This is a genomic window from Bacillus sp. jun7, from assembly GCF_051034795.1.
Classification (GTDB): Bacteria; Bacillota; Bacilli; order Bacillales; family Bacillaceae; genus Bacillus; species Bacillus velezensis.
The window spans coordinates 3,234,965-3,465,650 of record NZ_CP093219.1 but is presented as its reverse complement, the minus strand read 5'-3'; the positions used below and the strand labels follow the sequence as shown (position 1 = coordinate 3,465,650).

Annotated in this window: 223 protein-coding genes, 22 tRNA genes, 3 rRNA genes, 6 pseudogenes, 2 riboswitches and 1 other annotated feature (2 of these 257 cut by a window edge); of the genes and pseudogenes, 76 read left to right on the top strand and 178 right to left on the bottom strand. The window is 47.1% G+C overall.

Annotated features, from left to right (window positions below):
* The 4 genes from MJQ52_RS17200 to MJQ52_RS17185 all read right to left on the bottom strand — a co-directional run.
* A protein-coding gene (locus MJQ52_RS17200; RefSeq protein ID WP_094247646.1) for a DNA translocase FtsK crosses the window boundary here: on the bottom strand, positions 1–1,011 show its start. The gene continues 1,593 nt to the left of window position 1, outside the view; only the first 1,011 of its 2,604 coding nucleotides appear in the window; the start codon lies at positions 1,009–1,011; the stop codon falls past the left edge of the window.
* Between the two features lie 167 nt (positions 1,012–1,178).
* On the bottom strand, positions 1,179–1,784 hold the full coding sequence (gene ytpR, locus MJQ52_RS17195; RefSeq protein WP_003152375.1) for a YtpR family tRNA-binding protein: 606 nt from the start codon (positions 1,782–1,784) through the stop codon (positions 1,179–1,181).
* A gap of 14 nt (positions 1,785–1,798) precedes the next feature.
* Positions 1,799–2,608, bottom strand: coding sequence for a DUF1444 domain-containing protein (locus tag MJQ52_RS17190; RefSeq protein ID WP_012118213.1), 810 nt, complete (start codon positions 2,606–2,608; stop codon positions 1,799–1,801).
* A 15-nt stretch (positions 2,609–2,623) separates the two neighbouring features.
* A complete protein-coding gene (locus MJQ52_RS17185; protein WP_003152373.1) occupies positions 2,624–2,947 on the bottom strand; it encodes a thioredoxin family protein in 324 nt (107 codons plus the stop codon).
* Positions 2,948–3,144: 197 nt separating this feature from the next.
* Here MJQ52_RS17185 and MJQ52_RS17180 point away from each other — a divergent pair, with 197 nt between their 5' ends.
* Complete coding sequence (locus MJQ52_RS17180; protein ID WP_071391484.1) at positions 3,145–3,591, top strand: YtoQ family protein; 447 nt, start codon at positions 3,145–3,147, stop codon at positions 3,589–3,591.
* Positions 3,592–3,982: 391 nt separating this feature from the next.
* Here the strand turns inward: MJQ52_RS17180 and MJQ52_RS17175 are convergent, their stop codons facing one another.
* Positions 3,983–5,056, bottom strand: coding sequence for a M42 family metallopeptidase (locus MJQ52_RS17175; RefSeq protein ID WP_003152370.1), 1,074 nt, complete (start codon positions 5,054–5,056; stop codon positions 3,983–3,985).
* Positions 5,057–5,214: 158 nt separating this feature from the next.
* On the opposite strand from MJQ52_RS17175, the gene MJQ52_RS17170 reads away from it, so the two are divergent.
* On the top strand, positions 5,215–5,532 hold the full coding sequence (locus MJQ52_RS17170) for a PepSY domain-containing protein (protein ID WP_003152366.1): 318 nt from the start codon (positions 5,215–5,217) through the stop codon (positions 5,530–5,532).
* A 55-nt stretch (positions 5,533–5,587) separates the two neighbouring features.
* Here the strand turns inward: MJQ52_RS17170 and MJQ52_RS17165 are convergent, their stop codons facing one another.
* From MJQ52_RS17165 to trmB, 3 genes are all read right to left on the bottom strand, one after another.
* Entirely contained in the window at positions 5,588–7,285 is a 1,698-nt protein-coding gene (locus MJQ52_RS17165; RefSeq protein WP_024085698.1) for an NAD-dependent malic enzyme, read from the bottom strand.
* Positions 7,286–7,363: 78 nt separating this feature from the next.
* A complete protein-coding gene (locus MJQ52_RS17160) occupies positions 7,364–8,209 on the bottom strand; it encodes a YtnP family quorum-quenching lactonase (protein ID WP_094247645.1) in 846 nt (281 codons plus the stop codon).
* Positions 8,210–8,265: 56 nt separating this feature from the next.
* Complete coding sequence (gene trmB, locus MJQ52_RS17155) at positions 8,266–8,919, bottom strand: tRNA (guanosine(46)-N7)-methyltransferase TrmB (RefSeq protein WP_003152359.1); 654 nt, start codon at positions 8,917–8,919, stop codon at positions 8,266–8,268.
* 186 nt (positions 8,920–9,105) lie between these two features.
* Between trmB and MJQ52_RS17150 the strand changes: the two genes are divergently transcribed.
* Positions 9,106–9,384 carry a YtzH-like family protein gene (locus MJQ52_RS17150; RefSeq protein ID WP_003152357.1) on the top strand — a complete coding sequence of 93 codons (279 nt, stop codon included), beginning with the start codon at positions 9,106–9,108 and terminating at the stop codon, positions 9,382–9,384.
* Here MJQ52_RS17150 and MJQ52_RS17145 read toward each other — a convergent pair whose 3' ends face one another.
* From MJQ52_RS17145 to thpR, 4 genes are all read right to left on the bottom strand, one after another.
* Positions 9,385–10,182 (bottom strand): phosphotransferase family protein, encoded by a 798-nt coding sequence (locus MJQ52_RS17145; RefSeq protein WP_003152355.1) that lies wholly within the window; start codon positions 10,180–10,182, stop codon positions 9,385–9,387. It abuts the gene before it with no gap.
* 270 nt (positions 10,183–10,452) lie between these two features.
* Positions 10,453–11,382 (bottom strand): YegS/Rv2252/BmrU family lipid kinase, encoded by a 930-nt coding sequence (locus MJQ52_RS17140; RefSeq protein WP_015387838.1) that lies wholly within the window; start codon positions 11,380–11,382, stop codon positions 10,453–10,455.
* 52 nt (positions 11,383–11,434) lie between these two features.
* The gene (locus MJQ52_RS17135; protein ID WP_061046947.1) at positions 11,435–12,367 is read right to left on the bottom strand and encodes a hypothetical protein; all 933 of its coding nucleotides are present in this window, start codon (positions 12,365–12,367) and stop codon (positions 11,435–11,437) included.
* A 26-nt stretch (positions 12,368–12,393) separates the two neighbouring features.
* Complete coding sequence (thpR, locus tag MJQ52_RS17130; RefSeq protein WP_071391478.1) at positions 12,394–12,945, bottom strand: RNA 2',3'-cyclic phosphodiesterase; 552 nt, start codon at positions 12,943–12,945, stop codon at positions 12,394–12,396.
* An 89-nt stretch (positions 12,946–13,034) separates the two neighbouring features.
* Here thpR and cysK point away from each other — a divergent pair, with 89 nt between their 5' ends.
* Complete coding sequence (gene cysK, locus MJQ52_RS17125; RefSeq protein WP_094247644.1) at positions 13,035–14,006, top strand: cysteine synthase A; 972 nt, start codon at positions 13,035–13,037, stop codon at positions 14,004–14,006.
* A gap of 36 nt (positions 14,007–14,042) precedes the next feature.
* Here the strand turns inward: cysK and pepV are convergent, their stop codons facing one another.
* Positions 14,043–15,434: a dipeptidase PepV gene (gene pepV / locus MJQ52_RS17120; protein WP_094247643.1), complete on the bottom strand. Its 1,392-nt coding sequence runs from the start codon at positions 15,432–15,434 to the stop codon at positions 14,043–14,045.
* Between the two features lie 95 nt (positions 15,435–15,529).
* On the opposite strand from pepV, the gene MJQ52_RS17115 reads away from it, so the two are divergent.
* Positions 15,530–16,834, top strand: a complete 1,305-nt coding sequence (locus MJQ52_RS17115; RefSeq protein WP_070082232.1) for an NCS2 family permease — start codon at positions 15,530–15,532, stop codon at positions 16,832–16,834.
* A 32-nt stretch (positions 16,835–16,866) separates the two neighbouring features.
* Here MJQ52_RS17115 and MJQ52_RS17110 read toward each other — a convergent pair whose 3' ends face one another.
* Positions 16,867–18,027: an ABC transporter permease gene (locus tag MJQ52_RS17110; RefSeq protein ID WP_094247642.1), complete on the bottom strand. Its 1,161-nt coding sequence runs from the start codon at positions 18,025–18,027 to the stop codon at positions 16,867–16,869.
* Complete coding sequence (locus MJQ52_RS17105) at positions 18,024–18,728, bottom strand: ABC transporter ATP-binding protein (protein WP_014418670.1); 705 nt, start codon at positions 18,726–18,728, stop codon at positions 18,024–18,026. Before MJQ52_RS17105 ends, MJQ52_RS17110 begins: the two co-directional genes overlap by 4 nt.
* Positions 18,729–19,007: 279 nt before the next feature.
* Between MJQ52_RS17105 and MJQ52_RS17100 the strand changes: the two genes are divergently transcribed.
* On the top strand, positions 19,008–19,229 hold the full coding sequence (locus MJQ52_RS17100) for a DeoR family transcriptional regulator (protein WP_003152337.1): 222 nt from the start codon (positions 19,008–19,010) through the stop codon (positions 19,227–19,229).
* A 127-nt stretch (positions 19,230–19,356) separates the two neighbouring features.
* Here the strand turns inward: MJQ52_RS17100 and MJQ52_RS17095 are convergent, their stop codons facing one another.
* Together MJQ52_RS17095 and MJQ52_RS17090 are read right to left on the bottom strand one after the other, a co-directional pair.
* On the bottom strand, positions 19,357–20,076 hold the full coding sequence (locus tag MJQ52_RS17095) for a pseudouridine synthase (RefSeq protein WP_007408795.1): 720 nt from the start codon (positions 20,074–20,076) through the stop codon (positions 19,357–19,359).
* A 56-nt stretch (positions 20,077–20,132) separates the two neighbouring features.
* Positions 20,133–21,770, bottom strand: coding sequence for a putative polysaccharide biosynthesis protein (locus MJQ52_RS17090; protein WP_071391475.1), 1,638 nt, complete (start codon positions 21,768–21,770; stop codon positions 20,133–20,135).
* Between the two features lie 206 nt (positions 21,771–21,976).
* On the opposite strand from MJQ52_RS17090, the gene MJQ52_RS17085 reads away from it, so the two are divergent.
* Positions 21,977–23,242, top strand: coding sequence for an NAD(P)/FAD-dependent oxidoreductase (locus tag MJQ52_RS17085; protein ID WP_003152311.1), 1,266 nt, complete (start codon positions 21,977–21,979; stop codon positions 23,240–23,242).
* Positions 23,243–23,417: 175 nt separating this feature from the next.
* On the top strand, positions 23,418–24,953 hold the full coding sequence (gene opuD / locus MJQ52_RS17080; RefSeq protein WP_094247641.1) for a glycine betaine transporter OpuD: 1,536 nt from the start codon (positions 23,418–23,420) through the stop codon (positions 24,951–24,953).
* A gap of 35 nt (positions 24,954–24,988) precedes the next feature.
* Here opuD and MJQ52_RS17075 read toward each other — a convergent pair whose 3' ends face one another.
* A complete protein-coding gene (locus tag MJQ52_RS17075) occupies positions 24,989–25,171 on the bottom strand; it encodes a sporulation protein Cse60 (RefSeq protein ID WP_003152309.1) in 183 nt (60 codons plus the stop codon).
* A gap of 200 nt (positions 25,172–25,371) precedes the next feature.
* Here MJQ52_RS17075 and MJQ52_RS17070 point away from each other — a divergent pair, with 200 nt between their 5' ends.
* Genes MJQ52_RS17070 through melA form a run of 5 tightly spaced genes read left to right on the top strand, consistent with a single transcriptional unit; the run spans position 25,372 to position 30,766 of the window.
* Positions 25,372–26,397, top strand: a complete 1,026-nt coding sequence (locus tag MJQ52_RS17070) for a LacI family DNA-binding transcriptional regulator (RefSeq protein ID WP_094247640.1) — start codon at positions 25,372–25,374, stop codon at positions 26,395–26,397.
* 41 nt (positions 26,398–26,438) lie between these two features.
* On the top strand, positions 26,439–27,716 hold the full coding sequence (locus tag MJQ52_RS17065; protein ID WP_094247639.1) for an ABC transporter substrate-binding protein: 1,278 nt from the start codon (positions 26,439–26,441) through the stop codon (positions 27,714–27,716).
* Positions 27,713–28,627, top strand: coding sequence for a carbohydrate ABC transporter permease (locus MJQ52_RS17060; protein ID WP_094247638.1), 915 nt, complete (start codon positions 27,713–27,715; stop codon positions 28,625–28,627). The genes MJQ52_RS17065 and MJQ52_RS17060 overlap by 4 nt, the downstream gene beginning before the upstream one ends.
* Positions 28,624–29,445 carry a carbohydrate ABC transporter permease gene (locus MJQ52_RS17055; RefSeq protein WP_003152305.1) on the top strand — a complete coding sequence of 274 codons (822 nt, stop codon included), beginning with the start codon at positions 28,624–28,626 and terminating at the stop codon, positions 29,443–29,445. Before MJQ52_RS17060 ends, MJQ52_RS17055 begins: the two co-directional genes overlap by 4 nt.
* A gap of 22 nt (positions 29,446–29,467) precedes the next feature.
* Positions 29,468–30,766: an alpha-galactosidase MelA gene (gene melA / locus MJQ52_RS17050; RefSeq protein ID WP_070082238.1), complete on the top strand. Its 1,299-nt coding sequence runs from the start codon at positions 29,468–29,470 to the stop codon at positions 30,764–30,766.
* A 36-nt stretch (positions 30,767–30,802) separates the two neighbouring features.
* On the opposite strand, the gene MJQ52_RS17045 is transcribed toward melA, so the two are convergent.
* The 4 genes from MJQ52_RS17045 to MJQ52_RS17030 all read right to left on the bottom strand — a co-directional run bounded on the left by MJQ52_RS17045 (position 30,803) and on the right by MJQ52_RS17030 (position 34,968).
* Positions 30,803–31,279 carry a GNAT family N-acetyltransferase gene (locus MJQ52_RS17045; protein WP_094247927.1) on the bottom strand — a complete coding sequence of 159 codons (477 nt, stop codon included), beginning with the start codon at positions 31,277–31,279 and terminating at the stop codon, positions 30,803–30,805.
* Between the two features lie 85 nt (positions 31,280–31,364).
* On the bottom strand, positions 31,365–31,676 hold the full coding sequence (locus tag MJQ52_RS17040) for a rhodanese-like domain-containing protein (RefSeq protein WP_003152299.1): 312 nt from the start codon (positions 31,674–31,676) through the stop codon (positions 31,365–31,367).
* 116 nt (positions 31,677–31,792) lie between these two features.
* Entirely contained in the window at positions 31,793–34,207 is a 2,415-nt protein-coding gene (gene leuS, locus MJQ52_RS17035) for a leucine--tRNA ligase (protein ID WP_015418037.1), read from the bottom strand.
* 109 nt (positions 34,208–34,316) lie between these two features.
* Positions 34,317–34,530 (bottom strand) — a binding site (T-box leader).
* A 102-nt stretch (positions 34,531–34,632) separates the two neighbouring features.
* Entirely contained in the window at positions 34,633–34,968 is a 336-nt protein-coding gene (locus MJQ52_RS17030) for a DUF4257 domain-containing protein (protein WP_015418038.1), read from the bottom strand.
* 389 nt (positions 34,969–35,357) lie between these two features.
* Here MJQ52_RS17030 and MJQ52_RS17025 point away from each other — a divergent pair, with 389 nt between their 5' ends.
* Complete coding sequence (locus MJQ52_RS17025; RefSeq protein WP_070082239.1) at positions 35,358–36,143, top strand: STAS domain-containing protein; 786 nt, start codon at positions 35,358–35,360, stop codon at positions 36,141–36,143.
* 40 nt (positions 36,144–36,183) lie between these two features.
* Here the strand turns inward: MJQ52_RS17025 and MJQ52_RS17020 are convergent, their stop codons facing one another.
* From MJQ52_RS17020 to MJQ52_RS16955, 14 genes and pseudogenes are all read right to left on the bottom strand, one after another.
* Positions 36,184–37,368, bottom strand: coding sequence for an MDR family MFS transporter (locus MJQ52_RS17020; RefSeq protein ID WP_094247637.1), 1,185 nt, complete (start codon positions 37,366–37,368; stop codon positions 36,184–36,186).
* 195 nt (positions 37,369–37,563) lie between these two features.
* The gene (locus MJQ52_RS17015) at positions 37,564–38,274 is read right to left on the bottom strand and encodes a YwaF family protein (RefSeq protein WP_015387829.1); all 711 of its coding nucleotides are present in this window, start codon (positions 38,272–38,274) and stop codon (positions 37,564–37,566) included.
* Between the two features lie 106 nt (positions 38,275–38,380).
* Positions 38,381–40,321 (bottom strand): FtsX-like permease family protein, encoded by a 1,941-nt coding sequence (locus MJQ52_RS17010; protein WP_003152291.1) that lies wholly within the window; start codon positions 40,319–40,321, stop codon positions 38,381–38,383.
* The gene (locus MJQ52_RS17005; RefSeq protein ID WP_003152289.1) at positions 40,318–41,073 is read right to left on the bottom strand and encodes an ABC transporter ATP-binding protein; all 756 of its coding nucleotides are present in this window, start codon (positions 41,071–41,073) and stop codon (positions 40,318–40,320) included. The genes MJQ52_RS17010 and MJQ52_RS17005 overlap by 4 nt, the downstream gene beginning before the upstream one ends.
* Positions 41,074–41,175: 102 nt before the next feature.
* Positions 41,176–42,180 carry a sensor histidine kinase gene (locus tag MJQ52_RS17000; RefSeq protein WP_094247636.1) on the bottom strand — a complete coding sequence of 335 codons (1,005 nt, stop codon included), beginning with the start codon at positions 42,178–42,180 and terminating at the stop codon, positions 41,176–41,178.
* A complete protein-coding gene (locus MJQ52_RS16995; protein ID WP_014305616.1) occupies positions 42,173–42,868 on the bottom strand; it encodes a response regulator transcription factor in 696 nt (231 codons plus the stop codon). Before MJQ52_RS16995 ends, MJQ52_RS17000 begins: the two co-directional genes overlap by 8 nt.
* 63 nt (positions 42,869–42,931) lie before the next feature.
* Complete coding sequence (locus MJQ52_RS16990) at positions 42,932–44,242, bottom strand: ABC transporter permease (protein ID WP_021494489.1); 1,311 nt, start codon at positions 44,240–44,242, stop codon at positions 42,932–42,934.
* Positions 44,232–44,927, bottom strand: a complete 696-nt coding sequence (locus tag MJQ52_RS16985; protein ID WP_003152281.1) for an ABC transporter ATP-binding protein — start codon at positions 44,925–44,927, stop codon at positions 44,232–44,234. The genes MJQ52_RS16990 and MJQ52_RS16985 overlap by 11 nt, the downstream gene beginning before the upstream one ends.
* Before the next feature lie 15 nt (positions 44,928–44,942).
* Positions 44,943–45,926, bottom strand: a complete 984-nt coding sequence (locus tag MJQ52_RS16980; protein WP_110085466.1) for an ABC transporter permease — start codon at positions 45,924–45,926, stop codon at positions 44,943–44,945.
* A gap of 36 nt (positions 45,927–45,962) precedes the next feature.
* Positions 45,963–46,949 (bottom strand): ABC transporter permease, encoded by a 987-nt coding sequence (locus tag MJQ52_RS16975; protein ID WP_434181840.1) that lies wholly within the window; start codon positions 46,947–46,949, stop codon positions 45,963–45,965.
* A gap of 15 nt (positions 46,950–46,964) precedes the next feature.
* Positions 46,965–47,945 carry an ABC transporter permease gene (locus tag MJQ52_RS16970; RefSeq protein WP_434181839.1) on the bottom strand — a complete coding sequence of 327 codons (981 nt, stop codon included), beginning with the start codon at positions 47,943–47,945 and terminating at the stop codon, positions 46,965–46,967.
* Positions 47,939–48,818 (bottom strand): annotated as a pseudogene (locus MJQ52_RS16965) (ABC transporter ATP-binding protein). The gene MJQ52_RS16970 and the pseudogene MJQ52_RS16965 overlap by 7 nt, the downstream one beginning before the upstream one ends.
* Positions 48,811–49,203, bottom strand: coding sequence for a GntR family transcriptional regulator YtrA (gene ytrA, locus MJQ52_RS16960; RefSeq protein ID WP_003152275.1), 393 nt, complete (start codon positions 49,201–49,203; stop codon positions 48,811–48,813). The pseudogene MJQ52_RS16965 and the gene ytrA overlap by 8 nt, the downstream one beginning before the upstream one ends.
* A gap of 347 nt (positions 49,204–49,550) precedes the next feature.
* Positions 49,551–49,823, bottom strand: a complete 273-nt coding sequence (locus MJQ52_RS16955) for a YtzC family protein (protein ID WP_003152272.1) — start codon at positions 49,821–49,823, stop codon at positions 49,551–49,553.
* Between the two features lie 237 nt (positions 49,824–50,060).
* Here MJQ52_RS16955 and MJQ52_RS16950 point away from each other — a divergent pair, with 237 nt between their 5' ends.
* From MJQ52_RS16950 to MJQ52_RS16940, 3 genes are all read left to right on the top strand, one after another.
* Positions 50,061–51,029 (top strand): TIGR01212 family radical SAM protein, encoded by a 969-nt coding sequence (locus MJQ52_RS16950; protein ID WP_003152268.1) that lies wholly within the window; start codon positions 50,061–50,063, stop codon positions 51,027–51,029.
* On the top strand, positions 51,026–51,607 hold the full coding sequence (locus tag MJQ52_RS16945; RefSeq protein WP_014305624.1) for a tRNA (mnm(5)s(2)U34)-methyltransferase: 582 nt from the start codon (positions 51,026–51,028) through the stop codon (positions 51,605–51,607). Before MJQ52_RS16950 ends, MJQ52_RS16945 begins: the two co-directional genes overlap by 4 nt.
* A gap of 122 nt (positions 51,608–51,729) precedes the next feature.
* On the top strand, positions 51,730–51,924 hold the full coding sequence (locus MJQ52_RS16940) for a hypothetical protein (RefSeq protein ID WP_003152265.1): 195 nt from the start codon (positions 51,730–51,732) through the stop codon (positions 51,922–51,924).
* A 17-nt stretch (positions 51,925–51,941) separates the two neighbouring features.
* Here the strand turns inward: MJQ52_RS16940 and MJQ52_RS16935 are convergent, their stop codons facing one another.
* The 3 genes from MJQ52_RS16935 to MJQ52_RS16925 form a co-directional block, all read right to left on the bottom strand.
* Entirely contained in the window at positions 51,942–52,751 is an 810-nt protein-coding gene (locus MJQ52_RS16935; RefSeq protein WP_094247633.1) for a glycerophosphodiester phosphodiesterase family protein, read from the bottom strand.
* A gap of 103 nt (positions 52,752–52,854) precedes the next feature.
* Positions 52,855–53,934 (bottom strand): tetraprenyl-beta-curcumene synthase family protein, encoded by a 1,080-nt coding sequence (locus MJQ52_RS16930; RefSeq protein ID WP_003152263.1) that lies wholly within the window; start codon positions 53,932–53,934, stop codon positions 52,855–52,857.
* 20 nt (positions 53,935–53,954) lie between these two features.
* A complete protein-coding gene (locus tag MJQ52_RS16925; protein ID WP_003152261.1) occupies positions 53,955–54,734 on the bottom strand; it encodes an alpha/beta hydrolase in 780 nt (259 codons plus the stop codon).
* 46 nt (positions 54,735–54,780) lie between these two features.
* Between MJQ52_RS16925 and MJQ52_RS16920 the strand changes: the two genes are divergently transcribed.
* The gene (locus tag MJQ52_RS16920) at positions 54,781–55,296 is read left to right on the top strand and encodes a gamma carbonic anhydrase (protein WP_025853382.1); all 516 of its coding nucleotides are present in this window, start codon (positions 54,781–54,783) and stop codon (positions 55,294–55,296) included.
* A 174-nt stretch (positions 55,297–55,470) separates the two neighbouring features.
* Here MJQ52_RS16920 and alaP read toward each other — a convergent pair whose 3' ends face one another.
* The 3 genes from alaP to metK all read right to left on the bottom strand — a co-directional run bounded on the left by alaP (position 55,471) and on the right by metK (position 60,321).
* Positions 55,471–56,874 carry an alanine permease AlaP gene (alaP, locus tag MJQ52_RS16915; protein ID WP_003152257.1) on the bottom strand — a complete coding sequence of 468 codons (1,404 nt, stop codon included), beginning with the start codon at positions 56,872–56,874 and terminating at the stop codon, positions 55,471–55,473.
* A 202-nt stretch (positions 56,875–57,076) separates the two neighbouring features.
* Positions 57,077–58,975 carry an asparagine synthase (glutamine-hydrolyzing) gene (asnB, locus tag MJQ52_RS16910; protein WP_003152255.1) on the bottom strand — a complete coding sequence of 633 codons (1,899 nt, stop codon included), beginning with the start codon at positions 58,973–58,975 and terminating at the stop codon, positions 57,077–57,079.
* Between the two features lie 143 nt (positions 58,976–59,118).
* Complete coding sequence (gene metK, locus MJQ52_RS16905; RefSeq protein WP_003152253.1) at positions 59,119–60,321, bottom strand: methionine adenosyltransferase; 1,203 nt, start codon at positions 60,319–60,321, stop codon at positions 59,119–59,121.
* A gap of 169 nt (positions 60,322–60,490) precedes the next feature.
* Positions 60,491–60,630: riboswitch (SAM riboswitch) on the bottom strand.
* A 197-nt stretch (positions 60,631–60,827) separates the two neighbouring features.
* On the opposite strand from metK, the gene pckA reads away from it, so the two are divergent.
* Positions 60,828–62,411 carry a phosphoenolpyruvate carboxykinase (ATP) gene (pckA, locus tag MJQ52_RS16900; protein ID WP_094247632.1) on the top strand — a complete coding sequence of 528 codons (1,584 nt, stop codon included), beginning with the start codon at positions 60,828–60,830 and terminating at the stop codon, positions 62,409–62,411.
* 42 nt (positions 62,412–62,453) lie between these two features.
* Here pckA and MJQ52_RS16895 read toward each other — a convergent pair whose 3' ends face one another.
* Positions 62,454–62,696, bottom strand: a complete 243-nt coding sequence (locus MJQ52_RS16895) for a DUF2584 domain-containing protein (protein WP_003152249.1) — start codon at positions 62,694–62,696, stop codon at positions 62,454–62,456.
* 57 nt (positions 62,697–62,753) lie between these two features.
* Positions 62,754–63,527 (bottom strand): alpha/beta hydrolase family protein, encoded by a 774-nt coding sequence (locus MJQ52_RS16890; protein ID WP_015418056.1) that lies wholly within the window; start codon positions 63,525–63,527, stop codon positions 62,754–62,756.
* A gap of 139 nt (positions 63,528–63,666) precedes the next feature.
* Here MJQ52_RS16890 and MJQ52_RS16885 point away from each other — a divergent pair, with 139 nt between their 5' ends.
* From MJQ52_RS16885 to MJQ52_RS16875, 3 genes are read left to right on the top strand one after another with little or no spacing between them, the layout of a single operon-like run.
* Complete coding sequence (locus MJQ52_RS16885) at positions 63,667–64,671, top strand: ABC transporter substrate-binding protein (protein ID WP_094247631.1); 1,005 nt, start codon at positions 63,667–63,669, stop codon at positions 64,669–64,671.
* Positions 64,672–64,682: 11 nt separating this feature from the next.
* Positions 64,683–65,465, top strand: a complete 783-nt coding sequence (locus tag MJQ52_RS16880; RefSeq protein ID WP_003152246.1) for an ABC transporter ATP-binding protein — start codon at positions 64,683–64,685, stop codon at positions 65,463–65,465.
* A complete protein-coding gene (locus MJQ52_RS16875; protein WP_014418698.1) occupies positions 65,440–66,252 on the top strand; it encodes an ABC transporter permease in 813 nt (270 codons plus the stop codon). Before MJQ52_RS16880 ends, MJQ52_RS16875 begins: the two co-directional genes overlap by 26 nt.
* 35 nt (positions 66,253–66,287) lie before the next feature.
* Here MJQ52_RS16875 and ytkD read toward each other — a convergent pair whose 3' ends face one another.
* From ytkD to MJQ52_RS16860, 3 genes are all read right to left on the bottom strand, one after another.
* Positions 66,288–66,767, bottom strand: coding sequence for an RNA deprotection pyrophosphohydrolase (gene ytkD / locus MJQ52_RS16870; RefSeq protein ID WP_003152244.1), 480 nt, complete (start codon positions 66,765–66,767; stop codon positions 66,288–66,290).
* 132 nt (positions 66,768–66,899) lie between these two features.
* The gene (locus MJQ52_RS16865; protein WP_003152243.1) at positions 66,900–67,304 is read right to left on the bottom strand and encodes a phage holin family protein; all 405 of its coding nucleotides are present in this window, start codon (positions 67,302–67,304) and stop codon (positions 66,900–66,902) included.
* 151 nt (positions 67,305–67,455) lie between these two features.
* Positions 67,456–67,893 carry a Dps family protein gene (locus MJQ52_RS16860; protein ID WP_003152242.1) on the bottom strand — a complete coding sequence of 146 codons (438 nt, stop codon included), beginning with the start codon at positions 67,891–67,893 and terminating at the stop codon, positions 67,456–67,458.
* A 124-nt stretch (positions 67,894–68,017) separates the two neighbouring features.
* On the opposite strand from MJQ52_RS16860, the gene ytzI reads away from it, so the two are divergent.
* On the top strand, positions 68,018–68,167 hold the full coding sequence (gene ytzI / locus MJQ52_RS16855; RefSeq protein WP_003152241.1) for a YtzI protein: 150 nt from the start codon (positions 68,018–68,020) through the stop codon (positions 68,165–68,167).
* Here ytzI and MJQ52_RS16850 read toward each other — a convergent pair.
* Both MJQ52_RS16850 and MJQ52_RS16845 read right to left on the bottom strand, forming a co-directional pair.
* Positions 68,164–68,607, bottom strand: coding sequence for a FixH family protein (locus MJQ52_RS16850; RefSeq protein ID WP_094247630.1), 444 nt, complete (start codon positions 68,605–68,607; stop codon positions 68,164–68,166). The genes ytzI and MJQ52_RS16850 overlap by 4 nt on opposite strands.
* Before the next feature lie 114 nt (positions 68,608–68,721).
* Entirely contained in the window at positions 68,722–69,195 is a 474-nt protein-coding gene (locus MJQ52_RS16845) for an S-ribosylhomocysteine lyase (protein ID WP_003152237.1), read from the bottom strand.
* A gap of 123 nt (positions 69,196–69,318) precedes the next feature.
* Here MJQ52_RS16845 and yidD point away from each other — a divergent pair, with 123 nt between their 5' ends.
* A complete protein-coding gene (yidD, locus tag MJQ52_RS16840; RefSeq protein ID WP_003152235.1) occupies positions 69,319–69,546 on the top strand; it encodes a membrane protein insertion efficiency factor YidD in 228 nt (75 codons plus the stop codon).
* On the opposite strand, the gene MJQ52_RS16835 is transcribed toward yidD, so the two are convergent.
* Together MJQ52_RS16835 and MJQ52_RS16830 are read right to left on the bottom strand one after the other, a co-directional pair.
* Entirely contained in the window at positions 69,543–70,112 is a 570-nt protein-coding gene (locus MJQ52_RS16835) for a beta-class carbonic anhydrase (RefSeq protein ID WP_003152233.1), read from the bottom strand. The two genes, yidD and MJQ52_RS16835, sit on opposite strands and share 4 nt — an antisense overlap.
* A gap of 118 nt (positions 70,113–70,230) precedes the next feature.
* Positions 70,231–70,479 (bottom strand): type B 50S ribosomal protein L31, encoded by a 249-nt coding sequence (locus MJQ52_RS16830; RefSeq protein ID WP_003152229.1) that lies wholly within the window; start codon positions 70,477–70,479, stop codon positions 70,231–70,233.
* Positions 70,480–70,676: 197 nt separating this feature from the next.
* Between MJQ52_RS16830 and MJQ52_RS16825 the strand changes: the two genes are divergently transcribed.
* The 3 genes from MJQ52_RS16825 to MJQ52_RS16815 are packed head-to-tail and all read left to right on the top strand — an operon-like array spanning position 70,677 to position 73,287.
* The gene (locus MJQ52_RS16825) at positions 70,677–72,008 is read left to right on the top strand and encodes a cytochrome ubiquinol oxidase subunit I (protein ID WP_071392556.1); all 1,332 of its coding nucleotides are present in this window, start codon (positions 70,677–70,679) and stop codon (positions 72,006–72,008) included.
* Positions 72,009–72,030: 22 nt separating this feature from the next.
* Positions 72,031–73,071, top strand: coding sequence for a cytochrome d ubiquinol oxidase subunit II (locus MJQ52_RS16820; RefSeq protein ID WP_094247629.1), 1,041 nt, complete (start codon positions 72,031–72,033; stop codon positions 73,069–73,071).
* A 57-nt stretch (positions 73,072–73,128) separates the two neighbouring features.
* On the top strand, positions 73,129–73,287 hold the full coding sequence (locus tag MJQ52_RS16815; RefSeq protein WP_007408842.1) for a DUF1540 domain-containing protein: 159 nt from the start codon (positions 73,129–73,131) through the stop codon (positions 73,285–73,287).
* A gap of 373 nt (positions 73,288–73,660) precedes the next feature.
* Here the strand turns inward: MJQ52_RS16815 and menC are convergent, their stop codons facing one another.
* From menC to MJQ52_RS16785, 6 genes are all read right to left on the bottom strand, one after another.
* A complete protein-coding gene (gene menC, locus MJQ52_RS16810; protein WP_014418709.1) occupies positions 73,661–74,776 on the bottom strand; it encodes an o-succinylbenzoate synthase in 1,116 nt (371 codons plus the stop codon).
* Positions 74,773–76,236 carry an o-succinylbenzoate--CoA ligase gene (locus MJQ52_RS16805; RefSeq protein ID WP_017418427.1) on the bottom strand — a complete coding sequence of 488 codons (1,464 nt, stop codon included), beginning with the start codon at positions 76,234–76,236 and terminating at the stop codon, positions 74,773–74,775. Before MJQ52_RS16805 ends, menC begins: the two co-directional genes overlap by 4 nt.
* An 87-nt stretch (positions 76,237–76,323) precedes the next feature.
* A complete protein-coding gene (menB, locus tag MJQ52_RS16800) occupies positions 76,324–77,142 on the bottom strand; it encodes a 1,4-dihydroxy-2-naphthoyl-CoA synthase (RefSeq protein ID WP_003152221.1) in 819 nt (272 codons plus the stop codon).
* Between the two features lie 58 nt (positions 77,143–77,200).
* Entirely contained in the window at positions 77,201–78,025 is an 825-nt protein-coding gene (menH, locus tag MJQ52_RS16795) for a 2-succinyl-6-hydroxy-2,4-cyclohexadiene-1-carboxylate synthase (RefSeq protein WP_096034902.1), read from the bottom strand.
* Positions 78,013–79,749 carry a 2-succinyl-5-enolpyruvyl-6-hydroxy-3-cyclohexene-1-carboxylic-acid synthase gene (menD, locus tag MJQ52_RS16790; protein ID WP_094247627.1) on the bottom strand — a complete coding sequence of 579 codons (1,737 nt, stop codon included), beginning with the start codon at positions 79,747–79,749 and terminating at the stop codon, positions 78,013–78,015. Before menD ends, menH begins: the two co-directional genes overlap by 13 nt.
* Positions 79,746–81,161, bottom strand: coding sequence for an isochorismate synthase (locus MJQ52_RS16785; protein WP_094247626.1), 1,416 nt, complete (start codon positions 81,159–81,161; stop codon positions 79,746–79,748). The genes menD and MJQ52_RS16785 overlap by 4 nt, the downstream gene beginning before the upstream one ends.
* 282 nt (positions 81,162–81,443) lie before the next feature.
* On the opposite strand from MJQ52_RS16785, the gene MJQ52_RS16780 reads away from it, so the two are divergent.
* Both MJQ52_RS16780 and MJQ52_RS16775 read left to right on the top strand, forming a co-directional pair.
* Positions 81,444–82,163 carry a TraR/DksA C4-type zinc finger protein gene (locus tag MJQ52_RS16780; protein ID WP_094247625.1) on the top strand — a complete coding sequence of 240 codons (720 nt, stop codon included), beginning with the start codon at positions 81,444–81,446 and terminating at the stop codon, positions 82,161–82,163.
* A gap of 155 nt (positions 82,164–82,318) precedes the next feature.
* Positions 82,319–82,789, top strand: a complete 471-nt coding sequence (locus MJQ52_RS16775; protein WP_029974104.1) for a TspO/MBR family protein — start codon at positions 82,319–82,321, stop codon at positions 82,787–82,789.
* 36 nt (positions 82,790–82,825) lie between these two features.
* Here the strand turns inward: MJQ52_RS16775 and MJQ52_RS16770 are convergent.
* From MJQ52_RS16770 to MJQ52_RS16655, 24 genes are all read right to left on the bottom strand, one after another.
* Positions 82,826–82,897, bottom strand: a tRNA-Glu gene (locus MJQ52_RS16770).
* Positions 82,898–82,900: 3 nt separating this feature from the next.
* Positions 82,901–82,991 (bottom strand) — tRNA-Ser (locus MJQ52_RS16765).
* A 3-nt stretch (positions 82,992–82,994) separates the two neighbouring features.
* Positions 82,995–83,069: transfer RNA gene (locus MJQ52_RS16760), tRNA-Asn, on the bottom strand.
* 10 nt (positions 83,070–83,079) lie between these two features.
* A tRNA-Ile gene (locus MJQ52_RS16755) sits at positions 83,080–83,156 on the bottom strand.
* Positions 83,157–83,171: 15 nt separating this feature from the next.
* A tRNA-Gly gene (locus MJQ52_RS16750) sits at positions 83,172–83,245 on the bottom strand.
* Between the two features lie 8 nt (positions 83,246–83,253).
* Positions 83,254–83,329 (bottom strand) — tRNA-His (locus MJQ52_RS16745).
* Positions 83,330–83,349: 20 nt separating this feature from the next.
* Positions 83,350–83,425 (bottom strand) — tRNA-Phe (locus MJQ52_RS16740).
* Positions 83,426–83,435: 10 nt separating this feature from the next.
* Positions 83,436–83,512 (bottom strand) — tRNA-Asp (locus tag MJQ52_RS16735).
* Between the two features lie 6 nt (positions 83,513–83,518).
* Positions 83,519–83,595, bottom strand: a tRNA-Met gene (locus MJQ52_RS16730).
* A gap of 19 nt (positions 83,596–83,614) precedes the next feature.
* A tRNA-Ser gene (locus MJQ52_RS16725) sits at positions 83,615–83,707 on the bottom strand.
* A gap of 7 nt (positions 83,708–83,714) precedes the next feature.
* Positions 83,715–83,791 (bottom strand) — tRNA-Ile (locus MJQ52_RS16720).
* Between the two features lie 2 nt (positions 83,792–83,793).
* Positions 83,794–83,870, bottom strand: a tRNA-Met gene (locus MJQ52_RS16715).
* A 19-nt stretch (positions 83,871–83,889) separates the two neighbouring features.
* Positions 83,890–83,962: transfer RNA gene (locus MJQ52_RS16710), tRNA-Ala, on the bottom strand.
* Between the two features lie 4 nt (positions 83,963–83,966).
* A tRNA-Pro gene (locus tag MJQ52_RS16705) sits at positions 83,967–84,043 on the bottom strand.
* A 17-nt stretch (positions 84,044–84,060) separates the two neighbouring features.
* Positions 84,061–84,137 (bottom strand) — tRNA-Arg (locus MJQ52_RS16700).
* Positions 84,138–84,146: 9 nt separating this feature from the next.
* Positions 84,147–84,232 (bottom strand) — tRNA-Leu (locus MJQ52_RS16695).
* A gap of 19 nt (positions 84,233–84,251) precedes the next feature.
* Positions 84,252–84,326, bottom strand: a tRNA-Gly gene (locus MJQ52_RS16690).
* A 9-nt stretch (positions 84,327–84,335) separates the two neighbouring features.
* Positions 84,336–84,419 (bottom strand) — tRNA-Leu (locus MJQ52_RS16685).
* Positions 84,420–84,429: 10 nt separating this feature from the next.
* A tRNA-Lys gene (locus MJQ52_RS16680) sits at positions 84,430–84,505 on the bottom strand.
* Between the two features lie 37 nt (positions 84,506–84,542).
* A tRNA-Thr gene (locus tag MJQ52_RS16675) sits at positions 84,543–84,618 on the bottom strand.
* 29 nt (positions 84,619–84,647) lie between these two features.
* Positions 84,648–84,723, bottom strand: a tRNA-Val gene (locus MJQ52_RS16670).
* A 23-nt stretch (positions 84,724–84,746) separates the two neighbouring features.
* A 5S ribosomal RNA gene (rrf, locus tag MJQ52_RS16665) occupies positions 84,747–84,862 on the bottom strand.
* 50 nt (positions 84,863–84,912) lie between these two features.
* A 23S ribosomal RNA gene (locus MJQ52_RS16660) occupies positions 84,913–87,841 on the bottom strand.
* 175 nt (positions 87,842–88,016) lie between these two features.
* Positions 88,017–89,568, bottom strand: a 16S ribosomal RNA gene (locus MJQ52_RS16655).
* Together the 16S, 23S and 5S rRNA genes with 21 tRNA genes alongside form the textbook arrangement of a ribosomal RNA operon.
* A 427-nt stretch (positions 89,569–89,995) precedes the next feature.
* Positions 89,996–90,096, top strand: a riboswitch (TPP riboswitch).
* Between the two features lie 100 nt (positions 90,097–90,196).
* Between MJQ52_RS16655 and thiT the strand changes: the two genes are divergently transcribed.
* Positions 90,197–90,778 carry an energy-coupled thiamine transporter ThiT gene (gene thiT / locus MJQ52_RS16650; RefSeq protein ID WP_044052963.1) on the top strand — a complete coding sequence of 194 codons (582 nt, stop codon included), beginning with the start codon at positions 90,197–90,199 and terminating at the stop codon, positions 90,776–90,778.
* Between the two features lie 29 nt (positions 90,779–90,807).
* Here thiT and MJQ52_RS16645 read toward each other — a convergent pair whose 3' ends face one another.
* On the bottom strand, positions 90,808–92,337 hold the full coding sequence (locus tag MJQ52_RS16645; protein ID WP_094247624.1) for a flotillin family protein: 1,530 nt from the start codon (positions 92,335–92,337) through the stop codon (positions 90,808–90,810).
* Between the two features lie 19 nt (positions 92,338–92,356).
* Positions 92,357–92,887, bottom strand: coding sequence for an NfeD family protein (locus tag MJQ52_RS16640; RefSeq protein ID WP_032876878.1), 531 nt, complete (start codon positions 92,885–92,887; stop codon positions 92,357–92,359).
* 145 nt (positions 92,888–93,032) lie between these two features.
* Between MJQ52_RS16640 and MJQ52_RS16635 the strand changes: the two genes are divergently transcribed.
* Positions 93,033–93,521 (top strand): DinB family protein, encoded by a 489-nt coding sequence (locus MJQ52_RS16635; RefSeq protein WP_070082256.1) that lies wholly within the window; start codon positions 93,033–93,035, stop codon positions 93,519–93,521.
* A 1-nt stretch (position 93,522) separates the two neighbouring features.
* Here MJQ52_RS16635 and MJQ52_RS16630 read toward each other — a convergent pair whose 3' ends face one another.
* The 3 genes from MJQ52_RS16630 to betB all read right to left on the bottom strand — a co-directional run bounded on the left by MJQ52_RS16630 (position 93,523) and on the right by betB (position 96,874).
* Complete coding sequence (locus MJQ52_RS16630) at positions 93,523–94,104, bottom strand: MOSC domain-containing protein (protein WP_003152182.1); 582 nt, start codon at positions 94,102–94,104, stop codon at positions 93,523–93,525.
* Between the two features lie 71 nt (positions 94,105–94,175).
* A complete protein-coding gene (gene gbsB, locus MJQ52_RS16625) occupies positions 94,176–95,384 on the bottom strand; it encodes a choline dehydrogenase (protein WP_094247623.1) in 1,209 nt (402 codons plus the stop codon).
* Positions 95,385–95,401: 17 nt separating this feature from the next.
* Positions 95,402–96,874 (bottom strand): betaine-aldehyde dehydrogenase, encoded by a 1,473-nt coding sequence (gene betB / locus MJQ52_RS16620; RefSeq protein ID WP_003152180.1) that lies wholly within the window; start codon positions 96,872–96,874, stop codon positions 95,402–95,404.
* A 200-nt stretch (positions 96,875–97,074) separates the two neighbouring features.
* Between betB and cudC the strand changes: the two genes are divergently transcribed.
* The 3 genes from cudC to MJQ52_RS16605 all read left to right on the top strand — a co-directional run bounded on the left by cudC (position 97,075) and on the right by MJQ52_RS16605 (position 99,160).
* Positions 97,075–97,629, top strand: coding sequence for a choline uptake/conversion transcriptional regulator CudC (cudC, locus tag MJQ52_RS16615; RefSeq protein WP_071392220.1), 555 nt, complete (start codon positions 97,075–97,077; stop codon positions 97,627–97,629).
* Positions 97,630–97,788: 159 nt separating this feature from the next.
* Positions 97,789–98,328 carry a biofilm surface layer hydrophobin BslA gene (gene bslA, locus MJQ52_RS16610; protein WP_070082729.1) on the top strand — a complete coding sequence of 180 codons (540 nt, stop codon included), beginning with the start codon at positions 97,789–97,791 and terminating at the stop codon, positions 98,326–98,328.
* Positions 98,329–98,491: 163 nt separating this feature from the next.
* Positions 98,492–99,160, top strand: coding sequence for a potassium channel family protein (locus tag MJQ52_RS16605; protein WP_058906302.1), 669 nt, complete (start codon positions 98,492–98,494; stop codon positions 99,158–99,160).
* A gap of 33 nt (positions 99,161–99,193) precedes the next feature.
* Here the strand turns inward: MJQ52_RS16605 and MJQ52_RS16600 are convergent, their stop codons facing one another.
* Together MJQ52_RS16600 and hmpA are read right to left on the bottom strand one after the other, a co-directional pair.
* Entirely contained in the window at positions 99,194–100,039 is an 846-nt protein-coding gene (locus MJQ52_RS16600; RefSeq protein ID WP_070082259.1) for a glucosaminidase domain-containing protein, read from the bottom strand.
* A gap of 142 nt (positions 100,040–100,181) precedes the next feature.
* Entirely contained in the window at positions 100,182–101,357 is a 1,176-nt protein-coding gene (gene hmpA, locus MJQ52_RS16595; RefSeq protein WP_094247926.1) for an NO-inducible flavohemoprotein, read from the bottom strand.
* A 216-nt stretch (positions 101,358–101,573) separates the two neighbouring features.
* Here hmpA and MJQ52_RS16590 point away from each other — a divergent pair, with 216 nt between their 5' ends.
* Complete coding sequence (locus tag MJQ52_RS16590) at positions 101,574–102,215, top strand: cupin domain-containing protein (RefSeq protein WP_094247622.1); 642 nt, start codon at positions 101,574–101,576, stop codon at positions 102,213–102,215.
* Positions 102,216–102,282: 67 nt separating this feature from the next.
* Here the strand turns inward: MJQ52_RS16590 and MJQ52_RS16585 are convergent, their stop codons facing one another.
* The 3 genes from MJQ52_RS16585 to MJQ52_RS16575 all read right to left on the bottom strand — a co-directional run bounded on the left by MJQ52_RS16585 (position 102,283) and on the right by MJQ52_RS16575 (position 104,877).
* Complete coding sequence (locus tag MJQ52_RS16585; protein WP_094247621.1) at positions 102,283–102,603, bottom strand: hypothetical protein; 321 nt, start codon at positions 102,601–102,603, stop codon at positions 102,283–102,285.
* A gap of 886 nt (positions 102,604–103,489) precedes the next feature.
* Entirely contained in the window at positions 103,490–103,612 is a 123-nt protein-coding gene (locus MJQ52_RS16580; RefSeq protein WP_255219923.1) for a hypothetical protein, read from the bottom strand.
* 134 nt (positions 103,613–103,746) lie between these two features.
* Positions 103,747–104,877, bottom strand: a complete 1,131-nt coding sequence (locus MJQ52_RS16575) for a Rap family tetratricopeptide repeat protein (RefSeq protein ID WP_070082263.1) — start codon at positions 104,875–104,877, stop codon at positions 103,747–103,749.
* A 319-nt stretch (positions 104,878–105,196) separates the two neighbouring features.
* Here MJQ52_RS16575 and MJQ52_RS16570 point away from each other — a divergent pair, with 319 nt between their 5' ends.
* Complete coding sequence (locus MJQ52_RS16570) at positions 105,197–105,400, top strand: hypothetical protein (protein ID WP_070082264.1); 204 nt, start codon at positions 105,197–105,199, stop codon at positions 105,398–105,400.
* A gap of 462 nt (positions 105,401–105,862) precedes the next feature.
* Here MJQ52_RS16570 and MJQ52_RS16565 read toward each other — a convergent pair.
* The 3 genes from MJQ52_RS16565 to MJQ52_RS16555 form a co-directional block, all read right to left on the bottom strand.
* Positions 105,863–105,935: transfer RNA gene (locus tag MJQ52_RS16565), tRNA-Ala, on the bottom strand.
* A gap of 125 nt (positions 105,936–106,060) precedes the next feature.
* Complete coding sequence (locus tag MJQ52_RS16560; protein WP_007613337.1) at positions 106,061–106,891, bottom strand: undecaprenyl-diphosphate phosphatase; 831 nt, start codon at positions 106,889–106,891, stop codon at positions 106,061–106,063.
* 91 nt (positions 106,892–106,982) lie between these two features.
* Positions 106,983–108,143: an AI-2E family transporter gene (locus tag MJQ52_RS16555; RefSeq protein WP_014305691.1), complete on the bottom strand. Its 1,161-nt coding sequence runs from the start codon at positions 108,141–108,143 to the stop codon at positions 106,983–106,985.
* Positions 108,144–108,322: 179 nt separating this feature from the next.
* Between MJQ52_RS16555 and MJQ52_RS16550 the strand changes: the two genes are divergently transcribed.
* Entirely contained in the window at positions 108,323–109,309 is a 987-nt protein-coding gene (locus MJQ52_RS16550) for a Gfo/Idh/MocA family protein (protein WP_094247552.1), read from the top strand.
* A gap of 31 nt (positions 109,310–109,340) precedes the next feature.
* Here the strand turns inward: MJQ52_RS16550 and MJQ52_RS16545 are convergent, their stop codons facing one another.
* The 8 genes and pseudogenes from MJQ52_RS16545 to MJQ52_RS16510 form a co-directional block, all read right to left on the bottom strand.
* Positions 109,341–109,865, bottom strand: a complete 525-nt coding sequence (locus MJQ52_RS16545; protein ID WP_003152143.1) for a type 1 glutamine amidotransferase domain-containing protein — start codon at positions 109,863–109,865, stop codon at positions 109,341–109,343.
* A 65-nt stretch (positions 109,866–109,930) separates the two neighbouring features.
* Positions 109,931–110,902, bottom strand: a complete 972-nt coding sequence (locus MJQ52_RS16540) for a methyl-accepting chemotaxis protein (protein ID WP_369719118.1) — start codon at positions 110,900–110,902, stop codon at positions 109,931–109,933.
* Between the two features lie 42 nt (positions 110,903–110,944).
* Positions 110,945–111,937, bottom strand: a pseudogene (locus MJQ52_RS16535) (HAMP domain-containing protein); the annotation flags it as partial.
* A 115-nt stretch (positions 111,938–112,052) separates the two neighbouring features.
* On the bottom strand, positions 112,053–114,038 hold the full coding sequence (locus tag MJQ52_RS16530; RefSeq protein ID WP_094247551.1) for a methyl-accepting chemotaxis protein: 1,986 nt from the start codon (positions 114,036–114,038) through the stop codon (positions 112,053–112,055).
* Between the two features lie 127 nt (positions 114,039–114,165).
* Complete coding sequence (locus MJQ52_RS16525) at positions 114,166–115,119, bottom strand: methyl-accepting chemotaxis protein (RefSeq protein ID WP_373364967.1); 954 nt, start codon at positions 115,117–115,119, stop codon at positions 114,166–114,168.
* A gap of 42 nt (positions 115,120–115,161) precedes the next feature.
* A pseudogene (locus MJQ52_RS16520) lies at positions 115,162–115,971 on the bottom strand (cache domain-containing protein); the annotation flags it as partial.
* 367 nt (positions 115,972–116,338) lie between these two features.
* Positions 116,339–117,166 (bottom strand): methyl-accepting chemotaxis protein, encoded by an 828-nt coding sequence (locus MJQ52_RS16515; RefSeq protein ID WP_370530897.1) that lies wholly within the window; start codon positions 117,164–117,166, stop codon positions 116,339–116,341.
* Between the two features lie 165 nt (positions 117,167–117,331).
* Positions 117,332–118,324 (bottom strand): annotated as a pseudogene (locus tag MJQ52_RS16510) (cache domain-containing protein); the annotation flags it as partial.
* A 141-nt stretch (positions 118,325–118,465) separates the two neighbouring features.
* On the opposite strand from MJQ52_RS16510, the gene MJQ52_RS16505 reads away from it, so the two are divergent.
* The gene (locus MJQ52_RS16505; protein WP_043867366.1) at positions 118,466–119,203 is read left to right on the top strand and encodes a protein-glutamine gamma-glutamyltransferase; all 738 of its coding nucleotides are present in this window, start codon (positions 118,466–118,468) and stop codon (positions 119,201–119,203) included.
* 17 nt (positions 119,204–119,220) lie between these two features.
* On the opposite strand, the gene MJQ52_RS16500 is transcribed toward MJQ52_RS16505, so the two are convergent.
* From MJQ52_RS16500 to MJQ52_RS16470, 7 genes are all read right to left on the bottom strand, one after another.
* Positions 119,221–119,472, bottom strand: a complete 252-nt coding sequence (locus MJQ52_RS16500; RefSeq protein WP_070082269.1) for a hypothetical protein — start codon at positions 119,470–119,472, stop codon at positions 119,221–119,223.
* 25 nt (positions 119,473–119,497) lie between these two features.
* Complete coding sequence (locus MJQ52_RS16495) at positions 119,498–120,529, bottom strand: NAD(P)H-dependent flavin oxidoreductase (protein WP_265210261.1); 1,032 nt, start codon at positions 120,527–120,529, stop codon at positions 119,498–119,500.
* Positions 120,526–120,942 carry a secondary thiamine-phosphate synthase enzyme YjbQ gene (locus MJQ52_RS16490; protein ID WP_094247924.1) on the bottom strand — a complete coding sequence of 139 codons (417 nt, stop codon included), beginning with the start codon at positions 120,940–120,942 and terminating at the stop codon, positions 120,526–120,528. The genes MJQ52_RS16495 and MJQ52_RS16490 overlap by 4 nt, the downstream gene beginning before the upstream one ends.
* Positions 120,943–121,063: 121 nt before the next feature.
* A complete protein-coding gene (locus tag MJQ52_RS16485; RefSeq protein WP_094247549.1) occupies positions 121,064–122,722 on the bottom strand; it encodes a glycoside hydrolase family 13 protein in 1,659 nt (552 codons plus the stop codon).
* Between the two features lie 89 nt (positions 122,723–122,811).
* Entirely contained in the window at positions 122,812–124,101 is a 1,290-nt protein-coding gene (locus tag MJQ52_RS16480) for a hemolysin family protein (RefSeq protein WP_094247548.1), read from the bottom strand.
* A 42-nt stretch (positions 124,102–124,143) separates the two neighbouring features.
* A complete protein-coding gene (locus MJQ52_RS16475; RefSeq protein ID WP_003152125.1) occupies positions 124,144–124,821 on the bottom strand; it encodes a zinc metallopeptidase in 678 nt (225 codons plus the stop codon).
* A 46-nt stretch (positions 124,822–124,867) separates the two neighbouring features.
* Positions 124,868–125,131, bottom strand: coding sequence for a hypothetical protein (locus MJQ52_RS16470; RefSeq protein ID WP_014305698.1), 264 nt, complete (start codon positions 125,129–125,131; stop codon positions 124,868–124,870).
* 132 nt (positions 125,132–125,263) lie between these two features.
* Here MJQ52_RS16470 and MJQ52_RS16465 point away from each other — a divergent pair, with 132 nt between their 5' ends.
* Positions 125,264–125,518 (top strand): protein mistic, encoded by a 255-nt coding sequence (locus MJQ52_RS16465; protein WP_003152123.1) that lies wholly within the window; start codon positions 125,264–125,266, stop codon positions 125,516–125,518.
* Complete coding sequence (locus MJQ52_RS16460; RefSeq protein ID WP_094247547.1) at positions 125,515–126,501, top strand: potassium channel family protein; 987 nt, start codon at positions 125,515–125,517, stop codon at positions 126,499–126,501. The genes MJQ52_RS16465 and MJQ52_RS16460 overlap by 4 nt, the downstream gene beginning before the upstream one ends.
* Here MJQ52_RS16460 and MJQ52_RS16455 read toward each other — a convergent pair.
* From MJQ52_RS16455 to MJQ52_RS16445, 3 genes are read right to left on the bottom strand one after another with little or no spacing between them, the layout of a single operon-like run.
* Entirely contained in the window at positions 126,498–126,902 is a 405-nt protein-coding gene (locus MJQ52_RS16455; RefSeq protein WP_003152121.1) for a YugN-like family protein, read from the bottom strand. The two genes, MJQ52_RS16460 and MJQ52_RS16455, sit on opposite strands and share 4 nt — an antisense overlap.
* Before the next feature lie 22 nt (positions 126,903–126,924).
* Complete coding sequence (locus MJQ52_RS16450; RefSeq protein ID WP_070082274.1) at positions 126,925–127,323, bottom strand: transporter; 399 nt, start codon at positions 127,321–127,323, stop codon at positions 126,925–126,927.
* Between the two features lie 21 nt (positions 127,324–127,344).
* Complete coding sequence (locus MJQ52_RS16445; protein ID WP_007408647.1) at positions 127,345–128,697, bottom strand: glucose-6-phosphate isomerase; 1,353 nt, start codon at positions 128,695–128,697, stop codon at positions 127,345–127,347.
* Between the two features lie 209 nt (positions 128,698–128,906).
* On the opposite strand from MJQ52_RS16445, the pseudogene MJQ52_RS16440 reads away from it, so the two are divergent.
* From MJQ52_RS16440 to ycaC, 3 genes and pseudogenes are all read left to right on the top strand, one after another.
* A pseudogene (locus MJQ52_RS16440) lies at positions 128,907–128,999 on the top strand (VOC family protein); the annotation flags it as partial.
* Between the two features lie 172 nt (positions 129,000–129,171).
* A complete protein-coding gene (locus MJQ52_RS16435) occupies positions 129,172–129,738 on the top strand; it encodes an NADPH-dependent FMN reductase (RefSeq protein ID WP_094247546.1) in 567 nt (188 codons plus the stop codon).
* Between the two features lie 124 nt (positions 129,739–129,862).
* A complete protein-coding gene (gene ycaC / locus MJQ52_RS16430) occupies positions 129,863–130,507 on the top strand; it encodes an isochorismate family cysteine hydrolase YcaC (protein ID WP_060387123.1) in 645 nt (214 codons plus the stop codon).
* A 253-nt stretch (positions 130,508–130,760) separates the two neighbouring features.
* Here ycaC and MJQ52_RS16425 read toward each other — a convergent pair whose 3' ends face one another.
* The gene (locus MJQ52_RS16425; RefSeq protein ID WP_071392232.1) at positions 130,761–131,933 is read right to left on the bottom strand and encodes an iron-containing alcohol dehydrogenase; all 1,173 of its coding nucleotides are present in this window, start codon (positions 131,931–131,933) and stop codon (positions 130,761–130,763) included.
* 86 nt (positions 131,934–132,019) lie between these two features.
* Entirely contained in the window at positions 132,020–133,183 is a 1,164-nt protein-coding gene (locus MJQ52_RS16420) for an iron-containing alcohol dehydrogenase (RefSeq protein ID WP_007408652.1), read from the bottom strand.
* A gap of 230 nt (positions 133,184–133,413) precedes the next feature.
* On the opposite strand from MJQ52_RS16420, the gene MJQ52_RS16415 reads away from it, so the two are divergent.
* Positions 133,414–133,650: a DUF378 domain-containing protein gene (locus MJQ52_RS16415; RefSeq protein WP_003152104.1), complete on the top strand. Its 237-nt coding sequence runs from the start codon at positions 133,414–133,416 to the stop codon at positions 133,648–133,650.
* A 47-nt stretch (positions 133,651–133,697) separates the two neighbouring features.
* Here MJQ52_RS16415 and yugI read toward each other — a convergent pair whose 3' ends face one another.
* From yugI to MJQ52_RS16400, 3 genes are all read right to left on the bottom strand, one after another.
* Entirely contained in the window at positions 133,698–134,090 is a 393-nt protein-coding gene (gene yugI, locus MJQ52_RS16410; protein WP_003152102.1) for a S1 domain-containing post-transcriptional regulator GSP13, read from the bottom strand.
* Between the two features lie 196 nt (positions 134,091–134,286).
* Complete coding sequence (locus MJQ52_RS16405) at positions 134,287–135,456, bottom strand: aminotransferase (protein WP_014305705.1); 1,170 nt, start codon at positions 135,454–135,456, stop codon at positions 134,287–134,289.
* Positions 135,457–135,957, bottom strand: coding sequence for an Lrp/AsnC family transcriptional regulator (locus tag MJQ52_RS16400; RefSeq protein WP_003152098.1), 501 nt, complete (start codon positions 135,955–135,957; stop codon positions 135,457–135,459).
* A 152-nt stretch (positions 135,958–136,109) separates the two neighbouring features.
* Between MJQ52_RS16400 and MJQ52_RS16395 the strand changes: the two genes are divergently transcribed.
* Entirely contained in the window at positions 136,110–136,931 is an 822-nt protein-coding gene (locus MJQ52_RS16395) for an alpha/beta fold hydrolase (protein ID WP_003152096.1), read from the top strand.
* Between the two features lie 25 nt (positions 136,932–136,956).
* Here MJQ52_RS16395 and MJQ52_RS16390 read toward each other — a convergent pair whose 3' ends face one another.
* Positions 136,957–137,217: a DUF1871 family protein gene (locus MJQ52_RS16390; RefSeq protein ID WP_039254081.1), complete on the bottom strand. Its 261-nt coding sequence runs from the start codon at positions 137,215–137,217 to the stop codon at positions 136,957–136,959.
* An 86-nt stretch (positions 137,218–137,303) separates the two neighbouring features.
* Between MJQ52_RS16390 and MJQ52_RS16385 the strand changes: the two genes are divergently transcribed.
* From MJQ52_RS16385 to MJQ52_RS16375, 3 genes are all read left to right on the top strand, one after another.
* Positions 137,304–138,467, top strand: a complete 1,164-nt coding sequence (locus tag MJQ52_RS16385; protein ID WP_063637043.1) for a MalY/PatB family protein — start codon at positions 137,304–137,306, stop codon at positions 138,465–138,467.
* Positions 138,468–138,589: 122 nt separating this feature from the next.
* On the top strand, positions 138,590–139,873 hold the full coding sequence (locus MJQ52_RS16380; protein ID WP_077722759.1) for a sensor histidine kinase: 1,284 nt from the start codon (positions 138,590–138,592) through the stop codon (positions 139,871–139,873).
* A 47-nt stretch (positions 139,874–139,920) separates the two neighbouring features.
* Positions 139,921–140,307, top strand: coding sequence for a kinase-associated lipoprotein B (locus MJQ52_RS16375; RefSeq protein WP_003152087.1), 387 nt, complete (start codon positions 139,921–139,923; stop codon positions 140,305–140,307).
* Positions 140,308–140,331: 24 nt separating this feature from the next.
* On the opposite strand, the gene kapD is transcribed toward MJQ52_RS16375, so the two are convergent.
* Positions 140,332–140,949, bottom strand: a complete 618-nt coding sequence (gene kapD / locus MJQ52_RS16370) for a 3'-5' exonuclease KapD (protein ID WP_003152084.1) — start codon at positions 140,947–140,949, stop codon at positions 140,332–140,334.
* A 150-nt stretch (positions 140,950–141,099) separates the two neighbouring features.
* Between kapD and MJQ52_RS16365 the strand changes: the two genes are divergently transcribed.
* The 3 genes from MJQ52_RS16365 (at position 141,100) to MJQ52_RS16355 (ending at position 144,743) form a co-directional block, all read left to right on the top strand.
* Positions 141,100–142,344, top strand: coding sequence for a multidrug efflux MFS transporter (locus MJQ52_RS16365; protein ID WP_032862488.1), 1,245 nt, complete (start codon positions 141,100–141,102; stop codon positions 142,342–142,344).
* An 89-nt stretch (positions 142,345–142,433) separates the two neighbouring features.
* Positions 142,434–144,308 carry a transglycosylase domain-containing protein gene (locus MJQ52_RS16360; RefSeq protein WP_094247544.1) on the top strand — a complete coding sequence of 625 codons (1,875 nt, stop codon included), beginning with the start codon at positions 142,434–142,436 and terminating at the stop codon, positions 144,306–144,308.
* A 21-nt stretch (positions 144,309–144,329) separates the two neighbouring features.
* The gene (locus tag MJQ52_RS16355) at positions 144,330–144,743 is read left to right on the top strand and encodes a thiol-disulfide oxidoreductase DCC family protein (protein ID WP_014305710.1); all 414 of its coding nucleotides are present in this window, start codon (positions 144,330–144,332) and stop codon (positions 144,741–144,743) included.
* Between the two features lie 14 nt (positions 144,744–144,757).
* On the opposite strand, the gene MJQ52_RS16350 is transcribed toward MJQ52_RS16355, so the two are convergent.
* The gene (locus tag MJQ52_RS16350) at positions 144,758–145,315 is read right to left on the bottom strand and encodes a YufK family protein (protein WP_014305711.1); all 558 of its coding nucleotides are present in this window, start codon (positions 145,313–145,315) and stop codon (positions 144,758–144,760) included.
* A gap of 174 nt (positions 145,316–145,489) precedes the next feature.
* Here MJQ52_RS16350 and malK point away from each other — a divergent pair, with 174 nt between their 5' ends.
* From malK to nupQ, 6 genes are all read left to right on the top strand, one after another.
* Complete coding sequence (gene malK / locus MJQ52_RS16345; protein ID WP_015387789.1) at positions 145,490–147,091, top strand: malate sensor histidine kinase MalK; 1,602 nt, start codon at positions 145,490–145,492, stop codon at positions 147,089–147,091.
* A complete protein-coding gene (locus tag MJQ52_RS16340; protein WP_003152077.1) occupies positions 147,084–147,791 on the top strand; it encodes a response regulator in 708 nt (235 codons plus the stop codon). Before malK ends, MJQ52_RS16340 begins: the two co-directional genes overlap by 8 nt.
* 401 nt (positions 147,792–148,192) lie before the next feature.
* Positions 148,193–149,266 (top strand): BMP family lipoprotein, encoded by a 1,074-nt coding sequence (locus MJQ52_RS16335; protein ID WP_069448949.1) that lies wholly within the window; start codon positions 148,193–148,195, stop codon positions 149,264–149,266.
* Between the two features lie 141 nt (positions 149,267–149,407).
* On the top strand, positions 149,408–150,940 hold the full coding sequence (locus MJQ52_RS16330; protein WP_024085738.1) for an ABC transporter ATP-binding protein: 1,533 nt from the start codon (positions 149,408–149,410) through the stop codon (positions 150,938–150,940).
* Positions 150,933–151,979, top strand: a complete 1,047-nt coding sequence (locus MJQ52_RS16325) for an ABC transporter permease (protein ID WP_003152073.1) — start codon at positions 150,933–150,935, stop codon at positions 151,977–151,979. The genes MJQ52_RS16330 and MJQ52_RS16325 overlap by 8 nt, the downstream gene beginning before the upstream one ends.
* The gene (gene nupQ, locus MJQ52_RS16320) at positions 151,980–152,939 is read left to right on the top strand and encodes a guanosine ABC transporter permease NupQ (RefSeq protein WP_094247543.1); all 960 of its coding nucleotides are present in this window, start codon (positions 151,980–151,982) and stop codon (positions 152,937–152,939) included.
* A gap of 44 nt (positions 152,940–152,983) precedes the next feature.
* On the opposite strand, the gene MJQ52_RS16315 is transcribed toward nupQ, so the two are convergent.
* Entirely contained in the window at positions 152,984–153,202 is a 219-nt protein-coding gene (locus MJQ52_RS16315) for a hypothetical protein (protein ID WP_070082282.1), read from the bottom strand.
* Between the two features lie 242 nt (positions 153,203–153,444).
* Between MJQ52_RS16315 and MJQ52_RS16310 the strand changes: the two genes are divergently transcribed.
* The 7 genes from MJQ52_RS16310 to mnhG are packed head-to-tail and all read left to right on the top strand — an operon-like array spanning position 153,445 to position 159,214.
* Positions 153,445–155,847, top strand: a complete 2,403-nt coding sequence (locus tag MJQ52_RS16310) for a Na+/H+ antiporter subunit A (protein ID WP_094247542.1) — start codon at positions 153,445–153,447, stop codon at positions 155,845–155,847.
* Positions 155,844–156,275, top strand: a complete 432-nt coding sequence (locus tag MJQ52_RS16305) for a Na(+)/H(+) antiporter subunit B (RefSeq protein WP_077722765.1) — start codon at positions 155,844–155,846, stop codon at positions 156,273–156,275. Before MJQ52_RS16310 ends, MJQ52_RS16305 begins: the two co-directional genes overlap by 4 nt.
* Positions 156,275–156,616 (top strand): Na(+)/H(+) antiporter subunit C, encoded by a 342-nt coding sequence (locus MJQ52_RS16300; RefSeq protein ID WP_003152063.1) that lies wholly within the window; start codon positions 156,275–156,277, stop codon positions 156,614–156,616. Before MJQ52_RS16305 ends, MJQ52_RS16300 begins: the two co-directional genes overlap by 1 nt.
* Positions 156,609–158,090 carry a Na+/H+ antiporter subunit D gene (locus MJQ52_RS16295; RefSeq protein WP_094247541.1) on the top strand — a complete coding sequence of 494 codons (1,482 nt, stop codon included), beginning with the start codon at positions 156,609–156,611 and terminating at the stop codon, positions 158,088–158,090. Before MJQ52_RS16300 ends, MJQ52_RS16295 begins: the two co-directional genes overlap by 8 nt.
* Before the next feature lie 5 nt (positions 158,091–158,095).
* Positions 158,096–158,572, top strand: a complete 477-nt coding sequence (locus tag MJQ52_RS16290) for a Na+/H+ antiporter subunit E (protein ID WP_071392239.1) — start codon at positions 158,096–158,098, stop codon at positions 158,570–158,572.
* Positions 158,572–158,856 carry a Na(+)/H(+) antiporter subunit F1 gene (locus tag MJQ52_RS16285; RefSeq protein ID WP_003152057.1) on the top strand — a complete coding sequence of 95 codons (285 nt, stop codon included), beginning with the start codon at positions 158,572–158,574 and terminating at the stop codon, positions 158,854–158,856. Before MJQ52_RS16290 ends, MJQ52_RS16285 begins: the two co-directional genes overlap by 1 nt.
* The gene (gene mnhG, locus MJQ52_RS16280; protein WP_003152056.1) at positions 158,840–159,214 is read left to right on the top strand and encodes a monovalent cation/H(+) antiporter subunit G; all 375 of its coding nucleotides are present in this window, start codon (positions 158,840–158,842) and stop codon (positions 159,212–159,214) included. The genes MJQ52_RS16285 and mnhG overlap by 17 nt, the downstream gene beginning before the upstream one ends.
* Positions 159,215–159,253: 39 nt before the next feature.
* On the opposite strand, the gene MJQ52_RS16275 is transcribed toward mnhG, so the two are convergent.
* From MJQ52_RS16275 to degQ, 6 genes are all read right to left on the bottom strand, one after another.
* Positions 159,254–159,637, bottom strand: coding sequence for a hotdog fold thioesterase (locus MJQ52_RS16275; protein ID WP_003152054.1), 384 nt, complete (start codon positions 159,635–159,637; stop codon positions 159,254–159,256).
* 21 nt (positions 159,638–159,658) lie between these two features.
* Positions 159,659–160,303, bottom strand: a complete 645-nt coding sequence (locus tag MJQ52_RS16270; RefSeq protein WP_003152052.1) for a response regulator transcription factor — start codon at positions 160,301–160,303, stop codon at positions 159,659–159,661.
* A gap of 80 nt (positions 160,304–160,383) precedes the next feature.
* A complete protein-coding gene (locus MJQ52_RS16265; protein ID WP_094247540.1) occupies positions 160,384–162,675 on the bottom strand; it encodes a sensor histidine kinase in 2,292 nt (763 codons plus the stop codon).
* Between the two features lie 11 nt (positions 162,676–162,686).
* Positions 162,687–162,851, bottom strand: a complete 165-nt coding sequence (comX, locus tag MJQ52_RS16260; protein WP_007613432.1) for a competence pheromone ComX — start codon at positions 162,849–162,851, stop codon at positions 162,687–162,689.
* Positions 162,851–163,762, bottom strand: coding sequence for a polyprenyl synthetase family protein (locus MJQ52_RS16255; RefSeq protein WP_031378407.1), 912 nt, complete (start codon positions 163,760–163,762; stop codon positions 162,851–162,853). Before MJQ52_RS16255 ends, comX begins: the two co-directional genes overlap by 1 nt.
* Before the next feature lie 151 nt (positions 163,763–163,913).
* On the bottom strand, positions 163,914–164,054 hold the full coding sequence (gene degQ / locus MJQ52_RS16250; protein WP_003152043.1) for a degradation enzyme regulation protein DegQ: 141 nt from the start codon (positions 164,052–164,054) through the stop codon (positions 163,914–163,916).
* A gap of 464 nt (positions 164,055–164,518) precedes the next feature.
* On the opposite strand from degQ, the gene MJQ52_RS16245 reads away from it, so the two are divergent.
* Complete coding sequence (locus tag MJQ52_RS16245; RefSeq protein ID WP_014305721.1) at positions 164,519–164,860, top strand: hypothetical protein; 342 nt, start codon at positions 164,519–164,521, stop codon at positions 164,858–164,860.
* 6 nt (positions 164,861–164,866) lie between these two features.
* On the opposite strand, the gene MJQ52_RS16240 is transcribed toward MJQ52_RS16245, so the two are convergent.
* The 16 genes from MJQ52_RS16240 to MJQ52_RS16165 all read right to left on the bottom strand — a co-directional run bounded on the left by MJQ52_RS16240 (position 164,867) and on the right by MJQ52_RS16165 (position 182,562).
* Positions 164,867–166,087 carry an EAL and HDOD domain-containing protein gene (locus MJQ52_RS16240; protein WP_003152038.1) on the bottom strand — a complete coding sequence of 407 codons (1,221 nt, stop codon included), beginning with the start codon at positions 166,085–166,087 and terminating at the stop codon, positions 164,867–164,869.
* A 129-nt stretch (positions 166,088–166,216) separates the two neighbouring features.
* Positions 166,217–167,683, bottom strand: coding sequence for a nicotinate phosphoribosyltransferase (locus tag MJQ52_RS16235; protein WP_014305722.1), 1,467 nt, complete (start codon positions 167,681–167,683; stop codon positions 166,217–166,219).
* 17 nt (positions 167,684–167,700) lie between these two features.
* Complete coding sequence (locus MJQ52_RS16230) at positions 167,701–168,252, bottom strand: cysteine hydrolase family protein (RefSeq protein ID WP_146275407.1); 552 nt, start codon at positions 168,250–168,252, stop codon at positions 167,701–167,703.
* Positions 168,253–168,348: 96 nt separating this feature from the next.
* On the bottom strand, positions 168,349–168,747 hold the full coding sequence (locus tag MJQ52_RS16225; protein WP_003152031.1) for a YueI family protein: 399 nt from the start codon (positions 168,745–168,747) through the stop codon (positions 168,349–168,351).
* Positions 168,748–168,812: 65 nt separating this feature from the next.
* Positions 168,813–169,061 (bottom strand): YueH family protein, encoded by a 249-nt coding sequence (locus MJQ52_RS16220; RefSeq protein ID WP_003152028.1) that lies wholly within the window; start codon positions 169,059–169,061, stop codon positions 168,813–168,815.
* Between the two features lie 72 nt (positions 169,062–169,133).
* Positions 169,134–169,355: a spore germination protein gene (locus MJQ52_RS16215; RefSeq protein WP_003152026.1), complete on the bottom strand. Its 222-nt coding sequence runs from the start codon at positions 169,353–169,355 to the stop codon at positions 169,134–169,136.
* 61 nt (positions 169,356–169,416) lie between these two features.
* Positions 169,417–170,523, bottom strand: coding sequence for an AI-2E family transporter (locus MJQ52_RS16210; protein WP_191073204.1), 1,107 nt, complete (start codon positions 170,521–170,523; stop codon positions 169,417–169,419).
* Between the two features lie 135 nt (positions 170,524–170,658).
* Positions 170,659–170,895, bottom strand: a complete 237-nt coding sequence (locus MJQ52_RS16205; RefSeq protein ID WP_003152023.1) for a DUF2642 domain-containing protein — start codon at positions 170,893–170,895, stop codon at positions 170,659–170,661.
* Positions 170,896–171,032: 137 nt separating this feature from the next.
* Positions 171,033–171,563: an HD domain-containing protein gene (locus MJQ52_RS16200; RefSeq protein WP_003152022.1), complete on the bottom strand. Its 531-nt coding sequence runs from the start codon at positions 171,561–171,563 to the stop codon at positions 171,033–171,035.
* 164 nt (positions 171,564–171,727) lie between these two features.
* Positions 171,728–172,459: a (S)-benzoin forming benzil reductase gene (locus MJQ52_RS16195; protein ID WP_182069452.1), complete on the bottom strand. Its 732-nt coding sequence runs from the start codon at positions 172,457–172,459 to the stop codon at positions 171,728–171,730.
* 60 nt (positions 172,460–172,519) lie between these two features.
* On the bottom strand, positions 172,520–172,993 hold the full coding sequence (essA, locus tag MJQ52_RS16190) for a type VII secretion protein EssA (protein ID WP_079898251.1): 474 nt from the start codon (positions 172,991–172,993) through the stop codon (positions 172,520–172,522).
* A 7-nt stretch (positions 172,994–173,000) separates the two neighbouring features.
* Complete coding sequence (gene esaA / locus MJQ52_RS16185; protein WP_146284144.1) at positions 173,001–176,126, bottom strand: type VII secretion protein EsaA; 3,126 nt, start codon at positions 176,124–176,126, stop codon at positions 173,001–173,003.
* Positions 176,123–180,598 carry a type VII secretion protein EssC gene (essC, locus tag MJQ52_RS16180; protein ID WP_191073205.1) on the bottom strand — a complete coding sequence of 1,492 codons (4,476 nt, stop codon included), beginning with the start codon at positions 180,596–180,598 and terminating at the stop codon, positions 176,123–176,125. The genes esaA and essC overlap by 4 nt, the downstream gene beginning before the upstream one ends.
* A 54-nt stretch (positions 180,599–180,652) precedes the next feature.
* Positions 180,653–181,939, bottom strand: coding sequence for a type VII secretion protein EssB (essB, locus tag MJQ52_RS16175; protein WP_146284142.1), 1,287 nt, complete (start codon positions 181,937–181,939; stop codon positions 180,653–180,655).
* Positions 181,940–181,953: 14 nt separating this feature from the next.
* Positions 181,954–182,193: an EsaB/YukD family protein gene (locus tag MJQ52_RS16170; RefSeq protein ID WP_003152015.1), complete on the bottom strand. Its 240-nt coding sequence runs from the start codon at positions 182,191–182,193 to the stop codon at positions 181,954–181,956.
* Positions 182,194–182,268: 75 nt separating this feature from the next.
* Positions 182,269–182,562, bottom strand: a complete 294-nt coding sequence (locus MJQ52_RS16165) for a WXG100 family type VII secretion target (RefSeq protein WP_003152013.1) — start codon at positions 182,560–182,562, stop codon at positions 182,269–182,271.
* A 315-nt stretch (positions 182,563–182,877) separates the two neighbouring features.
* Between MJQ52_RS16165 and MJQ52_RS16160 the strand changes: the two genes are divergently transcribed.
* From MJQ52_RS16160 to MJQ52_RS16150, 3 genes are all read left to right on the top strand, one after another.
* Positions 182,878–184,107 carry a PucR family transcriptional regulator gene (locus tag MJQ52_RS16160; protein ID WP_070082292.1) on the top strand — a complete coding sequence of 410 codons (1,230 nt, stop codon included), beginning with the start codon at positions 182,878–182,880 and terminating at the stop codon, positions 184,105–184,107.
* Between the two features lie 103 nt (positions 184,108–184,210).
* On the top strand, positions 184,211–185,341 hold the full coding sequence (gene ald / locus MJQ52_RS16155; protein ID WP_070082293.1) for an alanine dehydrogenase: 1,131 nt from the start codon (positions 184,211–184,213) through the stop codon (positions 185,339–185,341).
* A 117-nt stretch (positions 185,342–185,458) separates the two neighbouring features.
* On the top strand, positions 185,459–186,136 hold the full coding sequence (locus MJQ52_RS16150) for a YukJ family protein (RefSeq protein ID WP_039254039.1): 678 nt from the start codon (positions 185,459–185,461) through the stop codon (positions 186,134–186,136).
* Positions 186,137–186,204: 68 nt separating this feature from the next.
* Here MJQ52_RS16150 and MJQ52_RS16145 read toward each other — a convergent pair.
* From MJQ52_RS16145 to MJQ52_RS16105, 9 genes are all read right to left on the bottom strand, one after another.
* A protein-coding gene (locus MJQ52_RS16145) for an IS3 family transposase (protein ID WP_099721935.1) occupies positions 186,205–187,355 on the bottom strand; the annotation gives its coding sequence in 2 pieces (ribosomal slippage) (positions 186,205–187,082 and positions 187,082–187,355; 1,152 coding nt in all).
* A gap of 115 nt (positions 187,356–187,470) precedes the next feature.
* A complete protein-coding gene (locus MJQ52_RS16140; RefSeq protein WP_109567161.1) occupies positions 187,471–187,686 on the bottom strand; it encodes an MbtH family protein in 216 nt (71 codons plus the stop codon).
* 18 nt (positions 187,687–187,704) lie between these two features.
* Positions 187,705–194,832: an amino acid adenylation domain-containing protein gene (locus tag MJQ52_RS16135; protein ID WP_434181838.1), complete on the bottom strand. Its 7,128-nt coding sequence runs from the start codon at positions 194,830–194,832 to the stop codon at positions 187,705–187,707.
* 14 nt (positions 194,833–194,846) lie between these two features.
* Complete coding sequence (locus MJQ52_RS16130; RefSeq protein WP_031378405.1) at positions 194,847–195,773, bottom strand: isochorismatase; 927 nt, start codon at positions 195,771–195,773, stop codon at positions 194,847–194,849.
* Positions 195,774–195,791: 18 nt separating this feature from the next.
* Positions 195,792–197,417 carry a (2,3-dihydroxybenzoyl)adenylate synthase gene (locus tag MJQ52_RS16125; RefSeq protein WP_094247536.1) on the bottom strand — a complete coding sequence of 542 codons (1,626 nt, stop codon included), beginning with the start codon at positions 197,415–197,417 and terminating at the stop codon, positions 195,792–195,794.
* An 18-nt stretch (positions 197,418–197,435) separates the two neighbouring features.
* A complete protein-coding gene (dhbC, locus tag MJQ52_RS16120) occupies positions 197,436–198,632 on the bottom strand; it encodes an isochorismate synthase DhbC (RefSeq protein ID WP_094247535.1) in 1,197 nt (398 codons plus the stop codon).
* Between the two features lie 23 nt (positions 198,633–198,655).
* On the bottom strand, positions 198,656–199,441 hold the full coding sequence (locus MJQ52_RS16115; RefSeq protein WP_191073207.1) for a 2,3-dihydro-2,3-dihydroxybenzoate dehydrogenase: 786 nt from the start codon (positions 199,439–199,441) through the stop codon (positions 198,656–198,658).
* A gap of 135 nt (positions 199,442–199,576) precedes the next feature.
* The gene (locus MJQ52_RS16110) at positions 199,577–200,446 is read right to left on the bottom strand and encodes an alpha/beta hydrolase (RefSeq protein WP_094247534.1); all 870 of its coding nucleotides are present in this window, start codon (positions 200,444–200,446) and stop codon (positions 199,577–199,579) included.
* Between the two features lie 175 nt (positions 200,447–200,621).
* Positions 200,622–201,218 carry a sulfite oxidase-like oxidoreductase gene (locus MJQ52_RS16105; RefSeq protein ID WP_003151997.1) on the bottom strand — a complete coding sequence of 199 codons (597 nt, stop codon included), beginning with the start codon at positions 201,216–201,218 and terminating at the stop codon, positions 200,622–200,624.
* Between the two features lie 99 nt (positions 201,219–201,317).
* On the opposite strand from MJQ52_RS16105, the gene MJQ52_RS16100 reads away from it, so the two are divergent.
* Positions 201,318–201,911 (top strand): biotin transporter BioY, encoded by a 594-nt coding sequence (locus MJQ52_RS16100; RefSeq protein WP_434181837.1) that lies wholly within the window; start codon positions 201,318–201,320, stop codon positions 201,909–201,911.
* 46 nt (positions 201,912–201,957) lie between these two features.
* Here the strand turns inward: MJQ52_RS16100 and MJQ52_RS16095 are convergent, their stop codons facing one another.
* On the bottom strand, positions 201,958–203,286 hold the full coding sequence (locus tag MJQ52_RS16095; protein WP_003151993.1) for a Na+/H+ antiporter NhaC family protein: 1,329 nt from the start codon (positions 203,284–203,286) through the stop codon (positions 201,958–201,960).
* Between the two features lie 132 nt (positions 203,287–203,418).
* Positions 203,419–204,909: a leucyl aminopeptidase gene (locus tag MJQ52_RS16090; RefSeq protein ID WP_094247533.1), complete on the bottom strand. Its 1,491-nt coding sequence runs from the start codon at positions 204,907–204,909 to the stop codon at positions 203,419–203,421.
* A gap of 147 nt (positions 204,910–205,056) precedes the next feature.
* On the opposite strand from MJQ52_RS16090, the gene MJQ52_RS16085 reads away from it, so the two are divergent.
* Positions 205,057–205,533 carry a divergent PAP2 family protein gene (locus MJQ52_RS16085; protein WP_003151991.1) on the top strand — a complete coding sequence of 159 codons (477 nt, stop codon included), beginning with the start codon at positions 205,057–205,059 and terminating at the stop codon, positions 205,531–205,533.
* A gap of 28 nt (positions 205,534–205,561) precedes the next feature.
* On the opposite strand, the gene MJQ52_RS16080 is transcribed toward MJQ52_RS16085, so the two are convergent.
* The 4 genes from MJQ52_RS16080 to MJQ52_RS16065 all read right to left on the bottom strand — a co-directional run bounded on the left by MJQ52_RS16080 (position 205,562) and on the right by MJQ52_RS16065 (position 208,212).
* The gene (locus tag MJQ52_RS16080) at positions 205,562–206,203 is read right to left on the bottom strand and encodes a 3D domain-containing protein (RefSeq protein WP_003151990.1); all 642 of its coding nucleotides are present in this window, start codon (positions 206,201–206,203) and stop codon (positions 205,562–205,564) included.
* A 100-nt stretch (positions 206,204–206,303) separates the two neighbouring features.
* Positions 206,304–206,624 (bottom strand): YuiB family protein, encoded by a 321-nt coding sequence (locus MJQ52_RS16075; RefSeq protein WP_003151989.1) that lies wholly within the window; start codon positions 206,622–206,624, stop codon positions 206,304–206,306.
* Between the two features lie 68 nt (positions 206,625–206,692).
* Positions 206,693–206,818: a YuiA family protein gene (locus tag MJQ52_RS16070; protein WP_007408708.1), complete on the bottom strand. Its 126-nt coding sequence runs from the start codon at positions 206,816–206,818 to the stop codon at positions 206,693–206,695.
* A 173-nt stretch (positions 206,819–206,991) separates the two neighbouring features.
* Positions 206,992–208,212 (bottom strand): NAD(P)/FAD-dependent oxidoreductase, encoded by a 1,221-nt coding sequence (locus MJQ52_RS16065; RefSeq protein WP_007408709.1) that lies wholly within the window; start codon positions 208,210–208,212, stop codon positions 206,992–206,994.
* Between the two features lie 311 nt (positions 208,213–208,523).
* Between MJQ52_RS16065 and yumC the strand changes: the two genes are divergently transcribed.
* A complete protein-coding gene (gene yumC, locus MJQ52_RS16060; RefSeq protein WP_031378399.1) occupies positions 208,524–209,519 on the top strand; it encodes a ferredoxin--NADP reductase 2 in 996 nt (331 codons plus the stop codon).
* A 40-nt stretch (positions 209,520–209,559) separates the two neighbouring features.
* Here yumC and MJQ52_RS16055 read toward each other — a convergent pair whose 3' ends face one another.
* Positions 209,560–209,703, bottom strand: coding sequence for a hypothetical protein (locus tag MJQ52_RS16055; protein ID WP_003151982.1), 144 nt, complete (start codon positions 209,701–209,703; stop codon positions 209,560–209,562).
* A 217-nt stretch (positions 209,704–209,920) separates the two neighbouring features.
* Between MJQ52_RS16055 and guaC the strand changes: the two genes are divergently transcribed.
* Entirely contained in the window at positions 209,921–210,901 is a 981-nt protein-coding gene (gene guaC, locus MJQ52_RS16050) for a GMP reductase (protein ID WP_094247532.1), read from the top strand.
* A gap of 62 nt (positions 210,902–210,963) precedes the next feature.
* Here guaC and MJQ52_RS16045 read toward each other — a convergent pair whose 3' ends face one another.
* The 7 genes and pseudogenes from MJQ52_RS16045 to MJQ52_RS16015 all read right to left on the bottom strand — a co-directional run bounded on the left by MJQ52_RS16045 (position 210,964) and on the right by MJQ52_RS16015 (position 215,831).
* Positions 210,964–211,185 carry a DUF5970 family protein gene (locus tag MJQ52_RS16045; RefSeq protein WP_003151978.1) on the bottom strand — a complete coding sequence of 74 codons (222 nt, stop codon included), beginning with the start codon at positions 211,183–211,185 and terminating at the stop codon, positions 210,964–210,966.
* 16 nt (positions 211,186–211,201) lie between these two features.
* Positions 211,202–211,729: a stage II sporulation protein M gene (locus MJQ52_RS16040; protein ID WP_094247531.1), complete on the bottom strand. Its 528-nt coding sequence runs from the start codon at positions 211,727–211,729 to the stop codon at positions 211,202–211,204.
* A complete protein-coding gene (locus MJQ52_RS16035) occupies positions 211,726–212,430 on the bottom strand; it encodes an ABC transporter ATP-binding protein (RefSeq protein WP_003151975.1) in 705 nt (234 codons plus the stop codon). Before MJQ52_RS16035 ends, MJQ52_RS16040 begins: the two co-directional genes overlap by 4 nt.
* Entirely contained in the window at positions 212,423–214,078 is a 1,656-nt protein-coding gene (locus tag MJQ52_RS16030) for a hypothetical protein (RefSeq protein ID WP_146284137.1), read from the bottom strand. Before MJQ52_RS16030 ends, MJQ52_RS16035 begins: the two co-directional genes overlap by 8 nt.
* An 82-nt stretch (positions 214,079–214,160) precedes the next feature.
* Entirely contained in the window at positions 214,161–214,496 is a 336-nt protein-coding gene (locus tag MJQ52_RS16025) for an uberolysin/carnocyclin family circular bacteriocin (RefSeq protein WP_003151973.1), read from the bottom strand.
* Between the two features lie 67 nt (positions 214,497–214,563).
* On the bottom strand, positions 214,564–215,136 hold the full coding sequence (locus tag MJQ52_RS16020) for a hypothetical protein (protein ID WP_146275425.1): 573 nt from the start codon (positions 215,134–215,136) through the stop codon (positions 214,564–214,566).
* Positions 215,137–215,397: 261 nt separating this feature from the next.
* Positions 215,398–215,831: pseudogene (locus MJQ52_RS16015) on the bottom strand (GNAT family N-acetyltransferase).
* Between the two features lie 451 nt (positions 215,832–216,282).
* Here MJQ52_RS16015 and MJQ52_RS16010 point away from each other — a divergent pair.
* Positions 216,283–217,044 (top strand): SDR family oxidoreductase, encoded by a 762-nt coding sequence (locus MJQ52_RS16010; RefSeq protein ID WP_265210253.1) that lies wholly within the window; start codon positions 216,283–216,285, stop codon positions 217,042–217,044.
* Between the two features lie 143 nt (positions 217,045–217,187).
* On the opposite strand, the gene MJQ52_RS16005 is transcribed toward MJQ52_RS16010, so the two are convergent.
* The 4 genes from MJQ52_RS16005 to MJQ52_RS15990 form a co-directional block, all read right to left on the bottom strand.
* Entirely contained in the window at positions 217,188–217,550 is a 363-nt protein-coding gene (locus MJQ52_RS16005; protein ID WP_003151967.1) for a HesB/IscA family protein, read from the bottom strand.
* A gap of 77 nt (positions 217,551–217,627) precedes the next feature.
* Complete coding sequence (dapF, locus tag MJQ52_RS16000; RefSeq protein WP_012118345.1) at positions 217,628–218,482, bottom strand: diaminopimelate epimerase; 855 nt, start codon at positions 218,480–218,482, stop codon at positions 217,628–217,630.
* Positions 218,483–218,605: 123 nt separating this feature from the next.
* Complete coding sequence (locus MJQ52_RS15995; RefSeq protein ID WP_024085753.1) at positions 218,606–219,823, bottom strand: NupC/NupG family nucleoside CNT transporter; 1,218 nt, start codon at positions 219,821–219,823, stop codon at positions 218,606–218,608.
* A 134-nt stretch (positions 219,824–219,957) separates the two neighbouring features.
* Entirely contained in the window at positions 219,958–220,194 is a 237-nt protein-coding gene (locus MJQ52_RS15990) for a YuzB family protein (RefSeq protein ID WP_007408721.1), read from the bottom strand.
* Positions 220,195–220,460: 266 nt separating this feature from the next.
* On the opposite strand from MJQ52_RS15990, the gene MJQ52_RS15985 reads away from it, so the two are divergent.
* Positions 220,461–221,528: an NAD(P)/FAD-dependent oxidoreductase gene (locus tag MJQ52_RS15985; RefSeq protein WP_060657594.1), complete on the top strand. Its 1,068-nt coding sequence runs from the start codon at positions 220,461–220,463 to the stop codon at positions 221,526–221,528.
* Between the two features lie 36 nt (positions 221,529–221,564).
* Here the strand turns inward: MJQ52_RS15985 and MJQ52_RS15980 are convergent, their stop codons facing one another.
* Positions 221,565–221,891: a YuzD family protein gene (locus tag MJQ52_RS15980; RefSeq protein ID WP_044052935.1), complete on the bottom strand. Its 327-nt coding sequence runs from the start codon at positions 221,889–221,891 to the stop codon at positions 221,565–221,567.
* 79 nt (positions 221,892–221,970) lie between these two features.
* Here MJQ52_RS15980 and MJQ52_RS15975 point away from each other — a divergent pair, with 79 nt between their 5' ends.
* The gene (locus MJQ52_RS15975; protein WP_169510385.1) at positions 221,971–222,306 is read left to right on the top strand and encodes a NifU family protein; all 336 of its coding nucleotides are present in this window, start codon (positions 221,971–221,973) and stop codon (positions 222,304–222,306) included.
* Positions 222,307–222,346: 40 nt separating this feature from the next.
* Here the strand turns inward: MJQ52_RS15975 and MJQ52_RS15970 are convergent, their stop codons facing one another.
* The 5 genes from MJQ52_RS15970 to yutH all read right to left on the bottom strand — a co-directional run bounded on the left by MJQ52_RS15970 (position 222,347) and on the right by yutH (position 228,930).
* The gene (locus tag MJQ52_RS15970; RefSeq protein ID WP_094247529.1) at positions 222,347–224,323 is read right to left on the bottom strand and encodes a S9 family peptidase; all 1,977 of its coding nucleotides are present in this window, start codon (positions 224,321–224,323) and stop codon (positions 222,347–222,349) included.
* 103 nt (positions 224,324–224,426) lie between these two features.
* Positions 224,427–225,356, bottom strand: coding sequence for a homoserine kinase (gene thrB / locus MJQ52_RS15965; protein ID WP_003151940.1), 930 nt, complete (start codon positions 225,354–225,356; stop codon positions 224,427–224,429).
* Positions 225,353–226,411, bottom strand: coding sequence for a threonine synthase (gene thrC / locus MJQ52_RS15960; protein WP_015387765.1), 1,059 nt, complete (start codon positions 226,409–226,411; stop codon positions 225,353–225,355). The genes thrB and thrC overlap by 4 nt, the downstream gene beginning before the upstream one ends.
* Entirely contained in the window at positions 226,411–227,712 is a 1,302-nt protein-coding gene (locus MJQ52_RS15955; protein WP_003151938.1) for a homoserine dehydrogenase, read from the bottom strand. The genes thrC and MJQ52_RS15955 overlap by 1 nt, the downstream gene beginning before the upstream one ends.
* Before the next feature lie 201 nt (positions 227,713–227,913).
* On the bottom strand, positions 227,914–228,930 hold the full coding sequence (gene yutH, locus MJQ52_RS15950; protein WP_031306537.1) for a spore coat putative kinase YutH: 1,017 nt from the start codon (positions 228,928–228,930) through the stop codon (positions 227,914–227,916).
* A 154-nt stretch (positions 228,931–229,084) separates the two neighbouring features.
* Here yutH and MJQ52_RS15945 point away from each other — a divergent pair, with 154 nt between their 5' ends.
* Positions 229,085–229,585 carry a phosphatidylglycerophosphatase A family protein gene (locus tag MJQ52_RS15945; protein ID WP_003151934.1) on the top strand — a complete coding sequence of 167 codons (501 nt, stop codon included), beginning with the start codon at positions 229,085–229,087 and terminating at the stop codon, positions 229,583–229,585.
* 26 nt (positions 229,586–229,611) lie between these two features.
* On the opposite strand, the gene MJQ52_RS15940 is transcribed toward MJQ52_RS15945, so the two are convergent.
* Together MJQ52_RS15940 and MJQ52_RS15935 are read right to left on the bottom strand one after the other, a co-directional pair.
* The gene (locus MJQ52_RS15940) at positions 229,612–230,382 is read right to left on the bottom strand and encodes a TIGR01457 family HAD-type hydrolase (protein ID WP_003151932.1); all 771 of its coding nucleotides are present in this window, start codon (positions 230,380–230,382) and stop codon (positions 229,612–229,614) included.
* A 33-nt stretch (positions 230,383–230,415) separates the two neighbouring features.
* Positions 230,416–230,686: the 3' portion of a DUF86 domain-containing protein gene (locus MJQ52_RS15935; RefSeq protein WP_003151930.1), read on the bottom strand. Its footprint extends 164 nt past the window's final position; only the last 271 of its 435 coding nucleotides appear in the window; its start codon lies beyond the right edge, outside the window — the gene reads right to left on this strand; the stop codon is at positions 230,416–230,418.

The window sequence follows — 230,686 nt, the reverse complement described above, 5'->3', positions numbered from 1 at the left end:
GAGGTCTGAATGCCGGTCTGCTTCATTGTACTCAGGCTGACAGTCTGCTTCCTGTTTCGCGTCGGGTTCAGCTGATTCGGGCTTGTCTTCAGACTGCGGCTGAACTTCCTCATCGTATCCGGGTTCTGTGTATGTATACACCGGTTCTTCTGCGGTTTCAAAAGGCGGTGCTTTTTCCGGCTCAGGCTCCTGATGTTCCCCCTGCAGCGCCGCTTGTTCCTCTGTGTTTTCAGCCGTTCGGGATGCTTCATACTCAGGCTCTATTATAGGCTGCGGGCGGGTTTGTTCATGCTCTTGTTCTTCTGTAAAGCCGGCAGACTCCGCGCTTTCGGTGTGCTCCCGCTCTTCAGCCTGCTGCGGTTCTGGTGCTGCAAACACTTGCTCTTTTGCATTCTCAGCCTCGGTGTGAAGCTCCTCTTTTTTAACGGCCTGGATTTCTTCCGTTTCTTGTTTCGCAAACGGTTCTGGCCGGTCATTCGTCTGTTTTGTTATGCCGGATGTTGTGAAGACGGGCTCTTTTTCCGTTTCCTGACCGGATTTTGGCGGAACAAATTGCTCCTCTGACAGCAATGTTACGTTCTCTTCACGCCGCTTTTCGGAAATAGGCGCTTTTTTTATGCTGTGCTGAGATTGAAAGCCGTAAACCGGTGAAGGAATGGATGACGGTTTAAAGGGCTTTTTCACGGCATCAGGCTCTTTATGTGTATGCTGTTTCCGCTCGGTTTGCTCCTTCCCGGCGGCATAACCCCGGGACGGCTGGCGGCGTTCGTGCCTTTCCCGCTGTCTTTGGTTTTGCTCCGTTCGCTTATAGCCGTCCGGAACGACAGGGAAGCGGAAATTCCCTTTCGGATATTCGTAATATATTTTAGGATCTTCCATGCGCGTTAATTTGCCTTCTGGCTGATCCGGTATGTGCTGTTTCGGGATTTGGGCATGCGTGTTCGGTTCACGTTCATGCTCTTCTTCTTTTTCACCTAAAAATAAGTCAAAAAATTTATTCAGCCAACTCATGTTTAATCACTCTCTAACTCCCTTTTTAGTAGTCTGGGACGATATTTAGTATACCATTGCCGGGCGGTTCAGAAAAGATTAAGCTCCCAACTGAAGAAAGCCGTTAAGCAGGCCTGCTTAACGGCTTTCTCTCACATCATTCGATTCTGTGCGCTTATTTATGGGAGTTAGAATTGAAATGCTTCGCCGGCCTCGCGGCTGTCTTCAAGAACAAGAATCCCTTTTTCCGCCGGCGCATCCGGCAAAGCGAGTTCTTTCGCGGAGCAGATCATGCCGCTTGACGGAACGCCTCTTAATTCAGCGTCTTTAATCACAAGTCCGCTCGGCATTACCGCACCGACTTTAGCGACGACGACTTTTTGCCCTTTGTCCACGTTCGGCGCGCCGCAAACGATTTGAAGGGTTTCCTCTCCGACATTCACTTGGCAGATATTCAGTTTATCCGCATTCGGATGTTTTTCTTTCGATTCAACGTGACCGACAACAAATTTCGGAGAAAGGTCAACCGTCAGCGTTTCTGAAACGCCGTTTCTGTTCAGTATTTCATTCACATCCTGTACGAAAGTCTCAGACAAAGCGACGGGGCCGTTGTCTTCAATCTGTAAGTAAGAAGACACGTTAAAAATGTTAAAGCCCGTCGTTTCTTTTGTTTCTTTGTTAAAGATTCTGACGACATCGCCTTCTCTTTCATAGCCGATTTCTTCGCGTGCTGCATCTTTAAGAGAGATCAGAAGCGTATCTCCCACACCTTCTTTATTGTAAAAAGCGTTCATAAGAAAAATCCTTTCTAATCCTTTTTCGGCCGGCTTTTCGCCATGATAAACACAGGTTCCAGTCTGCCTTCATTATACAGAAATGAAAGGGCCGTAATCGGCACCGTGCCGCTTGCAAAGAAGCTCATGGACATTTGCCCTAAAATATCATAACCCGATTCATTTCGAATGTCAGCAAGTATTAATACATCCTGATGCGGGACGGAAATCGCCAATTCGCCTTCGGCGGCCTGCTTGTATTCATGAAGAATTGAATCATTGAGAATCCGGCTGGCGTCATAGCCGTCATTCGCCCTGAAAAAATAAAAATAATTGTCCGCAACCGTATCCTGTTTCACGACCGAAGGAAGAGAGCGGAGATTGAATGACGCCGTCTCCCTGATGCGTTCTTTTGTCCAGTTTTCTTTCTCGAGCATACGGCTGTCAATTAAGCGGTACGTCTTACCGAGATCAAGCGCGTAGTAGATTCTCGTTTCGGCCGTATGGTCATCATACACGAGCGGAATGCCGTCGCTCGTTTGATCGGGAAATGACGTGGAGCGGATGACCGGATAGATTCCGGCTTCCTTTCCGGACATCTCCTGGCCGCTGCCTTCCATCGCCTCCATCGCTTCTGACACATAGTAGACGATTTCGTCGATCGCTTCTTCTTTTTTCGTCTCCCATTTCGCAATGATCGGCGGGAGCTCCAATGTGATGCCTTTTTTGGTCGTTTGATCCTCAACACGGAGGGTGTCTTTTTCTCTGTCAAAAAAGAAGGATCGGTTCTCGTGCTGCAGGCGCTGTTTTAATAAATCCGCCAGCTTCCTTGACGTCATTTTCAAAGCCCGTGGCCTCCTTTATGCTTTAGCAAGGGAATCGGTTAAAAATTGCTCAATTTCTTCTTTCGTTTTACGGTCTTTGCTGACGAAGCGGTTCACTTCTTTTCCTCCGTTAAACACAACAAAGCTCGGAATGCCGTAAATTTCCCATTCCGCGCATGTATCAATAAATTGATCGCGGTCTACGTAGTAATAAGTGAATTCAGGAAAGTCCGCTTCCAGCTCAGGGAGAAACGGCTCCACAAAGCGGCAGTCCGGGCACCAATCCGCTGAAAACATAAATACCGCCCAATCGTCTTGTACCGCTTTTTGCAATTCTTCCGTGCTTTCAATCTTTTTCATTGTCATTCCTCCATCTGGATTATGAGTTTTTTATATGCTGATGTTTGTCCAATTGGATCATACCAGACTGTTTACGGCAAGACCAACTATATGCAATATCATTATCATATTTCATTTGCATTATCAAGCAAGTTTCGTTTACCATTTTGCTTGTAGCCGTACGAAAATCTGAATATGTACATAAGGAGGGGCAAAAGATGCAGTTTGTCGTGTATTTAGCCGGTGAAATCCACAGTGATTGGCGGGATGAAATCAAACAAAAAGCAAAAGCGCTGAACCTGCCGATTACGTTTGTCGGCCCGATGGAAAACCATGAACGCTCAGACAATATCGGAGAAGAGATTATGGGCGTGCAGCCCGATTCTGTTTTAAAAGACGCCAGAGCTTCTGATATCAACAATTTCCGTACAGAGGTGCTGATGGAAAAAGCCGATTTTGTGATCGCCCTGTTTGGCGAGAAATATAAACAGTGGAATACCGCGATGGATGCTTCTTATGCCGTCGCAAAAGGAAAGCCGCTCATTCTCATCCGTCCGAAAGAACTTCATCATCCGCTGAAAGAGCTTTCCGGAAAAGCGAATATCACGGTCGAAACCGTAAATCAAGCGATGAAAGCACTTTCTTATTTATTTGAAACAGAATAAGCAGGCCGCCTTTATGCGGTCCTGCTTACCTAAACTCACCACTTCAGTATGAATCAGTTCAAGAGGAAATTTTATGTTTGTCTTTTTTGTCATAATCATACCTCCTTGCAGAACAAATAAAAAATGCAAATGACTCGACTTTTGTGAAATCGCTGCTCATCTCAATGCTTGCAGCATGTTTTTGATTTAAAAACGTTTATCATTGCAATAAAGATTCGTGGTTGTTTATTTGGATTGGAACCATTTTGATAATAATATTGAAAAATAATATGTGTTACCTAATTCTATTTTCAATACGCTTTAATGAACTGTCTCGATCACGCGGCTTAAAACAGAATGTAAAAACAGCAGTCAATAAGTATTCAAAGGGACTTATTGACTGCTTATTTTTTTACACATTTTCTCTGATCGTTTCGACCGTCTGTTTGTCACTCGCCATGACCAGCTTAATGAGCATTTCTTTCGCCGCGGCATAATCATCGACATGGATGATAGCGGCATTTGTATGAATGTATCTTGAACAAATGCCGATGACGGCAGACGGAACCCCGCTGTTTGATATGTGGACGCGTCCGGCATCCGTTCCTCCGCCTGAAGCGAAATATTGATAAGGGATATTGTGCGTTTCCGCCATATCAAGGACGAACTCTCTCATCCCGCGGTGCATGACCGTCGTTCTATCGAGAATGCGGAGCAGCACCCCCTCGCCGAGACGGCCGAACAGCTCCTTATCCCCGCTCATATCATTTGCCGGGCTGGCATCAAGCGCGAAGAAGAGATCAGGCTGAATCATGTTGGCCGCTGTCTGCGCCCCTCTCAAGCCGACTTCCTCCTGAACGGTGGCCCCGGCGTAAAGATTGTTCGGCAGGTCTTTTCCGTGCAGCTCTTTTAATAGTTCAATGCTTAACCCGCAGCCGTAGCGGTTATCCCACGCTTTGGACAATATTTTCTTCTCGTTGGCCATCGGGGTGAACGGGCAGACCGGCACGACCTGCTGTCCCGGTCTGATCCCCATTTTGACCGCGTCCTCTCTGTCATCGGCACCGATATCAATCATCATATTTTTGATCTCCATCGGCTTTGCGCGCTGGGCATCCGTTAAAATGTGGGGCGGGATGCTTGAGATGACGCCGATAATCGGTCCGTTATCCGTCTGCACCTCGACGCGCTGGGCAAGCAGCACCTGGCTCCACCAGCCGCCGAGCGTCTGAAATCTCAGCATGCCGTTATCCGTAATCTGTGTCACCATAAACCCGACTTCGTCCATATGCCCGGCTACCATAACGGTCGGCGCATCTTCAGCGCCGCGCCTTACTCCGAAAACACTTCCGAGTCTGTCCTGCACGATGTCATCCGCATATTTCGCAAGCTCCCGTTTCATAAAGGAGCGGACCTGATGTTCATTTCCCGGTGCACCGGGAAGCTGCGTCAGCGTCCGGAAAAGCGTTTTCGTTTCCTCATTCATATTTTCCCCTCATTTCTATGTAATGCTTTTATTTTATTAGAAAAACAACTGTTTTCCAAGCGCTCAGATTGAATGGGCTGTAAAACCGCCGCTTTACTTAACACCGTCTGGCATCTTCTGTATAATAAAAACTACGACATAATTGGAGGTGCTTCATATTGAAATTACGTCATTTTCTCTTAGGTGCAGGAGTCGGATTATGCGCTGCCATCGCAGTGAAAAAGTATGCGATGAAACCTTATATCTCTTCAGAAAAAGCGCTCCGTATCGTGAAAGCGGCTTTTAAACAGCGCGGGCCGATAGACGGATCATGGATTTACACAGAGCCCGAGCCCTACCAGGTAAACGGAGAAACCATCCAGGTATACAAAACCGGCGTGACACGTTCGGCATTCGGCGAACTGGAGCAATATGAAGTTATGGTTAATGCAAAAACAGGCCAGATTGTCGATGTCATTGATTCTGTCGCCTCATAATTCGGACAAGCAAAAAATAAAGCCCAAAACCATCAGCGTTTTGGGCTTTATTCGGTTACATCGGCCGAATTCGTTTATATACGGGGTTCCACATCGCGTCCTGCACCGCTTGGATCAGATCCTCGGGTTCCGTTTCCGCTACACCGTCCTGAATCGCAGCTTTAGCTACGGCTACCGCCACTGTTGCCGATACCGTCCTGAGATCCTCCACTTTCGGAAGCATCGGCGCTCCCGGCTTGCCGACGTCCACCATACCGGCGATGGCATTCGCGCAGGCAACGAACATATTGTCCGTAATGAGCCTTGCTTTTGTCACAATCGTGCCGAGTCCGAGTCCCGGGAATACGAGCGCGTTGTTCGCCTGTCCGATATGGTAGGTAACGCCGTTATACGCAACAGGCGGGAACGGACTTCCCGTTGTGACAAGCGCGCGGCCTTCCGTCCATTTAATTAAATCTTCAGGTTTTGCTTCTGATAATGTCGTCGGATTTGACATCGGCAAAATAGCCGGCCGTTTGACATGTGAGGCCATTTCTTTGACGATTTCTTCCGTAAATGCGCCTGAGACGGTGGATGTGCCGATCAGGATCGTCGGCTTGGCCTGACGCACCGTCTCCGCCAGATCAATTGATCCGCCTTCACCGCTGCGGCCGTACTCTTTCACTTCATCAGCAGGGCGGGCGTACGGAACCTGAAAATCACGCAAATCCTTCATATCATCCGTTAACAATCCGTTTCTGTCGATACACCAAAAGCGGCTGTATGATTCTTCTTCGCTTAATCCGTCATGCACCATAGCTTCGCGCAGCTGCTCAGCAATTCCGATACCGGCCGTTCCCGCGCCGAAGACGACGACTTTATGCTCTTTTAAAGGCACTTTTGACGCTTTCGCACACGCTAAAACAGCTGCAAGCGACACCGCGCCCGTTCCTTGAATGTCATCGTTAAACGTACAGACTTTATCTTTATACCGTTTTAATATGCCGCGGGCGTTAGCCGTACCGAAATCCTCCCAATGAAGCAGCGCATTCGGGAATGTTTCCCGGGCAAGCGAGACATACTCATCAATAAAGCGGTCATATTTCTCGCCGCGCACTCTTGAATGCTGGTTTCCGACGTACAGCGGGTCATTTAAGAGGCTTTCTTGATTTGTCCCGGCATCTAATACGACCGCAAGCACTCGTGACGGATCAATTCCGGCCGCCGCCGTATACACCGCGAGTTTTCCGACAGAAATGGCGATGCCGCCGACGCCCCAGTCACCGATTCCCAGAATACCCTCCGCATCTGTGGCAACGATTAAGTCAATGTTTTCATTTTTTCCGAACTGCTGAAATGCGGCGCGCATTCCTTCAGGGTCATCTATTGACAAATACAGACCGCGGGGTTTTCTGTACTCGTGGCTGTAACGCTGGATCGCGGTGCCGACGGTCGGCGTATATACGATCGGCAGCATTTCGCCTAAATGATCATTTAACAGCCTGTAAAATAATGTTTCATTCCGATCATGGAGAGCGGTCAAGTAGACATTTTTGCTCAGCTCATCAGGCTGCGAACTGAATTGTTCGTAGGCCCGCCTCGCCTGCTCTTCGATTGTCAATACTTTCGGCGGCAGAAATCCTTCGAGCCCGAGTTCCTTTCTTTCCTCCTGTGTAAAGGCCACCCCTTTATTTAAAAACGGCGTAGAAAGCACTTCTAATCCGCGCAGAGTTGTTTTGATTTCTCCATCTTTCGTCACTTGAAATTGATTCACCTGTCTCTTCCTTTCAAAGCAATTTGTCTTAGGTTTGCTTTTATTCCCGAAATTCATACAGGTAAATCATTGATCCGCCTATTTTTTCTCCCGTCTGACAGATGCAGCCACTTCGCCGTCTTCTCCCCATTTTACCGCTCTGTAAATCGCGTCGTGATAGAAAATCAGCCAGGCGTCTTTTTCTGCCGCGAACGTCTGCCATTTCTGCTTTTGCGGAATAGAGGTCATCGGATAATCATCATATGCCAGCACCCATAGCGGATTTTTATGCGCATTCGTCGGCATCAGGTCGGCAAAATGCACAGCCGTCTCCCCGCCGTCTTGTAAGACGATGACGCTGTGGCCGTCGCTGTGGCCGCCGGTGTGGTGCATCGTAATGCCTTCTGTCAGCTGATACTCGTTCTCAAAGGTTTCGACCTGATCTTGTACCGCCTCCCAATTTTCTCTCCAATATGTATTTTTCGATCTGATATTAGGGTTTCTCATTTCGCGCCACTCTGTTGCAGAAGTGATAATGCGGGCATTCGGGAAAACAGAGACAAGCTCCTCTCCGCTGTATTCCGTCAAGCCGCATGCATGGTCAAAATGAAGATGGGTCATCGCCGCAATATGAATGTCCTCACAGGAAAGCCCGAGTTCACGAAGAGAGTGTTTTAAATTTGATTCCTGTGTTACACCGTAATTCCTTTTTTGTTTATCAGAAAATTTCCCTCTGCCGATACCCGCGTCAACCAATAGATTCAGGCCGTTTTTTCTGATCAGAATCGGGTCTGTTCTTAATTCAATCTGGTTTTTGTCATTTACGGGGTATTTTCTCGACCATAAAGGCTTCGGGACAACGCCGAACATCGCTCCGCCGTCCATATGCGTTACACCGCCGTCCAGCCATGTTAATGAAATATTCCCAATATTCAATGTCTCCATCTTGATCCCTCCTGATGTAATGGTAGCAAATGGCGGCATAAAAAAACAGACTCGCATCAGAGTCTGTCTTTTGTTCTCCATTCAACTTCGGCCCGGTAAATCGGCTGGCCGAGCGCGGAGAATTTTTCTTCGTATTCTGTCATAATATTGCCCTTCGGATCGCTGTTGTGCAGATCAAGACTGACTTCCGTCAGAAGCAGGCCGTATTCGGAAAAGCTTTTCAGAGAGTATTCGAATAAACCGCGGTTATCGGTTTTGAAATGAATCTCACCTGTTTCGCCCATCACTTCTTCGTATTTTTTCAAGAACGTTTTAAATGTTAAACGGCGCTTTTCGTGACGGTTTTTCGGCCACGGGTCAGAAAAGTTTAAATATACGCGCTTGATTTCTCCCCGTTCAAATACGTCATTCAGTGTTTCCGCGTCTATATTTAACAAACGGACATTGTGAGCCCCGCTGTCCTTAACTTTTTGGACGGCAGTGACGATGACGCTTTTAAACAGTTCGATCCCGATATAGTTGATATCCGGATTCTGCTTGGCCATTCCAGAAATGAACTGCCCTTTTCCCGTACCGACTTCAATATGGATCGGGTTGTCATTGCCAAAGACCGTGTTCCACCGCCCTTTATACTGGGCCGGATCACTGATGGCGATGTCAGCGTTTTCTGCCAGAAAATCATTCGCCCAAGGTTTATGGCGCATTCTCATATGATTGACACCTCTATCTATAATTTCGAGTAACAACATACCATGAAACATAAAGAGCCGCAAGCGCCTTTTAAAGGCGCCGGCTGCATAAAAAAAGAGGCTCCCCCGGTCCGGAACACTCATGTGATGCATAAAACCGCACCGCTTTGCACAATGTATGACACAGAAAGGATGTGTATATGAATCATGGGCTTAACAAGCGAACATCAGGTCCGGTTATTAAAGGACATATTGGCCGACCATCAATTGGATTGCTGCGGCACGGTTGCCGAGTATGAACAGCTGGAGCGCGTCATCAAATCACTGATGGCCAACACCGGGCTTGATTCAAATATAAAAAACGTGCTCGAGGATGTCTACCGCTACAGCCAGTCCGGCATCACGGCCGATTCCATCGACACGCATATTCAGGAGCACCAAAACCATTTGTCCCAATGGGTGGAGCAGATGGATTCGTACTCCTGACTACTTGACAATCCGCTTCATCAGGGCATGAAGCTCTTCCATGGCATCATGATACGCTTTGTCGTTTCCTTTTGATTTGTGCCAGGCGATGAAGGTGATGGTCTCCGATAACATGTACCACGCCATCCGCAGCCGAAGCCCTTCCGTGAGCTTCATGCCGTACATCCCAAGCCAGCTGTCCCACGCTGGCTCTTCGACGTAATGATACAATAAAGGGCCGAGATCCATGGCCGGATCGGCTATCATGGCGCCGTCCCAATCTATTAAATACAGCTGGTTGTCTTCTGACAGAAGCCAGTTATTATGATTCACATCACAATGGCAAACGACTTTTTCACCGAATTGCACCTGATCCACATGAGCTTCCAAATAAGCAAGGCCTTCCTGAATAAGCGGCGAAAATTGCCGCACGGCAAAGACGGCCTGCTTCAGCTGCGACAAAAGGGCGCCCGGATCAAGCGGTTCTTTTCCCAATCTTTTCAGCATGTCGAGCAAAGCTTTTGATGTGTGGATTTTGCGGAGCAGCTCAGCCACCGGGCGTCCGCTCATATCCTTTGCCTTCAGCTCCCTGCCCGCCATCCAATGCTGAGCCGTAATGACGTCTCCGTTTTCCATCCGTTTTGTCCAAACCAGCTTCGGAACAATGCCTTCGGCGGATAACACGGCTAAAAAGGGCGAGCTATTACGTTTTAAAAAAAGCTGTTGGCCGTTATGTTTCGCATAATATGCATCTCCTGTAGCTCCTCCGGCGGGGAAGATCTCCCAATCGCTACCTAGTAATTGTCCCAACCAGTTCATATCAATGTTCAACCCATCATTTCTTAAAATATTTTAGAATAGGCCTCCAGCCTTTCTCTATTGGCGGAGCGGCCTGTCATAAACAATTTCATGAGAATAAAAAAGACAGCTATTGAGAGTCTCATATGCTAATCAATAGCCGTCCTATAAATTTTAGCGCTACAGCACAAACTTCGTCAAGCAAAACTAGCAAGAACACCTGTGAATTCTGAAGATTTATGCCGCGAACCGCTCTTTTCCGTGAAACATTTGACGGGTTTCATTTGTTTATTATGTTTTTATTTTCAACGGCGCGCCGCCCGGCATAAGCCGAAACGGTGTCGTTCCGATCAGCTCGCCGTCAGCGTGAAACGGAATTTTCCCATCTGTTTCAAAAACGAATTCCTTCCCCTTTATCATCGTCACTCCGTCCATTTTGATATGCCGGCCGAAGCTCATCGCCCATAAAAAACGATACAGCGAAAAAAAGGACAGGTTTTCTGCAATGACAATATCAAAATGGTTTTGACGGGGATTTGCTGAAGGCGCCGCTTTCATGCCGCCTCCGTAATAAGGGTGATTAGCCGCAATGACAAACCAGACATTGCGGAATTCACGCTTCTGGCCGTCTGCCGTGCAAACAAATCTGAACGGCTGAAACCCCGAGGCCGTATGTAAATGCGCGAGCGGGTAAATCACAAAGCCGAGACGCAAAAACCGAAGAACGCGCGAAAACGGAAAATTCGCGGCTGCCTTCAAAACTGAGGCATCGAAGCCGACAGACAGGTGGTTAATAAAATAAAGTGATTGCGCTTTGTCATGAAAAAAGTTGATGTTTCCCGCAAAAAATTTCCGTGTGAGCGGGCGGTGCAGACTTTTGATTTCTTGGAGGAGCGCCGACTTCTTAATACCGAGCCCTTTGGAAAAGTCATTGTACGAACCGGCGGGCACAAAGGTCAGCTCAATCTGATCCGTTCCTTTCAGTCCGTTAATGACTTCATGCATCGTCCCGTCACCGCCGATGACGAACAGCCGCTTAAGCTTATGATCCTGCATCATTGAAATCTGCCTCGCCAGCACCTCCGCATGTCCGGGATGCCCGGTCAAAAAAGAGCGGTGGCTGACCCCGCGCCTGGTCAGCTCTTTTTGAACTGATTTCCAGACACGCCGGCCCCGCCCGCCTCCTGAGACCGGATTAATAATAAAAAACCATTGACTCATCGTTTGTTTTCACCTGCTTCATAGATGAAGAGACAGCCGGCAAACGTCCGCTTTAATCAAGCCATTCCTGTCTCCGGCTTGAATCGCTCAAGCCGTAAGACAAAAGGGCCTTCGCAGCCTTCAGCTGGTGGTGCTTGATCGGCGCCGTATTTTTCTGCTGCTTTTCCAGCCACCCTGCGGCAGTCCGTTTATCAGCTATTTCCAGCCCATACGGCGGCTCCGGGTAATCAATATAAGACGTTCTGCTGAGCAAAAGCTTCCGCACGGGAATGTCGGCCTGCTTTTCTTTTATGATTTGCGAAACGACCGAGCCCGTCCGTTGCAGGCTGAGAGACGGATTCAATACTTGGCGCGTGCTGCCGGAGCCTCTTTCTTCCCAAAAACGATGTTTTGATCCGATATATACACTGTCCTCTTCCGCTTCCATAAAAGCGGCGCAGAAAATCTCCAGCGGCGAGATAATGATGATGCTCAGTTCGACGGACGCCTGCTGAATTTGCAGAACCGGATGATACATCACAAAATAGGAATCGGGCAGCTTTTGAGCCAGCATTTTTAACATCCTGTCCCTTTTGACCGCCTGCGAAAGCTCAGACTTTTGAGAAAGCGTGGAGCTCGCCCATTTTAATTGAAAGTCATACAGCTGATCTTTGAAAAAAGGCGCGAGCTCAGACTTTTGAGACGGAAGATTCCCGAACAGCGCCTCTTCTCCCTCCGGTTCATCAAACCATTGGTGCCTCTTTTCATTTATATCGGCCGTATTTTCTTCTTTTCTCTTTTTTAAGGAAAATTTTTTCCTGGCCGGCGCTTGACCGGTTTCCCCGCCGGCAGCCGTTTCCGTTTCCGTTTCTTCCGTTATCCGGTCAAACGCTTCAAGAAGCGCCTCCCAGCGTTCTTTCTTCAGCCGGATAAACTGGTTCATATAATGGTATGGATCAAGTTCATATCTGGATATGCAGTCGTGAATTTTGATGATCTGTGCCATGTGATTTCTCCACTCCGAATATTTGTTTATGTCAATTGAAACTGTGCGATTTCTTCGTATTTAGGCGACCGGTCAAGATGGGTCTGAAACAGGGAAAACCGGCTGACGGCACTTTGCACCCTGCCGCTTTCAAACGGCATATCGTCAGGAAACGGCCGGTCTCCCGCCCACTTCCGCGCCATCGTCATATGAGGGTGATACGGCCGTTTTTCCACTTGAAAACCGGCTTTCAAAACAGCCTGTTTTGTTTTTTCCCGCAAATCAAAGAGCAGTTCATTCCGTTCGGGCTCAAGGTGAAGCACTCTCGGCTGTCTGCGGTCGCCGAAAATATCCAGATGCTGAAACTGTACGGTAAACGGCTGCGCTGCCGACGCAGCATCTGCGAGCAGAGACGATAATTTCGCAAGCCGTTCTTCATCCGCGGCTCCGAGAAAAATGAGTGTAATATGATAGTCATGCGGGTGCACCCATTTTTTGAATGATAACGCCGGCTCCTTTTTGGCTGCTTCCCAAATCGGTTCAGCAATATCAGCCGGAATCGGAATGCCGATAAAATAATGCGGCAATGAAGCTTTCATACGAGGATCTCCCCCTCTTTGGTTATGGTGTTATTATAAAACGGATAAGCGGAGAGGAGAACCCTGTCCGCTCATTATGATAGGATATTATGTACCGAACGTTTTATACAGAAAGGAATGAGCCGGCCTTGAAAATCGTAAACAGCACGGCGGAGCTGATCGGCGGCACACCGATCGTAAAGCTCAATCGCCTTCAGCCAGAACATGCAGCACAGGTCTATTTAAAATTAGAATCGTTTAACCCGAGCGGCAGTGTCAAAGACAGAGCGGCTTTCAATATGATCATTGAAGCGGAAAACAGCGGGCATTTAAAACCCGGCTCTGTCATCATCGAACCGACAAGCGGCAACACAGGCATCGGCCTGGCGATGAACGCGGCGGCGCGCGGCTACAAGGCAATCCTCGTCATGCCTGACACGATGACGAAAGAACGCATCAACCTCCTGAAAGCGTACGGCGCGGAGGTTGTGTTAACACCGGGGGCGGAAAGAATGCCCGGCAGCATCAAAAAAGCGAAAGAACTCGCCGAACAGATTCCGGGAAGTTTTATCCCGATGCAATTCGATAACGGCGCAAATCCAGATGCCCACCGAAAAACGACAGCCATTGAAATCTATCAGGCCGTTCAGCAGCTCAACAGACCGCTCGGTGCTTTTGTGGCAACGGCGGGAACGGGCGGAACCATTACCGGAACCGGAGAAACGCTGAAAGAGCTTTTTCCGGATATGCTTGTTCATGTCGCCGAGCCTGCGGGATCCCCCGTCCTGTCTGGCGGAAAACCCGGCGCTCATAAGCTTGTCGGGACAAGCCCCGGATTTATTCCCGGCATACTGAATCAGGACGTTTACGATGAAATCATGAAAATATCTGATGAAGATGCGTATACGACAACACGGCGTCTGGCCCGGGAAGAAGGCATACTCGTCGGCCCGTCTTCAGGCGCCGCCTGCTTCGCCGCCATTGAAACCGCCAAACGCCTCCCTTCCGAACAGATCGTCATCTGTATGACGGCCGATACGGGAGAACGTTATTTATCAACGGATTTATGGTCATTTGAATGAAAAAAGGGATGCCGCTTTCGGCGTCCCTTTTTATTATCACTTGGCAAGCTCATAAATGGCTTCGGCATATAAAGCCGTTGACCTGAGAAGGTCATCGATTTCAATGTACTCATCCTTTTGATGCGCGCTGTCAGGCCGGCCGGGGAACAGCGGCCCGAACGCGACGCCCGCCGAAAGGGATCTCGCATACGTTCCTCCGCCGATTGAAATCAGATCCGCTTTCTTTCCCGTTTGTCCTTCGTAAACCTTTTGAAGCGTCTTTACGAGCGGATGATCGGCAGAAACGTGGTGCGGTTTGCTGTCTTTAAATTCTTCAAGCCGGAATTCTTCAGCAGACGTAAAAGCATCACGGATGACTTTGCTGTCTGAAGTGACGGGATAACGGATGTTGATGCCGAGTTCTCCTTCCTCACACTTTCTGTATGTAAAGGTGCCGACATTCAATGTAAGCTCTCCGCTGATGTCATCCCTGCAATCAATTTTCAGCTTTTTGCCTCGTGTATCATTTGAAAAATAGTCACTGACGGTTTTGACAAAGCGCTTTCCGGCTCCATCCAGCTCTGTTCCGTTAAGGCATTCAGCAAGCTTTAAGCCGGCATTGACACCATTATCCGGTTCCATCGCGTGGCATGATTTTCCGTACACCCGAAGCGTCAGTTTTCCATTTTCCGAAACTGCTTCACCTTGTGTTTTTGACTGCTCAAGCCATTTGCTGAAATATGCGTGCACGGCATCAAGACCGTTCCCTTCAATAACCGCTTCAGCCGCATCCGGCACCATGTTCAAGCGCAGTCCTGAACGGAATGACAGAAGCACGTTTTTTGCGTCTTTGTCAGAAGCGCTTTTTACAATGCGCAGTGACGCATCTATAATTCCTTTTTCCGCGTTAATGATCGGAAAATCTGCGTCAGGAGCAAAGCCGATGTCAGGCATTTTTTCGTGTTTGAAGTAGTGATCCACGCATCTCCAATCACTTTCTTCATCCGTTCCGATGATGATTCTCACGCGTTTGGATAAAGGGAGCTGCATGTCTTTGACGATTTTCAGCGCATAAAACGCCGCCATTGTCGGCCCTTTATCATCAATGGCGCCTCTGGCATATATCCGGCCATCCCTGATATCGGCTGAAAACGGATCGCTCGTCCAGCCGTCTCCGGGCGGAACGACATCGACGTGGCACAAAACGCCGACGATTTCGTCACCCGTTCCCCATTCAATATGGCCCGCATAGCCGTCAAGATTCTTTACGGTGAAGCCTTCTTTTTTACCGAATTCCAGCAGTGACGTCAGGCTGGCATTGACGCCTTCTCCAAACGGCCGGCCGGGACCGGCTGTTGATTCGTCCATTACGCTGTTGATCTGCAAAAACTTCTGCGTGTCACGGATCAGATCTTCTTTGTTTCTGATGACTTCAACTTCCCAGTTCATCACAAATCCCCTTTCTTGATAAAGACTTGCAAAATGTCGATAAAACGAATAATATAGATGATGTTTTGAAAAAATGTTCGTCATTGGAGGTACTTATGTTTCATCTCGACAAGCATCAAACGACAATAAAAAGAGAAATTACCGCGGGATTGACCACCTTTTTCACAATGGTGTATATCATTGTCGTCAATCCGGTGATCCTTTCCAATGCGGGAATTCCGTTTGACCAGGTGTTCACCGCGACGATTATCGCTTCCATTGTCGGAACTTTATGGATGGCTCTCGCTGCGAATTTTCCGATCGCCATTGCCCCCGGCATGGGCTTAAACGCGTATCTCGCCTTTCACGTTGTCGGCACAGGCAGCGGCATTACGTATCAGACGGCTTTCAGCGCCGTTTTTATCGCGGGAGTCATCTTTATTATTTTATCGTTAACGCCTTTAAGAAAACAACTTATAGAAGCGATTCCGGACAATTTAAAATACGGAATTACGACCGGCATCGGCTTATTTATCGCTTTTATCGGCTTACGCCAATCCGGAATCATCACGGCTGATAAATCCAATCTGGTCGCACTCGGCGATCTTCATTCGCCCGCCGTCATTTTAACGCTTATCGGACTTATCATCAGTATCGTGCTGATGGTGCTGAATGTAAACGGGGCTCTGTTCATCGGAATGGCGCTGACCGCCGTCATTGCCTTTTTGACCGGACAGATCCATTTTGCGAAAGGGTTCGTTTCATTCCCGCGCCTGCCGGAGGGGCTTTTGATCACAAATCCGTTCGGTGCCCTCGGGGATGTCGTGCATCACGGTCTGTACGCCGTTGTGTTTTCTTTTCTTCTCGTTACGATTTTTGACACGACCGGCACCATGATCGGTGTCGCCGAACAGGCGGGATTGATCAAAAACAATCAGCTGCCGAATGCCAGAAGAGCGCTGTTGGCTGATTCGACAGCTACGACGGTCGGAAGCATCTTCGGCACCAGCCCGACGACCGCGTTCGTTGAATCTTCAGCAGGTGTGGCCGCCGGCGGAAGAACGGGTCTGACGGCGCTGACGATTGCCGTTATGTTTGCCGTTTCCATGTTTTTCAGCCCGCTTGTCAGCGTCTTATCGGAAGTGTCCGCGATTACGTCACCGGCTCTGATTATTGTCGGCAGCCTGATGATGGGTGCTGTGTCGAATATCCGCTGGAATGAGCTTGACGAAGCGTTCCCGGCCTTTCTCGTCATTTTGGCAATGCCTTTAACGTCCAGTATTTCAACCGGAATCGCTCTCGGCTTCATTTCATATCCGCTTGTTAAAGCAGCTAAGAAAAAATGGCGCGAAATCCATCCTCTAGTCCTCATCTTCGCCGTGCTGTTTTTTATTCAGCTTTTTATTTTGAACGGACATTAAGAAAAATCCCTTTCCTTTTCGGAAAGGGATTTTTACATATAAAGAACGGAAAGAATCGCGGCAATGAGACACCAGGCGGAACAGATAATTTGAATGACGGTTAATGCGCTGTTTCGCGCCCGGAAATAGTCATCGCTGTCTCTCTTGATACCGCTTAAAACCGGTTTATCCGTGATCCGGTCAAATAAAAGTGACGCGGCATAGCGGCTGACGATCGCAAATAAAATAAGGACTGCCGGCTTCACTAAGAGCGGAAGAACGAGAATAAGAGCCGTAAAAGCCGCGGTTAAAAGGTAAAGCTGCCGGAGATACCCGCCGTTTCGGATCAGCACTTTAAAGAACAATTCTTTCCACGCCGTATACGCCGACCGTTTTGTAAAGATGTGCTTTGAGCCGGGATATAAAAACGGCTTGTTCCGCCCTTTATTTTTACCATTCGGGAGCTGCACATCATGGCTGAGCATCAAAACAGAGGCCGCGAATGAAAGCTTCCGCCTGTTCTCCTCAAGCACTTCTTCCTCAAAGGCTGATAATGTCTCCGTCCCTTTCCAAGTCAAAAAAGCGGAGCAGATGAACAATATACATCCCGCCGGCCAAAGCCAATACCATTCGGCGGCAAAGGCGATCATAAAAAACGCACCCGCCATCAGAACCATCACTTTCAGCCAGCCCGCCGCCTGATTCCCGAATGTCCGCCTGCTGTTTTTTCTGTGCCGGTGCACCGCTAATATCGCGGTATGGAAGCCGAACAGACAGCAAAACATACCTGAATATGCCGGTAAGGTACAGTCACCGTACTGGCGCCATAAGGGAAATAACAATACGGCAAGCGCACCCCATTTGATAAGGGAAAGGAACATCGAATACAAAAGCGCGTACCGTTTCAGCTTTTGCATCAGATGTTTTGCATGCACCAAAAACACGTGATCCGCTTCCAGCAAAAAGGTATGAATAAAACCCGTGCACAACAGCAGGGCACTGAATACATACAGCCAGCCCCATCCTAATACTCCTGCCGCTCCACTAAGAAGCCCCCTGCCGTTCAGCCATTCAGCATATTGATAAACGGCAAATGCGGCAGCGGGAAGAACGATATACAGCGCGACCGTCCAATCAATGACCGTCTGAAACACCTTCCATTGATACCGCCAATAATGAAACAGCCTTTGAAAAAACAAAGCCCGCCCGGTCATCGCTGACTGCTCCGAACCGCTGAATAAAAGCAATCCAGCAGTGAACGGCTCCCCGTTTTTTCCTGAAGCTCCTCTAATGTGCCTTGAAGAAGCAGAGCGCCCTGATCCAGCAAATAAAATCGGTCGCAGATTTTTTCCGCCGTATCCAGAACATGCGTGCACATCAAAATCCCCGCGCCCCTTTCTTTCTCAGCAATCAGCATGTCGGTAAACAGCTTTGTTGAGATCGGATCAAGTCCGATAAAAGGCTCATCAATGATGTAAATATCCGGCTTCGCCAAAAATGCCTGTATAAGCATCAGCTTTTGCTGCATCCCTTTTGAAAAACCGGAAGGCAAATCATGTTTTACAGACGTCAGCGAAAACTCTTCAAGCAGCCGCCCTGCCCGCTCACGGCACTCTTCCCCTTCTATACCCCGCAATGACCCGGTCAGCTCGAGGTGCTCCCAAAGTGTCAGTTCATCGTAAAAACTCGGACGCTCCGGTATGTAAGCATAAGACGAATCATTCCACTCAATACCGCCTTCAATATCCCGGGACAGCCCGAGAACCGCCTTTATCACTGTACTTTTCCCCGCGCCGTTCGCTCCGATTAAACCGGCAATTTCACCAGCGTTGACTGACAGAGATACATCAGAAATCACCTTCGGCCTGTCAGCATAACCGGCGCAGACAATGTTTGCATTCAATAATTCTCCCAAACTTCTCACTCCCCCGTTTTCATACGGACATGTATAAAAAAAGTTTCAGTTTCCATAATAATAAAAGCGGGCCGGACATAGTAATGCACCAAGGCTGTACCCATTTGAAAAAATTACCTGCGCTTATTCCTAGATTCATGTCGTCCATATCGTGTATAATGGAGGCAGTTAAAAGAGAAAAAACAGAATGTCATCCTTTGTTGCTTATTCGTACGAAGTTTTAGAGTCGAAAGTTGTGGTATATCAAGTCCATCCGATCTTATGATAGGGAGTGGTTTTTTGAAACCTTCAACAAATCGTATGCTGACTCGGATTAAATCAGTTTACATGTTCATCCAGGAAAAAGGCCTTGTGACAACACAGGAACTGGTTGATGAATTCGGCATTACACCTAGAACCATTCAGCGAGACTTAAATGTGTTAGCATACAATGATCTTGTTCATAGTCCTAGCCGAGGCAAGTGGGAGACAACACGAAAAAAAGTGAAAATTACATCTTAAGCGAACAATTACATAAGGCCCTTTTCGGCCTGACATGCTGCAAGGCAAAGCAGCGTCTTTGCCTTGTTTTTTGTTCCTCTATATAAAAAGCCCAAAACAAATCTGTTTTGGGCTTTTCTGATATCGATTACACTTCAGCGCCTCTCAGCGTTTCGAGCTCCTCTTCAGTCAGCTCGCGGAATTCTCCCGGTTTAAGATCCGGGTCAAGAGAAACAGCCCCCATCGAAAGCCGCTTCAAATAAGCCACTTCATTTCCGACAGCCTTTGCCATCAGCTTCACCTGATGATATTTGCCTTCTGTAATGGTCAAGTGTATCACCGTTTCATCCGGGCTTTCTGTAATAATTTCAACGGCTGCCGGCTTCGTCTTATAGCCTCCTTCAATGACGACGCCTCTTTCCAGATGAACGATGTCTTCCGGTGACAGAGGTGAAGTTAACCGGACCTCATATGTTTTAGGCACATGCTTTTTCGGAGAAAGGAGGCGATGAGCGAGCTGCCCGTCATTGGTGAGAAGCAAAAAGCCTTCCGTATCCTTATCAAGACGTCCCGCCGGAAACGGTTCAAATCGCTGTTCTTCAGGCGTCAGCAGATCAACCACCGTTTGCTGGCGGCTGTCTTCTGTAGCGGACAGCACTCCTTGCGGCTTATTCATCATGACATAAATAAATTCACGATAGTCTGCCGGCTCTCCGTATACCGTGATGTCCTGTTTTTCCGGGTCGACATGGGTTTTCACATCTTTCGCCGGCTCTCCGTCAATCATGACAGCCCCGGCCTTGACGATTTTTTTCACATCTTTTCTTGAGCCGAATCCGCTGTTGGCAAGCAGCTTATCAAGTCTCATCCTGATCCTCTCCTTTAAAAAGAAAAGCCCGCGATAAGCGGACTATTCATTATTTCTCAATGGGCGGAATGCCTGCCTCTTCTCAAAACGCGGGGCAGACGGTTTCCAAACATTTTCTGTAAAAATCCGATTCGGTATGCGGCAAACATGTACACCGCACCGCCGACAGCGGCGCAGACAAAGACGACAATCGCCGCATGCATCTGGCCGCTTTGGTATGTTACAAAGAAGCTGAGCAGCCATTGAGTCAGCTTGACCGCGACTCCCATCACGACGGACAGGACTGCGATTAAAATGACCCGTTTTATAAGTACCGTATACGAATAGCCCGCATGGCGCTTAATCATGATAAAACCGTACAGAAGAGAAGCGATATAACCGAGCGCCGTTGCCAAGATGGCCCCGTCTCCCTGAAACAGCTTGATCAGCGGCACGTTCAGCACCACTTTGATAATGACGCCGATGAAAAGGCTCACGACAGCAAATTTCTGCTTATTAATCCCTTGCAGGATCGCGGCGTTTACGGTAAACAGAGAAAACAGAATCGCGACAGGCGCGTACCAGAACAATATATCCTGTCCGATATCCGGGCGAAGACTTTCAGAGCCGTAGAAGAATGTATAGGCCGGACCCGATAACACGGACATCCCGACAACAGCGGGAATAACCAAAAACAGAATGATTTGCATCGTCTGGTTAATCTGCTGGTTCAAAAGCTTATAATTCCTGCTCGTAAACGATTCAGTAATCGTCGGAATCAGCGTCAGACCGAAAGCGGTCGCCAGAGAAACCGGGATCATCACAAGCTTCGGCACATAAAGGGTGACAATCGCAAGCATGTCCTGGCTGATATCCTTATGGCCCGCCGCAATCATCGCTTTATTAAACGTATTCGTATCGATATATGAATACAAAGGAATCGCCAGTCCGACAAATACGTAAGGAGCGGCATAACTGAAAAGCTCAATGAACATTTTTTTATAACTTAAGTTCGCAGACGGGACGAGATTCGGCTTCATCGCCAGAAGATCGCCCTTCCGCTTATTCCAGTAAATATAAAGGACGACAAGCCCTCCGAATGATCCGATCAGCGCCGCGAAAGTCGCGTATCCGACTGCGATGACAAGGCCGCCGTTGATCACTCTTAAAATCAAATACGTTGCGCCCAATAAAAAGATGATCCGGGCAAGCTGCTCCACAACCTGTGAAACGGCTGTCGGCCCCATCATCTGATGACCTTGGAAAAAACCGCGCACAAGACTCATAATCGGCACGACCAAAAGTGCCAGACTGACCATCCGGATGACATAAACGACGTGGTCAATCGTAAGTCCGTTGTTACTCGTGCCGCCGAGAGATGTTTCCGCAAAAAACGGCGCCGAAATATAAAGAATTGAAAAAGCGATCATCCCGGTTACGAGCATAACCGACATTCCCGCTCTCAGCATCCGCCTGCTCGTCTCATAGTCTCCTTTGGAGTTATATTTCGAGACAAATTTTGAAACCGCGGCGGGAAATCCCATCGTGGCAATGTTTAAAAACAGTGTATATTGATTATATCCGTATTGAAACAAAGCTCCGCCCGTCGCTCCGACCATCGCTCCGAACGGGATCAGATAAATCATCCCTAAAATCCGCGATATATAGGTGCCGAGCGTCAGCACGAACGTGCCCCTTAACAATTTGCTTGACATGTTTCCTCATCACCATTTTCTACGAAGATTCAACTTTTCTATTTTAACACAACTGGGCAATTAGACGGTAATAATTACAGCGGGAAACTTTTTGGGAAAGCTCTTAAAAAAACAAAATACGTTTAAGGAATCCCCTTCTTTCGCTATAATAGCAGGAAGCGGACATTTCCGCCTATTATACGTGAAAAAGAAAGTTGTTGATGAATATGAAACATTATGACGTGATTGTAATCGGCGGCGGCCCGTCCGGTTTAATGGCTGCGATTGCGGCAGGCGAAGAAGGGGCGGACGTATTATTAATCGATAAAGGAAACAAGCTGGGACGGAAGCTGGCGATTTCCGGCGGCGGGCGCTGCAACGTGACCAACCGCCTACCTGTTGAAGAAATCATCAAACACATCCCCGGCAACGGCCGCTTTTTATACAGCGCGTTTTCCGAATTTAATAATGAAGATATCATCGCCTTTTTTGAAAAACTCGGCATTCAGCTGAAAGAAGAAGACCACGGGCGCATGTTCCCGGTGACGGACAAAGCGCAAAGCGTTGTCGATGCGCTTTTGAACCGATTAAAACAACTGAATGTCACCATCCGCACAAATGAAAAAATCAAAGAGGTGCGGTACGAGAACGGCAGGACAGCGGGCATTACGACAAACAATGACGAACACATTAACGCAGACGCCGTCATTATCGCGGTCGGCGGAAAATCAGTCCCGCATACCGGCAGCACCGGAGACGGCTATGCATGGGCGGAAGCGGCCGGTCATACCGTGACCGAACTCTTTCCGACGGAAGTGCCGGTTACGTCGTCAGAACCGTTTATTAAACAAAAAACACTTCAGGGGCTGTCCCTTAGAAACGCGGCCGTCAGCGTCCTGAATAAAAAAGGCAAACCTATTGTCACACACGTGATGGACATGCTGTTTACCCATTTCGGCTTGTCAGGCCCCGCCATTCTCCGCTGCAGCCAGTTTGTCGTCAAAGAACTGAAAAAGCAGCCCGATGTCAAATTACGCATCGATCTGTTTCCCGGCATCAACGAGGAAGAGTTATTTCAAAAGATGCACAAGGAACTGAAAGACGCACCGAAAAAAGCGCTCAAAAACGCGCTGAAGCCGTGGATGCAGGAACGGTATCTGCTTTTTCTTCTGGAACGGAACGGTCTTGATCCGCAGACAAGCTTTACGGAACTGCCGAAGGATCAATTCAGGGCTTTTGTCAAAGATTGCAAACAATTTACGGTTGCCGCTGACGGAACGCTTTCTTTGGACAAAGCGTTTGTCACAGGCGGAGGTGTTTCCGTAAAAGAGATTGAGCCGAAACAAATGGCGTCTAAAAAAATGGAAGGCTTATATTTTTGCGGAGAAATACTCGACATTCACGGTTATACCGGGGGCTACAATATCACTTCAGCCTTTGTCACGGGGCGTCTCGCCGGTTTGAATGCAGGACGTTTCTCACGCTCGCTGTAAATGGTTTAAAGCGCATTTACCTGAACGTCCGTTGATAATTGACCAAAAACATGATACAGTTTTCTGCGTTTTGTTTCACCTGATTGAGGGAACAGGAAGAAAGGAATGATCTGCAATCGTGCGACCATACTAAAAAAATGGCGTATTGAAAAAAATAGTCAGAGGGTGAGAACGTTTGAAGAAGAACATCTCCAGTGTTTTTTGGATTGTGATTGTCATCACAGCCGCTGCGGTTTTATGGGGGGCCATTTCTCCTGACAGCCTGCAGCAAGTCACTGATACGGCACAAAAATTTATTACGGATTCTTTCGGCTGGTATTATTTGCTGGTCGTTTCTATATTTGTCGGTTTCTGTCTCTTTCTCATTGTGAGTCCGATCGGCACAATAAAACTCGGAAAACCCGGGAAAAAACCGGAATTCGGCTTATTATCATGGTTTGCCATGCTTTTCAGCGCGGGCATGGGAATCGGTTTGGTATTTTACGGGGCTGCGGAACCGATCAGCCATTACGCCATCAGCTCTCCCTCAGGTGAAACAGAAACACCCCAAGCATTTCGTGATGCGCTCCGGTACACGTTTTTCCACTGGGGGCTGCACGCTTGGGCCATCTATGCGGTCGTCGCTTTATGTATCGCTTATTTTCAATTCAGAAAAGACGCGCCCGGTTTGATCAGCAGCACACTGACACCGCTTTTGGGCGATAAAGTAAACGGGCCGATCGGCAAAGCAATTGACTGTATCGCGGTGTTTGCGACCGTTGTCGGTGTGGCGACAAGCTTAGGGCTCGGAGCGACTCAGATCAACGGCGGTCTGCATTATTTATTCGGCATTCCGAAAACATTTTCCATTCAGCTGATCCTGATCGCTGTCGTGACCGTGTTATTTTTGATTTCTGCGTGGAGCGGAATCGGCAAAGGGATTAAATACTTAAGCAATACCAACATGGCGCTCGCGGCTATTTTAATGATCTTTATGCTCATTGCAGGCCCGACGGTGCTGATTATGAACTCATTTACCGATTCTATCGGCCAATACATCCAAAATATCGTGCAGATGAGCTTTCGCTTGTCTCCGAATGATCCCCAAAAACGCGAATGGATTAACAGCTGGACCATTTTCTATTGGGCCTGGTGGATATCCTGGTCGCCGTTTGTCGGCATTTTTATCGCCCGTGTATCAAGGGGCCGGACGATCCGGGAATTTTTAATCGGGGTGTTGGTGACACCTTGTATATTGGCTTTCTTATGGTTTGCGATTTTCGGTGTATCCGCGATGGATCTTCAGCAGAAAGGCGTATTCAATGTCGCGGGAATGTCAACGGATACGATGCTGTTCGGCGCACTCAGCCACTATCCGCTGACAATGGTGACATCCGTATTAACGCTTGTTCTGATCGCTGTATTCTTTATTACATCAGCGGATTCAGCGACATTTGTGCTTGGAATGCAAACGTCTTACGGCTCTTTGGACCCGTCAAACCGGGTGAAAATCATCTGGGGCGTCATCCAGTCCGCCGTGGCAGCTGTATTATTATATTCCGGCGGTCTGGCCGCACTGCAAAACACGGCCATTCTCGCCGCGGTTCCGTTTTCAGTCGTGATCCTTCTGATGATCGTGTCTCTGTACAAGTCATTAGCGGGCGAAAGAAAAGGAATCAAACAAGCGGAGAAATACCAAAAACCGAGAAGTCCCCGCGTCAAAAAAGCATAATGCATAAAAAAGCCCGGTATTTCATCCGGGCTTTTTTATTTTCGGTATAAAATGAGAGCGGAAAAACAATAAAGCTGCTCACCTTCAGGATCACAGGCCGCCGCTACCGTATATTTAATATCAACGAGCTGTTCATCAGAAATCCCCTTTAAAAATGTATTGACTTCAGTCTGCAGATCCTTTTCATGCTCCTCATCAAAAACAGCTATCTTCAGCACATCACCCTCTCCTTTCTCTATCAATTTATTCCGGTTCAATTGAAATATGATAGAGAAAAACAGATTTTCTTTTTTACTGATTTTTACTAAAAGTAACCAAAAATAGTTATTGAAAACGCTTACTAACATATGATAATATCATTTTAACAATAACCAGGTCATTTCTGTTTAGTAAATATTTAGTAAAAAGGAGATGCGAAATGGTCCGTCTCAAAGATATTGCCTTACAGGCATCTGTATCCAGCGCGACAGTATCGAGAATTTTGAATAAGGATGACTCTTTGGCCGTGACTGATGAAACAAGAGAAAAAGTTCTGAGGATCGCCGATGAGCTGGGCTATCAGCCGTCGGCAAAAAAACGGAAGAACCGCAGCCGCAGCGATTCAGCGCCCCTGATCGGCGTTGTCAGCTGCCTGTCACCGGAAGAAGAACGGCAGGATCCTTATTTTTCAGCGATTCGAAAAGGTATTGAGGAAGAATGCTTTCGGCAAAAAGTTTTTATCACATCTTCTATCCATCTCGGTTCTTTTCAAGAGCATATGTTTCACGAACTGGACGGCGTGATCGTAATCGGCAGCCTGCAAGAAGAGGCGCTTACGAATATCAGCGCCGCTTTCAGGCACGCGGTATTTGTTAACGGCACCCCCGATCCCGCCCGCTACGATTCCGTGAGCGTGGATTTTTATGCCGCAGCGCAAAAGGCGATAGAACATCTTCTGTCGCTCGGTTATCAGCGGCTCGGTTATATCGGCGGCCGGGAGCGGGAGCATACCGTCATAGACGGTGTAAACAGCAATAAAACGATTGAGGATAAGCGTCTGACCGCCTTCTTACAAATGGCCGGCGCCGGGCCGGAGCATGTACTGATCGGCGAATACAGCATGCACGAAGGGTTCCGGCTGATGAATGAAGCCATCAAAGCCGGAAGTCTCCCCGATGCCTTTTTTATCGCAAGTGATTCGATGGCTGTCGGCGCTTTAAAAGCCTTGCAGGAAGCCGGCCTTCAAGTCCCGCGCGATACGGCAATTGTCAGCTTCAACGGAATTGATGAGGCAGAATACGCCAGCACGCCGTTATCAACGGTAAAAGTATACACGGAAGAGATGGGCCGGACGGGTGTCAAATTGCTTCTCGACCGTTTAAACGGCAGAACCGTCCCGCTGGCCGTGACGCTCCCCACTTCATTGATTGTCAGACAAAGCTGCGGCTCACAAGAAAGGAGGTGACATGTCCCGCAGCGTTTATATCATATTTAAAGGAGGAAAAGATGAAACGCTTACTGGCTTTGTTTCTTTCTTTTACTTGCATGATACTTCCCGGCTGCTCGGCAGAACGGAGCGGCGCCGGAGAAAAGCAGAAAACATTGACAGTCTATTCCACAATATCCTCAGACAGCGAACGCGCCGTATTCAGAAAGTTGGCTGATTCATTCCAAAAAGAACATCCGGACATTCAAGTAAACGTTCATTTCCCAGGCAATGGCTACGAAAATATGATGAGGGTCAGAATGGCGGCCGGTGACATGCCCGATCTTTTCGACACACACGGCTGGGCCAAAATCCGCTACGGAGAATATACCGCCGACCTCAGCGGCATGTCTTGGACGAAGCGGCTCGATCCGAATTTAAACAGCATGCTCAAAGACGCCAAAGGCAGAATATACGCTTTCCCTCTGAATCAGGCAAAGGACGGACTGGCCTACAACCGCACGCTGTTGGAAAAATACGGAATCAAGCCGCCGGAAACAATGGATAATTTTATGAAAGCACTGAGACAGATTAAAGAAAAAAGCGGCGGAACAGTCACCCCCTTTTGGTTTGCCGGCTATGAGAAAAGCTCATTTGCCCAATATTACGATCAATTCGCCGCACCGCTTCTCATCACAGATCCCGCACACCGTTTTAAAAAACAGCTGTTAAACGGAACCTTCCGCTGGACACACTTCACCTATTTATCTGACAAACTGAAAGAGATGCAAAAGGAAAACCTGCTCAATATAGATGCCGTGACGGCAAAACGGTCCCAGCTCATTGAACTGATGGCGCAAAACAAAATCGCCTTTACGCTGCAGGGCGGCACCCTCGGCCAAGACGTCGCTCAAATCAATCCGAAGGTAAAAGTCGGCATCATACCGACCCCGGCCGTCCACAAGGGAGACGCGCCGGTTTGGATCGGAGGCGAACGTTACACGCTGGCGGCATTCAAGGATTCCCCGCGGCTTGAAGAAGCGAAACAGTTCATCGCATTTATGGCCCGTCCCGAGCATGCGAAATCAATTGCCGAAGCGACCTCGCTTCCGGCCGGATTAGTGAATGTGCAAACGGACATTTTCTACGCAAATGACTATAAGCGCTATCAGCATATTAAGGTGCAGCCTTATTTTGACCGCCTTTATTTGCCGAACGGAATGTGGGATGTGATGGGGACAGCCGGGCAGGAGCTGATGGCCGATATCTTAACCCCCGCGGAAATTTCGGCGAAACTCGGCAGGGAATATAAGCGGCTCCGTCTTCAATCTGATTCACAAGGAGCTGAAAAAGAATGAGTGATCTTGCAAGAGAACCCCAAGGATTTCAACATCAAAAGCCGGTAAAACCCGCGTCACTGTGGTGGATGTACGTTCCCGCTCTTGCCACGGTTTTTATTTTCATGATTTTTCCGTTTGTCAAAGGCGCTTTTATCACATTTACAAACTGGAACGGCTTCTCACAGACGTATCAATGGGTGGGGGTCACTCAATATAAAAGGCTTTTTACAGATCCGGACACGTGGCTTATTGTGAAAAACACTTTGCTTTACGGCATCGGAAGCACTTTTTTTCAGAATATGCTCGGACTTTTATATGCGCTGCTTTTGAATCAGAGCTTAAAAATGAAGGCGCTCACAAGAACGATCGTCTACCTGCCCGTCATTATCAGTCCCCTGATTATGGGATACATTTGGTATTTTATTTTCTCATATGACGGGGGTGCGCTGAATGATGTACTTGGCGCACTGGGACTCGGTCCTGTCAACGCCTTGGCAAGCCCTGCGGCAAACCCTTGGATTATCGTCATGATTAACACGTATCAATACGCAGGCATTGCGATGATTGTATATTTGGCGGGGCTGCAAAGCATTCCGAAAGATTATTACGAAGCCGCAAAAATGGATGGCGCGGGAGGTCTTCAGCCGTTTTTCACCATCACCCTGCCATTATTGATGCCGGCTGTCACCATCAACATGGTCATCAATATCATCGGAGGGCTGAAGCTGTTTGATGTCATTTTCGCGCTGACCGCAGGCGGGCCGGGCAATTCCTCTCAATCGATGTCGACGTTTATGTATGATTTATATTTTAAACGGCAGGATGCGGGATATGCCGCCGCCCAAGGCGTGTTTATGTCCGTTATTATTCTTGTCATCAGCTTTTCGGCTCTCGTGTATTTCAAGCGAAAGGAGACGGAAATGTCATGAAAACAGCCCGAATGCGGATTTTTACGCTGTTGGCTGCCGTTATCTCGTGCGTTCATATTGTCCCCTTTTATATTTTGCTGACCACGTCATTAAAAGCAAAAGGAGACTACAGTTCAAAATGGTCGCTGCCATCCGCCTTTTCATTTCAGAATTTTCGTGAAGCATGGGAGCGCGCCTCTCTCGGGCAATCCTTTCTGAACACGATCATCATTACAGCCGTTTCCGCCGCTTTGTTAATTTTCATGGGTTCGCTTGCCGCATACCCGCTCGCAAGAAGAAATACAAAGCTGAACAAAATCGTCTTCGGCCTTTTGATTTCCATCATGATTATCCCGCCTTTGACTTCCATGGTTCCTTTATACAAAATGGTCGCTGATGCGGGGCTGGTCAATACGCATGCCGCAGCCATTCTCATTAATACGGCTGCATATATGCCGCTGACCGTTTTCTTATATTCAGGGTTTATCCGCTCTTCCATTCCGAAAGAACTTGAGGAAGCCGCCAGGATGGACGGCGCGGGATTGATCAGGACTTTTTATACGATCGTGTTTCCTTTGTTGAAACCGATTACCGCAACGGTCTGCATTATTTCCTGCGTGTTTATCTGGAACGATTACCAATTTGCGATTTTCTTTTTACAAGATCAAAAGGTGCAGACATTGACCGTGGCCATGGCGGGATTCTTCGGCGAAAACGCGAACAATCTTCACTTAGTCGCCGCAGCCGCAATTATGGCGATGCTGCCGATGGTCGTATTGTTTTTGGCGCTTCAAAAATATTTTATCTCAGGGCTGTCCTCCGGGGCGGTCAAAGGCTGAGAAGAAAAGGGAGGAATTTCTGTTGAAGAAAATTACGTTTATCGGAGCGGGGAGCACGATTTTCGCAAAAAATGTATTGGGGGACTGTTTACTGACTGAAGCATTAAACGGATTTGAATTCGCGCTTTATGATATTGACGCTGTACGGCTGAAAGAATCTCAGCTCATGCTGGAAAACATGAGAGACCGCTACAATCCGAGTATATCCATCATCTCCTACGATGACCGAAAACAGGCGCTTACACACGCCGGCTATGTGATAAACGCCATTCAGGTCGGAGGCTATAAACCCGCGACGGTCATTGACTTTGACATCCCGAAACGGTACGGTCTCCGCCAGACGATTGCCGATACCGTCGGAATAGGCGGCATTTTCCGTTCCCTCCGCACCATCCCCGTTTTATTTGACATCGCAAAAGACATGGAAGAGGTCTGCCCGGATGCATGGCTGTTAAACTATACAAATCCGATGGCCTCTCTGACCGGAGCGATGCTCAGACATACAAATGTCAAAACGGTCGGCCTGTGCCACAGCGTCCAGGTCTGTACCAAAGATCTGTTTGACTCACTCGGCATGGATCACGAAGGTACGGAAGAACGCATTGCCGGCATCAACCATATGGCTTGGCTTTTGGAGATTAAAAAAGACGGAATTGATTTATATCCGGAAATTAAAAGACGGGCACGGGAAAAACAAAAGACGAAACATAAGGACATGGTGCGGTTTGAGCTGATGGATAAATTCGGCTGCTACGTAACGGAATCATCTGAGCATAATGCCGAATATCATCCGTATTTTATAAAAAGCCGGTATCCGAAGCTGATAGATGAACTCCAAATTCCGCTTGATGAATATCCGAGGAGATGCGCGGAACAAATCAAAAACTGGGAAACGATGAGAGACGGGATCATCAACAACCAAAACCTGACGCATGAACGCTCGAAAGAATACGGTTCGAGAATTATAGAAGCGATGGAGACGGGCCGTCCGTTCACATTCGGCGGCAATGTGCTGAATACAGGGCTGATACCGAATCTGCCGGCGAAAGCGGTCGTTGAAGTGCCGTGCGCCGCCGTCAAAAACCAAATTATGCCGTGCTATTCCGGCGAACTTCCGGAGCAGCTCGCGGCGCTCAACAGAACAAACATTAACACACAGCTTTTAACCATCGAAGCAGCCGTTACATTAAAAAAGGAAGCCGTATATCAAGCGGCCATGCTTGATCCGCATACGAGCGCCGAGCTTTCCATGAATGACATCATCTCTTTGTGCGATGACTTATTTGAAGCGCACAAAGACCGGCTTCCGGCTTATCATTGATCATTCGCGATCCGGTCCTGGGCGGGCCGGACGCTTTTATATGTTCAGCACCAGTTTGACCGTCTGTAAGGTGTGTCCTTTAAAATCTTCTTCAAATCCACATACCCTTTGAAACCCTTTCGCTTGATAAAAGGACAAGGCGATGCGGTTCTCTTTTTCTGCATGGACATAAAGCTTTTTTACCCCGCCGGACTGCCTGATGCATTCTTTAAGAAGTGCCGTGCCTATCCCGCTTCCCTGGCAATCCGGGTCAATATAGATGGCGGTCAGCTCCGCATTTCCGTCTTTTTGAACCGGGGTGACATTTGCAAAACCGAGCACTCGCCCCTCTTCTTCTGCCACAAAGAACAAAGAATGCAAGAGCCGGCGTTCCATCATCTCATCCTGATAGGCGGATTCGAGAAACAGATCCTGAATGTGTCTGGGAATAATCCCATCATACGTATGATGCCAGCTGCGTTCTGCGACTTGCCGGACCTGTTTGATATCGTTTGTTTTCATCGCGCGGATCATCGGTTTCACCTGATTCGCCTCCCGTTTTTTTTATAAAAAAAGAAGAAAAAGACGCACGTCCCTTTTCTTCTTTCACTTCAAAACGTTATTTCTTCGGCTTTGTTTCGCCTTCCCACTCCAGCATGCCGCCTTCTACATTAACTGTACGGAAGCCCTGCTCATGTAAATACATACAAACGTTCATGCTTCTTTTTCCGGAACGGCAGATAAATACATATTCCTTGTCCTTGTCTAACGCATCCATCTTCTCAGGGATGTCCCCCATGCGGATATGAACGGCCTCCGGAATCATTCCTTCGGCAACTTCTTCGTCTTCTCTGACATCAATCAGATACAGCTCTTCTCCCGCTTTTAATTTTTCTTCCAGTGCGGCTGTGCTGATTTCATTTATTTTCAATGTGTGACACTCCCATTCATCTTTATGGTGTTAAGTATACCAAAGCCCGCGGTGCAATTTCTATGATAGAGGCCTGATAAAAAAGCCCCTCTCTGTAGGAGAGGGGCTTCGTCCGGTCAGTTTGCCACGATATTGACAAGCTTGCCCGGTACGGCAATAATTTTTCGGATCGTTTTTCCTTCAAGCTGCTCTTTTACTTTTTCGTCAGCTTGTGCGAGCTGTTCTAACGCTGCTTTATCAGCATCAGCCGGAACCATTAATTTCGCTTTTACTTTTCCGTTCAGCTGGACGACGATTTCCACTTCATCGTCCACCAGTTTTGATTCGTCATAAGCAGGCCAAGCCTCGTATGCAATCGAACCTTCGTGGCCGAGTTTTTCCCACAGTTCTTCCGCCAAATGCGGCGCAACAGGAGAAAGCAGCTTCACAAAACCTTCGATATATTCTCTCGGCAGTTCATTCGCTTTGTAAGCTTCATTAATGAACACCATCAGCTGAGAAATGCCCGTGTTAAAACGAAGGGCTTCGAAGTTTTCTGTCACTTTCATGACCGTTTCATGATAGACGCGCTCAAGAGTTTCGCCCGCGCCTTCTGTCACTTTGCCCGTCAGCTCGCCGTTTTCCTCGATAAACAAACGCCATACGCGGTCAAGGAAGCGGCGCGCTCCGTCAAGGCCTGATTCAGACCAGGCGATAGATGCGTCAAGCGGCCCCATAAACATTTCGTACAGGCGAAGCGTATCTGCTCCGTGAGACGCTACAATTTCATCCGGATTGACGACGTTTCCGCGGGATTTACTCATTTTTTCATTGTTTTCCCCGAGAATCATCCCTTGGTTATACAGCTTTTGGAACGGTTCTTTCGTCGGCACGACACCGATATCATAGAGGAATTTATGCCAGAAACGAGCGTACAGAAGGTGAAGCACGGCATGCTCCGCTCCTCCGATGTAAATATCGACGGGCAGCCATTTATCCAGTTTCTCAGGTGAAGCGAGCTGATCCGGATTTTTCGGGTCGATAAAGCGGAGGAAATACCAGCAGCTTCCCGCCCATTGCGGCATCGTGTTCGTTTCTCTTCTGCCTTTTCTGCCCGTTTCAGGATCAGTGACTTCCACCCACTCTTTAATGTTGGCAAGCGGTGATTCACCTGTTCCGCTCGGTTTGATCTCATCGGTTTTCGGCAGAATCAGCGGCAGCTCTTCCGCCGGAACGGCTGTTGACGTGCCGTCTTCCCAATGAATGACCGGAATCGGCTCGCCCCAATAGCGCTGGCGGCTGAACAGCCAATCACGCAGACGGTATGTCACTTTTTTCTCACCGTTTTTCGTTTCTTCAAGCCAGGCGATCATTTTTTCAATCGCTTCCGCTTTATTCAGTCCGTTCAGAAAGCCGGAATTGACATGTTCTCCGTCTCCCGTGTACGCTTCTTCTTCCGTGTTTCCGCCTTTTACGACTTCTTTGACAGGCAGGCTGAACACTTTGGCGAATTCAAAATCACGTTCGTCATGCGCCGGCACGGCCATTACAGCGCCCGTTCCGTAAGAGGCGAGGACATAATCCGCTATCCAGATCGGCAGCTTTTCCCCATTTGCAGGGTTTACGGCATATGCGCCTGTGAAGACGCCCGTTTTTGTTTTCGCAAGATCCGTCCGTTCCAGGTCACTTTTCGCCTGAACTTCTTTAACATAAGCGTCTACCGCTTCTTTTTGTTCAGGTGTCGTGATGACCTCCACAAGCTCATGCTCAGGAGCCAGTACGGCATAAGCCGCGCCGAACAGCGTGTCCGGTCTTGTCGTAAACACCGTAAACGTGTCATCAGTGCCGTCGATCGCGAAATGCACGTTTGCGCCTTCTGAGCGTCCGATCCAGTTGCGCTGCATGTCTTTAATGCTTTCCGGCCAGTCAAGTTCTTCTAAATCTTCAAGAAGCCTGTCCGCATAAGCGGTGATTTTCAGCATCCATTGTCTCATCGGGCGGCGTTCAACCGGATGGCCGCCCCGCTCGCTTTTGCCGTCAATGACTTCTTCGTTCGCAAGCACCGTTCCGAGCGCCGGGCACCAGTTGACCGGCACTTCGTCTACGTAAGCGAGCCCTTTTTCGTACAGCTTGGTGAAGATCCACTGCGTCCACTTGTAATAGTCCGGATCAGTCGTATTGATTTCACGATCCCAATCATAAGAAAATCCGAGTGATTGGATCTGGCGGCGGAAATTATCTATATTTTGTTTTGTGAACTCAGCCGGATCATTCCCCGTGTCAAGCGCGTATTGCTCGGCAGGAAGCCCGAACGCGTCCCATCCCATCGGATGAAGCACATTGTACCCTTGCATGCGTCTCATGCGAGAAAGGATATCGGTTGCCGTATAGCCTTCCGGATGTCCGACATGAAGGCCGGCTCCTGAAGGATACGGAAACATGTCAAGCGCGTAAAACTTCGGCTTGTCATTCTCTTCACTGACGGCGAACGTTTTATGATCCAACCAGTAATTCTGCCATTTCTTTTCTATTTTTTCGTGCTGAAAACTCAACGTAAAAACCTCCTTCTGATTGAATACGGCGTATGTAGTCCAAGTATTGACGGGATGAGGAAGATTATATTCAGATTATTCTAAAACTAAAAAAAACTCCCTCATCCCTAAAAGGGACGAGAGATTTTTGTTTCCCGCGGTACCACCCTCGTTAGCGCGGTTTTAAGCCGCACTCACTTGATACTTTTAACGCAGTTATGCGTCAGCGGTTTTGCCGCTGCAACTCTGAGGCGAGTTCGGAAACAGACTTGATTGACTTGCACCGGCCGTCAACTCTCTGAGTGCGAAATCTGCTTCTTACTGCTCCTCTTCACTGTTCTTATCGCTACCGTAATCTTACCTGTATTTTATAGAATTCTGTTCATAAGTGCAAGCAGGTTTGTATACAATGGGAATGTACCCGGAACGGGTCGTGAGCGGGGATATTATTTTGATGGAGGATTTTTTTGCTGGTGTGGTTTTGCTTCGGCCGAATCACTGTTTTGTTCTCTGACAAAATCAAAGCTCCTGAGAACAGCTTCTCCGCCGTAGCCTGCGATTATGGATAAGATGACGAGTTGAATTCCTGAATCGGGGTCAGCGGATAAGACAAGTAAGATGGAAGCAGCCATTCCGATAAAACCATCTTCCAAAAAACCGAGATAGATAAACCGCTTTGTCATTCTGGGTTTCTCCAGCCTGCCTCTCTTTTTCACATGACCGAGAACCCCCATGATGCCTCCAATTACACAAGCAATTATTACCTGATGCAGCATCTTCATCACCTTCCTAAAGCCCTTATTTAGTAAAGCGACTTCAGGCCATCCAGCCCCCTTACGAATACGATGATTTTCGATATCTACATACCGGCGATTGAACAGGAATGTAAAAAGCTTGTTTCTTCCATTATATGTGAACACATGATCGGTAAGCTTGATGCATTAGATTCATTTTTCACCCAGTGACAATGACCTAGTCACTTACTTAGCGATGATGTGCCTTCCCCTTATATATTCAGTGTATATGAGGACAAGCCCGAATGACAAATTGCAAACTTCGGCTGCTTGAATCAGAACATATGTTATGCTACGGTTACTGTAGATTCATTTAAAAAGGGGAGAAACAACGGCTGAAAAAAGCGCGCAGCTTTACGGCCAAAAGGGGGTTTTACATGGCTGACTCAAATGTATTCGGAAAACTGGAGCAGCTGGAGCTTATCAAAAAGGCGCTTGATCACGCACGCATCGGCGTGGTGATTACAGACCCCTCTCTTGAGGACAATCCCATCATATATACAAATCAGGGATTTATGGATATGACAGGCTACGCTTCCGAAGAGATATTAGGTAAGAACTGCAGATTTCTGCAAAGCAAAGAAACCGACCGTCAACAAGTCGCGAAAATAAGAAAGAGCTTAAACCAGAAAGAAAAGATCACGGTGCGGCTGAAAAATGTCAAAAAAGACGGCACCCCGTTTTGGAATGAACTCAACATTGATCCTCTGTATGTTGAAGACAAGCTCTATTTTGTCGGTTTTCAAAAAGACATTACAGAGCAGAAAGAATACGAAAAGCTCCTGGAGGATTCCCTCACAGAAATCACGACGCTGTCAACACCGATTGTTCCGATCCGAAACGGCATCTCCGCCTTGCCGTTAGTGGGAAACTTAACGGAAGAACGATTTGATTCAATTGTGACAACTTTGACGGACATATTAACCGCATCTAAAGATGATTACTTAATTATAGACTTATCAGGTTTGGCCGAGGTAAACGAACAGACGGCAGACCAGATTTTCAAATTGCATCACCTGCTTAAATTAATCGGCACAGAACTGATTATCACCGGGATCAAGCCTTCCCTCGCCATGAGAATGAATCAGCTTGATGCCAGCTTTTCTTCATTAAAGACGTATTTAAACGTTAAGGACGCCGTCAACGTGCTTCCGGTCGTATAAACAAAAAAATCCCGCCGAAACAGCGGGATTTTTTATGTCGTCATCGCACTTGGACGTTTTGTTTATTAACGGTTTTCAGGCGTTTGTCGTACAGCACCGTCGCTGCGATGCTGACAACAAGAAGCACCATCAGGATCAACAGCAGCACGCTCATGCCGTACTGATCAACCAGCACGCCGCCAAGGAGCGGCCCGATCATTCTGCCGCCCGTCGCCGCACTGTTGACAAATCCTTGGTAAAACCCTTCTTTCCCCTTAGGCGCAAGCTGATTGGCAATGGTAGGCACGGCAGGCCAGACAAGCATTTCTCCGACGGTTAAAATCACCATTGCGGTGAGGTACATCGGAAATTGCTTGGCGCTAAGAAGCACGCCGAACGAAACGATAAAAATACAAAAGCCGATGACCATCTGCGTTTTTAACGCGCCTGACCATTTTTTCAGAACAGCTCCTATGAGAGGCTGTCCGGCGACAATTAATATTCCGTTTACGGTCCAGAGCACACTGTATAATGAAAGCGGCATACCGATGCTTTGAGTATGTGACGCAACGGTTGTGGACCACTGCGAATAGGCAATCCACCCGAGAACATACCCGCCGCTCAATATGAGAAGCGCCGTAAATTTCGTTCTGCTGCTGACAGGCTCGTAGTCCAGAACAGAAACCTGGCTCGCATTTCTGGTTTTGATATTTCGAAACCCGAAAAATACGATAAGGAAAAACAGCACATACAGCAAAGCATTGGCTAAAAACACGTACGTAAACGAGTACGCCGCAACCATCCCGCCGAGTGCCGAGCCCACGGCGACACCTGCGTTCTGAGCTACATAAATCGCATTAAAAGCTCTCCGCCCGCCTTCTTTCCATACCGCTCCCGCCATGGCGTAACTGGCCGGAAACACGATACCGGAACCGAAGCCGACAATGATGAGCAGCCAAATATAAACGGGCCATTGGTGAAACAGAACGAGTCCGAGAAGACTTGCCAATGTGATCATAATGCCCAGCATAATGGATTTGAATCCGCCGATTTTATCAAACAAAAATCCGCCGCATAAATTCCCCGCCACACTGGCCCCGGAATTCAGCATCAGAACAATCCCCGCAACAGTCAGCGATTTCCCTAAATGATTATGAATATAGATCGTATTCAGCGGCCACAAAAAAGATGCGCCCGTCACATTGATAAACATTCCGATGATTAATATCTTCAAAGCGCGCGGCATACCGATCCCCCTCTCTCTATAAAAAACCCCATGAAAAAACGGAAACCGCAAGCCGCGGCTCCGTATCGATCACGTTATCATAGCACATTCATTCTATCGCCGCGGACGTCTTTTTTCAACATCAGAATCTGAAAAAAATAATGCCGGAATGTTGAAAAAATTACAAATGATTGGATTCGCAAAAACAGGCCGGCTTCATGCTCTTTTCCTCAGCAGCCAAAACGGAATATACAGAATGAAGAAGCTCAATATCACCGCCGCTTCCATTGATAGAAGATACCACGGCCAAGGTCCGAAAACATTCAGAAGCGAAGCGGTCTTCGGTTTTTTCATTAAATATAGATAATTTGCATTCAGCACACGATCAATAAAAAAGACACACGCCCCGTACAGATTTACGATCAGCACCGACACCCACAGCCCGCGCGCCGACGGCCTGTACCTTTCTGAAGCGGCCATGAATAGACAGGTAAGAAAAACACAGCCGTGGGAGACGAAAAACACGATGTATCGAAAATGCGGGAAAGAATACGCCCCTAAATCAGGTGTTGCCATCGCCTGTACGGCGCTGCCCAAACCGGCAAAATAGAGGAAGGCGAATAGCTTTTTGCTTTTTGTCATGACCATCAGCATCGCCAAATAGACGGAAAGGTCGCTCAGCTGCAGCGGCAGAGCTGTTTTCAGCGACCAGGCATGATGACAAAGCAGCCATATATGATAGCTGATCTGCGACACGGCAAGGAGAATGAATAGTACATAGCGGATCATACGGCTCTGGTTGAGCTTTTTCCGGAATACGATCACGCCCGCCCCCAGCAATCCGATGATCAACAATGTGAAAATGTGTTCCTTGGAAAAAAGATGAAAGGCCCCTGTTTCAGATTTCAATTGAAAATACTTCTGCATAAGGCTCCCCCGCGCGAAAAAATGACGTATGTCTATTCTTTTAAAAATCGCTTTCTTCTATTCATACAAAAAAAGCCTCCGCTTATGCGGAGGCTCCTCAATTGTTTTACAAGGCGGATTGAATGACCTTTTTATAATACAGCACCGACAGCATGCCGAAGATGGAGTACAGCAGCGTATACAGCGCCATGACGATGATCATCGGCGTCCACACTTCCGTTCCGAATAAAAACCATCCTGACTGAACGGCAAAATAGCTGTGGAACAGCCCGAGAACGAGCGGAATCCCGAAATGATACGCCTGCTTCCGGCGGATGCCTTTCAGCAGATCTCCCGTTGTGAAGCCGAGCTTCCGCAATATCGTATAATCAGCCTTCTCATCCTCACACTCGCCCATTTGTTTAAAATAAAGGATACAGCCTGAGGTGATCAAAAAGGTTAATCCCAAAAAGCCGACAATAAACATGATCAGCCCCATGTTTTTCTTTTGCGTGTCAGCCGTTTCAAATTGTGAAAGCGCACCGTCTGAATAGTGCTGCGCCTGAAACAGACCATCAGCTTTTTGGATGTCCTCTTCTCGTTTGAGTGTAATGCCGAAAAACCGATTTGATTTTCCCTGGATGGACGGGTCGATATCTTTCTCGATCCGGTCGAATACCTGCTGCGTGACGATAACGGTCGGCAACCCTCCGCTTGTAAATGTATATGACAGGAGGAAGTCGTTCTTCAAGCCCTTATACGCCAGCGGTATTTTATCCGTTTTGCCGTTTATATCAATGGAACCCGACGTTTTCAGGTCGAGGAATCTTTTCATCATATCATTATATCCGGTAAACACGGCTTCTCCGTCAGAAAGCTCCGTCCCTTCTGCATCTTTCTCGCTTATAATCGGCAGCGCCAGGCTGGACGGGTCTTGTTGAAAGCTTTTCATGTCGCCGTTTATAATGTTCTTCATATTGACACCGGCTTGAATGGTCTTGATTGTTTTTACTTTGTGTTCAATTCCGTTTTTCTTCAATAAGGCGGTAAAAGAGTCAGTCTCCTTTTGGTTATCAAACGCAAAGTCCGCGGCTGTATTTTGCTCAGCCGATTTTTCCGCGGAGTAGTACGAGATATAGCTTAAAGACAGCAAACCGATTGCCAGCGCCGAAAGAGTCGTAATAATCGTCAGCAATACGGCGTTTGACTTCATCCGGAACATGATGGATGACAAAGACAGCACTTCACTGACATTCAGATACCCGCCTTTTGATTTCCGGATGAGATTTGCCAGAAAGCTGACCGAACCTTTATAAAACAGATAGGTTCCGATAATGACCGAGCCGAGAATAAACACCATGGCCGAAAACAGTTCATTCATGCTCGTAAAACTGCCTCCGAATAAATCCGCGGACACGGCATAGCCGGCGATAATGGCCGCAATACCGACAACGCCGATCAACATCTGCACCCAAGAAAGCCGTCTTATGCCGCTTTCTGACGATGACGCGGTTTTAAATAAAGACAAAATGCTTTGCCGTTTAATAAATAAGTAATTCATCATCATAATCAGCACGTAAATTGCCCCGAACACAATTAACGTCTGAACGAGCGCCTTGCTTGAAAAAAACAGTGAGACAGAGGCTTTCACACCGACTGTATGAAACAGCATCATCATACATAATTTCGAGAGGGAAAAGCCGGCGAAAATACCGATCCAAATCGATCCGAAATACAAAATGAAATTTTCTGCGCTGAGTATGCGGAAAATGTGCATTTTCGTCATCCCGATTAATCGGAATAAGCCGATTTCCCGGCCGCGCCGTTTAATAAAAATGGTGTTGGCATATAAAAGAAATACCGACACGATCGCCACAAGCAGTACAGAGGCGGCCCGGATTGCCGCCGCTCCTTTTATGGAGCTTTTCATTTCATCAAGCGCCGGATCGTATTGCATTGTGACAAACGCGAAATAAAGGGCGGCGCTGAACACCAGCGCAAAAACGTAAAGATAATAGTTTTTCATATTCTTTTTCAGGTTCTGGAAGATCAAATGATGAATACTCATGCCTGAACCCCGCCCAATACACTTTGCGTTTTCATAATATCCTGAAAAAAGTCCGGTCTGTCCTGACCGCCTTTATTCAGCTGCGTATACACACGGCCGTCTTTAATGAAAACCACACGTCCGGAATAGCTGGCGGCAACCGGATCATGCGTCACCATCACAATGGTGGCGCGGCGTTTTTGATTCAGGCGGCTGAGTTTATTCAATAAATCCGTGGCAGCCTTTGAATCGAGCGCTCCGGTCGGCTCATCAGCAAAAATAATGCCCGGCTCGTGAATAACAGCTCTTGCGGCAGACGTCCGCTGTTTTTGTCCGCCGGAAATTTCACTCGGATACTTATGTCTCAAATCATAGATCCCAAGCTCCTCTGCCGTCTCGGCAAATCGCAGGTCCGCCTCTTTCTTAGACATTTTCGTAATGGATAACGGCAGGAGTATGTTTTCCTTCACGGTCAGCGTGTCCAATAAATTATAATCCTGAAAAATAAAGCCGAGATGCCGTTTTCTGAATTCGGCAAGCTGTTTTTCTTTCATGGATGTAATCTCCGTCTCATTCAGTTTTATGGTGCCCGAGCTCACTTTATCAATGGAGGAAAGCACATTCAAAAGGGTCGTTTTCCCTGATCCTGACGGGCCCATAATGCTGACGAATTCCCCTTTGTGAATCTGAAGATCAATTCCTTTCAGCACCTCTTGTTTATTCAGCTTGTTTCCGTAGCTTTTTTGGATATTGCCTGCTTCTAAAATCATCACGTTATGATTCTCCTTTTACATTGGTTATCTTTATTTTAAAAACAGAAGCCGTTTTTTTCGTTTGATTAAGCGAACAAAAGAGAAAAGCATGTGACACTTTTGTCACACGCTGAACATGCTGACGGCATCGTTCTGTTTTGGAAACACCAAGGTAAAAACCGTGCCGCTTTCCGGCTCAGAGCGCACGCTGATCTGGATGAGAAGCGGAGCCGCGGCTTTTTGAGCCAAATACAGGCCCATCCCCGTTGACGCGTGATCTCGCCTCATTCGCGTCGAGGTAAATCCTTTTTCAAAAATGCGCGGAAGATCTTTGGGCTCGATGCCGATGCCGCGGTCTTCGATATCGACATGCACCCGGCTGTTTTGTTCATAGCTTTTTACGGTAATGTCATCCGCTTCACTGTATTTGACGGCATTGCTTAACAGCTGCCTGATGATGAAGGAAAGCCATTTTCCGTCACTGTGAACGTCCGGCGAATCAAGCTGAATGTCAAACCCGATCCCTTTTTGTATGCACCATGATTGCAGGTTTTTAATTTCTTTGAAAACGAGCGGTCTGAGCTGAATGCGCTGGAATGATAAATCATTTTCAATAAAGGACAATCGTTTCTGATGAAGCTGCTGGTCCAGAAGATGGTGAATCCGCAGCCATTCATACAGCAAAGGGGGTTTCAGCGGCTGTTCATCAAGGCGCTCGATCATGAGATGCATCGCTGTCAGCGGTGTTTTGACCTCGTGAATCCATGACATCAGATCATCCTTTTCATGCTCTGACGCCGCCTGAAGATCAAGTGAGCTTTTTCGTAATTGCTCTGTCTGCCCTTCAATGCTTTCTTCAACGATAGACTCAAACGGACTGTCAGGCGCTTTAAGATAAGACATGTCTAAATTGGCGTCCCACTCTCTTAAGCTTTTATAATAGGCGGTCTCTTTACGATAGCGGAACAAGAGAAATACAAGAAACACAAGAAGCGACAGGTAAACAAAATACAGCACCGAAAAAAACGGAATAGACGGATCAATATATGCCGCAAAAAGGAGCACAGCCTGCTGCAAAAGAAACATCGCGATCCAGCTTTTTCTTTCAAGCAGAAATGATTTAATCATAAAGACCGTCTTCTTCCTTTGCGATGTATCCCTGTCCCACCTTGGTTTCAATCATTTTCCCGATGCCTAATTGATCGAGTTTTTTCCGCAGCCGGTTGACATTCACCGTCAGCGTATTATCACTGACGAAACGCTCATCATTCCATAGGCTTCTGATGAGTTCTTCCCGGCTGACGATTTTATTTTTCTGCTCAGCCAGCAGTTTTAAGATCAGCATTTCGTTTTTGGTCAGTTCGACCGAACCGTTTTTACGGCTGACCGTGTTGGTTTCTGTGTCAATGACCGCCCCGCACCATCTTTTCATCAGCGCCGGTTCTGTGCCGTATTGGTGCACACGGCGGAACACCGCCTGTATTTTCGCGATTAACACATCAAAGTGAAAAGGCTTCTGAATAAAATCATCTGCTCCGAGCTGCATCGACATGACCATATCCGCGGGATGATCGCGCGAGGACAAAAAGAGAATCGGCACGTTTGATTGGGAGCGTATCATTCTGCACCAATGAAAGCCGTCAAATTTCGGCAGCTGTACATCAATGATCACCAAATCAGGCTTAATTTCAGTAAACTCCCGGATGACCCGGCTGAAATCTTTTATTCCGTGCACCGCAAATGACCAGCCCGTTAATCTCTCTTTCATCTCGTGAAACAAAGTGTTATCATCTTCTATTAACAAAATGTGAAACATGGTATCCGCCCTTTTCTGATAGATAGAGGAAAAACCGGCTGATGTACAGCCGGCTTTTTTCCTTTACAGTTCTCTTCTTAATGCAGTCAGAACGTTGGTTTTTGTCGCTTTGCGGGCCGGATTCATACCGGAAATCACCGCGACCCCCGCACAAATGACAACTGCGATCACAACGAGGCTGAGCGGGATATAGGAGAAGGTATAATGAAGATCTTCAGCTCCGGTGTTTCCCCCTACCGCTTTCAAGATAACCGGCACAGCCAGATTGACGGCAAAACTCACTCCGTAAGAAATGATAATCCCGATGACAGAACCTAATATCCCGATATAGGCGCTTTCCATCAGGAACATTCTGCGGATGATGGACGGGCTTGCGCCGATCGCTTTCATAATCCCGATTTCCTGCGTTCGTTCCGTCACCGCCATCGTCATCGTATTGAAAATACCGATGGCAGAAATCACGACGGCGATAAAGCCGACAAAGATCAGGCCGATTTTAAAGACGAGGAAGAAGGTATTGACGCCCTTCAGCTCGGTTGTGACAGATCTGACATAAAAGCCGTCATCCGTGAGGTCATGGGTAAGCTGATCGACATGTTCGAATTTGTCCGCATACACATTGATGTTTTTTTCCACATTTCCATTCTTCAGATCCAAGAATGTTGAGAAGTCCTTCTTGAATTGATCACTCACAAAAATATTTGTATCCTCTATCCAATCTTGGGACGGTTTTTTTGTAATTCCGACTACTTTGAAGTCGTACGTTTTCGTTTTCTCAACGTCTCCGTCTTTGTTTGTTTTGGAGATGCTCAGCTGTATCGTTTTATTAAGCAGGTCTTTCGTATAGCCTTTTGGTTTTTTCACCTCCGACATGTCGCCTTGGTGATCCTTTAACTCTTTGTCGTAAGCGTCAGCCTCTTTTTTCGTCAATAAGTTCTTCGCAAAATCATAGCCGACCACGATTTCATTCTCTGTACGGGCGACCCTTCCCTGATCAAGCTCCATATTGGCTTTGACTTCATCGTTCATGTTTGTCAGCACAATGGCAGAATCTTCATTTGTTCGGTTTCCTAACGACGCTTTATTCGGTTCATACACTTGTGTTCTTTCAACGACAGACTTGACATTTTTATACTTTTCCAAGTCTGATTTCTTCACGGCTTTTCCGTTCTCTTGGCCGAGCACATTGATTTCCGTAACAATCTGCTGGCTCATGGTAATGTCTGTAATCGTTTTTTGGATGCCGAATCCGACGGAAGCCAGCACCACTAAAAACGCGCACGCCATTGTCGTCGCCAGCACCGTCATGAAAACACGCAGCCGGTTTTTCTTCATATTTCTTCTGATAAAGTGAATCTGATCCTTAAATCTCAACAGTAACGCCCCCTTTTAATACACCGTCATGCAGCTGGAATTTTGAATGCGCGATCGAAGCGACTTCATCGTCATGCGTAATGATGACAAATGTAATCCCGCGCTCCCGGTTCAGCTGCTGAATTAAAGCAAGCACCTCAAGTTCCGTTTCTGAATCGAGGCTTCCCGTCGGCTCATCGGCTAAAATAATTGACGGATTTAAAATGAGGGCTCTTGCGATACTGACACGCTGCTGCTGGCCGCCTGACAGCTCATTCGGATAATGATTCGCATGATTCTCAAGTCCGACCCGTTTCAGCATATCCGCGACTTTCTGCTTGCGTTCAGACGGTTTGACGCCTTTTAAGGCAAGCGGCATTTCAACATTTTCATAGGTTGTCAGACTCGGAATGAGCTGAAAGCTTTGAAAAATAAAGCCGAAATGCCCGAGGCGGAACTGCGCCCACTCTTTTTCATTGAAACCCGTCACATCAGTGCCGTTAATGACGATACGGCCCTTTGTCGGCGCTATGTATCCCGAAATTAAATTCAGAAGCGTTGATTTTCCGGAACCGCTCCGCCCGACGATACAGGCAATTTCCCCTTTTTCAACGGTCAAAGAGACATCCTTCAGTACCGGAACCTCACTCTCTCTGCCTTTCCTGCCGATTTTAAATGAATGATCGATATGCTGTACCTCTATCACGTACACCACTCCCCCTTATATCTGTTTCGTTTTTTTATAGATGAAGTAATAACTGATGAAAAACCCGATAACCGCACCGATGAGCATGCCGAATATGTAACCGGTATACGAACCGTTATAAGCATATCCGCATACCCCCGCACTTCCCATCATACTGAGCGACATGACGAGCACTTGAATGATGCGTTCAATGTGTTTGCTCAGGATAAAATGTCCGCTTCGTTCATTCGGCATTTTCAGGAAATTCACATAGCCGAATAGATAGAAACAAAATCCCATTAATGCGGAGATGAACAATGCGTTTTTCATGTAATACATCCATGATGTATGGATGTAAGCCGCAGGCATGAAATAGATCAGAAATCCGCTCCAAGGGAAATCAATATCCGGCACAGCCTGCCTGCCAAAAAGGAACTCGGCGTTTAACAGGTAAATCGTCATAACCACGATCGGAAAGACGGAAACCGTGAACGCTGTGATCAGCTGCGCCGCTAAATTGCCCGTTATCGTGCCGGCAGCTGTCACTAATGCATAAATCATCAAGCTGATGACCAGCATCCCTGCGCTGAATGATTGAAAATGATGGACAGCGTCAGGTTTAAGCGCTAGAAACAATATGTCTGATACTCCGTAAGAAACAAACTGCGAGCCGGCTAACACGGCTGCTCCCAAGAAAAACTTCGTATGAAATATCCGGCTTCTCGAATACGGAAGACTCAGTGTAAACATCCTTTCAGCCCGGCCTGCTCTTATCAGAAAAAGCCCCATAACAACCGGCGGAATGAAATGAAGCCCAATCAAATTCCGATAATTGCTGTAATCGATGCTGAATGTACAAACTGACCCCGGGTACAGCTGAAGTGCACGTAAACAATCCTTATAGTGAAAATACTCATTTATAATTGCCAAAGGGCCTAAGATAGATAAGAACCCCGCTGTAAGCAGCAGCAGCGTCTGCCGCTGCTTACATTCTTTATAAAGCAAACCGCTAATCGGCACCTTGCCTTCCTCCAAACTGCTCATTTTCAAACGGATCTACATATGCTTTGACTTCCTGTAAACCGTAAAATAACTGATGAAAAACCCGATAACCGCGCCGAAGATAATGCCGGCTAAATAGCCGAACATCGTGTCTGTGACCCCATATCCGAAAACACCGAAACCCATAACGGCAAACGCAATCACCAAAATCTGCACCGGACGGTCCAATTTTCTCCATAGAAAGAATCTGCCGTTCCGTTCATTCGGATGTTTCAGAAAGCTGACGTAACCGATCAGATAAAAGACAAGGCTCATCACCATCGGAATGATTAAAACCAAATCCCTTTCTCTGATCCACTCGTTAAACACATATCCAATAGGGGTTACAAATATAAAAAGACGGGATTCGATATAACTGCTGATAAAAGAAAATTGATCTCCCACACTAACACCGAAAACGACCTCCAAATTCGCGGCCGGCAGACCGATGAGTAAAAAAGGCAGAATCGTTACGGTAAACGCCGTTAACAGCTGGGCGAATATATGTCCCGTTATTGCTCCGGATGCCATTAACAAGGCGTAAGCCATAAAACTGATGACAATCATTCCGATTGAAAAATGATCAAAATCGTACGTATGGCTCGGTTTCAGCAAAGATATCAGCAATGACGCCGCTCCATAGCCTATCGCCTGAGGAACAACAATGACTGCCCCGCCGAGCCAGAATTTAGTCTGAAAGATTTGGCCTCTGCTGTAAGGCATGCTTAACAAAGCATCCATCGTTCCCTTTGTCCGTTCCAAGCCTAATAAGCAGACAGCAATGACGACACTCACAACCCAGCTGAAAGAAAGAAGCGATCCATTCGTATAACTCACGGTAAATTCACAATATTGCGGATCCAGATAATTCAAACGCCCTTGGTATGATAAATAGTAGTAATAAATCATAAAAGGGTTTGCCGCTATTAAGAAAATACCGCTCAACAAAAACAGCCACTGATTTTTCTTCCATTCTGTGTACAATAATCCCCGCGGTATCATTCCGGTTCTCCTCTCTTACACATGCTTTGCTTTTTTATAAATTACAAAATAACTGACCAAAAATCCGACCGCTCCTCCGACCAGCATCCCGGCCACATACCCTGTCATCGTCTGTCCCGTCGAGTACCCCGCCAGGCCAAAACCGAGAACGGCGATGATGATCACCACAATCTGAATGGGCCGGTCAAGCTGTCTCCAGAGAAAAAAATGGCCGTTCCGTTCCACCGGCTGCCTGACATAGCAAAAGTACCCGATGGCATAAAATACAATGCTCATCACTGCCGGAATGATTAATATATACTTGCTGGCAGATACCCAGTCCGTATTAACATACATGATCGGAATCAGATATTGAAACGAATCGTTTAGGTAAGCATTGACTGATGGCATCAGCTCATGCATGCCGACCCTGAAGATAACTTCCGCATTTGTCAGCGGCAACGTAATAATCAGGTATGGTGATATCGACACAGCAAACGCCGTTAACAGCTGGGCGAACGTATTCCCCGTTAAGCAGCCTGCGCTCGCGACCAATGTAAAAGCCAAAACACTCACAATAATCTCTCCGACGCTGTAATGGTGGAAGAAATATACGCGCTCAGGCTTTAACAGAAGAATGAGCAGCTCAGCCAGCCCGTAGCCGATCACCTGAGCGCCGGTAATGACCGCCGCCCCGAGCCAAAATTTAGTGTGAAACACCTGAGCGCGGGAATAAGGCAGACTGAAAAGCGCATCAATCGTACCTTTCGTACGTTCCAGTCCGAATAAGCAAACCGCCAAAATCACAGCGGGCGCCCAGTTTAAGTTCAGCATTCCGCTATCCAAAGAATTCACATAAAACTTACAATATGCTCCGTGGGTGTCCAGACAGCCTTGATAAACCAGATAGGTATTTAACACTTCAAATGGATTGACCGCCGCTAAAAAAATGCCGACCATCACAAGAACAGTTCGATTCTGCACCCATTCCCTGTACAGCAATCCCCTGTCTACCATCTCCGGTTCCCTCCAAACTTCGCGATGAAAACTTCTTCTAAGTTCACAGGAAGCTCGTTCCATACTTTAGGCTGCAGCTCTTGCAGAAAGTTCTTTTTCTTCTCATCGTTCTTTTGAATCAGCACCGTATAAAACACACCGGCATGGTCGAGAATCGGTATATTTTGTTCCCTGATCTTCAAGGCGACGTCCTCTTCAAATGCCATTTGGATTTTCATGTACTCTTCCTTCATATCATCCAAGTCCATCACATTCGTCAGCTGATTTCCTTCCAAAAACCCGATCCGGTTGCACATTCGCTCAATATCTTCTAAACGGTGTGAGGTAATCAGAATGCTCGTTTCCCGTTCAGCTACTTCATCCACCATAAGCTGAAGCACGTCATGACGCGTTACGGCGTCAATTCCGTCCGTCGGTTCATCCAAAAGGATAAGAGCCGGGCGTGAAGCAAAGGCAAGGACGAGCGCAAGCTGTTTTTTCAGGCCTGTGGATAATTCACGGTATTTCTTCGTTTCCGGAATGCCGTACCTGTTCATCAGCTCATTGGCGTAAGTCACATCAAAATTCGGATAGATTCTGCTTACAATCGCAACAAGCTGTTTATATGTATACTTATCATAAAAAGGATTTTCAACAGGCATATAAATGATATTCTGTTTGACTTTCGGATGACGCTTTATTTCCACCTGATTAAATAAAACCGTCCCTTGATCCGGCAGCAGAATCTGCTGAATGAGCCGGAGCAGTGTTGTTTTCCCTGATCCGTTTCGCCCGAGCAGCCCGAAAATTTCACCTTTTCCGATGGTGAGCGAAATATCTTTGAGCACTTCTTTACCGTCTATCATTTTTTGAGAGATTCCGCAATTCAATCATGATCCTTTCCTCCTTTCACATCAGCGCTGATTTCCTTTATCCATTCCTGCAGCTTCTCCAGCTCAACTCCCGCGTAATGGGCATCGATGATGAGCTGTTTCAATTGCTCTTTTATCATCGTCATCTTCCCTTCAACCAATGTCGTTTTTGCATTCTCCGATATATACGTTCCTCTTCCCCTCAGCGTTTCAATGACACCATCGCGTTCGAGCTCCTTGTACGCTTTGCTGACTGTGTTCGGATTGGCGATAATGATCGTTGCCAATTCCCTGACAGAAGGAAGTTTATCCCCCGGCTTCATGATCCCTTTTAAACAAAGCTCTTTCAATTGCTGTATGATCTGCTCATAAATCGGAGTTGAGCTTCTCGGATCGATTTGAATCATTTACTTCCCTTCTTTCTTTTACGAGCTGCTCTCTTTCTTTAAATGTTCTGCCATTGAAAACCGATGACGACAAGAACGACAAACAGACTGCTGGCCAAAACCGAGGCGGCGATAATAAGAGGCACATCTTGTTTTACGGATCTTTTGTTTTTCATGAAAGTTCCCCTTCCCTATGCTTAACATTTATATGTCGATTTCATTTTTTGAGTGTTTTATGTGTATTACATCAAGTAGTACACGTAATACAATAAACACACTCAGGCCTATTGTCAATTCTTTTTTAAAAGAAATACAAAAAAACCCGCCGGGATTCCGGCAGGTTCGCTGAACCATTTGAAACGGCGCGGTCAGTAATCAAAATTACGCTGCAAAATCATATTGTTTTGCAAGGTCTGCAGCTGCAATCTCATTCTGTAAAGCTGCTCTCTTTGCTGATCATTCGCAGATAATGACAGCTTGTTTAATTCATTCACCGCGTTTTCAAGCATCATTTGCGCTTCACTGTATTCATTATCATTATAATGCTCTTGTTTTGAAGCGGTCATAAATTGCTCATTCGCAAATTCATACGCCTGTTCGCTTCTTTGGAGATGTTCATCTACTGATTGTCTTGTTGCCAACGAAACCCCTCCTCAGTGAATGGGAAATCAAACTTAGTTTGAGCGGACCAAAAATAATAACACCCGAAGGTTGCAGGAAAGAGAACCAAATTTTCCGCGTTTTAGCTAAAAGAATGAGAATCCTGCCTGGAGTCATAATAAACAAAAGAAAGCCCCATCCTGTTTTCAGATTGTGAACCCCCATCATTCATGCTACAATTTTAGGATGCATCTGATGTGAGGGAGGCTTTTTGAACATTGAACGAGAATAACCCTTTTCCTTATTCAAATACGGAAAAACGGTACCATACATTAAATTATCATCTGCGGGAGCATTTCGGGCATAAAGTGTTTAAAGTCGCGCTTGACGGCGGTTTTGACTGCCCGAATCGGGACGGCACGGTTGCACACGGCGGCTGCACATTCTGCAGCGCGGCGGGCTCCGGCGATTTTGCCGGCAACCGGGCCGATGACTTACTCACGCAATTTCACGATATCAAAAACCGTATGCACGAAAAGTGGAAAGACGGCAAATATATCGCATATTTCCAGGCGTTCACGAATACGCATGCCCCGGTAGAGGAGCTGCGTGAAAAATTTGAATCCGTCCTCAAGCTTGACGGCGTTGTCGGCATGTCTATCGCCACCCGTCCGGACTGCCTGCCGGACGATGTCGTGGAATATTTGGCAGAACTGAATGAGCGGACCTATTTGTGGGTTGAACTCGGGCTGCAGACCGTGCATGAACGGACCGCACTCCTGATCAACCGCGCCCATGATTTTGACTGCTATGTTGAGGGTGTCAATAAACTGAGAAAACACGGCATCCGCGTTTGTTCCCATATCATTAACGGGCTTCCGCTTGAAAACAGGGACATGATGATGGAGACGGCCAAAGCCGTCGCTGATTTGGATGTGCAAGGCATTAAAATTCACCTGCTTCACTTATTAAAAGGCACACCGATGGTGAAGCAATATGAAAAAGGAAAGCTGGAGTTCCTTTCTCAAGAAGAATATGTAAGTCTTGTATGTGATCAGCTCGAAATCATTCCCCCGGAAATGATCGTTCACCGCATTACGGGAGACGGGCCAATCGAATTAATGGTCGGGCCGATGTGGAGCGTCAATAAGTGGGAAGTACTGGGCGCCATTCAAAAAGAGCTGGAAACACGGGGAAGCTATCAAGGAAAGCTCTTCAGAAAGACCGGGGAGGAGACCGCCCTATGACCTTGATGCACATCCTCCCTTTCAGTAAAGAATTGCTGAAGTCCGCCGCACAGGAAGGTGATATCACGGTTGACGCGACGATGGGCAACGGACATGATACATATTTTCTGGCCGGCCTTGTCGGTGAGACAGGACATGTCCATGCCTTTGATATTCAAGCGGACGCACTCGCTAAAACGAAGGAGCGGCTCGGTGCCGACTTCGGCCCGCGCGTCACGCTTCACCATAAAAGCCATGATCAAATAAAGGCATCACTGCCTGAAGATGCGCACGGTCGTGTGGCTTGCGCCGTCTTTAATCTCGGCTATCTGCCAGGCGGCGATAAAAGCATTACGACAAACGGCCGCTCAACCATTTCCGCGATCGAACAGCTCCTTGAACTGCTGAAGGAGAACGGGCTGATCGTTCTCGTTGTGTACCACGGGCATCCTGAAGGCAAGACGGAAAAAAGTGCATTACTGGAATACTGCAGCAATCTTGATCAGGAAAAAGCCCGCGTGCTGAGCTACGGCTTTCTCAACCAGCAAAACGACCCGCCGTTTATTATAGCGATTGAAAAGAAATCTGCCGGCAAATAAAGAATGGGCCCGTCATAAGCGGGCCCATTCTTTTTGTGTTTACTTTTCAAGAAAAATCAATTACTATGAAATAATGGAAAAAAGTTCATCTTTTAAGTGTAACATCTGGGAGGAGCGGCAATTTGAATATTCTTCGCATCATATTTTCAAGTGTTCCCTATGTAATGTTTGTCATCATTTTATCAAGACATTTAGGATTTGAGTTCGCGAAAACCTATTACTGGTGGTTTGCTGCATTTTTTGTCATCGGGCTGATCGGCAAATTCGCAATGCACCTTGCGGCAAAAAAGAAACCGTTAAAAAAAGAGACAGCGTAAAATGCGCATGTCTCTTTTTATTTACTGTTTTGCAGCACGCTGCGTGTATAAGCGGGATTGTTCGTAAAGACACCATCTGCTTTTTGTTTCAGCATAATAGGCGTCAGCGTATGCTCGTCTTCCTTATCAAAAAACACGTGCACTTTCATCTTATTGTGATGAATGCGCTTCACGACTGCTTCATTTGCCAATTTGGCGTTGATCCCGACTGTATCAGCATACGTTCTGATGGTTTGCAGCTGCTTATCATTTATCTCCTCAGCCTCGTTATCTTTTAATAATCGAACAAGAGGAACTTTTTTATTCATAGAATGAACTTTCTTTAAGCTCTTCCCGCTAAAAGACTCAATGACTGCTTTATGGCTGGAAATCAGCTTATGTTTTTGTAATATGTCAATCAGTTTCTTTTCCATCACCAGGCTGCCGTTGCTTTCTCTTGTCTCAATATAGTAATTGGCAGTTTGTCCGAATTTCTGGATGATTTCTTCTAATGTTAAAATCTTTTCTCCTTTTCCCGCATTCAGTTTCTTAATCTGAGCCAAAGACAGATCATCTGTCATCCCTTTACCATCTGTTGTCCGATCTACCGTTTTATCGTGAATCGCAATCAGACGGCCGTCCTTTGTCTCCCGTAAATCTATCTCAATATAATCTGCTTTGTCTTTAATCGCACGTGCATAAGACAAAGCGGTATGTTCCGGCTCAATCGCAGAAGAGCCCCTGTGCGCTATCAAGACAGGATGATAGCCGGCGGAAGCATGGATGACGGAGCAGCCTCCGGAAATGGAAAGTAATGCTATGACCGCTAAATACTTTAATTTTTTCATAAAATTAAAGTATCATATTCTGCAGGCGCACACAATGTTTCATTCTTCACGTCATAAATAAAAAAACTGCGCCGTCAATGTACACGAGAGGCGCAGTTCCCCATTACGAACTTTTCGTCCAAGCCATCTTCTGAAATTTGCGGTAGGCTCTTCCGTTGATATAAAAGAAAAATGACGTTTTTCCGCTTGCCCTGATCAGCTTTCGCGCGAGGCGGCCCATTTCTTTTTGGCCGGCGACTTTGTCATCGGATAAATAGACGCCGAGCAGCCCCCTGTTGATCAGCCGGTGAAAATTTTCATGCGGAATGCCTTGCAAATGTTCATCCGCTTTTTCAATAAAATGCTGCAGTCTCTGCATCATTTCTTCATGAGACTGATAATACGTACAGAAATTCAGATCGCCTTCAAGCAGATCTTCTTCCTGGTCAATTAAATAATCGAGCAGTATGTGCAGCCCTTGTATGTACGGAAAATAACTGCTGCGGATTTTCTCAGCGGTATGTTCGTTAAAATCAGGCTGGAATGAGTAAGCAACGAGACAGAAAATGCCTAACGTCGATCCGGCGCAGGCCGAGAACTCAAACCACTCCATTTCCGGAAGCTGTGACCGGTACTGCTCAAACCAGGCTTTAAGCCTCGGAACGCGTTCATGCTCAACGACATGCTTATGAACCTGAAGATCGCAATAATAATCACACAGCTCAAGCAAATAAGGTTTAATGATACCGTAATGTTCTATTGACCCGAGCACCCGCTGGCATGTTCTGACCAGCTCATGAAGATAACCGCCGTCATCCCGCTCCTCTCTGTACTGATAGTACGGCCGCACCTCGGCACCGACCGTCAGCGCGTCACGCATGGAAAGATGAAGCATGCGGAAGTCCTCCGGATCAAGCGAGGTGCTGCGGTCGCACAGATTGTCCAGATAATCACTGATTGTCTGATACGCGATGATAAATTGCACGCATTTCTGTTTTTGTTCTCCCGAAAGCAAGGCTAAAATGCCGCCGCCTTCACAATGAAACGATTTATCGCGGATACTTGCGGCCGCCTGCTGCCGCAGTTCGGTATTTTTAATGGAATCTGATTTTTCCCGCCACATGTTCAATTCCTGATGAACGAGCGGAAAAATTTCCCGATACACTTTTGCCATAAGGTTAAAAGGATGTTCCGGTACTGTCAACATATGCACCCCCAGCGAATTCAAATATACTGATCTGTAAAGGCTTTTGCCGCCTTAAACACAGTTTCTCTTTCCGGTTCATTAAAAATTTCATGATAAAGCCCTTCCCATTCCCGATACGATTTATTATGGGAAGCCACACCGGAAAACCATTTGCGGACCTTCATTTTATCGACGATTTTGTCATCACCGCCCTGCATAAGCAAAAGCGGCACCTTTAAAAACGCATCAGTCGGCACCATAGCGGCATCAATGGTTTTTAAAAGCTCTCTGTACCATCTTACGGATACCTTCGTGACATATAAAGAATCGTTTTGATCCGCTTCAATCATATCCGCATTCCTCGTTGCCATATCAGGTGATAAGCCGGAATCCACTCTGAGGGACGGAGCGAGGACGTTCAGTCCTTTAGACGCAAAATCAAGGACTTTATTGACTTTTATTTGCAGACCCAGACAAGGTGATGATAAAATGAGTGCCGTAATGCGGGGATTTCTCTGCTGCTTAAACCATTCTATCGCAATCAGTCCGCCCATGCTGTGGCCCAAAAGGAAAACGGGCGCTTCAAGCGTTCTCGCTTTATCAATCCATATATCTACTTCATCAATGTATTCTTGGAAAGAGCGAATATGCCCTCTGGCGCGGGTCGACGTTCCCTGACCGGGCAAATCGCCCATCACCACGTTATATCCGGAAGATCTCCACATTTCAACGAGCCATTTATAACGCCCGTGGTATTCGCTCGCCCCGTGGATAATGACAATGGTACCGACGGGCCTGTCTGCTTTCCAAGTCCACATGCAGTTCACCTCTTACATAAATTTAGAGAAAGAAGGATGAGACATGATAATCTACCCTTATAAACAATTTACGCCTGACATACATCCTGAAGCGTTCATTGCGGATAACGCCGTCATAACGGGCGACGTCGTGATCGGAGAACAATCGAGCATCTGGTTCTCGGCAGTCATCCGGGGAGATGTTGCGCCGACAAGGATCGGAAAAAGAGTCAGCATACAAGACTTGAGCTGTCTGCATCAAAGCCCGAACCGCCCGCTTCTTATTGAAGATGACGTCACGATCGGCCATCAGGTTACACTGCACAGCGCAATCATCAGAAAGAATGCTTTAATCGGTATGGGCTCCGTCATTCTTGACGGGGCGGAAATCGGAGAAGGCGCGTTTATCGGCGCCGGAAGTCTCGTTCCTCCGGGCAAAACCATTCCTCCCGGCTGTCTTGCGTTCGGCCGGCCCGCAAAGGTTATCCGCCGGCTGACAGAAGAAGACATACGGGACATGGAAAGAATCAGAACGGAATATGTTGAAAAAGGCCGATACTATAAAACAATGCAAGAGAAATAAAAAAGATCAGCTTTGTTTTACTACTGTACCATTTTTCAAAATATTATTTAAGTAAAAACCATTTGCATTCTCCCGATTGTCAGGAAACAGAAGCAAAATGTTCAGGAATTTGTTTTATTCTTCCCCCTTTTACCCGATCCTATGAAAAAAGAGCCCATTTCAGCGGGCTCTTTTTTACGCTTTTTCGGCGAATGTCTGTCCGTTTTCCAGATCTATGTCTTTTCTTTTATGGAAACCTTTGCCGTAATAGGCGGCTAATAATATGCCGAACCAGACAGGACCGATGATGACGGCCACCCTGGTCTCTGCATCAAAAGCCATCAGCACAACGACAAAAGCCAGAAATGCCAGCGAGATATATGAGGAAAAGGGGTATAAAGGCATTTTATATTTGAGTTTTTTCCGTTCTTCCGGCTGTAAGCTTTTACGGTATTTCATTTGGGAAAGCAAAATAATCGACCATGTCCAAATTGCTCCGAACGTCGCAATGCTCGTCACCCACGTAAACACTTTCGCCGGCACCACGTAGTTCAGCAAAACGCCGATGCATAACGCACCCGCTGAAACCAATACCGCTTTTCCCGGCACACCGCCTTTTGTGACCGTACCGTATGCTTTAGGTGCTTCATTTTGCTCCGCCAGATTGAACAGCATACGCCCCGTGCTGAAGATCCCGCTGTTGCAGGAAGAAAGAGCCGCCGTCAATACGACAAAATTAATGATTCCGGCTGCAGCGGGTATTCCGATTTTTTCAAATGTCAAAACAAACGGGCTTCCGCCTGAACCGATTTCCTGCCACGGATAAATTGACATAATGACAAACAAAGCTCCGACGTAAAAAATGAGAATGCGCCAAAAAACAGTATCTATGGCCCGCGCCAGTGATTTTTCCGGATTTTTGACCTCACCGGCTGTGACACCGATCAGCTCAATCCCGAGATAAGCAAACATGACCATCTGAAGCGACAGCAGCACCCCTTTAATCCCATTCGGGAAAAAGCCGCCGTGGCTCCATAAATTGCTGATTCCGAGCGCAACGCCTCCGTTTCCGAGACCGAATACGATCATCACCAGACCGATCGCGATCATTGACAGAATCGCCAAGACTTTAATGAGCGCAAACCAGAATTCAAGCTCACCGTACGCTTTGACCGCCAGAAAGTTGACAGCCGTCATAATGACGAGTGCACAAAGCGCCCAGATCCATGACGGCACGTCAGGGAACCAGTAGCCCATATAAATGCCGACCGCGGTGATTTCCGCCATGCAGGTAACGACCCATAAAAACCAATAATTCCAGCCTGTTAAAAACCCGGCAAGCGGGCCGATATAATCTCTGGCATACCGGCTGAATGAACCGGCTACAGGCTTTTGAATCGCCATTTCCCCCAATGCCCGCATAATAAAAAACATAATCAGTCCGCTGCAGGCGTAAGCGGCTAAAATCCCCGGACCGGCAAGCTTTATGGCAGAAGCAGACCCGAGAAACAGCCCGACTCCAATCGCGGCGCCCAACGACATAAGCGAGATATGCCGCTCTTCCAAGCCGCGGTGAAGCGTTTTTTCTTTGTTTTGCATAACTCTCCCTCCCCCTGATTTTGACAAAGAAACAACAAACCGAGACGAAATAGCCAGAAAACTCTTTCCGGAATCTACCCGATTAGTCCTATTATAACCTTTTTCTGAATATTGCGTAATACTTTGTCGAAAACAGAGCGGAATAGACGGTTTACAAAAAACAATAGAAAAAAGGCTTTCGATAACTCGAAAGCCTTTTGGATTAAACGAAAATGACTTCTTTCGGCTGATGATTCAGCTCTTCCGGCACCAGTCTTTTTTCGACATTGATGCTGTGCCAGATCATGAAGATCAGCACGGTCCAGATTTTGCGGCTGTTGTCCGCTCTGTCGGCACAATGATCTTCCAGAAGCTGAAGGACATAATCCTTTTCAATATAAGCATCTGTTTCACTTTCGCGAATGATGTTGCGAACCCATTCGTTCATTTCATTTTTCAGCCAGTGGCGGATCGGCACAGGGAAGCCGAGTTTTTTGCGGTTAAGCACATGATCAGGCACTACCCCTTCAGCAGCTTTGCGCAGAAGGTATTTCGTCGTGCCGTTTTTCGTTTTCAGTTCATCCGGAATTTTAGAGGCCACGTCAAACACGACTTTATCAAGGAACGGCACGCGCAGTTCCAATGAGTTGGCCATCGTCATTTTGTCAGCCTTTAACAGGATGTCGCCGCGCATCCACGTATGGATATCAACATACTGCATTTTATTAATGTCGCTGTATGAACGGCTTTCCGTAAAGTACGGCTTCGTGACATCACGGTATGAAAGCTCTGGATTGTAATGTTTGAGCAGCTGTTTTTTCACGGGCTCTTCAAAAATCTTCGCATTACCGATATAGCGCTCCTCAAGCGGTGTGCAGCCGCGGACTAAGAGGCTTTTCCCTCTCATTCCTTCAGGCATGACGGACGCCACATGAAGAAGCATTTTTTTCAGACCGGACGGAATGCGTTCAAACGGTTTAAGCGAAAGCGGTTCGCGGTAAATATTGTACCCGCCGAACAGCTCGTCCGCGCCTTCCCCGGATAATGCAACCGTTACATGCTTTTTCGCTTCTTTCGCGACAAAGTACAAAGGAATCGCCGCCGGATCTGCAAGCGGGTCATCAAAGTGCCAGACGATTTTCGGAAGCTCATTCATATACTCCTCAGGAGAAATGACTTTGCTTATATTTTCAATCCCGAGCGCGGCAGCCGTTTCCTTCGCTACGTCAACTTCACTGAAGCCCTGCTGCTCAAAACCGACGGAAAATGTTTTAAGGCTCGGGTGAAATTCTTTCGCAACTGAGACGATAAAAGAAGAGTCAATACCGCCGGATAGAAACGAACCGACAGGAACGTCACTTCTCATGTGAACTTTGACAGAGTCAAAGATTGCGTCTCTGACTTCTTTCACCAATTTATCTTCATCAGACTGAACAGGCTTAAAGTTCGCTTTGAAATATGTTTTAAACGCGATGTCGCCTTCCGGGCGGATCGTAAACTGGCTGCCCGGCTCGACTTTTTTCACTTCAGCGTCAAGCGTGCTCGGTTCAGGAACGAATTGGAAAGACATATATTGCTGTAAAGAAGCTGTATCAAGATCAATACCGTTTTGAGCGGCCATTAAACTCTTTCTTTCAGATGCAAAATATACTTTGTCCCCGATGGTTGTGTAATACAGCGGTTTAATTCCGAACGGGTCTCTCGCGCCGTACATGACGCGGTCAGCCTTGTTCCAGATTAAAAACGCAAACATTCCGCGAAGCTTTGAAGCGGCTTCTTCTTTATAATGACGGTATGTCGCAAGGAGCACTTCGGTATCGGAATCTGTATTGAAAGTGTAGCCTTTCGCTTCAAGCTCTTCTCTCAATTCAATGTAGTTATAGATTTCGCCGTTAAAAATGATCCAATATTTTTCGTCTTCATATGATAAAGGCTGTCCGCCGTTTTCTACGTCAATAATACTGAGCCGTCTGAAGCCGAATCCGACGTGCTCATCATGATAATACCCATCGCTGTCAGGACCGCGGTGAACGATCATTTGGTTCATTTGTTTGATTAGCTCTTCTTGATCTGCGGTTTGAGTTAATGGATGCTTATTAAAAACACCGACAAATCCACACATAGTATAGCCTCCATAAGTGTAATTTTCTAATTGGACCCCCTTTTTATAGACGCTTTGTTACGCCATTGGTTTCACGCTATGTAAAAAATAAGCATGGCAGCATCTACAAAAAGGGAAAGCCGCTTAAGTAAGCGGCTATAAAATTATTCTCCTAGTGCTTCTTTGCGAAGCGCATCCGCCTTGTCAGTACGCTCCCAAGGAAGATCCACATCATGACGTCCGAAGTGGCCGTAAGCAGCTGTCTGCTTATAGATCGGGCGGCGCAGATCAAGCATTTTAATAATGCCGGCAGGTCTCAGGTCGAAGTTATTCCGTACGACTTCGATCAGTTTTTCTTCAGAAGCTTTTCCTGTATCAAATGTATTGATGGAAATAGAAACAGGCTGTGCCACGCCGATCGCGTATGCAAGCTGCACTTCACAAGAATCAGCAAGACCTGCTGCCACGATGTTTTTCGCTACGTATCTCGCAGCGTATGCCGCAGAACGGTCTACCTTCGTCGCATCCTTACCGGAGAATGCGCCGCCGCCGTGACGTGCATATCCGCCGTATGTGTCAACGATGATTTTACGGCCGGTAAGACCCGCATCACCTTGAGGTCCGCCGATTACGAAACGTCCCGTAGGGTTGATGAAGTATTTTGTTTCTTCATCGATCAGTTCCTCAGGCACGACAGGGTTAATGACATGCTCTTTCAGATTGCGCTGAATCTGCTCAAGCGTAATTTCCGGGTGGTGCTGAGTTGAAATGACGATCGCATCGATGCGGACCGGCTTGTTGTTTTCATCATATTCAACGGTAACTTGCGTTTTGCCGTCAGGGCGAAGGTACGGAAGAATGTCTTCTTTGCGGACTTCGCTCAAACGGCGGGCTAATTTATGCGCCAAAGAGATCGGAAGCGGCATAAGCTCTTTCGTTTCGTTACACGCATAACCGAACATCAGGCCTTGGTCTCCCGCTCCGATTGCTTCGATTTCAGCATCGCTCATTGTGCCTTCACGCGCTTCAAGAGCCTGATCGACACCCATTGCGATATCCGCAGACTGTTCATCAATTGATGTTAAAACAGCGCAAGTCTCCGCATCAAATCCGTATTTAGCGCGTGTGTAGCCGATTTCTTTAATCGTTTCACGGACTGTTTTCGGAATGTCAACGTATGTTGATGTAGTAATCTCTCCGCTTACCAGCACAAGTCCTGTCGTTACAGATGTTTCGCAGGCCACGCGCGCGTTCGGGTCATTTTTTAAAATCTCATCTAAGATACTGTCAGAAATTTGGTCACAGATTTTGTCCGGATGACCCTCAGTAACAGATTCAGATGTAAATAGTCGACGGTTTTTACTCATTCACTTTTCCTCCTGAAAAAAGATCTTTTGCAAGACCTTCTCATATGATACGGAACTCGCTCCCTCTTAATACAATGTCATACTATATCAGAGAATGTTAATTGGCATATTTTATGAAATAAAAAAACCTTTTCCACTCGAGGAAAGGGTTTGGTCTGTGTGCCTTTCACTCTTATCGCTCAAGGAAAATATTAAACCTTGCATCAGGTTAGCACCTTGGTTTCCCACAGTGTTTTCACCTGCTTTTTTACAGAGAAACCGGTTGCTGGGCTTCATCGGGCCTGTCCCTCCGCCAGCTCGGGATAAGAGTATCCGCTCAATGAAATATCTTATCGTAAAAGGGCGGAAAGTGTCAATATGAATTAAAGCGATTGCGCGCCTTTATTTCGGGAAGCAATGGAAAAACACAAACAAAAAACCGCAAATAGTATAGACTATTTTCAGATATATGTTATACTAATTCCACATTCAGCGAAATACAAATAAACCGGCAAAGGAAGGTTTTTATGAAATTAGTTGATTTAACCGCAGATCTTCAAGCATTACTTGCAAGTCCGAATGTGCATCATAATTTATCGGCTCCAAAACTTACCGAAAAAGTAATCAGCCGAAATGAAGGAACGCTGACATCAACGGGCGCCGTACGCGCCACCACCGGCGCATATACAGGCCGGTCACCTAAAGATAAATTTATCGTCCGTGAACAAAGCACAGAAAATCAAATTGATTGGGGCGCGGTGAATCAGCCCATTTCTGAAGAGGCGTTTGAAAAGCTGTACGCCAAAGTCGTCAGCTACTTAAAACAGCGGGATGAACTGTTTGTGTTTGAAGGATTCGCGGGAGCGGATGAAAAATACAGACTGCCGATTACGGTCGTAAATGAATTTGCGTGGCACAATTTATTCGCGCGCCAGCTGTTTATCAGACCGGAAACGGATGAAAGAGACCCGCAAGCGCAGCCTTTCACCATTCTCTCAGCTCCGCATTTTAAAGCAGACCCGGAGACGGACGGCACGCATTCGGAAACATTTATCATTGTCTCTTTCGAAAAGCGCGTCATTTTAATCGGCGGCACCGAATACGCCGGAGAAATGAAAAAATCAATATTCTCCATTATGAACTTCCTGCTTCCGCAGCAGGATATACTGCCGATGCACTGCTCAGCCAACGTCGGTGAAAAAGGCGATGTCGCCCTGTTTTTCGGCCTTTCCGGCACAGGGAAAACGACGCTTTCAGCCGATGCGGACCGCAAACTGATCGGAGATGACGAGCACGGCTGGTCAGATTCCGGCGTTTTCAACATTGAAGGCGGATGTTACGCTAAATGTATCAATCTGAGCGAGGAAAAAGAACCGCAGATTTTTCGTGCGATCCGCTTCGGGTCTGTTCTTGAGAATGTCGTGCTTGATGAAAAAACGGGTGAAGCGGATTACGACAATTCCTTCTACACGGAAAACACAAGAGCCGCATATCCGATTGAGATGATCGGCAATATCGTGCAGCCTAGCATTGCCGGCCATCCGCAGGCGATCGTCTTTCTAACGGCGGACGCATTCGGCGTGCTTCCTCCGATCAGCAAACTGACGAAGGAACAGGCGATGTATCACTTCTTAAGCGGATACACCAGTAAACTCGCGGGAACCGAACGCGGCGTGACATCTCCGCAAACGACTTTCTCGACGTGCTTCGGTTCACCGTTCCTTCCGCTTCCGGCACATGTATATGCCGAAATGCTCGGGCATAAAATCGACGAACACGGCGTTCAAGTCTTCCTGGTCAACACAGGCTGGACCGGCGGAGGGTACGGAGTCGGAGAACGGATGAAACTTTCGTATACAAGAGCGATGGTCAAAGCCGCTATTGACGGCAGACTGAACCAGACTGACATGTCGGCAGACAGCATTTTCGGCCTGCACAGTCCCGTTCATGTTCCGGGCGTGCCGGATGAAGTTCTTCAGCCTGAAAACACATGGAGCGATAAACAAGCATACAACGAAAAAGCGCTGTTTTTAGCCAATGAGTTTAAAGAAAACTTTAAAAAGTTTTCCCATGCAGACTCGATTGCCAAAGCCGGCGGACCTCTCGTGTAATCAAAAAAGCCAAGGGCGTTTATGCCCTCGGCTTTTGTTTTTTCAGTTTGTCGAATGAAGCGAAGTGAGTCTGTATGTAATGCTTGTCCGGCCGTTCGCCCATTCGAGCTTTTGGACCTCGCCGGTGCCGGATTTCTCTCCGGTCTTCGTTTTGCGCACGTCCATCGGAATATCAAGAGGATAGACGCGGTAGCCCTCTTTCTCCAATAAAAAGATATTTTCCTCTATCCGTTTTTCATTGCCTTTTGTCACAATCATGGTATTAAATTCAACAGGCATTCCCAAAATGAAAATCCCCTTTCATTCTCTTATTCTTTATTATCATATCATAAATCAGGCATCTTACCGTGTCTTCATCCATTCCGCCAGCCGCCGGACAATGCGTCTGTTTTCCTGCGGCGGAAAATAATGCGTAAAACCGCTGTAATACCAAGTTTCCACCGGTTTCCCCGCCTCTTTCAGCTTGTCCTCGATCATCCGGGCGTGTTCAATCGAAACATTCTCATCATTCTCTCCATGGATGAGCAGCACAGGGGCCTGAATGCGGTCTGCTTTTTCAAACGGCGAACGCCATCTGTATTCATCCGGCACCTTTTTCGGCGTGCCGCCGATCACCCGCTTCATCATCCGCCGCATATCCTTCCGCTCTTCATAAGTAAGCACCATATCGCTCACACCGCCCCATGAAACGAGTGAAGCCGCTTGATGCCCCATTTCAATCGCGGTCAAAAGCCCCATGATTCCGCCCCGGGAAAAACCGAAAATATGCACCCGCCCTTCCCTGACGTTCGGATGCTCCCGAAGAAGGCGGAAAGCGGAAAACGCGTCCTCTCTGTCCTCTCCCGCAAAATCTTCATTTCCCTCGCCGCCCTGGTTGCCTCTGTAATAAGGCGCAAACACGACAAAGCCTTGGGAAGCGAATTGAACGATTCTGCCGGGGCGTACCATGCCGACATTTTTTATGCCGCCGCGCAAATATAAAAAACCGTCATATGTTCCCGGCGCCGCAGGTTCGGCAAGGAGCCCCTTTACCTTCAGACCTTCTGACTCATAGCATACCGCAAAGAGGCGGACATGCGGACTCGGAGACGGGAACCTTTTCTTTTCTACCAGCAAAACAATGCGCCTCCTTATATCATCAGTTTTTTTATTCTTTCCCAACGTGAATATGGGCACTCACACATTTTTTATACTCATCATACGATATGTAAAGCAGAAAAGGTTATTTTAACGCTTAAAACAAGGAGGTTACACCGTGAACAAATGGCTCAAAGCGGGCTGCGTTTTTGTCATATGCGCCTTTTTCCTGCTCATTCTTCCGGCTTGCAGACAGGAAGAAAGTCTGACAAAAGTAAAGGTGGCGGAAGTCACACACTCCATCTTCTATACGCCTCTGTATGTCGCTGAAGCAAAAGGTTTCTTTAAAAAAGAAGGGCTCCAAGTGTCACTTCAAACAACATGGGGCGGAGACAAAACGATGACATCGCTTTTGTCAAACGGGTCTGATATCGCGCTGGTCGGTTCTGAAACATCCATTTACGTGGAGGCGCAGGGAGCAAAAGATCCGGTCATCAACTTCGCGCAGCTGACACAGACGGACGGCACATTTCTCGTGTCGCGGAAAGATGAGAAATCATTCAAATGGAGCGATTTAAAAGGAAAAACATTTCTCGGCCAGCGAAAAGGCGGCATGCCCCAAATGGCCGGTGAGTACGTCCTGAAAAAGAATCACATAGAGCCGAAAAAAGACATTAACCTCGTTCAAAACATTGATTTCGCCAATATTTCCAACGCATTCGCATCCGGAACGGGTGATTATGTGCAGCTGTTTGAACCGACGGCATCCCAATTTGAAAAAGAAGGCATCGGCCATATCGTCGCATCCTTCGGAGAAGCTTCCGGCCAAGTGCCATACACAACCTTTATGGCAAAAGAAAGTTATTTGAAAAACAATGAAAAGACGGCGGAAAAATTCACCCGCGCCATCTATCGCGCCCAGCAATGGGTGGAAAGCCATCCGGCCAAAGACATCGCAAAAACGATTCAGAAGGAATTTGCCGATACAGACCCGGCCATTATCGAAACATCGATAGAGCGCTATAAAAAACAAAAGTCATTCTCTGCAGACCCAGTTCTGCAAAAGGATGAATGGGAACTGCTTCAATCTATTATGGATGAAGCCGGAGAGCTCCCGAAACACATTCCGTACAGCAAACTCGTCAACACAAAAATCGCCAAAAAAGTCACCTCAGAACAATAGGAGGAACATGAATGTCTTTTTTACATGTGGATCATGTAACACATACTTATTTCTCGCTGAAAGAAAAGACAACCGCCGTGAAAGATATACATTTTCAGATTGAAAAAGGGGATTTCATCTCCTTTCTCGGGCCGAGCGGATGCGGAAAAACAACACTCCTGTCCATTCTGGCCGGCCTTATCACCCCTGCGCAAGGCCGGGTGCTGATCGAAGGAAGCGTGCCGAACCATAAAGAACACCAAATCGGTTATATGCTTCAGCAGGATTATTTATTTCCTTGGAAATCAATTGAGGAAAACGTGCTGCTCGGTTTACACATTTCAAAAACATTAACAGAAGAAAAAAGAGCTGAAGTTCTCAGCCTTCTGCCTAAGCTCGGATTAATCGGCGTTGAAAAGAAATATCCGAAAGAGCTCTCAGGCGGAATGCGGCAGCGGGCGGCACTTGCCAGAACTCTTGCGCCGGACCCTGGACTGCTGCTCCTTGATGAACCGTTTTCCGCGCTGGACTTTCAAACGAAGCTTTCTTTGGAAAACCTTGTCTTCAGAACATTAAAGGATTTTCAAAAAACCGCTGTGCTCGTCACCCACGATATCGGTGAAGCCATCGCCATGAGCGATACGATCTATTTATTTTCGAATCAGCCGGGCACCATCCACCAAATATTCACCGTGCCTAAGGAGCTCGCGGCTTTAGATCCGTTTGACGCGCGTCAGGATCCGGCCTTTCAGCCGCTGTTTCAAACCATATGGAAGGAGCTGAATTCCCTTGAAAAACAGCAGCGGCACGATTGAACAGCTTCATCAGCAGTTTAAGAAAAGACACCAAAAAGAAAAGCTCCGGATCCGTGCGTATCAGGCCGCCATTTTCATCGTATTTTTTGCCGGGTGGGAAATATCGAGCAGGGCGGGCTGGATCGATCCGTTAATCTTCAGCTCACCCTCCGCCGTTTGCAGGCTTTTAGTTGAAAAGATTGCGGACGGATCCCTTGCGGCGCACATCGGCGTAACCTTAGGAGAAACCGTTCTCGGCTTTTTGCTCGGCACGCTTCTCGGCACATGCCTCGCCGCTCTGTTATGGTGGTCAAACCGGCTCGCCCGGGTTTTAGACCCGTACCTCGTCATTTTAAACGCGATGCCGAAGGTCGCACTCGGACCGATTCTCATCGTGGCACTCGGACCGAATTTCACAAGCATTGTCGCCATGGGAGCAGTCATCAGTGTCATTATCACGACAATCGTCGTCTTTACGGCTTTTCAGGAAGTGGATGAAAACTATATTAAGGTGATGAAAACCTTCGGAGCGAAAAGAAGCATCATGTTTAAAGAAGTCATTCTGCCGGCATGCGCCCCCGCGATTATTTCCGCGCTTAAAGTGAACGTCGGTTTATCCTGGGTCGGTGTCATCGTCGGCGAGTTTCTCGTTTCCGAAAAAGGTCTGGGCTACATGATCATTTACGGATTCCAGGTCTTCAATTTCACTCTTGTGTTCTTAAGCCTTCTGATCATCGCGATTTTTGCGACATTGATGTATCAGGGAGTCGAACTGTTAGAAAGAAAATGGACGAAAGGAAAAATATAAAAAAGACCCGTGCGTAAGCGCCGGGTCTCCGTTTTTTATGATTGAAATACGCCGTCCTCTTTCAGCTTTTTCAGACTGATCGGAAGCACCGAATCTTTCATAATGAAACTGAATTTTTTATTTCGGGGGAGATTCTCCGGCAGTTCGCTGAACAGCACCGGCCCCTTTGTTTCAAAATAGTCAGCCTGTTTTTCAAGCTTTTCAATATCGGCAAAATAAATATTCTTCACGATTACCTTTTCCCTGCCGAGAACTTTATACTGTCCGACGTACTTCAGATGTCTTACCGCGGCGCCGGTTTCTTCTTTCACCTCGCGCAGGGCCGCTTCCTCCGCACATTCCATCGGCTCCACTTTTCCGCCCGGAAATTCAAACCCCCGGTCTTCGTGCTCAGTCAAAAGCCACTTATCTCCATATCGGCATATGACCCATACATGCTTCGGGCTGTCTGAAAAAGGCTGGTGTTCAAAGGAGAGCTGAACAGTATTCTGATAATAGTCTTTAAACTCGTACATGTTTATCCCTCTAATCCGTTCCTTCATATCTTCCATACATCATACCACAGTTGCGTTTGTTCGGAAGCCCTTTATCAAAAATTCAGAGGAAAACCATCATACCCGCTAGTATAGCCTCCTTTGAAGCAAATGTTACGGTTTGCGCTTGAATTTATTTTTCAGGGTATCCAATAGGTCGACGAGCACCTGCGGAACCGGGATGCCCAGCGAGCTTGCCGTTATCACGATCTGAACCGATTCGTATAAGATATAAAACATAATAGCCAAATTACGGATAGCGCCTTCTGAATGAAGCAGCTGATCAAAAAAATGGCAAACTGAGACTAATGCCAGGGTCACGATTTTTTTGACCAGCCGCGCAAAAAGCTTTCTTGCGCTCAGCTGCTGCAAAAGAGATTCTTTTAAGCTTGTACTGATAAACTCAATCGCCATGACCGATAGCAAAATCAGAAACGAATACTGAAAACCGCCAAAGAAAAACCCCGCTGCCGACACGATCACTGCAAAAAACGAAAAGATGCCAAAGTCTTTGCCCACTTGATCCAACATCCTTTCACAGAAACGGCCTTACATTATTCTATGAAAAGTGAATGGAACGGACTGGATTTTTCAGAAAAATGGACAACACCTCTCTTCGGCAGCCAAATAAAAGACCGAGTGCTTTATAGCCCCGGTCTTCCCTTGTTGATTATCCTAAATACGCTTTCAGCATCCAGTTATGTTTTTCGATATTCTGGTGAATGGCAAGCAGCATATCTCCGGTCGTTTCGTCTCCGACCTCATCTGCGAGATCCATGCCGCTTTTCAGCTCTTCCGCAATGACAGTGAAATCATCATAAATGTTCTGTACCATTTGTTCTGCGCTCTCATTGCCTTCCGCTTCTTTTATAGAAGCAGTCTTCAATGATTCCGTCATTGTGCCGATCGGCTTGCCGTTCAATGCCAGCAGACGTTCTGCCAGATCGTCAATATATGTAGCCGTTTCGTTATACAGCTCCTCGAACTTTTCGTGCAATGTGAAAAAGTCCTTCCCTTTGACGTACCAATGATAGTTATGTAATTTCACATACATGACCGTCCAGTTTGCAACTTGTTTATTGACCGCTTCCAATAGTTTTTCTGACATGCCTATCTTCCTCCTTTGATTTACTATTGATATACCCTATATATCGTGTGTTAAAACATAAATTTTTAGCCCTTGATTTTACGGATGGAAAATATGTTATGATTTGTTAAAAAGGAGGGATTTCATGCTGCTTCTTCTGAGCTTCGGCTTTCTTATCGTGCTCGCCGTGCTGCTTTTATCCATCTGGTCGACTGTAAGAGCTTATAACGTAAAACATACGATTGACCCGCCGGAGGACGCATCAAAAGGCTTGACGGATAAAAACAATCCTTAATGATGATGCGTCTGTTCCTCATGGCCGGAGGAATCATCGGCAGCTTCAGCATCCCCGACACGCACTTTTACAGTCGGCATATTATGCTGCTGTTTTGCCGTTACGTGGGATTGAACGGTATACACACCCTCTTCATCAAATTCAGTCCGCAGGTGATACGCCCCTTTTTCCTCCTTGGCCTTGCTTGTTTTGCTGCTGCCTTTTTTTCCTTCTTTCCATACTTCAAACATGACTTCATCCGCATCCGTGACACGCTTGCCGCCGTAAAAAACCTCCGCCTTGTATTCCGTTTTTTCATGCAATGCTGCCTTTTCCGGTCCTGTAAGCTTGACCTCAAGCGCTTTAGGCTCCTCATCCGCGGCGGTTTTGTCCAAATTGCCCCCGCAGGAAGATAATAGAAATACCATACCGCACATACCTGCCAATACAGCCCGTTTCATCCCATCACTCCTTCATGTTTGCTTCTATTTTAGCAAACGCTTACACATAAGGTGTGACATTTTTTAGAAATATGTAAAAAAGCCTTTTTGCATGTCAGCAAAAAGGCCTGTTTTTTATCCGAACACTTTCAGCAAATCTTCTTTATCTTGTGACAGCCAGAAACGCATCAGCCGTTTCGCGCCTTCTAAATCATGAAGTTTCGCCTGGCCGCACTGTTTTTCGTTGGCCGCCGGAATCTCCGTAATATCGATGGCTTCTTTCAGCGTAGCGTCAAGCAGGTCTACAATTTCTTCCGCTGTCGGCTCGCCGCTGACAACAAGATAATAGCCTGTCTGGCAGCCCATCGGTGAGATATCTATGATGTCGAAGTGATCGTATTTCTCAGAATGTGTGCGAATCGTAAACGCAAGCAAGTGCTCAAGCGTATGAATCGTATCCGGCTTCATCGCCTGTTTGTTCGGCTGGCAGAAGCGAATGTCAAACTTATTCACAACGCCGTCTGTTCCGACTTTATGCACTCCGCAATGTCTTACATACGGAGCCACAACCGCATTATGGTCTAGCTCAAAACTTTCTACTGAAGGCATAATGGCACTCCCTTTTTTCAGAATATGCATCCATTATAACACAGTTTTCCGATAAGGATTGTGGCGGAAGCTTTTCAATCTGAAATTTTTTTTCTATACTAGCATCAGAAAGGTGGTTTTTTGATGAAAACCATAATGATTGCATTAATCCGCGGATACCAGAAGTTCATCTCTCCGCTGACGCCGCCGTCATGCCGCTTTTACCCGACGTGTTCGCAGTACGGAATCGAAGCCGTCAAGACTCACGGCGCATTAAAAGGCGGATGGCTGACACTGAAGCGGATTTTAAAGTGCCACCCTTTTCATCCGGGCGGTGTTGATCCCGTACCGGACAAAAAACAAAAACATTAGTCCATATGCTGGTAGCCGTCGATCACCAGATCAAGTTTACCGGTTTCAGGATCAATCACCAGACCGTGCACCGGGACATTGTCAGGGAATAGCGGATGGTGTTTAATGACGTTTACGCTGTCTGTAACACTCGCTTCTACTGAATCAAAGCTTTTCAGCCATTGATCAAGATCAACTCCTGAGTGCTTCAGCATGTCAATCCGCTCTTTCGGAATACCGCGGTCGATAATTTTATCAAGCATATCCTCGCTGTTGATTTTGCTCATGCCGCAATCATGGTGGCCGATAACGCAGACTTCATCAGCGTTTAATTCGTATACAGCGACTAAAAGGCTGCGCATGATGCTTCCGAACGGGTGGGCGACAAGCGCGCCGGCACTTTTAATAATTTTCACATCGCCGTTTCGCATGTTCATCGCATGCGGAAGCAATTCTACAAGACGTGTGTCCATACAGGACAAAATCGCCATCTTTTTATCCGGGAATTTAGATGTTTGGTATTTTTCATAATCTTTGTTTTTAGTGAACTGCTCATTAAATTGCATAATATCGTTTAGAAGACTCATCTTGGTGTTTCCTTTCTGCCTTTTTATTCACAATATAACATAAGGCGGGTCATTTCGTCACTCCCCGCACAAGATGACAAAGTGCTCAATAAATAAGACAAACCCCATTGGGCTTGTCTTATTTCCCCATATTGTATTTTTTGTTGAACTGTTCGACTCTCCCGCCTTTTTCGTTGAATTTTTGGCGGCCTGTATAAAACGGATGCGTATCTGAGCTGACTTCCACTTTAATCAGCGGGTATGTTTTTCCGTCTTCCCACTCTGCCGTTTCCTCTGACGTTTTCGTAGAATGGCTTAAAAAGCGGTAGCCGCTGTTCACATCTTGAAAAATCACTTGATGGTTATCCGGATGAATATCTTTTTTCATGGTGATCTCCCTTTCTTAAATCGTAATAATTACGTTTTATTCTAAACCTTAAATAGGCGCTTGTCAATCATATATGCCCTGATCCCTTGATTTCTAAACCCTGCACATATATGGAATCGGAAGAATAATCTAATCGCTTCAGCAAATAATATAATCACATTACATAAAACGGTAATTTAGAAAGGCGGTTTATGATCGTGGATGATTTAGTATTAGCCAGAAGTCTGTTCGGGACAACCATGGGCTTTCATATTATTTTTGCGACGCTTGGTGTCGGCTTGCCTCTGATGATTTTAATGGCTGAATTGATTTATCAAAAAACAAAAGATCCGCATTATGCCATTATGGCGAAAAGGTGGACGAAGGCGCAGGCTGTTCTGCTCGGCGTGGCGATACCGACCGGAACGATCGCGGGTACACAGCTTGCCCTTTTGTGGCCCGGATTCATGGAGGTCATCGGCAGGGTGATGTCACTTCCGTTTCAGATTGAAATTTATGCTTTCTTTATCGAAGCGCTGTTTATGTCCATTTATGTCTACGCCGCTGATCGGCTGACTCCGGCGATGCGCATCATTGCCGTTATTTTCGTTTTGATCGGCGCCGCGGCATCCGCCGTCTTAATCACAAATGTTCACGCATTTGAAGGAACGCCGGCCGGCTTTAAAATTTTAAACGGCAAAATCACTGACGTCGAACCGTGGGCAGCGTTTTTTAATCCAAGCTTTTTCACCACCGCGGGCCATGTCGTTCTGACGGCTTTCATGACCGGTGCATTTATCGTCGCGTCAGTAGCGGCTTATAAAATGCTGAGAACGAGAAAACAGGAGCAGGTATACCGCTTTCACCGAAAAGCGCTGCTGCTCGCCTTAACGATCGGCGGGATATTCTCCATTCTTGCCTCTTTAAACGGTCACGAGTCAGCCCAGCTTCTTTACGAATACCAGCCTGAGAAGCTTGCGGCCGCAGAAGGGCTGTTTGAAACTAGATCACACGCTCCGCTTGCGATCGGGGGTTTTACTGATGCAAAAGAAGAAAAAGTAAAATGGGCGATAGAAGTGCCGTGGGCTTTAAGCTTTTTGGCCGCAAACAGCTTTGATACCGTCGTCAAAGGATTGAACGCGTTTCCGAAAGACGAGTGGCCGCCTTTATTCATCCATACACTGTTTAACGGAATGGTCGGCATCGGGATGCTGCTCATTTTGTACTCCATCATCGGCATCGTGTGGAGAAAAATTTTAAAGAAAGACAGCTTTCCGACTTGGCTTTTGATTTTATTTTTAACCGCAGGACCGCTCAGTCTGATCGGAATTGAATTCGGGTGGATATTCGCTTGTACGGGGCGGCAGCCATGGGTGATTTACCATCTCCTGAAAACGTCTGATGTCGTCACGACAACCGGTTCAATCGGTTTGCTGTTCATCCTGTTCACAGTGGTTTACGCCATTTTGGCAGCCGCAGTCATTTATGTGCTGCTTTACTATTTCCGCAAACATCCTGTTGAGGAGGATGTAAAAGCGGCGGAATCCTAACAATAGAAAGGGCTGAATTGAAATGGACATTACCATGGATGCTCTCATTGCGATATCAATCGTATGGGGCTTCGTGTTTATCTACGCGGTCATGGCAACGATGGACTTCGGAGCCGGCTTTTGGTCGATGATATATTTAAATAAAGAACAAACAAAGGCGACAAACATCGCAAACCGTTATTTGTCCCCGACATGGGAAGTGACCAACGTCTTTATCGTCGCGATCGTTGTCGCCCTATTCAGCTTCTTTCCAGGGGCAACCTTCGTGCTGGGAACCGTTTTATTGATCCCGGGAAGTATTATTTTACTGCTCTTAGCCATCCGCAGCGGCTTTCTCGTCTTCTCCAATACCGCGAAGGAAAGAAAAATCATGAGATATATCTCCGGAATTTCAGGCTTCATTATTCCCGCTGTGCTGATTTTGGTCCTTCCAGTCACACACGGAGGGTTTATTGAGAAGACGGGCGGAGTGTATCAACTGAATTTGGCAAATGTCTTTACAAGCCTTAATGCGTATGCGTTTATCGGCTTTGCCATTTTAAGCACTTTATTTTTATCTTCACTGCTTCTGGCCGATTTTTCAAATGTTGCGGAAGAGGAGCATGCGTACCGCATCTACAGACGGAGCTCTTTAATAACAGGGCCGCTGTCGCTTCTGTTTGCCTTCTTCATTATGCTGACATTACGCTCTGAAGCCGGCTGGCTGTATACGGGGATGATGAAAGACAAGACATGGCTCATTCTGTCTGTCATTACATTTATCATTGCCGGCGTGGCTCTGTTTTTGCCGAATAAGCACTTCGGCCGCAACCTCGGCAAACCGAGAATCGCCATGATCGCCATTGCGCTCCAATACTTTCTGGCAAGCTATGCATACGGACGGGCTCATCTTCCTTATATGATTTATCCGGATATTACGGTCATGTCAGGATTTACGGAGCCGGCAACCTTCAGGGCGCTGTTTATGACGTATATCGTCGCTTTCATCATTTTGTTCCCCGGGTTTTATTTCTTCTGGAAGCTCTTTATGAAAGACAGACGTTATATCCGCCAGGAGGAATAACAAAAATCAGGGCGGCTCATACTAAAGGCGTACCTTTTATCTTGGAGGGGAGCCAGCATGGACCAAAAAATTCTGTGTGAAGTCAATAACTGTTCATATTGGGGCAGAGGAAACAAATGCACGGCCGACGCTATTTATGTGGTCAGCCATACAGGCGAAACCGCTGAAAAAAGTGAAGAAACGGATTGCAAAACCTTTAAACCGCATGATTTATAAAAGAAAAGAGCTGTTTTATACAGCTCTTTTTCATTTCCGCCGCAAGCATCCCTGAACCGGAGAAAACCGCGCGGATGAGAAGCATGGCAGAAAGGCGGTTCGGCGGCAAATATAGGCGGCGGCATGCGATACAATCAGTATTGCATTCATGACAAGCACAGAATTTTTTATCAAGATGTACATGTTTGCCCCAGCCGGAAAGCAGCACCTGCGATGTAAAGCCGACACTGTTTGAAGAATAAAAAAATCATCGCATTCGCCTATTAAAAAAACTGGCTGATACAGCCGGTTCAAACGGGGGAAGGGGTGATAATGAACAGTTTCAATATAACAGCAGCATACAGGCAGCTCAACTCGCTGAAATGTCTTTTTATCAGTTGTTTGTCGTAAAAACGTCCATTTGGGTGACGTATTTTCTCATTATTTCCTGATTGACTTCGACACCCAGTCCGGGACCGTCCGGAACAGAGATGAATCCCTCTTCGATATGGATGTCGGGAGTGACAATATCCTCCTCCCAGTATCGGTCTGATGAGGAAATATCACCCGGTATCGTAAATTGCGGCAGCGAAGCAAGCGCGACTGTCTGCGCTCTCGAAATGCCGGTTTCAAACATTCCGCCGCACCAAACCGGCATGTGATGCTCTCTGCATAAGTCATGTATTTTTAAAGCCTCTGTCAGGCCTCCTACACGGGCCGGTTTTATGTTAATGATTTTACAGCTCCCAAGCTCAATCGCCCGCCTTGCGTCATCATATGAGCATATGCTTTCATCAAGGCATACCGCGGTTCTCAAGTGTTTCTGCAGGTGGCGGTGATCGACAATATCATCTGCCTGAAGCGGCTGTTCTATCATCATGAGCTGGAATTCATCCAACTCTTTCAGCCTGCTGATGTCTTTCAGTTCATATGCCGAGTTGGCATCCGCCATCAGCGGTACGTTCGGAAAACGGCTGCGGATGGCTCTGACCAGATCAACGTCATGGCCGGGCTGAATTTTTATTTTTATACGTTGATAACCTTCTTTTACGTATTGCTCAATTTCCCGAAGCATCTCATCAGCCGAAGCCAGACCCACCGCCACGCCGGCGGGCACTTTATCTCTTTTGCCCCCTAAGGCTTCTGCGAGTGATATCTCTTTTTTCTTGGCATATAGATCCCACACGGCTGATTCAAGCCCCGCTTTTGCCATGCGGTTTCCTTTGAAACGCGCGAGACTGTCAGGCACCTCTGACGGATGGAAAAACTCGCGGCCTACGACATTCGGGATGAAAAAATCTCTCAGCATATGCGCGCATGTCTGAATCGTTTCTTCTGTATACCACGGAGAAGAAAACGCCGATACCTCCCCCCAGCCGGTTCTCCCGGTTTCATCGATCGCTTCCACGATCAAAAATTTACGGTCCTGCAACGTTTCAATACTTGTTTTAAACGGTTTTTTCAGCCTCATACTTACATGATAAAGGGTGATTTTTTCAATCTTAATCATGACAATTCTCCTTTACGAAGCTCATTCAGCCGATGTCTCATCAGTTTATTGGACGCGTTCCGCGGGAGCTCGTCAACCTCGAAAAAAGCAGCCGGTATTTTATATTTTGCAAGCCGCTCACGGCAAAAGACGGTCAGCTCCTCAGAACTGACAGAAGAAGTCAGCACAAGAAAAGCATGCGGCACTTTCCCCCACTTCGGATCTTCGGCTCCCGAAACACCGGCCTCCGCTACAGCCGGATGGGCAAGCAGCGCCGCTTCCACTTCTGCCGGGTAGATATTTTCTCCGCCTGAAATAATGAGGTCCGACCGCCTGTCCAGCACGTATAAAAACCCTTCATCATCCAAATAGCCAAGATCGCCCGTTTTAAACCATCCATTATGAAAAGCGGCCTGGTTTGCGTCGTCACGATGGTAATACCCTTTCATTACATTCGGGCCTTTCACCGTAATTTCACCGTGTTCAAACGGCGCACAAGGGTTTCCGTCTTTTTCAATTCTAATTTCGCATGAAAACAGCGGTTTACCGGCCGAGCCGAGCTTGTCCATGCTGAATTCCGGAGAAAGCGTGACAATCTGCGAGCAGGTTTCAGTCAAGCCGTAAGATTGGAATACCGGAAATTGTTTCCTGCGGCATTCTTCAAGGAGCGGCAGCGGTGCCGGCCCCCCGCCAAGCAGAATGCAGCGCAGTGATTCAGGACATTGTTCAGTTTCCGCAAGCAGGCCCGAAAGCATGGTCTGCACCGCTGAAATGATCGTGACCTGATGGGAACTGATGCTGTCCAGCACATCAGTGACAGAAAATTTTTGATGAAGCACGACAGGCATGCCGTAAATGACCGACTTAAACAGCGCAGACAGACCGCTGATATGAAACAGCGGCAGCGCAATAAGCCAGCGGTCCCGCTCCGTGACCCCCAGATTCAGCGCAGACGATACAGCGCTGGAATAATGATTACCGAAAGTCTGCTGCACCCCCTTCGGCCTTCCCGTTGTTCCTGACGTATACATAAGAGTCGCCGTATCATCAAGCGTTACATAAGCTTCAGGTTCAATGTCACCCGCCTCTTCAGCCTGCAGCTCGTCCACATCTAAGGCGGCAACCGCAGATTCATATTCTTTGCGGCAAAAGCCGTCCTCCGTCAATAAAAGCTTTGCCTGTGAATCTTCGAGCTGAAACAACCGTTCCTGTTTTGAGAGTTTCGTATTCAACAGCACAGCTTCCGCCCCTAATAAGAAGCATGCATGAACGGCATAAACCATTTCCGGTCTGTTAGAAAGCAAAATCGCGGCCCGGTCTCCTTTTTTAAGCGAGCAGTATTTGGACAGCCGCGCGGCCATTTGTTTAGAAGCATGATATAATTCTCTGAATGTCATCTGTTTGTTTTCAAATATGAGAGCGATTCTCTCTGGTGTCAGCTGAGCCCTTTGAATGAGCCAATTCGGCTGTTCTGTCAGCATGTTATCATCTCCGAGGTAAAAGTACTTTTTTTGAAAAGAAAACAGCTTGGACCAGAGCGGCTCAAGCTGTTTCGTAGTGTCATCTGATCACGGAAAACGAGGGAATTGACCGAAATCGGGACTGCGTTTCTCTTTAAAGGAATCACGGCCTTCTTTCGCTTCGTCAGTCGTGTAATAAAGAAGCGTTGCATCTCCTGCAAATTGCTGAATTCCGGCGAGGCCGTCTGTATCAGCGTTAAATGCCGCTTTAAGGAAACGAAGGGCTGTAGGGCTTTTCTCAAGCATTTCTTCACACCATTTAATTGTTTCCTCTTCAAGTTTCTCTAATGGGACAACCGTATTGACAAGCCCCATGTCGAGCGCTTCCTGCGCGTTGTATTGACGGCACAGGTACCAGATTTCACGGGCTTTCTTATGTCCGACGATACGCGCCAGGTAACCTGAGCCGTAACCGGCATCAAAGCTTCCCACTTTCGGTCCGGTTTGGCCGAAAATCGCGTTATCGGCCGCAATCGTTAAATCACAGACGATATGAAGCACATGGCCTCCGCCGATGGCATAGCCTGATACCATCGCCACGACCGGTTTAGGAATCACGCGGATCAAACGCTGAAGATCAAGCACATTCAGACGCGGGATCTGATCGTCTCCGACATATCCGCCGTGACCGCGGACTTTTTGGTCTCCGCCTGAACAGAATGCTTTATCTCCCGCTCCCGCAAGAACGATGACACCAATATTGGAGTCATCACGCGCACAAGCAAACGCGTCAATCATTTCTGATACCGTCTTAGGAGTAAATGCGTTATGTACCTCCGGGCGGTTAATTGTTATTTTTGCAATACCGTTATACGTCTCGTACAGGATTTCATCGTACTGACGTTCACTTTTCCATTCTGCAGCCATTGATATGACCTCCTTCATTTTTGCCTGAGTCCGGCCGAAAAGCTATTTTCTTTATGCTTTACAAGCCGTATAAAAACTCACTTACTATCTTACCAAAAATTCGCGGCTGTTCCACATGTACCGTGTGCCCCGCCTGTTTGACAACCTCTATTTTACTTGATGGGAGCAGGTTATGCACCTTTTGATTAATAGCGCAAAACTTTTCATCCCATTCACCGCATATAAGCAGGACGGGCGCCTTGATGCGGTGTAATGCCTCCCACCAGGAAGGCTGTGAGCCCGTCCCCATTCCGAGCAGGCTTCCTGCAAGTCCGGACGGATTATTCTTCAGCCTGCCGGCACGGATGGACGCCTTTACGCTGTCCGGCAGAGAAAGCTGCGTGGCAAACAACGGAATGCTCTCCCAATAATCAACAAACGATGTTATACCTTCCCGCAATATAAAGTCAGCAAGCTTCCGGTCTGACTGAATCCGCTTTTTGCGTTCCTGAAGCGTGCTGAGGCCCGGGGTTGTACTTTCCAAAACAAGCGCTGACACCCGATGCGGAAATGCCTGTGCGAAGGAATACGCAAGTCTTCCCCCCATAGAATAACCAATAAGTTTCACTTTGTGAAGTTTTAATTGATCAAAAACGGCGGCAAGGTCCGCAACCTGCCGGCTCGCACTATACCTTGCCGCTTGCACAGGCGCGTCTGTCTCCCCGTGACCCAGGCAGTCAATCATCACCATTCGCTCGCCGCAAAACATGCCGCGTAAAAACATCCATGATTCTTTGCTGCCCGTAAATCCATGCAGACAAACAATAGCTTCACACGATTCGTGTCCGCTATCAGCAGCACGATAGCATACGCCGTCGGCCGTTTTAACTGTTACAGTTTCCATTCTTTTTTCACTTCCCGCACTGCGGCCTGCAGCAGATCGCGATGGAATTGAACTCTTGATGTCCGATCTGTTTTCAGCTCGATTATATGAAGTCCGGGCTTGTCCGCCTGCGGCTGATACGCATCCTTAAATGCTTCCCATGTCTCAGGACAAGTATACGTCCCGCCGTACAGTGCGGCGGCATGCCGGAAATCAAGACCCGTCGGCGTACCGAACAGTTCTTCAAAATGAGTCTTATCAGATGCCTGCGGCAAAAACGAGAAAATCCCGCCGCCATCATTGTTTATTAAAATAACCGTAAGCGGAATTCCAAGTTTTTTAGCCGCTAACAGCCCGTTTAAATCATGATAAAACGATAAATCTCCAATGACAAGCGTGACAGGAGCTTTTGTACCTTCACACAGTCCCATAGCCGAGGAGACAACTCCGTCAATGCCGTTAGCGCCGCGGTTGGCATAGACACGGAAGGAACGATCTTGTTTTTCAAAGAAAGTATCCACGTCGCGGATCGGCATGCTGTTGCCGACAAAAATCGAACTGCCTTCAGGGACAAGGTGCTGAAGCTGACGATATACATTTCCTTCAAATGATAAATCATCCATGCTCGCGGCCTGTAAATGACTCCGGAACCGGTCATTGACAAATTGCCATTTCTCAAGCCATCCGGACGGCCGTTTTCCGGTTTCAGCTGAACGGACCGCTTCCAAAAACACAGACGGATGGCAATGAATCATATGCGCGCCGGCCTGGGTGGGATCTCTCCATCCTCCGTCTTCATCGACGATAAACTGCTCAATGGCAGGATCGTCTCTGAGCCATAAAAAGAGCGGTTTGGAAACCGGCATCGGACCGAAGCGGATCACAGCGTCAGGGCGCAGCGCCTCTTTTATTTCTTCATCTTTTAAGAACGAGTCATAAGCATCAATAATCAGCGTCTTATCATGCTCCCCGTTTCGGAGGTTTGAAAGCGGATCAGCCAAAATCGGGAACTGAAGCATCTCGGCAAGCGCGATGATTTGCTGCTTTTCTGCTTCACCGTGAATTTCGCCGCAGACGATCATACCTCTTTCGGTACCCGCGAGACGCTCTGTAATATGACAGAGAGAGTCTTGATCAGCTGACTGAATCCCTGTTGTGACTGAGACATGCTTCCCCTTTCTCATTCTTTCAAAAGGTCCGGCTGATAAATCCGGCATCAAAGGCTCTCTGAGCGGCACATTGATATGGACTGGCCCCATCGGGCGCTTCCCGGCTTCACTTACGGCTCTGCCGGCCAATGTTCTGATATAGCTCAGCATTTGAGGATTTTCCTCAGGCAGAGCCGAGTCTGTGAAAAACTTAACAAAGTTACCGAACAGAAAATGCTGGTTAATCGCCTGAGGCGCCCCCACTTCCCTCAATTCATGAGGCCGGTCAGCAGTCAGGACAATAAGGGGCACTCTTGAATAATGAGCTTCAATCACGGCCGGATAGAAGTTAGCCGCTGCCGTTCCTGACGTACAAATCAGCATGACCGGACGCTGGCGGGCTTTTGCAAGACCGAGTGCGAAAAAACCTGCGGATCGTTCATCAATCTGTATATGGACTTGAATATCCGGGTGGGCCGCCGCCAAAACCGCCAGGGGAGTTGACCTCGATCCCGGGCAAACAACCGCGTCGGTGACACCAGATAGAGCGAATTCATCAATAAAACTTCCGATATAATGTGTAATCGGGTTTGTCAAAGCCTTTCACCTCCTAAAGCAGAGATCATCGGCTTTAGTTTAATTTGTGTTTCTTCATATTCTGATTGCGGATCTGAATCTTCAACAATACCGCAGCCTGCGAAAAGCCGCGCACTTTTGCCTTCAATCAGCCCTGATCGGATAGCCACGACAAATTCTCCGTTTTCCCTGCCGTCCATCCAGCCGATCGGAGCCGCGTACCATCCGCGTGTCATCGGTTCAATATCAGCGATAACTTCAACAGCTTTCTGCTGGGGAGCTCCGCCCAATGCCGGAGTGGGATGCAGCTTTTCAATTAAATCAAACAGCGAAGCGGACGTTTTAAGGTGGCCTGTGATCGGCGTATATAGATGCTGAACACTTTTTGTTTTATATAATTGCGGACCTGCAGGCTTTTTCACATCGCTGCAGCTCGACAAGAAAGAATCGTGTATCATCTTAACCACAAAATCATGTTCCGCGAGATTTTTTTCGTCATGCAGCAGCTCTTTGCCGAGACGGTCATCTTCTTGTTGATTTTCTCCGCGCTTAATTGAACCTGCCAGACAGGTGGACATAACGTCTTTGCCGGATTTTTTGATCAGCCGTTCCGGTGAAGCGCCGACAAAGCATTTATCTCCCTGCTCAATCGCAAAAACATAGCTTGTCGTTTGGTCCGTCAAAAGCTTGCGGACAACGCTCTCCGCCGGAATAGGCCCATCATAAGACAAAACGACTTCCCTTGCCAGCACGACTTTATCATATTGATTTGCTTTCATATCATTTGTTGCTGTTTTAATGGCCTCAAGCCAGTTTTCCACATCAAGTTCTTCCGCTTTTGTTAAAACAGGATATTCTTCATACTGAATTGAAGAAATTGCAAAAGCTTCTGAAAAAGATTTCAGACGTTTCAGCGTATCTTCTGCCCGATTACCGTCTGCCGCCCATTGATTGACGGTTAAATAATCACCGTCTGCCGTCTTTGTCAGCATGAGTGAGGGGATAAAGAACAGTCCTTCTTCGAACCCGTTCCATTCGTCTCCTCTCTCTTCAGCGGGATTAAATGAAAAACCGCCGAATAAGACAGGGCCGACCGCGGTATGCGCCGCCTCTTCTTCTTCATGAATATGAAAAGCCGTCTTTTTAAAGCGCTCCCATTGTTCAAAAACGTCGTGATAACGTTTTCCATTTTTTTCATTCGATTGGAACAGCGCTTCTGTGCCAAGACCGACTATTGTTAATTCACTACCGGGTTCTGACCAAAAAAATCGTTTGCCTTTATATTTTTTTGCTCCGTCTTTGAAAAATGATAGAGGGTCTAAAGACGCAATACGTCTTGAATAGCTCAATAAGACAGCATGGTGGACTTGTTTGGCTTTATGTAATGCATGATCTGCTTCCTCTCGGAACGTATGCTGCACCGTTGTCACCATGAGACATTCCTCCATAATCCGTTAAATGCTTTTAATACAATACACCTGTGATGAATTTGTGTCAAACACACAGATTTGAGCACGACAAAATGCCCGCATTTCTTATTATAAACCTTTTTGCGCAAATGAATAAAGAAACAAACTTGAATTTTCTTTCCCCACTCTCGGCAATCACTGTATCCTTTTACTTCCCCGTGGGAAAATGACTATTTTTATCCACCATTTTTCTGCGCAAAAACGTTCATACTAACAGTAAGCATCACATAGAAACGAGGGATTGATGTGCTTACAAACGAACAGATCACACACTTAAAAAAAGAATTGGAAGAAGCCAGAGATGATATTTTAAGCCGCTTTAAAGAAAATGATCAATTTCAGTTAACTGATGAATTCCCGTATCAATCATCCGGTGAATTGTCTTCCTATGACAATCATCCCGGCGATCAGGCGACCGAATTATACGAGCGGGAAAAAGACCTGGCTCTGCTCGACCATGAACGGGAGCACCTTCGCGATATTGATTACTCTCTGAAACAAATTGAAAACGGCACATACGGCACATGTGAAGTCAGCGGCAAGGACATTCCTTATGACAGACTCGAAGCCCTGCCGACGGCTACGACATTGGCGGAATATTCCTCGCAGGATGCCGTTTCCAAAGACAGGCCGATTGAAGAGGAAACACCGTTCGGACAGTTTGAATTTGATGATGATGAATCAATCCGGGCGGCTTACGATAGTGAAGATGCTTATCAGGATGTTGAGGAATACGGAAACTCAGAAACGCCTCAGGATTTAGAAGATCCGCCGCTCAGCTATGGGGATATGACAATGAACTCAGAAGAAAACATCGGCTATGCTGAGAATTATGAAAACTTTGTCGCGACAGATATTACCGGAAAAAACATTTCCGTGTATCCAAGCAAAGCACACGAAAAATATGAGCAGGAACTGGACGAAGAAGGAATTATGACGACCTTTGGCGATCTTCATGCTGATTAAAACCCCGGCCTGCCGGGGTTTTTGAATACAAATAATTGGTTTTCTGCATTTTCACACTGAAAACTCATACACTTAATGGTGCATGGATCTTTAAAAGGTTTGATCTTTCCAAAAGAGGGAACAAACGTATTGACATTGAATGGCGGAGGGAACAAATGAAAAAGAAGTATATCGGTGCAATTATTGTATTTATCATTACATATGTCTTGTTTTCTTTAGCAGGGTTTCTCTTTCCCATCGACCGGGAATGGTACGACGCGCTGCAAAAACCTGACTGGACGCCGAGCGGATCAGTGATCGGCATCATATGGGCGGTTTTGTTTGCGCTCATTTCGCTCTCAGCAGCCTTGATATACGCAAAGTTTTCATGTAAAGAATCCAAAGCTTTTTGGGTGATGCTTCTCATCAATTATATCGTGAATCAAGGATTCAGCTATTTTCAATTCACACAGAAAAATTTGCTTGCTGCATCTATCGATTGCCTGCTTGTGGCTGTGACAACACTCATTCTGTTGCTCATTGCCGGTAAATACAGTAAAGCTTCAGCCTGGCTTCTGGTTCCTTATTTATTATGGAGCGCTTTTGCCACATACCTGTCTTTTACCATTTACGTTATGAACGCATAATAAAAAACCTTGCATAGTATGCAAGGTTTTTTATTATGACCCGTACGGGATTCGAACCCGTGTTACCGCCGTGAAAGGGCGGTGTCTTAACCGCTTGACCAACGGGCCTTATGGCGGAGAAGGAGGGATTTGAACCCTCGCGCCGCTTACACGACCTACACCCTTAGCAGGGGCGCCTCTTCAGCCACTTGAGTACTTCTCCGTATGGCTCCACAGGCAGGATTCGAACCTGCGACCGATCGGTTAACAGCCGATAGCTCTACCACTGAGCTACTGTGGAAAAATCATCATGGTGGGCCTGAGTGGACTCGAACCACCGACCTCACGCTTATCAGGCGTGCGCTCTAACCAGCTGAGCTACAGGCCCATGACAATATAAAAATGGAGCGGGTGATGGGAATCGAACCCACGACATCAGCTTGGAAGGCTGAGGTTTTACCACTAAACTACACCCGCATGTTGTTTGGGGCGATTGATGGGAATCGAACCCACGAGTGCCAGAGCCACAATCTGGTGCGTTAACCACTTCGCCACAACCGCCAAAACAATATTAAATTAAATGGTGGCTCGGGACGGAATCGAACCGCCGACACACGGATTTTCAGTCCGTTGCTCTACCAACTGAGCTACCGAGCCTTTTTATAAATGGCGGTCCGGACGGGACTCGAACCCGCGACCTCCTGCGTGACAGGCAGGCATTCTAACCAACTGAACTACCGGACCATTTTTTGGTTGCGGGGGCAGGATTTGAACCTGCGACCTTCGGGTTATGAGCCCGACGAGCTACCGAACTGCTCCACCCCGCGATGATAATTAAATTAGATATGGCGGAGGAAGAGGGATTCGAACCCCCGCGGGCTTTGACACCCCTGTCGGTTTTCAAGACCGATCCCTTCAGCCAGACTTGGGTATTCCTCCGTATAAGTGGTGGACCTTGTAGGACTCGAACCTACGACCGGACGGTTATGAGCCGTCTGCTCTAACCAACTGAGCTAAAGGTCCAATGGTAGCGGCGGAGGGGATCGAACCCCCGACCTCACGGGTATGAACCGTACGCTCTAGCCAGCTGAGCTACACCGCCAAAAACAATTAAAATCAAGTGGAGCCTAGCGGGATCGAACCGCTGACCTCCTGCGTGCAAAGCAGGCGCTCTCCCAGCTGAGCTAAGGCCCCAAAATGGTCGGGAAGACAGGATTCGAACCTGCGACCCCATGGTCCCAAACCATGTGCTCTACCAAGCTGAGCTACTTCCCGTTTTTCAAAAGTATGTATGGCGCGCCCGAGAGGAGTCGAACCCCTAACCTTTTGATCCGTAGTCAAACGCTCTATCCAATTGAGCTACGGGCGCAACAATAAGTGCCGAGGGCCGGACTTGAACCGGCACGGTAGTCACCTACCGCAGGATTTTAAGTCCTGTGTGTCTGCCAATTCCACCACCCCGGCATGGATGGTATAGTATAGTTGGAGCGGAAGACGGGATTCGAACCCGCGACCCCCACCTTGGCAAGGTGATGTTCTACCACTGAACTACTTCCGCGTTTGGCAATGCGGATGAAGGGACTTGAACCCCCACGTCTGTAAAGACACTAGAGCCTGATTCTAGCGCGTCTGCCAATTCCGCCACATCCGCAAGAAAAATATGGTGAGCCATGAAGGACTCGAACCTTCGACCCTCTGATTAAAAGTCAGATGCTCTACCAACTGAGCTAATGGCTCTTATTACAAGAGACTTATATAGTATAACATATAAAAGTGGTGCCGGCAAGAGGACTTGAACCCCCAACCTACTGATTACAAGTCAGTTGCTCTACCAATTGAGCTACACCGGCCCAATACGCCAACTTATGTATGATAGGAATGGTGGAGGATGACGGGCTCGAACCGCCGACCCTCTGCTTGTAAGGCAGATGCTCTCCCAGCTGAGCTAATCCTCCATATATTACACTTACGTGTAATAGCTTGGCGGCGTCCTACTCTCACAGGGGGAAACCCCCGACTACCATCGGCGCTGAAGAGCTTAACTTCCGTGTTCGGCATGGGAACGGGTGTGACCTCTTCGCTATCGCCACCAAACCATTGAGAGTGTTCTCTCAAAACTAGATAACAGTAAGCATACATTCAAATTGGTTAAGTCCTCGATCGATTAGTATCTGTCAGCTCCATGTGTCGCCACACTTCCACCTCAGACCTATCAACCTGATCATCTTTCAGGGATCTTACTTCCTTGCGGAATGGGAAATCTCATCTTGAGGGGGGCTTCATGCTTAGATGCTTTCAGCACTTATCCCGTCCGCACATAGCTACCCAGCGATGCCCTTGGCAGAACAACTGGTACACCAGCGGTGCGTCCATCCCGGTCCTCTCGTACTAAGGACAGCTCCTCTCAAATTTCCTGCGCCCGCGACGGATAGGGACCGAACTGTCTCACGACGTTCTGAACCCAGCTCGCGTACCGCTTTAATGGGCGAACAGCCCAACCCTTGGGACCGACTACAGCCCCAGGATGCGATGAGCCGACATCGAGGTGCCAAACCTCCCCGTCGATGTGGACTCTTGGGGAGATAAGCCTGTTATCCCCGGGGTAGCTTTTATCCGTTGAGCGATGGCCCTTCCATGCGGAACCACCGGATCACTAAGCCCGACTTTCGTCCCTGCTCGACTTGTAGGTCTCGCAGTCAAGCTCCCTTGTGCCTTTACACTCTGCGAATGATTTCCAACCATTCTGAGGGAACCTTTGGGCGCCTCCGTTACCTTTTAGGAGGCGACCGCCCCAGTCAAACTGCCCACCTGACACTGTCTCCCCGCCCGATAAGGGCGGCGGGTTAGAAGGTCAATACAGCCAGGGTAGTATCCCACCGATGCCTCCACCGAAGCTGGCGCTCCGGTTTCCAAGGCTCCTACCTATCCTGTACAAGCTGTACCAACATTCAATATCAGGCTGCAGTAAAGCTCCACGGGGTCTTTCCGTCCTGTCGCGGGTAACCTGCATCTTCACAGGTACTATAATTTCACCGAGTCTCTCGTTGAGACAGTGCCCAGATCGTTGCGCCTTTCGTGCGGGTCGGAACTTACCCGACAAGGAATTTCGCTACCTTAGGACCGTTATAGTTACGGCCGCCGTTTACTGGGGCTTCAATTCGCACCTTCGCTTACGCTAAGCGCTCCTCTTAACCTTCCAGCACCGGGCAGGCGTCAGCCCCTATACTTCGCCTTACGGCTTCGCAGAGACCTGTGTTTTTGCTAAACAGTCGCCTGGGCCTATTCACTGCGGCTCTCTCGGGCTTGCACCCTAACAGAGCACCCCTTCTCCCGAAGTTACGGGGTCATTTTGCCGAGTTCCTTAACGAGAGTTCTCTCGATCACCTTAGGATTCTCTCCTCGCCTACCTGTGTCGGTTTGCGGTACGGGCACCTCTCACCTCGCTAGAGGCTTTTCTTGGCAGTGTGGAATCAGGAACTTCGCTACTATAATTCGCTCGCCATCACAGCTCAGCCTTCACGGGAAACGGATTTGCCTATTTCCCAGCCTAACTGCTTGGACGCGGATATCCAATACCGCGCTTACCCTATCCTCCTGCGTCCCCCCATTGCTCAAATGGTGAGGAGGTGGTACAGGAATATCAACCTGTTATCCATCGCCTACGCCTTTCGGCCTCGGCTTAGGTCCCGACTAACCCTGAGCGGACGAGCCTTCCTCAGGAAACCTTAGGCATTCGGTGGAGGGGATTCTCACCCCTCTTTCGCTACTCATACCGGCATTCTCACTTCTAAGCGCTCCACAAGTCCTTCCGGTCTTGCTTCACAGCCCTTAGAACGCTCTCCTACCACTGTTCGAAGAACAGTCCGCAGCTTCGGTGATACGTTTAGCCCCGGTACATTTTCGGCGCAGAGTCACTCGACCAGTGAGCTATTACGCACTCTTTAAATGGTGGCTGCTTCTAAGCCAACATCCTGGTTGTCTAAGCAACTCCACATCCTTTTCCACTTAACGTATACTTTGGGACCTTAGCTGGCGGTCTGGGCTGTTTCCCTTTCGACTACGGATCTTATCACTCGCAGTCTGACTCCCAAGGATAAGTCATCGGCATTCGGAGTTTGACTGAATTCGGTAACCCGGTAGGGGCCCCTAGTCCAATCAGTGCTCTACCTCCGAGACTCTTACCTTGAGGCTAGCCCTAAAGCTATTTCGGAGAGAACCAGCTATCTCCAGGTTCGATTGGCATTTCACCCCTACCCACACCTCATCCCCGCACTTTTCAACGTGCGTGGGTTCGGGCCTCCATTCAGTGTTACCTGAACTTCACCCTGGACATGGGTAGATCACCTGGTTTCGGGTCTACGACCACGTACTCAATTCGCCCTATTCAGACTCGCTTTCGCTGCGGCTCCGCATCTTCTGCTTAACCTTGCACGGGATCGTAACTCGCCGGTTCATTCTACAAAAGGCACGCCATCACCCGTTAACGGGCTCTGACTACTTGTAGGCACACGGTTTCAGGATCTCTTTCACTCCCCTTCCGGGGTGCTTTTCACCTTTCCCTCACGGTACTGGTTCACTATCGGTCACTAGGGAGTATTTAGCCTTGGGAGATGGTCCTCCCGGATTCCGACGGAATTTCACGTGTTCCGCCGTACTCAGGATCCACTCAGGAGAGAACGAAGTTTTGACTACAGGGCTGTTACCTCCTATGGCGGGCCTTTCCAGACCTCTTCATCTACCTCGTTCTTTTGTAACTCCGTACAGAGTGTCCTACAACCCCAAGAGGCAAGCCTCTTGGTTTGGGCTGGTCCCGTTTCGCTCGCCGCTACTCAGGGAATCGCATTTGCTTTCTCTTCCTCCGGGTACTTAGATGTTTCAGTTCCCCGGGTCTGCCTTCTCATATCCTATGTATTCAGATATGGATACCACTCCATTACGAGTGGTGGGTTTCCCCATTCGGAAATCTCCGGATCAAAGCTTGCTTACAGCTCCCCGAAGCATATCGGTGTTCGTCCCGTCCTTCATCGGCTCCTAGTGCCAAGGCATCCACCGTGCGCCCTTTCTAACTTAACCGTTAAAAAGAATCACTACGTGATATCTTGCATTACTAATTGAATGTGAATTACTTCTGTTATCTAGTTTTCAAAGAACAACATCTCGAAGAATCAAATGATCCTTCAAAACTAAACAAGACAGGGAACGTTCTGTTTATAAGACCCAAGGTCTTATATTCCGTTAAAATCCTTAGAAAGGAGGTGATCCAGCCGCACCTTCCGATACGGCTACCTTGTTACGACTTCACCCCAATCATCTGTCCCACCTTCGGCGGCTGGCTCCATAAAGGTTACCTCACCGACTTCGGGTGTTACAAACTCTCGTGGTGTGACGGGCGGTGTGTACAAGGCCCGGGAACGTATTCACCGCGGCATGCTGATCCGCGATTACTAGCGATTCCAGCTTCACGCAGTCGAGTTGCAGACTGCGATCCGAACTGAGAACAGATTTGTGGGATTGGCTTAACCTCGCGGTTTCGCTGCCCTTTGTTCTGTCCATTGTAGCACGTGTGTAGCCCAGGTCATAAGGGGCATGATGATTTGACGTCATCCCCACCTTCCTCCGGTTTGTCACCGGCAGTCACCTTAGAGTGCCCAACTGAATGCTGGCAACTAAGATCAAGGGTTGCGCTCGTTGCGGGACTTAACCCAACATCTCACGACACGAGCTGACGACAACCATGCACCACCTGTCACTCTGCCCCCGAAGGGGACGTCCTATCTCTAGGATTGTCAGAGGATGTCAAGACCTGGTAAGGTTCTTCGCGTTGCTTCGAATTAAACCACATGCTCCACCGCTTGTGCGGGCCCCCGTCAATTCCTTTGAGTTTCAGTCTTGCGACCGTACTCCCCAGGCGGAGTGCTTAATGCGTTAGTCTGCAAGCACTAAGGGGCGGAAACCCCCTAACACTTAGCACTCATCGTTTACGGCGTGGACTACCAGGGTATCTAATCCTGTTCGCTCCCCACGCTTTCGCTCCTCAGCGTCAGTTACAGACCAGAGAGTCGCCTTCGCCACTGGTGTTCCTCCACATCTCTACGCATTTCACCGCTACACGTGGAATTCCACTCTCCTCTTCTGCACTCAAGTTCCCCAGTTTCCAATGACCCTCCCCGGTTGAGCCGGGGGCTTTCACATCAGACTTAAGAAACCGCCTGCGAGCCCTTTACGCCCAATAATTCCGGACAACGCTTGCCACCTACGTATTACCGCGGCTGCTGGCACGTAGTTAGCCGTGGCTTTCTGGTTAGGTACCGTCAAGGTGCCGCCCTATTTGAACGGCACTTGTTCTTCCCTAACAACAGAGCTTTACGATCCGAAAACCTTCATCACTCACGCGGCGTTGCTCCGTCAGACTTTCGTCCATTGCGGAAGATTCCCTACTGCTGCCTCCCGTAGGAGTCTGGGCCGTGTCTCAGTCCCAGTGTGGCCGATCACCCTCTCAGGTCGGCTACGCATCGTCGCCTTGGTGAGCCGTTACCTCACCAACTAGCTAATGCGCCGCGGGTCCATCTGCAAGTGGTAGCCGAAGCCACCTTTTATGTCTGAACCATGCGGTTCAAACAACCATCCGGTATTAGCCCCGGTTTCCCGGAGTTATCCCAGTCTTACAGGCAGGTTACCCACGTGTTACTCACCCGTCCGCCGCTAACATCAGGGAGCAAGCTCCCATCTGTCCGCTCGACTTGCATGTATTAGGCACGCCGCCAGCGTTCGTCCTGAGCCAGGATCAAACTCTCCGATAAATGGATCACAGACTAAGTTCACTGCATCCTGCAGTAACGTCTGTGTGATCTGCATCGTGCAGACCTTAGTTTGACTGACTACGCACATTGCTGTGCGATTTATTTAAAACTTTGAATTAACAGGTACGTTTTGTCTTGTTTAGTTTTCAAAGATCATTACCGCTTGTTGAAGCAGCTTTATTATCTTACCACTCAGCTCCCTTTATGTCAACAACTTTTTTTAAGTTATTTCCGAAGCTTTTTGTTGTCTGCTGTCCATCAGCGACGTTTAATAATATAACACCCTTTTGAAAATATGACAATAGTTTTTTAAAAAAATCATTAATTATTTTCTTTCATACCTTATTTCAGTTTCTCTTCTATAGAAAGATAAGCTGTCTTGTGGTTTGGCCTATTTTCTTGTATAGTAAGATTGAACTAAATACTTGATGACCACAAGGGGAGCATTAAAGCTGAGAGTGAACGTTTCGTTCTGACCCTTTGAACCTGTTAGTTAACGCTGGCGTAGGGATGTGGCAAAGCCAAATGATTTGCAGTTTATGTAAGCAGCGCGCGGACCTTTTCCCATCCTTCCCCGCGCTGCTTTTTTGCTTATCCTTGATACGGTTGTCTGACCAGGGGGAAAACTATGAATCATTCAACACAGCTTGTGCGCTTAATTGAAATAGCGATTATGACCGGGGCGGCTGTCATTCTGGACATTGTCTCAGGTATGTTTCTCCGGATGCCCCAAGGCGGTTCGGTCTCTATTATGATGATTCCGATTTTTTTGATTTCATTCCGCTGGGGAGTGAAGGCCGGGCTTACGACAGGCTTTTTAACAGGGATTGTCCAGATCGCCATCGGCAATTTGTTTTTGCAGCACCCGGTGCAGCTATTTCTTGATTACATCGCGGCATTTGCAGTTCTCGGTTTCAGCGGCTTGTTCGCTTCCGGTGTACGAGCATCGGCATTGAATAAAAAAAGAGGCGCTTTAACGATGTATGTTATAGGCGGTGTTTTCATCGGCAGTGTGCTGCGGTATGCGGCGCATGTGGTCTCCGGAGCGGTCTTTTTCGGAAGCTATGCTCCGAAGGGTACGCCGGTCTGGATTTATTCGTCCGTCTATAACGCGACTTACATGATTCCTTCTTTTATCCTTTCGGCCATTGTCCTTATCTTATTATTCATGACTGCGCCGCGGCTTCTTGAAGCTAAGCGGACGAACTGAAACAGCAGGCGGTTTACGCCTGCTGTTTTTTATTCCGGGCTGTGCCGTTCGTTAGAATCAATCAGTTCTTTTGTAAGTTCATTTATGCTTTGTTTTATGTTTCCTTTGCCTGAAAAATTCTCAATCAGCTCTTTTACATTGATTCCGGAAGATGCTTTTAAGCTTTCCTGGAGACCGGCCATTAAATTGGTTGCGTAGCCTGTGACTTTATTGGCTCCGCCGTTTTCACCGCTTCCTCCCGTATCCACGACGGTAATCTTATCAATGTTTGACAGAGGCGCTGAGACTTGTTTTGCGTATTCAGGCAGCATTTTCACAATCATATCAAGGATTGCAGCCTGCCCGTATTTTTCGAATGCGTCGGCGATTTTTTCTTTAGCTTCCGCTTCTGCGAGACCTTTCAGGCGGATGACTTCCGCTTCGGTTTCTCCTCTCGCCTTTTCAGCCTCCGCTTTAGCAAGACCGTCAATTCTCACGCGTTCCGCTTCCGCCTTGGCCATCGCTTCGATGCTGTACTGCTCGGCATCCGCTTCGGCGAGCTGCTTCGCTTTTGCGGCCGCGGCCGCTTGTTCCACCGAGTAACGGTCAGCATCGGCTTTTTTCTTCACTTCAGAGTCATATTGGCGCTCACGGCGCAGAATTTCTTTTTCCTCCAATTCAATCTGCTTTTGCCGCTCAATAATTTTAATTTGCATTTCCTGCTCTGTCACCTGCTGGCGCGCTTTTGCGGTTTCAAGATCATATGCCTGGTCGGCATTGGCTTTTGCTGTATCCTGCTCTCTTCTGTATTCCGCCATTTTCAGCTGATTGATTTTTTCCGCTTCAGCTATTTCCGTCGCCCGCTCCAGCTCTGATTTTTTTGCGTCTTTATCAGCGGCCGCGCGTTTAATCCTCGTCTCTTTATCCGCTTCTGCCGTGGCAATGTCCGCATCCCGCTTGACTTGGGCGATTCTCGGCTTACCTAATGATTCAAGATAGCCGTTTTTATCTCGGACGTCTTTAATCGTAAAAGAAACGATCATCAGCCCCATTTTAGCAAGATCCTGAGACGCGACCCGCTGGACTTCCTGAGAAAACTTTTCCCTGTTTTTATAAATCTCTTCAACGGTCATGGAGCCGAGGATGGAGCGCAGATGGCCTTCCAGCACCTCCCGCGCCTCCTGCTCACGGTCGTCCTTGGATTTCCCCAAAAATTGTTCAGCTGCTGTTGCGATTTCACCGATGGAGCCTCCGATTTTAATAATGGCGGTTCCGTCGGCCATTACCGGCACGCCTTGCTCTGTATAGACTTCAGGTGTAGAGACATCAAGTTTGCTTGACAGTAAACTGAGAGGTTCTGCCTGCTGGAATACCGGGAGCACAAACGTTCCCCCGCCCCGGACGATTTTCAGACGATTTCCGCCTTCATCAATGTGGACGTTCTTATTTCCCAAATAACTTCCGGTCACGATAAGGGCTTCATCCGGCCCCGCTGTCCGGTACTTCGTAATAAATACAGCAATAAGTGCGATGAGTAAAAAGAATACGATTCCGATAACAATGATAATCGGCATAGTCATAACAGTTCCCCCTTAGATATCAGATTGGTTCATGCGGCGTCACAAAAAGCACTCCGTCTTTCACGTCAATCACTAATACGGCCGTTCCGTACTTGATCTGTTCTTGATCAAAGCTGACGGCTGATTTAGAAATGGCGCCCCCTATTCCCTCTATGATCACTTCCCCATAGCCGTCTTTCGGGACGGAAGTAATGACCCTGCCGACCCTGCCCTTTAAATCTGTCTCCCGATATGCGAGCGATTCTTCCGCTGATGAAAGCGGGACAAGGACGAAGAAGTGAAGCAGGCTGACCAAAAGAACCGAAAGAACAAATGAAAGCAACGCAATGACAGGACTTGATAGCGGAGCGGCGATTTCGCCGATATAACCTGAGGCTGAAAAGATTGTTAAAAAAGACAGAATCAATGCAGGGTTTAAAAATGAAACAGGAATGGCTTCCGAGAGGCCGTGAAACACATCTTGAAAAAACAGAATCAAAAGCGTGAGACTTCCCGAAATAATCAATGTGTAAAGATAGACCGTTTCAAGCGGCAGATGAAATATGTCCACATTCTATCCTCCTTTCGGCTTGGTGTCGGAGTGTTACTTTATATACGGATGTAAAGGTAAATGGTTTCAATTTTCTGACAAGGAAGGCTGATTACATGATTATCCAATCCGGATATGATATGTTTACTCTAAAGGAGGAGATAGGATGAGCATTTTTAATGAAGCCAGACAGCAGACCTGGGAAGTACTGAAAGGACTCTCTGATGAGGAATTCAACCGAAAGCCCGCGGCTGATGAGTGGAGCGTGCGGGAAGTCCTTGACCATTTAAAGAAAATTGACGAAACAGCGCAGACCCTTTTATCAAAGCAGGCAAAAGACGCACCGTTTAAAAAAATCGAAGACAAACCGATGGAGTTTATAGAGGACAGATCAAATAAACGGCCGGCGCCGTCACACCTCGAACCTGAGCAAAACCGAATATCAGTCATTGAGGCAAAACAAGAATTAGATACGGCAAGACAGCAGCTGACCGCAGTTATTTCATCATTAAACGAGGAAGACTTTGAACGTGTGCTTCCGCATCCTGTTTTTCAAGAACTGACGATCCGCCAGTGGATTGATTTTATCGGCCATCATGAAAAGCGTCACATCAATCAAATAGAAGAAATCAAACAAAAAATCGAGAAGGTCTGAGTCAGACCTTCTCGATTTTTTTCTTGGCGCGTTTCGGTTCATAAGAATGGATGGTGACCGCATCGCCCGTGCATATATCACCCGGGCGTTCAACAATACAGACAATTCCTCTTCTGCCCATCGCGTGCCTCACAAACGCCGCGGCGAGTTTTGGCTGATCCGGATAAAAGGATTGAATGACTTCTCCCGGCTGAATGCACGGATCATTTTCTCCCTCGCACAACAGAGACGCACCGCTTGGAAATATCATTCTGCTTCCTTCTTTAAGCGGCGTCAGCGCAGAAAAACCGCTGATTGCTATATTAGCGCCGAGCCATTCGGGAAAGATATGAGAAATCCCCATCTTCTCCGCAATGTCATCACATTCCTCCATGGACACGATTGAAATTTGTCTCCGGTTAAAAATTTCCGTTCCTCTTTCATACATCGGCTCACGCGCGCCGGCCTTTTTTGTCAGTCCGAAATGCAGGTCACCGGGAAACCCGCCGTATTCCGCGCGAAGCTTGTCCATCTTTTTAGTAACAAATTGTTCGGTATCCGCTATATATACGCCTTCCGTCTTTGCTGTTATGCGTTTCCACATCAGCCACCACCGCCTTTTTCTTGACATTATCCTTAAAAACCCCCGCTCTGTAAAGGAGCGGGGTTCATTTATTATACCGTTTTCGGCGTTAAGTCAAAGCAGCGTTTGTAAATCCAGTTGTATGCTTTCTCATTCAAGTCTCTTGGATTTCCGAATGTTTGCGGATCTTTCATGGCTTCTTTTGATAAACGTTCAATCATGTCCGGAGACACACCTTGTTCTTCTAAACTCGGCACCTCTAAATCTTTTACAAGATCATACATCCAGTTGACGGACGCTTTGGCCGCTTCTTCAGTTGTCATGTTGCTTGTATCGATTCCGAATGCTTTGGCGATGCGGGCGAATTTTTCCGGATAGCCTTTCCAGTTGTATTCCATTACCGGTCCCATCATAGCTGCGACGCATTGTCCGTGAGCGACAGGGATGATGCCGCCGAGCGTCTGGCTCATCGCATGCGCCGCGCCTGCTGATTCACTGCCGTATGAAAGGCCGGCAAGCATCGCCGCCTGCGCCATGCCGTATCTTGCTTCCAAATCCTCTCCGTCCGCAAACGCGCGCTTAATATAATGCGCCGCATATTCAATGGCCATTAAAGCGACGGCATCAGTGATCGGCTGCGCGAATTTCATCGTATAGCACTCGATGGCGTGCGCAAGTGCGTCAATACCTGTCATGGCCGTCACATGCGGAGGCATGGACGTGTGCAGCTCAGGGTCAATGACCGTTAAATGCGCAGCGATAAGCGGTCCGCCCGTATTGAATTTAAATTCTCTTTCCTCATCTGTAATGACCGCCCATTGTGTGACCTCTGAACCTGTTCCCGCAGTCGTCGGGATCGTTGTCAGCGGAGGAATGCGGTTTTCCAGCGGCTTTTTGCCTTCCGCGGCTTCATAATCAAGCACGCTTCCTTCGTGTGTCGCTTCTACCCCGATCGCTTTCGCCGTATCCATGGAGCTTCCGCCGCCGACAGCCACAAGACCGTTGCAGTTTTCTTTTTTATACAGTTTTGATCCTTCGTTCACAAGACGTACAGGCGGGTTCGGCTCCACTTTGTTAAACAGGACGACTTCAATGCCCGCTTCCTGCAAAGATTCAATGACCGGGTTTGCCACTCCCGCGTTATAAATTCCCGGGTCTGTTACGAGCAGCGCTTTTGTGACGCCAAGCGCTCTGACTTCACTTCCCGCGTGCTGAATCGCGCCGATTCCGTGTTTAATGACTGTGGGGATTTCGAATGTATGGAATTTATGCATGCTTTCTACTTTCATATTTAATGTCATATTGTATCTCCTCCTAATTATGCTTGAAACCAGTTCACAGCCGCAGGTTTCGTGTTGCGGTAAATATGTTTGATTTCCGTGTATTCTTCCAGGCCGATTTTGCCGAGTTCGCGGCCGAAGCCCGATTGTTTGTACCCGCCCCATGGCGCTTGCGCGAAATACGGGTGGAAATCATTGATCCATACCGTTCCCATCCGCAGTTTGGCGGCTACGCGTTCGCATTTTTCAATATCCTTTGACCATACCGCTCCAGCCAGCCCGTAAATGGTATCGTTGGCAAGTCTGATCACTTCTTCTTCAGAAGAAAATGACTCGACTGTTAAAACGGGGCCGAAGATCTCCTCTTGGACTATCCGCATATCAGACTTGCAGTTTGAGAAAATAGTAGGTTCATAGAAAAAACCGTTTTGAAGGGCGGGATCATCAGGACGTTTGCCGCCTGTTTCCAGTTTTGCCCCTTCTTCGATACCGATTTCTACGTATTTTTCGACTTTGGCCCGATGCTCGGCGGAAATCAGCGGACCGCTTTCCGTATCTTCATGAAAACCGTTTCCTAATTTGATGCGTTTCGTGCGCTTGATCAGCTCGGCTAAAAATTCATCATGAATGGCTTCGTCCACCAAAAGACGTGACCCTGCTGAACAAACTTGACCGGCATGGAAGAACACGGCGTTCAGCGCTTGATCTGCAGCTGTTTCGAGATCTGCATCTTGAAATACGATATTCGGATTTTTGCCGCCAAGCTCCAGGGCAATCTTTTTCACGTTGCCGCTTGCCGCCTGCATGATTTTTTTGCCTGTTTCAATTCCGCCCGTAAAAGAGACCAAATCGACGTCGAGGTTTCTCGCCAGCTCGTCGCCGACAGAAGCGCCCGGCCCCAGCACGAGATTGGCGGCCCCTTTCGGAATACCGGCTTCTTCTATTAATTGAAAGACTTTAATGGTTGTCAGCGGAGTAATCTCGCTCGGCTTTAAAACGATCGTGTTTCCGGCCGCAAGAGCGGGAGCGATTTTCCAGCTCGCCTGAAGGAGCGGATAGTTCCACGGCGTAATTTGTCCGCATACGCCAATTGGCTCTCTGACGATTTTACTTACTGAATCGGGAATCGGAGATGAAATGACTTCGCCTCCGTCTTTATCCGCCAAACCGGCATAATATTGAAATACATTTGCGATATCATCCATATCGGCTTTACTTTCTTCAATCGTTTTTCCTGTGTCAAGCGATTCCAGCTCAGCTAATTCGTTCAGATCGCGTCTGATTAATTCCGCAATTTTCAGAACAAATTGTCCGCGCTCGAGCCCGGAAAGCACCGGCCACTCCCCTTCATCAAATGCTTTTCTGGCTGCGGCGATGGCTTTCACCGCATCATCCCGGTCTCCTTCGCATACCGTTGCAATTTCTTCTTGATTAAATGGATTAATGATGCGGCGGGTCTGTTTTTTTTCTGCACTGATCCATTCGCCGCCGATATAAAGCGTTTTGCTCATAAGAGTCCTCCTTACCGAGAAGTAAGTTTGTTAAATAAAAATTTAATGTTTTTAACAATGTTAATTTAACACATGTTTTTTTGCCTGTCAAAACCCGGTCAGTCCGTTTAGATTTTGACATTTTGTCATGATTCGTTAAGATTAAGAACATAAAGAAATGACTTAACAAATTTAAACTTCAAGAGGAAAAGAGGGACAGTATGGATGAGAATCCAGAATTCACAGCTATAGAACAAGCCAGGGATCTTGTCATTGATTCCATTGCAGAGACGATGGATCTTTACGGTATCACCCGGAGTGTCGGGATTTTATACGGAACAATGTATATGAGGGATGAAATGACGCTTGACGAAATGCGTGAGGAACTGCAGATGAGCAAACCGAGTATGAGCACAGGCGTCAAAAAGCTGCAGGATTTAAATGTGGTCAAAAAAACCTTTCACCGCGGCACACGGAAGCATACGTTTGTAGCGGAAAAGGATTTCTTTACGTTTTTCACGAATTTCTTTCCGCCGAAATGGGACCGTGAAGTTCAGGTGAATTTGTCCGCCATCGTACAGGCCCAGGCGGATTTGCAGTCCGTTTTGCTGGCCGAGGAAGGCAGCGCGGAATTACAGGAAGAAGCGCGGCAGTTATATGATCAGCTTGAAAGCTCGAAAGCTTATTATCATTGGCTGAAGCGGCTCGCCGACTCGGTTCAGAGCGGGGAGATTTTTAAATTTATTCCGATAGAAACAGACGAAAAAAACGCCTGATTTTGATTCAGGCGTTTTTTGTCGTGATTTGATTATTTTTGAGAAAATATAGGAACATAACCCCATTTACTTCCATTAAAATTGATGGTAAATTTTTATAGGTATGGTCGTTCTTTTTTAAGAACAATCAGCAAATTTTTTTTAGGGGGATTTATGAAAATGAAACAGAAATTTTTCTCAACTGTCATGGCAAGTTTATTCGGCCTGGTTTTGCTTCTTTCTCTGCCGACAGCGTCATTCGCCGCTGAGTCAGGCTCAACCGTTCACGAGCCGGAAATGTCCGCGAAAGCGACTGCTACCTTATTTGCAAAATATACAGGTGCCAGCCAGCAGGAATGGTCATTTTCTGATATCGAATTGACGTACCGTCCGAACACGATCCTGAGCTTAGGCGTTATGGAATTTACCCTTCCTAGCGGATTTGCGGCTACAACAAAAGATACAGTCAACGGACACGCTTTGCGTGAAAGACAGATTCTGAATAACGGCAAAACAGTCAGACTTCCGTTAAACATTGATTTGCTCGGCGCAGCGGAATTTAAGCTTTCTCTTAATAATAAAACATTGCCTGCTGCAGGTACATATAAGTTCCGTGCAGAAAATAAATCATTAAGCATCGGCTCTAAATTCTATGCTGAGGACACAATTGTTGTTCAAAAACGCAGCACACCGCCGACACAGCCTTGCAACTGCAAATAATTGCGAAAAACGGACCGGCACAAGCTCATCGCTTGTCAGCCGGTCTTTTTTTGTGCTGTTTTCTTTCTTCCGGCCCTCGCATTGACAAACCCCTGAAACAGGAGTACATTCTTGTTTGTTGTATTTGGAGTGACGAAAACAGTTTCTTAAGGAGTTATGAGGATTGGGAAAAATCAAAAATAAACAATTTGCCGTCATCGGACTCGGCCGTTTCGGCGGAAGCATCTGTAAAGAGCTTTTTAAAATGGGGCATGAGGTGCTTGCGATCGATATCAGCGAAGAGCGGGTCAACGCATACTCCTCTTATGCCACGCATGCCGTGCGGGCAAATTCAACGGAAGAAAGCGAGCTTCAGTCGCTCGGCATCAGAAATTTTGAATATGTCATCGTAGCAATCGGCGCCAACATTCAGGCAAGCACGCTGACGACGCTGTTATTGAAGGAGCTGAACATCCCTAATATTTGGGTGAAAGCGCAAAACTATTATCATCACAAAGTGCTTGAAAAGATCGGTGCTGACCGTATTATCCATCCCGAAAAGGATATGGGCGTGCGGATTGCGCAAAGCCTTTCAGATGAAAACGTCTTAAATTACATCGATTTGTCAGATGAATACAGCATTGTGGAGCTTTCAGCCACGAAAAAGCTGCATTTAAAATCCATTCTTGATCTCGGCGTCCGGGCCAGATTCGGCTGCACCATTCTCGCCGTGAAACATAATGGAGACATTCAGCTGTCCCCTTCTCCGGAGACTGTCATTCATGAATGTGACTGCCTTGTGCTGATGGGGCATAAACGTGATATTAAAAGGTTTGAAACTGAAGGAATGTAAAAAAGCCGGCAAGCTGCCGGCTTTTTTTGATGCTTATGTTTCTTCACTTAACTGGACGGCGGTTTGGTCAACCCAGCCGATCAGCTCATCTTTCACTTGAATTTGGTACCAGACGGATTCTCCGTTTTGTTTTTCAGATACGACTTTAATATGCTGGCCGGTAAACTTTTGCGCCGATGCCAGTTTTATAGAATGCCGCTCTTTTGACGGCTTGGACCACACGTCTTCAATGACGTGGTCTTTGATGGCGCCTTTCATATCAACTGCTTTAAGAGAGGCATTGATTTTGTCATATTCATTCAGGTTATAGGTTTCTATGACATCTTTAATTTTTTCAGCATAGCCGGGGTCTGTGGCGTAGCCGGATTTTTGAAGGGCAGCCGCCGCTGTTTTATAATTGTCCGCTTCAATGACGGGCTTGTACTTCTTTTTATTCCAAGACGTTCCGTTGACAAATAATTTGGCATGGTCATCCATTGATTCAAAAAACGTGCTGTATTTACGGAATTTTGCCCGAATCGTTTTTCGTTTTCCTTTTTCAAATTCATCCGTTTTCATCGTGACGTGTTTTCCTTTATAATCACCTTTTACACCGAACAGGTTGCGCGCTTTCCCCGCAAGCTCACTGTTCCCCCAGTCCGATTCGAGAATGGCCTGTGCGAGGGTGATGCTCGGAAGGACATGATATTTCTCATATAAAATCTGAGCATGCCCGGAAAGGCTGTCAATAAAGACCTGCTGCTCGTCCACCTCTTCAGGCGGTTTTTCTTCCGTCACTATGAATTTCGAAAATACCATTGATACCAGAAATAATCCGAATATAAGAGATACAGCAAAAAGGCACCCAAGCACCCTTTTGGTCTTTGCTTTCTTTTTCATATCAACCTTCCTTTAATTCCGGAATCACTAGATTTATAATTTTACTGGTCATTGATGAAAATTTCAATAAAATAGGGAAAAAGACGGAGAAAGAACACATTGTGCAAATAAAAAAGACTCCTCTTTGAGGAGTCTTTTTTTGTTATGCCATGCTCAGCTGAGGGCCGAACAATTCATATTGAACAGAATCAGAGTCAAACCCGAGTGCAAGAATCATATCTTTCATTTGCGTCATAAACTGCGCTGACCCGCACAAGTAACATTCAGCATCTTGATTCAGATGAAGCTGCTCCAAGAAGGTTTGATCAATCCGGCCGCTGTAAAAAGGCTTGTCTCCTGAGCGGTCTTGTTCTGCCGGTTCACTGTATACATAAATGACGTTAATATTCGGATGATTCTCCGCAGCTTGTTCAGCCTCTTTGCGGAACGCGGCGTACTCTCCGTTTTTCGCGGCATGAATAAAAGTAACGGAACGCTCCGGCTGTTTTTCGGCGGCTGTTTTCAGCATGCTCATCATCGGCGTGATTCCGGAACCGGCACTGATAAGAACAACCGGTTTTTCGGCAGCAGACAGCTTGAAATCTCCGGCGGGTGCGCTGACTTCAAGTTTATCTCCCTCTTGAACTTCATTGTGGAGATGAGAAGAAACCGCTCCGTCCTTTTTCACAGAAATCCGATATGCGCCTTTTCGAGAAGCATCAGACAGACTGTACTGGCGAATGTGCGTATAAGGCGAATCCGCAATCCGCACTTTAATGCTGATATATTGTCCCGCTTCAAATCCAGGTAGCGAAGAGCCGTCACTCGGTTTGATATAAAACGATGTGATATCTTTGCTTTCTTTTGTTTTCTGTATAACCGTAAATTCTTTATACCCCTGCCATCCGGCTTCATTGTACATGTCTTTTTCAATGCCGATGAAAGCCTCCGCAATAACACCGTAAGCTTTTTCCCATGCCTGCATAATCTCAGGAGTTGCGGCATCCTGCAGCACATCCTTAATCGCCAGAAGCAGATACTTTCCGACAATCGGATAATGTTCCGGTTTTACACCGATGCTTGTGTGCTTATGGCCGATCTGTCTGACCGCCGGAATGATTTGTTCTAATTGATCAATATTCGCCGCAGCCGCAATGACTGCATTTGCCAATGCTGCGCGCTGAGTCTGTTTCTTTTGGTTCGTTTGGTTAAACATATTTAACAGTTCGGGATGATCTTGAAACATCAGGTTATAAAAGCGCCCGGTGATGTTTTCTCCATGTGTTTTCAATACAGGTACTGTGCTTTTGATGATGTCTATTGTTCTCTCATCCAGCATGTTCATCCTCAACCCTTCTAAAGATGTATTTTCAATATATCTTTATAGTAAGAGATATTTCGAATAAAAGATATATCTAAAATGAATCTTTAAAAAGTCGTCACAATATTGTGTTGGATTTGGAATTTATGGATTTCACCTCCTTTTTTATCACCCGGTGAAACAGGGACACATATATTTGGGAATATACGTTTAAAGATGAAAGCGGGGGATTGCATGGTTTCCGATATCGATTACACGTCTCCGAATACACAGTTCACTTATGATGTGAATGAGAGCCGTTTTTTTACGAAAGATGCTCGGAACTTTATCAATGTATTGGGGATTAAACAGTTAAACACGCTTGAAAATATTTCATTATTAGATATCTTTCTGAGTAAAACAAATGTGATTGAACCGCATACCCATCAAAACGCCGCTGAATTGGTGTACTGTATTTCGGGTTCCGCGGTGGTGTCGATGCTGAATCCGTTCACCCAGAAAATACGTAATTACCCGATTACCCCCGGGCAAGTGGCGAATATTCCGCAGGGGTGGTGGCATTATGAAGTCGCCACTTCAGACAAAACCCATCTTTTAGCCATATTTGACGCCCCTTCGCCTGAAGTGATATACGGCTCGGATATTCTCCGTCTGACGCCGCCTGAGATCATGGCGCATACGTACTGTTTGAATGAGCATGAGTGGGAAAAAGCCGTTTCACCGATCCGGCAATCAACTGTGATAGGTCCCGATAAATACTGCGGACAGTCTGAAAACACGGGTATTCATGATATGAATAAGCCTTATCAGCCAAATACGCATTATCTGAATGATCCGTATCGGCATTATGTTCAGCCGTTCTATCGGGGGTATTAAATGGGAAACGGAGCGGCATTCAAGCTTTGACGAAAAAAGCCCCTCATTGGAGAGGGGCTCTTGATCATTACGGTCCGGTTCCGCAGCTTACTTTGTACTCGCCTTCGGACGATTTTTTTGAATAACATACGTGCGGCGTCTGTCCGGTTTCATCTTTCCAATTGAACCAATTTACATAATAAAGGTTCCCGGCCTCTCCGCCTCCTTCTTCTTTTTGAAGAATCGCAAAGTAGCTTTGATACGGATATCCTTTTTTATAAATGTCATGCCTGATGGCTCCTTTTTCTGAAGCAGACGTGAAGATGATGGGAGAAAGAGCCGGGAGCGCTGTTAAAAGAAGTGCCAGTGCAGCTGACAGAGATAATATAAAATAGATTTTCTTTTTCATTTTCTCTCTTTCCTTTATTTTGAGTTGTTAGAAATGAAGCGGAACACAGAGGCTGTTACAGAGATTAAAAACCTATAAAGGTATGGAGCCAAGGGGGCTCGAACCCCTGACCTCTACGCTGCCAGTGTGGAGATGAGTTTCTGATACGAACAGACGTTTTATTTCAAATCCTAATCTTTTATTTGGCTAAAAATGAATAAGCTGTTCCCAAAATAGGATTATAAATTAAAGGTTAATTTTCCACTAGACCTGCCATCAAAACGCCCATCACAATCAATAATAATAGTAAAAGTAAACAAAGTGCTAGGATAACAAAAGAAATATTCTTTGCAATTCCTTTAGGCGATTTGATTGCTAGAATACTCCCCACGACAATTCCTAGCATTCCAAGCGCCCAATGAATATGAGGCAGAAAGCACAATACGAATAAAAGAATGATAAGCGACACGATCCCAAAATACTTTCTCATTTCTCTCCTTTCTATTTTCCCTCCATTAAATTGAAAAGAAAATTGAACTTATAAATATTGAGTGCCATATTTTTTAAATATTAGCATAGAATTATCGTTCGAGCTTTATGACGACGGATACATACGCGAGGTTATCTGCGCAGTTCATTACGGGACCACCTACGGAAGGAATTTCGTGTGAAGAACTTAAAGGGGGATACATTATTGTATTTGATTCTCTTTTATCCGTTGAGACTTATGAAGTTGGGAGATGATCAAATGACTGATTTTGAATGAAAAGTGCACCGGATTATCTTTAATATGTCCCGCTTTAGGAAAAATCCCTCCATGGAACAATTGAAAAGAAAAAACAGGTGTTTGTTTTGAAGCTAATGAAGAAACTAAAAAAGCCTTTTCCGAAGAAAAGGCGTAAGCTGTTCAAGTCTGAAAACGATCCGAAGCAGTTTGAAAGGTATCATGTGTTTTTTCCACTGTGTTCACACCCAATCCGCATACTAAAGATAACGACAGACCCAAAATAATGAAGATGCTTTTTTTCATACTGGCACTCTCCTTCTTAAGTTTGATTACGATCAGATGAAACTTGATATGATCCATCAAATGAAACAACCGAAGCCGTTAGACCGGCCCCTGACATTAAAACGACAGCCGATACAATGATAAATACGCCTTTTCTAAAATTCATACAGGCATTCTCCCCTCTGAATTTGTTTTTGCGTTTGAATCATTTTTTGATGATAAAAATAAGATTTGTCATATTGCTTTGATTCTGCATAAACAGCAGCCGTATCAAGAGCAATATCTTCTACATACGAATAGTTTTTATTTTTCTCAAGGTAATCAATTGTTTTTTTGATTCCCATTTGGTCTATTGCATTAATATATAAAGCCTCCAAATATTTTTGCAGAGATTCAAACAGCTTATCCCCTTGATATATCGCTGATGAAAGTCCCTTTTTGCTGATTTGAATCGCCTCGCTTGTTTTCCCTTGTTTAAATAGAAGCTTTGCGTATGTAAACAAGGAATGCGGAAGGTTACCCAATTTATACTTTTCAGATATCTCCGCTGCTTTTTTTAAGTAGATTTCAGCATTACTGTATTCTTCTAGGTCTCCGTAATTCTTTCCTATGTTGTAATAAGCAGAACTGAGCAGCCTTTCATTATTGTTTACTTGTTTCGACAACTCTAAAGCTTTTTCTAAATGAGGCAAACTTTTTTCAAAGCGTTTAAAGTCAACATAATTCCCAGAGATGACGAATAGACATTGAATTTTCCGGACCTTATACAACTCATACTGATCGTAAATATCGAGCGCTTGCTTTACGTGATGCATAGAGACGTGGCTTTGTTTCATACCGTAATATGCTTCAGCCAGTTTAAAATGAAACTCCGCTCTCTCAATTTCATCATGCACATGAACGAGTTGTTTTTCAGCTTCTCTATAAAAGCCGATAGCCTTTACATACTGCTTTTGATCAAATTCATACATGCCGCGGAAAAATAAAGAATAATAGCACAGCAGGCCGGAAATTCCTTTATTTGATGCTTCGATTTTTTCCAGCAGCTCGTCAATTGTCGGTCTCACGCGGGTAGTCACCGGTTCTAAATAATCCAACATGAGCTGATGGCGGAATTTCATGAGGGTGTAGTAAATCAGTAGATACTCGTCTTCTTCCATCTCATTTATTTCTTGTTCCACTTCCGCTTTCAAAATCTCCGCATCCGGAACACTGAACTGACGTATCATTTTGTACCATTCATTAATCTTAACGCCAACCTCCGATGATGGTAAAACAGAACTCACTAGGCCACTCCTCCTTTTATATAATATTCTAACATTTCCATAATATGTTTAGACGAAAAAAACCGCAATTTGTTTGCAGTTGCCAGATTACTTATTTTCACATAACTGTTGGAAACGTCCATTCTATTTGCGATAATAAAACTAATGTATAGGGAATATAAATGGGAGGGATTAAGGATGTGTCATTTAAAATGAGCCTTACTTTATCACTCAAATGTTTTAAGCTGTATGAAAATGTGTACTTTGGGATAGCGTTTATAAGTAGACTCTCTACAAGTCTACTTTATTTTTTTCTCATAAATAAACGAGGTGAAAATCAATGGATGGTGTAGAATTTTTAGAAAATATGACACGACTCGGAGTACTCATTTTGGTGTTCTCAGGATATGCTGTTTATTGGAAATTAGGTAAAACAAAAAGAGAGCGGGGGCTTACAAAATTTGAAGCTTGTCTTAGGTTCTCTGTCATGTTCGGTATATTAGCTTGGGGGGGTTCGACTCTTGCTTTGAGTTTATGGTCATAATCTTTTTTGTCGATATTTGACTTATCCTGTCTAAACAGATTAAAACCAGATAAATGTACCCTTATTTGTCACTTGTACAATTTTCCAAAAGCGGGAGTTATAATATGGCGTTTATACTTTTTAGGTGCAGTGATTGGGGGTTTTCGGCATGGTGAAGGACTTTTCTTATGTGGATTAGGAAAGGGGCGGCTTCTATGTAAATCGATCAATTTTTAAAACGTTCAACGGGCAGCCTCTTGTAAAACCACCTAGGCTCTCCTTATAGAAGCCGGTGAAAATATGAACGCCATTCAGAAACGTACCGGTCATGCGAGCCGAAGACATGTAACCGAAAAACTTGAAAATGAGACAGCTCAATATTTTGAACCATTCAATCTTAATTTGAAGGCGAGGCTTTTTTGGGGCTGTTGGCTCTGTTCCTGACAAATAAAAAAACCCTTATAGAATAAGGGTTTAAAGGTATGGAGCCAAGGGGGCTCGAACCCCTGACCTCTACGCTGCCAGCGTAGCGCTCTCCCAGCTGAGCTATGGCCCCGTGCGGTAACGTCATGTTTCATTATAGACGAGTTTCCTTCGAATTTCAAGCCGAAAATTCAGTTTGCTTACATTTTTCCGAGACGTTTTTCAAACATAGAAAAGACCCTCCGGGGGCCTCTTCGTTTATCGCACGAGCATGATTAAAATGATGCCGAGGATGACACGGTAAATGGCGAACGGGACAAGCTTAATCCGGTTAATGAGCCGAAGAAAAAATTTGACGACTAAGAGGGCGACGACAAAGGCGCAGATAAAGCCGACAAGAAAAAACGGAATCATGTCATAAGAAAGACTGCTCCAGTATTTCACCAGCTTCAGAAGGCTTGCACCCGCCATAATCGGAATGGCCATAATAAATGTGAAGTCTGCGGCTGCCCGGTGATTCAAGCCGACAATGACACCTCCGGCAATCGTTGAGCCTGAGCGGGAAAATCCGGGCCATAAGGCGAGACACTGGAATAATCCGACACAGAAAGCCTGTTTGTAGGTGATTCTGTCCACCGTATCGATCGTTTCTTTCCTTTTATTGATCCAGTCCGCTATAAGCATAAGCACAGCTCCGGCAATTAATCCGTAAGCGACCGTTCTGACGGAGAATAAATAGCGGTCAATGAAATCCTCAAATAAAAAGCCGAGCACCGCCGCCGGAACAAGACCGACGGCGATTTGCGCGATGGTCAGCCTGTATCCCTTCTGCTGATCGCGCGTGACGTTTTTTTTGAGGCCGAGTAAATGTAATATCCGATCCTTAAACACAATGGCCACCGCCAGAATCGAACCGAGCTGAATCACCACTTTGAAGGAATTGGCGGCTTCCGGATTCATCAGGCTTCCGGATTTCAGCCAAATGTCATCCGCTATGATCATATGTCCCGTGGAAGAAACCGGCGCGTATTCCGTCAGCCCTTCCACGATTCCCAAAACGGCTGCTGTGAACATCTCCCATAGTGTCATCCCATTCTTCCCTTCATTCATCATTTACAAAAGAGAAGCTCTCCTTTGAAGGAAAGCCTGTCTTATAATAAATATCATGTCCGTTCCGATTTTATGACTTCGATACAGCATCATTTTTTTCTTCTTCATATAAATGCGAACGCATTTTGAACCAATCAAACAGATGGGTCGTGACCACTTTGATGACCGCATACCCCGGGATGGCTAAAATAATGCCGACAACCCCGAACAGCTTTCCGGCGGTTAAAAGAACAAAGATGATGGTAATCGGGTGAATGTGAAGATTTTTCCCCATGATCTGCGGCGAAATTAATTTACCTTCCACGAGCTGGACAACGGTCCAGACAATCGCAAGTTTCAGCAGCATAAGAGGCGAAGTGACCAACGCGATAATAATCGCCGGCGTGATGGCAATGGTCGGCCCTAAATACGGAACAACGCTCGTACAAGCGGCAATGACCGCAAGCAGGGAAGCATAATCAAGTCCGATAATCAGATAGCCGATAAATAATAAAAACCCGATGCAGAAGCTGACGATGACCTGTCCTCTGATATAGGAGCTTAATCTGTGGTTCATTTCACTAAGCATCGTATACGTTTGTTCTTTCAGACGGGTGGGCACAAACTTTAAGATATAGATCGGCAGTTTTTTGCCGTCTTTCAGCAAATAGAACAGAATAAACGGCACGGTCACAATTGAAATAATCACTTCAGTCAGCGCGCCGATAAAATTCCCGACTCCGGTAAATGTGCTGTTTGCAATTGTCGCCGCCTGCGCCGATACTTTATTAGCAAGATCGGAAATGTTGATATTCATCGTCTTTTGCGCCTGATTTACAAAATCGCTTCCGATCAGGCTTTTCGTCTGATCTTCAACGATGTCCACATATTTCGGCAGGTTGTCGATCAGGCTCATGATCTGTTCCTTTAAAAACGGAATAATTGAAACGACCGTAATCGAAATCAGCCCTATAATAATGAGGTAAAGGAGCAGGATGGAATAGACTCTTTTCACTCTTATTTTTTCCAATATATCTACGATCGGATTAAGCAGATAATAAACAATTCCTGTCAAAATGACGGGGAGCGCAATCGTTTTGAGCAGGACGATAATGGGTGTGAAAATAAATGATGTCTTCATAAAGACAAGGATATTGAGACCGATGAGCAGCAATACAAGCAAAAACAAGACAAATTTATTGTCTAAGAAAAACTGTTTAAATCTGCCGCCCCATGTTTGCAATGTTTCCACTATTGTTCCTCCATCATATGTATTTTACTTAAATTGTACACTATCGTTCCTGTAATGAAAAATAATAACCGGTCTCTATGGGAATTTTTCCTACCCCTTTAGCTGGCAGCCTTTTTTCCATTTATGTTTCCCAGAAAAAAAGCTATAATGTAAGCCAATACATAGAAGGAGCGATAGCAATGATTCGATTTGCAACAGTCGGAACGAATTGGATTACAGAACGATTTCTGGAGGCAGCTTCTGCTATTGATGATTTTCAATTAACGGCGGTTTATTCCAGAACTGAAGAACGTGCGGCGGAATTCGCCGGCAAACACGGCGCTGCTCATTATTTCACCAGCCTGAAAGAAATGGCGGAAAGCAAAGCCTATGACGCGGTGTATCTCGCCAGCCCGAATGCATTTCACAAAGAGCAGGCGGTCCTTTTTATGGAACACGGCAAGCATGTTCTATGCGAAAAACCGTTTGCGTCTAACGCGAGGGAAACGGATGAAATGATTCACGCAGCCAAAACGAACGGCGTTCTCTTGATGGAAGCCATGAAAACGACGTTCCTGCCGAACTTCAGCATGCTTCAACACCACTTACATAAAATCGGACCCGTCAGGAGATTCACGGCAAGCTACTGCCAATATTCATCACGATATGATACATATAAAAACGGTACGGTGCTTAACGCGTTTAAGCCTGAATTATCGAACGGTTCGTTAATGGACATCGGCGTGTACTGCATTTATCCGGCCGTCGTCCTGTTCGGCAAACCGAAAAACGTCATTGCGACCGGTCATAAACTAGCATCCGGCGTTGACGGCGAAGGCACGGTCATTCTGTCATACGACGGATTTGAAGCGGTGCTGATGCATTCGAAAATCTCAAATTCGTTTGCCCCGGCGGAAATTCAGGGTGAAGACGGCACGATCGTTCTGGACAGCATTCACGGACCGGAACGGGCGGAAATCCGCTATCGTGACGGCCGGACGGAAGACATTTCAGTCCCTGATCTGAAACCTTCGATGTACTACGAAACGGCTGAATTCATCAATCTTCTTCGAAACGGACAGCGGGAGTCTTCCGAAAATACATTTGAACGTTCTTTCATTACGGCGAGCATTATGGAAGAAGCGAGAAAACAAATCGGAATCGTCTTTCCCGCCGATCAAAACTAAAAACATCCGCCCGGATTCGGGCGGATGTTTTTTATTTGGACGCTAACAGGTCAGCAAACGCTTTTGCATACTGCGGAAGGTCGGGCGGGCGGCGGCTTGATACAATGTGGCCGTCAGTTACGACAGCTTCATCCAGCCACTGTGCCCCTGCATTTGTCATGTCGTCTTTGATGCCGGGCGTGCTCGTTACTTTTTTTCCTGCAAGAATTCCGGCAGATATAAGCACCCAGCCCGCATGGCAGATCTGGCCGATCGGCTTTTTCTGCTCGTTCATCGTACGGATGATGTCCAAAACTTCGGGATATCTTCGCAGTTTGTCAGGAGCCCAGCCGCCAGGCACGAGCACGGCATCATACTCCTGAATAATCAGGCTCTTAAAATCGTAATCCGCCGTCGCGGGCACTCCGTATTTTCCTTTGTATGAACGGCCCGCTTCTTCTCCTATTAAATGAACGATCGCGCCTTCCTCTCTCAGCCGGTAGACGGGATACCAAAGCTCTAAGTCTTCAAAATCGTCACTGACAAGCGCTATAACTTTTTTGCCTTCTAATCTCATCACTGCCACTCCCTTCTTTTATATTAGTGTATCGCTTTTTTCAGATGAGGAAAAGAAACAGCTCGTTACAGCTGTTCTTCGTCTTCAGACTGAATCGTAAATTTCCGTGTGACCTGCTGCAGTTCTTCAGCCATATGCGCAAGCGTTTCGGCGGATGAACTGATTTCTTCCATGGAGGCCAGCTGCTCTTCAGCTGAGGCGGCGATGTCTTGAATGCCGGCGGACCCTTCTTTGGCGACTGAGGTAATGTCCTCCACTGCGTTTGTCACATTTTGCGACCCGGCTGCAAGCTGCTCAAGCGTTCCGTTCATATGCTGCAAGGCGCCTGAAATCTGAGTCGTCATTTCTGAGATTTTTTTGAAGCTTTCGGCCGTTTGATCCGTAATATCGAGGCCTTCCTTCACATCTTGATTCACCGCTTGGAATACAGAAAGCGATGTGGCGATTTCTTTGACGATTTCCTGAATCAGCGTTTCGATTTCCTTTGCGGAGCCGGCTGATTGTACGGCAAGCTTCCTCACTTCTTCCGCAACGACGGAGAAGCCCCGCCCGTATTCGCCTGCTCTTGCCGCTTCAATGGCCGCGTTTAAGGCAAGCAGATTTGTTTGATCGGCAATGCCGTTAATAACGTTCAGAATGCTCTTAATGTCGTGCGACTTCGTTTCCAGCCCTTTTACGACCGCTTCCGCCTGCTGTACGGAACGATCAATTGTTTTCATCTGGCCGACCGTTTTCGCCACTAATTCTTCTCCGCTTCCGGCCGTTTCAGAGGTTTGGATGGCGGATTCAGTGATTTCCGCCGATACATTCGCCGTCTCGGCAATGCCGGCATTCATTTGGGAAAGGTGATCAGCACTTTCTTCCAATTTCTCGCTTTGTGATTCGTTTCCGTTTGAGAATTGTTCAATCGCCAGAGTAATATGCTCTGTCGCCTTGCTTGTCTGTCCGGCGGATGCCGTCAGCTCTTCGGATGAAGAAGCGACATGTTCGACGGATGATTGGATGACGCCGATGACAGACCGGAGTGATGCCGACATCTCATTGAAGCTTTGGCTGAGCTGCCCGAATTCATTTTTTGACTTGATGTCAATGACTTCCGTTAAATCGCCGTCACTGATTTTAGCTGATGTCGAGACAAGTTTTTTGAGCGGTTTTGCAATCGAGCGAATGATAAAAAAGATTAAAATACCGCCGACGATAAGAGAAACCGCCAGGATGATCAGCGCCATTTTCATGACAGGCGAGGCTGCGTCATGGATCTCACTGACAAAAAATGTGCCGGCGATTTTCCAGCCCGTCAGTTTGTTTGTCGTGAAGGCCATTTTCTTCTGCTGTCCTTCAAACATGTATTCAAACGATCCGCTTGATTTGGAAAATACCTCTTTCGTCCACTCTCCGGAGCCTTCCGTTCCCGCTTTTATAGTCGGATGGGCGATGTATTTTTTATCCCCCGTTGTAATGAAGGCAAATCCTTTATGACCGATCTGGACGCGTTCGGAAGCGTTCAGCAGGTCGCCCAGATTAATATCAAGCGCCACAACGCCTGATCCGTCTTTTGTCTGCTGGGCAATCGTAACGACCGTCTGTCCGGTTGCAGCGTCTTTATAAGGCTCGGTAAACACCGGCTGTCCGCTTTTTTCAACCGCCTTTGTATACCACTCGCGCGTGAGCGGATTATAATCGGACGGCATGTCAGCGGACGGATATTTCACAAACGCTTTGTCGCGAGACGCGGCGTAAATTGACGCGACATCGCCATTTACGGTGACATACTGCTTCATATTGTCGAGCAGTACCGATTTATTTTTCGTGTTCAGTTTTTCCTTTGTGATTGATTCGCTGTAGTAGTCAATCGCTTTCAGCTTGCCTTCGAGCATGTTTTCCAGCACGCTGTTCAGTTCGCTGACATTTCCCTGGGCGCTGTGGGTCAGTTCTCTTTCTAATGTACTCCCCGCCGTTTGGTAGCTGAAGTAGGCGAGTATGCCGACCGGAAGCACCAATACGGCTAAAAATGCCGCGATCAGCGGCTTGCTGATGGATGGCTGTTTGATCCAATGTATCAGTTGTTTCATTTTTTCAGTCTCCTTCTTTGAAAAGCTAAATCTAATATCGTCAGATAGGACAAAAGATTTATTAAAAAAACTAAAAAAAACACCCAAACAGCACATTTGGGTGTTCTATGACCTATTAATCTATTTTAAATCGTTTCGTCATATCACGTAATTCTTCCGCCATCTGGGATAACGTTTCCGAAGACGAACTGATTTCTTCCATTGAAGCCAGCTGTTCTTCGGCAGAGGCCGCGATATCCTGAATGCTGGCGGAGCTTTCTTTTGCGATGGACGCGATTTGCTCAGAAGCTCCTGAAATCTGCTGTGATCCTGCTGTCAGCTGTTCTACCGTCGCATTCATATTTTGAATTTCTCCGGCGATCTGGTTCGTCATTTCAGAAATCCGTTTGAAGCTCGTTTCGGTCTGATTCGTAATATCCAGTCCGCTCTCCACCTCTTTATTGACCGATTGGAACATGCCGAGAGATGTATTGATTTCGTTGACGATTTCTATAATTAAGCTTTCGATTTCTTTCGCTGAATCGGCAGACTGGACCGCAAGTTTTCTGACCTCTTCGGCGACGACTGAGAAGCCCCGGCCGTATTCACCCGCACGCGCGGCTTCAATTGCCGCGTTCAGCGCAAGAAGGTTTGTCTGATCAGCGATTCCGTTAATGACACCGAGAATGTTTGTAATGTCTTTTGATTTTGTTTCAAGTCCGCGCACCACTTGTTCAGCTTCTTTCACTGACCGGTCAATGACGTTCATTTGGCCGACCGTCTGGTGAACGAGCTTTCCGCCTGAATTGGCGACTTCCGCTGATGTGACGGAGGATTCGGTAATGACGGCAGATGCTTTTGCCATATCTTTAAGCCCGCTGTTCATTTGATAAATATGTTCCGCCGCGCTTTCGATATTTTCACTTTGGCTTTCATTTCCGTTAGAAAATTGTTCGATCGCCAGTGTGATATGTTCCGTTGCCTTGCTTGTCTGCTCCGCTGAAGCCGTCAGCTCCTCTGAGGAAGATGCGACGTTATTCACGGAATCCTGGATGGCATGGATGAGAGACCTGAGTGAAGCGGCCATATTGTTAAAGCTTTTGCCAAGCTCGCCTAATTCATCTTTTGACTGAATCTCGATCGTTTCTGTTAAATCGCCTTCACTGATCTGTTTCGATGATGTCACAAGCTGCTTGAGCGGTTTTGTGATTGAACGAATAATCAGCACCATGACGATGGTTCCGATGACAATCGCTAATACGAGAACGAGCAGGGACAGATGAAGGATCGGCAAAGCCGCTTCATGAATTTCGTCCAGATACATCGTTCCGGTAATCTTCCAGCCTGTCAGCCCGTTCGTATCATAAGCCATTTTCTTTTCCTGGCCGTCGTATTTGTATTGAAAATCACCTTTTTTGCTGGTGAACAGCTGTTCAGCCCACTCCCCGTTTAGTACTGTGCCTGACGCACGGTTCGGGTGGGCGACCACTTTTTTGTCTTTCGTCAGGATAAAAGCGTAGCCGGATTTTCCGATGTTCACTTTCTTTGTCGTTTTCAGAAGCTCATCGATTTTCATATTGATGGCGACGACCCCTGAGCCGTCTTTCGTCTGCTGAACGACCGTCACGACCATCGTATTGGTGGAAGCCGTGCGGTAAGGATCTGTTACAACAACTTTCCCCTTATTTTCCACGGCCTTTTTATACCAGTCTCTTTCAAGCGGATTATATCCTTTAGGCATCTGCAGATCCGGATACCGTGTGAAATGTCCTTCCGTGTCACTCGTATAGATGGATTCCACGTCTTTATTAATCTTCATGTACTCTGTGAATTTATCGGTAATTTGCGATTGGTTTTTCGGCTTGTACCGATCCTTTGTGAGCCAGTCGCTGAAATATGCCGTTCCGTCTTCCTTTTGGCTGATGCTTGTGTTGATCATATCGTTAATCTGCTGCACATTATCTAGTGCGCTTCCCATCATCTGCCTGTCAAGCGTACTTACCGCCGATTGATAGGCGATAAAAGCCAGCGTTGAAATAGGAAGAATGAGAATGGCCAAAAAAGAAATGAGCAGTTTTCTTGTAAGCGATCTCTGCTTGATGATTTGCACAATTTTTTTCATCTGCTATATCTCCTCTTGCGTGTTTACCCTTCATATCGGCAATTATGGGTAAATATACACATCCAAAAAGAAGAAATATAACGAAACATACTTTTTACCTATTACAAAATTAGTCTTTTAGACTTAATTAAGAGTTTATCTTAAAACGCTTTGTCAGTTCGCGTAATTCTTCCGCCATTTTTTCCAGCGTGACGGCTGAGGAACTGATCTCCTCCATGGACGCAAGCTGCTCTTCAGCTGAAGCCGCGATGTCCTGAATGCCGGCCGCGCTTTGTCTGGAGACTGCCGCGATATCCTCTGAAGCGTTTGATACTTCCTGAGATCCGGCAGAAAGCTGTTCCACGGTTGCATTCATATTTTGCAGTTCACCGGCAATCTGATTTGTTTTAGCGGAAATGTCCCGGAAGCTTTTTTCCGTTTCGTCCGTTAACTGAAGTCCGCTTTTCACCTCGTGATTGACGGATTCCAGCATTCCGAGCGAAGTATGAATTTCTTTGACGATTTCATGAATTAAGGATTCGATTTCTTTCGCTGAATCTGCGGATTGGACGGCAAGCTTTCTCACTTCTTCGGCAACAACTGAAAAACCGCGTCCGTATTCTCCCGCTCTTGCCGCTTCAATGGCTGCATTTAAAGCAAGCAGATTCGTTTGATCGGCAATGCCGTTAATGACGCGCAAAATGCTGGTGATGTCCTGCGATTTGAGTTCAAGCCCTTGTACGACTTGCTCCGCTTTACTTACGGATTGGTCAATGGCGCCCATCTGGCCGGCTGTTTTCTTGACAAGCCGCTCACCGGCGCCGGATATCTCCGCCGATTCAATTGACGTTTCCGTCACCATGGCTGCCGCTTCCGCCAGATCGCTGAGCCCGTCTTTCATCTCATTCACTTGTGCTGTCGCTTTATCAATACTCTCACTTTGGTCTTCCGTTCCATTAGAAAACTGTTCAATCGCAAGGGTGATATGTTCCGTTGCTTTGCTCGTCTGCTCAGCTGAAGCCGTCAGCTCCTCTGAGGAAGAAGCGACATGTTCAACAGAGTCCTGAATTCCTTGAATAAGCGAACGGAGTGAATCTGTCATATGATTAAAACTTTTACCGAGCACGCCGAGCTCATCTTGAGAGCCGACATCAATGGTTTCCGTCAGATCTCCGCTGCTGATTTTTTCCGCTGAAGCTACGAGACGTTTTAACGGTTTGGTAATTGAGCGGATGACAAAATAAATGAAAATCATCCCTGCGGCAATGGCCATCGCCAATATGATAACGGCCAGAGTCAGAACCGGTCTTGCCGCATCCTTGATTTCATCCACGGACATGGTTCCGCTGATCTTCCAGCCCGTCGCTTCATTGGTCACGTACGCCATTTTTTTCGCTTTCCCGTTCAGCGTATATTCATAGTCGCCTTTTTGCCCGCTGTATAATGTATCAACCCATTTTCCCGATACCGCCGCGCCAGCTTTTTCATCACTGTAGGCAACGGCTTTTTTATTTTTGCTGAGGATAAAGGCGTATCCTTCTTTTCCGATGTTCACTTCTTTTGTCATCGTGATGAGATCGTCGATTTTTATATCAATGGCGACGACGCCTGATCCGTCTTGCGCCGCGCGGGCCATGGTGACGACCATCTTTTTGTTTGAGATGGACTCATAAGGGTCCGTGATGATGGTTTGGCCTTTATTCTCCATGGCTTCCTGATACCAGCTTCTTTCAAGCGGATTGAAATCGGCCGGCATATCGGCATGCGGATAACGGGTAAACGTTCCTTCCTTGCTGCTAGAAAATATGGCGGACGCTTTATCATTGCTTTCAATAAACTGTTTGAACCTTTCTTGCATTTCCGTTTGGTTTTTTTCTTTAAATTTAGCGCTTGTCGCCCATTCGCTGAAATATGCTGAGCTTTTTGTAAACATTCCGATCCGGTCATCAATCATATTGTTTAAGATTTGCACATTTCCTTCGGCGCTTTCCATCATTTGCTTTTCAACGGATGAAGCCGCCGAACGGTAGGCGCCGGCAGCCAATACTGCTACCGGAATAATTAAGATCAGTAAAAATGAAATAATAAGTTTTTTGGCTATTGATTTTCTGGCGATTTTTTTTGCTGTTTTTTTCAATTTTGTAAACCTCTTTCAATCATTTACTGTTTATATCGGCCGACTCCCTTTTTATTACATTGAAAATTAAGTCATAAATGAAAAATAGTTCTATGTACTCCCTTTGTATGCAAGACTTTTTATTTAATTATCCGGCTGTCACTATAAAAAAGGACGCCTTCCACCTGGAAAGCGTCCTTTTTTACTAGTTGATTTTAAATTGTTTCGTTAATTCCCGCAGTTCTTCGGCCATTTGCGCCAACGTATCGGCGGATGTGCTGATTTCTTCCATTGATGCAAGCTGTTCTTCTGCGGATGCGGCAATATCCTGAATGCTTGCTGCGCTTTCCCGTGATACGTCCGCAATATCCGTCACTGCAGCTGAAACGTGCTGAGAGCTGTCTGACAGCTGTTCAACCGTGCCGTTCATCGATTGAAGCTTCTCGGCGATATCGTTCGTCATGCCGAAGATATTCTGGAAGCTTTCTTTCGTGCGGTCCGTCACGGCAAGTCCTGATTGAACTTCTTCATTAACGGATGTAAACATGTGAAGCGAAGTATTAATTTCAGCCGTGATTTCCTGAATGAGTTTTTCAATCTCTTTGGCAGAACCGGCGGATTGGACGGCAAGCTTTCTCACTTCTTCGGCTACTACTGAGAAGCCCCGCCCGTATTCACCCGCTCTTGCCGCTTCAATGGCTGCATTTAACGCAAGCAGGTTTGTCTGATCGGCAATACCGTTGATGACTCTTAAAATATGAGTGATGTCTTTTGATTTGGCCTCAAGGCCTTTTACAACCGCTTCCGCCTGCTGGACCGATTGATTGATGAGATTCATCTGCCCGACGGTTTGCTGCACATATTCTTCCCCGGTGCCGGCAGCTTCCTTCGATTGTTTAGATGCTTCCGTAATGGATGATGATGTGCGGGAAACGGCGGCGAGTCCGTCGTTTATATGATTCAGCTTGGCTGAGCTTGAATCGACTTTTTCGCTTTGCTCTTCATTCCCGTTTGAAAACTGCTCAATCGCCATTGTAATATGTTCCGTCGCTTTGCTTGTCTGCGAAGCTGAAGCGGTCAGCTCTTCCGATGACGCGGCCACGTTGTCGACAGAGTTTTGGATCGCGCTTATCAATCCGCGCAGAGATTCTCCCATTTCATTAAAGCTCGCGCCGAGTTCGCCCAATTCATCTTTCGAGCGGATATCAATGGTTTCGGTCAAGTCTCCGCCGCTGATTTGTTTAGAAGAGCGGACAAGCCGTTTCAGCGGTGACGTAATGGATCTGACAATCAACAGAATTAAAATTCCCCCGATGATAATGGATGCTGCAAGGACAATCATCCCCATCGTCAGCACCGGTTGTGAGGCGTCTTTAATTTCGTTGAGCTCCATGCTCCCCTCTATTTTCCATCCGGTCAGTTTATTTGTCGTAAACGCCATTTTTTTATTTTGATCATCGAGCTGGTATGAAATAATGCCGCTGTCTTTGCTGTATACCTCATTCAGCCACGGGGTTGAAACTTTATCGCCCGGTTTGTGGTCTTTATGCGCGACATAGGTTTTATTTTTGGACGTGATAAACACGAATCCTTTTTGTCCGATTTTGATTCCCTGCATCTGCTTCAGCAGCTGGTCAATCGTAATATCCATGGCCACTACGCCTGTTCCGTCCTGCATCTGCTTTGCCACGGTAACGACCATGCTGCCGTCGCTTGCCGCGGTGTACGGGTCGGTGACAACGAGCGTGCCGCCGGCCTTCACAGCGTCTTTATACCAAGTGCGTGTTCTCGGATCGTAATCGGCCGGAGTATTCTCCTTCGGCGCCTGTGCGTAGCTGCCGTCTTCCGTACCTCCGTAAATGCGGGCTACGTCCTTATGAATAGACGTGTATTGCCCGAACTTTTCTTCAAGAGCAGACATGTTTTTCTTTGAGAAGGATGACCCTTTTAACGTTTCGCTGAAAAATTCAATCGCCTTTGCTTTTGCGCCGATATCATTTGTAATGGTTGTGTTAAAAGATTCGATGTTATTTTTCGCGTTGCCTGAAATCTGATCATCCAGCGAATTGCTCGCCGTATGGTATGAACTGAATTCTAACACGAGAATCGGTATGATTAAGATCACGATAAATGAAATGATTAATTTACGTGAAATCGATGCCTTTGTGCACCAATTAATGAATTTTTTCATATTAAGCTGCTCCCTCAAGTGTGATACCTTATATATCGGCTCAGTCTTCACATTTTGTTAACATTTCCTCCTTTTTTATGACTTGATTTTCATTGCCCAAGCTTCCTGCATATCTTATAAAAAAAGATAGGGGGCGCGCAGATGATTATCATATCCGGCCAAGTGCTTCGGCCTCAGGACATCGCGAACTGGCAGACGGAAGAAAGCCTTGTTCCGTATATAAATGACCTGCTCAATTCTCCCGTACAATTCGATTACGGGTCGATTGCTGAACTGATGTTCGAGGTGCGGCTGCGCCGCCATATTGTGGAAGCCGCAAGAGAACTGCACGGATCAGGTGTGAAATTTGCAACTTTCGCCAAAACATACGGAAATACGGCTTATTGGAGACTGACGCCGGAAGGAGCCCTGGAGCTGAAGTACAGGATTCCCGCTTCAAAAGCGATTCGGGACATTATTGAAAACGGGGCGTTTTACGCATTTGAATGCGCTACCGCCATTGTTGTGATTTATTATCTGGCCGTCTTAAAGACAATCGGTGAAGAACGGTTTAACCGGCGTTTCCGGGATATCACTTTGTATGACTGGCACTATGAGCACCTGCCGATCTACACGGAAACCGGCAGCCACTTTTTACGGGGAGATTGTTTATATTTTAAAAATCCTGATTTTAACCCTGCAAAGGCTCAGTGGCGGGGAGAAAATGTCATTGTGATGGGGAATGATCAATATTTCGCCCATGGTCTCGGGATTCTGACCGCTGAACAAATCATCCAGAGATTGAATTCTTTAAGAAAAAAAAATGCCGTGCAGCCGGCTTATCTGCTTAACCAGGCAACAAGGCTTGATGCACCCGCGCTTTATCAGATCATGCATTAAAACAATCCCATCGTCTGTCATTGTGACGATGGGATGTGAAATGCTTTTCTTTTCCGGTAAAAAGCCGTCGTGCCGAGCGCTTGGTTTGCAGCCCATTCAAACTTCTCTAAATCATGGCGGGTGACGGCTCTGTCCCGTCTGCTCCATTTAATGGCGCGGACAAAGTAATACCCTTTAATCGGCGCCATGGTGACTTTGGAATGCGGAAAATCTTCAAAGACAAACTCAATAATCCCTCTTTTTTTATAGGACATTTGAAGAATCTTCATCATCCATCACCTCACGATTTCTGGATTATGATTCGCACAATCCGTCCAAAACGGTTTTCACGTCTGTCGGCCCTTCAAGTTTCGCGGCGGACTGGCCGGCCCATAAAGACATATACTCCGCGTCTCCTGATTGAGCCGCGTGCCCGCGCATCGGCTTTGTCAGCGTATTATGCAGCGGATAAGGCAGCGTTTTTCCCTCATCAGCTTCATATGTTTTCATGAACTGATTCACGATTCCCCGCGCCTGTTTTCCCGAAAACAGGGTGGTCAGCCGCGTATCGGCTCCTTTTGATTCGGCAATGGCTTTTTGGTATGCCGGTGAGGCGCTGCTTTCTTCACAAAGGAGAAACGGTGTTCCTACTTGAACGCCGTCCGCACCCAAACATCGGGCCGCCTGCACCCCGCGGCGGTCAAAAATGCCGCCTGCCGCAATCACCGGGATATTCAGCGCGTCTTTAGCCTGCGGAATCAGCGCCATAAGGCCGAGAGCCGGTTCTCCTTTAACCGGCAGAAACGACCCGCGATGCCCGCCGGCTTCTATTCCCTGAAGGATAACGGCGTCCATTCCCCGTTCTTCAAAAGCCTTCGCTTCCTCCGGCGTTGTCGCTGTGCCGAAAAGGAAACAACCGCTTTTCTTCAGCTTTTCCGCCGTTTCTTCCGGCGGCAGGCCGAAGGTGAATGAACACGCTTTGACTCCGTAACGGATCAGAAGCTCCGCTTTTTCCTCGAAATCATTCCATTCTTCTTTCAGATCAGAGAACGGCTCGGCGTCTTTTGCCCTCGGGATGCGAGCTTTCCATTTTTTAACAAGTTCCACCTCAGGCATCTGTCTTTCTTCCGGGACGAAAAGATTTACTTGAAAGGAGCGGTCCGTCAGCTCTTTCATCTCGATAAGCTGTTTTTCAAGCGCTTGCGGGCTGACGTATCCTGAAGCGAGGCTTCCGAGCGCCCCTTCATTTGATACCGCCGAAGCCAGATGCGGCGTGACCAGCCCGCCGGCCATCGGGGCCTGAATGACGGGCTTTGTTAATGATAATGGACCCATCCACTCACTCATTTGTTTTCCTCCGTTTCAGCCTGTATTTTGATATAACATGTTCTGTTTCGCGGACCGTCAAATTCGCAAAAATAAACGCCCTGCCATGTTCCGAGTATCAGGCGCCCGTCTTCTATGATGACATGCTGAGAGGCGCCGGTTGTACTCGCTTTCATATGTGCCGCCGTATTTCCCTCCATATGCCGGTCCAGTTCGTGCTCCCACGGATACACTTCGTCAAACCTGCGGAGCATATCCCTTTTCACATCCGGGTCGGCATTTTCATTGATGGTAATGCCGGCGGTGGTATGTGGACAGTATATGAGCGCCAAACCGTTTTTTACGCCTGTTTCGCGGAGAAACAATTCGGCTTCATGTGTGATGTCGATCATTTCATCCCTTTTGTTTGTTTGAATCTGCAATTTTTTCAGCATATGAATGCCTCCTTTCTTTTTCTCTTCCTTTCCCATATTCGTTTCTGTATTTGTCTTTTCCTGTCGGATCGCGATGATAAACGCAGATCACAAAAAACTTCAGCCTCGGGACTGAAGTTTTTCACCATATATACACGCGGGCCTCATAAGGCTTTAACAGAAAGGATGTCACATGGCGGTGCGCTTCTGTTTCCGCGTTTGCAAGCACGAGAGAATCGGAGTCAAGCGGATAACCGGGATGCCTGTATAAAGCGGGGGTTCGGGACAGATTTGTGATGATCAGGGCGGTTTTTGTTCCGTTTTTTCTTAGGTAGGCATAAATCTGCCGGTCATTCGGAAGCAGCAATTCATATGTGCCGCTGATCAATACGCCGTGTTCTTTTCTGAGGGCGAGCAGCCGTCTGTAGAAATGGTATACGGATGTTTTATCCTGCAATTGTGATGCAGCGTTCAGCCATGTGTGATTCGGATTCACTCCGAGCCATGGAGAAACATCAGAAAACCCGCCGTTCGCCTCATCGCTCCATTGCATCGGTGTCCGTGAATTATCCCGGCCCTTCTTCCAGATGATCTTCATCACTTGTTCATGCGGAACGCCGCGGGACGTCTCTTTTTCATACAGATTTTTAATTGCGGCGTCATCATAATCTTCAATGGATGGGAACGAAACATTGGTCATTCCGAGCTCCTGCCCCTGGTAAATAAACGGCGTGCCTTTCATCAGCATATACATCGCGGCGAGTGCCTTGGCGCTTTCTGTCAAAAACCGTTCGTCACCCCATACCGAAACGGAACGGGGCTGATCATGGTTCTCCATAAATAACGCATTCCAGCCCTTTCCTTCAAGGCTGTTCTGCCAGTCGGACAAGACGCGCTTAAGCGCCGGAATGGAGATGCTTTGATCATCTTCCGTATCCCAGAGGCCGAGATGTTCAAATTGAAAAATCATTTGAAAGACGCCGTTTTCTTCACCGGCCCAATCAGCCGCCTCCCAAGCCGCCACTCCGTTCGCCTCGCCGACCGTCATGATCGGATAGCGAGAAAATGTTTCCCGCTTCAGCTCTTTTAAGAGATCCATTATGCCTTCCCCGTTCATATGATACGGGAAAGACGGGACGTACGGGAGACCGTCCGGGTTCGGCATGTCAGGGAGCCCTTCTTTTTTCTTAATGTGAGAAATGGCATCCACCCGGAAGCCGTCTATGCCTTTATCAAGCCACCAGCGGACCATCTCATAAACGGACTGCCTCATCGCTTCGTTTTCCCAATTTAAATCAGGCTGTTTTTTGTCAAACAGGTGCAGGTAATACTGGCCGGTCTCTTGATCATATTCCCACGCTGATCCGCCGAAAATACTTTCCCAATTATTCGGCTCTTTGCCGTTTTTTCCGTCTCTCCAGATGTACCAGTCCCGTTTTTCGGAATCTTTCGCAGAGCGTGATTCGATAAACCAAGGGTGCTCATCGCTTGTATGGTTGATGACGAGGTCTATAATCAGCTTCATGCCGAGCGCATGGACATCCGCAAGGAGCCGGTCAAAATCCTCCATCGTCCCGAATTCGCCGGCAATTTGTTTATAATTCCGAATATCGTAGCCGTTGTCCGCGCCCGGCGAGTCAAAAACGGGACAAAGCCAGATCACATCCGCCCCCAACTCTTTTATGTAATGAAGCTTTGCTCTTATGCCGTTCATGTCGCCGATTCCGTCCCCGTTCGAATCCATAAAGCTTCGGGGATAAATTTGATAGACGGCCGCCGTTTTCCACCAATCCGTTTTCATATCGACACTCCTTTCTTTACAGCATATGAAGGAGCGGGACGAAGAAGCATTTTTTCCATAAAAAAAGCCTCATTGCAAAAGCAGGAGGCTCAGAAATCAGTTTTTTTAATTTCAACGAAGCGGATATGATGGTCTTCCGCTTCCAGCACCTTAAATTCACACCCTTCGGCATGAAACACATCACCATTTTTCAGCTCCATTTTTTGTGTTAAGAGCCAGCCGGCAATCGTGTCAATGTCTTCATTTTCGATGGCGATATCAAGGAGATCATTCACCTCTTCTATGAGCGCCTTGCCGTCCATCACATAATGGTGTTCGCCTTTTTTGACGATGTGGGGCATTTCATCCTGGTCATATTCATCACGGATTTCCCCGACGATTTCCTCCAATATGTCTTCGACGGTCACAAGTCCCGCCGTGCCGCCGTATTCGTCAACGAGAATCGCCATATGAATCCGCTCCTTCTGCATGCGGATCAAAAGCTCCTGTACGGGGATGCTTTCAATGACTCTGATGACCGGACGCATAATTTCTTTTAATTCAATGGAGCGTCCGAGAAAATACCCTTTAAATAAATCCTTATTGTTAATAATGCCGAGAATGTGATCTTTGTCTTCCTTAATAACCGGATATCGCGTATACCGTTCGTTGATGATCAAATGTATGGCTTCATCAACTGACTGTTCAAGCGAGATGGCGGCGATTTCGGTGCGCGGCACCATGATTTCTCTGGCGACCCGATTATCGAATTCAAATATTTTATTGACGTAACGGAATTCAGATTGATTGATTTGACCTTTTTTATAGCTTTCGGACAAAATCAGCCGCAATTCTTCTTCACTGACCACGACCTCATGTTCTTTCACCGAATGAAAACCGAACAGCTTGACCAAAAATCCGGCTGAGCCGTTTAACAGCTTAATAAACGGATACATCACTTTATAAAACAGAATGAGCGGTTTCGCCGTCCACAGACTGACGGCTTCGGCTTTTTGAATGGATATCGTTTTCGGCGCAAGCTCTCCGATGACGACGTGCAGATACGTGACGGCGATAAACGCCGCAATAAACGTGACGACGTGCGTAATAGATGACGGCATTCCGATCAGGCTGAAAACAGGATGAAGAAGCCGCTGAATCGTCGGTTCACCGAGCCAGCCGAGTCCGAGCGCCGTAATCGTAATGCCGAGCTGGCACGCTGATAAATATTCATCGAGATTTGAAATCACCCTGTGCGCCGCGAGCGCCCGGCTGTCTCCGGTTTCAACCAGCTCCGCAATTTTTGAACCGCGGATTTTGACAATCGCAAATTCCGCAGCGACAAAGATGGCCGTTAATCCGATTAACAGCATAATGAGAATCAGTTTTAATATAAGCAAAAAAACCCCTACCGCAAACGGTAAGGGGCCACCTCCTTCGTGTTAATTCTCATCACGACCATTTAAGAAAATCATCACAAAACGAAGCAGCTCGAATAATGAAACGAGCGCCGCAGCCACATACGTCAGCGCGGCGGCGTTCAGCACTTTATTCACGCCGTGTTCTTCACTGTTGCGAATGAATCCTTCCGACACGATAATCCGCTTCGCCCTCGCGCTGGCATTAAACTCGACAGGCAGTGTGACAAGCTGGAAAAAAACAGCGGCCGAAAACAAAATAATGCCGAGTCCGATTAAGTTCAAGCTGCCCAGGAGCATCCCGCCCAAGAAAAGCAGAGGGGCGACCCCGGAGGCAAAATTGACGACCGGAAAAATTTTGTGCCTCAGCACAAGCGCGCCGTATGATTCCTGATGCTGCAAAGCATGTCCGACTTCATGGGAAGCGACGGAAATGGCGGAAATGGAGCGGCCGTAATATACCGGCTCAGATAAACGCACCACCCGCTCCGTCGGGTCGTAATGGTCTGTTAAAGTGCCTCTTACCGGTTCTACCGGCACATCATATAAACCGTTAATATCAAGAATCCGTCTTGCCGTTTCCGCCCCCGTCCGCTGACTGGAGGCTTCCACGTCTGAGTATTTCTGAAAATTGCTTTTCACTTTAAATTGTGCCCAAAACGACAAACCCAATGCAGCAATTGTTAAAAAGATAAACAGCATATTATCCTCTTCCTTTTTCTCTTATATCGTACGATCTGCTTATATATTATTTTAATGATTGCCCGCTTTCCTGTACAGAAATCCGCTTCTTTTTTCTGACAGGAATCAATCCTCCGAGCATGATGAGGATACACCCGGCCATTCCGATGTAAAACGGAAACGTGCCTGCGGTCTCTTTTGCAAAAACAAGCCATGAAAATCCGCCGGACATGTGATTGTATCCATTCAAATCGAAAATAAGCAATACGGCCGCCGAAGCAAGCAGCTGCGCTCCGGCCAGCGCCGCCAACAGTTTTTGAATGACCGTCATTTGACTCACCCTTTTTCGGTCCGCTTTCTTTATCATATGAAAAAATAAGGGTGAATATGTTTTCGGCGATTTTTGAAAGACATCAAACGAACTGGGACATACTGTATAAAAAAAGATACAGGTGTGATCGACATGAAAGTGACAAATGGCGAGAAAGAACAGCTGAGCAATGCGATAGACAGAATGAACGAAGGGCTTGACGCCTTCATCCAGCTCTATAATGAATCGGAAAACGACGAACCTCTCATTCAGTTTGAAGATGAGACGGCCGATTTAATCAGACATGCGCGTGACTCATACGGCCAGGAACAGCTGGACGAAAAACTAAACACCATTATTAAGCAGATTTTATCCATCTCTCTGTCGAAAGAAGAGCCGGACGAATGAAATCAAACCGTATTTTTATTTCCTGGCTGAGATGGCCGTTATATGTTCGGATCGGGCTGATCATTATCGCCTTGATTTTATTGTTCGGCCAACTCATTTACATGCTCGAACCGAAGCAATTCACGTCTGTGTTTGAAGGGGTTTGGTGGGCGGTCATTACGGTGGCCACAGTCGGCTACGGCGATTACGTTCCGCAGACGCCGCTCGGGCAGATTGCCGGCATGGTGCTTGTATTAAGCGGAGCGAGTTTTGTGACCGCCTATTTCGCCACGCTTTCTTCAGCCGTGTTCAGCAAACAGCACCGCTATGTCGAAGGGAAGGTCGCCTTTAAAGGCAAGGGGCACGTCATTCTTATCGGATGGAATGAAAAATCGCATATGCTGCTGAAAGAGCTGCAGCACATCGCACCGTCAAAAACTGTCGTCCTGATTGATGATTCATTAAGGGAAGGGCCGCTTATTGAAAACGTCCATTTCATCCGCGGACATGCCGCTGATGACAGCACGCTCAATAAGGCGAATATTACGGAAGCTGATACCGTCATTCTGACAGCGGACCAGCAGAAAAATGAATCCGAAGCTGATATGCTGTCGGTATTAACGCTTCTCGCCATCAAAGGGCTGCATCCGTCTGTTTATTGTATCGTAGAAATTTTAACGGAACGGTATGTCAAAAACGCCGAGCGCGCAGGAGCCAATAAGATTCTGTGCACATCACGCCTGTCGAGCCGGGTGATGTTTGAGCATTACCGGGTCAAGCTGCAGCTTGCCCAACCGCAAACGCTGTCAGATCTGACGCTGGAGAAAAAGGTGCGCATCATTCCCGTCCCCGAGGAACTAAAGGGCTCATCTTATCATGACTGCGCGCTCTATTATCTCAGACGGAATACCACGATCATCGGCATACAAAAAGAAGAGGGGCCGATGCTGACCCCTCCCCTGTCATACCAGGTGCTCGATACTGATCTGTTTTTGGCTCTTTAATGCAGCAGGACGTCTTCCAGCTCTTTCACAAGCGAGATTCCAATATCTGTATATGAGCGGTCAATTGCCGCATCCCGCCGTTTCGGCTCGGAGAATTGGTTGAATAATGACTCAAAAACACCGCCGCCTGCTGCATCATCCGTTTCCTGCTGATAAACGTGCCTCAGCAAAAAGGGTGTGCCGATTGTAACGGCGGCCCCCCGTTCATCCAGGTGTCCCTTATTTGCTTCAACAGGGATACGGAGAAATAAATAGCCGTCCTGATCGGAAATTTTGTAATCAAAGAACCCGCGGTCATACTCCCAGCCGCCTCCGATGGTATAACCGATCGGTTTCATCACCTGTTCCAGTTCGCGGAGTAAAAACGATTGCCCTTCAAGTGAAGATGGTATGCTGATCATGTGCATATGCTCCTTTTTGTCTTTAGCGTCCCCGCTCTGCGGTATCTTCATACGGCGTCCGGGAAGAACCGGGAGCGGCAGACAGACGCTGAAAAGAGGTAACGGCGCATTCAATCAGAACATACGTCACAATTGCGGAGAGAACGGCTTCCGTTGAAATATAGAAAACGGCGGCATAGAGACAGCACTTCGTGATCAGCGTATGCATCCGGCCAACCTTCAGTTTCAGCCGGACCATGTCCGTAAACAAGCCGAGAGGAAAAGCGAAAAACAGGATGGTTTGCAAGAGGGATTCAGGAGACAGTTTTAGTGCCGAATAGACGATAGCGGCGGAACAGACGGAAATGAAGACATGCTTACATAAAAGCCGCATCAATTCATCATCACACCTTTCACGGTTTAAAAAAGGCTGACCCGTCATGCTGAGGGCCAGCCCTTCTTTTTATTTTTCAAGGCGTTTTTCAAGCTCTGCTTTTTTCTCTTCAAAGCCCGGTTTGCCGAGAAGCGCGAACATATTCACCTTATAGGCTTCAACACCCGGCTGATCAAACGGGTTGACTCCGAGCAGATAACCGCTCATCGCCACCGCTTTTTCAAAGAAATAGACGAGATATCCAAATGTATATGCGTTAAGCTCCGGAATATTGACAATTAAGTTAGGCACTTTTCCGTCTGTATGGGCAAGCATCGTGCCTTCAAACGCTTTTTTGTTGACGAAATCGACCGTTTTGCCGGCTAAGTAATTTAAGCCGTCGAGATCATTTTCCGCTTCTTCAATTGTCAGCTCATGCTTCGGTTTTTCAACGTTTAATACGGTTTCAAACAGATCGCGTCTGCCTTCCTGCACGTATTGACCGAGAGAGTGAAGGTCTGTTGAGAAGTTAGCGGAAGAAGGATAAATGCCTTTTTCATCTTTTCCTTCACTTTCGCCGAAGAGCTGCTTCCACCATTCCGCAAAGTATTGCAGCGCAGGCTCATAGTTGATGAGCATTTCAATGGTTCTTCCTTTATTATACAGAACGTTGCGGACGACGGCGTATTGGTAAGCCGCGTTCTCTTCTAATTCCGAGCTAGAAAAGTCTTTGCTTGCATCAAGAGCGCCTTTCATCATTTCATCGATATCAGCCCCGCTTACCGCAATCGGCAGAAGGCCTACCGCAGTCAGAACGGAGAAACGTCCGCCGACATCATCAGGAATAACGAATGATTCGAAGCCTTCTTCATTAGAAAGCGTTTTTAAAGCGCCGCGCTCTTTATCTGTTGTCGCGTAAATCCGCGCTTTCGCTTCTTCTTTTCCGTATTTTTCTTCAAGAAGTTTGCGGAAAATCCGGAAAGCGATTGCAGGTTCCGTCGTCGTGCCTGACTTAGAAATGACATTGATAGAGAAATCAGCGTCTTCCAAAAGATCCATAACATCTTTCATATAAGTTGAGCTGATATTATTGCCGATAAAGATAACTTGAGGGTTTTTGCGCTTATCTTTCGGCAGAACATTATAGAAAGAATGATTGAGCGCTTCAATCGCCGCGCGGGCGCCTAAGTATGAACCGCCGATACCCACGACGAGAAGCACGTCAGAATCTGATTTGATTTTTTCAGCGCTTTTTTTAATGCGCGCAAATTCTTCTTTATCATAGTTTTCAGGGAGGTCCACCCAGCCTAAAAAGTCGCTTCCGGCGCCTGTTTTTTCATGGATATTATGGTGTGCCGTTTTTACGAAATCACGTGCGTATGTAAGTTCATGTTCATTGAAAAAAGGTAACGCTCTTGAGTAATCAAAGCGTACATGCGTCATTTGCTTGTCCCTCCATCACGGTGAATTGTTTTCTCTTTCACTTTATATGAACTCACCCGCTAAATCAAGTCATGAAGAAGGCCGGATGAATACGGGATTTGCGCTAAATATGCGTTCAATTTTTATACAATATTCGAGATGGTTATATTTGTATTAACAGTGAGAGGGATAACGAATCGAATGACTCGCGATTGCAGACATCCAAGAACATGTCCGATTTCTATGCGGGTGTGTTAAGGTTCCGTTTGGTCAAACAGACCGTGAATGTTGGTGATCCAGGAACGTATCACTTTTACTTTGGAGCAGGATGACATCCATCGCCAATACCCATGGGACGGTTCTTTTTATATAGTACTCTTCTTGAGAGGCTGCTAAGCAGGCATATTAAGGTATAAATGTCCATTTTTAAAAATAGTGTCTATATTTGGGTTATCATGTTAAGATGAAACTAATTTTAAACCGGGAGGTGATTTTATGACTAAAACCATTGGTCTTATTTGTGGAAGTTTACGAAAAAACTCGTATAATCGAGTGATTGCTCAATCATTGATTGACTTCGATAATGCGGCTCAATTTCGCTGGGTTGAAATAGACAGTCTTCCTTTTTTTAACGAAGATTTAGAAATGGCCGGAGCACCAGACTCCGTAACATCCTTTAGAGCTGATATACGAGACGTTGACGGCGTCATCATTGTAAGTCCAGAGTACAATTCCGGAATCCCGGGGGTATTAAAAAATGCATTGGACTGGGCATCGAGACCGCGGACCTCTTCCGTTTTAAACAGAAAACCGGTTGGCTTAATCGGCGCAACCCCCGGAGGGTTCGGCACCTCTTTTGGTCAAATGCAAATGAGAGAAGTACTCGAAGCTATGCAAGTCAATGTTCTGCCCTTTCAAAAAATGCTGATTTCGCAAGTCCATGAGAAAATTGATTCCGCTCAAAACATACTTACGGATGAACAAACAAAACGTTATCTTCAACGCTATTTACAACAGTTCATCCATTGGATTGATCATGCTCCGGTTCCCGTTCCGGATTAATTGAAGGATCATCACCTTCACGAAAAGTCACTTCAGAAATAACTTTCTACCTATACAGTATATGAATAGATTTACCGTTTTCCATTGACAAACTGACTTGCCTTAATTCAAGGAGGATGATAAAATGTCTGATCTTTATTCCCGTCTTTCAAAAGATGATGCTGCCGTGCTTTTAGTTGACCATCAAACCGGCCTTATTTCCGGTCTCGTGCGTGACTATGGCGTTGATGAATTTAAAAACAATGTATTGGCTCTCGGTGATACGGCTAAATTCTTTGATTTACCGGTTATTTTAACAACCAGCTTTGAAAATGGACCCAACGGACCGCTCATGCAAGAACTCGCTGATCTCTTTCCTGATGCGCCAAAAATAGCCCGTCCCGGACAAATTAATGCATGGGACAATGAAGACTTTGTTAAAGCCATTGAAGCGACCGGCAAAAAACAGCTGATTATCGCGGGGGTGGTAACAGACGTCTGCGTTGCTTTTCCTGCGCTTTCTGCCATTAAAGCAGGCTACGAAGTGTTTGTTGTGACAGATGCTTCGGGGACGTTTAATAAGCAAGTAGCAGATGCATCATTAACCCGTATGGCTCATGGCGGCGCGCAGCTTATGAACTGGTTCAGCACAGCATGCGAGCTTCAGCGTGATTGGCGCAACGATGTTGAAGGTTTTGGTGCATTAATCTCCAGTCATCTTCCCGGTTATCAAAACTTAATGGGAAGCTATATGGGGGCGCAGCGGGACCTTAGTACACAAAATGCATAAAAGGAGCGCTGATTGAATCAGCGCCCCTTTTTTAAATTCGCGGCTCTTCATCTTCGTGATTTAGATTTCGTGTAAATAGATGACAGGCAATCGCAAAGTTAATTGGTCCTTTACGGATGAAACGATTTCCATAGTTGTCTCATGGCAAAGGGTGTTTCACTTGCTCCTAATGAACTGATAGAAAATCCGGAAAGAGGGACTCCCAAAACGGTTACATCTGCAGCTTGAAAATCACTCCGGCCGGGAATGTATCTTACAGTGACGCCTTTAAGATGGCAAGTACGTCATCTTTGTTCAGTTTTTGGAAATTGCCGAATCCGCCGTATTCCATTTCTTTTGCGGCGATGTCTGCGATCAGCTCAAGCTTGTCTTCACCGATGTCATAATCCGCAAGGCGGGACGGTGCGCCGAGGCTTGTCCAGAACGCGGACAATTTATCGATCCCTTCAAGCGCAATTTCTTTATCCGTTTTGCCTTCAGTATCAATGTCAAACATATTAAGCATGAGGTTTTTAAAACGGTCTACATTTGTATCAAGCGTGTATCTCATCCAGTTCGGGAACAGAATCGCAAGTCCTCCCGCGTGAGGGATGTCATAAACCGCTGATACGGCATGCTCCATCGTATGGGAAGCCCAATCGCCGAAATAGCCCATTTGCAGCGTGCCGTTTAATGCGATCGTACCCGCGTATAAAATCGTTTCGCGGTGCTTATAGTTCTCAAGGTCTTCCAAAAGTTTCGGCGCTGTTTCAATTACCGTCTGAAGGACCGCAAAACACATTCTGTCCTGCAGCGGCGTGTTTTCAACATTGTGGAAGTATTGTTCAAATACGTGGCTCATCATATCCACCATGCCGTATACGGTTTGGTTTTCCGGAACGCTGAAAGTATTCTCAGGATCTAAAATGGAGAAACGCGGATGAGTGACATTGCTGCCCCATACGAATTTTTCGTTTGTTTCCCAATTTGTGATAACGGAATCAGGGTTCATTTCAGAGCCTGTCGCCGCAAGCGTCAGCACCGTGCCGAACGGGAGCGCGTCCTGCGCCGTTACTTTTTTGCTGTAAATGTCCCATGCGTCGCCGTCATATTTCGCACCGGCCGCAATCGCTTTTGTACAGTCGATGACACTTCCGCCGCCGACTGCGAGAAGGAAATCAATCTCATGCTGTCTGCACATCTCAATTCCTTTATTTACCGTTTCCAGACGCGGGTTCGGTTCAACGCCCGCAAGCTCATGAACGGTTGCGCCTTCTTCTTTTAAGATGCCTGTTACTTGGTCATACAGACCGTTTCGCTTAATGCTGCCGCCTCCGTAAACAAGCAGCACGTTTTTCCCGTATTGCTTCAGCTCTTTTTTCAATTGGTCGATTTGACCTTTTCCGAAAATCAGTTTCGTCGGATTGTAGTACGTAAAGTTCTCCATTTATCATGACCTCCAAAAAAATCGTAAGGGAATTACTATAACACAGAAAAAAAGGAGCTGCCAATCCGGCCGCCCCCTTTATGTTATTACAATGATGCTTTCAGTATCGCAAGCACATCTTCTTTCTGCAGTGACTTGAACTGTCCGAATGCTCCGTTTGCCATCGCTTTATCTGCAATCGTATCCAGCTTCTCATCAGAAATATCATAATCAGCGAGTCTGTTCGGAGCGCCGAGACTCGTCCAGAAATCAGACAGCCTGCTGATTCCTTCAAGTGCGATCTCTTCATCTGATTTGCCTGTCTCGTCAATATCGAAAACACGGACGGCAAGCTGTTTAAAGCGGGCCGGATTTTCTTTGAGCACATGTCTCATCCAGTTCGGGAACAGAATCGCTAAACCTCCGGCGTGCGGTATATCGTAAACCGCTGATACCGCATGCTCGATGTTGTGTGTGGCCCAATCCCCTCTTGCGCCCATTGACAGCATTCCGTTTAATGCGATCGTGCCTGTATATAAAATCGTCTCACGAAGCTCGTAGTTCTCCAGGTCATTGATCAGCTTCGGCGCTGTTTCAATCACCGTGCGCAGAAGCGATTCACACATCCGGTCCTGATACGGCGTGTTTGACGTGTGGTGGAAATATTGTTCAAACACATGGCTCATCATATCGACCATGCCGTAAATAGTGTGGTCTTTCGGAACGGTAAAGGTGTTTACCGGATCGAGAATAGAGAATTTAGGGTAAACGAGCGGGCTCCCCCATCCGTATTTCTCTTGTGTCTCCCAGTTTGTGATGACTGATCCGGAGTTCATCTCTGAACCGGTCGCCGCAAGTGTCAGCACTGTTCCGAACGGCAGCGCTTCTTTCGGCTGGTGTTTTTTCGTGACGATATCCCACGCGTCGCCGTCATATTTAGCGCCCGCCGCGATGGCTTTCGTGCAGTCAATGACACTTCCGCCGCCGACGGCCAATAAGAAATCGATGCTGTTTTCTTTACAGAGCGCAACACCTTTGTTCACTGTTGAGACACGCGGATTCGGCTCTACGCCTGCCAATTCATGTACGGTAACTCCGGCTTTTTTCAGCAGTTCGGTTACTTGATCATAAAGACCGCTGCGCTTAATGCTGCCGCCTCCGTATACGAGCAGTACGTTCTTTCCGTACGGCTTGATTTCTTCAGGAAGTTTTTCGACCTCTCCCTTTCCGAAAATCAATTTGGTCGGATTCCAATATGTAAAGTTTTGCATGACATCTCCTCCTTTGGATTTATATTATGCAGAAAGTTGACGTTCAATGTAAAGCAATCCGCTTTTTTGACGGCACATCACACGGTTTACAGACAGCGGTTTCCCGGGAAAGGCACTTGTACAGCTTGAGACAGTGTGTGATTTACACGGCGGAGAATGTAGTATGCATAGATTCTTTGCTTTGTCACAATCTATAACTGTTTCACGAATTTATAGAGGAGGTTGTTTACATGAGTGTTATTCAGCGTATCTGTCTCGTATTAACGATTATCGGCGCTATTAACTGGGGACTGATCGGATTTTTCCAATTTGATTTAGTAGCAGCCATCTTCGGCGGCCAAGGATCAGCTCTGTCGCGGATTATTTACGGTCTTGTCGGCATCGCCGGTCTGATCAATCTCGGCCTGCTGTTTAAGCCGAACGAAGAAACATCCCGCGAGGAAGCGGCAAATCCGGAAGTCAGATAAACATAAAAAAAGCACCGAACATACATATCCGGTGCTTTTTTTGATGGTTATTTTTTGATAAGGTCTTTGCGGTTGGACTGTTCAATCCACTCTTCAAGCTTATCTTTCAATGTGTTGAAACCTTGCGGAGCAGATGTTTCTTCAGAAACTTGTGCCGCTTTCGGTTTTCTTGGTTTGCTTTCTTTTCTTTCAGGCGCCGCTTGAGTCGCACGGATAGAAAGGCTGATTTTGCCTTTTTCTTCGTCAACTGCAAGTACTTTTACTTGTACTTCGTCACCGATAGAAAGGTGTTCATTAATGTCTTTTACGAAACCGTGAGTGACTTCAGAAATGTGAACAAGTCCTTGAGTTTCTTCATCTAATGCAACAAACGCACCATACGCTTGTAATCCTGTTACTTTACCAGTGTAAACACTGCCCACTTCAAATTTTGCTGCCATTCATAACAACTCCTAAGTTAAATTAAATACAGATTATACGCAATTTAAAATTATATCATACAAGTTTGTTTTTCGCAAAGAGAACTTTTTTACATCATCATGTTTAAGCGCAGATAAAGGGGGTATACTATGATTACGAAGGCTTTCTAGTATTCCCCCCCTTTTATTTGGATGCGAACCGGGTTCGTATCTTTTTTTATGCCCTTTTTTCAACAAACCGTTTGATTCTGACGAGCGCTTCCTGAATCTGCTCAATGGATGTCGCATAGGAACATCTGATGTAGCCTTCGCCGCTCGGGCCGAATACATTCCCCGGAACGACGGCTACTTTTTCTTCAATGAGCAGCTGTTCCGCGAATTCTTCTGAACTCATGCCGGTCGACTGAATGGAAGGAAAGGCGTAAAACGCTCCGCCGGGGTGGTGGCAGCCGAGTCCGATTTCGTTCAATGTTTCCACAATCAGGTTTCGGCGTCTCCGGTAGCTTTTTTTCATTCTTTCGACGTCTTCCTGACCGTTTTTCAGCCCTTCAAGCGCCGCGTACTGAGCCATGGAAGGCGCGCACATCATCGCGTGCTGATGAATTTTGAGCATGGCATCCCTGATCACGGGAGGCGCCGCCGTAAACCCGAGTCTCCACCCCGTCATGGCAAACGCTTTGGAGAAACCTGAAATCAAAATCGTGCGTTCCTTCATGCCGCGGATGGCTCCCATGCTCGTGAATGGCTCATCATACGTCAGCTCGGCATAAATTTCATCGGCAAGCACGATCAAGTCATGTTTTTCAGCGAAGGAAGCGATGGATTCAAGCTCTTCTTTCGAATAGACGGAACCAGTCGGATTTGACGGCGAGCATAGAAGCAGCGCTTTTGTTTTGTCCGTCAGGGCCGCTTCAAAATCGGCTGCTGATGCTTTGAAACCTTTTGCAGCTACAGTCTGAATCGGCACCGGCTTCGCCCCCGTCAGGGTCACGAGTGATTCATATGCGACAAAACACGGTTCGGGAATTAACATTTCCTCTCCGGGATTCATAATGGCGCGGACAGCGAGATCAAGCGCCTGGCTTGCCCCTACTGTAACGATCAGTTCACTGTCAGGCGAATAACTCAGGCCGAACCGCTGATCTAAATAGCGGCTGATTTCTTCTCTCAGTTCATAAAGACCCGCATTTGCCGTATAAGCCGTATAACCCTGTTCTAAAGAAAGAATACTCGCTTCCCTCACGTTCCAGGCCGTCACAAAGTCAGGCTCTCCCACTCCCAGTGAAATGACGCCTTCCATCGTAGCAGCCAGATCAAAGAATTTGCGGATGCCTGACGGTTTAATCTGCTGCACGTAGTCAGATAAATAAGAAGTCTTCGTTTCCATTTACGGAGACACCACGATTCTTTTGTCATCGTCTCCGCTTTCAAAGACTTTGCCGTCATGCTTATATTTTTTCAGGATAAAGTGCGTCGTCGTGGAAACGACGGACTCAAGGGTGGACAATTTTTCAGACACGAAGCTTGCCACGTCTGACATCGTGTTGCCGCGGATGACGACAGATAAGTCATACACCCCTGACATCAGGTACACTGATTCAACTTCCTGGAATCTGTATATCCGTTCAGCGACTTCATCAAAGCCGACATTTCGTTTCGGAGTGACTTTTACGTCAATCATCGCCGTGACGCCTTCCAGCCCGTCGACTTTGCGCCAGTCGATCATCGCCGCATAATCAATGATGACTTTTTCCTTTTCAAGCTTTTCAATGATGCTTTTGACTTCTTCGGCGGGAATGTTCGCCATTTTCGCGATCGTTTCCGCATCAACGCGGCTGTTTTCGTCTAAAATTTCTAATATTTCTGTTTCTTTTTCGGTCAGCTTCATACGTTTCACACCTTTGCATTATCAAAAATCTTCATGACATTATATCACGATTTTCGACAAATGCTAAGAAAAACCCGAAAGAAACCAGAGCTAAAATCTGACAATCAAAAAAGCCTTTACATTACAACAAAGAAAGGACGGCGAAGGCTCTCATGGAAGCTGTTTCACCGATTAAACGGGCCGCGATAGACGGAGTTGAGCTGTATTACGAGCATTATGAAAATCCCGGCAGACAGACACTCGTCTGCGTACACGGTTTTTTATCTTCGGCATTCAGCTTCAGAAAACTGATCCCGCTGCTCAGAAACCATTATGATATTATCGCCGTTGACCTGCCTCCTTTCGGGCAATCGGAAAAGTCACGGACTTTCGTATATACTTACGCAAACCTCGCCAAGCTTCTGATCGGACTTCTGGAAAAGCTTGGTATCAGCCGGGCCGCACTCATCGGCCATTCGATGGGCGGCCAGATTTCCTTATCCGCGTCTCTTCTCAGACCCGAGCTTTTTTCAAAAATCGTCCTGCTGTGCAGCTCGGGGTATTTAAAGCGCTCGCACCCGTCGATTATATTCGGGACACACCTCCCTTGTTTTGACCTGTATCTTAAGTATTGGCTTTCAAAAGACGGTGTGCTGAAAAACCTGTTAAATGTCGTTCACGACCGGACGCTTATCGATCAGGAAATGATTGACGGTTACGAAAAACCATTTACAGACCGCCAGATTTTCAAAGCGATGACAAGGTTCATCAGACACAGGGAGGGCGATTTAGAGCCCGAGGATTTGAAGAAAGTGCAAAACCCCGCTCTTTTAATATGGGGAGAAGAAGACCGGGTCGTTCCGGTCTCAGTCGGAAAACGGCTTCATGACGACCTGCCGGATTCCATTCTGTATTCACTCAAAGATACGGGACACCTCGTACCCGAAGAGCGCCCGGAGTTTGTTTCAGAGCGGATTTTTGAATTTATTCAATAAAAAAACCGGCGGGAACCGCCGGTTTTTAAGGGGTGCAGGAGCTGCTTTCTTTTATGAACAGAAGCTGCTCGGCGGCCTTTTGGCAGCCTTCGATCGGAAGCTTTTGCTCAAATGAAGCTTCAAAGATATCCTGAATGGCTGCTGCCAGCTTGTCGGCACGGTCTTCACTGTAGACGGCCTGAACGATGTCAGCGGCTTCTGTCTCATAAAAATCTTCTCCATATTTAAACGGGTCCCACTTGGCAATGATTTTCATCATTTCCATGACCGCTTGGCTTTCTTCCATTTTCATCACCGCTTATAATAAAGTTTGCAAATCTATTTTATCATAGATACGCTGTGCAAAATAATGATACTACAGGAGTGACATACATGAACTTTGATCTTCGAGAAAACCGTCTTGGCACACAATCGGTGAAATGGGACAAGGCGGAAGCGTTATTCGGCGTATCGGATGCACTTCCGATGTGGGTTGCCGATATGGATTTCCGCGCTCCCGAAGCTGTCACTGACGCCTTAAAAGCCCGCCTTGACCACGGCATATTCGGTTATACGTCTCCTGACGAAAACACAAGAGAAGCTGTCGCTTCATGGCTCGAGACACGGCACGGCTACCGGCCCGATCCCGCAAGCATCACGTTCAGTCCCGGAGTTGTCACGGCAATCAGCATGGCAGTACAAGCCTTTACCGAACCGGGCGATCCGGTGTTGATTCAATCACCGGTGTATACGCCTTTTTATCAGATGATCAAGGAAAACAAACGGCAGGTTTTACATAACCCATTACGGGAAGAAAACGGCGTCTACTGCATGGATTTTGAGGATCTTGAGAAAAAGCTGAACGATTCTGAGGTCAAGCTGATGATTCTTTGTAATCCCCACAATCCGTCCGGCAGAGCGTGGAGCCGGGATGAGCTTATGAAGCTCGGATCGCTGTGCGCCGCTCATAACGTCACCGTCGTTTCTGACGAGATACATTCCGACTTGATGCTGTACGGAAAGCCGCATACGCCTTTTGCTTCTCTGTCTGAGGAGTTTGCGCGGATTTCCGTTACTTGTGTCGCGCCGAGCAAGACGTTTAATATTGCCGGCATTCAGGCATCCGCCATTATCATTCCCGACCGTTATAAGCGGGCGAAATTCTCCGCCGCATTGCATCAGAACGGGATTTCCAGCCTCAACACATTTGCGGTTGCAGCAATCGAAGCGGCTTATACAAAGGGAGGCCCTTGGCTTGACGCGCTGATTCCTTACATTGAAGGGAATATGAAATTGGCTGAGGACTTTTTAAGAAAAGAATTGCCGAAAGTCCGCATGATGAAACCTGACGCTTCCTATTTGATCTGGATGGATTTCAGCGGATATGGATTTTCGGATGCCGAGCTCAAAGAAAGAATGCTCAAAAAAGGGAAAATCATATTAGAGCCGGGAACGAAATACGGACCGGGCGGCGAAGGATTTATGAGACTTAATGTCGGCTGTTCAGCCGCCGCCGTAAAAGAAGGGCTTGAGAGAATGAAAGCAGCGCTCGCTTAGCAGCGGAAAGAACGCCTTTATCAGACGAGATAAGGGCGTTCGCTTTAGAGAAATATATACTTTTTTTGCTGGTAAAGATGTTATAATAGATTCATATTTACATAGGAAAGGATTTCGCATAAATGGAGATTGTAAAGGATTACCTGCTTCACTTCTCTTTTATTTTATTCCCTATTTTTCTTTATCAAGTCTTCTGGCTCAGCAAGCCCGATTTGCTTGTACCGAGAGCGAACCGCCTGCTGGTCGCCGTATTTGCAGCGTCATCTTCATTATTATGTACGGCTTTTCCCATTCAGGAGCTTCATTCCGTCCGTTACGGTTTGCAGCTGATTCCCATTATCGTCTGCCTGCTTTATTCCGGTACCGCAGCAGGACTTGCCGCAGGGGCGGCATCCGTTTTTTTTCAGCTCATATGGTTTGAACCTTCCGCTCTTTTTTTCTTATCCTTAATTCCTTTTTTAATCATCATCCCTATCCAGCTCCAAACGAAATGGCCTTTTTTCTCAAAGCGGAAGAAACTGCTTTTCGCTCTTCTCATCGGCTGCACTGAAACCGCCTTATTAACCGCATCTGTCTTCATCTATTCCGCGACCAATATTTTCAATTTTCAAAATCTATCTTCCGTTTATTATGAGGCGGCAGTATCCGTTTTTTTTCAAGTCAGCGCCCTTTTGCTGTGCATTTATTTGATTGAGATCATCGATGAGAATGCGTCCATGCGGGCAAGGCTGATTCACTCAGAAAAAATGGCCGTCGTCAGCGAGCTTGCGGCAAGCGTCGCCCATGAAGTCCGCAATCCGCTTACGGTCGTCAGAGGTTTTGTGCAGCTGCTGTTCAGCGGCGAGCAGCTTCAGGACAAATCCCACTCCGGATATCAGAAACTTGTGCTGTCCGAACTCGACCGGGCTCAGACGATCATTACGAATTATCTTGATATGGCGAAGCAGGATGACTATGAAAAAGAAAAGTTTGATATTTCTCTGCTCGTAAAGGAAACAGGTTCCTTAATGGAGTCTTATGCCAATTTTAAATCGGTGACCGTGACTGTTCAAAGCGAGCCTGATTTATATGTGTTCGGCGATGTAAAAAAACTGAAACAGGCCTTCATTAATCTGATTAAAAACAGTATTGAAGCCGTGCCCTCTGAAAACGGCCGAATCGAGGTCTCCGTCCAAAAACAGGAAGAGATGATTCTCATTCAGATTACGGATAACGGAATCGGCATGTCCGATGAAGAACTGCAGAAACTCGGCAAACCGTATTATACGCTGAAAACGAACGGCACCGGGCTCGGGCTTACCGTGACATTCTCGATTATTCAGCATCATGAAGGCTCCGTCTATTTCACCAGCGGCGAGTACTCGGGCACAACGGCTTCAGTCAGGCTTCCGGCAGCTGTTCACTAGCCAATCGCGTTGATCTTTTATAGAATAACTAGAGAGAGGTGAACGCTATGAATTCGTTTGAAATCGGCACAATCGTAAAAGGGTTTTATAAAACAGGAGCATACATAGGGGAAGTGACAGACGTCAGGCCCAATCACTATTTAGTGAAAATTAAAGCCGTTCTGACGCATCCCGCTCAAGGAGATCTTCATCATCCGAAGCAGGCGGATGTTCCGTTCTTTCATGAAAGAAGAGCGCTTGCATTCGGGGAACAGACAAACATACCGCATCAGATGGTCAAACCGTTTGATGGCGAAGTTCCTGATTATACGGCTTCCTTACAAGCGGCGTCTGCCCGGCTGAAAGATCAGCTTACAGCGGACGGCTCAGAATGGGCGGAACGTTCGCTCGCCAACTTGGCCGCGTTAGAGCGTGACTATTTTAAAAGAACTTGACCCAGTCGGCATGATTGGGTTTTTTTATGTGGCCCGGCGAAACAGTTCAGTCAGATCGACGCGATCACCGATCGTCGGAGGTTTCGGTTTTTCAAGATATTGTTTATCCCGCTCGACAAGCTTGAATAATTTGTATGTCGTCCGCGCATCATCCAGCGCTTTGTGATGTGTGCCCGTTCCTTTATCGCCATACTCTTCCGCCGCTTTCCAAAGGCCGGTCAATGTTCTGTCGCCGAAGAAGTTTTTGTATTCAAGGGACAGATCCCGAAGTTCTCCTTTGAACGGAAAAGGGATGTGGTTAAACATGCAATTTTGCTTTAACACTTTCATATCCATATTGCCCCAGGTGACGATCGTGCAGTTTTTATCAGGATCAAGCTCATTTAATTTGCGGATGAATTCATTAAACGTGATTCCGCCGTCCACGTCTTTTTGGGTGATGTTCAGAAAGGTTTTGCATCGTTTCGTCAGCTTTGGAAATTTTTTCGGTTTGATATAACTCGAAAACGTTTCAGTCACTTCATCATTCACCGTCTTGACAATCCCCGCTTCAATAATCTCAGGAAAGAAATTTTGCGGGCTGTATTTTCCGTCAGGCATCGTAAATTCAAAATCAATAATGAGCAGACTGCGCTGATCCACTTTTTTACACCTGCCTTTCCTCCGATCAAAAATGATATTTTATGATAGTATATCAGTTTCCCCTCTGAAACTTTCTTCATTTTCTAAAAATAATGAATTTTCCTATATCCGCATCGAAAATACAAATACCGGATTCATTCCTATATACTAATGATTAGACACACGAAAATTAAAGAAGGTGATGTTATTTCTGTCCGTAAGAAGAACTTCGTCGTCATTTGGATTACAAATTTCTTTATTTCCGCCAGCATGACCATGATTGTTCCGTTTCTTTCGTTATATATCGAAACGATCAGCCCCCATTCGGGCGGGTATGTGCAGAGATGGAGCGGGTATGTGTTCGGCGTCACGTTTTTAATGGCGTTTGTGATTTCCCCGTTTTGGGGCAGATTCGGCGATAAGCGCGGCTACAAAAAAATTCTCTTGATCACAGGCACCGGCATTGCCGTCAGCATTTTATTGATGGGGTTTGTGACATCGGTTTATCAGCTGTTTGTCCTGCGGCTGCTTATGGGCCTTGTAACAGGCTTTGTTCCGACATCGCTTGCCATGATTTCGGCGCAGACGCCGAAAGAGACTGCCGGGAAAACGCTCGGCACACTGCAGATGGGTCAGGTGTCAGGCACTTTATTCGGACCGATGCTGGGCGGGCTGCTCGCTGACAGCTTCGGGTTTACGTACACATTTTTTATTACGTCTTTTGTCATTTTCGTATCCGTGCTTCTCGTTTTATTTCAGGTGAATGAGCAGCCGCTCGGCGAGAAACAAAACAAGCGGAAAACCTATTCCAGAAAACAGGTGCTCTCCTATATTTTTCACCAGCCCGCGCTTTGGGCGATGATGGTGCTTACCATGATCGTGCAGACCGGCAATTTCAGCATCCAGCCGCTGCTCGCTTTATATGTCAATGAGCTGCACGGACCTGTTAATTTAGCCTTTTTCTCCGGAATGGCGTTTTCAGCGACCGGACTCGGAAGCTTATTGCTTGCCCGGAAATGGGGGGACTTCGGCGACCGCTTCGGCCACAGCCGGATCTTAATCGTGCTTTTGATTGCCTCAGCGGTGTTTTTTATTCCGCAGGCGCTCGCCTCCTCCCTCTCCATTCTGTTAGTCTTCAGATTTCTGTTCGGCATGGTCATGGGCGGCACGCTCCCCTGCATTACGGCCGCGATCCGCGTCAGGGCGCCGGGCAGCATCCAGGGAGAGGTGCTCGGCTATAACGTCAGCTTTCGTTTTCTCGGAAACGTGCTCGGCCCTCTGCTCGGAGGTGCGGTCTCAAGCGGTTTTTCTATTTCGGCTGCTTTCTACGTCACCGCCTTTCTCTTTTTAATAGGCGCGGGGCTTTTATGGATGGCGGGACATCTGCAAAAGGATACAGCGTCAAATGCGGGCTGACCGGCAGCGATCACGATTTCTTCTAAATTTAACCTTCTCGTATTCTTAAAAGAATGATACGATATGGCTAGAAATCAGGAGAAAAGAGAGTGACCATGGTACGTAAAATAATCGGATGGATTTTGCTGCTCGGCATTATCCCGTTGTGTGCATTTACAGTTATTGCTTCCGGCAAAGAGGTAAAACAAATCAAGCCTTTTGATCAGGTGCTCGATAAACATATTGACTTAAAAGCGATCAACCTGGTTCAAAACAGTTACATGTATGACAGGGACGGAAGCCTTGTTTCTGAGATTGTCAGCGATCATGAGAACCGCGTGATCGTGCCCTTTAATAAAATACCGAATGAGGTAAAACAGCTGTTTTTAACCTCTGAAGACCGCCATTTTTATGAGCATAAAGGGTTTGACTTTATGGGGATGGTCAGGGCGGCCGCCTCCAATTTCAAAGATCATAAAATTGACCAGGGCGCCAGCACCATCACCCAGCAGCTGGCAAGGAATGTGTATTTAAGCCATGAACGCACCTTCAGCCGAAAACTGACGGAGCTGGCCTATTCCTATCAGCTTGAGAAAAAATACAGCAAAGATGAGATTTTAGAAGGCTACTTAAATACGATTTATTTTAATAACGGTGTATACGGTGTCGGTTCGGCGGCACAATTTTATTTCAGCAAGCCGCTGAAATCTCTCACTTTGGGAGAGATGGCCTTTATCTGCGCCATCCCTAATAACCCTACATTATATGATCCTCTCAAGCATTTTGATTATACGAAAAAACGACAAGTCAGATTGCTTAACGGATTGAAAAAAGCAGGCGTTATATCCGGGAAACAGCTGAAAAAAGCCGAAAAGGAAAAGATCAAGCTTGATATAAACGAAAAAACAAATAAATATCCTGACTATGTTTCCTATGTAAATGATGAATTCACACAGCTTGTTTCCTCATCTGAAGGCTATGACAAACGTCTTGAAAAAGCTTCCGGAAAGGCGAAACAAAAAATACAGAGTGAGCTTTCCGACAGAGTCAGCACATTGTTAAAAGACGGTGTGAAGATTTATACGGCGCTGAATCCGTATATGCAAAACCAGGTCGTCGCCCAAGTGAATCAAAATCTGCCGTATGCAGGTGTCCAGGGCGGAGCGGCCGTGATTAATCATCAGACACATCAGATTATCGCGCTTTCAGGCGGGAAAGATTATCATAAATATGATTTCAACCGCGCCTATCAAGCATACAGACAGCCCGGTTCATCCATTAAGCCGCTGCTTGATTACGGACCTTACATTGAAAAGACCGGCGCAACGCCACACAGCAAAATTGACGCAAGCAAATTCTGCAGTGCGGATTACTGCCCGCAGAACTATAATAACCGCACATACGGCACGGTTACGCTGGAAACGGCGTTTAAATACTCGTACAACACACCGGCCATCAGAATCATGGACCGCGTCGGCGTCAATAAGGCGTTCAGCTACCTTGAACCGTTTCATTTCGCGAAGCTGGTCAGCGCGGATTACCGTCTGCCTGCGGCGCTGGGCGGTTTTACAAACGGCATGACGCCGCTTGAAATGACCAATGCGTATACCACGTTCGGCAACAACGGCGTTTATACGCCGAGTCACGCGATTACAAAAGTGACTGATTTAAAAGGAAAAACGATATTAAAATGGAAAGATGAGCCGGCGCAGGTATTCAGCGTGCGGACCAACATGCAGGTCAAAGAAATGATGAAAGCCGTCGTCAAAAGCGGAACAGGAAAGAAAGCGAACTTTAAAGCTCCGTACGTCGGCGGAAAATCAGGAACGTCAAATGACTATCACGATATGTGGTTTGTCGGCCTGACGGACGCTTATACGATGGGGGTATGGGTCGGCAAGGATACACCGTCAAGCGTCGAATACCTTCATGACGCAAGCCCTCAGCTTTCGATCTGGAAAAACACGCTGCAGGCAGCTTATTAAAGATAACGGAGGGGATCCGCTTTGAAACCAGCTCAGCTTCCGGACCGCGTGCTTTTGTTTGACGGCGTCTGCAACTTATGCAGCGGCGCCGTTCAATTCATCATTAAACGCGATCCGGCCGGCAAAATCTCATTTGCTTCATTGCAATCAGATACCGCCCGGGAGCTTTTGGCATCAGAAGGACTTCCGACAGAACAATTTGACAGCATGATTTTTATCGAAAACGGGCGGATATACAAAAAATCCGCAGCCGTGTTAAAGGTTTCGCGTCATCTCCGCGGAGCCTGGCGGCTGTCAGCGGTTTTTTTCGCAGTGCCCCGCCCCCTCAGGGACAGAGCCTATTCTTTCATCGCCCGGCGCCGTTACAAATGGTTCGGAAAAAGGGAAGCATGCATGCTCCCCTCCCCTGAGATCAAAAACAGATTTCTGTCTTAACAAAAATGGCTAGCTTACACAGGTAAGCTAGCCATTATGCTATTATAAAGCTTGATAAAGATGTACAAAATACCGATAACAAAAGTAAACCAAAACAGAATCTCAAGCAATATAAAACCGATCAGCGAAACGATCGAGAGTGTCGAATAGATTCTGTACACCATGAAAATCAAATAAATGAGCGTAACAACGGCAAATAACGCCGCAATCCAAAAACCATTCTGCACGAGCGCAAAGGAAAGAATTCCTCCGCCTACATAAATTAAAGAGCCTAATCTGATTTTTTTCAGATTGTCCCCCTCAGGGTCATTTGTGAAAAACAAAAGAGACAGCTCTGTCACTGTGTTTGCAATCAGCTTCAAAGCCGAAAAAAGCATAAAATACACAAGGGCGAACGCTGCAAAAAGCGCCAGTCTGATCCCTTTCTCAGAGAAATAATCCAGCATCCCCTGATACATGCCGAGCGTCTGAAGTATCTTCATGACATAAAGCGAGGTAGAAATGGATAATGACGAACTAAAAAGCAGAATCGCAACGAGCGGAAAATAACCCGTCCAATAAGTATTTTTCATATAAAAAGTCCCTTTCTGTAATCTACCTCACTTATTATGGAGGACTTAAAACACATTGACAAGATAAAAAATTCCATTTTTCCTCACTTTTACGAAATAAGGGCCTGATCTTCACAAACCGGCTTTTTCGGAGTAAAGTAGAACGCGGGAATGATAAACGTAAGGAAGGCTGTTATGAAAAAAACATTAAAATTGCAAACCCGGTTAACGATATTCGTCTGTATTGTCGTCCTTATCGCACTTTGTATCACCTTTTTCACGATCAGCGTCCAGACCGCGGACCGCGTGAAAGAAGAAGAACGGACAACCGCGCTGCGAACCGCAAAGCTGGTCGCGGAAACACCGAGTGTCGCGCAGGCATTGCAAACAAGAAAAGGGCTGAAAGAGCTCCGAAATTATACACTGGATGTCCAGCATACGACAGGAACCGAATTTGTCGTGGTGATGGATATGAACAGCATCCGCCTCACCCACCCCGACGCAAATAAAATCGGGAAGAAATTCACCGGCGGAGACGAACAGCCGGCGTTGCACGGCCATATCAAAACGAGCACATCAGCGGGAACTCTCGGAAAATCCATGAGAGCCTTCGTACCGATCTATGGAAAAGATAAAAAACAAGTGGGCGTCGTTTCGGTCGGAATTTCGCTTAACAAAATACAGGATGTCGTCAGCCACAGTTTGAGACCGCTTTATTTCATTATCTGCGTAAGTATTTTTGTCGGCGTCATCGGAGCCGTCATTGTCGCCCGCACCGTCAAAAACATTATGTACGGTCTTGAGCCTTATGAAATCGCCACCCTCCTGGAAGAGCGGAGCGCCATGCTCGAATCAACGAAGGAAGGCATCCTGGCGGTTGACGCGCGGGGAAAAATTAAGCTTGCCAATGCAGAGGCGAAACGACTTTTTATTAAAATGGGTATTCCGACTAATCCGGTCGATCAAGATGTGAACGATATTCTCCCGAAAAGCCGGCTGAAACAGGTGATTGAAACGAAAAAACCGCTTCAGGACAGAGATATCCGCATTAACGGACTTGAGCTGGTCTTTAATGAAGTTCCGATTCATCTGAAAGGACAAACCGTCGGAGCGATCGCCACGTTCAGGGACAAAACGGAGGTCAAACATTTAGCAGAACAGCTGTCCGGTGTTAAAATGTATGCAAACGCATTAAGAGCCCAGTCTCACGAATTCATGAATAAGCTTCATGTCATTTTAGGGCTTGTCCAGTTAAAAGAATACGATGATCTCGGCACTTACATTAAAGACATTGCCATTCAGCAGAAGACGGAAACAAGCGAGATTATAAGTGATGTCAAAAGTCCGGTTCTCGCAGGGTTTCTTCTGGGAAAACAAAGCTACATACGCGAGCAGGGCGCTGATCTGGACATTCAGCTCGGCAGCCTGATTCCGAATGCGGCGGATCCGGCCGTCATCCATGAGCTCATTACGATTATCGGAAACCTGTTAAACAACGCGCTCGACGCGGTGGCGCAGATGCCGAAAAAAAACATTACGTGCTCGATGCGGTTTCAGGATCGCCAGCTTGACATAGAGATTACGGACACGGGAGCCGGAATGTCTGCGGCAGACCAAGCCCGTATTTTTGAACAAGGTTATTCCACGAAAGGGACAAACCGGGGGTTCGGCCTCTATTTCACCCAGCAGGCAACAGAAAATTTAAAAGGCCATATGATTGTGACAAGTGAAAAGAATGAAGGAACGACTTTCAGTCTTCGCATTCCGTATGAACCGAAGGAGGAAAATGATGATTAATGTACTCATAGTTGAAGACGACCCCATGGTGGGTGAATTAAATAAGCGCTACCTCAGCCAGATTGAAGGATTTCAGCTGAAAGGGATCGCATCATCCTTTCAAAGCGCGCTGCACGTGCTGAGCGAGCATCATATCGATCTCATCCTTCTTGACATTTACATGCCGGGAAAAAACGGGCTTGAGCTTTTAACGGAAATCCGCAAGCAGAATGAATCGGTTGATGTCATCGTCATTTCGGCCGCAAGCGAGCTGGACGTCATTAAAAAAACGCTTCGGTACGGCGCCGTCGATTATTTAATCAAACCATTTGAATTTGACCGCTTTCAAACCGCTCTTTCCGACTACAGACGCAAGCAGAAAGTTTATCAATCACACAGAAGCATGACACAGAAAGAATTGGATGCCGAGCTTTTTCAAAAGAAAGAAGCAGCGGAAAAGGTTCACCTTCCGAAGGGATTGACAAAGAGCACGCTTAAACTCATCTGGGCGAGCATTGAGTCTTTCGGCGACGGCTCTTTTACCACGGAAGATCTCGCCAAGCATACTGAAATCTCGCAAGTCTCCATCCGGAAATACCTTAAATTTCTGGAAGACATACAAGTGCTGAATGTAGAGATGGCGTACGGCACGATCGGCAGACCCGTCTTTCAATATCATATCAACACCGGCAATGTCAGCAGCATCAAACAATATTTATAATGTCAAAAAGCGCCGTTTCGCTGTGAACGGTGCTTTTTTACTGTCATATCCCGTGACAAAAGGCTTGAGATTCCTTTTTGATATGCTATATAAGGATAATGACCCGGCTGATCCTCCTCTGTTTTAACCAGATGAGGAAGCCGATTCATAAAATTGATATTTTTTAAAAAATAAGCAAATTTCTATTTATTTATGGCGGGTAAAATGATAAATTATGATTGGTTAGCAGATCTTTTCAGATAAGTCATAAGTCCCGAACCCGGAAGAGACAGCCGCTCAAGGCGGGAAAAAGAGAGACGTCTCATCATTATTATCAGAAAGTTTTTTCGATTCTGCATCCGGCACGGGGACTCAAGTCTGAATTGAACGGCACAGCCATATTTTACAGGGGGGTTATATCTTTGAAAAAACGCAAAATCGGAATGGCGATGGCGCTCATCGCAGCGGCCGGAACCATATTAAGCGCATGCGGTTCAAGTGACAAAGCAAACGGCTCCGGCAGCAAAAACTTTACCGTCGGCATGGTAACGGATATCGGCGGTGTTGATGACAAATCATTTAACCAGTCCGCCTGGGAAGGCATCCAGGCATTCGGAAAAGACAACGGGCTTAAAAAAGGCAAAAGCGGTTTTGACTATCTTCAATCAAAATCAGATGCAGATTATACAACGAACTTAAATAAATTAGCGCGGGAACACTTTGACCTGATTTACGGCGTCGGGTATCTGATGCAGGATTCCATCAGCGAAATCGCCGATCAGCGCAAAGACACACATTTTGCGATCATTGACGCCGTTGTCAAAAAAGACAACGTGGCGAGCCTTACATTTAAGGAACAGGAAGGTTCATTCCTCATGGGAGCGGCCGCTGCGCTATCGAGCAAAACGGGAAAAGTCGGATTCGTGGGCGGAATGGAGTCCGAATTGATCAAAAAATTTGAAATCGGCTTCCGCGCGGGTGTACAAGCCGCAAATCCGAAAGCGACCGTCGAAGTGAAATATGCGGGCGGGTTTGACAAAGCCGATGTCGGCAAGGCGACGGCTGAAAGCATGTACAAATCAGGCGTTGACGTCATTTATCACGCGGCCGGCGCAACGGGAACGGGCGTCTTCACAGAAGCGAAAAATCTGAAAAAAGAAGATCCGAAGCGGAACGTATGGGTTATCGGTGTCGATAAAGACCAGTATGCGGAAGGCCAAGTCAAAGGAACAAAAGACAATGTCACTCTCACATCAATGGTCAAAAAAGTGGATACTGCCGTGGAGGACTTAACGAAAAAAGCGAGTGACGGTAAATTCCCGGGCGGCAAAACATTAACATACGGTTTGGCGCAAGATGCAGTCGGCATCTCGGATCACAAGGAGAACCTTTCTGACGATGTCATCAAAGCAACAGACGATTGGAAGAAGAAAATCGCGGACGGACTCGTGATCCCTTCAACTGAAAAAGAATTGAAATCCTTCAAGGCTGAGTAAGAACCAGGGGATAAGGAGACTTTCGTGCTTATCCCCTCTCTTTTTTGAAAAGAGCGGTGAAGGAAAAGCTGCATCTCTTGCAGCTTTTCTTTTGCCAAGCTCTTTCTCATCAAAGTATCTCTGAAAAGGAGCGACAAATCGGTGGATTATATCATTGAAATGCTTAATATACGCAAGGAATTTCCCGGAATCGTCGCCAATGATGACGTCACGCTTCAAGTGAAAAAAGGCGAAATACACGCCCTTCTCGGTGAAAACGGCGCCGGAAAATCGACACTCATGAACGTTTTATTCGGCCTGTATCAGCCGGAAAAAGGCGAGATCCGGGTGCGTGGCGAACGCGTTCACATCAACAGTCCGAACAAAGCCAACGATCTCGGCATCGGGATGGTGCACCAGCATTTTATGCTTGTGGATACCTTCACCGTCTCAGAAAATATCATTCTCGGAAAAGAGCCGAAAACTTTCGGCCGAATTGACAGACAGCGCGCCGACCGGGACGTGCGCGATATTTCCGACCGTTACGGCCTGCACATTGATCCTGAAGCCAAAGTTGCCGATATCTCCGTCGGTATGCAGCAGCGGGCGGAAATATTAAAGACCCTCTACCGGGGCGCCGACATTCTCATTTTTGACGAGCCGACCGCGGTGCTGACTCCGCACGAAATTCAAGAACTGATTCAGATTATGAAAAATCTTGTCAATGAAGGAAAATCAATTATCCTCATCACCCACAAATTAAAAGAGATTATGGAAGTCTGCGACCGTGTCACCATCATCCGGAAAGGAAAAGGCATTACAACACTTGATGTCGCACATACGGATCAAGATGAACTGGCAAGCCTTATGGTCGGACGCGAAGTGTCATTCAAGACGGATAAACAGCCGGCCGAACCAAAACAGGAAGTGCTTTCGCTTTCTGATGTAACGGTGAAAGACGCGCGCGGCGTTGAGGCGGTCAAACAGCTCTCCCTCTCTGTCAGAGCCGGTGAAATCGTCGGCATTGCGGGCGTTGACGGAAACGGCCAGTCTGAATTAATTGAAGCCATTACAGGTCTCAGAAAAACAAATGCCGGCACGATTACGTTAAACGGCAAACAGCTGCAAAATATGCCGCCCAGGAAAGTCACTGAATCCGGAATCGGGCATATTCCGCAGGACAGACATAAACACGGGCTCGTCCTTGATTTTCCGATCGGAGAAAATATCGTGCTGCAAAGTTATTACCAAAAGCCCTACTCTTCTTTCGGCATATTAAATAAACACACGATTTATGACAAAGCGCGAAGCCTGATTGAAGAATACGATGTCAGAACACCTGATGAATATACGCCTGCGCGCGCTCTCTCCGGGGGGAATCAGCAAAAGGCCATTATCGGCCGGGAAGTGGACAGAAATCCGGATCTTTTAATTGCGGCCCAGCCGACGCGGGGACTCGATGTCGGCGCGATTGAATTCGTCCATAAAAAGCTCATTGAGCAGCGTGACGCCGGTAAAGCGGTGCTTCTGTTATCTTTTGAACTTGATGAAATAATGAATCTCAGCGATCGCATCGCCGTCATCTTTGAAGGCAGCATCATCGCAAACGTCAATCCGCTTGAAACAAACGAGCAGGAGCTCGGACTTTTAATGGCGGGAAGTAAGCAAATGGAGGCGGGGAAAACACATGATTAATCGACTTTCTCATCTGGCTGTGCCGCTGATTGCGATCATCCTTGGATTAGCTGCGGGTGCGGTCATCATGCTCGCCAGCGGCTACAATGTCGTAAGCGGGTATTCGGCTCTTTGGAGCGGCATTTTCGGTGAAGTGTATTACATCGGGGAATCGATCCGGCAGATTACGCCATATATTCTGTCCGGATTGGCCGTGGCATTCGCATTTCGGACCGGCCTGTTTAATATCGGGGTTGAAGGACAGCTCCTTGTCGGCTGGACCGCCGCGGTGTGGGTCGGCGCTTCCTTTGACGCCCCAGCTTACGTCCACCTTCCGCTTTCGTTATTGGCGGCTGCGGCTGCGGGCGGCATTTGGGGCCTGATTCCCGGATTTTTAAAAGCCCGTTTTTTTGTCCACGAAGTGATTGTCACGATCATGATGAATTATATCGCTCTTCATTTAACCAATTATCTCATTTCCGATGTCATGACGGACCACCGGGACAAAACAGACAAAATTCATGAAAGCGCGTCGCTCCGCTCGCCGTTTTTAGAGCAGCTGACAGATTACTCCCGCCTTCATTGGGGCATTCTGATCGCTCTGTTTGCGGCAGTCCTCATGTGGTTTATCATTCATAAAACAAAAAGCGGATTTGAATTCCGGGCTGTCGGCTTTAACCAGCACGCCGCACAATACGCCGGAATGAGCGTCAGAAAAAATATGATGTACGCCATGATGATTTCCGGGGCCTTCGCAGGGCTTGCCGGCGCGATGGAAGGACTCGGAACCTTTCAATATGCGGCGGTTAAGGGCGCCTTTACCGGCGTCGGCTTCGACGGCATTGCGGTTGCGCTTCTCGGCGGCAGCACGGCAATCGGCGTTGTTCTGGCGGCATGTCTTCTCGGCGGCCTTAAAGTCGGGGCATTAAATATGCCGATTGAATCCGGGGTGCCTTCTGAAGTCGTTGACATCGTCATCGCCATTATTATTTTGTTTGTGGCATCAAGCTACGCCATCCGTCTCATCCTTGATAAATTGAAGAAAAAGGGGGCGAAGTAAGTGGACTTCCTGCAGATTTTATCCATTATTGTCCCGGCAACACTCGTATATGCGGCTCCGCTTATTTTAACCGCTCTCGGCGGCGTGTTTTCTGAAAGATCGGGGGTTGTCAACATCGGTCTTGAAGGACTGATGATTATCGGCGCCTTTACAAGCGTCATGTTCAACTTATTTTTCGGACTCGAGCTTGGCGCCGCCGCTCCGTGGCTCGCTCTGGCTGCGGCTATGATTGCCGGCGGACTGTTCTCACTGATCCACGCGGCTGCCGCGGTTTCTTTCCGAGCCGATCAGACGGTAACCGGTGTGGCGATCAATATGCTCGCGTTAGGAGCGACACTGTTTATCGTCAAGCTGATTTACGGAAAGGCGCAGACTGATAAAATCCCGGAGCCCTTTTACAAAACGAACATTCCCGGGTTAAGCGATATTCCGGTTTTAGGAAAGATTTTCTTTTCTGACGTATATTATACGTCGATTTTAGCCATCGTACTGGCCTTTGTTTCCTGGTTTATTTTATTCAAAACGCCGTTCGGCCTTCGCATCCGTTCTGTCGGGGAACATCCGATGGCGGCCGATACGATGGGAATCAACGTGTTCGGCATGCGCTATATCGGCGTCATGATCAGCGGGCTGTTCGGCGGGCTCGGCGGCGGTGTATATGCTTCCACGATCGCGCTTGATTTCACGCACTCCACCATTTCCGGGCAAGGCTTTATCGCTCTCGCCGCGCTGGTTTTCGGCAAATGGCATCCGATCGGCGCGCTCGGGGCTGCGCTGTTCTTCGGGTTTGCGCAGAGTTTGAGCATTATCGGCTCGCTTTTGCCCCTGTTCAAAGACATTCCGAATGTATACATGCTGATGGCTCCTTACATTCTGACCATTCTCGCGCTTGCCGGCTTCATCGGCCGAGCGGATGCGCCTAAAGCCAACGGCATCCCTTATATTAAAGGAAAACGCTGATTGTGACACAAAAAGAGTTCCGCACCCTGGTGCCGGAACTCTTTTCATCTATATACGATTCTGATATACTCACGCGGCTGAAACGGCGTTTGCATTGATTCAGCCGCACTCAGCTTGTCTTCTGCGTATTCCGCACCGAGAAAAAAACGCTCCCAATCATCTGCCTCCGTCTGCTGCCGCGTTTTGCAGAAATCATCTGCTATGAATGTTCCTGCAATAATAGAACAAAATATTCCAATACAAGCCGCCGCCTTTCTCTTCATCTGACCAGCTCCTTTTGTAAAGCTTGATCTGAAAAAGAAATGTATATACAAAGATCCGGATATTTGATAAATTTATTTTGGGTTCAAAAGACCACAAAAACACAAAGAGGAATACATTATGCCGTAGCAGGGTAAAAAAAAGTGCGATATAATTTGTACTGGGTCCTATGACCGTGAATTGATTGATTCATTCTTACATAAAGCAGTTGCTTGATGAAAAAACAAGCAAAGGAGGTCTTCTGTTGCAGCTGTTACATTTCGCGATTTTGGCGCCTTTTTTATTTGCATTTATCGTTCCCTTTCTTTATAAACGGGTAAAACAAGTCCATACAGGCTGGTTTGTGCTGACAGTGCCCGTTGTGCTGTTTGTTTACTTTATCAGCAAGCTCCCTGTCACAATGGCTGGAGAAACCGTCCGGTATGCGGCCGAATGGATTCCGTCCCTCGGTATTAACTATACCGTTTATATTGACGGACTCGGGCTGTTATTCGCTTTACTGATTACGGGCATCGGCTCTTTGGTGACGCTTTACAGTATTTTTTACTTATCGAAGGACAAAGAAAAGCTCGGCCCCTTTTATGTGTACCTGCTGATGTTTATGGGCGCGATGCTCGGCGTTGTGCTCGTCGATAACGTCATCGTGCTTTATATGTTCTGGGAGTTGACAAGCCTGTCATCCTTCTTATTAATCGGGTATTGGCATAAGCGGAAGAAATCACGCTACGGGGCGGAAAAATCACTGCTGATTACCGTCGGCGGCGGGCTGTGCATGCTCGGCGGCTTTATCCTGCTGTATCTGATGACGGATTCTTTCAGTATCAGGGAAATGGTTAACCAGGTGCATATTATCGCAGGCCATCCGTTCTTTATTCCGGCGATGGTTCTCCTGTTATTGGGGGCCTTTACGAAATCAGCGCAGTTTCCGTTTTATATCTGGCTGCCTGATGCCATGGAGGCGCCGACTCCTGTCAGCGCCTATCTGCACTCGGCTACAATGGTGAAAGCGGGTATTTATCTGATTGCCAGATTCAGTCCGGTTTTTGCTTTTTCACCCGTCTGGTTTTGGACGGTTGCCTCAGTCGGTCTGATCACGATGGTATGGGCTTCCTTTAATGCGATTAAACAAACCGATTTAAAAGCGATTCTGGCATTTTCCACAGTCAGCCAGCTCGGTATGATTGTATCGATGCTCGGCGCAGGAGCCGCCGCGCTTCATTATCAGCATTCAGAGTATTTTACGGCGGCTGTCACCGCGGCTGTGTTTCACTTAATTAACCATGCTACTTTTAAAGGAAGTTTATTTATGGCGGTCGGCATTATCGACCATGAAACGGGAACGCGGGATATCCGCAGGCTCGGCGGCCTGATGGCGCTCATGCCGGTAACGTTTACCGTTTCACTGATCGGAACGTTTTCCATGGCCGGCCTCCCTCCGTTTAACGGCTTTTTAAGTAAAGAAATGTTCTTTACAAGTATGCTGCGGATTGCTCATGCAGATATTTTCAGCCTGGATACGTGGGGTGTGCTGTTCCCCGTTCTCGCATGGATCGGGAGCGTCTTCACTTTCATCTACAGCATGAAGCTGTTTTTCAGAACGTTCAGCGGCGCGCGTAAATCTGCTCAGCTTGAAAAGACGCCGCATGAAGCTCCGCTCGGCATGCTGATTTCGCCGGTGATTCTTGCCGCTTGCGCCGTCAGTCTGTTTTTTGCCCCGAACGTTTTGTCTTACAGCCTGATTGAACCGGCGATGAACTCCATTTATCCGGCTCTGTTAACCGGCGGAGATACATTCCATGTCCATATTTCCCAGTGGCACGGGGTGACGGCTGAGGTAATGATGACCCTCGGCATCATCATTGTCGGCACGATCGGTTACGTAACGCTGTCTAAATGGGAGCGTCTGTACGGTCTGTTTCCGAAAAAACTGACGCTGAACAAGCTTTACGATGCGGTGACGGGCAGTATGGAAAAAAAATCTTACCAGCTGACGTCATCTTATATGACCGGATTTTTGCGGGATTATCTGCTGTATATCTTTACGTCGTTTATCATTCTCATCGGAGCGTCGTTCGTCATGAAAGGCGGCTTTTCCATGACAGCGAAAGGCATGGCTGAGATCGGCCTGTATGAAATCGTGCTGTCCCTCGTTATGGTGAGCGCAACGATTGCGACTGTGTTCGCCAAATCACGGCTGACGGCCATTATCTCACTCGGTGTTGTCGGGTACACACTCGCGCTGTTTTTTGTGATTTTCAGAGCGCCCGATCTGGCGCTCACGCAGCTTGTCATTGAGACGATATCCGTCGCCTTGTTTCTTCTTTGTTTTTACCATCTGCCGAAAATGCGGCGGAAAAAGAAGACAAGAACATTCCGGATGACGAATTTTATCATTTCTCTCGGTGTCGGCGTCATCGTGACAATGCTCGGAATCGCGTCTTCCAGCGAAAAAACAAAAGACAGCATCTCCTCCTTTTTCACCGCTTACAGCCATAAGCTCGGGGGAGGAAACAATATCGTCAACGTCATCCTCGTTGATTTCAGGGGATTTGACACGATGTTTGAAATCACGGTGCTGTCGATCGCCGCACTCGGGATTTACGGCATGATCAGAACAAAAGTAAAAGAGGAGGGAGAAGAGCGTTGAGACAGCAAAAAACAAACGACATCATCCTTCAGACGGCAACGAAACTTGTATCTTTTATCATTCTGCTTTTCTCTTTCTATTTATTTTTATCGGGGCATAACGCTCCCGGCGGAGGATTTGTCGGCGGATTGATTACGTCTTCGGCCATCGTGCTGCTGCTTTTGGCCTTTGATTTAAAAACCGTTAAATCGATTTTGCCCGTCAATTTTATTTATGTGGCGGGCGCGGGTCTGCTTATCGCGATTGCAACGGGTGCAGGTTCATTCTTATTCGGAGTGCCCTTTCTCACCCATACATTCGGCCATTTTCATCTCCCGGTGCTCGGGAATACGGAGCTTGCGACGGCCACTTTGTTTGATTTAGGTGTGTATCTCGTTGTTGTCGGCGTGACGATGACCATTATTCAAACGATTGGAGAGGAAGAATAGTGGAAATCTTAATGTCTGTCATTGCCGGTATTTTGTTTATGGCGGCAACCTACCTGCTGCTTTCTAAAAGTCTGCTGCGCGTGATTATCGGCACCGCGCTTTTGAGCCACGGCGTCCATTTGCTGCTCCTGACCATGGGCGGACTGAAAAAAGGCGCTCCTCCCATACTGGGCGGAAAAAGCACGTCGTTTGTCGATCCGCTGCCGCAGGCACTCATACTGACGGCGATCGTTATTTCGTTCGGCGTCACGTCCTTCCTGCTTGTGATGGCGTTTCGCGCCTATCAGGAACTGAAAACGGACGATATGGATCGAATGAGGGGAAATGATCAACATGAATAACTTTGTGATATTGCCTATTCTGGTGCCGCTGCTTGCCGCAGTGCTGCTGATTTTTATGAACAGGCACGTGATGCTGATGCGGATATTCAGCACTGCCGCTTCCTGTGTCTCCATCGTCATCAGCGCCGCTCTCGTTCAGACGGTTTTCACACACGGGATTCAGACGCTGACACTCGGCGGCTGGAAAGCGCCGTACGGCATTGTGCTCGCCGCGGATCAGCTTGCCGCACTGCTTGTTTTGACAACCGCCATAATCGGGCTGCTCGTCATCCTGTACTCCTTCCGCTCCATCGGAGAAAAAAGGGAGCGCGCTTTCTATTATTCAGGGGTGCAGTTTCTTCTGGCCGGCGTAAGCGGAGCGTTTTTGACGGGTGACCTGTTCAACATGTACGTCTTTTTTGAGCTTCTGCTTATCGCGTCCTACATGCTGATCGTGCTTGGCGGAACGAAAATTCAATTAAGAGAATCATTGAAGTATATCGTGTTTAACATTGTGTCATCCGCGTTTTTTGTCATCGGCGTCGGTTACTTATATGCGGTGACGGGCACGCTGAATATGGCTGATCTAAGCGTAAAAATAAGCGAATCGGGCCAGACCGGGCTGATAACCGTGATCGGCGTCCTTCTTCTCGTCGTTTTCGGTTTAAAGGGCGGGATATTCCCGCTGTATTTCTGGATGCCGGGCTCTTATTACGCCCCGCCGGCTGCAATTTCAGCTTTATTCGGGTCTCTTTTAACGAAAGTCGGCCTGTATGCCATTTTAAGAGTATTCACCCTGATCTTTATTCACGATACGGGCTTTACCCACCAATTGATGATGTGGCTTGCGATGCTGACGGTGCTATTCGGCGTAATCGGATCTATCGCCTTTTCGGATGTCATGAAAATCGTCATCTACAATATTATTACAGCCGTCGGCGTGATTTTGTTCGGCATTGCCATGAACACGCCGGCCTCCATTCAAGGAGCGGTTTATTACTTGATTCACGATATGCTGATTAAAGGAGCGCTGTTTATGCTTGCCGGCTCGCTTATCGCATTGACAGGCACTGCCAGCCTGCATAAAATGGGCGGACTGATCACCCGTTATCCCGTTTTAGGATGGATGTTCTTTATTTCAGCCATATCTTTGGCCGGCATCCCGCCGTTCAGCGGATTTGTGGGCAAGCTGAAGATCGCGGAAGGCGGGTTCGATAAGGGGGAAACATTGTTTTCCGTATTGATTCTTGTATCAAGCCTGCTTGTGCTCTATTCGGTGCTGAAGGTTTTTACGACGGCTTTTTGGGGGGAAGAAAAAGAAATCCCCGGCGCAGGCGGACGGTCCGCAAAAGGACTTCTTTATCCGGCAGCCGCTTTTCTCCTTTTGTCGCTTCTGTTCGGGCTCGGAACCGAATGGGTTTCGCCGTATGTCAATCAGACGGCTGAGAATCTGCTGAATCCGGAAAAATACATTGAAGCTGTTTTGAAGGAGTAGATGGCATGGCTTTTCAACTTTTATTAAATGTTCTTCTCGCTGTTTGCTGGATGTTTCTCACAAACAGCCTCAGCACGGCGGGTTTTATAACCGGATTTATCGCGGGCTTGGCGGCGCTGTTTTTTTTCCGGCGCTTCTTCTCGCGGCCGTTTTACATTTGGAAAATATGGTCAGTCATCAGACTGGCGATGATCTTTATAAAGGAATTATATTTGGCCAATGTCAGCGTGCTGAAAACCGTTATATCGCCGAAACTGAACATCCGCCCGGGCATTTTCGCGTTTAAGACGGAATTGACGGAGGATTGGGAGATCACGCTGCTCTCGCTGTTAATCACTTTAACACCGGGTACGCTCGTAATGGATATCTCCGATGACCGGTCGATTCTCTATATACACGCCATGGACATTGAAGATGCGGAGAAAGCGATCCACGACATCCGCGTCTCTTTTGAGAAAGCCATTCAGGAGGTGAGCCGCTGATGTTTACGTTTATTCTGCAATTATCACTCGGCATTATGGCGGTTTCGACTCTTCTGTACGTCATTCGCGTCATGAAAGGGCCAACGATACCGGACCGGGTCGTCGCGCTTGATGGAATCGGCATTAATCTGATTGCCATGACCGCGCTTGTATCCATTCTCTTAAACACATCGGCCTTTTTGGACATCATTCTGCTGCTCGGCATTTTATCGTTTATCGGCACGATTGCCTTTGCTAAGTTTTTGGAGAAAGGAGAGATTATCGAAAATGATCGAAATCGTTAAATGGGCCGTCGCCGTTTGTATTCTGATGGGATCGCTGATCTGCCTGGTCGCGTCTTTCGGCACACTCAGGCTTCCTGATGTGTATACGCGCGCCCACGCCTCTTCAAAAGGCTCGACACTCGGCGTTAATTTGGTATTGCTCGGGGTGTTAGGCTACTTGTGGATGCTGACCGGAGAAATTTCTGTAAAAATACTGCTCGGCATCATTTTTATCCTGCTGACGGCGCCGGTCGGAGCGCACCTCATATGCAGGGCCGCGTACAATTCGGGAGCGGCGCTTGATAAAAGAAGCGTTCAGGATGATTACAAAGGGATCAGAAACTTTGTGATCAAACGAAAAGAAGATTCATATTTGTAAAAACAAACAGCCGGACGATTCAGGGTTCCGGCTGTTTGTTTATTTTGTTATAACAGCCAGCGTACAGCGGGAAACACAGATCAGCCTTTCTCGTTCATCGAAAATGTTAATCCCGTACACAATGGTTGCCCTGCCTGTGTGAACGGGTTCCGCTATCGCCGTGACCGTTCCGCCCTCTTTCACGGACTTTAAATGATTGGCATTAATCTCAAGCCCGACACACGCCTGTTTCGACCGGTCGATAAAATGCTGGGCCCCGACACTTGCAGCAGTCTCCGCCAGCGCTGCTGATGCACCCCCATGCAGATATCCGAAAGGCTGCACCGTCCTCTTATCCACCGGCATCACCGCCACGCATCTCTCCGGCGTGTTTTCAGTGATTTCAATACCGAGTGCGCCGAGCAATGTATTGTTCAGATTCATAGGTCATTCTCCCTTCAAGATTTATAGTACGTTATCTGACTTGGCGATCAGCACCGCTTCAGTTCGGGAGCCGACATTCAGCTTATTAAAAATGGATGTCAGGCTGTATTCAATCGACCGCTTGCTTAAGTGAAGCGCATCTGCGATTTCCTGATTGGTCAAACCTTTTTCGACCTCTTGGAGAATATGGCGCTCTCTCGGGGTTAACCGATCCTGCTCACTTTGAGGGGAAGAAGACGTTTTTGTTTTTTGCTGGGTCATCAGCTGTTTGAAATAGGAGAAATCAACTAAAATCTGTCCGTTGAGCACGTGATATATGTATTGCATGATTTTCTCTTTAGATTCGGTTTTGCTGATGGCGCCATGCAGGCCCGCGCGGATGGATTCTTCAAAATAATCTTCAACCTCATAGCCTGTGTAGACAATGATTTTACAGAGAGGATTCTCTTTTAAGATTTTCTTGGAAAGCTCGATGCCGCTGATGTCATCACCCAGATTTAAATCCATTAATATGAGATCGTAAGCTGAAAAATCGTGCCGGAGAACGAATTGTTCACTGGCATCAGGACTGAGGCAATCGACAGAAAGATTCGTGTCCGTTTCCAGAATCGTCTTGGTGCCCTCCATGACAGCCGGATGATCATCAATCACTAGTATCTTTTTCATGGTTTCCTCCCTTTTACTCACTCATTTCCATTTTATTAAAAAGACTTGGCTTCTGCCAAGTCGATTTGGTGATAAAATGGTTACAATTCCATTTCAATATCCGCTTTAAAACCGTTTCCTTCACTTGTGTCGATTTTCATCCGTCCGTCAAGCGCACGGACGCGCTCCTTAATACCCGAAAGACCCATGCTCATCGACTGTCCGCCGCCTTCTTCCTGATTGCAGCCGACACCGTCGTCTTCATAATGCAGAATCACTTTATTTTGAATGCTGATCAGCATAATCAGCACCTCATTCGCCTGTGAATGCTTCATGGCGTTCGAAAGAAATTCCTGAATAATGCGGTACAAATTCAGCTGCGTATCCAAATCCAGCGCCGCCGTAAACCGGCCCGTATTCAGACGGATATGAAACGGCGCACGCTCCTGCTGCTGCGCGGCAAGCTTGGATACCGCCTTGACCAGACCCAAATCATACAGCAGCTGAGGCCGAAGCTCATGGCACGTCTCCCGGGTCATCAAAATGACATCCGACATCTGCTCATTCATCTGATGAAGCTTGTCCTGCACCTCTATGTGGCAGGGCTCTTCTTTCTTAAAATCGGCCAGAAACAGCTCACACTGGCGCTTCAAAGAAATCAAATCCTGCAGCACTGAATCATGCAGATCACGGGCCAAATCCGAACGCTGCTTTTCCTCGATCGTAAACATCAGCTTTTTGAGCCAGACCGGGTTTGTCTCCTGTTTCTTTAAATCTTCGAGATGATTCATAAGTTCTTCGATTTTCATCACGTTTTCTATTGAAACATTAACGTAAAAAGATAATGTTTTTAACCAAGAAATTTCTTCACGTGATAAACGGGGCGTATTCATCTTAGACAAACAGAGAACAACGAATGATCTATCTCCCCGTTCTCCTACTTTCATTGCGAAACCTTGATTAAACTCCGTTATTTTTCCTATTTCAACAGTAACACTATTTAAAAGCACTTGATAATCATCTATCAAACTTGAATCTCTTTCGTCAAATGCCTTTACATTCCCATCATACGTAACTTCAAATATATACACTTTACTTGTAAGAGTGACTTCGAGAATGGTGGTTTTTAATTCTCCAAAAACCTGATTTAAAGAAGACGAGTTTCTGATTAATTGGGTAAACTTATAAATACTGTCTTGGTAATTGAATCTTTCAGAGACCCTTTTTAATTTAAACCGGAAATCGAGTATTTCTTTATAATAAAAAACAGCTAACATTAAAATATAAATTAAAAATGTCAGTTTGAGATTGTAAAAATTTTCTTCCGGCTCACGTAATAACTCAATTGTCGTAACCAGAATTATAGTTGGGGTTAACGCTAAAAAGCCGTAATATTTTAACTTACTTAAGATAAAATCAACGTTATATATTTTATTCGACATGAATTGATATACAAGTGAAAAAGGTATCAGCAGCATAAATGATGCTGTTAAGAAAGAAGAGACATAATAATCATTAAAAAATACATACGGTATAAGATACAGACATAAAAAAGGCGAAAATGCCAATATATTTATAACTACGAGCACCTTTATAATATGTGCCTGATCAGTATCTTTGTTTCTTCTCAAAATAACAATAAAGTAATATGCTACAATCAAAAAAAGAAGAAAAAACGAAATCAAATTAAATTTTGGAATAAAATCACCAAAAGATAATCGCGACCGAAATAATTCAAATAATATATTTATAGTTGGAAATAAATACAAAACGAAAACTTTTTTGCTGAAAAGCACTGTACCTAATTCTTTAAAGTAATGATAAAGAAACAGAAGATAATTTAAAGGTACAGTTATTAATGTTAACAACATAATGCATCTGCTAAGCAAATCACCTTTTGCCGATCCTCCAGCACTGATATATGCGATTGAAGCAGACAAAAGAAATACAATTAGCACCAAAGCAGATTTCAAGTTTTTTTCTTCATTTATCTTGATGATGAAGAAACAGCAAAATAAACATACTACATAAAAAATTATCGGTATTAAGTAAGTACTGAAGTTCCTATCATTAAATAAATTGAGCTTAATCTCAATATCATGACCGTTTCTATCAACGACCATCGAGTTTACATTTTTCAGCTTATTCATTTGAATATTAATTGACTTTACATTTTGGCCGTTAATATTCTTTACTATATCTCCCTTTTGCACTCCGGCGTAATATGCCATTGTAAAATCTTCTACATCTTTTATTTTAATTTCGCCCTGTTTATTTTCAGAAATGGTGGCGCCGACTAAAAGATTATTTGTGCTTATATAAGTCAGATAAATGACATATACCAATGTAAGCAGAATTAAGACAACTGAAATCTTATTGTACTTGGACTTCATTTATATCATCCTCAATATTTCCAATCACCGCCGAAAGAAATAACATCTATACCCTTAAACGCATTTATAACACAATCTGTTTGATCCTGGCTAACTCCAATCAGACTAGCATTGCCTTCAATCACTTTATTTAAAACTTCTGGATTTTTGGTTAAGTATCCTACAATTTCCTGCATTATTTTTCATCCTCCTCTAAATTAACAATCGCATTTAATAAAGCTTCCGTTTTATTTCTTTCTATCTCCAATTCAAATATCTTACTTTTTATTTTTTTTAACGACAAATGCTTCAAAACCAATAAGTATTGGGTTACACCTGCTTCAATTAATTTCTTTTTTATGTCTCGAGTCTTTAAGGTTTTGAATAACTCCGGGTTTTCATACCATTGTAAGATTTCTTCAGAAGCTTTATTGAATCTCTTTTTTAAGTATAAATAAGCAAGTGTATTTTTGCGTTGAACAAAATCATTATTCAAGTAAAACAAACCTTGATAATCATTATCAATCTGGGATATTATTCCGAGTTCATATGAATATGATTGAACGATTGGGTTTAACTTTCCTGTCGCCAGCATCGCTCCCATAACGCAAGGCATTGCAGTTAAAGAGCCCGATTTATTCTTAATCATTTTCAAGCACTCTTCTTCAGTTTGCGGTGCATTCAAAATATCATCTTGCTGGCCCTCAATTGAATTCAATGCAAAGTTTAATATTTGCTTAAGAAAATCCAGATTTTCACTAACCTGATTCATAACCTGTATACTTAATGTATAGAGGGCCGTTACAGTATTCAGCGTAATGGGGAGACCTGTTTTCATCCATTCCATTTTCAGATTATCATTATCTTCCAAATCATCATAAATGTCGTATGACAGGACTAATAATTCTATGCCTGCGGCTAACTTTAAAATCGCCTCTGTGTCTCTGCCATTGAACGCTTTGTAATGTTGATATGCCAATTCAGCAAATCCAAATGAATCTTTTGATGCAATAAATTTTAGAAGGTACATTTTCAAGTTAGTATTGCATATATTGTGCTCCACAATTTCCTTCATCTTCTCTTTAATCGTTTCGGCATCTAAACACATTTGCTCAATAATTGTCTTCACCCTCCCATTCTATTTTACTAAATGCAGGTGATGAAAGACAGCAGGTTTTTTGTTTTTTAACAATCGTATAATACTTTATCCATGAAATGGATAAAAAATGCACAAAAAAAAGACTTGTTTCCAAGTCTTTTTAAGAAATTTTCATTGCATATGAGAATTTATCGAGCTGATCAATGCTTTTGTTAATGTTTCGTAATGAGTCGGTTGTTTCTCTGATATCATTTTCAAGTCGGAATAATAATTGCTTTACTTCTTCTAATTTGTTTTCCACCGTTTCCACACTCCTTTTTTTGAAAGATCAATGAATTGTGTATGGTGAACGAGTCCTAGGTATTTGATCTGTTACTAATAGTGTAAACGTTTTTGCGGGATTTTTCACCGAAAAGTATGTGTAAAAGTATCTGCGTGACACCGCAAACCATGGTAATCCCATAGTCCCGAACAGGGCATTTAGCGAACAGGACTATATAACTACCATAAAGGCAGACGTTTAGGATAAAGCAGACCAATCTGGCGGTTCTGCTGTTTTTTCAACGGTTTTCCGACAAACCGGCAGGGACTATAGTCCCTGCCGTCGCAATTTCAAAACAGAATGGGCGAACAGCGTCGCATAACCACCGACAAACACCGAAAAGACCGCAACCCCGCATTGTGGTCTTTTTGCATGTCATAACTCGTTATCACGCCGCCTATACTCATGTATAACGAATGTTTTCTCAGGAAGGAGGCCGCCGTATGCATTATGTGTATCCATGCTGCCCTGTTTTCGCCGCGCCATACCGGCATCCAGCGCCCAGTGCCCCGGTTCACGCAGATATTTTGACAGCGTCCGCAAAAGAAGCTGCGGGCATGCTGGAGGATGCGCGCCTGCTCCTTGCGCGGCTGTCGGCGTCAAAAGAGCTTGCGCGCAGCATCCTCACCGCAGCGCAATCATCTGACACCGCAGCGGTCAAGCGGCTCATTAAGCAGACCGGCATCAAAAATGACTTTGACGTGACGTATAATCCCGACGGCATCCGTGTCAGTCTGATCAGAGAGCAAAGCCGGTTTATCATCGCCCTCAGGTGGTCGGCTTAAAGCGGCTCAATCGATCAGCTGCCGGCACCATTCGATCGCCTGTAAGTAACATTCATACGCTTCTTCTTTGTTCAGTTCTTTTCCCCACTCGTCACAGTCCCAGTTGTTGCATTCAATGGCTTTGACGAGCGCGAGCATCTTATAATAATCGTTTTCATAACCGAGCAGCGCCTGTCCGACTTCATCGATTAAAGGCAGTTCTTTGATGATATCCTCCAGCTCCCTGTGGAGAAGCGTATCGATGAGCGAAAACATGCCGATCAGCATGTAAGAAGAGGGCTGGGGCCTTCCGGTTCTTTTCGCCAGCAGTTCGCACAGTTTGGCCCTGATTAAGGAAATCTTAATGATTTCTTTTTGGCTTGAGTGGCTTTTCGCCGTTAAATCTCTGAATGAAAGAATGTAAATCAAGCGCTTAATCTCATTCAGCCCGAGCATCATGATGGCCTGCTGGATGCTGTCTATCTTTTTTTTCAGCCTTGTTTGCGATCCATTTAAAAAACGCAGAATCTGATACGATAAGCTGACGTCCCGCTCTATGTATTCCGTCACGCGCTGTATATTAGGCTGGTCATTGTTTAATTCGCTTAAAAGCTGGTAGTAAGAATGAAAATGAAACGTCAGATCATTTCCGCTGATGACACGCGGTTCACTGAAAAAATATCCTTGAAACAGGTGAAAGCCGTCTATGGCCGCCTGTTTATAATCTTTTCTCGTCTCCACTTTCTCCGCTAAATAAATCAGACTTTTACAGCTGTACGTCTGAATGATTTTTTTGCGCTCCAGACGCGAGGATTGCAAAAAGTCGATTTTTAAAATATCAATATATTTCATCAGCTGTTCCACTAACTCTTCATTTTCCGGATTGATGGCGTAAAAATCATCAAGTGCTAATGTATATCCTAATTTCTTCAGCTGTCTGCATCTTGAGATGAGTGCCGGAGTGATCGGTATGTCCTCAAGAATTTCGATAATAAGCTGGTCAGGATCAAAGGAGGTAGGGAGATCTGAAAACATCAGGCTTTCTGTAAAATTCACAAAGCAGCGTTTCCCCTCAGTCAGCTTTTCGATTCCGATGTTGATAAAGCTGTTAATAATGAGATCCGTCGTAGCTTTATCTCCGTCCGCGGCCGAATAGCGGTTCTCTTCGCTCTCCCGGTAAAGAAGTTCATAAGCAACAACCTGTTCGTTTCTGTTGAAGATAGGCTGTCTCGCAACAAACACCTTCATTCATTTACCCCCTTAGATGCGGCCTTCGAACATAAGTATATCAAATAACTTGACGAAATTTGTCTAAATGTGAAAAATATTATCACAACAAAAAAGCCTTTCCAGAGATAGGAAAGGCCGCTTTGTTTTCTATTCAAGTTCCCGTTTCAGCTTGCTTTTGATTTCATGAATCCGCTGCATCTTGTTGCTCCAGCAGTCTTCGCTTAAATCGACCGGATATTCTTCCGGCTTGCTGATCCGTTTGTATTCCTCCCACAGAAGTTTGAGGTTATCCTGCACGTATTGCTGGATGTCGGTAATTTCGGGATTATCATAGCATAAAACGCCGTTTTCAAAGATCGGCTCATGCAAGTCTTTCGCATAGAAATCAGTGACGAATTTGCTGACGAACGTGTGGACGGGATGGAACATTTTTAAGCGTTTCTGATCATTTACCCGCTCGTCATAAAGCGCGATATAATCACCTTCCGAGTGGTGATTCAGCTTGTTGATAATTCGGTATACTCTCTTTCTTCCCGGCGTTGTCACTTTTTCAGGGTTTGACGAAATTTTAATGGTGTCGGTCAGTTTGCCGTCCTCTTCAATGGCGACAAGCTTATAAACCGCGCCGAGAGCCGGCTGATCGTATGCGGTAATCAGCTTCGTGCCGATGCCCCACGTATCGATTTTCGCTCCTTGGGATTTCAGATTTAATATCGTGTGCTCATCAAGATCGCTTGAAGCAATGACCTTTGCGTCTGTGAAACCCGCTTCATCAAGCATTTCACGGGCTTTTTTTGACAGGTACGCCAAGTCCCCGCTGTCCAGGCGGATGCCGATAAAGTTGATCCGGTCGCCGAATTCCTTTGCGACTTTAATCGCATTCGGCATGCCCGAACGGATCGTATCGTACGTATCTACGAGAAATACGCAGTCTTTGTGGGTCTCCGCATATTTCTTAAATGCCGTATATTCATCGCGATACGCTTGTACGAGCGCATGAGCGTGCGTGCCGGATACCGGTATATTAAAACGCTTTCCGGCTCTTACATTACTCGTCGCGCTGAAGCCGCCGATCAAAGCCGCTCTCGCTCCCCACATGGCCGCATCCATTTCATGGGCGCGCCGCGTTCCGAATTCGAGGGCGTCTTCATCACCGACAACGCCTTTAATGCGGGCCGCTTTCGTGGCGATTAATGTTTGGTAATTCACAATGTTAAGCAGAGCCGTCTCAATCAGCTGCGCTTCAATCAGGGGCGCTTCGACCCGCATAATCGGTTCGTTGTTAAAAACGAGCTCGCCTTCTTTCATGCTGTAAAGAGATCCGGTAAAAGAAAGATCCCGTAAATAATCAATGAAATCATCAGCATAGTGCAATTCCGTTTTTAAATAATTCAGATCGCTGTCGGTAAATTTGAAGTTCTCCAAGTATTCGATTGCTTTTTCTAAGCCCGCAAATACCGCATAGCCGTTTTCAAAGGGAAGCTTTCTGAAAAAAAGCTCAAAAATCGCTTTTTTCTCATGAATGCCGTCTCTCCAGTACGTTTCGGCCATATTAATTTGATAAAGATCTGTATGTAAAGACAAACTGTCGTCTTTAAAACCATGCTCCACCAAAATTGTTTTCCCCTTCCTTACTCTGCCACTTGCGCCCCGATGCTGTTCTTAAAATGGGACAGGGCCCATTCATGCCCTTCCGGATTAAAGCTGGCCACAGCGTTTTGATGAATGACGATCTGAAAGCCCTTGTTGTAGGCGTCAACCGCCGTGTGAAGAACGCAGATGTCGGTGCACAGGCCCGCAAGATGCAGCTCAGTGATCTGCCGTTCCCGCAGTTTCAGCTCTAAATCCGTTCCCGCAAAAGCAGAATATCTCGTTTTTTCCATATAATTTACGTTTTTTGCGTGTTTATGTTTCTCATAAAGAGGCGATAGCCTTCCGTACAGCTCTTTGCCCTCCGTGCCGTTAATATTATGCGGAGGAAACAGGCGTGCCTCGGGATGAAAGTCATCGTCTGCATCATGCGAATCTACCGCAAAGACAACGTAATCACCGTTTTCTATAAATGCTTGCGTCAAACTGACAATCGTATCTTCAATCTGTCTCGCGGGTTCTCCGCAAGTTAATGCCCCGTTCTCAGCTGCAAAATCATTCGTATAATCAATGCATATAAATGCTTTTTTCATAGCCGGCCTCCCCGCCATTCATATGAAAACCATTATATCCTATCTCCACTTGTAAGTGAATTGGCATTGTAAAATGACAAACGGTGTTTTGCCCTTTTAAGATTTCAGGAGTGAGCGCTGAAAAATGTCATCCTGCACGTAAATGCCGTCAAGGTTCACGGCATAATCGGCGGCAAAAACCAGGCCGAGCGGCGTTTCGAATTGAAGGTCCGAGATGACGGAGCTTCGGACACCGGCAAGTGCGGCAAGCTTCATATATGGTGAATAAGCATGATACGGGAGCCTTCCGTTTATATAGAGCACCGCGTCTTTTCGGCTTTTCAGCGCCTGTTTCACTTCTTCATACGGCTGCTTTTGCAGCACCTGTCCCTTCGTCAGGGCAATGATGACTCTTTCACGCAGCGAGCCTAAAAATAAATGGCGTTCATCCGGTTTCGTCTGCAGAGGGCCGTACATCCCCTGCTGTAAATAAAGGTCAACCGTTTTGTCGCTCATCGGCCTGTCCCTCCCAGCTTGTTTTACAATTATCGCCCCGGACGGGACGCGGTAAACCGTTTTCGTTACATTTCAGCCACCCAATGGGAGATCTTGCCGGCGAGCTCTCCGGCGGGTTCTTCTTCAATCAGCTTGCTGAATGATTGTAAAAGCCGCTGCGCCAGCGCCTTTTTCTCTTCCTCATAGGAAATGATCGTGCTCCACTCAAGTTCCGGAACGGCTACAAGGGTATGCTGTTCTTTTTTATTTTCATGCAGATATACATCACCGATCATTCCGGACTGCACGGTAATATTCGCTTTTCTGATTTTCATAAAACATTCCCCTTTTATAAAGACTGATTCTATTATACTACAAAAAAGCGACAGCCTCCTAAAAGGAGGCTGTCACGCGTTAAACCAATCAGGTTCGTCAAACACATCGATGTCTTCAAAGCGCGTTTTGCTGAATTTATTAGTAATTTTGACAAAATCTCCGGAATGAAACGCCCCTGCCCCCGCGCCTGAGTGGTCAACGGCTTTGGGAGAAATGGCAAACACGTCACCGAAGCTCGCCGCAGCGTCTCCGGCTAAACTCATAATATAAATCGGTCCCACAATTGCAGGCATACCCACACCTCCGCTTTTCTTTACAGCATTTTATGCGCTGCACCGGGAGTTGTGCCCGTTTTTATTTCGGCTTGCGGCTGTCTTCGAGCTTTGACCGCTGACGAAGTTTGATAAGCCGGACGATATTTAAGACGAAAGCTTTTAAAACTGCGTAAACCGGCACGGCCAGAATCATTGCGAGAATGCCGCCGAAACTGCCCGCTCCGATAAGCAGAAGAATAATGGTGAGCGGGTGGGTATTCAGCCGTTTCCCAATCACAAGCGGAGAAAGCAGGTTCCCGTCAAGCTGCTGGACGACAACGACAACAATAACGGCAAAGAGCGCCTTAGCCGGCGAATCCATAAACGCGATAATCACCGCGGGCGCCGCCCCGAGAAACGGCCCCAGGTACGGAATGATATTGGTGACGGCGATCACCATCCCGAGAATTAACGCATACTGCAGGCCGATGATCCAATATCCGATAAAGCATGCCGTTCCGACAAAGAGACAAATCAGCAGCTGGCCTTGGAAATAGGCGGCCAATGTGACATATAAGTCGTTAAATATTTTCCGACCTTCCGCCCGGTAGGAAAAAGGCAGGATTTTGACCGCCAAGAGCGGAAACCGCCGGCCGTCCTTCAGCATATAAAACAAAATGAACGGAACGGTGATCACGACAAGCGTGATATTCGTAACGACGCCGAACACGGCCGACAGGCTTGCCGTAATATTTTGCGGAAGGCTTTGTAAAAATCCCGTCAGAGACTGCTGGATTTTTTCTATCGACACATAATCCTGCGTCATCATCCACGTAAACCATTTGGAATGGGATAATTGCGCCGTCAAGACTTGAATCTGATGAATGTAATCAGGGAAATTGTTAATCAGCCCCGTGACCTGGGAAGCCACAATCGGCCCGATGGCAGTGAACATAAAGGCAATCAGACCGATGAAAACGAGATAAATGAGCAGGATCGCCAATGTCCGGGGGATTTTTTTCTCAAGCAGGCGCACGATCGGATTAAAAATGAAAAACAAAATGCCCGAGATCAAAATCGGAAAAAACAGAGTGGTGATAAAACCGAAAAACGGCTGAAATATAAACGAGACTTTCGTTGATACGTAAATAATGAGCAAAACGAGCAAAATTTGCAGCGTCCAAAAATGGACCTTTGATTTCAACAAGCGGTTTCCTCCTATTGTCGTGTGAACTTGTACTGTGATTGTACCAAAAAAAGCCGCCGTGCATCTATGTATCTCAAAAAAGAAGACGCACCGGGGTTCTATAGTGCCGCCTCCGGTTTGCGCCTTTTCGGGCTTTTACACGCGTTCGGTATAATCAGGCATGACGGAAACCACATGGCGGTTTCTGATATAAAATACACGGTCATGCGTCTCTTCAATGGCGATGTGATCCGGAGTGGCATCAATCAGCCGTCCTCTGACAATGCGTCTGACGGTTTGAATGATAAACCTTGAGCCGATAAGCTTATGGATGGTCTGATAAACGTAAGGATCCACTAACGAGACGATTTGCGGGCTTCCTTGATGGGCCATTTTCGCTGATCCCCTTTACTATGTTTTCCTTCAGCATATGCAGCGGACAAAGGCTTTGACACAGTACGTCTATCGGAGCGGAAAAGGTGTTAGTGAGCATGCGGAGTTATGTAAGCGGAAAAGGCCGCATGAGTGGCCTAGACTGAGCTTCTTATGGGATATTGGGCTCGGTCAATTAACTGATCAAGCTTTTGGATTTGTTTGAGCGCGGCCGTGTGATCCATTTGGCGGTAATGGTGATGTCCGCCGGGTTCTTCATCGAGTTCATCCGCTTGTTTCACGATTTGCTGGAGCGTATTCTTGTCCAGTTCGCCTTCAGGCAGATAGGAATCGGTGTGAAGCAGAATCGCCAGCGCAATGTCCTTCGCCGCTTTCGGTTCTTCACCGAGCCGGATGAGCAGCTTATGCGCCCGTTCCGCGCCTTTAATGGCATGGATATCGTTTCTTCTGTACTTTTCATAATCCCATTTGCCGTCTGTGTACCATTCATAATGGCCGACGTCATGCAGTAATGCCGCTTTCGCCGCCAGATCCGGGCTGACACCTGCTTTTACGGCAAGACGGTATGCATGAAACGCGCAGGCGATCGCATGGGCGACACCGGAACGCTGTAAATACTTTTGTGCGATTGGATGGGTGAAGACATCCATTAACGTTACATTTCTCATGGAAACCCCTCCTTCATATATTTTTAGAATCCTAACATAAATCGAGAAGAAACTCAATTCATCTGATACATTTCTTATACCCCTTATATGTTGTTTCATTCATCATATGCCGCCGGACCCCTAAGTGATTGTACAAACAAAAAAAGAGCAGCGTGAAAGCTGCTCTACAAAAATTCTTTGATATCGTATATCCGTCCGTTTTCCGGCTCGCCCGCGATCAGTGAGTGAATGACGCCGGCGATGTATTCAGGACTTCTGAGGTTTTTCGTTTCTTTCAGATTGCGGAACCGTTCGATGTCATGGAAATCTTCTTTTGACGAAGAACGGATGACAGCCTGCATGTCTGTATCCATCACTCCCGGCGAGAATGAGATCATGCGGACCGGCAGCTCTTCATCTTCCTGTTCAAACCCGAATGTTCTCGTAAACATATCAAGCCCCGCTTTTGAGCTGCAATATGCGCTCCAGCCTTTATAAGGATTTTTCGCCGCGCCCGATGTGATGTTGACAATTGTTTTGCTGCCGCTGAACGCTTCGAAACGCTTTGTGAACATTTGGCTGAGCAAAACGGGCGCCGTCAGATTAAGGGTGTAATGGCGGTTCAATTCTTCGGCGGAAGCCTCTTTCGCCCGCTTGATCGGTTCCACCATTCCGGCATTGTTGATCAGTGTGACGGCGGAGTACCCCTTCTCCTCTGCTTGATCAAGAATCGCCTCCATCTGCCGCCCGGTATCTGCGAGATCGGTTAAATCAACACTGTATTCTGTCAGTCCCTCGCGCTTTTCCCCGCTTATCGTTCTTGAAAGCGCGGCGACTTCGGCTCCTTCTTGAAGCGCCTGTTCCGTAAGCGCCCGGCCCAAGCCTTTTGACGCGCCTGTTATAAGAAAAAACTGCATGAAACTCCTCCTTTTTTTCTTATTTTACGGGCTGTCTTCCCGCAAACACAAGCGATCCGTTTACCGCCTTGCCTTTTCCTGCGCCGTGACTTTCGGGATCAGATAGATCATCGCCGCAATCCCGAGGAGGATCAAGACGGCATAAATAACAGGAAGCAGATAAGAAGTCTTTTTCTCTTCCGTTTCCATATCTGCCGAGGTATGCCGCACCGCCGGCTCGGCAAATGTGATACCCAGTTGTTTCGATTGCGCTTTGATCGTATTCGGCTCCGTGTCTGACGATGTAAACAGATTTGATATCAGTTTGTCATCCGGGTTTTCGGCCGGCTGATCAAACGTGATATCCTTCTGTTCTTTCGGAAGCGCCGTTTTTTCCTCGGAGTAGGCATCGTCGTGCAGGTAATCCGTACGAATTTCAATGTCCTTCTTTTCATATTCATTCGGCTTGACATCAGTATTGTCCTCATTCGCGGCTGCGGCATGCGGGAGAAAAAGGAGAAAGGAGAGAGCAAACAGCAAAACTCCTTTTTCCACGATTGTGTTACGCCTCATAAGACTGATCACTTTCCTCCGTTTTTTCCGCAAGCAGCCGAATGATGAGCGGAAGCGCCGCCGCAATCAGCGTAATGATCGCAAGAACCGTTATGCCCATCGCAAACAGATGGCCCGTTCCGTATTGGATATCGATATAGACTTTCGAAACCGGACTGTCAAAGGTGAAGTTCGGCATAATTAGGTCGATCAACGGCGCCACATAAAAGAGAATGAGCGCGGATGATGCGATCCATCCGGTAATTGAGCCGAAGACAAAGGCTGCCCGGATAAAAGCTGAACTCGCCGCAAGCAAGAGAATCGTAAAGACTGACCATTTAATCGTCTGATCATCCGGAAGCGAATAGATATTCAGACCGAACAGACTGATCATCAATCCGACCATAATGTTTAAAATCCCAAAGAGCGCGCCTTTGACAAGAAGCGGCGCCTGCTGATAATACGAGCTGAAATAGCCGATCAGAAGACTGCTGATCAGGACGATCACCAAAATGACGACCGGGGGAACATTCTGAACCCGGTCTTCCGGCACCTCTCCGCTGATTTTAAGCGGATTGGCGAGATAATCGTAAACATAGCCGTTTTCCTGTCCGTCAACGAGCGCGTTCCCTAAAATGCCGTACACGTCATTTCTGATCAATTTCGTGGAATTGACGTTTTTGCCCCAGTTGCTGTTCAGGGTGTCCGCTTTCTGCTGGACGTCATTTACGCTTTGCTGCATATTGTCGGTATAGCTGATGATGCCGGACTGGCGTTCTGACAGATGGCCCATCGTGTCAGACATTTGCAGGACTTCGCGGCCGACGGTATCCTGAGCGCCGAGCGCCATCGTTCCGGTTAATCCGTCTCCGCTGAACACGGCCGCTTCCTGCACAGCGCCTTCAGCCAGCTGATCGGATGCTTTCGCCGCGCTGTCTGAAATGCTGGCAAGCTCATTGAGCACTCCCGCTTGTTCATCTCTGATATACGAGCTGTAGTTATCCGAGAATTCGGTCATGCCTTTAATAAAATTGCTGATGTCTTCATCTGTCTGCATTTTATTGTTTTTCAGATTTTCCCAGCTTGCCGTTTCTTCCGGTTTGATGGCGAGAACGGTTTGGACTTCGCCTTGCTGGGCTTTCAGCACCCGGTTTTTCACATCAGGCAGCGAGCCCGCGTCAAGAGAGTGATAGAGTGTCGCCTCATACAGGGATAAATCATTATAGTAACTCATTAAATCGGATATCTTTTTTGTATTAATGTCAGCGGCAAATATCTGTTCAAGAGCAGATTTGCGGCCGCTATCCAATGACGGGTAGTTCAGAATGTTCTGTTCTGTTCTTACAATCATTCTGTAAACGGTATTGAAGTCTTGTTTTCTCGTTTCTTCCAATTCTTTCAGATTTTTCTTTAATTTATCTGCCCGTTTTTTGACGTCATCAATCTGGTCTTTAAGGCCCTGGATTTCTTCATCAAGAGCATCGAGACGTTTTTTCAGTTCTTCATTATGAGTCTGCTGTTTCTCTTCCAGCTCTTTTTCAATTTGCTGAATGCGTTCTGCGGCTTGGTTCAGCCTTTCTTTTGCCTCAGATATGTCCGTGCCGCCGTCCCCTTCAGAATCGTTTGGATCGTCCGCCGGCTCATCAGCAGGCGGAGTGACGTTTTCAGCGGCTGTCGCGGTCTGGACGGTTTTTGGCTCCTGATCGCCTGTGTTATCGGAAGCAGGCTGCTCTTCTTTTGTGCCGTCTTCCGTTTTTCCGTCTTCTCCGGGATTCGTTCCGTTATTCGGATCGGTATCGCCGGAGTTTTCACCGTCATCGCCTTGGCCCGGTTTTTCAGGGTCCGGACTTTCTTTTTCCGGTTCTTTTAATCCGTCAGAAATGTGATTGATTTCAGCAGAGATGCGTTTTAATTCTTCACGCTGATCGTCAAGGTCAATTTTCAGATCGCCGGGTTTTTCTTCTTCCGGTTTTTCTTCTTCATTCGGGTCATCCGAGCCGTCATCCCCCGGGTCCTTTTCCGGAACGGTTAATGCCGGCCGATCCCTTTTCATAAGGGTTTGAATGCTGTTCAATGTTTCAAATCTTGCTTGCGCTTTATATTGAGTCAAATAATTGTTCAGTAAATTGGATTGAATATCTGCCATCCCGTGTTCCTGCTCAGGAATCTGCGCTTCTCTCACCTGTTGGGCGGCCAAAAGAGACGATCCCGTCTGGTCAAGCTGTGTCTGCGCCCGATTTATGCCTGAAGACAGCCCGCTCATCATCGTGCTGAACTGGTTGGCGGCCTGCTGTGCTTTAATGGCGTTCAATCCGGTTGTGATTTGCTTTTGATTTTGTTCCTGCGCGGCCATCAGCAGTTTTTTCTGATTTTCTTGATATTGTTTGTAGCGCTCGACCGTGTCGGCAAAGTCTTTGAGCGTGGTTTTGGCTTCATCTGCCGAAGTCAGTTTTTCTTTTGCCGCGCCCTGCGCTTCATTCATTGATTTTTTCAGTTCGTCAATCAGGTCTTTTTGCCGTTTGATTTCACCTGCCAAGTCATTGGAGCTCGGCTTGTAAAAGTTGTACATGACGTTTTGAAACTCTGATTCTTTATTGACGATCTTGTCAAAATCGCCTCGGACATTGTTCACTTTTTGTGAGACGAAATTCCAATATAATGCTGACATTTTTTTATTCATTGATTTTTGGGCGTCTTCAAGCTCACGCTGCACTTTTTCTTTGTTGACGGCGTTCAGGTTGCTTTGAATATTGAATGTCAGCGTGGCTTTTTGCGGACGCTCCTTGTCATAGCTTAAGATGTCTTTTGAAAAATCGGATGGAATGTAAACGACGGCGTCATACTTCTTAGCCGCCAGACCGTTTTCAGCCGCGCTCCTGTTGACAACCGTCCATGAATAATCCGGACGGCCGCCGAGAGCGGCCGCTACTTCTTTGCCGAAATGGACGGATTCCTCTTCCTCATTTTCATCTGTTTGTAAGCCCATGTCTTCATTCACGACTGCGATTTGGCGGGTGGCGTTGATTTTTTGTTTTCCCGGGTCATCACCGATAAACCGGAAAAACAGCACCGGCAGCAGCAGAATGATGACGACCGCGGCTATTAATTTGATCAGGCTTTTTCGTTGTTCGGTCATCTGACGGCCTCCCTTTCCGCTGAACATAAAGGTATTTGGATTTTTTGCTCCTTCCCGTTTTCAACCAAATAGCCGAAGCCCGGCTGAATGTCCGGTTCCTGCCTTTGGTAAGGCAGCGGAATGACATTTTGTTCGGATTTTTTCACAAGCAGCATCGCGTGGCGGATCTGTTTCATTTCCGTCGTTAAGGAATCATAGCCTTTTGAGAATTCGCTGTGATTGCCCGCCGGGATAAAACTGAAGCCCACATGCGCGTAAGATTTCATAAACATCGCCAGCTTGTCCTGTATGGCGGTGTCGATCGTCTGCTGGAATCTTGTAATGCCGTCGGCCATTAACACGACGGGAGAGAAACTGAGTTTGTGCACATCGCCATTTTTGACGGCCTGCGCATACTGAGCTTCGCGCTCCGTGAAAATGGCTTCTGCCGTTTCGATCCACTGCCGGACGTCTTCTTTTGTGTCCAGATAGCTGACCTTTGTTTCCTGCGCATACTGCGACAGTCCGCGGTCAATCGAGTCAAACAGCCCGACCCGTTCCGTACCTTCACGCAGCAGGTGATTCAGCATCACTTTCAGGATATTTGTTTTTCCACGCTGTGTCTGGCCCAAAATAAGACAATGTTTATTTTTACCCAGATCAAAGTACACAGGGCTGACCTTTTCCTCATGAAGCCCGACAGGAATGCGGAACGGTTCTTGTTCCGGGCCGAGACGGAGTGAAAATTCGCCGGCCGTCAGCATATCCGGAAGCATCGGAATCGGGTCTGGACCGGCTGTTCCGGAGTGGCGCTCAGCTAAAGCTTTGACATCGGCTTTCAGCGACTGGAACATCTCGAGGTCATTTTCCGCTTCAGCCGGAAGAAACATTTGCGCGAAATACAGTTCTTCTTTTTGGATCATGACGCGGCCCGGGATCGGTTCGAGACTGAACGGCGGGCGCCCGTAAATGGAGTATCCTTCTGACTGATCCATTAAATAATGGACGACTTTCGTTTTTATGTTGTTTAACAGCGACTGGCGGACGGCGTTTACCCTCGTTGCGGTCAGCAGGAAGTAAATGCCTAAGCTTTGCCCGTCGCGTGAAATCTGGATAAATTCCGTTTCTAATTCATGCATTTCGTCTTTGACGATGTCAAAATTGTCAATTGTGATAAATATAAACGGCAGCTCTTCTTCACTGAGCGAATTGTACATTTTGATATGACTGACTTCTTTTTCTCTGAACAGCCGTTTCCGCCGCTCGATTTCTTCCTTGATGCGGATCATGAATTTTTCGATCTTTCTCATTTGATCCATTAAGAAATAGTCTGCGGTGTGCGGAAGCTTTGCCAATGGCAGAAGCGTGCCGTTTCCGAAGTCAAAGATGTACATATGAAGCTCTTCCGGCGTGTATCCTTCCGCGAAGTTCATCAGGAAGGTGATGGCAGCCACTGACTTGCCGTAGCCGGATGAGCCGAAAATGCCGATGTTGCCGTCATCCATCATCGTGTAAGCGAGAGGCGCCTGTCTTTGCTGATCAGGCTCATCAACGCAGGCGATGAAGAAGCGGTCTTTTTCCTGCGCGGGGTAAAGCGTGCGCGGGATACGTTCGGCAAGCGGCGGAAGCCACGGACTCGGCAGCTTTTCAATGCCCATTTCATTTTGAATCCGCTCGATTTCTTCGACTACGGCTTCTATTTCTGCCGGGGCGTCTTTTTTCGCCGCATCATCCGCATCCACCTCAGACAGCGGAATTAAGCCGGTATCGGTAACTATGGCAATGTCATCCTCGGTGCCGTATACATCTTCCATGTAAGGGGCGCCGCTCCAGGCAGACTGAAACTGCTCATACACTTCGTTATTTCCGACTTGCAAGTAGCCGCGTCCGGTGACCGTAATATTCGCCGCATCACTGTTTTTCAGGATTTCTTTACTGTCACTTGCATCCTGCACTTTCAGCGCGACTTTAAAGCGTGAGTTGCTCCATATTTGGTCGTCAATGATGCCGCCCGGCTTTTGCGTGGCGAGAATTAAATGCACACCAAGGCTCCGTCCGATGCGGGCCGCGCTGACAAGCTCCCTGATAAAGTCAGGCTCTTCGCTTTTCAGCTCGGCGAATTCATCTGAAATCAAAAACAGGTGCGGCATCGGAATATCCGTTTCTCCCTGTTTATACAGCTTTGTATAATCATTGATGTGATTGACGCGATATTGATCAAACAGCCGCTGCCGTTTTTTCAGCTCGCTCTTAATGGATGCAAGCGCCCTGATACTGAAGTTTCTGCTTCCTTCAATATTCGTGATCGTCCCGAGAAGGTGCGGCATCTTGCGGAACGGCTGCGCCATTCCTCCGCCCTTATAGTCAATCAGCAAAAACGCCGCTTCATGCGGGTGAAAGTGAACGGCCAATGACAGGATATACGTTTGCAGAAATTCACTTTTCCCGGAGCCGGTCGTTCCCGCCAGCAATCCGTGCGGCCCGTGCGCTTTTTCATGCAGGTTTAAATAGACGATGTCGTCTTTTCCTTTATAGCCGATCGGAACAGCCAGCGATTTTGCAGACTCACTTGTCTCCCACTTCTGCCTGATGCCGATTTCTTTTACTTCCTTCGCATGAAACAGCTCGAGAAATGAGACCGTTTCAGGAATGGAATTCGTCATTCCGACCTGATGGTGCAATGTCCGAAGCGTCCGGGAAAACCGCTCGTTGTTTGTCCGTTCATGCCTGTCCAGCTTAAACGGGATCTGCACCGCTTTTTTCTGTTGAATGAGAATGTCTCCCTCATCTTCATTAATGTAGCGGACGAGGGTGTGAATGTTTTCTGCCAGGCTTTCCTTCGTTTCCGCGGCGATGATTGCCGAGATGCCGAGATGCTCATGCCGGCCTTCGATGTATTCTAAAATGACGTGCTCTGCGATCAGCTGCTGATTTGTGATGACAAAGACAAAATGCGGCTGAAAGATCTTTTTTTCTTTATCCTCTTCCAAATCCCGCTCCCGCAGCAGCTCGTAAATGGACGATAACAATTGATCGCGGGTCTGTTCATTGTAAATAAATCCTTTCGCATACATATGAGGCAGCTGAAATTGCGGCAGCCACTTCATCCATTCCCATTCCTTATATTCGTCCTCATGAAAGATAAAGACAAATCGCAGGTCATGGTAGCTGTTGAAGAACGCGAGCTGGCCGATCAGCTGGTGAATTTCATTTTTGACGATCTGAGGTTTCCCGACAAGCCCCATCGGCCCTTCTTGTAAATCAACGGTCACGGGCGCATGGCGGATATCTTTATACACACGCTGCATGTGCTGCGACTGCTCCATCAAGTCATCCACATCACGGTTCGCCAGGTCTCCGCCGCTCATTGAAATCTCGTAGCTTGACGGGACCGTGCCCGTTCCGAGCCGAAGCATCAGAAAATCCCTGCTTTCCAGCGATTTCTCCCAAATGCGGCCGCTGATTTCAGAAGTTAAATATTTCATTTTTTCAAACGGGGGAAAATGATGCGTCAGCACTTGCAGCTGTTTTTCCGACAGCGTCTGAAGCTCTTTCCGTTTGCTTTCTAAATACTGCTTGTACACACGCTCCCGTTTTTCCTCCCGTTTTTTCCGCTGGTTTTTTTCACGGAAATACTGCACGGTGGACGTAATGAGAGTCATCATAAACATCGCCAAAGAGACAAGGATGAATATGCCCCTCGGCTGTATAATGGCGACAACCCCCATTACAATCAGCATGACCACAGGAGGCAGAATGACGAGCCACAGCCCCCGGTTATTCTGTTCGCTTTCCTGCGAGGGAAAGCTGAATGAAACGCGGTCTTCGGGAAGATCGTAGACCATGCGCGGCGTTCTACGATATTGCGGGTATTTCTTTTTCATTTCGGTGCTTGGTTTTACCGTTTTGGTTAAACCGGCTTGAAGCTTTTCGTGATGAATGATTTCTAAAAGGTCGTCCTCCGTCAGCCTCACACGCAGAAAATTCCACAGCAGCTCATCTCCCGTCCGGAGCCTTTCGGGAGCTTCTGCAAGCTTTCCGTTCACATAAACTTCCTGGCCATCAGGGACGACAGACCAGCATCCTCCCGACTTTCTCAGATAAAAAGCCCCTGTTTGAGCGGAGGACGGCTCTTTGTATATATCCGCTTCCTCTGTTTCTGATGAGAAAACGATCTCATCCTTCCCGCCGATAAAATACACGGAGGATTCTTCCTGGTCAGGGGTGAGCAGAAGCCGCATCGTCTCTTCTTCAATCCGGCAGGGCATTTCATTTCCTATTGTCAATTCGTCGGCACAGTTATTTCCCAGGAAAACATCATAACGATCTGTTTCTTTCCGATAAAGGGTTGCGGCGCTTTGCCGTAACGGAAGTGTGCCGACCGTGATTGTATCTTTCATATCCGGACCGATCGTAATCGGCTGAGAGGGCGGGAGTTCAGACAGCTGAACCTTTTGTACGTTCTCTCGGTAAAAGACCCATAACAGACTCATATGGCGAACCTCCTGACAGCCTGATCGTTACATGCGGCCATTTGATGTGTGCTGTTATTTTTTTTCATCTTTTTTCTCATCTTTCTTGTCGTTCTCTTTGTTATCTTTCGCTTTGTCTTGTTTGCTTTCATCCTGTCCGGCGGAAGCTTCGGCGGTGTCACTGTTTTCCTCCGCTTCTTTATGCTGTTCCTCCGCCTCTTTTTTCGCCTTCGCAAGCTCGCTTTCCACGGCGTCCAGTTCTTTCTGCTTTTCGTCGTCTTTCATACTGTCATCCGCTAATAATTGCTGTTTATATTTTGTAAGTCCGAGCCAGATGTACGGGTTGTACTCAAGATTGCGGCCGATTTTGATGGCTTCTTCATTTTCCCCTCTGCCGATATCAATCCAATAAAGGAAGTGCTTCGGGTCTGATTGCAGCGTGACCAGATTCCCGATGTTTTTCCGCTGTTCTTCCCTCAGATTTTCAACTGCCACATAAGAGGAAGCAAGCTCGTACTGCACAGATTCCGGGAGGCTTTCCGCATCGTATTTAGCGAGTGTGTCAATGACTTTGCTGTACTGCTGATTTAAAAAATAGCGGTTGCTTTCCGTAATTGCCTCTTGCTTCGGCTGGGCGAAAAACAGAACGTATAAGGAGTAAAGAAGTGCCGGCACAAGGAGGACTGCAAGCGCCAGACCGGCGTATCTTTGGATTTTCCATTTCTTTTTCGGCAGTTTTATGTATGTCTTGTCCCTTTCTTCGAGGGAATCAATTGCAGTTTGAATGGCTTCTTCCAGTTCTTCAATCGTCTCCGCCTCTAACACGCTTTTCACCTCAGGAGAGAAATGAAGCGTCTCCTTGTACTTCAAATATTCATCGAAGGTGTACGCCCCGTCAGCTGCAAGCGCCGCACAGGCTTTGAGCTCTTTTAACACCCTCTCTCTATCTTCCTCATAAGGCGGAAGGCTCTCCTTTACGCCGTAATGAAGAAAGTAAGGCGTCAGCGCTTTATCAAACACGATATTTTCAGGGGCGGCAATCAGATTGAGACGTTTCAGCTTATGCTGTTTCACGGCTTGGACGAGACGGTAAGCAAATTGCCACCTGCTTTTTTTATCTTTTCCTTTTATATAGCGGAAAGCCTGATAAGAAGAAGGAGGTTTGATTGTGATGGTTACTTCGTCTTCTGAAACTGAGACCTCTTTTTGAAAAAAAGGATCGGCATCTTTAATCACATTCGCTTCCAGCCCATCAAGAAGCTTGATTTTTTCCCGCTGGAAGGTGAACGTGAAGCCTGATTCGGTTTCTTCCCGGACGGCGTCTAATTCTGTTTCTAAATAAGATCTGTTATGACCTGTCATTCCACCATGTCCTTTCATAAAATTTCAAGGCGGTCTCCGTTCGTAATGCCGCAGTCAGATAGCTTTTGTTCTCCGGAAAAAACCGTTTCTTTATTGACCACTCTGATCCAATAGCCTTCACGCGGCGGAACGGATACATGCTGAGCCTGCCGGGCAATATCAATGACTTTTTTCACAGAATGGTAATCTGACAATCTGAGATCGAAGACGCTGCCGTTATAATGTGTTAAATCTATTGTAATATCGATATACATATTCATATCACCCTTACATAGAAAGAGCGCCGTCTTCTTGATTGAATCAGGCGCTCCGTTTCTTCATTCATCTTATTATCCGCGAATTTGGTTAGCGATATCTTGGTCGGTAGACTCAAGCGTATTTGCCGTTTGATCGAGCTGATGATTCACATCTTGAAGCAATTCAGACATTTTAATAAATGAAGGTTTCAGCTGCTCATATTGATCCGCGAATGCTTCACTTGAAGCACCTTCCCACATGCCTTTCAAATCAGAAATCATGCGGTTCAGGCGGTCAACCTGATTCATGACTTCCTGACTTTCAACGCCATATTGCTTAGCCATCGCTCTTAGCTCTTCGGGTGTGACACGAATTAATCCAGACATATTCCTTATACCCTCCTGTGTCATCAGCCTAAATATGGGCTAATTCACTTATTTTTTGAACGTCATTATTATAAAAACAACCAATCGGCACAGTCAAACAAATCTGTTTTAATTTTACAAAATGAGTCTTATGATATATTGGATTTTTCGTCATATTTACACATTTTGTAAATACAATAGTATGATTTTCTTATTATTTTCGTTTTCACTGAATGATCTTATTGTCCTAGTCTATTTCCCTGCAAAGATGCCTTTCAGTCTGAAAAGCAAGATGGTAAGATCAAGATATGAAGCTATGAAAAAGTAGGGATACAGATGACCAATCCAAAGGATCCATTTAAGTACAGTTTCGACAGGCTTGAAGATGTTGCCGACCATATCAGTGAAGTTCTTCAATGCCCCATTACAATAGAAGACGTTAATCATAAACTGCTTGCATACAGCACGCACAGCGATTGTACAGATCCGGCCCGGACGTCGACGATTATCGGGCGGAGGGTGCCGGAAAAAGTCATCAACAAACTGTGGAAAGACGGAACCATTCCGGCCCTTTTAAAAACGGACCAGCCGATCAAAGTGAAAGAAATTGACGAGGTGGGCCTAAGCAACCGCGTGGCGATTTCCATCTGGAAAAACAGTCAGGTTCTCGGATTTATTTGGGCGCTTGAGATCAAAAAAAAGCTCAATGACGAAGATCTGAAGACACTTCAGCTGGCCGCCAAAGCGGTGCGGAACAAGCTTTTGCACCTGCAGATCCGCAAAACGAAAATCGAAGAGCGGGGCCAGGAGTTTTTTTGGAAAATGCTGACCGGCCATATCTATCAGGAAGCCGAGATGGCCGAAGGGTTTCATAAGCTCGGAATGGCGCTGCCGTCCGTGTTCAGCGTCATGATCATCCGTTTACATGATGAGCTGACTGAAAAGACGGAACAGCAGCTGCAATATTTGCAGGAAACGACACAGCAGATTCATGTCATGCTGGCGACTGTTGATTCAAATGAATTAATCTTATTAGCCGCGCCGAAAACCGATCAGCCTTTTAAAGATTTAAAGCACTTCGCTCTTCATATTCAAAAACAGCTGAAGGAACGATATAAAATTGAGGATGCGTCGATTGCTTTCGGCGGTATTTACGAATCGATTTCTTACGTTTACCGATCCTATCAGGAAGCGCTTTCCGTATTAAAAGCGAAAGAGCGGTTTGTGAGAGAAACCAAACACCTTTTCAGCTTTTCTGAACTCGGCATTTATCAGTACCTTGATGTGTTGGATGAAAAACGCAAGCACAGCGGCTATATGAACTATTCCCTGTCAAAGCTTGAGCAGTATGACAGGGAGCACCAAGCCGATATGGTAAAAACGCTCGAACATTTTATTGATGCCGACAGCAACGTCAACACCGCCGCTAAAGCGCTTAACATCCATGTCAATACATTGAATTACAGGCTGAAAAGAATCAGCCAGATCGCAGAAATCGACTTAAAAAATGTGAATGAGAAGTTTACGATTTACCTTGATATCAAACTTCGCAGCATGGGTTCGTGAAATTTCACAAATCCGTGTTTTTTTATTTTCTGTTTCAAACAAAGAATTTTCGCAAAAATCGCGCTACACTTGAAGCATCACACAAACATTGGGGGAAACAGACATGATTATCGGGGTTCCAAAAGAAATCAAAAACAATGAAAATCGAGTGGCATTAACACCTGGAGGCGTTTCACAGCTTATCGGAAACGGCCATCGGGTTCTTGTGGAATCCGGAGCGGGACTCGGAAGCGGCTTTACAAATGAAGATTATGTATCAGCAGGGGCGGAAATTCTGGAGGACAGAAAGCAAGTATGGGATGCGGAAATGGTCATGAAGGTAAAAGAACCGCTGGCTGAAGAGTATGCGTATTTCCGTCAAGGTCTGGTCTTGTTCACTTATCTTCATTTAGCCGCAGAGCCGGAATTAGCTAAAGCGCTTACAGAAAAAGGCGTGACAGCTATCGCGTACGAAACGGTAACGGACGGACGTTCCCTTCCGCTGCTTACGCCGATGTCCGAAGTGGCCGGCAGAATGGCCGCGCAGATCGGGGCACAGTTTCTTGAAAAACCAAAGGGCGGAAAAGGAATTTTATTAGCCGGCGTACCGGGTGTATCCCGCGGAAAAGTCACGATCATCGGAGGGGGCGGTGTCGGAACAAATGCCGCGAAAATGGCTGTCGGACTCGGTGCCGATGTGACAATGATCGATTTGAACGCAGACCGCCTGCGTCAGCTTGATGATATTTTCGGGCATCAGATTAAAACATTGATGTCAAACCCTGTAAATATTGCAGATTCCGTCGCGGAAGCGGATCTTCTGATCTGCGCCGTGCTCATCCCGGGAGCCAAAGCGCCGACTCTCGTTACGGAAGAAATGGTTAAACAAATGAAACCGGGTTCCGTCATTGTTGATGTTGCCATCGATCAGGGCGGCATTGTGGAAACCGTCGATCATATTACAACCCACGATAATCCGACTTACGAAAAACACGGCGTCGTTCACTACGCTGTCGCCAATATGCCGGGCGCCGTACCGCGTACGTCTACGCTCGCATTAACGAATGTAACCGTTCCTTACGCGCTGCAAATCGCCAATAAAGGCGCGGCACAAGCCATTGCAGACAGCCCTGCGCTTAAAGCGGGCTTAAATACGGCTAACGGACATGTCACGTATGAAGCGGTAGCCAGAGACTTAGGCTATGACTACGTGCCTGCTGAAAAAGCAATGCAAGGTTCGGCTGCAAAAGCTTAATAGAGATGAAGAGGACAGCCTGATCAGCGGGCTGTCTTTTTTTCTTTCTCACAAAAGGAAAAACGGCCCCCTGTCTCGAATATCAATTCATATCCCGGAAGAAAAAGGAGGATTCATATGGCTGTTCAGCACTATGGTGTATTAAAAGGCACTGTGTTAGATATGAAAAGGGAAACAGATGATGATTCTCCGCATTTTCAAGTCGAGGTGCTAGGCGAGCCTGATACGCGCTATCGCTGTGCGATCAATGTCATGTCAAGTTCAAAAGAATCAGAGGTTCTGTATGCGGCACGCGATCATTTTGACGCAAGCGCGATCACCCTGCTGCCGAACATTCCGTATGGATATACCCCAATTGATGAAACCAGCCGTGAGCTGGCGCTGGATTATGTCCGCGGCGGATTGTTTGATCCCCGGAACATGGTGCCCCTCCCGCATGAAGTCACCGGTCCGGATAATGACTTAAATGACTTTATTGAGACGTACATGCAAAAAGCCAAATCAGAAAAAGCCACCGTCTATATTTACGGCTCTAAATTTGGGCCGGAGCCGGGCGCTGATAAGATTTTCGGGTTCAAGCCGACAAACGGCATGCATAATATTCATATGAATCAGGGAAACCCAATTGATACACGCTGGAAGAAGGATAACGGAACGTGGCACGACGGCGGTATTTTAATCCAGTTTGCAGACCAGTGGGCCGCGGTCTTTTTGGCTTTTCTGTCTCAGTCATGGTGCACGGATGAAGAAGGCCACCCTTATACATTTTGTGATCATACACAGCTTAACGGCTGATGTCCGCATAAAAAGCCTGCCGAGATAAGGGACTGACCCCTGTTTTTGAGACAGGGATCAAAACACCTTCATACAGCCAATTGCCGATATTGTATCGGCGATTGGCTGTTTAGTTTCGTTTGAATACGAATATTGTTATAATAATGAATGTATTCTATGGCAGTGCGTTCTACGATGGTCGTCGTAGTTCGATCAATGCTGTTAAGATAGAACGTTTCAGACTTTAGTGAGGAATGAAACGATTCGATGGAGGCATTATCAGCGGGCGTCCCTTTGCGGGACATGCTCATGGTAATGCCTTTTGTTTTAACAGCTTTCTGATACTCATAAGATGTATAAACAGAACCTTGGTCACTATGTAACACGCAGTTCTCTGGCAGTGCGGGCAGCTGATCAAGTGTGTGTAAGACAAAGTCTGTGTCCTGTCTATCGCCAATTGTAAAAGCAATCACTTCTCCATTGTATAAATCCAATATACTGGAAAGATACAATTGTTTCTGCCCATAAGGCAAATATGTGATATCCGTTACTAGCTTTTCCAGAGGGCGTTCAGACTGAAAGTTTCGATCCAATATATTCTCGGCCACGGCATATGGCTGCCCATCTTTCTTGCGCTTTTTCACCTTAACCCGGCATTGCCACTGATTCTTCTGCATAATGCGCTGAACCGTTTTATGATTCACACGCATTCCCTTTTTTAATATGGCTGTGATTTTCCGATAGCCATATCGAAACTTGTGTTCTCGGCACAACGTGCCGATTTGTTTTTCTAAATGGTATTTAGGGTTATCTTTCATCAGATTCTTCTTCCAACGATAATAAGATGCTCGTGAGATACCTAAATGAATACAGATATCCTGTATGGTCATTGTGCCGCGCAATGCTTCTACAAGCTCGACTGGCGTTTCGCTATCAGCTTCCTTTCCAATTCGTTGCACTTTTTTAAAACTTCATTCTGTTGTCTCAGATAACGATTTTCTGCCTGCAGTTTCTCTAATTCGGAAGAATACTCCGGGCCTTTTCCGTAAGTGTATTGCTTTCCGACAGGCTGTTCGAATCGATGTGTATCCCCAGTCTTATGCCATCTAACCCATGTCTGAACCTGTGTCTTATTCTTAATATTCAATTCCTGCATGATCTCTTTCATAGGCACGCCTGCCAATCTCATTTCTACAGCCTTCTGTTTCACTTCAACCGGATAACTCACTCTTGTCCCCATAGAAAAAACACCTCCAAGTCTAATTTCGGCTAACAATCATCCGTTTTCAAACTTGAAGGTGTTTTTTGTTTGTCTCATCTTATGGGGTCAGTCCCATAACGGCAGGCTTTTCTTATTACATTTTAGCGGCTTCGGCCCGCTTCAGGCTTTCCGGCCTCATATCACGCCAGTTTGTTTCAATATATTCGAGACAAACGGGGCGGGTTTCATTCGTCAGGCGGGTTTCCCAGCCGTCCGGCACATCCAGATAGGCCGGCCACAGTGAGTACTGGCCTTCAGCATTGACGAGCACATGGTATGAACCGTCTTCCCGTTCAAATGGATTTGTCATATCATCTCTTTCCTTTCTTTACCGGACTGTACGCCGTCCGTTTAATTTCTCTGCCAGAATCGCGCCGATGTCGGCAAGCGGGCCCGGCTGGCACATATCTTTATGGCGGCAGTCTAGGTCATACCGCTCGATTTTCCCCGTAATATACGGTTTCCAAGTATCCGGCTCAATCGGGTCAAACCACTCCGGAATAATCGTGGATCTGAAGAACAGCACATCTCCGTGGAACGGCTTCGGCTTGTATGTTCCTAACAGCCCGACAGAATTAACGTACGTGTCTTTCAGATTCATCATCACTGACTCGTCCAGGCTGGCTAATGCGCTCCCCTCACGGCGGAGAATGGTCAGCGCGGTGTCAAAATCAAGCGGCTGATCCCCGAGGCTGTCCGGGTCGTACCCTCCCAGGGCAAGCAGCGCAATGACGGCTTCCTCGTCATCAGGCGCATTTTTTATCGGCAGAAAATGATTCGGATACGCGTCAAGCATCACCAAAAGCGAAACCTCTTCGCCCCGGCTCTGTAATTGTGTCGCCATGGCCTGAATGACATTCCCTCCGAGAGACCAGCCGAGCAGACGGTACGGCCCTTTCGGCTGCACGGTGCGGATTTTTTCAATATAATCCGCCGCCATGTCATCTAAGCTTTGCGGAAGCGGTTCTTTTTTTCCGATGCCTCTCGCCTGTAAGCCGTATATCGGATAATCAGCCTCTAAAGAAGACATCAGCCCGGCATAACACCAGCTGAGACCGCCGGCCGGATGGACACAGAACAACGGTGTTTCTTCTCCTGCCGTTCTGAGCGGAAGAAGAACATCAAGCGCGCTTGTGCCCGTTCCTGACTCAAGTCTTTCAGCAAGGCTTGCCACCGTAGGAGCTTCAAATAATGTTCCGATACTGAGCTCGGCTCCCATCGCTTCCCGAATACGGCTCATTAAATGAACCGCAAGCAAAGAATGGCCGCCTAAATCAAAAAATCTGTCATCAATACCGACACGCGGCAGATGAAGCACCTCTGCGAACAGCTCACACAGCATTTCTTCCTGCGGCGTTCTCGGTCCCCGGCCGGTGACCTCCGTTTGGAAGTCAGGCGCAGGGAGCGCTTTTCGGTCAAGCTTTCCATTCGGTGTCAGCGGCAGTTCATTCATTTGGACAAAAGCTGACGGAATCATGTAATCCGGCAGGCTTTCTTCGGCAAACCGGCGCACGTCCCCAGTGTCCAAGGTGCTGCCGGCAGATCGGACAAGGTAGGCGGCCAGCCGTTTATCTCCCGGCCGGTCTTCACGGACGACTGCGGCGGCATCCTCGACATCCGGATGTTTGACGAGAACCGCTTCGATTTCTCCCAATTCAATCCGGAAGCCGCGGATTTTAATCTGGTGGTCCGCCCTGCCCATATAATCAAGAGAACCGTCCGTCCGCAGACGGGCTAAATCCCCCGTCCGGTACATTCTCGTTCCCGGCGGGCCGTACGGATCAGCCACAAAGCGTTCGGCGGTCAGGCTTTGCCGCCCTAAGTAGCCTCGTGCCACGCCCCCTCCGGCAACATACATTTCACCCGTTATGCCCGGAGGCACAGGCTCCAGCCGGTCATCAAGCACATATACGTTCAGATCAGGAATGCCGCAGCCGATGAGGCTGTTTGCTCTCAGTTCGGCAATGTTTTTGTCTAATTCAAGGTAACTGACGTGTACCGTCGTTTCCGTAATGCCGTACATATTCACGAGCACCGGCTGATTGTCCGCGTGGCGGCTGTACCAATCCTCAAGCCGGCTCAGCTCAAGCGCCTCGCCGCCGAAGATGATATATCTGAGTGCGAGCTGACGCCCCAGCTCTTTGTGTTCTTTTTCCGCATGCATCAGCTGGTAAAACGCTGACGGCGTTTGGTTAAGTACGGTCACTCGCTCTTTCACGAGGAGATGCAGAAACGCTTCCGGCGATCTGCTGATGTCATGCGGCACGACGACGAGACGTCCGCCGTGAAGCAGCGGCCCCCATATTTCCCAGACAGAGAAATCGAAAGCGTAGGAGTGAAACATCGTCCATACATCATCAGAATTAAAGTGATACCAATGCCGCGTCGACTCAAACAGCCGAATAACATTGCTGTGCGGAATGATGACACCTTTCGGCACACCTGTTGATCCCGACGTGTAAATGACATAGGCCGGGTGAAGCGGTGACAGCGGACGAATCCGGTCGGCATTCTCAGGGTTCGTGACGGCATATTGCCGAAGTGTTTCCTTATTCTGCGGATCATCCAGGATGAAGGCCGGCATGCCGCTTTCGATAGAGAGCTTACTTGCGCCTTCACGGTTGGTGAGCATAAATACAGGCTTGGCATCATGTAACATAAAAGCAATGCGGTCCGCGGGATAATCAGGATCAAGCGGCAAATACGCTGCCCCCGTCTTCAGGACGGCTAACAGCCCGACAATCATATCTAAAGAACGCGGCAGCGCCAGTGCGACAAACTGCTCCGGGCCGACGCCGCGGGCAATCATCATGTGGGCGAGCTGATTGGCTCTTTCATTCAGCTCTTGATAAGTGAGCCCGCTCTCTTCAAATACTGCCGCCGTTTCATCCGCTTTTGCGGCGGCCTGTATTTCAAACAATTCAGGCAGTGTCTGCCGAGGCTGAATATGCTGTTTTGCCCGTTTAACCGGCAAAAGCTTCCGGCGCTCTTCATCAGAAAGAATGGTTAAGCTTCCGATCGGTTTATCCGGATGTGATGCGGCATCTTCGAGCAGAAGAAGCAGGCGTCCGGCAAGTGCTTCAGCCGTTTCTTTTCTGAATAAGTCCGTACTGAATTCCAGCAGACCTTCAATACCGGCAGGCGTACCGTCGTCATGGCGCTGTTCAGCCAATTCCAGCGTCAAATCAAATTTGGACGATCCGACACTGCTGATTTGCAGGCTTGTTTCCATATCAGGAAGACTGAGTACAGGATCAGGCGTATTTTGGAATGCGAGCATCACTTGGAACAGCGGATGTCTTGACCGGGAACGAACCGGATTCAATTCTTCCACGAGACGTTCAAACGGCACGTCCTGATGTTCATATGCTGCGAGATTCATTCCCCTGACCCTTTCAAGGAGCTCACAAAAGCTCGGATCGCCAGAGGTATCGGTTCTCAGTACGAGTGTATTAATGAACATACCCACAAGGTCTCCCAATGCGTCATCACTGCGGCCGGCTATCGGACTGCCGATCGGAATATCGGTCCCTGCACCGAGCCGGGTCAGTAACGCGGAAAGCCCTGATTGAAGCACCATAAACAGGCTTACGCGCTGATTTCTGGCAAGTGAGAGAAGACGGGCATGAAGCTCTTGGCCGATGTTGACCGGAATGACGCCGCCCCTGTAGCTTGATTCAGCGGGACGCGGAAAATCAGACGGCAGCTCCAGCTGATCCGGTACATTTTCAAGCGTTTTCTTCCAGAAATCCAGCTGGCGCGCAATTAAGCTCTCAGAATCAGACGCGCTGCCTAAAAGCTGCTGCTGCCAAAGCGCATAATCCGCATATTGAACCGCCAGCGGCGCCCATTCTGCTTTTTTACCTGTTTGCCGGGCGATATAGGCTATGGATAAGTCACGCATGAGCGGATTCAAGGACCAGCCGTCACCTGCGATGTGATGCAGGAGAATCATCAGCGTATACTTGCCGTCACCAAGATCAAACAGCTCAGCCCGGACGGCCGGCTCTTTAGCGAGATCAAACCGATATCGTGCCGCAGCGGCAAGCATGTCTTGGAGCTCGTTTTTGTCCGCACGTGTCACTGTAAACACAGGGCGGGCTTCTTCAGCAGATAAAATGAGCTGATGAGATGATCCCTTATTTTCCGGAAAAACGGTGCGCAAGCTTTCATGACGGCTGACAACATCGTAAAAGGCGTGTTTCAGCGCTGATTGGTCAAGCTTGCCTGACATGCGGACAATCACCGGAATGTTGTAAGTCGGGCTTGGCCCTTCAAGACAGTAGAGAAACCAAAGACGCAGCTGCGCAAATGACAGCGGGATGTGCTCCGGCCGGTCAAACGGCTTGAGCTTAGGCCGCGCACTCTTTGCGGTGTCAAGCTGTGCGGCGAGCCCGGCAACGGTCGGCGTATCAAACAGACGGCCGATGCCAAGCTCTGCGCCCATCGTCTCCCGGACCCGGCTCATCAGGCGTCCGGCTAAGAGCGAATGTCCGCCCAATTCAAAGAACCCGTCATCAATTCCGACCCGCGCGAGACCGAGAACCTCGGCAAACAGATCGCATAATATTTCCTCCTGCGGCGTCCGCGGCCCTCTGTCAGACAGGACAGCGGAAAAATCAGGTGCAGGCAGAGCGCTGCGATCGAGCTTCTTATTCGGCGTCAGCGGCAATTCTTTCAGCTGTACAAACGCGCCCGGCACCATATAATCCGGCAGGCTTTCGGCCATATATGCACGAAGTCCGCCGACATCAAGGGGCTGATCCGCAACAGCGTAAGCCGCCAGCCGCTTATCTCCCGGCTGGTCTTCACGGACAATGACGGCGGCCTGCGAAATACCCGGATATTTCGACAGCACTGACTCAATTTCTCCTAATTCTATCCGGAACCCGCGGATTTTAATTTGGTGATCGGCTCTGCTGATATAATCAAGCGAGCCGTCCTCACGCCAGCGCACGAGATCTCCCGTCCGATACATCCTCGCGCCCTCGGGGCCGTACGGATCGGCAATGAATCTTTCAGCTGTTAAATCAGGACGGTTATAATAACCTCTGGCAAGCCCCTCGCCCGCGATATAAAGCTCGCCCGCGATTCCCGGCGGGACGGGCTGCAATGCGGCGTCCAGCACATATACCCGCGTGTTCCAAATCGGCGTTCCGATCGGAGGCGCCCCCGTATGGTCTTTTGCAAGCGGCTGTGCGGCCGACCAGATTGTTGTTTCAGTCGGCCCGTACAGATTCGTCACCGTACAGCCTGATTCAAGCAGAGCATGCATAAGCGCGTTCGGAAGCGCCTCACCTCCGACAAGCACCCGCAGCGCCCGGAGAGAATCCGGTTCATTGGTGACTAATGAATGCCACAATGTCGGCGTTGCCTGCATGATTGAAATACCGTATGAGTGAATCATGTGCGCAAGCGCCCGCGGTTCCTGAATCGTCTCTTTACGTGCGATGACGCACCCCGCCCCGCTGATGAGCGGAAGGAAGAGCTCTAGTCCGGAAATATCAAACGCCGCAGTCGTAACGGCAAGCAGGCGGTCTTGTTCGCCGAGCGGGAACATTTCCCGCATGGATAAGAGGAAATTGCTTACGCTTTTTAATGTGACGACTACGCCTTTCGGTTTGCCCGTTGAGCCCGATGTATAAATGATATAAGCGGGGTGCAAAGGCGAACATTCCGCCTGAGCGGGACAGTCAGCATTTTGAGCGGCAACGGTTTTTACCGTATCCGGGTCATCGAGAATGATCCTTTTTGCATCACTGTCTTCCGGCATGCGGCCGGATAAGTCCATCGTTGTAATCAGGCATGCAGGCTGTGCATCTTTGAGCATGTATGTGATCCGCTCAGAAGGAAAATCAGGATCAAGCGGCAGGTATGCGGCTCCCGTTTTCAAAACGGCCAGCATGCTCACGGCCAACTCCTGTGACCGCGGAAGCAGCAAAGCGGCAAATTGTTCCGGTCCAAGCCCCTTTTCCTTTAGCATGCCGGCAAGCTGGTTCGCGCGCTTGTTCAATTCGGCATAGCTGAGCTCTTCGTTTTCGGTGATGATTGCCGGCCGGTCCGGTGTTTTTACGGCCTGTTCGTAAAACAGCTCCGGCAGACTTTTCTGCTTCCCGGCCTTGCGCGTGTCATTCCAGCTTTCCAGTACGCAGAGACGTTCACTTTCAGGCAGAAGGTTGAGTGTGCCGATTTTTTGTGTCTGGTCTTTCACAGCGGATTCCAGCAGAAGCAGGAATCGTTTTTGATGGTTTTCAATATCTTCGGCGCTGTACACTTCCGGATTCGCATCAAAGTCCACACGCATTCCGCTTCCGTCCGCTCTGTCGTAAACGTTAATTGACAAATCATCAACGGGCCCGGCTGATAAGTTATGGACGGTGCCTGGCGCTCCGGCGAAATCAAGCGCGTAGTCAAACGGCATCACATTGACTTGCGGGCCGAACAGCCTGCGATTTTCTCCGAGCAATTTAAGGTCGCGGCGCATGTCTTCATGGCGGTATTTCTGATGGCGCCGAATGTTTCGGATTTCTTTTGCCACTTGGCTGACGGCCTCATGAAAATTCATATCCGGTCGGAGAGAAAGCCGCAAAGGCAGAAGATTCATGACCATACTCGGAATATTCAGTGAAATCGAGCCGATCCGCCCCATCATCGGTAAACCGAGCACGATATCCCCCGCGTTTGTCATCCGGTGGACATATACCGCCGCTGCGGCTGTAACGGCTTCATGCCAGTTCGGAATCGCTTTTACATGCTGTAAAGCCGTTTCAGAAAGATAAGCCGTGCTTCTCCGAAAGCTTGTTGACGTTCTCGGCGCTCTTTCTGCCAAACTGACGACATCAGGTTCATCCGCAAATTTCTCCATCCAAAACTCCCGATCTTTCAGGAATTGATCAGACGCGCGGTATTCTTGTTCTTCTTTTACCAGCTCCTCCAAAGAGCCGAAGGAGCGCCCGTTATCCGGACGTCCTTCCCGTATTGCGGTGTACATTTGCGCCGTACGCCGTGCCAGCAGTGAAAAACCGTAGCCGTCTATCGCAATGTGGTGAATGCGCTGATACCAGAAAAAGCGTTCCGGTCCCGCCTGAAATAAAATGTCGCGGAACAAAGGCCCGGCCGCCATATCAACGGGCTCAGCCAAATCTGTCTGCATGAGTCTGAGTGCGGCCTGCTTCGGATCAGCTTCTGAACTCACATCTATGACATCGATCGCAGCCTCAAATGGAGGATTGATGATCTGCTTCGGCCCGTCTGCTCCCTCTTCGAAGCGGGCGTGTAATGACGCAGCTTCCGTCAGCACGCGTTCGAGAGCGGTTTTAAATATGTTCACATCGATCGCGCCGTTTATCTCAACGTACTCGCCTGTATTGTAAATCGGATTATCAGGATCAAGCTGCTGCGCAAACCAGATACCGGCCTGTGCGCCTGTCAGAGGCAGCTGTTGTGTATCATGCATTCTATTCTCTCCCTTTATAAATAATCTGCGTTCGGCAAGACTTTTTGAGATCGGGAAGAAAGAAGTCTCCACCACTCTTCAAGCGTCGGGTTCTCCGCCAGTTCAACAAACGTCACTTCAGCTCCGTCACGGCGCCATTGTTCGACAAGGCTCATGATTCTGACGGAATCAAGGCCTCTGTCCAGCAGGTCTTCATGATCCGGAATATCAGACGGTGATTCTTGAAGAATCGCCGCAATTTGTTCCCGCACCCGGTCTTTTGTCAATACGGCGGAAGTCTTCCCTTCTCCTTCAGAAACCGGCGCGCCGCCCAGCAGCTCCAGCACTTCGTTTGTCAAAGCCGTGTAAGCGCAGCGCTGAGACGCATATTCGATGGCCATCTTATGTTTTTCTGAAGAAAAATCAGCAACGGCGTCTCCGATAAAGAAGCTTTGGATATCATCCATAAATGCTTCACAGGCTGTGACGAGACAGCCGATGTGTGCATAAATTCCCGTAATCATGAGCTGGTCTCTGCCGCTTTCACGCATGATGTCAAGGAGATTCGTCCGTTTAAACGCGCTGTATCTCCACTTTGTGAGGACAATGTCCTGATCATCCGGGGCAAGCTCCGGAATGACCTTTTCTTCATAAGGCCCGCTTTTCAGCCCCGGCCCCCAAAAATCCGTCAGCAGCGCGCGGTCCGCCGGGTCTTGGCTGCCCGGCTGCGCGGTATACACCACCGGAATGCCGAGTGCTTTGCATTGTTCTTTTATTTTTTTGATATTCTGAGCCGCCTCCGTGATCGGAGCCTCACCTTTCGCAAAAGCATCGACGAAATAATTCTGCATGTCATGAATCAGAAGCACCGCTCGTTTCGGATTCAGCGTCCACGATACTTTATTTTCAGGCATATCTGACGCTGTCGGCAGCGCATATGCGGGAATAGACGGTATAGCCAATGTAAACACTTCCTTTTTTTAAGATTGTTTGATTTCAGCCGGCTTTACTTTTTGGGCGATCGTTTCGCGAAGATCCTTTTTACTGACCTTGCCGACGCCGGTTTTCGGGAAAGAAGCGATAAATTCAATCCGGTCGGGGATTTTATATGCCGCCAATCCGCGCTCACGTAAAAATGCTTTCAGCTCTCCCGGTTTCGGGGCTTCTCCTTTCGGAATGACGAACACACAGGACCGCTCCCCAAGGAAATCATCCGGCATTGAAACCATGGCCGCATCATGAACGGCAGGATGGGCCAGAAGGTGATTTTCCACCTCCTCAGCGGCAATCTTTTCGCCGCCCCGATTGATTTGATCTTTCGCACGTCCTTCGACGATGATATAGCCGTCCGCCGTCAGTTTGACGATATCGCCGGTCTGATAAAATCCGTCGGCTGTGAATGATCTTTCATTATGTTCAGGCGCTTTATAATATCCGCGAATCGTGTAAGGGCCGCGTGTAAACAAATGTCCCGCTTCACCGGGGGCGACATCCCGCCCGTCATCGTCTAAAACCCTGACCTCATCAAAAGGTGACATCGGTCTGCCTTGCGTATTGACAATGATCTCTTCAGGATCATCCAGTCTCGTATAATTCACCAATCCTTCCGCCATTCCGAAAACCTGCTGTAGGATGCATCCGAAAGCGCTCTTTACGCGGCGGGCGGCCTCAGCACTGAATTTGGCGCCTCCCACCTGCAGCACTTGAAGGCTTGATAAATCATCACTTCGTGAACCGGATGCGTCCATCCACACCATCGCAAGCGGCGGGACGAGCGCTGTAATCGTGACACGTTCTTTTTCAATTAACGGGAAGCAGTCATCCGGACTCGGCGTCGGTGACAGAACAACCCGGCCTCCGGCATATAAAGTTCCCAGCACACCGGGCGAGCTGAGCGGATAATTATGCGCTGTCGGCAGAGCGGCCAAATAAACGCTGTGATGATCCAAGCCGCATATTTCCGCGCTGAGGCGCAAACTGTATATGTAATCGTCGTGTGTTCGCGGAATCAGCTTGGACAGCCCCGTACTGCCTCCTGAAAGCTGTAAAAAGGCGACTTCCGCCGGGCTTACCTCTTCCAGCTGAACAGGCTCTCTATGCAGGCTGCTCAGTTCCTGAAACTCTTCAGCTTCGCCGGCCACAATGACATGCGCCAAATCCGGAAGTTTGTCTTTCACCTGTCTGGCCAGCGCCCTGTAATCAAAACCTGAATGCGTATCAGGAATGATGTATGCTTTCGCCTCTGCAAACTCGCAGAAATACGTAATCTCACTGCTTCTATGAGAAGGCAGCGCGAAAACGGGCAGTGCTCCGAGACGGAACAGCGCGAAAATCACTTCAAAAAACTCAGCGATATTCGGCAGCTGCACGACAACGCGGTCTTCCTTTTGAATTCCGAGCTTATGCAGCCCCGCCGCTAAACGATCGGCCCTTTCATCTAATTCTTTGTAGGTCCAATGTACATCTTTACACGTCACGGCAGTTTGATTTCCGTATAAAGCCGCACGCTCTTTCAGCATTCCTCCGAACGTCTCACCCTTCCAGCAGCCGTCTTTTCGGTATTTGTCAGCCCATTCTTCCGGCCATGGCGTAAATCCAGTCAGCACGATCCGTTCCCTCCTTTTTTACAACTCATCTTGGTAAAGCCCCATCGCCCGGAGCATAGTGCGGAATTTCGCCGATGTCTCGTCCAATTCATCCTGCGGCTTTGATCCGGCGACAATCCCGGCACCCGCAAAGAGCCGGAGAGACCTTGTTTCCGCTTCGGCGCAGCGGAGTGCGATAATCCATTCTCCGTCGCCTTCAGCATCACACCAGCCCGCCATTCCCGTGTAGAAATTGCGGTCAAACGGTTCAATATCCTGAATCGCTTCTCTCGCCGCATCCGTCGGCGTTCCGCATACCGCGGGCGTCGGATGCAGGGCGATGGCCAGCTCAAGTGATGTCGTTGACGGATCACGCAGCTCTCCCTTTACCTCGGTGGACAGGTGCCACATCGCCTCAGTTTTAATGAGTGACGGTTTTTCCGGCACATCAAGCACACGGCAGAACGGTTTTAGGGCGGCGGCCACGGCGGCCACGACTACGGCATGTTCATGCAGATCTTTTGCTGATTGCAGCAGTTCTTCCGCTCTTCTCTGATCCTCGGCGGGATCTGTGCTGCGAGGTCTGGAACCTGCCAGCGGATTGGACAGAATCGATGTTCCGTTTTTGGACAGCAGCAGTTCAGGACTTGCGCCGAAAAGCGTTTTTCTTGTTTCTGACGTTCCCGTCACATCCGCAGCGAATGTATAGCCGCGCGGGTTGTGCTGCGCCAAATGCTTGACGGCCTGAGGAATGTCGATATCCTTTTCAGCGGTCAGATGAAGCGTCCTTGACAGCACGATTTTGCTGAGCGGACCGTCCGTAATGTTGAATACGCCTTGTTCCACACCGCTCATAAAGCCCTCAGGCTCCGGAACGGGGCGGATGTCATATGTATTGGATTGCGGCTTTTCTGCGGAAGATTCCGCAAACGAAAGCGGGCCTGCCGTATGGACATTCTTCGGTACAAAAAGCCGGGAAGCTTTTCTGCCGTCAAAAGGAATGGCGCCGGCCGCAATCGGATGTTTGATGCCGGCTTGCTTTGCCTCAAGAAGCGTCTGTCTCACACGTTCAGGCAGTGAGTCCAGCTGGTTCTCCGCGTCTGCATCCGGCACTTTTGCAAACACACCTTCTGCAAGGAGCGTACTTTTCGGGGAAGCTAAAAAGAACGCCCCGGGCTTGTAAGCGTCCAGCACCTCTTTTGCAGACACTTCCGTCAATACATGTTGATTTGTCATGATTATCCCTCCTTCTCGTTACATCAAACGCCTAAAGTAGCGCCGCCATCCACGCATAAATCATGCATCGTGATATGGCTTGCCTGTTCAGAGGCCAGAAACAAAACGGCATTTGCAATATCAGAAGGCTTTGCCAGCTTTTGAAGCGGAATTCCCGTTTTATATGTATCAAGCGAACCTCTGATAACGTCCTGTGCTCCGTTTTCATCCCGCCACAGCGCACGCTGCATGTCGGTTTCCGTTGAACCGGGAGATACGATGTTGCAGCGGATATGATAGGCCGCAAGCTCCAGTCCGAGGCATTTCGTAAACATGGCGGTAGCCGCTTTTGACGCCGCATAAGCCGCCATGGAAGCACGCGGAACGCCGGCTGCATTCGAACCGACCGTAACGATGGCGCCTTTTTGACGCTCAATCATGTACCGGCTTACAGCCCGCGATACATGAAATACGCCGGTCGTATTAACAGAAAATGTTTGATCCCAATCTTCATCACTAAGGGATTGCACCGGACCCGGCCGCAGCACGCCCGCAACGTTCGCCAATATTTCAATAGGCCCCATGTCGCGTTCAACGGCGGCGATGATATCATTGACAGCCGCACTGTCAGATACATCTGCGGCAAACCCCTGCGCCTGCACGCCTTTTTGCCGGAGTCTGTCAGTAAGCCCGGGAAGCAGGTCTTCATTTGTATCTATAGCTGCCACATTTACGCCTTGTTCAGCAAGGGCAAGCGCTGTTGCTTCCCCGATGCCTTGAGCGGCGCCGGTGACAACGGCTGTTTTCCCTTTCATTCCCAATGCGTCCATATTATCATTCCCTTTCTATATTGATAATGATTATCATTATCAATTATGATTCAAGACAATCATATCCAAATCAAAACACGCAGTCAATTAGAAAATTAGAATCAGCCGCATTTAGTTCGAAGGGCCTGTTTTTTCTCATGCGGGAGAATACGGGGTATGCGGCCCTCCCGGATTCAGGCAGAAACGCAGGGCTCTGCTGATTAAAACGGGCAGGACAGAAATATGGCCCTCTCCTTCAAACTCGCTGTATTCAGCGCGGACTCCATCATCTTCAAACCCGGATAATAAAGAGTACAGCGCCTCTGCGTGCTGCGGGATTCTGCTTTTATGTGTTTTTTCAATTTCTCCCGCAGCCAGCAATACGCTGACTTGAAGATTTTCCGCAGAGAGCCGGTCTGACAAACGTTCCGCGTTTTCCTGAATAAAACGCTTGTTCCAATGAATTGACGGACTTCCCGCAACATAGGTCTGGAACATGTCCGGCCTCGTCAAAAGCACTTGCAGCACAAAAAGACCGCCCAGCGAATGGCCGAAAATCGTCTGCCTGTCTCTGTCGATCGGATAATCCCGCTCCATCGCGGGCTTTACTTCTTCTTCTATAAACTCCAGAAACGCTTCCGCCCCTCCCTGTTCGGGCCATGCCGCGTCGCGCGGATGCACCGGCAATTCTGATTCAGAAAGCGGCATCGTAAAATCACTGTGCCGTTCGGCGGAAAACGGCTGATCTGTCGGGTAGCCGATTCCGACAATCACCGCCGGAACAACGCCTGTTTTTTCAGGCCGCCGGCTTTGCACCCGCAAAGCTTCGGCCATTGTGCCGAACACGGAATTCGCATCGAGCAGGTATATGACGGGGAAGCCGGATGCAGGCGGTTCTTCCTGAGGTAAAGAGACAAAGATACGATACGTACGGCCTCCTTTTGAGCGCATTTCTCTTACTTCTGTGCCCGGAACCGCGTATCGGCCGGCCGGCGCGAAACCCCGCTTTATTTGTTTTCCGTCCATTATGTGTTCATCCCCTTTGTGGCAATTGCTTTATCTATCCTTATTGATAATGATTTTCAATATCAAAAGACACCTCAAATAATAGGTTTTTTGCCAAACAAAGTCAATGGATTTTTGATATAAAAAAAGCACCTTATTTCAATAAGGTACCTAAGAACTATATAGGGATAGGGGCTTAATCCCATGTAAAGCGCTCATTCTTCCATGGATCTCCCCTCATATGGTAGCCGTTTTTCTCCCAAAAGCCGGGGTGGTTTTCCTTTGTGAACTGAATGCCGCGCAGCCATTTTGCGCTTTTCCAAAAATAAAGATGGGGGAAAACGCCTCTGAGCGGATAGCCGTGCTCTGGCGTTAACGGCTCGCCGTTATGCGCATATGCCAGCAGGGATGTTTCCCGCGTAAAATCAGAAAGCGGCAGGTTGGCCGTCCAGCCCTCTTCAGCGTGCAGAATGACGAATCCCGCTTCTTTGTGCACACCCGCTTTCTCAGCGATGTCTTTTGCGCGTATTCCCTGCCAGATATTATCAAGACGGGACCAGCCCGTGACGCAATGAATATCATTTTTCACTTCGGCTTCCGGAAAGGCTTTGATATCTTTAAAGCTTAACAGCATAGGACGGTCAACAAGCCCGTACACTTGCAGATTCCATTTTGACATATCTTCATAATAAGGAACATTTCCGGCGTGAAGCACGGGAAACTTCGTTGTGACATTTTGATTTGGCGGAATCCGTTCCGACTGTTTTGTTTGTTTCGTTTTCCCGAAAAACATATGGCTCCCTCCATTTAGTAAACCTGTATTAAATCTTTGTTGACAATCAATCACCCTTCGATTACGCTAATCTGGTACAAGTGTAAGGGGGAAAAACAAATGACACAACGCAACCTTCGCGCGGGCGATATGGCGCTAATCGGCATGTTCGCCGCCCTGATGGCCGTCGGCGCCAACATTACATCAATGGCTCCTTTTTTGCAAGTTGCGGGAATTCCGTTATCGCTGCAGCCTTTCTTTTGTCTGTTAGCCGCGATGCTTCTCGGCGCCAGACGGGCAGCCATTGCAATGACGGTATACGCATTGGCCGGACTCGCTGGGGCGCCTGTTTTCGCTCAATTCTCAGCAGGCTTTGCGCCGTTTATCGGAAAGAGCGGCGGGTTCATTCTCGCTTACATCCCGGCGGCATTTGCAGCCGGATGGCTGCTGGAAAAACCAAAAAAACCCGGCCGCCTGCATTATGCATGGGCCTCTTTGATCGGTACCGCCGTCATTTATATCATTGGCACGACCTATACGTATATTGCGCTGAAATTATGGCTTCATGCTCCGATCAGCTACGGAATGGCCTGGTTTTACATGATATGGTTTTTCATAAAAGATATCATTTTAGCACTGTTATTGGCATCTATCGCGCCTGCCGTATACAGGTCTATTCATAAAGCGACGGGGTTCAGCAGAAATCCGGCGTAAGATGTTCTCAGCATACAAAAAGGCTCCCCTTTCCGGGAGCCTTTTTTTACAGAACAAGTGCGGCAATCCAGCCGAATATCACAAGCGGAATGTTATAGAAAATAAATGTCGGTACGCACGTATCCCAAATGTGGTGGTGCTGTCCGTCGGCGCTGAGGCCTGACGTCGGCCCGAGCGTACTGTCACTTGCAGGAGAACCCGCATCACCGACCGCGGCGGCCGCTCCGATTACGGCGATCGTCGCCATCGGGCTGAATCCGAGCTGAGCGCACAGCGGGACAAATATGGTCGTAATGACGGGTACGGTTGCAAATGATGATCCGATTCCCATCGTGATTAATAAACCGACCACCAGCATCAGGAGCGCGCCTAATGATTGACTGTGACCGATAAAGCCTGTTGATGCTTTGACCAAGGAAGCCACATCGCCCGTTTTGTTCAATACATTTGAAAAACCGGCCGCAACAAGCATGACAAACCCGATAAAAGCCATCAGAATCATGCCGTCCGTGATCAGCTTATCCGCTTCATTGCGCTTCATGACTCCGCTGATAAACAGCGTAAACAAGCCGGCAAGCGCGCCCATGATCATACCTTCCACTCCGAGCACTTGTGACAGATAGAGCTGAACGGCAAGCGACACGGCAATGGAGATCAGGGCGATGGCAATGCTTTTTTTCGTATAAGGAGAAGACGACAGTCCGGCAATCTCCTTCGTCTCATATTTCTTCGGTTTCCGGAAGACGATGACGGATAAAATTAAACCGACTACCATCCCGGCCGTCGGGATGATTAAAGCATACGGAATATCACTGAGCGGCACCTTTAAACCGGCTGACGCCATATTATCTCTCAGCATCCCCTGGAAAATCTGTCCGAATCCGACAGGCAGAACGATATACGGCGCAGTCAGTCCGAATGTCATCACACACGCGATCAGCCTGCGGTCTATTTCAAGTTCGTTAAATATTTTTAAAAGCGGCGGAATCAATACAGGAATAAACGCAATGTGAACGGGCACCACGTTTTGCGAGAAACAGGATATGATTAAAATAACCAGTACGATTAACACTTTTGACAGTGCTTTTTTCCGCGAATCTTCCTTTTTTCCGATTAGTTTGACAGACGCTTCCACCATTGCATCGGGAAGCCCCGTCTTCGTCAGCGCCGCGGCAAATGCTCCGAGCAGCGCGTAGCTGACCGCGACGGTGGCATTTCCGCCGAGACCGTCCGTAAAAGCCTTCACCGTCTCTCCGAGGCCTAAGCCGCCGGTCAGCCCGCCGGCAAGCGCGCCGATCATTAAAGCTATAATAATATTGACACGCAGCAGGCTTAAGACGAGCATAAGCAATACTGCGACAACAACAGCATTCATTGATGAGTCCCTCCAAAAATCCTTTAGTTTGCTAATGTAGTAGATAATTAAAGTTAACATACATTCCGCGCTTTAGTCAACTAAAGATTTTGGAAATCAAAAAACCCGCTGCATCAAGGCAGCGGGATGCTGTTATCTTTCGGGCGTAAACCGCTCAGTCAAAACAGCCAACGTCCTTGCCATGACGCCTGTTGCGCCGGCAGGGCCGAAGCATGTCGCTGTATTCGCTGTCGCGGTTCCCGCAATATCGAGATGAACCCACGGCGTGTTTTCCGCGAATTCACCAAGGAATGCCCCCGCCATAATCGCGTGGCCTTCTCTTCCCGGAGAATTGTTCAAATCAGCCATCTGACTGTTTCTCACCCGTTTTTTATCCTTTTCTGTAATCGGAAGCTGCCAGATCGGCTCGCCGGATTCTTTCGCCGATTCCTCCACCTGTTCATAAAAAGCGGCGTGATTGGTCATGGCGCCCGTCATTTCGTTCCCTAAGGCGACAATGACACCGCCCGTTAACGTTGCGACGTCTACAAGGACAGAGGCTCCGTGCTGCTTGGCGTATGTGATGCCGTCGGCAAGCACGAGACGCCCTTCCGCATCGGTGTTCAGGATCTCAATGGTTTTTCCGCTGAGCGAAACGATGACGTCATCCGGCTTCATAGCATCGGACGAAATCATGTTGTCGGTAGACGGTATGACGGCGAGCACGTTTTGTTCAGGCCGGAGTTCGCCGATAATTTCCATTGCGCCCAATACCGAGGCGGCCCCTCCCATATCGCTTTTCATGCCGACGATGCCGGTTTTCGGCTTAATTGAATATCCGCCCGTATCAAAGGTAATTCCTTTACCGACCAGGCCGATGACGTCTTCCCACTGATCTTTGCCCTGATACTTCAGAACGATCATTTTCGGCGGTTCGGATGAGCCTTTGTTAACGGCAAGCAGCCCGCCCATGCCGAGCTCTTCCATTTCATCTTTTTCTAAAATTTCACACTCGAAGTCGTATTTTGCCGCAAGCTCAGCGGCATATGACGCCAAATCAGTGGCCGTCAGCATATTACCCGGCATATTCACAAGCGTGCGGGCTGAATTCGTCCCTTGGCCGTATGCCGCGCCGACGTTCAGGCCGGCCTGCACTTCCCTCAGGTCTTCTTCGGTCACGGCGCAGACTGATTTCAGTTCCTGATCCGGCTCATTCGATTTATGTTTATAATCCTGCACCTCATAAACCGCAAGCAGACAGCTTTCCGAAAGCGCATGAGCGGCATCGGCGGCAGGCACTTCCCCGGAGACGAATGTATCGAGCAACACGGATACTTCCTGTTTTTTATCTTGATGAATCTGCTGAAATACTCGTGCAAAGCATTCTTTCGTATCTTCAAACGAATAATCCGCTTCTCTTCCCAGGCCGATAAAATAAATACGTTTCATACCGGTCGCAGCCGGAGGGTATACTTTTGATACACGATTGCGTTTGGCGGACACATCACCATCCTTTAACAGCTGGGTCAGATGACCGTCCAATTTATCATCCAATTCCTTCGTAAATCCGTTCAGCGTGCTTTTTTGAAAAAGACCGATGACCAGTGTTTCGGGATGCCGCAGTTGATCAGATGCATAAAACATGAGTACACACTCCTTATGTGGGTATTTGTTATGTAAAGTGGTATAATGAAAAAACATTTTTCATTGATTTTATTTTACCAAACTAAGGGCGTTTTCTGCAGTTTTTCGATACGATCGGAATCAGCAGATACAGAAAGGATGTCGCATATGGATGTACTTATGAATTTTCCTTTACTGGCGAGTTTTGCCGCCATTATTTTTGCCCAAGTTGTAAAAGTGCCTATTCAATTTATCGTATCCAAAAAACTTGACTGGTCTCTTGTGACGAGCACCGGCGGCATGCCGAGCTCCCATTCCGCCGCCGTCACCGCGCTGTCAACCGGAATCGCTTTGGAACAGGGACTGGACTCGCCCCTGTTTGCAGTCGCCGCGATTTTCGCCGTCATTACGATGTTCGATGCTACAGGTGTCAGGCGGCATGCGGGTGAACAGGCGACAGTCATTAATAAACTGGTCATCGACTTTAATCGGTTTGTCAGCGAAGCGAAGGACTTTCAGAAAGCGGAAGAGAAAGAAAAACAGAAGAAATTGAAAGAGCTGCTCGGCCATCAGCCGATTGAAGTGTTCTTCGGCGGCGTCACCGGTATTGTGCTGACATTGATTTTAGATTATTTCTTTATGTAAAAACGCTTCAGCGGATGCTGAAGCGTTTTTATTCTTTTACCGTTTTGTATTGATTTCTGAACACTTGCAGCGACTTTGTTTCGTTCAGCTTTACAAGTTCATCCTCAGTCACTGTGCCGTTCCCTTTTTTAATAATGTAGACTTCAAGTGTTTTTTTGCCCCAATTGTTATAGACGTCCTTGACAGTGTCAAAGTAGAGGTCAAGGCGGCTGCCTTTAATTTTTGAGCCGGTATCGGCGACAACCCCGTAACCGTAATTCGGTATAAACAGAATCGTCCCGATCGGGAAAACAGACGGATCGGCCGCAACAGTTGAATATAAATCGCGTTTGACCTTCACGCCTGAATATGTAATTCCGTACTGCGGATGACCCGGAGATTTTCCGGTAGATTCCGCTCCGGCGGTATAACCGGTGGCCGTCACCTTTTGTGACGGATAGCGTTCCCAGTCAAAAGCTTCTTCCAGCGGCTTTACCCTGCCTGATGCCTTCTTTTCCGGCTGATTCTGTAAGGATTGAAACGGAGTGCCGATGTTTTTCAAAACGGCGCCGCGATGTTCCGTCATCCAATTTGTCAGATCCTTTGCTTCAACACCGGTTATGGAAAAGTATGTCGCATGGCATGCGCCCAAAAAGAGCACGATCATGAATACGCGTCTGATTATCGTCAATCTGAAATCACTCTCCTCCGAGTCATTGTTCCCAACTCGGTGAGGTGCTATACAAAAAGCGCCGCGACACAAAAAAAGCTTTCTTGAATAAGAAAGCGGCTTAAAACATTTGATATCCTCTTTTTCTGAGCGCCTTTATGGCAATGCCTGACATGATGGCTCCCGCCAGTCCGCCCGCCAAAATCACGACATCCGCAACCGCTAATGACATGATGCGCTGAAACAGGCTTTGAAAGGATTCCCCCGGCGCCTGCACGTAACTGATCATCTTTTTATTGCTGATAATGAAAAGGCATACAATCGGATAGACAACAGCCATAATCCACGACATTCTAAGCAGCATGTTCAACAGAAAGCCTATGCCGAAAAACAGTACAAAAAATAGTACGATTGAGATCAGGACAACCGGCAAACTAATCACAAACATCCACCCCCTACAGCACTTTCAGTGTACCTCGGGGGCGGTAAAAAAGTCAACGTCTGGAAAAATCAGCGTCTCTCTTTGCCGCTTCCCTGGCAGGAGGGACATGTTTCGGAGCCGCCAAGAAGCAATTGAAAATACCCTTTACCTGAGCAGAACGGACACGCCGCCGTGCTTTTTGCTGTCGTTTTCATGCGGATCACCCTTTTTCTTAATTTTCTGATAATATATCATATTTACTTGTCAAGCAACAAGTCAGAATATGTAACATAACAACTCATGTAAGCGGAAACATTCATTTTTTTCTTTTACATGCTTTTTATAGCGCTCTTTTTTAAAAGAAGAGAAAACCCGCGGCTGCGGGTTTTCAGAAGAATTTAAACTTCCCTTTTTTCAGCGTCAGGCCCAGCCCGCCGATCATAAAGAGCGAGCGGTTATCAATGACCTTTTTCATAAAGGACGCCGGCATGCCTTTGAGCTTCCTGCCGTATACGACTCCGACAGCGTTATGCTCACCGAGGGAGGCGACGGTTCCTTTAATGTCAGGCTTGAACTCTTCAAGCTGGCCTCCTTTAATCAAACCGCCCAGATTTTTAGCGACCGTTTCTCCTTGCTGCATCGCGATCTGAGCAGTCGGCGGGTACGGCCGTTCCGTCTCTTCATTGATAAAGAGCGAGCTGTCGCCGAGAATAAAAACGTCATCATGTCCCGGCGCCCGAAGATCAGGGTTGACCTTGACACGGCCGCGCATATTTTCAAAACCCGCTTCCTCCACGATCGGATGTCCGCGCACGCCCGCGGCCCAGACAACGGTCTGCGATTTGATTTCTTCCGGCTCTTCATCTTTCTTGCCGACTGTGACACCGTCTGCACGGCATTCTTGAACCGCGGTGCCGATTTTAAATTCAACGCCTTTGCTCTCAAGGTATTGAACGGCGTAATCGACAAGCTCCGGATCAAATCCCGGCAAAACCGTCGGGGCGGCCTCGACACAGACGATCCGGACGAGACTTTCATCTATATCATAATATCTGCATAACTCCGGCTTGCGGTTCGCAAGTTCACCGAGAAATTCAATTCCCGTAAAGCCCGCTCCGCCGACAACGATGGTTAAGCGGTCAGGGCGTTTTTCGGCCTCCGTATTGTATGTCGCAAATTGGAGCTCAATATGGTCTTTCAGCTGGCGCGACGTATTAATATTCGCGATCGGAAAAGCGAATTCTTTTAAGCCTTTAATCCCGAATGTTTCAGGGACGGCGCCAAGCCCGATGACGAGATAATCATAAGGGATGTCCCCTTGTGAAAGCGTCACCTTTTTATTTTGCACATCTATCGCTTTTACGGTATCCTGCACAAATTTGACCCGTGATTCATTGATTACATCTTTTATTTGATATCTGCAGCGGTCATGATGCAGCGTTCCTGCGCTCGCTTCATGCATCCATGTCGTTTCATAATGATAATTGTGTTTATTGACCAAAGTAATGTCGGCGTCATTTGCCCCGATATGCTTCGGAAGCCTTGTTACTGTCATTAATCCACCATAACCTGCACCTAAAACCACGATTTTGGGTTTATTCAATGCCATCACATCCACCTTCTTTTTTTTGCTGTTAGACGCATAATCAAATCAACATTTGTATTAGCTTCAGCTTATTGGCGGGATTTTATGAAATGAAATATAAAATTTTTTAGAAAACCGCACATGTCTGCATATCACCATACTATCCGGAAGAATCGGAAAACATTCAGGAAAAAACAGATTGGAATTTGTCCCCATCTTAGCGGCGGCCGCAATTTTTTTCAAGAATGAAGCGGCCGGGCGGTTTTCGGCACTCGTCATCCTTTCAAATTCTATGTTATAATTAATAACAATTTTCAATTAGGAGGCAATTTGGTATGCAAGAGGATTCAAAGGTTTATGATATTACGGTCATCGGCGGCGGCCCGGTCGGCCTGTTTACCGCTTTTTACGGGGGAATGAGACAGGCGAGCGTCAAAATCATCGAGAGCCTGCCTCAGCTTGGCGGCCAGCTCAGCGCGCTGTACCCTGAAAAATATATTTATGATGTAGCCGGATTCCCGAAAATCCGCGCCCAGGAACTTGTGAACAACTTAAAAGAGCAAATGGCAAAGTTCGATCAGACCATCTGCTTAGAGCAGGCCGTCGAATCTGTTGAAAAACAGGCGGACGGTGTGTTTAAGCTTGTCACGAATTCAGAAACGCATTATTCAAAAACGGTCATTATCACCGCGGGAAACGGCGCATTTAAGCCGAGAAAGCTTGAGCTGGAATCAGCGGAACAATATGAAAGCAAAAACCTGCACTACTTCATTGACGACCTCAATCAATTCGCAGGCAGACGCGTTGCCGTTCTGGGCGGCGGCGATTCCGCTGTTGACTGGGCGCTCATGCTTGAGCCGATTGCTAAAGAAGTCAGCATCATCCACCGCCGTGATAAATTCCGCGCGCATGAGCACAGTGTCGAAAACCTGCATAATTCTAAAGTCAACGTGCTGACACCGTTTGTTCCCGCTGAACTTGTCGGTGAAGACCGGATCGAACAGCTCGTTCTCGAAGAAGTGAAAGGCGACCGTAAAGAAATCATTGAAATTGATGACCTGATCGTAAACTACGGCTTTGTTTCTTCTCTCGGCCCGATTAAAAACTGGGGCCTTGACATCGAGAAAAATTCCATCGTCGTCAAAAGCACGATGGAAACGAATATTGAAGGCTTCTTTGCCGCCGGAGATATCTGCACATATGAAGGCAAAGTCAAGCTGATCGCCAGCGGTTTCGGCGAAGCTCCGACAGCCGTGAACAACGCGAAGGCTTACATGGACCCGAAAGCGCGCGTCCAGCCACTGCATTCTACAAGCATGTTTGAAAAATAATATAAAAAAGAGTCTGTGTCATACCGGCACAGACTCTTTTTTATTTAAACATCCAAATATAATTCATGACGGTTCCGACAACGAGCGCAATGACAAGCGCTGACACGACCCAAATCGTGCCTAAAATAATCCGGTCCTGAATTTTCTGGGCTTTCGGGCTGTGCCCGGGCTGTTTTTGTTCCATACCGGCCCCTCCCTTCTTCTGCAAATCTATCTATCGTAACAAATGTCTTACAACAACCAATACTACTATGATAACCAAACTGCAAATGGATGACAAGCTGACCGCATATGAGGCAGCATGAAATCATTTGACATTCCTGACAAAACAAAGTACATTATAAAAAGACGAACATTTTAATTTTATTTAATTATATTATTCGCTTTTAGGGGTGTTATATATGGAAAATGTATTTGATTACGAAGATATTCAGCTGATTCCTGCAAAATGCATTGTTGAAAGCCGATCTGAATGTGATACATCAGTTACGTTGGGAGGACACACGTTTAAACTTCCGGTCGTACCGGCCAACATGCAGACGATTATAGATGAAAACATCGCGGCCTGGCTCGCGGAAAACGGGTATTTTTATATCATGCACCGCTTCGAGCCGGAAAAACGCCTGGCTTTTGTCCGGGATATGAAAGCGCGCGGACTGATTTCTTCCATCAGTGTCGGCGTGAAGGAAAATGACTATGAATTTATCCGGGAGCTGAAAGAACAGGAGCTGGTGCCGGATTATATTACCATTGATATCGCGCACGGCCATTCCAATGCCGTGATCAGCATGATTCAATTTATTAAAGAACATGTCCCGGAAAGCTTTGTCATCGCAGGGAATGTCGGGACGCCTGAAGCCGTAAGGGAGCTGGAACGCGCGGGCGCTGACGCGACAAAAGTGGGAATCGGCCCCGGGAAAGTCTGCATCACAAAAATTAAAACCGGCTTCGGAACCGGCGGGTGGCAATTAGCCGCGATTCGCTGGTGCGCAAAAGCTGCGAGCAAACCGATCATTGCTGACGGCGGCATCCGCACGCACGGCGATATCGCGAAATCCATCCGATTCGGCGCGTCTATGGTCATGATCGGATCATTATTCGCCGGCCACGAAGAATCACCGGGACAAACAATTGAAATCGACGGAAAGCTGTACAAAGAATATTTCGGCTCCGCTTCTGAATTTCAAAAAGGCGAAAAGAAAAACGTCGAGGGCAAAAAAATGCATGTCGAACATAAAGGGTCTTTGCAGGACACGCTGGTTGAAATGGAGCAGGATCTGCAATCTTCCATCTCTTACGCCGGCGGCAATACACTCGAAGCCATCCGTAATGTCGACTATGTAATCGTAAAAAACTCTATTTTCAACGGCGACAGATTTTAACACGCAGCAGAGCCGCTCGAAGATAAAAAAAATGACATTCAATATGAATGTCATTTTTTTTATTAAATACCGAAATAAAGAGCCGCACTGGCTAACAGATTAATCACAAAAATAAACAAAAAGATGTAACGAATGAATTTATTTTGCACCGGGGCAAATATAAAGAGATATAGTCCTGCAACCCCAAAAGTAAGAACAGGAAACAGCCACTCAAAGGATAAAGAAATGATATAACCGATAATCATAACAATCGGCACACCGATTAATGATAATTTACTTCTCATATGATTTCTGCCCCTTTTACTTAAAAATTGGTGTGATGTAAGCTTCAATAATGGCAGCGGCGATCAGCAGACAAATAATAAGCAGCACCAATATTCCAATATGCCTGAACATTGAAGCCATTATCTTTTTTTCCTTAGAAAAACACAGCCTGATGACCAATTCAACGCCCTTAAAACCAATGGCGCCACTTAATAATAACGCAGGAACTTCAAATATACCATGAGGAATTAGCAGTAAAAAAATCTGATAAAAAGGAACCCCGCTATGCAGATTTTCTATAATAGAGCCGCTTAAAATAAACCCGTTGGTGAATAAATAAAAGATTGAGGTCAACCCAAAGGTAAAAAAACCCGCGGCTAAAAACAGACAAGCGATTGCATTATTTTCCAGCAGTTCAACCGCGCCTGACGAGCCGTTGTAAGCCGCTGATGAAACAAAGTGATCGGAAAAAAACGCAGCGACCACACCGCCTGAAAAAAACAGCACTGACGCGATTAACGGAATGGCGGACGTTCTGATTGCCGGCAACATGCGGTTCATCATGTATAGATACGCTCAGCCAATTCTTCAATCTCTTCTAATGAATGCTCGGATGACTGATACTCCGCCGCAAAAACGCCTTCATGTATAATACCGATCGTATCGCACAGCGAATGCGCCAGCTCCAGCAGGTGAGTCGATAACAGGACCGTATTTCCCTGCTTGACGTACTCCTTTAATAACGTCCGTATCGTTTTACCGCTGATTAAATCAATGCCCGTCAGCGGCTCATCAAGAATTAATATCTTTGGCTGATGAATGAGCGCTGCCGCAATTGATAATTTTTGTTTCATTCCATGTGAATAAGTTTTAATCAGCTGATTTCCGTCTTGAGAAAGCTTCAGCGTCTCCAACATATTCTTTATATAATCATTTGTCCGCTGAGACGGCACTTGAAACATTTCCGCTGTAAAACGCAAGTATTCGACTCCCGTTAAGTAATCATATAAAAAAGCATGGTCGGGCACAAAACCGATATCAGCCGATATTTGCCCCCCCTCTTCTGAATCCAGTTCCTTGCCGTCAATCATGACGCGGCCTGAAGTCGGTTTAAGCAGGCCCGAAATGATTTTCAAAGTCGTTGTTTTCCCGACTCCATTAGTCCCCAGCAAAGCATAGATTGAGCCTTTTTTCACCTCAAACGAAATATCTTTCAATACCTGTTTTTCACTATAGTTTTTTTGTATATTCACTAATTTAATCATTGTTTGCAAACCTTTCCGCCATATTGATTCTGCGAAGAAACAGAAACATGACTCCATAGTTTAATAGTGTGAACAGGACAAAAATACCTGATGCAGAATGAATAAACATCGTTTCAAGTTCCGGCTTTTTATAGATAAAATAGGACGTGATCGCAGCGATTTGAAGCGACACAATGAAAATGAAAGAACTGTATAAGTTGTTATACGTCTTTGCTTTCCCCGCTTCTCCAATTTCGTACAGATGCTCCCAGTTTTTCTTAGGATACAGGGCGGTGCTTGAAATCTGGACAAGACTGTATAAAAAACCCGAACATAAAAACACAATAAACAAGTAAATCGTCAGCGCCGCGGAAGACGGAAAAAACACCGTAATCAAAATGGTGATGATGAACGAATAGATAAGAGCGGCGAGATTATAAATACATACTTTCGGAAACACCAGCTGCCACGCATGTTTGATATTCCGGTGAAACAGATGCTGATTTTTTATTTCCCCGTCAACTGATAATACTGTTTTGAGCGCATCTCCGACGAGCTGATACGAAAAGTTCGCAATGATAACCGCCGCAGACACGATGGCGGCTGCCGAATACCCGATAAAGTGATGCGATAGAAGCGGAATACAAAAACCTAAAAACAGCATGAACAAATACAGCATACTGCCGAAGTTCCTGATAAAAAACCCGTCAATTCTCGATAAAAACAGCAGATCCTTTTGAAAAACGGCATGAAATATTTTGTTATTTCTATATAATTTCAGCTTTGGCGCAAAATCTGCGTTTGTCAAAAACATATAAGGAATAAGGTCCATTTTCTTCAGCGTGGCCGACCACAGTTTAAACATCCCCGCCGTTAAAAGGACGGCAGCCGCAAACACCGCAGCGAAAACGAGCACGGAATGTGAGCGGAATGCTAACCATACATACGGCGTATTCATGAGGATGTTCCGGAAAGCCGGTGACTCCGTAAAGCTTGAAATATCCTTTGCGGTATACTCCCCAAACACGAGAAGATAAACGGCATACCCGACTGCAAGCGGAACCAGCAGGCTGACGCTGAATAAAATGCCTTTCAGGATTTTCAAGTAAAACAATTTGCTCCATATATTTGTAAGAAGATAAACAACATAAGAAAACAGCATAGATAAAAATAAATTGAGAAGAAAATAAACGAAGCCCAAGAAAAATACGATGATCGCCGCAGACCCGGTCATGCCTGCGCTTGATAAAAACAAAAAGACCGGAAAAACAAAAAGATACCATACGAAAATGGTTTTTTTGATCGCCTGGCCGGCAAAAACAGAAAACAGCTGTAAAAAACGCACCTTTTTTAATTGATGAATGACCTTGCGCGTATCCAGCAGAAAGGCATTGTGATGTTCTTTAAAGAAGCCGGCAGCCCAAAAAAGCTGCTCAAGTGAAACGGCGATTAAAACAAATTGCCCCCATGCGCTGAGGGGCAGCTGAATCAGTTTTGTCCCGAATACAACACCGCATCCCAGGAAAACGAGATATAAACATAACAGAGAAATAATAATGGCAGACAGCAGTTTGCTGTTGAGTTGAGGAATGCCCCAATCTTCCTTTCTTTTTCGAAACGATGACAGGGTATTATATTTGATAAGAGCCGCAATTTGTTTGACTATCATACTTTCAATCCTTACATATGTATTTGGGAGAGAGGCTCTTTTTGCAGCTTGTACAAAAAGAGCAATTATTTATTGGTCGATTTTACCAAGCAGCTGCGTATTTTTTGCCGTATTTCTTAATCATTGTTTTTGCTGTTGCAACGATTGCATAAGAAATCGCGCCTGCGCCTGTAACGATACCGATGAGAGAAATGATAGAAGCAATTGTTGATGCCGCATCAATAATATCAATTGCTTTTTTAGCTGCTGCTGTAGAGATGCCCAGAGTCGAAGCTAATTCAGCATTGGCTGAGAATGCATGAGCCGCCGCCACGTTTAATTCAGTTCCCGTTAATAATAGTGCATAAACCAATGTTGCTGCAGCAAGAGCCGCGCCAAACAAAATGAAAGACTTTTTATTAGATTTTACTAAGTTCATCATAACATCTCCCTACTCTGTTTTTTTAATTTATAATAAAATTCAGCTTAATTGACTCTCTCCCGAGCTAAATTTTATCCGCCATAAAATAATTAAAGAAAATAGTAAAGAGTTTTAATAAAACAAAACATCCAGTCAAAATGATTCTCTTGCCTTTACTGAGATCGGTCAGTTTTCCTGCGGCAGCATAAAGAGCCGCAATTGATATGAGCAGAAATGGATCCAGCAGCTGCAGACTCAAGCTGGTGCCGCCGGCAGAATATATAAGCGAGGAATCAGCCGTTAAGTAGTTAACAACTGAAAGAATCAACATTTTAAATGCCGAGATTAAAGAAGTCAGTGTATATAGAAGCAAATATATTTTTTTCGGTTTTTTTGTACCGAGAATAAAAGCGGCAACGAATAACAGAAATCCGCCTATCAGAATTTCCACAAAAGTTGTGAAGATCATAAACCCTTGCAGAAATATGACAATCGTACGAACACTTTTCTCCCCGATATCGTAGGTACTTTCTCCGACGGAAGAATAATATGACTGCAGAACTTTATCTGAAATACTGAATTGGAAGAGTAATGAACAGATCAAAATGATGAAAAAAGAACTTAAAAATATTTTTTTATTGCTCAATTGACCTATCATATTATCATCCTTTTCTTACAAAATAAATTAACTATTCTATACTTTTACAATTTAGTTTATTCCTATCAAAAAATCAATATCCTTTCGAAAAATATGACTTTAGAACGTGTTGACTAAGAGCACATCTTTCATATTTTTTGGTGCTATATACCCTTTATTTTTTTCCGAATTTGCAAATAGTACGATTTGCACAATGGATTTGAGGTATTAGAGAAGAATGACCTGCGGAATGAGACGCAGGGTATAAAAAGGAGGATATTGTTATTTATCCTCCGGATGTATGATCGCCAGCACCTGATGATCTTCCCATTTTCCATTTATCTTTACATTTTTTCTCGCAATGTCTTCTTTATGAAAGCCAGCTTTTTCGAGCACCCGGATTGACGCATTATTGTGCGGCATGACTCCGGCTTCTATCCGATGCAGTTTCAGCTCATTGAATGCATAATCGACTGCCAGCTTGACAGCCTTCGTCGCATAGCCTTTCCCGTTATGTTTGCCATCTAAAAAATAACCGATAAAAGCGCTTTGGATGGCGTCCCGAACCACCTGAAAAAGGCTGATCGTGCCAATCAGGGTCTGATCCTGAAGAAAAATGCCCAAGCTGTATTCTGTGTCATTTTCCGCATTCTTCAGTGATTGTTCAATTCGTTTTTCCGGCCTTCCAGCGTATAAAAATCCTCCTGTCCCGACATGGCAAACCGTTCAAAAAACGTGCGGTTTTCCGTCTGCAAAACCAGCTCCTGCTCTGCATCATTCAGGCTGAGCGGCCTGATATCAACGCTGTTTCCTCCTGCATATACATCGGCATCACCATCCTTTTGTTTTGATCAGAAACGTTTTTTAATTGCCTCTCACCCTTGTTATACGGTACGCTTTATCGCATCGAGAAAATCCAAGACTTTACGTTCACCTCCTTTCGTGCAAACGAAATCACAAGGTTCTTTTGTTGACTTAAACCGCGCTATAAGCCGTATCATCATATTGTGACAAGGAAAGAATAGTTTTGGCGGGTTTCCCGATGATCTAAAAATCAATTTTACAGAATCACTGCTGTCTTAGTTGCGGGATGAAGCAATATATTGATTGGATCAAAGCTGAAATGTTGACAAAGAAATGTAAAACAATCGGAAAAGAGGAGTTAATATGAAACTGACGGGAAATACAATACTGATTACAGGCGGAAATGCCGGAATAGGATTGGCTTTCGCAGAACGGTTTTTAAAAGCGGGAAATAAAGTCATCGTGACCGGACGGCGTGAGCACGCTCTTCAAAAAGCAAAGGAAACATTCCCGGATCTTATTACCTATGTCAGTGATTTGAGCATTCCATCTGAACGTATATCACTGTTTGATTGGGTGAAAGAAAATTATCCGGAAGTGAATGTGTTAGTAAACAACGCGGGGATTCAACAACGTTTTCATGTGCTGAAAGCGGATGCGAAGGACAATTGGGACTATTTTAATAAAGAAATCACAACGAACATTGAAGCTCCCTTCCACCTGTCTATGCTGTTCGCTCCGTTTTTTGCCGGAAAAGAAGATGCGGCTGTCATTAACGTCTCTTCGGGATTGGCTTTTACACCGCTTGCTATTGCACCGATCTATTCAGCAACGAAAGCGGCGCTTCACTCATTTACAATGAGTCTGAGACATCAGCTTTCTGATTCATCTGTAGAAGTGATTGAAGTTGCGCCTCCGGCGGTGAATACAGATTTAGGCGGAGCAGGGCTGCATACTCAAGGAGAACCGCTGGATGAATTCGCTGAGGGGATTTTTAAAGGACTGAAAGAGGGCAAACTAGAAATCGGCTATGGTTCTTCAGCAGAACGGCTGCGCATGTCCCGGGATAAAGCCGATGAACATACGGCAAATATGTACAATGCGATGAAACATACAATTGAATAACATCTTTGAAAAAGCAAAACCCGCTGCTGTTGAGCGGGTTTTGGCTTTTATTAAACAGATAAACGCCTTTCTTAACAATGGTGCAAGCGCCATCGAAAAGAAAGACGTCCTATTTTTTCATCCTGAGAATGGCGGGCTGATCCTTAGCACTCTTCCGGCGTACCGGCGTTTTTGGCCGTGCGGAAAGAAGATCCGCAGCCGCAGGAAGCGATGGCATTCGGGTTGTCAATGGTGAAACCGCCGCCCATCATGGACTGTTTGAAGTCAATGATCGTGCCGGTCATAATATCAAGGCTTTCGCTGTCGACCAAAACGGTGATTCCGTGCTGTTCAAACATGCTGTCTTTTTCGCCTTTTTCGTGCTCAAATCCCATTCCGTAAGACAGGCCGCTGCAGCCGCCGCCTTTTACGCCCACACGGAGAAACGCGTTTTCTTCTTCATGCTCTTTCATCATATCTTTTATATGCAAAGCCGCTGCTTCAGTAATAGTTACTGGAACACTCATAAGTAGACCTCCTTTTTTAAAAACGGATGCTGATATCTATTATAAACCTTGAGGAGCGTATTTCTCAAACGAGCTGTTTACAAATAATAGACGCCGCTGCATACGGTTTCGGCGGGTCCCGTCATCAGCACGTGCCCGTTGTCCTGCCAATTTATCACAAGGTCGCCTCCCGCTAAATGAACGGTGATATCCCGGTTTCGTTCGGAAACACCGTTCAATACGGATGCGACAGCCGCCGCACAGGCGCCCGTTCCGCAAGCCTGTGTAATGCCGGAGCCGCGTTCCCATACGCGGAAATGAAGTTCATCGGCGCTGACGGTTTCCACAAATTCGACATTGACGCCTTCCGGAAATCTCGGGTCTTTTTCAATGACGGGACCGAGCGTTGTAAGAGGCGCTTGATTGATATCCGCAACCGGAAAAACAATATGGGGGTTTCCCATTGATACGGCTGTTCCGGAAAGCTCCGTTTCTCCAAAAACAAAAGTTTCATCGATCGTCCGTTCATCTTCATTGCCGAGCATCGGCAGCTCTTTTTTGGTGAGGCGCGGTTCGCCCATATCGACGGCGACTTCACGCACAATCCCGTTGTCTTCCGTAATATCTGCTTTCACAAGGCCTGAAAGCGTCTCAATGAAAAAGGACGTTTCTTCTGTCAGCTTATGTTCGTATGCGTACTTTGCCACACAGCGAAGGCCGTTGCCGCAATTTTTCCCTTCTGAGCCGTCATTATTAAAAATCCGCATTTTGACCGGCGCTTTTTCTGACGGACAGATGAGGATCATTCCGTCAGAGCCGATGCCCGTGTGAATGCTGGACACTTTAACGGCAATCTCAGCCAGCCGTTCTTCCGGCAGCTGTTCTTCAAATTGATTTACATATATATAACTGTTTCCAAGACCGTGCATCTTGGTAAAACGGAATGAATTCATATCGGCCTCCAACTTTTTTTCTTTTACTTAGTATAAAAGCTCTTCCCCTCGGACACAATACAAATATCCCCCGTTTTTCATACATAAAAGCTCCCTGCATATGCAGGGAGCTTTTATCGTTTACTAAATAAACATGCCGGCAATCGCCGCGCTGAGAAGGTTTGCGAGTGTTCCCGCAATAACCGCTCTTAATCCGAGGCGCGCAATGTCCGAACGGCGGCTTGGGGCCAAACCGCCCAGTGTGCCGAGCATAATCGCAATCGAAGAGAAGTTGGCAAATCCGCACAGCGCAAAGCTGATAATCGTAGACGTTTTTTTAGAAAAGTCCGCAATATGCGGACCGAAGTTTGAATAAGCGACAAACTCATTCAGCACAAGTTTCTGTCCGATATAGCTTCCCGCTCCAAGCGCTTCATGCCAAGGAACGCCGATTACAAATGCGATCGGTGAAAACACGTAACCGAGAATGGATTCTAATGTAATATGTTTGAAACCGAACCAGCCGCCGATTCCGCCGAGAATTCCGTTCACTACGGCGATGAGCGCGACAAAAGCAAGCAGCATGGCGCCGACATTCAGAGCAATCTGAAGGCCCGTGGACGCGCCTTTTGCCGCTGCATCAATCACATTAGCGGCGCCTTCGCCTTCTTCGTCCATATTAAAATCGCCTTTTATCGTCTGCGTTTTTTCCGTTTCAGGTATTAACATTTTTCCGAACACGAGACCGGCGGGAGCCGCCATAAAGCTGGCCGCCAGCAAGTATTCAATCGGAATGCCTAACAGGGCGTAACCGAAAAGCGTCGAACCCGCTACAGCCGAAAGGCCGCTCGTCATAATCGTAAACAGCTCGGAACGGGTCAATCCCGCAATCAGCGGTTTAATGGCAAGCGGTGATTCAGACTGTCCGACAAAAATATTCGCAGCCGCCGCAAGCGATTCCGTTCTGCTTGTCCCAAGAAGTTTTGACAGTCCGCCTCCGATAACGCGAAAGATGAGCTGCATGATTTTCAAGTGATACAAAACGGCAATCAGCGCTGAGAAAAAGATAATGACCGGCAGAACGCTCAGCGCGAAAGCCGGGCTGCTGCCCACTTTTAACAGCGGGCCAAAAATAAAGCTGATGCCTTCGTTCGCATAATCAATGAGAAGCTGCACACGGCTTGAGAACCATAAAAATACGGCCCGGCCGGCGTCCCACTTTAATACGATGAATCCGAAGGCCATTTGTAAACATAAACCGACAATGACGGTTCGCAGGTTAATTTTGCTTTTCTTCTCTGATAACAAAAAAGCAATGGCTAATATAGCAACTGCCCCGAGCAGCCCCCAAACGATATTCAATGAATCCACCTCTAAAATTTTATTTAAAAAAAGTCTTTATTAAGATAACAATATTTATTTTTGCTGTCTACAAATTTTTTATTTTGCCAAATCCCGGGGCGCAATAAAAAAGAGACCCCGTTCGGAGCCTCTGATTAAAACATCGGATTTTCTTCTATGAATGTATATATGTTGTCAACCAATTCAGCAGGCGTGCCCCCCGTGACCACTTCGCCGTTAACCAAGGCGAACAGGGACTCCATGCATTTTCCGCAGTAGCTTAAACAGCCGTACTCAAGCACGTCCAAGTTCGGATCCTTCTCTAAGATCTCAAGTGCTTCCTGGGAACCGCGCGCTAAATTGCTGACACAGAATTCAATCATCGGATTCATGCGGTTTCACCTCACATATGTACCTTATCCTAACGGAATTTCCTCTATTCGTCAAAGATCCGGTTTCACGCTCAATGTTATCGTAACATATTAATTCAGGTTAAAGGTTTTACTATTTCGTGCTTTCTGGTCAATTTGTAGGTTATTTTAAAACTATTATTGTGGTTTTAGATCAAATTCGATATAATTCTAGATGTTATTTTACATAGTTCGTTATTTTGTAACAATATTGACTACCATATTTTTCGGGCAAAAGGGGAATCATTATGAAAAAATTGGTCTTGATCGGCGGGGGTTACGGAAACATGCGGGTGCTGCACCGCTTACTGCCGAACCAGCTTCCGTCAGATGTATCCATCACGCTGATTGACAGAAACCCGTATCACTGCTTAAAAACAGAATATTATGCGCTCGCAGCCGGCACGATTTCTGATCATCATATCAGGGTGTCTTTTCCTGAGCATCCGAATCTGGATGTTCAATACGGTGAGGTGGCTTCCGTCGACACGAAAAACAAACAGGTTCTGTTTCATGACCGCGAACCGATTTCTTACGATGACGCGGTGATCGGACTGGGCTGCGAGGATAAGTATCATAACGTGCCCGGCGCGCCGGAACATACTTACAGCATTCAGACCATTGATCAGTCACGCGAAGCCTATCAAAAGCTGAACAACCTCGGCGCCAATGCATCTGTCGCTATCGTCGGAGCGGGATTAAGCGGCGTGGAGCTTGCCAGTGAATTAAGAGAGAGCCGTGACGACCTGAAGATTATGTTATTTGACCGGGGCGACCTGATTTTATCAAGCTTTCCGAAAAGACTCAGCAAGTACGTTCAGAAATGGTTTGAAGAACACGGCGTCACCATTATCAATAATGCGAATATTACAAAAGTGGAAGACGGCATCGTTTATAATCATGATGAAGGAATACCGGCCGATGCCATCGTGTGGACGGCGGGAATTCAGCCGAATAAAGCCGTCAGAGAACTGGATGCTGAAAAAGACCCGCAAGGCCGCATCGTTTTAACACCGCATCACAACCTTCCGGGCGATGAGCATGTTTACGTCGTCGGTGATTGCGCGAGCCTGCCGCATGCGCCGAGCGCCCAGCTGGCTGAAGCGCAGGCGGAACAAATTGTGCAGATCCTCCTGAAACGCTGGAACAATGAAGAGCTGCCGGAAACAATGCCGCAATTTAAGCTGAAAGGCGTCCTCGGTTCACTCGGAAAAAAAGCGGGCTTCGGTCTTGTCAACGACCGTCCGCTCATCGGGCGTGTGCCCCGTTTATTAAAATCAGGCCTTTTATGGATGTACAAGCATCATAACGGCTGATAAGAAAAAGCCGCTGATTGCGATCAGCGGCCATTTTTAAGAGCCCGCCACATAGCCGCGCTTTTCCATTTCTTCATATATATCTTTTAAATGCGGATTCCCTTCCCCCACAATGACATCCTCCACCAACACGAGCGGATAGAAAAATTCATCGTTCTTGATGCGCTCCGCAAGCTCTTCTGTCTCCTTTTGCTGAGGCGGTGCGTCAATATCAATATACCGCATGTTAAAAGGCTGCTCTGGGTATTTCCGTTTCAGCGCCGCCTCCAGCCATTCAAACGTATCTTTGGCGCTCGGCATATTCACGCAGCTTGCGCAAAGCGTTTCAGCGCCGTAAACACTGAGCGTAACCGGCTTTGTCATGTATATCATCCCCTTTACACCAGTATACAAAGGACGGGGCAGCTTTTGTATAAAAAACGGTTTTTATGTTCAAGTTTAAATATGCTATAATGGAGAAAGCAGCTTTGCAAACCAAACATTAGATTTTTACCGTTACTGTGAATATAATGGTTTTATGTATATGAAAGGAGCGAATCTCATGACTGAGGTTGAAATGAAAGAGCAAGTACAGGAAGTATTGGATAAATTACGTCCGTTTCTGCTTCGTGACGGCGGTGACTGTGAGCTTGTTGATGTAGACGAAGGCATTGTAAAGCTTCGCCTCCTTGGCGCATGCGGCAGCTGCCCAAGTTCAACGATTACGCTGAAAGCCGGAATTGAACGCGCCCTTCTTGAAGAAGTACCGGGTGTCGTTGAAGTAGAACAAGTATTTTAATCATAAAACCAGGCTGCATGACAGCCTGGTTTTTTTATTTTTACAAATAGTCATCAAACCATGAACAAATATAACGGATGCGTTTCATTCGCTGTTCGGGATGGCCGCTTCTCGACAGCTCATGCGTAGCTTTCGGAAATCGGATGAACGACGTCGTTTTGTTCAGTTTCTTCAACGCGGTAAAGAGCTGCTCCGCCTGCTCTATCGGACAGCGGTCATCGCGCTCACCGTGCAGGATCAAAAGCGGCGTCGAAACGCGGGATACATATTTTACAGGAGAACGATCCCACAGCTTATCCGCTTCCTCAAACAAATTATGTCCGAGCTGCCAGTCGGTAAAAAAGAAGCCGATATCGCTGACACCGTGGAAGCTGTACCAATTTGAAATGGAGCGCTGCGTGACGGCTGCTTTAAAACGGCCTGTCTGTCCGACAATCCAATTCGTCATAAACCCCCCGTAGCTTCCGCCCGTAACACCGAGACGGCCGCTGTCAATAAACGGATACGCCTGAACGGCTTCATCCACCGCCTGCATGACATCACGGTAATCTCCGCCTCCGTAATCACCCCTGACACGATTGACAAAATCCTGCCCGTAGCCGTGGCTTCCTCTCGGGTTGACATACACGACAGCATATCCTTGTGCGGCCAGCACTTGGAATTCGTGAAAATACGTATGGCCGTACATCATGTGAGGCCCGCCGTGTATGTATAGAATGAGGGGATATGTTTGACCCTCTTCAAAAACGGTGGGCTTTAAAAACCAGCCGTTTACCGTCAGCCCGTCCTTTGTTTCATATTGCAGCTTTTCCGGCACGGATATGATACGCTCCTCTATAAACCGATCATTGTCAAATGTCAATTGCTTTTCTTCCCCATTTTCAAGTGAAATGCTGTAAAGCTCGGAAGGCTGTGCGGGTTTGGCAATGACAGCGATACAGCTTTTCTGATGGGGATGAAAAGCAAAACCGTTCACGTATTCTTCTTCTAATCGGATCGGATATACGAGGCCGTCAATCGAGATATAATAAATACCGGTGCTTCCCTGCTCGCTCCCGAGAACGTAAAAACCCTGCCCGTCGTTTGTCCATACCGGCCGGGGCGTCACTCCTCCTATGATTGAATCCGCAATCAGCGCATCGCTCAAATGAACATCCAGCATGTCGGTCAGGCAGGACAGCCGCTCAGTTTTCACGTCGTACAGCCACGCTTTCTCTAAAGTCGCATTGCGAAATTCATTCTCATGGCCCAGCATCGCGATATAAGAACCGTCCGGTGAAAACACGCAGGAACCGAAAGAACCGCGGTGCGGCGTAATCTGCTTCAGGCTTCCGTCCGCCAGATTCATCAGATAGACATCGCTCGGCTTTCCGGCGTCACCCGGCTCGCATAAATTGGCGGTAAACGCAAGCTGCCTGCCATCCGGTGAAAAGGCCGCGCCATAATGATCCGCTTCATGATCCGTCAGCTGCTGAATCTCCCCCGTTTCAAGATGAATCAGCACAAGCTGTGTCCGGCTTCCGTTCAGCAGGCCCTTCCCGTCACGTTTATATGTTAATGACTGAATCTCAACCGGCTCATACTCGTCATGCTTCTTTTTTTCTTTCTCATCGGCGCGCTCCGCTGATGTCAGACTGACGGACACAAGCACGGATCTGCCGTCGGGCGCCCATATCGGATCTGATACGCCCCAAGGAATATCGGCAGCCTGTTCCGCCTCTCCGCCGGCAGCGTCGATGATGTACAGCTGAGGGATGCCGTCCTCCCTGTCAGAAACAAAGGCGAGGCGCCGACCGTCAGGCGACCACCGCGGACTTGTATGTTTATCGTCCCCGAAAGTCCACGGGTTTGAGATGCCGGATTCTGTGTCATATACCATAATAGCTGAGGAATAGGAATCCCGCTTATGATTGACTGTTGTCCGGACGTAAGCGGCTCTTCTGCCGTCAGGGGCATATTGCGGGTCTGTCACGGATACGAGAGACGCAATGTCCTCCTCGGTTATGAGTTTTTTCAAATCGTTTCTCCTCCTTTTCTTTTTTATTTCGCTTCCCTAAATAAAAATCCTTCTCCAGAAAAAGAAAACGTCCTTCTCTGATGGGAAGAACGCTTTTTTATCATTATACACTTTTCACCTGTTCTAAAGGATTCCGTTCAATTACGCTTCCTTCTGACGGGACGGTAAGCGCCGCAATCTCACAGTGAGGGAAATGCTCAGAAAGCTGTTTTCTCAGCTCTTCTCCCTTTCCTTTTTCAATCAGGACAAGAATCGTCGGTCCCGCTCCGCTCAGCGCCGTTCCGTAAGCGCCTTTCATTTCGGCCGCGTGTTCCACCTTTGAAAGCTCAGGAACAAGCATGGCGCGGTACGGCTGATGGAGGATGTCTTTTCTCATCATTTTCCCGGCGAGCGCCCAGTCATTTGACATGATCGCAGCAACGAGAAGGTTGCTGACGGCGCTTGCTTTAACGGCGCGTCGGTACGGCAGCTCTTTCGGGAGCACGTCTCTTGCGTCCCTGGTCAGAACTTCGTAAAACGGAATCACTGCCACAACATCGATATCCGCTTCGGCAACACGCACGATATGTGTTTCATCTTCTTCGTGAAGGCCGATTACAAGCCCTCCTGCAAGGGAAGCAGCGGCATTATCAGGGTGCCCCTCTTCAAGACTGGCTAAGTGCAGCTTGTCGCTTTCCGACAGCTGCAGGCCGCATAACTCATCCGCAAGCTCAATGGCGGCGACGATAGCGGCCGCGCTGCTTCCGAGACCCCGCGCAAGGGGGATGTCACTCCAAACTTTGACATGGGCGGGCGGCAGCTCTTTCTGATAGCGGTCAGCCGTCCGTTTGGCGACTTGGTAGATGAGGTTGTCCGTTCCTTGAGGGATGCCCGCGACAGTTTCGGTTTCCGCCGAGAACTGCCATTCATCGTTTCGGAAAACCGAAAGCTTCAAATATCTGCTGAGCGCCATTCCGATGGAATCAAACCCAGGTCCTAAGTTGGCGGTGCTTCCCGGAACCGTAATGGAAAACAGCATCTCCGCCTCATTCATACACGCGCCGCTCCATTTAAGTATTCCAGAATACTGTCCTCATCTGTCGGCAGCGTGATCGGTTTTATGTCAGATACGTCCACAGCCGTATTCGGATCTTTCAGGCCGTTTCCGGTCAAAACTGCGACAACCTTGCTTCCTTTTGGAATTTCACCGGATTTCACCTGTTTCAAAACGCCGGCGATGGATGCACAAGAGCCCGGCTCGGCAAATACGCCTTCTTCACGGGCAATCAGCTGATAAGCGTGAAGGATTTCTCCATCTGTGACTTCATCAATTTTTCCGGCTGATTCTTCCGCAGCGAGCACGGCTTTGTCCCAGCTGGCGGGATTCCCGATCCGGATTGCCGTCGCAACGGTTTCTGGATTTTTAATGACTTCGCCGCGGACGATAGCCGCAGAACCTTCCGCTTCAAAACCGCGCATCTTCGGAAGTCCGGTGCCGTTTTTCTCATGATATTCTTTGAACCCTTTCCAGTAGGCCGTGATATTCCCGGCATTTCCTACCGGGATCGCCAGAATGTCCGGCGCTTCGCCGAGCTGTTCGCATACTTCAAAGGCCGCTGTTTTTTGCCCTTCAATCCGGTAAGGGTTTACTGAATTCACTAATGCAATCGGTGATTTTTCACAAATCGACCGGACGATGGCCAGCGCGTCGTCAAAGTTTCCGTCAATCGCGATGATTTCCGCACCGTACATGACGGCCTGCGCAAGCTTTCCGAAGGCGATTTTCCCGTCCGGGATGATGACGATGCATTTCATGCCGGCTCTCGCCGCGTATGCGGCAGCCGCAGCGGATGTGTTGCCTGTTGAGGCGCACATGATGGTATCATTGCCTTCTTCTTTCGCTTTGGCGACCGCCATGACCATGCCGCGGTCTTTAAAAGATCCCGTCGGATTAACGCCTTCTGTTTTCACATGCAGTTCAATTCCGAGCTTTTCAGAAAGCTTCGGGAGGTGAATCAGCGGCGTATTGCCTTCATGCAATGTCAGGGCCGGCGTCCGATCCGTCACCGGCAGAAATTCTTTATATTGATGGATGAGTCCTTTCCACATTAGCTCCAACCGTTCCCTTCTACACGATATGTGCTTTTTACTTCTTGTACAACTTCTAGATCATTTAAGTTTTGCAGAATGTCACTGAAATCTTCTTCCGATGTATGATGCGTGACGATGACGATTTCCGCGAGATCGTCATGTCCTTTGATCGGCAGCTGCAGAATTTTTTCAAAGCTGACGCCGCGCTCTGAGAAGGCCGATGTGATTTTTGAAAAAGAGCCCACCTGGTCTTTGACATGAATTCTTAAAAACTGCTGGGCGTAGATATCAGACGGCTGCTTCAGATTTCTTTCAAATTGCGGGGCGACAAAGCTGTTTCCGTTTACGCCGAGACGCATGTTTTTCATGACCGCGACCAGATCGGAAACGACTGATGTCGCAGTCGGCATGCTTCCGGCTCCGGGGCCGTAAAACATCGTTTCGCCTACGGCTTCTCCGTACACGTAAACGGCATTAAACTCGTTATGCACGGCAGAGAGCGGATGATGATCCGGGAGCAGTGTCGGCTGAACGCTGACTTCGATTTTATTGTCATCACGCTGGGCGATGCCGATCAGCTTCATCGTATAGCCGAGCCGTTTGCTGAAGCTGATGTCTTCATCCGTAATCCGGGAAATTCCTTTTACCTTGACATCGTCCAGATCGACGTTCATAGAGAAGCCGAGACGGGCTAAAATCGCCATCTTGCGTGCAGCATCGAGTCCTTCTACATCGGCGGTCGGGTCCGCTTCCGCGAATCCGAGATCCTGCGCTTCCTTCAGCACTTCTTCATACGGGCTTTTTTCTTTAATCATTTTCGTTAAGATGAAGTTCGTCGTTCCGTTGACGATTCCCATCATTTTTGTGATCCGGTCAGAGGAAAGGCCTTCTTCGAGCGTGCGTAAAATCGGGATTCCGCCGGCGACACTCGCTTCATAATACAAGTCACAGCCATTTTCCTTTGCGGCGGCTAAAAGCTCTGACCCGTATACGGCGATCAGATCTTTATTTGCGGTCACAACATGTTTTTTCGCTTTCAAGGCATCAAGAAGATATTGCTTCGTCTGTTCGACACCGCCGATGACTTCAATAATCACGTCGACCTCAGGGTCATCGATCACATCATAGACTTCTGTCGTCAGCACTTCTTTCGGCAGGTCTGCGTCTCGTTTTTTATCAATATCTTTAACCAGCACTTTTTTGATCGTCACCGGACAGCCGACCTGGTGCATAAGCTTATCCTGATGATCTTGTATAATTTTGACGACTCCGCTTCCCACGGTTCCCAGTCCTAACAGTCCAATACGAATCGCTTCCAAAGAGAAACTCCACCTTTCTTCCTTTTGTCCACTAGAAAAGGACAATTGTTAACCCTTCACAGACATTTAAGTTACAAATATTATATAAGCCCGCATTTGTTTTGACAAGCGGCTGAATATTGTTTCTACGGCCATGAAAACGCTTAACACATTGATATGACAAGATTCCCTATTTTCTAAATATTTTTACGTTATATTTTCTTACGAACTGATTCCTTTTCCGAGCCACGCCACAGGCGGGACAAAAACCTGCGCCGACCTGACATTCATCATGTCGTGACATGTCTGTAAAAACTGTTCATAGCGGGTGCAGTCGGCAAGAATGTAGTCAAGCTGCTCTTCGTAAAACTGTTTTTCAGAATCATGAGAAATGTAATAGCTCTCCACCGTCTCAAAGAAATGAAGCGGAAACAGCAGGCGGCTGTAAAACAGGCGCTTGGAAAAGGAGGATAACGGCGTAACTTGCTCATATTCCTGCAAAAACAAAAACCCTTCGTTAAGCAAGTCGTCACGATGATACAAATATGTGCTGCGCATATATTCCGCAATATCACGGGCGGCATGGTCGAATACCCAATCGCCCGGAATGCGGATCAATGATTCCTCCGACCAGGTATCCCGTTCCATCCGCTGATGGCAGATTGTCCCCGAGTCTTCTGCGCCGGGATTGTCATCCAGCTCCGTATCCACTAAATATTGAATCGCATTTTCCGCTAAGCCTGAATAATAAGGAAATGCTTCGATCATTTTCTTTTCGAACGGTTCAAGCGGAGACATATGAATTTTCTGCATCCAGAATGATTCCAGCTGATCCACCCGTTTTCCCCATAAGTCCTTCCATTGGCCGATCCTGCCCGCTTCTTTCACTTCGTACGGAAAACCCCGCCCTTTTCTGTGAAATTCGGCAAGCTCCCCTCCGACAGAAAACGACCGGTTTGCGACGGGGATCGGCGCTTTTAAGAGCGCATACGTTTTGCCTTCGTCCTCAAAGGTCAGTTCTCCTTCCTTCGTAAAGATAAACACTGAAACGTATGGGTCACTTTGTTCTTGTAAATACTGACTCATGTAGTAAAGCTCCGTCAGCTCTGATTGCGAAAACCCGGAAACGGGAATAATAAGAAAGAAGGAATTAGGCGTCTGGAAGCATTGGTATTTCTGATAAACGGAAAGCTGTCTGACGTGGATGCCGTACTTTTCTTTAATGATGCTTTTCATCATAATCACCTGCCTGAAAAATTAGAGCTATTCACATCGTAGTCATACGCCGGCGGAATTATGAATACATATTGTAATCCTTTGAATCAAGTGGAGAAACATCGTACACATCGGAAGGGTGTTGTATAAACTAGTAAAAAAAGATTGGGTGAAGCAAATGTCAGAAAAGGAACAACTGAATCAGGTGGAAGCTGTCGCCAGAGCGCGTTTAAAAGAACGGGGGGTTGAGACGGACGATATTGCCGAGCTGGTGTATTTCCTTCAGAAAAAATATCATCCTGATTTGACGATGGAAGTATGCAGGCTCAATGTGGACCGTGTCATCGCAAAACGCGAGGTGCAAAACGCCATTTTAACGGGAATAGAATTAGATGTGCTCGCCGAACAAAAAAAACTGTCTGAACCGCTTCAGACCATTCTGGCGATTGATGAAAGCCTGTATGGGGTTGACGAGGTGCTCGCCTTCTCTATCGTGAATATATACGGCTCAATCGGCTTTACGAATTACGGCTACATTGACAAAGAAAAACCCGGCATTCTCGGGCGGTTAAATGATAAATCTACGGGCGAATGCCATACGTTTCTTGATGATATCGTCGGCGCAATCGCAGCAGCGGCTTCAAGCCGGCTTGCCCACAGCGCCAGAAATACAGAATAAGGACGGCCGTCATGGCCGTCCCTTTTTTATAGATGTTCAATCCATTCGGTTAAAGAGTCAATCGCATATGTCGGCTTCCGGTCGTAATCTGCCATATGCTCACGCTTTGTCACTCCGGTATGAACCAGCAGCGTATCCATGCCCGCATTGATGCCGGCCATAATATCCGTTGCATAGTTATCGCCGACCATGAGTGTTTCGGAAATATCCGTTCCGAGCACACGCATCGCCTGTTCCATAATAATCGATTCAGGCTTGCCGATAAAGACAGGCTCAACGCCCGTTGACACCGTCAAAACGGATGTGAGCGAACCGTTCCCTGGTAAAAGCCCTCTTTCAGTCGGAATGGCGACGTCGCCGTTTGTTGAAATGAACCGGGCGCCGTTTCTGATCGCAAGGCATCCCGTTGCCAACTTTTCATATGTAATGCCGCGGTCGATTCCCACAACGACAAAGTCCGCGTTTTCTTCTCCGAAGCTCAGCCCGTTTTCTTCAATGGCCTGGCGGATGCCTTCTTCGCCGATCACATACACCGACGCGTCTTTTTTCTGCTGGGCGATATGCTGCGCAGTCGCCATGCTCGTCGTGAAGACCTGCTCTTCAGTTGCCGGAATGTCAAAGCTCATCAGCTTGTCCGCCACCTGCTTCGGCGTCCGGGAAGAATTGTTCGTCACGAATAAATACGGAATGCCGCGCGCTTTAAGCGTTCTCACGAATTCACACGCTTCTTCGATTTTTTCCGTCCCGTTGTACATTGTGCCGTCCAAATCTATCAAATATCCTTTATAATCCTTCATACTCAACACTCCTGTGGATTTTCTCACTCGTTGTTATTTAAATGCGGAAACAGGCCCTAATTCTGTTTCCAGGTAGGTTCTTACACGGGCCGGAAAGGCTTTCAGCACGTCCCTGTTTGACGTGATCAGCGTAAACAGCTCCTGATGATCGGCTTGCTGATATTCCTGAACAAGCCGCTTTCTGGAAGAGATCAGCTGCTTGAGCTTATTCGCTTCATCCTCAGCTACCACCTTTTCATCCGTCAGAATATCCATGATGTCGTCATAACTCCCCGGATCGCGCATGATAAAGCCGTCAATCATA

Coding starts and splice junctions, on each gene's coding strand:
- MJQ52_RS16935 (WP_094247633.1), bottom strand. CDS start 52,751: ATGAAAAAATTAAAGTATTTAGCGGTCATAGCATTACTTTCCATTTCC.
- MJQ52_RS16090 (WP_094247533.1), bottom strand. CDS start 204,909: ATGTTTTATGCATCTGATCAACTGCGGCATCCCGAAACACTGGTCATC.
- MJQ52_RS16830 (WP_003152229.1), bottom strand. CDS start 70,479: ATGAAAAAAGATATTCATCCGGATAACCATCAAGTGATTTTTCAAGAT.
- MJQ52_RS16150 (WP_039254039.1), top strand. CDS start 185,459: ATGGCTGTTCAGCACTATGGTGTATTAAAAGGCACTGTGTTAGATATG.
- MJQ52_RS17175 (WP_003152370.1), bottom strand. CDS start 5,056: ATGAATGAGGAAACGAAAACGCTTTTCCGGACGCTGACGCAGCTTCCC.
- MJQ52_RS16630 (WP_003152182.1), bottom strand. CDS start 94,104: ATGTGGAAACGCATAACAGCAAAGACGGAAGGCGTATATATAGCGGAT.
- MJQ52_RS16055 (WP_003151982.1), bottom strand. CDS start 209,703: ATGGAACAAAAACAGCCCGGGCACAGCCCGAAAGCCCAGAAAATTCAG.
- MJQ52_RS16420 (WP_007408652.1), bottom strand. CDS start 133,183: ATGCAAAACTTTACATATTGGAATCCGACCAAATTGATTTTCGGAAAG.
- MJQ52_RS16560 (WP_007613337.1), bottom strand. CDS start 106,891: ATGACACTATGGGAGATGTTCACAGCAGCCGTTTTGGGAATCGTGGAA.
- ytzI (WP_003152241.1), top strand. CDS start 68,018: ATGCTGCTTCTTCTGAGCTTCGGCTTTCTTATCGTGCTCGCCGTGCTG.
- MJQ52_RS16230 (WP_146275407.1), bottom strand. CDS start 168,252: ATGAAAAAAGCATTTATATGCATTGATTATACGAATGATTTTGCAGCT.
- MJQ52_RS17025 (WP_070082239.1), top strand. CDS start 35,358: ATGGCTGACTCAAATGTATTCGGAAAACTGGAGCAGCTGGAGCTTATC.
- MJQ52_RS16160 (WP_070082292.1), top strand. CDS start 182,878: ATGACCAATCCAAAGGATCCATTTAAGTACAGTTTCGACAGGCTTGAA.
- thrB (WP_003151940.1), bottom strand. CDS start 225,356: ATGAATGAGGCGGAGATGCTGTTTTCCATTACGGTTCCGGGAAGCACC.
- ytkD (WP_003152244.1), bottom strand. CDS start 66,767: ATGTACGAGTTTAAAGACTATTATCAGAATACTGTTCAGCTCTCCTTT.
- MJQ52_RS16425 (WP_071392232.1), bottom strand. CDS start 131,933: ATGGAGAACTTTACGTACTACAATCCGACGAAACTGATTTTCGGAAAA.
- menC (WP_014418709.1), bottom strand. CDS start 74,776: ATGATTAAGATTGAAAAAATCACCCTTTATCATGTAAGTATGAGGCTG.
- MJQ52_RS16285 (WP_003152057.1), top strand. CDS start 158,572: ATGTTTACGTTTATTCTGCAATTATCACTCGGCATTATGGCGGTTTCG.
- MJQ52_RS16845 (WP_003152237.1), bottom strand. CDS start 69,195: ATGCCTTCAGTAGAAAGTTTTGAGCTAGACCATAATGCGGTTGTGGCT.
- MJQ52_RS16820 (WP_094247629.1), top strand. CDS start 72,031: ATGGACATTACCATGGATGCTCTCATTGCGATATCAATCGTATGGGGC.
- MJQ52_RS16540 (WP_369719118.1), bottom strand. CDS start 110,902: ATGTCGGCATCACTCCGGTCTGTCATCGGCGTCATCCAATCATCCGTC.
- MJQ52_RS16500 (WP_070082269.1), bottom strand. CDS start 119,472: ATGAAGATTCTTCAAATGTCCTATAAAAAAAGAGGGATTATTGAGTTT.
- MJQ52_RS16600 (WP_070082259.1), bottom strand. CDS start 100,039: ATGAAAAAGAAAGCAAAGACCAAAAGGGTGCTTGGGTGCCTTTTTGCT.
- MJQ52_RS17110 (WP_094247642.1), bottom strand. CDS start 18,027: ATGACCGGGCGGGCTTTGTTTTTTCAAAGGCTGTTTCATTATTGGCGG.
- MJQ52_RS17085 (WP_003152311.1), top strand. CDS start 21,977: ATGAAACATTATGACGTGATTGTAATCGGCGGCGGCCCGTCCGGTTTA.
- cysK (WP_094247644.1), top strand. CDS start 13,035: ATGTACCGAACGTTTTATACAGAAAGGAATGAGCCGGCCTTGAAAATC.
- MJQ52_RS16815 (WP_007408842.1), top strand. CDS start 73,129: ATGGACCAAAAAATTCTGTGTGAAGTCAATAACTGTTCATATTGGGGC.
- MJQ52_RS16270 (WP_003152052.1), bottom strand. CDS start 160,303: ATGAAAAAGATACTAGTGATTGATGATCATCCGGCTGTCATGGAGGGC.
- MJQ52_RS16040 (WP_094247531.1), bottom strand. CDS start 211,729: ATGATGAACCGCATGTTGCCGGCAATCAGAACGTCCGCCATTCCGTTA.
- MJQ52_RS16010 (WP_265210253.1), top strand. CDS start 216,283: ATGAAACTGACGGGAAATACAATACTGATTACAGGCGGAAATGCCGGA.
- MJQ52_RS16585 (WP_094247621.1), bottom strand. CDS start 102,603: ATGAAAAAGAAAATCTATTTTATATTATCTCTGTCAGCTGCACTGGCA.
- MJQ52_RS16470 (WP_014305698.1), bottom strand. CDS start 125,131: ATGACGGTCATTCAAAAACTGTTGGCGGCGCTGGCCGGAGCGCAGCTG.
- gbsB (WP_094247623.1), bottom strand. CDS start 95,384: ATGACATTAAATATGAAAGTAGAAAGCATGCATAAATTCCATACATTC.
- MJQ52_RS16775 (WP_029974104.1), top strand. CDS start 82,319: ATGAAAAAGAAGTATATCGGTGCAATTATTGTATTTATCATTACATAT.
- guaC (WP_094247532.1), top strand. CDS start 209,921: ATGGAAAATGTATTTGATTACGAAGATATTCAGCTGATTCCTGCAAAA.
- MJQ52_RS16275 (WP_003152054.1), bottom strand. CDS start 159,637: ATGAATCTGAACAATACATTGCTCGGCGCACTCGGTATTGAAATCACT.
- MJQ52_RS15985 (WP_060657594.1), top strand. CDS start 220,461: ATGAAAAAATTGGTCTTGATCGGCGGGGGTTACGGAAACATGCGGGTG.
- MJQ52_RS16045 (WP_003151978.1), bottom strand. CDS start 211,185: ATGAGAAGTAAATTATCATTAATCGGTGTGCCGATTGTTATGATTATC.
- MJQ52_RS16365 (WP_032862488.1), top strand. CDS start 141,100: ATGATTAGACACACGAAAATTAAAGAAGGTGATGTTATTTCTGTCCGT.
- MJQ52_RS16065 (WP_007408709.1), bottom strand. CDS start 208,212: ATGGCATTGAATAAACCCAAAATCGTGGTTTTAGGTGCAGGTTATGGT.
- MJQ52_RS16375 (WP_003152087.1), top strand. CDS start 139,921: ATGAATTCGTTTGAAATCGGCACAATCGTAAAAGGGTTTTATAAAACA.
- malK (WP_015387789.1), top strand. CDS start 145,490: ATGAAAAAAACATTAAAATTGCAAACCCGGTTAACGATATTCGTCTGT.
- MJQ52_RS17180 (WP_071391484.1), top strand. CDS start 3,145: ATGCAGTTTGTCGTGTATTTAGCCGGTGAAATCCACAGTGATTGGCGG.
- MJQ52_RS17015 (WP_015387829.1), bottom strand. CDS start 38,274: ATGCAGAAGTATTTTCAATTGAAATCTGAAACAGGGGCCTTTCATCTT.
- MJQ52_RS16975 (WP_434181840.1), bottom strand. CDS start 46,949: ATGATACCGCGGGGATTATTGTACACAGAATGGAAGAAAAATCAGTGG.
- MJQ52_RS16380 (WP_077722759.1), top strand. CDS start 138,590: ATGGAGATTGTAAAGGATTACCTGCTTCACTTCTCTTTTATTTTATTC.
- pepV (WP_094247643.1), bottom strand. CDS start 15,434: ATGAACTGGGAAGTTGAAGTCATCAGAAACAAAGAAGATCTGATCCGT.
- MJQ52_RS16415 (WP_003152104.1), top strand. CDS start 133,414: ATGAGTGTTATTCAGCGTATCTGTCTCGTATTAACGATTATCGGCGCT.
- MJQ52_RS17145 (WP_003152355.1), bottom strand. CDS start 10,182: ATGAACTGGTTGGGACAATTACTAGGTAGCGATTGGGAGATCTTCCCC.
- esaA (WP_146284144.1), bottom strand. CDS start 176,126: ATGACCGAACAACGAAAAAGCCTGATCAAATTAATAGCCGCGGTCGTC.
- MJQ52_RS16265 (WP_094247540.1), bottom strand. CDS start 162,675: ATGAAGTCCAAGTACAATAAGATTTCAGTTGTCTTAATTCTGCTTACA.
- thiT (WP_044052963.1), top strand. CDS start 90,197: ATGAATCATTCAACACAGCTTGTGCGCTTAATTGAAATAGCGATTATG.
- MJQ52_RS16515 (WP_370530897.1), bottom strand. CDS start 117,166: ATGGCGATTGAGCAGTTTTCAAACGGGAATGAAGAGCAAAGCGAAAAA.
- MJQ52_RS17060 (WP_094247638.1), top strand. CDS start 27,713: ATGAGTGATCTTGCAAGAGAACCCCAAGGATTTCAACATCAAAAGCCG.
- MJQ52_RS16490 (WP_094247924.1), bottom strand. CDS start 120,942: ATGCTGAAAAAATTGCAGATTCAAACAAACAAAAGGGATGAAATGATC.
- MJQ52_RS16225 (WP_003152031.1), bottom strand. CDS start 168,747: ATGAGCGACAAAACGGTTGACCTTTATTTACAGCAGGGGATGTACGGC.
- MJQ52_RS16195 (WP_182069452.1), bottom strand. CDS start 172,459: ATGCAGTTTTTTCTTATAACAGGCGCGTCAAAAGGCTTGGGCCGGGCG.
- MJQ52_RS16290 (WP_071392239.1), top strand. CDS start 158,096: ATGGCTTTTCAACTTTTATTAAATGTTCTTCTCGCTGTTTGCTGGATG.
- MJQ52_RS16395 (WP_003152096.1), top strand. CDS start 136,110: ATGGAAGCTGTTTCACCGATTAAACGGGCCGCGATAGACGGAGTTGAG.
- yugI (WP_003152102.1), bottom strand. CDS start 134,090: ATGGCAGCAAAATTTGAAGTGGGCAGTGTTTACACTGGTAAAGTAACA.
- MJQ52_RS16245 (WP_014305721.1), top strand. CDS start 164,519: ATGCATTATGTGTATCCATGCTGCCCTGTTTTCGCCGCGCCATACCGG.
- MJQ52_RS16485 (WP_094247549.1), bottom strand. CDS start 122,722: ATGAAAACGGATTGGTGGAAAACGGCGGCCGTCTATCAAATTTATCCC.
- MJQ52_RS16525 (WP_373364967.1), bottom strand. CDS start 115,119: ATGACAGATTCACTCCGTTCGCTTATTCAAGGAATTCAGGACTCTGTT.
- MJQ52_RS16785 (WP_094247626.1), bottom strand. CDS start 81,161: ATGGTGACAACGGTGCAGCATACGTTCCGAGAGGAAGCAGATCATGCA.
- MJQ52_RS17020 (WP_094247637.1), bottom strand. CDS start 37,368: ATGCCGCGCGCTTTGAAGATATTAATCATCGGAATGTTTATCAATGTG.
- MJQ52_RS16095 (WP_003151993.1), bottom strand. CDS start 203,286: ATGAATGCTGTTGTTGTCGCAGTATTGCTTATGCTCGTCTTAAGCCTG.
- thpR (WP_071391478.1), bottom strand. CDS start 12,945: ATGAAAGCTTCATTGCCGCATTATTTTATCGGCATTCCGATTCCGGCT.
- MJQ52_RS16530 (WP_094247551.1), bottom strand. CDS start 114,038: ATGAAAAAAATTGTGCAAATCATCAAGCAGAGATCGCTTACAAGAAAA.
- MJQ52_RS16450 (WP_070082274.1), bottom strand. CDS start 127,323: ATGACGGGTCAGCCTTTTTTAAACCGTGAAAGGTGTGATGATGAATTG.
- MJQ52_RS16030 (WP_146284137.1), bottom strand. CDS start 214,078: ATGATAGTCAAACAAATTGCGGCTCTTATCAAATATAATACCCTGTCA.
- dapF (WP_012118345.1), bottom strand. CDS start 218,482: ATGAATTCATTCCGTTTTACCAAGATGCACGGTCTTGGAAACAGTTAT.
- MJQ52_RS16505 (WP_043867366.1), top strand. CDS start 118,466: ATGATTATCATATCCGGCCAAGTGCTTCGGCCTCAGGACATCGCGAAC.
- MJQ52_RS16635 (WP_070082256.1), top strand. CDS start 93,033: ATGAGCATTTTTAATGAAGCCAGACAGCAGACCTGGGAAGTACTGAAA.
- MJQ52_RS17000 (WP_094247636.1), bottom strand. CDS start 42,180: ATGATTAAATCATTTCTGCTTGAAAGAAAAAGCTGGATCGCGATGTTT.
- MJQ52_RS16995 (WP_014305616.1), bottom strand. CDS start 42,868: ATGTTTCACATTTTGTTAATAGAAGATGATAACACTTTGTTTCACGAG.
- MJQ52_RS16860 (WP_003152242.1), bottom strand. CDS start 67,893: ATGTCAGAAAAACTATTGGAAGCGGTCAATAAACAAGTTGCAAACTGG.
- betB (WP_003152180.1), bottom strand. CDS start 96,874: ATGAGCAAAACGCTTTATATCGGCGGCGAATGGATCAGTGCAGAAAAA.
- MJQ52_RS17030 (WP_015418038.1), bottom strand. CDS start 34,968: ATGAAGATGCTGCATCAGGTAATAATTGCTTGTGTAATTGGAGGCATC.
- thrC (WP_015387765.1), bottom strand. CDS start 226,411: ATGTGGAAAGGACTCATCCATCAATATAAAGAATTTCTGCCGGTGACG.
- alaP (WP_003152257.1), bottom strand. CDS start 56,874: ATGCAAAACAAAGAAAAAACGCTTCACCGCGGCTTGGAAGAGCGGCAT.
- MJQ52_RS16385 (WP_063637043.1), top strand. CDS start 137,304: ATGAACTTTGATCTTCGAGAAAACCGTCTTGGCACACAATCGGTGAAA.
- MJQ52_RS15945 (WP_003151934.1), top strand. CDS start 229,085: ATGTCAGAAAAGGAACAACTGAATCAGGTGGAAGCTGTCGCCAGAGCG.
- MJQ52_RS16165 (WP_003152013.1), bottom strand. CDS start 182,562: ATGTCTGGATTAATTCGTGTCACACCCGAAGAGCTAAGAGCGATGGCT.
- MJQ52_RS15980 (WP_044052935.1), bottom strand. CDS start 221,891: ATGACAAAGCCGGTTACGCTCAGTGTTTACGGCGCTGAAACGCTTTGC.
- MJQ52_RS16220 (WP_003152028.1), bottom strand. CDS start 169,061: ATGAAAATCAGAAAAGCGAATATTACCGTGCAGTCCGGAATGATCGGT.
- essB (WP_146284142.1), bottom strand. CDS start 181,939: ATGACAGGTCATAACAGATCTTATTTAGAAACAGAATTAGACGCCGTC.
- cudC (WP_071392220.1), top strand. CDS start 97,075: ATGGATGAGAATCCAGAATTCACAGCTATAGAACAAGCCAGGGATCTT.
- MJQ52_RS16405 (WP_014305705.1), bottom strand. CDS start 135,456: ATGGAAACGAAGACTTCTTATTTATCTGACTACGTGCAGCAGATTAAA.
- MJQ52_RS16140 (WP_109567161.1), bottom strand. CDS start 187,686: ATGACAAATCCATTTGAACGGGAAGACGGTTCATACCATGTGCTCGTC.
- MJQ52_RS17010 (WP_003152291.1), bottom strand. CDS start 40,321: ATGAGTATTCATCATTTGATCTTCCAGAACCTGAAAAAGAATATGAAA.
- MJQ52_RS16170 (WP_003152015.1), bottom strand. CDS start 182,193: ATGTATATCGATATTACAATAGATTTAACACATTATAACGGCAGCGTC.
- MJQ52_RS16945 (WP_014305624.1), top strand. CDS start 51,026: ATGACCTTGATGCACATCCTCCCTTTCAGTAAAGAATTGCTGAAGTCC.
- MJQ52_RS16550 (WP_094247552.1), top strand. CDS start 108,323: ATGATTCGATTTGCAACAGTCGGAACGAATTGGATTACAGAACGATTT.
- MJQ52_RS16035 (WP_003151975.1), bottom strand. CDS start 212,430: ATGATTAAATTAGTGAATATACAAAAAAACTATAGTGAAAAACAGGTA.
- MJQ52_RS16400 (WP_003152098.1), bottom strand. CDS start 135,957: ATGAAGCTGACCGAAAAAGAAACAGAAATATTAGAAATTTTAGACGAA.
- MJQ52_RS17160 (WP_094247645.1), bottom strand. CDS start 8,209: ATGGAGACATTGAATATTGGGAATATTTCATTAACATGGCTGGACGGC.
- MJQ52_RS16340 (WP_003152077.1), top strand. CDS start 147,084: ATGATTAATGTACTCATAGTTGAAGACGACCCCATGGTGGGTGAATTA.
- ald (WP_070082293.1), top strand. CDS start 184,211: ATGATTATCGGGGTTCCAAAAGAAATCAAAAACAATGAAAATCGAGTG.
- MJQ52_RS17115 (WP_070082232.1), top strand. CDS start 15,530: ATGTTTCATCTCGACAAGCATCAAACGACAATAAAAAGAGAAATTACC.
- MJQ52_RS16205 (WP_003152023.1), bottom strand. CDS start 170,895: ATGGCCCATCAAGGAAGCCCGCAAATCGTCTCGTTAGTGGATCCTTAC.
- MJQ52_RS16645 (WP_094247624.1), bottom strand. CDS start 92,337: ATGACTATGCCGATTATCATTGTTATCGGAATCGTATTCTTTTTACTC.
- ytpR (WP_003152375.1), bottom strand. CDS start 1,784: ATGAACGCTTTTTACAATAAAGAAGGTGTGGGAGATACGCTTCTGATC.
- menH (WP_096034902.1), bottom strand. CDS start 78,025: ATGGAAACTGTAACAGTTAAAACGGCCGACGGCGTATGCTATCGTGCT.
- menB (WP_003152221.1), bottom strand. CDS start 77,142: ATGGCTGCAGAATGGAAAAGTGAACGTCAGTACGATGAAATCCTGTAC.
- MJQ52_RS15940 (WP_003151932.1), bottom strand. CDS start 230,382: ATGAAGGATTATAAAGGATATTTGATAGATTTGGACGGCACAATGTAC.
- MJQ52_RS16455 (WP_003152121.1), bottom strand. CDS start 126,902: ATGATCAGCATACCATCTTCACTTGAAGGGCAATCGTTTTTACTCCGC.
- MJQ52_RS17150 (WP_003152357.1), top strand. CDS start 9,106: ATGGGCTTAACAAGCGAACATCAGGTCCGGTTATTAAAGGACATATTG.
- MJQ52_RS16020 (WP_146275425.1), bottom strand. CDS start 215,136: ATGATAGGTCAATTGAGCAATAAAAAAATATTTTTAAGTTCTTTTTTC.
- MJQ52_RS16025 (WP_003151973.1), bottom strand. CDS start 214,496: ATGAACTTAGTAAAATCTAATAAAAAGTCTTTCATTTTGTTTGGCGCG.
- MJQ52_RS17055 (WP_003152305.1), top strand. CDS start 28,624: ATGAAAACAGCCCGAATGCGGATTTTTACGCTGTTGGCTGCCGTTATC.
- bslA (WP_070082729.1), top strand. CDS start 97,789: ATGAAACAGAAATTTTTCTCAACTGTCATGGCAAGTTTATTCGGCCTG.
- yidD (WP_003152235.1), top strand. CDS start 69,319: ATGAAAACCATAATGATTGCATTAATCCGCGGATACCAGAAGTTCATC.
- MJQ52_RS17090 (WP_071391475.1), bottom strand. CDS start 21,770: ATGTCAAGCAAATTGTTAAGGGGCACGTTCGTGCTGACGCTCGGCACC.
- yumC (WP_031378399.1), top strand. CDS start 208,524: ATGCAAGAGGATTCAAAGGTTTATGATATTACGGTCATCGGCGGCGGC.
- MJQ52_RS16200 (WP_003152022.1), bottom strand. CDS start 171,563: ATGAGAAATGTAACGTTAATGGATGTCTTCACCCATCCAATCGCACAA.
- MJQ52_RS16005 (WP_003151967.1), bottom strand. CDS start 217,550: ATGAGTGTTCCAGTAACTATTACTGAAGCAGCGGCTTTGCATATAAAA.
- MJQ52_RS17095 (WP_007408795.1), bottom strand. CDS start 20,076: ATGAGACTTGATAAGCTGCTTGCCAACAGCGGATTCGGCTCAAGAAAA.
- MJQ52_RS16925 (WP_003152261.1), bottom strand. CDS start 54,734: ATGTGGACTTGGAAAGCAGACAGGCCCGTCGGTACCATTGTCATTATC.
- MJQ52_RS16590 (WP_094247622.1), top strand. CDS start 101,574: ATGGTTTCCGATATCGATTACACGTCTCCGAATACACAGTTCACTTAT.
- MJQ52_RS16255 (WP_031378407.1), bottom strand. CDS start 163,762: ATGTGTTTAGATGCCGAAACGATTAAAGAGAAGATGAAGGAAATTGTG.
- comX (WP_007613432.1), bottom strand. CDS start 162,851: ATGCAGGAAATTGTAGGATACTTAACCAAAAATCCAGAAGTTTTAAAT.
- MJQ52_RS16580 (WP_255219923.1), bottom strand. CDS start 103,612: ATGAAAAAAAGCATCTTCATTATTTTGGGTCTGTCGTTATCTTTAGTA.
- MJQ52_RS16115 (WP_191073207.1), bottom strand. CDS start 199,441: ATGGACGCATTGGGAATGAAAGGGAAAACAGCCGTTGTCACCGGCGCC.
- MJQ52_RS16100 (WP_434181837.1), top strand. CDS start 201,318: ATGACACAACGCAACCTTCGCGCGGGCGATATGGCGCTAATCGGCATG.
- MJQ52_RS16495 (WP_265210261.1), bottom strand. CDS start 120,529: ATGAGTGAGTGGATGGGTCCATTATCATTAACAAAGCCCGTCATTCAG.
- MJQ52_RS16835 (WP_003152233.1), bottom strand. CDS start 70,112: ATGAGTCTTCTAAACGATATTATGCAATTTAATGAGCAGTTCACTAAA.
- MJQ52_RS16880 (WP_003152246.1), top strand. CDS start 64,683: ATGTCTTTTTTACATGTGGATCATGTAACACATACTTATTTCTCGCTG.
- MJQ52_RS16460 (WP_094247547.1), top strand. CDS start 125,515: ATGAAATCAAACCGTATTTTTATTTCCTGGCTGAGATGGCCGTTATAT.
- MJQ52_RS16085 (WP_003151991.1), top strand. CDS start 205,057: ATGGATGTACTTATGAATTTTCCTTTACTGGCGAGTTTTGCCGCCATT.
- MJQ52_RS16070 (WP_007408708.1), bottom strand. CDS start 206,818: ATGAAAACGACAGCAAAAAGCACGGCGGCGTGTCCGTTCTGCTCAGGT.
- trmB (WP_003152359.1), bottom strand. CDS start 8,919: ATGAGAATGCGCCATAAACCTTGGGCGAATGATTTTCTGGCAGAAAAC.
- asnB (WP_003152255.1), bottom strand. CDS start 58,975: ATGTGTGGATTTGTCGGTGTTTTTAATAAGCATCCATTAACTCAAACC.
- MJQ52_RS16445 (WP_007408647.1), bottom strand. CDS start 128,697: ATGACGCATGTACGCTTTGATTACTCAAGAGCGTTACCTTTTTTCAAT.
- ytrA (WP_003152275.1), bottom strand. CDS start 49,203: ATGATTCAAATCGATCCGAGAAGCTCAACTCCGATTTATGAGCAGATC.
- MJQ52_RS15990 (WP_007408721.1), bottom strand. CDS start 220,194: ATGAATCCGATGATTGAATTCTGTGTCAGCAATTTAGCGCGCGGTTCC.
- MJQ52_RS17070 (WP_094247640.1), top strand. CDS start 25,372: ATGGTCCGTCTCAAAGATATTGCCTTACAGGCATCTGTATCCAGCGCG.
- MJQ52_RS16350 (WP_014305711.1), bottom strand. CDS start 145,315: ATGAAAAATACTTATTGGACGGGTTATTTTCCGCTCGTTGCGATTCTG.
- MJQ52_RS16105 (WP_003151997.1), bottom strand. CDS start 201,218: ATGTTTTTCGGGAAAACGAAACAAACAAAACAGTCGGAACGGATTCCG.
- MJQ52_RS17135 (WP_061046947.1), bottom strand. CDS start 12,367: ATGGCACAGATCATCAAAATTCACGACTGCATATCCAGATATGAACTT.
- MJQ52_RS16315 (WP_070082282.1), bottom strand. CDS start 153,202: ATGAAGAGAAAGGCGGCGGCTTGTATTGGAATATTTTGTTCTATTATT.
- MJQ52_RS17045 (WP_094247927.1), bottom strand. CDS start 31,279: ATGATCCGCGCGATGAAAACAAACGATATCAAACAGGTCCGGCAAGTC.
- MJQ52_RS16325 (WP_003152073.1), top strand. CDS start 150,933: ATGATTAATCGACTTTCTCATCTGGCTGTGCCGCTGATTGCGATCATC.
- MJQ52_RS16475 (WP_003152125.1), bottom strand. CDS start 124,821: ATGCTGTTTATCTTTTTAACAATTGCTGCATTGGGTTTGTCGTTTTGG.
- MJQ52_RS17140 (WP_015387838.1), bottom strand. CDS start 11,382: ATGAGTCAATGGTTTTTTATTATTAATCCGGTCTCAGGAGGCGGGCGG.
- MJQ52_RS16295 (WP_094247541.1), top strand. CDS start 156,609: ATGAATAACTTTGTGATATTGCCTATTCTGGTGCCGCTGCTTGCCGCA.
- yutH (WP_031306537.1), bottom strand. CDS start 228,930: ATGATGAAAAGCATCATTAAAGAAAAGTACGGCATCCACGTCAGACAG.
- MJQ52_RS16545 (WP_003152143.1), bottom strand. CDS start 109,865: ATGAGATTAGAAGGCAAAAAAGTTATAGCGCTTGTCAGTGACGATTTT.
- MJQ52_RS16465 (WP_003152123.1), top strand. CDS start 125,264: ATGAAAGTGACAAATGGCGAGAAAGAACAGCTGAGCAATGCGATAGAC.
- MJQ52_RS16850 (WP_094247630.1), bottom strand. CDS start 68,607: ATGAAACGGGCTGTATTGGCAGGTATGTGCGGTATGGTATTTCTATTA.
- hmpA (WP_094247926.1), bottom strand. CDS start 101,357: ATGCTGGATGAGAGAACAATAGACATCATCAAAAGCACAGTACCTGTA.
- metK (WP_003152253.1), bottom strand. CDS start 60,321: ATGAGTAAAAACCGTCGACTATTTACATCTGAATCTGTTACTGAGGGT.
- MJQ52_RS16215 (WP_003152026.1), bottom strand. CDS start 169,355: ATGCCTGCAATTGTGGGACCGATTTATATTATGAGTTTAGCCGGAGAC.
- mnhG (WP_003152056.1), top strand. CDS start 158,840: ATGATCGAAATCGTTAAATGGGCCGTCGCCGTTTGTATTCTGATGGGA.
- ycaC (WP_060387123.1), top strand. CDS start 129,863: ATGTCTGATCTTTATTCCCGTCTTTCAAAAGATGATGCTGCCGTGCTT.
- pckA (WP_094247632.1), top strand. CDS start 60,828: ATGAAATTAGTTGATTTAACCGCAGATCTTCAAGCATTACTTGCAAGT.
- MJQ52_RS17185 (WP_003152373.1), bottom strand. CDS start 2,947: ATGAAAAAGATTGAAAGCACGGAAGAATTGCAAAAAGCGGTACAAGAC.
- MJQ52_RS17065 (WP_094247639.1), top strand. CDS start 26,439: ATGAAACGCTTACTGGCTTTGTTTCTTTCTTTTACTTGCATGATACTT.
- MJQ52_RS16570 (WP_070082264.1), top strand. CDS start 105,197: ATGGATGGTGTAGAATTTTTAGAAAATATGACACGACTCGGAGTACTC.
- MJQ52_RS16135 (WP_434181838.1), bottom strand. CDS start 194,832: ATGCATGATACACAACAGCTGCCTCTGACAGGCGCACAGGCCGGTATC.
- MJQ52_RS16240 (WP_003152038.1), bottom strand. CDS start 166,087: ATGAAGGTGTTTGTTGCGAGACAGCCTATCTTCAACAGAAACGAACAG.
- MJQ52_RS16110 (WP_094247534.1), bottom strand. CDS start 200,446: ATGGACGGAAAACAAATAAAGCGGGGTTTCGCGCCGGCCGGCCGATAC.
- MJQ52_RS16435 (WP_094247546.1), top strand. CDS start 129,172: ATGACTAAAACCATTGGTCTTATTTGTGGAAGTTTACGAAAAAACTCG.
- MJQ52_RS16390 (WP_039254081.1), bottom strand. CDS start 137,217: ATGGAAGAAAGCCAAGCGGTCATGGAAATGATGAAAATCATTGCCAAG.
- MJQ52_RS16805 (WP_017418427.1), bottom strand. CDS start 76,236: ATGCTGACAGAACAGCCGAATTGGCTCATTCAAAGGGCTCAGCTGACA.
- MJQ52_RS16970 (WP_434181839.1), bottom strand. CDS start 47,945: ATGGTAGACAGGGGATTGCTGTACAGGGAATGGGTGCAGAATCGAACT.
- essC (WP_191073205.1), bottom strand. CDS start 180,598: ATGAGTCTGTTATGGGTCTTTTACCGAGAGAACGTACAAAAGGTTCAG.
- dhbC (WP_094247535.1), bottom strand. CDS start 198,632: ATGACAAATCAACATGTATTGACGGAAGTGTCTGCAAAAGAGGTGCTG.